Origin of the sequence: Nonomuraea ferruginea (assembly GCF_039540635.1) — a bacterium.
GTDB lineage: Bacteria > Actinomycetota > Actinomycetes > Streptosporangiales > Streptosporangiaceae > Nonomuraea > Nonomuraea ferruginea.
Window position 1 is genome coordinate 111288 of sequence record NZ_BAABFD010000004.1, and the last position, 228586, is coordinate 339873.

Below are 228586 nucleotides of genomic sequence, written 5' to 3' on the forward strand. Positions count from 1 at the left end.
AGCCGATCACGCCGCCCGACGGGGCGCACGACCACCACGGCGGGCTGCCCGAGACCGACCGGAAGAAGATCGCCGCGCTCAGGTCGGCGAAGCCGTTCGAGCCGGAGCTGCTGAGGCTGCTCCTGGCCCATCAGGACGGGGCGGTCCAGATGGCCGCTCAGGAGGTCCGCGACGGCGTGAACCACGAGGCGACCCGCTGGGCGGCTCAGGTGCAGGAGTCGCGCAAGGCGCAGATCGAGCAGATGCGGCAGCTGCTCATCAAGGTCGCCGGCTAGGAAACAGCTTCCGCCATGGACACGTATGCGGATAAGTGATTAGATCACTTGATATGTCAGAGGTAGCACGGCCCACCCTCTCCGACGCGCTCACCGAGCGCATGCTGGAGCTCATCCGCGAGGGCGGGCACCGGCCCGGTGACCGGCTGCCTTCCACCCGAGAGCTGTCCCAGCGGTTCGCCGTCACCACGCCGACGCTGCGCGAGGCGCTGCGCAGGCTGGAGGCGACGGGCGCGATCGAGCTGCGGCACGGGTCCGGCATCTACGTCGGCGCCGCCATCGAGCGGCTCGTGCTGCCCAACCCCAACATGCGCGCGATGCACGCGCCCAAGCTGCTCGACCTGCTGGGCGCACGCATCGTCATCGAGCCGCCGCTGGCCGCGATGGCCGCCGGGCACGGCACCGAGGCGGAGCTCACGGCGCTCAAGCGGGTCCTCGCGGACGCGGAGGCCCACCTGCGCGGCCAGGACGCCGAGTTGCACGACGCCAACATGACCTTCCACCGGGCCACCGCCCGGATGGCGGGCAACACCGTCCTGCACGAGGTCGTCGACTCGCTGCTCACCGTCCACGCGGCCGAGCAGCAGGCGATCCTGCAGATCTTCGACGACCGCCGGCGCGACTACGAGGAGCACCTGGCGATCCTCCAGGCGATCGAGGCGCGCGACGCCGCGGCGGCCGAGGAGCGCATGCGGGCCCACCTGGTGGACGTGAAGACGGTCATCGAGCAGAGGTTGCACCACCCCCCCGAATGATCAAGGAGGCCGGGAACATGGTCCGGTCACGAGTGGCCACGATCGGCGTGGCAGCCGTCCTTCTCGCCGCCTGCGGCGGGAACGGCGCCGAGGCGCCGAAGCAGAAGACCGAGCTGACCCTCTACAACGACAAGGGCGCCTGGAGCGAGTACTTCGAGCAGATGGGGGCCCTGTCCAAGCAGTCCGTCGGCCTGAGCATGAAACCGACGGGCTACACCGACTCCGCGCAGTATCAGGCGTTCATCAAGGCCTCCTTCCGCACCAACGTCAAGCCCGACCTCTTCACCTGGCAGACCGGGGGGATGCTGGCGGAGATCGTCAAGCAGAAGCAGGTCGCCGACACCACCGCGATCTGGCAGGAGGCCGTCGCGAACGGCGACCTGCCGCAGGACCTGGCCCCCTACTTCACCGTCGACGGCAAGCAGTACTGCGTGCCGCTGAACGTCGCGTACTGGGGCATGTTCTACAACAAGAAGATCTTCGACGAGCACGGGCTGCGGCCGCCGGAGACCTGGGACGACCTGGTCAAGATCGCCGACACCCTGAAGCAGAAGGACGTCAAGGCGTTCTACCACACCAGCGTGCTGTTCTCGTTCGTCTGGTTCGAGCAGCTCATGGCCGGCATGGACCCCGACCTGTACGACCGGCTGTCCACCGGCCAGGCCAAGTACACCGACCCGGGTGTGGTCGCCGTGATGCGGAAGTGGAAGGAGCTCATCGACGCCGGCTACTTCATCAACCCGGGCGACAAGACCGACCCCGGTGACGTGCTGAAGAACGGCAAGGCGGCGATGGTGTCGTTCGGCACCTGGTTCAACACGAGCATGACCCAGCGCGAGATGAAGGCGGGCGAGGACTACGGCTTCTTCGTCATCCCCAACGTCGACGCCTCGCTCCCCAAGACGTCGATGATCTTCGAGAGCGGCCCGCTCTGCTCCCTCGCCGAGGCGCCCGACCCGGCGGCCAGCGCCAAGTACCTCAAGTGGTGGACCACCGCCGAGGCGCAGGAGAAGTGGGCCACCGCCCGCGGCGACGTGAGCGCCAACCCCAAGGTGGAGATCGCCGACGAGGCGCTCGGCCAGGTCACCAAGGACGCGGGCAGCGGCGAGTACCGCCTGGTCAACCGCTACTTCGAGGCCACCCCGCCGCCCATCCTGACCGCCGCCCTGGACGGTTTCTCCAAGTTCGTCACCGACACGAGCACGCTCCAGGAAGTGCTGGAAACCATCCAGAAGGAGGCCGACGAGTACTGGAGCACGCACCAGTGATGCTCGGGCGGTTCAGGTACGGGTACGTCGCGCCGGCCGCGTTGCTCGTCGCCGGGTTGCTCTATGCGCCGTTCGTGTGGACGGCGTACCTGAGCCTGACCCGGTACGACGGGCTCGCGCCGGCCGAGTGGATCGGCCCGGCCAACTTCGTCAAGCTGCTCGACGACCCCGTCCTGCTCACCTCGGTGCGCAACACGCTGATCTGGGTGATCGGCACGATGGTGCTGCCGGTCGGGCTGGGCCTGCTCGTCGCCGTGCTCTCGTACGACATCAAGGGCGGCGGGTGGTACCGGCTGCCGTTCATGCTGCCGTACGCGCTCAGCGGCGCCGGGCTGGCCCTGGTGTGGAGCCCGATCCTGTCGCACGACGGGGTGGCCAACAACCTGCTCGGCGTCGACACCGCCTTCTTACAGGAGGCGCCGCACAACACGATCGCGATGCTGCTGGTGTGGACGTGGCAGCAGCTCGGCGTGAACACGCTGCTGTTCGTCGTCGGGCTGCAGTCGATCCCGAAGGAGCCGATCGAGGCGGCCAGGCTGGACGGGGCGTCCGGGTGGCAGCTGTTCCGGCACATCATCTGGCCGCTGATGCGCCCGCTGACGGCGGTCGTGGTCGGGCTGGCGCTGGTGGCGAGCCTGAAGACGTTCGACATCGTCTGGGTGCTGACGCAGGGCGGGCCGGGCCGCAACTCCGAGACGCTCGCGGTGACCATGTACAAGGAGACGTTCGTGGCCAGCGACTACGGCTACGGCTCGGCGGTGGCGGTCGTGCTCACCGTGGTGACCGGGCTGGCGTCCTACCTCTACCTCAGGAGGCAGGTGCGATGATCCGGCGTGCCGTGCTGATCGTGCTCGGCCTGATCTGGCTCGGGCCGACCTACCTGCTGCTGGTGAACGCCTCCCGGCCGGCGGACTCCTACGACCCGTCGCGGGCGTGGGCGCCGCCGGAGGACTTCTCGCTGGTGACCAACTTCCTGCGCGCGCTGGACAGCGCCGACCTGGGCGCCAGCCTGGGCAGCACCGCGCTCTACAGCGTCGTCTCGCCCGCGCTGGGCGTGCTCGTCGGCGCGCTGGCCGGCTACACGATCGTGGTGCTGCGGCTGCGGCACGGGTTCTGGTGGTTCCTGCTGATCTTCGGTGGCACCGTCTTCCCCGCCCAGATGCTGCTCGTGCCGCTCTTCGTCGGCTACAGCGACGCCGGCCTGTACGACAGCCGCCTCGGGATGATCCTGATCTACACGGCGATCAACGTGCCGCTGGCCGCGTTCGTGCTGCGCAACTTCTACACCGGGGTGGCGTTCTCGATCTTCGAGGCGGCCCGGATGGACGGCGCGTCCACGTTCCGCATCTTCTGGCGGATCTACCTTCCGCTGTCGACCAGCGCGCTGGCGGCCGTGTTCATCCTGGAGTTCACCTTCATCTGGAACGACCTGATCTTCGGCCTGACGCTCACCCAGACGGCCGAGGTGCGTCCGGTCATGACCGCCCTGGCCGGGCTGATGACCGACGTGTACGCCGGGACGCCGGTCCCGGTCGGCCTGGCGGCGGGCCTGGTGGTCTCGCTGCCCACGGTCGTGCTGTTCCTCGCCACCCAGCGGCTGTTCGCCCGTGGCCTTTCTCTAGGGAGTGTGTGATGACGAGCCGGTTGCTGCAGCGGAGCCTCGGTTCCCCGGACTACGACGGGATCCGGCAGGCGCTGCGCACCGACACCTCGACGCCGGTGATCAGCCTGCGCGGGCTGGAGGTGCGGGTGGCGGTGCTGCCGCTGTTCACCCACGACGGCCGCCAGGCGGTCCGGGTGTCCAGCACGGTGCCGCTGACGCACGTGCTGGTCGGCGTCGACAGCGCCTCAGGCACGGACGTGACGCTGCTGGTGCCGGAGGTGGACGGGCCGCGCACGCTGACGCTGGAGTGCCGCGACGACGCCGGGGTGGTCGGCACCGCCCAGGTGACGGTCACGCCGCAGCGCAAGTGGACCGTGTTCGTGGTGCACCACTCGCACCTCGACATCGGCTACACCGACCCGCAGGGCACCGTGCTCCGCCACCATCTCGACTACCTGGACGCGGCCGTGCGGCTGGCCGACGAGACCGCCTCCTGGCCGGACGACGCGAAGTTCCGGTGGACGGTCGAGTCGTCGATGCCCGCGCTGAAGTGGCTGGACGCGCGCCCGCCCGAGCAGGTCGACCGGTTCGCCGAGCTGGCCCGCGAGGGCGTCATCGAGGTCACCGCGCTGCCGTTCCAACTGCACACCGAGGCGTGCTCCACCGAGGAGCTGTACCGCCAGCTCCGCTTCACCACCAGGCTGGAGCGCGCGTACGGGTTCGCCACCCGGTCGGCCATGCACACCGACGTGCCGGGCGCGGTCGTCGGCCTGATCGACGCGCTGTCGTCGGCCGGGGTGCGCTACCTGGCCGCGGCGCACAACTGGGCCGGCCGGTCCGTGCCGTACCTGCACGGCGGGGAGAAGCTGACCCGGCCGTTCCGCTGGCGGGCGCCGAGCGGGAACGAACTGCTCGTGTGGTTCACCGACACCCCGCACGGCATGGCGTACATGGAGGGCAACACGGTCGGGCTGACCGACTCCTACGAGCTGGCCGACGACCTGCTGCCGCGCTACCTGGCCGCGCTGGCCTCGCGCGGCTACCCGTACGGGCCCGGCACGTTCGGGTGGCAGGGTCCGGACGCGCCGCGCGAACCGTACGAGCTGGACGTGCTGCACCTGCGGGTGCAGGGCGCGCACGCCGACAACGCCGGGCCGTCGATCGTGCCGGCGTCGATCACCCGCCGGTGGCGCGAGCAGTGGGCGTGGCCGCGGCTGCGGTCGGCGGTCAACAGCGACTTCTTCGACCACGTGGCCGAGCACCACCACGACAGGCTGGCCGTGCACGAGGGCGACTGGACCGACTGGTGGGCCGACGGGCTCGGGTCGGGGGCGCGTCCGCTCGGGTACGTGCGGCGGGCCCAGGCCGCGCTGCGCACCGCCGAGACGCTGCACACGCTGGCCGGGGCGGACGCCACCGAGCAGGTGGACGCGGCCTACGACAAGGTGGCGCTGTTCAACGAGCACACCTGGGGCGCGGCCAACCCGTGGGAGGACGCCGAGGAGGCGGGCGACTCGGGCGGGCTGCAGTGGACGCGCAAGTCGTCCGGCGCCTACGACGCCCAGGACGACGCGGCGGACCTGCTCCAGGCCGCCACCCGCCACTTCGCCGCCGCGCTGACCGGCGGCGCGGAAGAGCCGGCCGCCGCGCCGGACGGCGGTGCGGAAGAGCCGGCCGCCGCGCCGGACGGCGGTGCGGAAGAGCCGGCCGCCGTGCTGGACGGCGGCCCCGGAGGGCCGGCCCTCGCCGGGATCGGCGTCGCGTCAGGGGACGGCGCCGCTCCCGGAGAGGGCGCGCTCGCGGCCTTCGCGGTGTTCAACCCGGGCACCGCGCGGCGGACCGACGTGGTGCGGACGTTCCTGCCCAGGGACGTGGTGGCGGTGGACGTGCCGATCGCGCTGGTGGACGCGCGCACCGGGGAGCGGTTGCCGCACCACGAGGAGTACGTGGACCCCGACGACTGGCCGACCCGGCCGATCGGGCGGCACATCCACGCCGTGGTGCCCGACCTTCCCGGGTACGGGTACGTACGGCTGGATGTCGTCAGAGGCGAGACCCAGGCGCCGGAACCGGTCGAACCGGACCTCGGCGGAGTGATCGAGAACGAGTTCTACCGGGTGACCTACGACGTCCGCGAGGGCTACATCGCCTCGGTCTTCGACAAGAAGGCCGGCCGGGAGCTGGTCAACCAGGACGCCGCCGCCGGGTTCGGCCAGTACGTCTACGACCGCTACGCCACCGCGCCGCACTTCAACCATCTGTCCGGGCACGTCGGCGCGCACGACCGCACCCTCCTCGGCGACCGCGCCATCGCCGGCAACGCCACGATCGTCAGGGCCCAGCGGACCGCCGTCGGCGAGAAGCTGGTCGTCGAGTTGCGGGGCAAGGGCGTCGACTGGCTGCGCACCACGGTCGAGCTGCACCATGGCGTGCCCCGGCTGGACCTCACCTACCAGCTGGCCAAGCAGGGCACCCCGGCCAAGGAGGCGGTCTTCCTGGCCTTCCCGTTCGCCGCCGGTGAGGCGACCGCGTGGGAGCTCACGGGCGGCGTGGGCGGCCCCGGCGTGCCGAGCGTGCCGGGCTCGGCCGCGTACATGCTGCCCATGCGGCACTGGATCGCGTTCGACGACCCCGAGCTGACCGTCGCCTGGGCGACGCTGGAAGCGCCGCTGGTGCAGCTCGGCACCATCCACATGCCGTACGCGCCGTTCCCGCCGACGCTGGACGAGGAGCCGGGCACGGTCTACTCGTGGGCGCTCAACAACATCTGGGACACCAACTTCCCCGCGCAGCAGCAGGGCGAGACCACCTTCCGGTACGCGGTCCGTTCGGCGGCGGGCGTGCCGGGCAGGCGGCTGGGGGCGCTGACCGCGGCGGGGCTGACCGAGCCGTTCACCGGCGCGCTGCTGCCCTCCCTGTCGGCAGAGCCGGCGCGCGTGTACGTGTCGGTGGATCATCCGGACGTGCTGGTCACCTCGCTCGGTCAGGCGGGCGGCGAGCGGGTCGTGCGGCTGCGGTCGCTGGCCGCCGAGCCGGTCGAGGTGACCGTCGAGCTGCCCGGACTGCGTGCCGCCCGGGTGAGCGCGGGGCTGGACCGCGCGGCGGAGCCGCTTCAGGTGACGGGCGAATCGGTCAAGGTGCGGATCCCCGCCTGCGGGGTCGCCGCGGTTTGGGGGACTTGTGAAGATCGTTGACATCCGGGCCACCACGGTCGCCGTGCCGCTGGAGGCCCCGCTGCGGCACAGCAACGGCGCACACTGGGGTCGCTTCGTGCGCACGATCGTCGAGGTCGAGGCCGACAACGGGCTGGTCGGGCTGGGCGAGATGGGCGGCGGCGGGGAGAGCGCGGAAGCGGCGTTCCGCGGCCTGCTGCCGTACCTGCGCGACCACGACCCCTTCCAGCTGGAGACGCTCCGCTTCAAGATCGCCAACCCGACGGCGTCGCTCTACAACAATCGGACCCAGCTGCTGGCCGCCATCGAGTTCGCCTGCCTCGATCTCATCGGGCAGCAGCTCGGGGTCGCGGTCTGCGACCTGCTGGGCGGGCGGATCCGCGACGAGGTGCCGTTCGCCTCGTACCTGTTCTTCCGCTACGCCGCCGACGGCTTCGCCGAGGTGCGCACGCCCGAGCAGCTCGTCGAGCACACGCGGGCGCTGAAGGCGGCGCACGGGTTCACCGTCCACAAGCTGAAGGGCGGCGTGTTCCCGCCGGACTACGAGCTGGAGTGCTACCGCGCGCTGGCCGCCGCCTTCCCCGGCGACAGGCTCCGGTACGACCCGAACGCGGTGCTGTCGATGGCCGAGGCCCTGCGGTTCGGGCAGGCCATCGAGTCCCTGGACAACGACTACCTGGAGGACCCGGTCCTCGGACTGGAGGGGCTCCGGCTGGTGCGGGAGCGGGTCCGGGTGCCGATCGCGACCAACACCGTGGTGGTCAACTTCGAGCAGCTCGCCGCGAACGTGCTGCGCCGCGGGGCGGACGTGGTGCTGCTCGACACCACCTTCTGGGGCGGCGTCCGGGCGTGCGTGAAGGCGGCCGGGGTGTGCGAGACGTTCCAGGTGGACGTGGCCGTGCACTCGTCCGGCGAGCTGGGCATCCAGCTCGCGACCATGCTGCACCTCGGCGCGGTGCTGCCGAACCTCACGTACGCCGCCGACGCCCACTACCACCAGCTCCGCGACGACGTGATCGAGGGAGGCAAGCTGGCCTACTCCGGAGGCGCCATCCCGGTGCCGTCGGGGCCGGGGCTCGGCGTGCGGCTCGACCGCGACCGGGTGGCCCGCTACGCCGAGCTCTACAAGCGCGAGGGCGGCTACCCCTACGACCGTGACCCGGGGCGGCCCGGCTGGTTCGCTCGGGTGCCGAACCAGCACTTCGCCGACCCGGCCGTCCCGGCGGAACTCTGAGCTTCGCCGTCCCGGCGGAGCCGGACCCCTCATACGTCGGCCCTGCCGTACGTCGGCCCTGCCGTACGTCGGCCCTGCCGTACGTCGGCCCTGCCGTACGTCGGCCCTGCCATACACCGGTCCGGCCGTTCCGCCGGTGTTTCCCGGCGTCTACCTCGTTCTGGCCGAGTTGGGGCGGTGACGTTTGGGCTTCGCCGTCTTGGCGGAGCCGTGGCGCCTCACCGGTTTGGCCGTGTGACGTTGCAGGAGGGTGGTGGCTCGCTGGACGCGCTCGTTCAGGTCGGCGCGCAGGAGGGCGAAGCGGCCCGCGTGCTTGTGGACGAGCGCCCGCTGGAGCGCGGCGTCGGCCGCGAACCAGCGGGCCACCAGCCCCGACGACCACTTGCACACGACGTCGGCCACGGCCGTGCGCTTCTCGTCGGCGCTGATCGCGCGCTTGTCGAGGTCCCACCGGGGATCGCCGATCGCCGCCTCCGGTGACGGGTACGGGTGGCCCGCGTCCCGCATGCAGGCCACCCATCCCATGATCGCCTCGCGGACCTGGGGCCGCGTCGAGGAGCGTTCGAGGGTACGCGTGTCCCGCTGGGCCAGCCAGTCCCACGGAGCCCGCTCCGAAGGCGCCAGCCGCTCCGCCGCCCGCCCCTCGCACCAGGGCAGCACGTACAGATGACGGCGAGCCTTCTCGCCCCGCCGAGCCTCCCCCGAACGGCCGTCCCTCCGCGCCGCACCCGAGCGGCCGTCCCTCCGCGCCGCACCCGAGCGGCCGTCCCTCCGCGCCGCACCCGAGCGGCCGGTCGTCTCGGGCTGGCGGGCCGCACCGGAGCGGCCGGTCGCCTCGCTCCGGCGGATCTTCCCCGAGCGGCCGGTCGTCTCGGCCGTGCGTGTCTTTCCCGAGCCGACCTGGCGGACCGTACCTGAGCGGTCGGTGGTTTCGGTGGTACGGGTCTTCCTGGAGCTGCTGGTCGTTTCGGAGCGGTCGGTCCGGCGGGTTTTCCCCGCGCCGTCGGTCTTCCCAGGCTCGGCCGGTTCGTCAGTGGTGGGGAGGTGGTAGCCGAAGCGGTGGGCCTGGTCGTGGTCCACGACGCCGTAGCGGCGGGAGTTGCGCGGGTCGGGCGGGGCCGGCAGGAGCCGGCGGGAGATGCCGCGGCGCTTGAGGCAGCGGGAGACCAGCGAACGGTGGGCGGTGTCGAGCAGCGCCCGCTGGCCCGGCGTGGGCTTGTAGGCGTCGAACGGCAGCAACAGGTCCTCGGCCGAGGCGACGGCGGGCTCCTCCGGAATCGGCGCGTGCGTGCACCCGGCCGCCAGCGACAGCGCCAGACCCAGGGCGAGGAGCCGGTTCACCGGCACCAGATGTCGAGCGAGCTGACGCGGTTGTTGCCGATGGCGTTGTTGGCCAGGAAACCGTCGCCCGTGGCGTGGTCCAGCGTGCTGTGGGCGCCGGTGAAGTAGGGGTTCTGCCAGAGCGTCACCGGGCAGCCGAGCCGGTTTCTCGCCGAGCTGGTCGCGTTGTCCATGGTGTGCCAGGAGTCGGTGTAGTCCCATTTCAACCACGTGTCGTCGGCCAAGTTGGTGTCGTCGTGGACGAAGTCGCGCCAGAGGTCGACCTGGCTGCGGTTGAACGCGAAGCCCGCGTACAGGCAGACCCGGCCCTGGAAGCAGGCCCCGCCCGGGCTCGCCTCCGCCACGCCGGGGACGATCAGGGCGAGCAGGACGGCGGCCACGACGGTGGACAGCCTCAAGAGGACCTCCTTGGTCAGTGCGTTCCCGGGGATGTCGCTAACCTAGCGTGCGCGTACGCATACTCCAGGTCATGGCGCGTGTCTTCCGGTAAAGCCGGTGGCGTAATCCGCAATGGTCGTGTCATTGACGCCCCGAAGGCCCGGCCCAAGCATGGAAGCCATGAAGAGGCGGATCGTCCTGGTGGTCTACGAGGGCTTCCAGCTGCTCGACCTGGCGGGCCCCGCCGACGTGTTCGCGGCGGCGGACCTGGTGACGCGGGGCGGCTACCAGGTCGAGGTGACGGCGCCGATGGCCGGTCCGGTGGCCGCGCAGCACGGCGTCGAGGTCGCCGTGCGGACGCCCCTGCGCGAGGTCGGCGGGCCGATCGACACGCTCGTCGTCGCCGGGGGCATGACCACGATGACGCACGCCCGCGACCCGGAGACGCTGGAGGAGATCGTCAGGCTGTCGCGGGCGGCCCGCCGCACCGCGTCCGTGTGCAGCGGCGCGTTCCTGCTGGCGGCGGCGGGGCTGCTCGACGGCCGGCGGGCCACCACCCACTGGCTGGTCGCCGACAAGCTCGGCGCGTGGTACCCCGGGGTCACGGTCGAGCCGGACGCGATCTACATCCGCGACGGCGACCTCTGGACCTCGGCCGGGGTCAGCGCCGGCGTGGACCTGGCGCTCGCGCTGGTGGCCGACGACCACGGTCACGAGCTGGCCCGGCGGGTGGCCTGCGGGCTGGTCGTCTACCTGCACAGGCCCGGCGGGCAGAGCCAGTTCAGCATGCCGATGAGCATCCCCGCCCCGCGCGACGAGTCGCTGCGCGAACTGCAGGCGTTCATCGACGCGAACCCGGCCGCCGACCTGAGCGTGCCCGCGCTGGCCAGGCGCGCCGGGATGAGCGAGCGCCACTTCTCCCGCGTCTTCACCGAGCAGACCGGGACGTCTCCGGGCAGGTACGTCGAGCGCAGCCGCGCCGACACCGCCCGGCGGCTGCTGGAGATCACCGATCATCCCCTGGACCGGGTGGCCCGGGAGTCGGGGCTGGGCCGGCCGGAGACGCTCTACCGCGTCTTCCGCCGTCACCTGCGCGTCTCGCCCGGCGACTACCGCCGCCGGTTCCACACCAAGGAGAGTTGATGCACGTCGCCATCCCCCTCTACGACCGGTTCACCGCGCTGGACGCCGTCGGACCGTACACCGTGCTGGCGTTCGCGCCCGGCTGGACCGTCACCTTCGTCGCGGCCGAGCCGGGGCCGGTGACCGACGACCGCGGTCAGCTGAGCATCGCCGCCACCGCTAGCTACGAGGAGGTGCCGAGGCCCGACGTGATCGTGGTGCCGGGCGGCATCGGCACCTTCGAAGCCCTCGCCGACGAGGCCCTGGTCGGCTGGATCCGCGAGGCCGACGCGCACACCCGCTGGACCACCTCGGTGTGCAGCGGCTCGCTCCTGCTGGGCGCGGCGGGGCTGCTGCGCGGGCGCCGAGCGACCAGCCACTGGGCGGTCACCGGCTTCCTGGCCGACACGGGCGCGCGGGCGGTCACCGAGCGGGTGGTGGTCGACGGCAAGATCGTCACCGCCGCCGGGGTGTCGGCCGGGATCGACATGGCGCTCACCCTGCTCGGCCAGGCCGCCGACACCGAGACCGCCGAGGCGGTGCAGCTCGTCATCGAGTACGACCCGGACCCGCCGTTCGACGCCGGGGCGATCGGGAAGGCCTCCGACGCGCTGCGCGAGCGCGCGGCGGCCCTACTCCGGTAGCGCCGCCGGGTTCCTGGCCAGCAGGCCGCCGTCCACGCGGTGCTCCGCCCCGGTGATGAACGACGAGCGCGGGCCCGCCAGGAACGCGACCAGCTCCGCCACCTCCTCCGGCCGGGCCACCCGGCCGAGCGGGTGCGCGGCGCCCCACCGCGCCACCTGCTCGTCCTGCGACAGCTCGCCGCGCCACAGGTCGGCCGCCCAGCGCAGCATCGGGGTGTCGACCGAGCCGGGGCAGACCGCGTTCACCCGGACGCCCTGACCGGCGTGGTCCAGCGCCATCGCCCTGACCAGCCCGTTCAGCGCCGACTTGCTGGCCGTGTAGGCGGCCACCTGGGTCTGGGAGGCGAACGCCTGCACCGACGAGACCACCACGATCGAGCCGCCGCCGCGCTCGGCGAGCCGGGGCACGGCCGCCTTGCAGGTCAGGTAGACGCCCTTGAGGTTGACGTCCAGGACCTCGTCCCAGACCTCCTCGGGGGTGTCGACCACGGTGCCGTAGCGCTGCACGCCCGCGCAGGTCACCACCACGTCCAGGCCGCCGTGGCGGCTCACGGCCAGCTCCACCAGGTCGCGCATGCCGGCGGCGCTGCGCACGTCGGCGACCACGCCGGTGACCCGCTCGCCCTCGACCGCCGCCCCCTCGTCGGCGCCGCAGAACACCACCGACGCGCCGCCCGCGGCCAGCCGGTCCACGACCGCCCGGCCGATGCCCATGGACCCGCCGGTGACCAGCGCCACCTTGCCGTCGAACTCACTCACGCCAGCACCTCCGCACGCATCGACAGGGCCCTGGTCCCGCCCGGCCCCAGGGCGAGGGCGGTCCCGTTGGCGACCGCCGCCGCCAGCCCGTCGGTCGGCATGCTGGAGAACGGCTCCAGCCCGACCGTGTACGCCCGGCCCCACCAGGGATATCCGGTGGTGGCGCCGAGCTCCTGCCACAGCCACAGGTAGGGCAGCACCTCGGCGTCCCACTCCACCCGCAGCCCGATGTCCGCCACGATCTCGTACCAGCCGGTCTCGAACCCGGTCAGGTAGACGATGTCACTGGGCGCGCCCCGTTCGGGGATCACGCTCAGGTCGACCTCGCCGCCGCCGTCGGCGGGCACGACCGGCCAGTCCCACGGCCCGCCCGCCTTCACCCTGCGCCCCTCCGGGTTGATGGCGCTCTCGTGCGGAATCACCCGCACGCCGTCGGGCAGCCGGATCCTGGCTCCCGGCCGCAGGAACGGCATCCCGTACACCAGGTGCTGCCCCCACATGGCGTGCAGGGTGAGGCCGGACTCGTTGGCGGCCCGTCCGCCGATCTCCAGCGCGGCGGTGCCCGACCGCAGGCGGAGCGTCCGTTCCAGCCGGTACGGCAGCCGCCTGGTCCGTACCGAGAGCCGGATCGCGACCTCGCGCTCGGAGTCGGCCACGACCTCGTACTCCCACGGCAGCCCGGACACCTCGCCGTGCTGCGCCAGCCGGGCGCCCCGGTACTCGCTGGGCGCGCCGCCGTTGGGGAAGACCTCCTGCCAGCCGCCCTCGTAGTGGTCGACGAACTGGGCCACGTCGTCGGCCGCGCCGCGCAGGTGCTCGCGCGGGTCGCGCAGGCCATGCGGGGAGAGCCAGACGAAGTCGGTGTCGGTGGGCTTGTGCAGGAACTCGACCACGTCGCCGCCCTTGCCGGGCAGCACGGTCACGCGGAGCAGCTCGTTCTCCAGCGTGACCGCGCGGAGCCCGCCCACGCTGCCGTGGCGCAGGCGGGCTCCCCAGTTGCGGTTGATCGTCATCCGAATCTCACGTCGATGAACCTGGGCCGGTAGATCGACACGTCCCGGTAGTGGTCGGTGTTGACGAAGCTGTTGACGTTGTACGAGACGACCAGCCCGTCGCCGTCGACGGCGGGGTGGGCGTGGGCGTTGTAGGTGAAGATGTTCCCGCCCGTCTCGGGGGTGGTGTAGAGGAGCTGCTTGCCGGTGAACGGGCCGGTGGGGGAGCACGACGAGTACGCCACGATCCGCGCGCTGAGCACCTCGGTGGTGTCGTGCGTGATGAGCACGTAGCCGTCGCCGATCTTGGTAACGCTGTACTCGTTGGCCACGCCGTCCATGACGCGGGCCGAGTCCGCCTCGTCGGCCGACCACGTGCCGTCGGCGGTCAGGAACTCCCAGGCGCCGAGCAGGCTGTCGCCCTTGACCCTGGCGACGTGCATGTACTTGGGCGAGCCGTGGTCCTCCACCCCGTAGACGTACGTGTGAGGGCCGTCCTTGAGTATGCCGGAGGCCCAGGCGACGCCGTTGCCCGACGGCAGGTCGTGCACGCTGAGCGGCCGGTCGAGCCTGCCCTGGGGGAACCTGGCCACCACGTTGCGGTGCCAGCGCCAGTCCCACGCGCCGGGGCCGAAGCGCTCGTACTCCTGGTAGGTCACCTCGACGATGCCGCCGGCCAGCGTCACGTCGCCGGCCCAGTACCAGTGGTTCTGGTCGCGGGGCGGCATCACGGCCTTCGGGGCCTGGCTCGTGCCGCCGGTGATGGTGCGCAGCCGGCCGTCGCGCTCGACGGCGAAGGAGTTGTTCAGGAAGACGGTCGTGCCGCCCTCCTCGACCACCGGGGGCCGGGAGCCGTCGGGGTTGACCTGGCCCAGGAAGGTGTCGGAGAACACCCACAGCTCGCGCCCGTTGGGCAGGCGGACCGAGTAGGTGCCGTCGGCGCCGGTCCAGTCGTCGAGCCGGCTGTTGTCGTCGCCGTAGGTGGTGAAGAGCGTGGTCAGCCGCTGGTTGACCGAGGAGCTCTGGAAAGCGGGGGCGCAGTCGGATGCGGCCGCGGCGACGGGCTGGGGGAGGGCGGTGAGGGTGGACAGGGCGAGTACCAAGGAAAGGAGTGCTGCTCTGAGTCGCGCCATGACACGTCCTAGGGGTGGGGGCTCCCTACAGTTCTAGTCATCAGATCACTTACTGTCTAGACCTCACGCCGCCAGGTGGACCCGGTGAAAACGGGGTGCTGGGCCGTCATACCGGCAGGTACCCTCCACAAGGACCTAGGAGGGGAATTGTCGTGGGACACGTCGAGGTCGCTCACCTGACGTACGTGCTGCCCGACGGGCGGCCGTTGCTCGACGACGTGTCGTTCCGGATCGGCGAGGGCGTCAAGGCCGCGCTGGTGGGGCCCAACGGGGCCGGGAAGACCACGCTCATGCGGTTGATCGCGGGCGATCTGCGGCCGGTCGAGGGAGGCGTGGTGTCCTCCGGCGGGCTGGGCGTGATGCGGCAGTTCATCGGGAGCGTGCGCGACGGCAGCAACGTGCACGACCTGCTGCTGAGCGTGGCGCCGCCCGCCGTGCGGCAGGCCGCCGAGCGGCTCGAACAGGCCGAGCTCGTCATGATGGAGCGCGACGACGAGAAGACGCAGCTCCGCTACGCCCAGGCCATCAGCGACTACACCGACGCGGGCGGGTACGAGATCGAGGTCCTGTGGGACACGTGCACGGTCGCCGCACTGGGCGTTCCGTACGATCGCGTGAAATATCGGGATGTGGCCACGTTGTCCGGCGGCGAGCAGAAGCGGCTGGTGCTGGAGGCGCTGCTGCGCGGCCCCGACCAGACCCTGCTGCTCGACGAGCCCGACAACTACCTCGACGTGCCCGGCAAGGAGTGGCTGGAGCAGCAGCTCCGCGAGACGTCCAAGACCGTGCTGCTGGTCAGCCACGACCGGCAGCTCCTGGCCAACGCCGCCGACCGGATCGTCACCGTCGAGTCGGGCAACATCTGGATCCACGGCGGCGGCTTCGGCGCGTACGCGGAGGCGCGCAGGGCCAGGAACGCCCGCCTCGACGAGCTGCGGCGGCGCTGGGACGAGGAGCACGCCAAGCTCAAGGCCCTGGTCAACATGCTGAAGAACAAGGCGCGCTACAACGACGGCATGGCCGCCGCCTACCACGCGGCGCAGACGCGGCTGCGCAAGTTCGAGGAGGCGGGGCCGCCCGAGACGCCGCCGGCCGACCAGAACATCAGCATGCGCCTGCGCGGCGGCCGCACCGGCAAGCGCGCGGTCATCTGCGAGGGGCTGGAGCTGACCGGCCTGATGAAGCCGTTCGACCTGGAGGTCTGGTACGGCGAGCGGGTGGCGGTGCTCGGCTCCAACGGCTCGGGCAAGTCCCACTTCCTGCGGCTGCTGGCCGGTGAGCAGGTCCGCCACAGCGGCGCGGCCCGGCTCGGCGCCCGCGTGGTGCCCGGTCACTTCGCCCAGACGCACGCCCGGCCCGACCTGATGGGCCGCACCCCGGTCGAGATCGTGATGTCCGAGCACGCCCGGCTCAAGAACGAGGCGATGAAGGCGCTGGCCCGCTACGAGCTGGCCGGTCTGATCGCCGACCAGCGGTTCGACACGCTGTCAGGCGGCCAGCAGGCCAGGCTGCAGATCCTGCTGCTGGAGCTGTCCGGGTCCACGCTGCTGCTGCTCGACGAGCCGACCGACAACCTCGACCTGGCCAGCGCCGAGGCGTTGCAGGAAGGGCTGGACGCGTTCGACGGCACGGTGGTCGCGGTCACCCATGACCGGTGGTTCGCGGCGGATTTCGATCGCTATTTGGTATTCGGCGCGGATGGCGCGGTTTATGAGGCGCCGGAGCCGGTCTGGGATGAAAAGCGGGTCGTTCGCGCCCGATAGGAAAACAAAGAGCGCGATAGGAAGTCAAAGAGTTGGTACGCCCGGCGCGTGTCAGAGGCCGGACGTGCCCATGAGCGGGTTATCACGGCAAAGTGATCCAGCGTAGCCGAACCGTCAGCCTCCTCGCACTCGGGGCGATCTGCCTCGCCGGATGCTCGTCCGAGGAGCCGACACAGCAGCAGCTCAAACCGCTCACCCTCATGGAACAGGCGTCGAACGTCGTCAAGTCGGGCGACGGGTACGCCGTGACCTGGGCCGCCGTCCTGGCCAACGGCAACCCGTGGCACTTCGGCGAGCACGTCGTGGCCAGTGTCGTCGGCAAGGACGCCGGAGGCCGCGAGGTCTTCAGGATGGACCAGCCGCTGGACGCCGTGCCGCCGGGCGGCTCCCTGACCTTCACCGGCCAGGGCACCGCCACCGCGAAGCCGGCCAAGGTCAGCGTCGACTACCGGCCCGCCCAGTGGCGGCAGGCGGCCCGGGTGCCCTCGGCCTTCCGGCCGTTCCCGGCGTCGCGGGTGCAGACGATGCGCCAGAAGGACGGCTCGTACCTCATCACGGGCTACGTCGCGAACCCGTACCAGTTGCCCGCCAGCAGCCTGGTGGTGAGCGCGCTGCTGCGCGACGGCGCCGGCAAGCTGCTCGGCGGCGGCAGCACGTTCGTGGACGACGTGCAGGCGGGCCGGCCGCCGCGGTTCATCCTGACCGTGGCCGGGCTGCCGCCGGGGACGAAGGTGGGCAGGACCGAGGTGGTCGCCCGTACCTGGGGGTCGACCGCGCGCCCGTACGAGGAACTGGCGATGGGCGGCGTGATGCCGCTGCACACCGTCAAGCCGAGGACCGCGCCGTTCCAGACGGACCGCGGGAGCGAGGTGACGTCGGGCTCGGAGTAAGCAAAAGGGGTTATTCCCGGCGAATCTCGTTACATTTTTCTGGCTTGCCCATGACAAGAGATGTGTATCGCGCGGAATCGGTAGAACTACAAGTTACGACTCCATTACATTCAGTGATATGAATGACCGCGTCCTGGTCGAAGCCCTGCGCGCCGGTGACCCCGGCGCACTCGCCGCGCTCTACGACGCGCATGCCGAGAGCGTCTACCGCTACTGCCGATGCCTTCTCCGCGACGCCGACAGCGCCCAGGTCGCCCTGCGCGATGCGCTGATCGCGGCGGAGGCGCACGCCGGCTTGCTGGCCGACCCCGGCATGCTCCGTCCCTGGCTGTACGCGCTGGCCAGGAGCGAGTGCCGGCGCCGCCGGATCGCCGGGCCGCAACCCGCCGGCGAAGCGCTCGCCGGCGCGCCGGAGCCGGCCGATCCAGCCGACGCCGACCTGCGGATCATGGCCTGGAACGCGGTCCAGAGCCTGCCCGCCGCCGACCGCGAGGTGCTGGAGCTGGACACCCGCCACGGGCTGTCCGCCGCCGGGCTCGCCGCCGTGCTGGGCATCCCCGCGCGCCGGCTCGACGCCGTCCGCGAGCAGGCGCGCGACCGGCTGCGCGACGCGGTCACCGCCGAGATCCTCGCCATGAAGGGCCCGTACGACTGCCCGCGCCGGGCCCGCATCCTCACCGGGTTCGCCGGTGAGCTGACACCCGACATGCGCGAGCACCTGGTGCGCCACCTCGCCCGGTGCGAGACCTGCTCGCCGCACCGCAGCCGGCAGGTGTCGGCGGCGAAGGTGTTCGAGCTGCTGCCGCAGGTCACGCTCCCGGAGTCGCTCAGGGTGCGGGTGCTGAGCTGCTTCGTCGACCCGGAGCTGTTCCTCTACCGCCGCTACGTCGCCAGGCGCTCGCAGGCGCTGGACGGCGCCGGGTTTCCCCTGCCCGGCGACCGGAAGCCGCGCGTCTGGCCTCGGGCGGTGGCGTGCACGGTGGCGGCGGTCACGACCCTGGTGGCGATAGCGGGCATCTTCGAGTACTTCGGGAAGGAGGTCGGCGGCCTGCCCGGCGTCGCCACCGCGGCGTTCCCGCCGGAAGGCAAGCCGCCCGTCCTCCCGTGGCGGCGGGCCGAGGCGGACGCCACGGCAGGACCGGAGCTCGGCCGCACCGCCGGCCTGCCGCTGGACGTCGCCCGCGTCACCCCGCGGGCCCGGCTGATCTCGCCGGCCACGGAGACCACTCGCTGGCTCCCCACCGTCGGCGGCCTGCCGACCACGTGGCCCGACGTCGAGCCCACGTGGAGCACCCACGACCCCGTGCCGTCGCCGCCGCCGGGCGAACCCACGCAGGGGCCCGGCGACCCCGGCTCCCACCCGCCCACGCCCGGCCCGACGGCGCAGCCGACCCAGCCCACGGTGCGGCCGACGGTGCGGCCCACTGTGCGGCCGACCGTGCGCCCCACCGTGCGGCCGACCAGGCCGACCGTGCACCCCACCCGGCACACGCCGGCTCCGTCGCCCACCGAGGACCCGGTGCCCACGCCGGTGCCGCAGCCGACCCCGACCGTGTCCCCCGCCCCGCCGCCCACCACCCCGGCGTCCTGACCCTGAGCAAGGGGTGTACGTAGGTCAACGGTAGGGAAGTGTGTGCATAGAGTGACAGCGGGGGGATTCTATGCACGTCCGAGCCGGGATCCTGCTCGCCTGTCTGGCCGTCACCCTCAGCCCGCCGGCACGCGCCGAGCCGGCTCCCCCGTCCCGTGACATCGCCAGGGCGCGGCAGGACGTACGGGCACGAACGCAGGAGCTGGCCAGGGCCGGCGTCGCACTGGCCGAGGCGCAGGCGCGCCTGGAGGAGCTGGCCGCCGAGGCCGGACGCCGGGTGGAGGCCTACAACGGCGAGCTGGTCCGGCTGCGGCGGGCCCAGGAGGCGCACGACCAGGCGCTGGCCAGGCTCGCGTCGGCGGACGCCGAGGTGGAGCGCGCCCGGCAGCCCGTGGCGGCGCTGGCTGCGCAGGCGTACGGCGGGATGTGGCGGTCCCACGCGTTCCCCGTCATGGACGGCGGAGACCACGACGGCTACCTGCACCGCGTCGGCACGCTGCGGCAGCTCGGCGGCGAGCGGGCCGCGGTGCTCTCCCGGATGCGCGACGCCCAGACGGTGGCCGCGATCCTGCGCACCCAGGCGGCCCGCGCGCACGCCGCCCGGCAGGCCGCGGCCGACGCCGCCGCGCAGGCCAAGGCCGATGCCCAGAAGGCCGTGGCCAGGCAGAGACGCGAGACCAGGACGCTGACGGCCGAGCGCGACACGCTGCAGCGGCGGGTGGACACCGCCCGCGACCGGGCCGACCTGCTGGCCAGGAAGCGGGCCGGCCGGTTCCGGATCCCGCTGAGCCGCGGGTCCGGGCTCGGTGACCGGGCCGCCAACTGGGCGCTCACCCAGCTCGGCAAGCCCTACCTGTGGGCCGCCGCCGGCCCGGGGAGCTACGACTGCTCAGGTCTGACCATGCGGGCGTGGGAACGGGCCGGCGTGCGGCTCGACCACTGGACCGGAACCCAGTGGACGTCGGGCCCGCACGTGCCGCTGCACCTCCTGCGCCGGGGCGACCTGCTGTTCTTCGGCCACGACAGGAACGACCCGCGCACCATCCACCACGTGGGCATGTATGTCGGGCGCGGGCTGATGGTGCACGCGCCGCAGACCGGCGACGTCGTACGCGTCGCCCCGATCTGGAGGCGGGACCTGGTGGGCGCCACCAGACCCCTCCAGAGAGTGGGATGAATCAGTGGCCGCCGTCCTTGGCGCGCTGGAAGGAGCGCTCGATCTCGGCCTCGGCCTCCATGCGGCCCACCCAGTTGGCGCCCTCGACCGACTTGCCGGGCTCCAGGTCCTTGTAGACCTCGAAGAAGTGCTGGATCTCCAGCCGGTCGAACTCCGCCACGTGGTGGATGTCCTGGATGTGCGCCATGCGCGGGTCGGTCGACGGGACGCAGAGGACCTTGTCGTCGCCGCCCTTCTCGTCGGTCATGCGGAACATGCCCACCGCCCGGCAGGTGATGTAGCAGCCAGGGAACGTCGGCTCCTGCAGCAGCACCAGCGCGTCGAGGGGGTCGCCGTCCTCACCGAGGGTGTTCTCGATGAAGCCGTAGTCGGCGGGGTACTGCGTGGAGGTGAACAACAGCCGGTCAAGTCTGATCTTGCCGGTTTCGTGGTCCACTTCATACTTGTTCCGTTGCCCCTTGGGAATCTCAACGACAACGTCGAACTCCACCGCGGTTCCTCCGCTCGCGCCCCCCGGGATCCCCGGCTGGGCGTTAATGTCTCGTAGGCGAACACCAGGATGAGAGGTCAGGGCGACGTGGCACGGCACGAGCGGTGGGTGATGCTGACCACACTCGTCCTGCTGCAGGTCGTGACCATCGTCACCGGCGTCTACGCGGTTGACAACGACCTCACCCTGAGCGCCCTGACGAGGCAGCCGCCACCGGCAGAGCCGACCGCGCCTCCCGAAGTCCCCGTGGTCACCGCGGGGCCGGTGCTGGCCGGCCTGGCGGCGAGGCCAGGAGACGGACCTCTCCCGACCAAGGGTACTTTGACCCGCAGGCTCACGGATGCGCTGGGTGACCGAGCGCTGGGTGACCGGGTCGGCGCGGTCGTCGTCGACGCCTCCACGGGCGAGCGCGTCTTCGCCGCCAACCCCGACGCCGGCATCGTCCCCGCCTCCACCACCAAGGTCGTCACCAGCGTCGCGGCGCTCGCCTCGCTCGGCCCCGACACCCGCCTGGCCACCCGCGTCGTGCAGGGCGGCGCCCCCGGCGCGATCGTCCTGGTCGGCGGCGGCGACCCGCTGCTCGCCGGTCCCCGGGCCAAGCCGGGCAGCTTCACCGACCAGGCGTCGATGACCACGCTCGCCGCTCGTACCGCCGCCGCGCTCAAGCAGCGGGGAGTCGCCAAGGTCACGCTCTCGTACGACGCCTCGCTCTTCACCGGCCCGGACGTCGGGCCGGGCTGGAAGCCCGGCTACATCCCCGACGGGCACGTCGCGCGGGTGCACGCGCTGGCGATCGACGAAGGGCGGCAGAACCCCGGCCAGAACAGCCCGCGCGTCGCCGACCCCTCCCGCCACGCCGCCGACGCCTTCGCGGGCCTGCTGAAGAAGAAGGGGATCACCGTCGCCAAGACGGTCGAACCCGCCCGTGCCCCGGCCGGCGCCGCCGAGCTGGCCAAGGTCGAGTCGGCCCCCGTCTACGCCCTCGTCGAGCACGCGCTCACCTACAGTGACAACGACCTGTCGGAGGCGCTGGCGCGGCACGTGGCGATCAAGGAGGGCCAGCCGGGGTCGTTCGCGGGCGTCGCCAAGGCCGTCCCCCAGGTGCTCCAGCGGGTCGGCGCCGGCGGCGGCATCCAGGTGTACGACGGGAGCGGCCTGTCGACCCGCAACCGCATCAGCGCCGGCGCCATGGCCGGCCTCATCGCCCTCGCCGTCTCGCCCGACCGGCCCGGCCTGCACGCGGTCGCCTCCGGCATGCCCATCGCCGGGTTCACCGGCACGCTCGGCAACGGCCGCCGCTTCACGGGGGCCGACAGCAAGGGGCAGGTCGGGCTGGTGCGCGCCAAGACGGGCACCCTCAACAACGTCAGCACGCTGGCGGGGCTCACCACCAGCAAGGACGGCCGGGTCCTCGCCTTCGCCTTCATGGCCGACAAGGTCCCGGTCTACGCCGAACCGGTCCTCGACCGGCTGGCGGCGATCGTGGCGCGTGCCTGATTGCGATCCGCCAGGATCGCGGTTGTGTTTATTGGCGATCCTTCGGATCGCGGGCTCGTCGCTCAGATCCGGTGCCTTCCCTCGTCGCTCGGTCGCTGTGCTTATGGCGATCCTGCGGATCGCAGCTCGTCGCTCAGACCCGGCGTCTTCCCTCGTCGCTCGGTCGCTTCGCTCCCTCCCTCCTCAGTCCAGACACCGGCGCTCCTCGCGGGGCTCCCTCCCTCCTCAGTCCAGGCACCGGCGCTCCTCGCAAACCTTGGATGTTCTTCCTGCGGATACCGGGACAGCTCCGATGTCGGGACAGCTCCGATGCCGGGACTGCTCCTTGGTCGGGATACCCGGAGGGTTCAGGGCTTTTCGTGGGCTCCCTGCTTCTTCAGTCCAGGCAACTGGGGCTTCTTCGTGGGCTCTCTTCCCCCTCCGTGCAGGTACCGGGGGGTTCTCGTGGGCTCTCCTCCTCCACAGTCGAGGCACGGGGGCTTTCGCGGGATCCCTTCCTCCACAGTCCAGGCAACCGGGGCTTCTTCGTAGGTTCTCTTCCTCCTCCGTGCAGGTGACGGGGGTTCTCGTGGGCTCTCTATCTCCTGAGGCCAGGCACCTGGGGTTCTTTCCTTGGTTGGGGGGAGCTGGGTTCGGGGCTTCTTCGCGGGGTTGGGCGGAAGCACGTACGGTGGTGGGTATGCAGGTGATCGACTGGGATCTGGCCGTCTCGACCGGCACGCGTCTGGTGCGCCCCGGTCCTCAAGTAACCCGCGAGGAGGCCAGGCAGGCCGTCGCCGAGCTCCGTACGCTGTCGCGCGAGGCCGAAGGGCACGTGCGCGAGTTCACCAAGATCGATGCTGAGACCGCGCCGCAGGCGGCGACCGTCGTCGACCGGCCCGGTTGGATCAGGGCCAACGTCGAGGGCTTCCGCGTGGTGCTGGAGCCGCTCACCCAGCGGATGACCAGCGGCGCCAACCGGCCGCCCGCGATCGTCAGCGCCGTGGGCTCCCGGATCACCGGCGTCGAGGTCGGCGCCGTGCTCGCCTTCCTGGCGACGCGGGTGCTCGGTCAGTACGAGCTGTTCCTCCCGCCCGACCCGACCGGCCGCGAGGCCACCGGCCGGCTCACGCTCGTCGCGCCCAACATCGTGCACGCCGAGCGCGAGATGAACGTCAACCCGCACGACTTCCGGCTCTGGGTGTGCCTGCACGAGGAGACGCACCGGGTGCAGTTCACCGGGGTGTCCTGGCTGCGCGAGTACGTGCGCTCGCAGATGACCGAGTTCCTGCTGGCCTCCGACCTCGACCTGCCGACGCTCGTCGAGCGCCTGCGCAACGCGGCCGACACCATCCAGGACGTGGTCAGGGGCGGCGAGGGCAACCTCATCGACGTCATCCAGTCGCCGCAGCAGAAGGAGATCCTCGACCGGCTCACCGCCGTCATGACGCTCGTGGAGGGCCACGGCGACTACGTGATGGACGCGGTGGGGCCCTCGGTGGTGCCGTCGGTGGCCGACATCCGGGCCAAGTTCGCCCAGCGCCGCGAGGGCGGCTCCAAGCTCGACAAGACGATCCGCCGCCTGCTGGGCATCGACCTGAAGATGAAGCAGTACGCGGAGGGTTCCGCCTTCGTCCGCCGGGTGGTGGAGAAGGCCGGCATGGACGGCTTCAACCGAGTCTGGACCTCGCCCAACACGCTGCCGACCCCGGCGGAGATCTCCGACCCGGACGCCTGGGTGCGCCGCGTGATCGGCACCCCGGCCCTCCCCGGCTGACCCCCGTCCAACGCTCGCCCCGGCCGTCCGGGGCGAGCACCACTGAACCCGGCCATTGTCCACGGACGCTCGCCCACGTGGCTGGACGCCGTACACCCCTCACCTCTGTGGACGCCGGACGGGGCTCGTCGCCGTGGCTGGACAATGGTGGTGTGGGACCGCACCCTGCTGTAGCTGATGTCCGCCGGGCTGTGCGTGAGGCGTTGGCCGGGCTGGACGGAGGGTCCACGGTGCTGGCCGCGTGCAGCGGGGGCGCCGACTCGCTCGCGCTGGCCGCCGCGCTCGGGTTCGTCGCGCCGCGCGCCGGGCTGCGCGCGGGGCTGGTCACGGTGGACCACCAGTTGCAGGAAGGCTCGGACGTACGGGCGAGGCGGGTCGCGGAGCTGGCCGGAGAGCTGGGGCTGGAGTCCGGCGAGGTGCTGACCGTCACGGTGGGCACGGCCGGAGGGCCGGAGGCCGCGGCGCGGGAGGCCAGATATCGGGCGCTCGGCGAGGCCGCGGAGCGGGCCGGCGCCGCCGCCGTGCTGCTCGGCCACACCCGCGACGACCAGGCCGAGACCGTGCTGCTCGGGCTGGCCAGGGGGAGCGGCCCACGGTCGCTGGCCGGGATGGCGCCGCGGAGCGGGCTCTACCGCCGCCCCCTGCTCGACCTCCCGCGCCGCGTCACCGTCGCCGCCTGCGCGGCGCTCGGCCTGACCCCGTGGGACGACCCGCACAACGACGACCCCCGCTACACCCGGGTCCGGGTGCGCTCGCGGGTCCTTCCCGTACTGGAGAAGGAGCTCGGGCCCGGGGTGGCCGAGGCGCTCGCGCGGACGGCCGGGCTCGCCAGGGACGACGCCGACGCGCTCGACGAGTGGGCTGACACGGTGTATCACGATTGCGCTCTAAGCGATATTTCGGGAAGGCTCACGCTCTCCGTCGAGGCGCTGGAGCGGGTTCCCGCGGCCGTGCGGCGGCGGGTGCTGCGTCGCGCCGCCATCGCCGCCGGGGCGCCGTCCGGGGCGCTCTCGGCGACCCACGTGCACGCCGTGGAACGCCTCGTCACGTCCTGGCGCGGGCAGAAGGCCGTGGACCTACCCGGGCGAGTGTCGGCCGTCCGGCGGTATGGCACCCTGATACTCGCCATCAGCCCCATCCCGTAAGGAACCACAGGTGGACGCAGCCGACATGGGCGAGGACCTCGAGAAGGTCCTCATCGCCGAGGACGAGCTCCAGGGCAAGATCAGGGAGCTGGCCGGTCGGATCGACGAAGACTACGCGGGCAAGGAGCTGCTCCTCGTGGGCGTGCTCAAGGGCGCCGTCATGGTGATGGCCGACCTGGCCAGGGCCCTGCACGTGCCGGTGCAGATGGACTGGATGGCGGTGTCGTCCTACGGCGCCGGCACTAGGTCGTCAGGTGTCGTGCGGGTGCTCAAGGACCTCGACACCGACATCATGAACCGCCACGTGCTGATCGTGGAGGACATCATCGACTCCGGCCTGACCCTCCACTGGCTGCTGGAGAACCTCAAGTCGCGCAACCCGGCCTCGCTGGAGATCTGCGCCGCGCTGCGCAAGCCCGACGCCGTCAAGGTGCCCATCGACGTCAAGTACGTCGGCTTCGACATCCCCAACGAGTTCGTCATCGGCTACGGGCTCGACTACGCCGAGCGTTACCGCAACCTCCCCTTCATCGGCACCCTCGCCCCTCACGTCTACACCTAGAGATCGCTTGGATGGCCGTGAACCGCCGGGAACACAGCGGGCCGTGACGTACGTTGGTAGGGCAAGGCCGGTTGTAGCGGGCGGTCCCTCCGCGCGCTTGTCCGGTGTACCTTCTGACGACGGGAGGGTGACCGAGCGTCCCCTCCGGGTAGTCAGAAGTCGCGGCGTCGGGATGCCGCGGCCCCGGGTCCTGCCCGGGGTTCCAGGCCATGGTCAGGGAAGGGACGGGCCCGCCAGGGGTTCCGCATCGGATGGATCTCAAGCGATTTACACGTGGGCCACTGCTGTGGATCCTGGGCATCGTCGTGCTGCTCCTGCTCGTCACCCAATTGTGGAGCGGCGGGGGCAACTTCAAGCAGGCCGACACGTCCACGGTCCTCGAGCAGATTCGCACCGGCAACGTCAGCAACGCGAAGATCATTGACAAGGACCAGCGGATCGAGCTGACGCTCAAGAACGGCATCACGGTCAGGCCCGGCGACCAGCCCACCAAGATGATCCAGTCCGACTGGGTCACCGGCTACGGCGCCAAGCTGACCGACGACCTGCAGGCGCAGGTGCAGGCCGGCAAGACCGACAGCTTCACCACCGAGGTGCCGCAGGAGAACATCCTGCTCAGCATCCTGGTGAGCTTCCTGCCGATCGTCATCATCGTGCTGCTCTTCCTGTTCATCATGAACCAGATGCAGGGCGGCGGCAGCCGGGTGATGAACTTCGGCAAGTCCAAGGCCAAGCTGATCACCAAAGACACTCCCAAGACCACCTTCGCCGACGTCGCGGGCGCCGACGAGGCCATCGAGGAACTCCACGAGATCAAGGACTTCCTCCAGGCCCCGGCCAAGTTCCAGGCGATCGGCGCGAAGATCCCCAAGGGCGTCCTGCTCTACGGCCCGCCCGGCACCGGCAAGACCCTGCTCGCCCGCGCGGTCGCGGGTGAGGCGGGCGTGCCGTTCTACTCGATCTCCGGGTCCGACTTCGTCGAGATGTTCGTCGGCGTCGGCGCCTCCCGGGTGCGCGACCTGTTCGAGCAGGCCAAGGCCAACGCCCCGGCGATCATCTTCATCGACGAGATCGACGCCGTCGGCCGCCACCGCGGCGCCGGCCTGGGCGGCGGTCACGACGAGCGCGAGCAGACGCTCAACCAGCTGCTCGTCGAGATGGACGGCTTCGACGTCAAGGGCGGCGTGATCCTCATCGCCGCGACCAACCGGCCCGACATCCTCGACCCGGCCCTGCTGCGTCCCGGCCGCTTCGACCGTCAGGTCACCGTCGACCGTCCCGACCTGGAGGGCCGCAAGGGCATCCTCAAGGTCCACGGCCGCGGCAAGCCGTTCGCGCCCGACGTCGACCTCGACGTCATCGCGCGCCGGACCCCCGGGTTCACCGGCGCCGACCTGGCCAACGTGATCAACGAGGCCGCGCTGCTCACCGCGCGCGCCGACGAGAAGCTGATCACGATGGACATGCTGGAGGAGTCGATCGACCGGGTCATGGCCGGGCCCGAGCGCAAGACCCGCGTCATGTCCGACAAGGAAAAGAAGATGATCGCCTACCACGAGGGCGGTCACGCGCTGGTGGCGCACGCGCTGCCGAACTCCGACCCGGTCCACAAGATCACGATCTTGTCCCGGGGCCGGGCGCTCGGCTACACGATGACGCTGCCGATGGAAGACAAGTTCCTGGCCACCCGGTCGGAGATGATGGACCAGCTCGCGATGCTGCTGGGCGGCCGCGCGGCGGAGGAGCTCGTCTTCCACGAGCCCACCACCGGCGCCTCCAACGACATCGAGAAGGCCACCGCCGTCGCCCGCCGCATGGTGACCGAGTACGGCATGAGCGAGGCCCTGGGCGCCCGCAAGTTCGGCAGCGGCCAGGCCGAGGTGTTCCTCGGCCGTGAGATGGGCCACGAGCGCGACTACTCCGAGAAGATCGCCTCCACGATCGACGAAGAGGTCCGCCGGATGATCGAGACGGCTCACGACCAGGCGTGGGACATCCTGGTCGAGTACCGCGACGTGCTCGACAACCTGGTGCTCGAACTCATGGAGAAGGAGACCCTCTCCCGCGACATGGTGCTGGAGATCTTCTCTCCGGTGGTCGTCAAAGAGCACCGTCCGTCCTACGCGGGCTACGGCAAGCGGCTCCCGTCCGACCGGCCGCCCATCCTGACCCCCAAGGAGCAGTACGGCAACGGCTCGCTCGGACAGGGCCACCAGGGCGCACTGCCTTCCGGAGACACTGCGTGAAAGCGCACGAAGTAGATTTCGGACGGATCGAGAAGGCCGTCCGCGAGATCCTCTATGCCATCGGCGAGGATCCCGACCGCGACGGCCTTCTCGAGACGCCCGCCCGGGTGGCCCGCGCCTACGCGGAGCAGTTCTCGGGCCTCGGGCTGACCCCCGAGGACGTGCTCAACAAGGTCTTCGACGTCGACCACGACGAGATGATCCTGGTCAAGGACATCGAGGTCTACTCGACCTGCGAGCACCACCTCGTCCCGTTCTACGGCCTGGCGCACGTCGGCTACATCCCCAACGAGCACGGCCAGGTGACCGGCCTGTCCAAACTGGCCAGGCTGGTCGACGTCTACGCGCGCCGGCCGCAGGTGCAGGAGCGGATGACCTCGCAGATCGCCGACGGCATCATGCGGGTGCTGGAGCCGCGCGGCGTGATCGTGGTGGTCGAGGCCGAACACCTCTGCATGACGATGCGTGGTGTACGCAAGCCCGGCGCGAAGACGGTCACCTCGGCCGTCCGCGGCGATTTCCGTACCAGTGACAAGACGCGCGCCGAGGCGATGGCGCTGATCCTGGGGCGCTGACGGCTGGCGGCGCCGCGTGAGATCCGCGCGCGTTCCAAGCGCGAAGGGATCGTTATCCACAACGGGGCACCCGCGATATCGCCGGGTATGAGCGAGCGCCTAGGCTTGGGCACATGACGAGAGTGCCGGGGCTTGACGACGCCGACCGGTGCCTGGTCATGGGCGTGGTCAACGTGACCCCTGACTCGTTCTCCGACGGCGGCCTGTGGTTCGACGAGGCGGCGGCCATCCGCCACGGGTTCGAGCTGGTCGCCCAGGGCGCCGACATCGTCGACGTGGGTGGCGAGTCCACCCGGCCGGGCGCCTCCAGGGTGTCGCTCGACGAGGAGCTCGCCCGCGTGGTGCCCGTGATCGGCGCGCTGGCCGCGGAGGGTGTCCAGGTCAGCGTCGACACGATGCGGGCCGAGGTGGCCAAGGCCGCGGTCGAGGCCGGGGCGGTCCTGGTCAACGACGTGAGCGGCGGCCTGGCCGACCCGCAGATGCCGCGCGTGGTGGCCGCCGCAGGTGTGCCCTACGTGGTGATGCACTGGCGCGGCCAGAGCGAAGACATGCAGAGCCGCGCGGTCTACGAGGACGTCGTGACCGAGGTCTGCGAGGAGCTGGCCAAACGGGTGGAGCTGGTGCTCGCCGAGGGGGTCTCCCGCGAGCAGATCGTGCTCGACCCGGGGCTCGGCTTCGCCAAGAACGCCACCCACAACTGGGCGCTGCTGGCGGCGATCCCGCGCCTGACCGAGCTGGGCTACCCGCTGCTGATCGGGGCGTCCCGCAAGAGGTTCCTGGGGCGGTTGCTCGCCGACGCCGACGGCACGCCGCGCCCGTTCGACCGCAACGACGACGCCACGCTGGCGGTGACGGCGCTCGCCGCCCGTGACGGCGCCTGGTGCGTCCGGGTGCACACCGTAGGTCCGAATGCCGATGCCGTGCGCGTGGCAGCAGCATGGAAGAGAGCCGGAGCTGACACATGAGCGTCGACACCGCCGCGATCGAGACCATCAACCAGGAGTTCTATACCGCGATAGAAGACGCCGACCTCGATCGGATGACCGAGATCTGGGCCGAGGACGGCGTCGACGGCAAGGTCAGCTGCGTCCACCCGGGCTGGACCCTCCTGGCGGGCCGGTCGGAGGTGCTGCGGTCGTGGGCGTTGATCATGGCCAACACGACCTACATCCAGTTCGTGCTCACCGACGTCAACACCACCGTGCTCCGCGACGACGTGGCGGTGCTGACCTGCGTGGAGAACATCCTCACGGCGGGCGAGGAGGGCGAGTCCAGCTTCGCGGCCGGCAAGGTGGTGGCCAGCAACGTCTACATCCGCACCCCTCAGGGCTGGCGGCTGTGGATGCACCACGGGTCGCCGGTGCTGCAGAGCGACGACGACGAGGAGGAGGAAGGCGAGCTTGAGCACTGACCGGATCGCGCTGAAGGGCCTGCGGGCCCGCGGGAGACACGGCGTGCTGGCGGCCGAGCGGGAGCTCGGCCAGGAGTTCGTCGTGGACGTCACGCTCTTCCTCGACACCGCGCCCGCGGCCGCGGGCGACGACCTGGCCCTGACCGTCGACTACGGCGAGCTGGCGCAGGCGCTGGTGAAGGTGGTCGAGGGCGAGCCGGTCGCGCTGATCGAGACGCTCGCCCAGCGGCTGGCGGAGGTCTGCCTGGATAGGGAGCTCGTCGAGTCCGTGGAGGTGAGCGTGCACAAACCCGCCGCGCCGATCCCCCTGCCGTTCGGCGACGTGGTGGTGACGATCCAACGGAGGCGCCGATGAAGACCGTGCTAGCGCTCGGGAGCAACCTGGGCAGACGTTTCCAGACGCTGCAGGGCGCCGTGGACGCGCTGTTCGACGCGCCGGGTCTGGAGTTCGTGGCGGCCTCGCCGGTCTACGAGACCGATCCGGTGGGCGGCCCAGGGGGCCAGCGGCCCTACCTGAACGCGGTGGTGGTGGCGGAGACGACTCTCGAACCGCACACCCTGCTGGAGCGGGCGCAGAGCACCGAAGACGCCTTCGGCCGCGTCCGCCAGGAGCGGTGGGGGCCGCGCACGCTCGACATCGACCTGATCGTGGTGGGCGACATCGTCAGCGACGACCCGGAGCTGACGCTGCCGCACCCCATGGCGCACGAGCGGGCGTTCGTGCTGCTGCCGTGGGCGCAGGCCGACCCCGACGCGGAGCTGCCGGGCAAGGGCCGGGTCGCCGACCTGCTGGCGGGCCTCGACCAGCGGGGCGCGCGACTCCGTGAGGACCTGAAGCTGCAGAGGCCCGATTGAGACCGACCCGTCCCGGCCTGCTGGCCGTCGTCTTCGTCGTCGTCGCGCTGCTGACATGGCTGACCGTCCAGCAGTTCTACTCCCAAATGCCGCTGGTGCCGTGGACCGCGATCCCGACGGTGCTGCTGCTGGCCGTCGGCGAGGCCTACGCCGGGTGGATGACCCGGGCCAGGATCGCCCGCCGGCCCGGCACCAAACCGGTGGAGCCGCTCGCGGTGGCCCGGCTGGTCGCGCTGGCCAAGGCGTCCGCATACGGCGGGGCGGGGTTCGCGGGCCTGTTCGGCGGCTTCGTCCTGCACACGGCGACGGAGCTGGAGAAGGTGACGCCGCGGAGCGAGTTCTTCGTGTCCGGCGGCTCGCTGCTGGCCTGCGTGGTCCTCGTCTGCGCCGCCCTCTTCCTCGAACACGCCTGTCGCATCCCCGAGGACCACGAGGGTGACCGGCCCGAGTAGGAGCCGGTCACTTGTCGATGTCGCCCACCACGAAGAACATCGAGCCGAGGATGGCCACCATGTCAGAGACCAGGTGGCCGGGCAGCATCTCGCGCAGCACCTGGATGTTGCCGTAGGAGGCGGAGCGGAGCTTGAGCCGCCACGGGGTCTTGTCGCCCTTGGAGACCAGGTAGTAGCCGTTGATGCCGAGAGGGTTCTCCGTCCAGGCGTAGGTGTGGCCCTCCGGCACCTTGAGCACCTTGGGCAGACGCTGGTTGATCGGCCCCCGCGGCAGCGAGCGGAGCCGGTCGACGCACGCGTCGGCGAGGTCGAGCGAGACCTTGACCTGCTCCAGCAGCACCTCGAAGCGTGCGTGGCAGTCGCCGGCGGTGCGGGTGACGACCCTGACGGGCAGCTCGGGGTAGGCGAGGTAGGGCTGGTCGCGGCGCAGGTCGACGTCGACGCCCGAGGCCCTGGCGATGGGGCCGCTGACCCCGTACTGCATGATCTGCTCGCGGGTGAGCACGCCGACGCCTCTGGTGCGGGCGAGGAAGATCTCGTTGTCGAGTATGAGGTTCTCGATGTCGGGGATCTTCGCGCGGACCTCGGCGACGGTCTGTGACACCCGGTCGAGCCACCCGTACGGGAGATCCTCCTTCAGGCCGCCGACGCGGTTGAACATGTAGTGCATCCGCCCGCCGGAGATCTCCTCCATGACGGCCTGGATGCGCTCGCGCTCGTCGAAGGCGTAGAAGATGGGCGTCATGGCGCCCATCTCCAGGGGGTAGGAGCCGAGGAACATCAGGTGGTTGAGCACCCTGTTGAGCTCGGCCAGCAGCGTGCGGGCCCACACGGCGCGGACGGGCGGCTCCATGCCGAGCATGCGTTCGGCGGCGAGCACCACGCCGAGCTCGTTGGCGAACGCCGACAGCCAGTCGTGGCGGTTGGCCAGCATGATGATCTGCCGGTAGTCGCGCACCTCGAACAGCTTCTCCGCGCCCCGGTGCATGTAGCCGACGATCGGCTCGGCGGTGGCGATGCGCTCGCCGTCGAGCGTCAGGCGGAGGCGGAGCACACCGTGCGTCGAGGGGTGCTGGGGGCCGATGTTGAGGATCATGTCCTCGGTGGCCAGTTCCTTCGCCCCTGCGCCGATTCCCACCACGCGTTCCGTCATACGGCCCATGCTCTCACCGGATACCAGGTCAAGGAACGGGTGTGCCGGGGTCCGTCGTCCGAGGTCAAGGTACGGCAAGCACGCGCATCACCAGGCCATGGCGGGGGAGGATTATCTGGAACGGGGGAACAAGACGATGAAGAGGGTCATCTTTGATGTGGCTGCCCTGATCGCCAGGGTGGTGATCGGCGTCATCTTCGTGGCGCACGGGCTGCAGAAATGGACAGCGGGTCTGGGGGCCATCAGCGCCGGCTTCACCGAGATGGGCGTGCCACTGCCTCAGGCGTCGGCCGCCTTCGCGACGATCGTCGAGGTGGTCTGCGGGGTGCTGCTGATCGTGGGGCTGGCGGTCCGGATCTCGGCGGCGCTGTTGCTGATCGACATGATCGGGGCGCTGCTCTTCGTGCACGCGGCCGGCGGGGTGTTCGTCACGGAGGGCGGCTGGGAGCTGGTGGCGGCCCTGGGCGCGGCCTGCCTGCTGCTGATCGCGCTGGGCGGCGGGCGCATCGGCCTCGACGGGATCATCCACGCGGTGCACAGGCGTCGCTCCCGGCGGGCCGCCGCGACCGAGCCCGCCTACGAGCCGGTGCCGGGCGGGCTCGACAACGCGCCCACCCGGCCCACGGTGATGGAGGAACCGCAGCGCGACGTGCCCCCGCAGGGGAGCGGCGCGAGCGGCTTGGACGACCGCGACATGCGTGACGTCGACCGCCTGCTCGGCGACGAGCCGACCCGGCCCAACCCACGCAAGCCGTAGGAGTTACGGTCGCTGAGCGGGCCGCTCAGCGACCGGCCAGGTCGCGCAGCGCGGCGAGAAGACGGTCGACATGCTCTTCGGTCGTGCCGATGCCGATCGAGGCGCGCACGGCCGAGGCGGTGCCGTCCGCGCAGCCGCCGTCCTGCGTGCCGAGCAGGTGCCGGACGAACGGGTGGGCGCAGAACTTGCCGTCCCGCACCCCGATCCCGTGCTCGGCCGACAGCGTCTCGGCGACCTCGCGCGCCGGGTGGCCGTCGACGGTGAAGGACACGATGCCGACGCGCGGGTGGCCGGGCCCCCACAGCGAGAGTTCCCGTACCCCGTCGATGGCGGCGAGGCCGGCACGCAGCCGGGCGAGCAGCCGCTCCTCCTCGCGGACGAGCGGGGTCCAGCCGGTGGCGGTGAGCGCGTCGCAGGCGGCGGCCAGCGCGATGGCGCCCAGCACGTTCGGGGTGCCCGCCTCGTGCCGCGGCTCGGGGTCTTCGTGCCAGTCGGCCCCGTCCTCGCCGACGGCGCGCACCGCGCCGCCGCCCTTCAGGTACGGGTCGCCGGCGGCCAGCCAGTCACCGCGGCCGACCAGCGCCCCAGCCCCGAACGGCGCGTACAGCTTGTGCCCGGAGAAGGCCACGTAGTCCAGGTCGAGCGCGGTCAGGTTGAGCGGCCGATGGGGGACGAGCTGGGCGGCGTCCACCAGGATGCGCGCGCCGTGCCGGTGCGCGATGTGGGCCAGCGCGGCGACGGGCCAGAGCTCGCCGGTGACGTTCGAGGCGGCGGTCACGACCAGGAGCTTGGGGCCGTCGATCCCGGCCAGGGTGTCGTCGGCGGCGCGCACGGCCTCGCCGGGGAAGGCCGGCGGCGCCAGCCGGACCACCCGCTGCCACGGCAGCAGCGAGGCGTGGTGCTCGGTGTCGAAGACGACCACAGTGGTGCCTTCGGGCAGGCAGCGGGCGAGCAGGTTGGTGGCGTCGGTGGTGTTGCGGGTGAAGACCACCGCGTCGTCCGTGCGGGCGCCGACGAAGGCCCGTACGGTGTGGCGGGCCTGCTCGTAGCGCGCGGTCGTGAGCTGGGAGGCGTACCCGGCGCCGCGGTGCACGCTGGAGTAGGCCGGGAGCGCGGCGGCGACGGCGGCGCTGACCTGCTCCAGACAGGGGGCGCTGGCGGCGTAGTCGAGGTTGGCGTACCCGGCGAGCCTGCCGCCCTTGACCGGGACCCGCAGGTCGGCGCCGAGCACGGCGGGGATCGCACGCGCCGGACAGGGCTCCGGGTGCTTCTCGGGAGCGGTGCGGGCGGCGTCGAAGATCGTCAAAGTGGACACGGCATGCCTCCTCGGGCGTCATCGGACCCCAGGAGCAGCCACGGAGCCCGCGCTTGCCCGCCACCCTTCGTGGCGGACCAGGTCTTCACCCGGGGCACCCCGCCGCGGACGCGAGGGTTGCCGGCCAGCGAGCCGGGGCTTGGCGCTGGCACTCATGACCTACGTGCCGGACTATAACCGATGATTCATCCGGATCGCGAACTTCTCCGGAGTTCTGCTCGTTGGGCGGTGGTACGTTCCCCCACCGAAAGTAGGCGGCGATGCTTGACTGGGTGTCCAACCCGGAGATCTGGATAGGGTTCCTCACCCTGGTGACCCTGGAGATCGTCCTGGGCATCGACAACATCATCTTCATCTCCATCCTGGCAGGGAAGCTGCCTCCCGAGCAGCGCGACCGGGCGCGGGTGCTGGGCCTGGCCGCGGCGCTGGTGATGCGGCTGCTCCTGCTGCTGGCGCTGTCGTGGGTGGTCCGGCTCACCGCGCCGCTGTTCGAGGTGTTCGGTCACGAGATATCGGGACGAGATCTCATCCTGCTGCTGGGCGGGCTGTTCCTGCTGGCCAAGAGCGTCACCGAGATCAGCCACACGATGGACGGGCCGGGCAAGGACGGCAAGTCGGCGGCCGTCGTCTCGTTCACGTCGGTCATCGTGCAGATCATGCTGCTCGACATCGTGTTCTCGCTCGACTCGGTGATCACCGCCGTGGGCATGGTCGACGAGCTCGGGGTGATGATCGCGGCCGTGGTCGTGGCGGTGGCGGTGATGCTGTTCGCCTCCGGGCCGATCAGCCGGTTCGTCGACGCGCATCCGAGCATCAAGATGCTGGCGCTGGCGTTCCTGGTGCTGATCGGTGTGATGCTCGTGGCCGAGGGTCTCGACCAGCACATCCCGAAGGGCTACATCTACTTCGCGATGGCGTTCTCGGTCGTCGTCGAGCTGCTCAACATCCGGGTGCGGAGCAGGAAGAACAAGCAGGTGGAGGAAGCTCCTACTATGCAATAGTGCGCTTTGATCCCTGGAATCCGGATTTCGTGGCCCATCCCTACGACGTCTACGCCGAGCTGAGGCGGGAGGCCCCGGTCAGCTACTTCGAACCCGCCGACCAGTGGCTGATCGCCCGCCACGCGGATGTGGACGAGCTGCTGCGTGACCGCAGGCTCGGCCGTTCCTATCTGCACGTGGCCACGGACGAGGAGTTCGGCAGGCCACCGGAGCCGGAGTTCCAGGAGCCGTTCTGGCGGGTGGTCCGCGCCGGCATGCTCGACGTCGAGCCGCCGGTGCACACCCGGCTGCGCCGCCTGGTGTCCAAGGCGTTCACCCCGCGCATGGTCGAGTCGCTGCGGCCGCGCGTGCGGGCCATCGCTGAAGGGCTCGTGGACGCGTACGTGGAGAAGGGCGGCGGAGATCTGATCGCGGAGGTCGCCGAGCCGCTGCCGGTGACGGTCATCGCGGAGATGCTGGGCATCCCCGAGCGGGACCGTCACCTGCTGCGGCCCTGGTCCTCGGACATCTGCCTGATGTACGAGCTCAACCCGAGCGAGGAGATGCAGCACACCGCGGTCAGGGCGGCGGACGAGTTCGCCGAGTACTTGAGAGGGCTGGCCCGCGAGCGGGCGGGGAAGCCGGGCGACGACCTGATCAGCGCGCTGGCGGGGATCCCCGAGCTGACCGAGGACGAGCTGATCGGCACCTGCGTGCTGCTGCTCAACGCCGGTCACGAGGCCACCGTGAACGCCACCGGCAACGGCTGGTGGGCGCTGTTCAGGAACCCGGACGAGCTGGCCCGGCTCCGCGCGGACCGCTCGCTGCTGCCCACGGCGATCGAGGAGGTGCTGCGCTGGGACACCCCGGCGCAGATGTTCGAGCGCTGGGTCCTGGAGGACATCGAGGTCGGCGGCGTGCGGATCCCGCGCGGGGCCGAGGTGGCGCTGCTGTTCGGCTCGGCCAACCGCGACCCCGAGGTGTTCGACGACCCCGACCGGTTCGACGCGGGCCGCAAGGACAACCCGCACATCTCGTTCGGCCTGGGCATCCACTACTGCCTGGGCGCGCCGCTGGCCAGGATCGAGATGGTCGAGTCGTTCGGCGCGCTGCTCGACCGGACGCCGGCGCTGGAGCTTGTCAGGGAGCCGGAGTGGAAGCCGGGCTACATCATCCGAGGGCTGCAGGGCCTGGAGCTGAGCACGCGCTGACGCCGGGTCACCGGCGCTGGCAGAGCCAGCCGAACCCGCCCAGCCCCGCCGGATCGATCAGCTCGGCCTCCTCGGAGGCCCGGGCGAGCGCCCGGAGATAGCCCGGAGGATCGGTGCGGGCCAGGTCGAGGGAGGGGCGGGCGCCGGTGACGCCCAGCTCGCGCAGCGCGGCACGCTGTGTGGACAAGGCTGTGGATATCGCGCCCGCCCGCCGCCCGGCCTCGGCGCACGCGTCGAGCGCGACGTGCGCGGTGATGTCGCAGGTCCCGTCGGGGATCGGGGATACGACCGCGCCGTCGCGATATCCGGTGAGCGTGCCGCAGCGCGGCCGGTTATCCACAGGGTGTGCATAATCGACGGCGACGGCCCGCCCCTGGTCGAGCCGCGCCAGGACCGCCGCCCAGGCCGCGTCGCGGGTGCGGCCGATCTCGGCTCTCGTGCCGACGCACGACAGCGGCCACCACCGTTTCAGCCACTCCAGATCGGCCGCCGGCGGCTCGCCGCCCAGCCGCTCCTCGCCGGTCTCGGTGTCGACCAGGACCAGCCGCGGCCCGTCTGCGGTCTGCTCGGCGACGTCCAGCGGGACGTTGTCGAGCCACTCGTTCGCGATCACCAGGCCGCGCACCCCGGAGGGGATCCGGGCGGACCACCCGATCTCCTCGGGAAGATCGTCCGGCCGGGGGGACAGGTCGACGGCCGTGACCCGCAGCCTGGCCCGCAGCCCGCGGCCGGCCATGGCGAGCACGTGGCGGACCAGCACGCCTTCGCCCGCGCCGACGTCGACGAGGTCGATCCCGGCGGGGGCGCCGAGTTCGGCGTCGACCTCGCGCAGCAGGGCCAGCACCGCCTCGGCGAACGCCGGTGACGCGACGACCGAGGTGCGGAAGTGGCCGGACGGGCGTTCGCGAAGGTAGAAGCCGCCCTCGCCGTACAGCGCGCGCTGAGTGGCTTCGCGCCAGGTGAGCCACATGTCTGGACTATCTCACGATGGACACGGGGCCCGGACCGGATCCGGGCCCCGCCATGGCCGCCAGTCGGCGGTGGCGGCCATGCGCACCGCCCAAGAGGCCCCTGACACAGTGCGGGCGTCGGGTCGTGATAGGACTCGGCGCCCGCTCCCAGCGGTGAACCCCTCTCCTCATCTCATCCGACAGGGGGTGCACCGGTTCACCTGCCCTTGTCCCTTTTGTCGGTAACGCAACATGCAGCAAAACCCCGGTCATCTCTTCTTGCCGGTGCGCCGGTTACCCTGGTCGGCAGTGCCATCAGGTCGACCGGGGGTGTACGTCATGGAGGCAGCCGATCGCCCGGCCCGCCTGGCCGTCGGCGTGCTGGGAGCGGGCAAGGTCGGCTCCGCGCTCGGCTCCGCGCTGGCGCAGGCCGGCCATCGCGTCGTCGCCGCGAGCGGCGTCTCCGACGCCTCCCAGCGTTGGGCCGCGGCCAGGCTCGGGGTCGAGCCGGTGCGGCCCGACCAGGTGGTGGCGGCGGCCCAGCTCATCCTGCTCACCGTGCCCGACGACGCGCTGCCCGACCTCGTGGGCGGCCTGGCAGCCACCGGCGCCGACCTGCACGGCAAGATCCTCGTCCACTGCAGCGGCGCGTACGGCCTGTCCGTGCTCGACCCGGCCGCCCGCAAGGGCGCGCTGCCGCTGGCGCTGCACCCGGTGATGACCTTCACCGGCCGCGACGACGACCTCAACCGCATCACCGGCTGCTCCTTCGGCGTCACCGCCCCCGAGCCGCTGCGGCCGATCGCCGAGGCCCTGGTCATCGAGATGGGCGGGGAGCCGGTCTGGATCGCCGACGCCGACCGCCCGCTCTACCACGCGGCCCTGGCCAACGCCTCCAACCACATGGTGACGCTCATCGCCGAGTCGGAGGAGCTGCTCGGCCGCATCGGCGTCGACCACCCGGGCCGGATGCTCGGGCCGCTGCTCGGCGCCGCGCTCGACAACGTGCTCAGGCTCGGCCTGTCGGCCCTGACCGGGCCGGTCGTGCGCGGCGACGCCGGCACCGTGCGCAAGCACGTCGACGCGCTGATCCTGGCCGCCCCCGAGGCGGCCGACGCCTACGTGGCGCTGGCCAGGCTCACGGCCGACCGGGCGCTGGCGGCCGGGCTGCTGAAACCGGAGGAGGCGGAGCGGCTCCTCGACGCGCTGGGTGGCAACATATGGACCTGACCGTGACCCGCGACGGGCATGGATCCGTTCTCGGAGGCAGCGCATGGACCTCATCCTCGCCAGGAACCGCACCGATCTGATCAAGGCTCGCGGTGGCGGCACCCTCGCCCTCGTCCCCACCATGGGAGCCCTGCACGAAGGGCACCGCTCGCTCATCAGGCTGGCCCGCGACCGTGCCGACCAGGTCGTCGTCAGCGTCTTCGTCAACCCGCTGCAGTTCGGGCCCGGGGAAGACTACTCCCGCTACCCGCGCACCTTCGACGCCGACCTGGCGGCGTGCCGCGAGGAGGGCGTGGACGTGGTGTTCGCCCCGGCGGCGGGCGACATGTACCTCCCCGACCGCCAGGTGAGCGTGTGCGCGGGCGAGATGGGGCGGATCGTCGAGGGCGCCTCCCGGCCGGGCCACTTCGACGGCATGCTGACCGTGGTGCTCAAGCTGTTCAACCTGGTGCGGCCGGACGTCGCGGTGTTCGGGCAGAAGGACGCCCAGCAGCTGTCCATGATCCGCCGCATGGTCGCCGACCTGGACGTGCCCGTGGAGGTCGTCGGCGCGCCGACCGTCAGGGAGCCCGACGGCCTGGCCCTGTCGAGCCGCAACCGCTACCTGTCGGCCGGCGAGCGCCGGGTGGCGCTGGCGCTGTCGCGCGCCCTGCGCGCCGGAGCGGGTGAGCCGACCCCGGCCCGGGTCCGCGCCGCGGCCTCGAAGGTGCTCGCCGAGGCCCCGCCGGAGCTGGAGCTCGACTACCTGGTGCTGGTGGATCCGGCCACGTTCACGGAGGTCTCCGACCCGTACGAGGGAGAAGCGGTTCTCGCGGTGGCCGCGAAGGTCGGCGCGACCAGGCTGATCGACAACATGGTGGTGCGGCTGGGCCGGTAGCGGCCCCCGGGGCGCGCGCATACTCGGTCAGGCGTTATCGTCATATTGACGAAATAGCCCCGATTGAGGAGGGCCCATGAGTGCACCGGCGATCCCCCTGCGGCTGGCGGCGCCCGATCCGGGCTGGACCGCCGAGGCCGACCTGGTCGTCGTCGGATCCGGGATCGCCGGGCTCACCGTGGCGCTGCGCCACGCCGAGCTGGCCCCGGCCGAGCGGGTCCTGGTCGTCACCAAGGACGTGCTCTCCTCCGGCTCCACCCGATGGGCGCAGGGCGGCATAGCCGCCGTCCTCGACCCCGGCGACAGCCCGGACGAGCACCTCAACGACACGCTGCTGGCCGGGGTCGGGCTGTGCGACACGCGGGCCGTGCGCACGCTGGTCACCGAGGGACCGGGAGCGCTGCGGCGGCTGATGGACCGCGGCGCCCGCTTCGACCGCACCCCCGACGGCCGGCTCCAGCTCACCCGCGAGGGCGGTCACCGGCGCGACCGCATCGTGCACGCGGGCGGCGACGCCACCGGCGCCGAGGTGCAGCGGGCGCTGGTCGAGGCGGTACGCGCGAGCGGCCTCGAGGTGATCGAGCACGCGCTCGTCCTCGATCTGCTGAAGGACGCCGCGGGCCGGGCCACCGGCGTCACCCTGCACGTCATGGGCGAGGGCGCGCGCGACGGCGTGGGCGCGGTGCGGGCCCGCGCGGTCGTGCTCGCCACCGGCGGCATGGGCCAGGTCTACGCGGCCACCACCAACCCGGTCGTGTCCACGGGCGACGGGGTGGCGCTGGCGCTGCGGGCCGGCGCTGTGGTGCGCGACCTGGAGTTCGTCCAGTTCCACCCGACCGTGCTGTGGCTGGGCGAGGACTCGACCGGGCAGCAGCCGCTGATCTCCGAGGCGGTCAGGGGAGAGGGCGCGTTCCTGGTCGACCACGAGGGCGACAGGTTCATGACCGGCGTGCACGAGCTGGCCGACCTGGCGCCGCGCGACGTGGTGGCCAAGGCGATCATGCGGGTGATGCGGGAGACCGGGCGTGACCACGTCTTCCTCGACGGCCGTCACTTCGGGCCGGACAAGTGGCGGACCAGGTTCCCCACCATCGAGGCCGTCTGCCGCGCCCACGGCATCGACCCGGTCACCCAGCTCATCCCGGTCTCCCCGGCCGCCCACTACGCCAGCGGCGGCGTCCGTACGGACCTGTACGGCCGCACGTCCATCGAGGGCCTGTACGCGTGCGGCGAGGTCGCCTGCACCGGCGTGCACGGCGCCAACCGGCTGGCCTCCAACTCGCTGCTCGAAGGGCTGGTGTTCGCCGAGCGGATCGCCGAGGACGTGCACCGCGCCAGGCCCCGGCCGGGCGGGCCGGAGCAGTCCGCCGTCCCGGCCGGGCTGATCGACCCGCGGGCGCGCGGCCGGATCCAGCACCACATGAGCGCCGGCGCCGGGGTGCTGCGCAACCGAGGCTCCCTGACGGCCACGGCCAGGGCGCTGCGCGACGCCCGCTGGACGCCCGTCGAGGTGCCGCCGTGCACCGAGTCGTGGGAGACCACCAACCTGCTCACCGTCGCCACCGTGCTCGCGGGCACGGCCGCGGCGCGGCTGGAGACGCGCGGCTCCCACTGGCGGGAGGACCGCCCCGAGCGCGACGACCACGAGTGGCTCGGCCACCTGGACGTGACCCTGACCGAGGAGGGCCTGCAGATGACCTACACCCCGCACGGCGACGCCATGCCGCCGAGGCTGGCCCGGGAGCTGGCCGACGCCGGGCTCGACCCCGCCGACGCCGACGCGGTGATCGACCGGGCGCTGGCCGAGGACCTGTCGGCGGCCGGCGACGTCACCAGCATCGCCACGATCCCGGCCGGCCAGCTCTCGTCCGGCGACATGGTGGCCCGCGCCGACGGCGTCGTGGCCGGCCTCGCCCTCGCCGAGGCGGTCTTCCTGCGGCTGGGCGCGACCCGTACCGAGAGGAAGACCGAGGACGGCGAGCGCGTCCGCCGCGGCGAGGTGCTGATGACGGTGGAGGGCCCGACCAGGGCCCTGCTGACGGCCGAGCGCACGGCGCTGAACCTGGTCACGCACCTGTCCGGCATCGCCACGCTCACCGGCCGGTGGGCCGAGGCGATCGGCGGCACCCGGGCGCGGGTGCGCGACAGCCGCAAGACGCTGCCGGGGCTGCGGGCGCTGGAGAAGTACGCGGTGCGCTGCGGCGGCGGCGTCAACCACCGGATGTCGCTGTCCGACGCGGCCCTGATCAAGGACAACCACGTGGTGGCCGCCGGAGGGGTGGCGCCGGCGTTCCGCGCGGTGCGCGAACGGTATCCGGACCTGCCGATCGAGGTCGAGGTCGACAGCCTCGCGGAGCTGGAGGAAGCGCTGGCCGAGGGGGCGGATCTGATCTTGCTGGACAACTTCACCGTGGAACAAACCACCCAGGCCGTCCAAATCGTGAAAAATCGCGCCAACAAGGCGGTTGCGCTCGAAGCCAGCGGGGGATTGACCTTGGAATCGGCCCGTGACGTGGCGGAGACTGGCGTGGACTACCTTGCGGTAGGCGCCCTTACCCACTCGGCGCCGGCCCTGGACGTCGCACTGGATCTACGGGGGTAACACATGCTGCTCACGATCGACGTCGGCAACACGCACACGGTGCTCGGGCTCTTCGAGGGCGAGGACGTCATCGAGCACTGGCGGCTGGCCACCGACGCCCGCCGCACCGCCGACGAGATCGCGGTCGTCCTGCAGGGCCTGCTCGGCCAGTCACCCCTGCTGAAGGGCGCCGACATCGGCGGCATCGCGATCTGCTCGACCGTGCCCAGCGTGCTCAACGAGATGCGCGAGATGTGCCGCCGCTACTACGGCGACGTCACCGCCGTCGTGGTCGAGCCCGGCGTCCGCACCGGCGTGCCCGTACGGATGGACAACCCCAAGGAGGTCGGCAGCGACCGCATCGTCAACGCGCTGGCCGCCATCGACCAGTACGGCGGCCCGTGCGTCATCGTCGACTTCGGCACCGCCACCTCGTTCGACGCGGTGTCGGCCAAGGGCGAGTACATCGGCGCCGTCACCGCTCCCGGCATCGAGATCTCCGTCGACGCCCTGGCCGCCGCCGGCGCCCAGCTCCACAAGGTGGAGCTGATCAGGCCCCGCTCCGTCATCGCCAAGAACACCGTCGAAGCGCTTCAGGCGGGCATCATCTACGGCTTCGCCGGCCAGGTCGACGGCATCGTCGAGCGGATGGCCGCCGAGCTGGCCGACGACCCCGACGACGTGACCGTGGTCGCCACCGGCAGCCACGCCGGCCTGGTCGTCGGCGAGTCGCGCTCCATCGACGTGCACGAGCCGTGGCTCACGCTGATCGGCCTGCGGCTCATCTACCACCGCAACACCGGCTGACACATGAGCAAGCGGCCCCCCGCTCGGGTAGGGGGCCGCTTGCGGCTGGAGGAAACTCACTCGGACTCGGCGGCGTACAGGTACTCCCACTGGCCGCACTTGCTCACCCACTGCTGGTGCGGGTGGATCTGGCAGACCTTCACCCGCACCGCCGCGACGTCGTCCACGTCGAACCGGAGCTTCTTGGAGCCCGGGTAGCCGCAGAACTTCCTGGCGTGGACCGCGTCCCACTCGTGGTCGAAGCCGGCCGCCTGGAACCTCACGTAGGCGCACTTGCCGCCCTGCCCGTAGGTGCGCTGGTCGAGGTCGTGGAGCCGGCCGCGGAGGTGGACCGTGTTGGACGTCTGGTGCTCGTCCCACTCCACGCCGATCCAGCCCTGGGCCTTGGCGAGGTGGTGCTTGGCGTAGACCGGGCCCCAGGAGTGCCCGTCGGCGGTGGTGGCGCTCGCGGCGGCGGGCATCGACAGGGCGACGGCTCCGGTGGCGGCGACGGCGAGCAGGCCGGTGGCGATCTTCCTGAACATGGTCTCTCCCCGAGCCCCCCTGGACCGGCCCGCTGCCGGATCCCCCCTTCGAGCCCGTGACACATGGGTAACCGAGCGTGCTTGCAGGCCCCCTGCAGGGGACCGACGAGACCTTGCACGTGGCCGTATCCCCTACCCTTTGGTGATGTGAGCGACGAACTTCCCGAGCAGATGCGCATCCGGAGGGAGAAGCTCGACCGCCTTCGCGCCGAAGGCGTCGACCCTTACCCGGTGAGTTTCCCCCGCACGACCACCAACGCGGAGGTCAGGGCGAAATACCAGGGCCTGGAGCCCGACACCGCCACCGGCGACCGGGTCGGCGTGGCCGGGCGCGTCATGCTCAACCGTGTCGGCGGCAAGCTCTGCTTCGCCACCCTGCGCGACGGCAGCGGCGACCTCCAGGTCATGATCTCGCTCGACAAGGTGGGGGAGGAGTCGCTCGCGTCCTGGAAGCACGACGTCGACCTGGGCGACCACGTCGGCGTCGAGGGCGAGGTGATCACCTCGCGGCGCGGCGAGCTGTCCATCCTCGCCGACCGCTGGCAGATCACGTCCAAGTGCCTGCGCCCGCTGCCCGAGAAGCACCTCGGCCTGACCGACCCCGAGGCCAGGGTCCGCCAGCGTTACGTCGACCTCATCGTCAACGACGAGGCGCGCAAGATGGCCCGCGTCCGCAGCGCGACCGTGCGCGCGGTGCGCGACTTCTGGCACGAGGAGGGTTACCTCGAGGTCGAGACGCCGATGCTGCAGCCGATCCACGGCGGCGCGGCGGCCCGGCCCTTCGCGACCCACATCAACGCCTACGACATGGAGCTCTACCTCCGCATCGCGATCGAGCTCTACCTCAAGCGGCTCGTGGTGGGCGGCGTCGAGAAGGTCTTCGAGGTCAACCGCAACTTCCGCAACGAAGGCGCCGACTCCACCCACAACCCCGAGTTCACCATGGTCGAGGCCTACGGCACCTACCTCGACTACCACGACATGGCCGACCTCACCCAGCGCATGTACCAGAAGGCCGTGGTCGCCGCGCTCGACACCACCGTGGTCGTCCACGAAGGCGTCGAGGTCGACCTCGGGCTGCCCGAGTGGCCGCGGGCCAAGCTCTACGACCTGGTGTCCGCCGCGGTGGGCGAGGAGGTCACCACCGAGACCCCGCTGGAGCGCGTCCGCGGCCTGGCCGACAAGCACGACGTGCACTGGGACCCGAAGTGGGGCCAGGGCAAGCTGGTCCAGGAGTTGTTCGAGGAGCTGGTCGAACACACCCTCGTCCAGCCCACGTTCGTCATGGACTATCCGCTGGAGACGTCCCCGCTGGCCCGCGTCCACCGCGACAACCCGCTGCTGACCGAGAAGTGGGACCTCATCGGGTTCGGCACCGAGCTCGGCACCGCCTACTCCGAGCTCATCGACCCGATCGACCAGCGCCGCCGCCTGGAGGAGCAGTCCCTGCTCGCCGCCGGCGGCGACCCGGAGGCCATGCAGCTCGACGAGGACTTCCTGCAGGCCCTGGAGTACGGCATGCCCCCGACGGGCGGCATGGGCGCCGGCATCGACCGGATGATCATGGCATTCACGGGCCGCAACATCCGCGAGACCATCCTCTTCCCCCTGGTCAAGCCCACCCGCTGACCGCGCCGCGAAAGCCCGCCCGCGCTACAGGCGCGGGCGGTTGAGCCTGACGGGCAGCCGGGCCAGGCCGCGCAGCACCAGGTTCTCCTTGTACGGCGGATCCGCGTCGGCCAGCTCCAGCCCCGGCGCGGCCCCGGCCAGCGCGGCCAGCGCCACCTCCCCTTCCAGCCGGGCCAGCGGCGCACCCAGGCAGAAGTGCACCCCCAGACCGAACGCCAGATGCCTGCCAGGCGCCCGCCCCACGTCGAACCGGTCCGGGTCGGGGAAGGCCGCGGGGTCGCGGTTGGCCGCGCCGACCAGCGCCAGCGTCGACGTGCCCGCCGGCACCCGGACGCCGCCCAGCTCGGCGTCCTCCAGCGCGACACGGGCCGTGAGCTGGACCGGCGGGTCATACCTGAGCACCTCCTCCACGACCTCCCTGGGCCGCTCGGCCGCCCGCCCCAGCACGCCGTGCCTGACCAGGTTGAGCACGCCGTTGGCGATGAGGTTGACGGTCGTCTCGTGACCGGCCACCAGCAGCAGCACGCACGTGGCCAGCAGCTCGCGCTCGGTCAGCTCCTCGACCTGGACGAGCGCGCTGAGCAGGTCGTCGGCCGGCCGCTCCCGCCGCAGCGCGATGAGACCCTGGAAGTAGTCGTGGAACTCGCGCCGGTGGCGTTGTGAGCGCTCGGTCAGCTCGTCGGTGACGATCGGGTCGAGGCTGCGCGCCATGGTCTCGCTCCAGCCGCGGAAGCGCTCGTGGTCCGCCGCCGGCACGCCCAGCATCTCGCTGATCACCATGACGGGCAGCGGGTAGGCGAAGTCGCGGACCAGATCGGCCTCGTCGGGCAGCGCGGCGATCAGGTCCGCGGTGATCGTCTCGATCCGCGGGCGCAGCCGCCGCACCATGCCGGGCGTGAAGGCCTTGCTGACGAGTCCGCGCATCCGGGTGTGGTCAGGCGGGTCCATCATGAGGAACGAACGGACCGGTTCGTCCGGCCCGGCGGGCGCGGGGGTGGGGCCGTGACCGAAACGCGGGTCGCGCAACAGGGCCGAGCAGAGCTCGTGGGAGGTGGCGACGAGCAGCCCGCCGCGCGTCCGGAAGAGCGGCCCGCTCTCGCGCAGCTTCCGGTATCGGGAATACGGCTCGCGCAGGAACGCATAATCGTACGGATCGAAACCCAGCATGTCGCTGGGGCTCAGCGTGGACGGCGGCGCGCTGTCAGAGTCCTTGTGATCGATCATTGCGCTTGGAAATGTGCCGACATACGCCGAGTACTTCACGTAGGACGGATCATGTCAATGGCTATGGTCAAGTAGGGCAGATCTTACGCTTGACGGCCTTTGCCGGATGCGTTTACGTAGTCGGGGCGAGCAGCCTTTCGCTCGTGCCAGGACGTCACCGAGTAGTGCTGTTGGGGGGGAGGGCTCCCGATGGATGTGCTCAGTGAAAATGTTGAACTGAGCCATGCAGATCTGGCGTTGCTGGCGGAGCTGGCCAAGGGCGTCACAGTAGACCGAGTGGGGAGGCGCCTTGATTGCAGCGGCCGCACGGTGCGCCGAAGACTGAGGGGCATCTGCGACCGGATCGGGGTGGCCACGGCCATCGAAGCCGTGGCCTGGGCCGCGCGCCGCCAGCTGATCTAGCCGTCAGTCGGCGATGCGCACCGCTCCGGCGTAGGGGCGCCGGTCGAGTGAGGCGATGCGTACGACGTCGCCCGTGCGCGGCGCGTGCACCATCATGCCGCCGCCGAGGTAGATGCCCACGTGGTGCAGGTCGCTGTAGAAGAAGACCAGGTCGCCGGGGCGCAGCTCCTCGCGCGCGATGTGCCTGCCCGCGGTCCACTGGTCGCCGGTGTAGTGCGGCAGCGAGATGCCGACGCGCTGGTAGGCGGCCATGACCAGCCCCGAGCAGTCGTAGCCGTTGGGGCCTTCCGCGCCCCAGACGTACGGCTTGAGCTGCTGGGTGAGGGCCCAGCGGGCGGCCTGGGCCGCCTTGCCGTCGCCGGGGATGGGCAGGGTCACCTTGACGGCCCTGGTGCCGGGGCGGCCGGCCTCGCCGAGCGCGCGCTGGAACAACCGGCTCTCGACCTTGGTGACGAGCTTGGAGATCCGGTCGCGCTTGGCGCCGAGGTCCTTGACGATCTTGTTGACCTCGTCGATGCGGGTCTGGGCGCCGGTCCTGGCCCGCTCGGCCGCGTCCATCGCCTTGGTCAGCTTGAGGACCTCCTCGCTCTGCTGCTGTCGCAGGGCGTAGGTGGTGGCCGCGCGGTCGAGGTAGCTCTCGGGGTCGCCGCCGGTGGTGAAGGCGAGCACCCGGCTGAGGCCGCCCGACATGTATTCGGCCTCGACCAGCTGCGACGCCCTGGTCTTCTTCGTGGCCAGGTCGGCCTCGCTGGCGGCGAGCCTCTTCTTGGCGTTCTCCACGGCCTTCTTGGCCGTCTTGAGCTTCTCGCGCTGCCCGTTGTACTGCTCGGTGAGGGTCTCGATCTCCAGGTGCATCTCCTCGACCTGCTCGGAGAGCTCCTTGAGCGAGGGCTTGGGGTCGGCGGCGACGGTCCCCGCGGGAGCGGCGACGAGCAGCGCGGCGAGGGTGGCGCCCACGATGCCCAGCCTGCGGCCGTAGCCGGCCCGTTCCGGAGGGCGGGCGCGCTCGCCCGCGGAACTCCCCCTGCGGTCGCGCGTGCGCTTCACCAATCGAGCTCCTTCCGTAGCGCGCCGACCGGGCTAGCTGACGGGTTCGGGCTCGGACCGGCCCTACCGAGCGAGGTGCTCGGACTCACCCCTGGTGGCGCCGCTCGAACGCCGCCGGCGGGTCCCCGGCTCCCCTTGCGGGGATTGGGCGCGTCTCCGCGCCACATGCGCGGGGACATCGACGCTGGACACTAATGCACCGAGGGTTCCTGCTCAACCGGAACTACAGACTCTGTAGAGATTTCACAACCGGGGGGTCACAAGGTGGTCTCGTAAAGCCCGGTATGGCAAAGACTTCATGTCCTCTTTGTGCCTGCTTGGACCAGGCATGGAACGGTAGGAAACCTCCAACGCCACAGGTGCTCGTACAGCCACGAGACGTTACAAGATGGGCGCAAGTCCGGGGTTAGGGGTGAGCCGTAATCACAAACTGTAGGCTGGAGGGTCATGGAGCAGGTCGCCGAACGTCCCCTTCCCGACACGCAGGTCCTGGTCCGGCGTGCCCGGACGCCGGACGTCAAGGCCATCAAATTCCTGGTCGACACCTATGGAGGCCCCGGCCCCCGGCTGCTGGAGAAGGCCACGGTCACCCTGTACGAGGACGTGCAGGAGTTCTGGGTCGCCGAGCGCGACGGCAAGGTCGTCGGCTGCGGGGCGCTGCACGTCCTCTGGGAGGACCTGGCGGAGATCCGCACCGTGGCGGTCCACCCGGAGGCGCGCGGGCTGGCCATCGGCCACCGCATCGTCACGGCCCTCATCGACACGGCCAAAGAACTCGGCCTGCAGCGTGTTTTCTGCCTCACATTCGAGGTCGACTTCTTCGCGAGACACGGATTCCGGGTGATCAAAGGCACCCCGGTCTCGCCCGAGGTCTACGCCGAACTCCTGGCCTCGTACGACGAGGGCGTGGCCGAGTTCCTGGACCTGGAACACGTCAAGCCCAACACCCTGGGGAACACACGGATGTTGCTCCACCTGACCTCGGGTGATGCGGATCTTGACTGACAGAAAAGGTGATTGTTGATACCCATGTCGATACGTTGTCCAGGACAGGCATGTGCCCTGACACGTGCCACATGCGCACGCGAAGCGAGGTGACACGGTGAGCACCGGACAGCCGCCGTATCCGCAGGATGAATCCAGCGAGAATCATCCGGGATACGGGCACAACCCGGGACACCCCCATGGGGAGGATCCCGACGCGACGGTCGTGGGCTACAGGGCCGACGACCCCTACGGCCAGGGCCAGTACGGCCAGCAGCCCCCGTACGGGCAGCAGCAGCAGTACGGTCAGCCGGGTCAGCAGGGCTACGGCCAGCAGGGCGCGTCCCAGCCGGGCTACGGCCAGCCCCAGTACGGCCAGCAGCCCGACTACGGCCAGCAGGGTTACGGTCAGCAGCCTCAGTACGGTCAGCAGGCTCCCTCGCAACCCGACTACGGCCAGCCCCAGTACGGCCAGCAGGCCCCTTCCCAGCCTGACTACGGCCAGCAGCCCCAGTACGGCCAGCAGGCTCCCTCGCAACCCGACTACGGTCAGCAGCCCCAGTACGGTCAGCAGCAGTACGGCCAGCCCGGCTACGGCCAGCAGCCCTCCTCGGGTCAGCAGGGCTACGGCCAGCAGCCCTCCTCGGGTCAGCAGGCTTACGGTCAGCAGGGCTACGGTCAGCAGGCCCCCTCCCAGCCCGGTTACGGCCAGCAGCCCGATTCCCAGTCCGGCTACGGTCAGCAGGCCTACGGCCAGCAGGGTTACGGTCAGCAGCCGCAGTCAGGGCAGCAGTACGGCCAGCCCGGCTACGGTCAGCAGGCGCAGTATGGCCAGCAGCAGTACGGCCAGCCCGGCTACGGTCAGCAGCCCCAGTACGGCCAGCAGTACGGTCAGCCCGCCTACGGGCAGCCGGGCTACGGCCAGCCGGTCGGCGTGCAGCCTCCGGGTGCCCCCGCGCCGCTGGCGGAGTGGTGGCAGCGGCTGGTGGCCCGTCTCATCGACGGCTGCATCTTCGGCGTCGTCTATTTCCTCATCTCCCTGGTGCTGGGCATCTTCTTCGTGGCCAGCTACAACTCGGTGACGGGTGTCACGACGGGCTTCTTCAGCTCGTTCCTGATCGGTCTCATCCAGTGGATCCTGCTGGTCGGCCTCTACGTCGCCTACGACTACTTCATGACCAAGATGAACGGTCAGACGGTCGGCAAGATGGTGATGGGGATCAAGGTCGTCCCCGTGGGCGGCGCCATGCCGCCCGGCGGCCTGCCGGGCAACATGGCCCTGAAGCGGGCCGGCGGCACGTGGGGCGGCTATGCGCTCGGGATCCTCCCGCTCGTCGGTGCCTTCCTCGGCGCGATCGCGGTCATGCTCAACGCCGCCTCGCAGCTGTGGGACAAGCCTCTGCAGCAGACGTTCGCCGACAAGTTCGCCGGCACCGTCGTGGTGAAGATCAAGTAGCCTGTACGGCTCGGAAAACAGGGATCGGTGATCCACCGGTCCCTGTTTTCGCGTGTGTGCTCCGTACCAGAATGGGAACGGTCGGGACACCGATGGGGCGAGGTGAGGGTTATGGCCACGACGCCGCGGGCCGATCCGGTGCCCGCGGAATGGTGGGAACGGCTGGCCGCCCGGCTCATTGAAGCGCTCGTCTTCGGGGTGTTCTATTACATTCTGTTCATCGCGCTGTGGGGCATCTTCCGGACTGTCGGGGTGCTGGAGCTCTTCGGGGGCCGTTTGCCGGGCGTGTTCGCATGGGTGTTGGCCGGGCTGGGTTATACGGTCTACGACTGGGTCACGCTTTCACGAGGCGGGCGCACGTTCGGCAAGGCGATCATGCGCATTCGGGTGGAACCGGCCCGGCTGGGGGCGCGTGACCGGTTGAAACGGGTCCTCGGCTATCCGGCCCCGGCCATCGTGATGGGCATTCCGGTGCTCAATCTGCTGGCCGGAATGTACGTGTTCGCGGTGGGCCTGCTCATCCTGATCGACAAGCCGCTGCAGCGTGGGCCCCATGACAAGCTGGCCGGAACCCTCGTCGTTAAAGATCATTCCTGAGCTGGGAAGCCTGGGCGCCGCTTTTCAGGAAACTTGGGGTAGATCCGGTAAGGCACCTGGAGAGACTGGCATTAGGCTATGAGGCGTCCGGGTTGCCGGATGTTGATGCCCCTGCCAGGCTATGGGCATCTGTGTGCCGCTATGGTCTGCGGTGCGAAGGTCGTCGACAGGGCGACACCCGGGGCGGTCAAGCCCGCGCCCGCCGCACCGCCCGTGCATAAAAGGCCAGGAAACCCCCCGTCCGCTGTGGAGGCGAGGACGAATGGAAGTTGTGACAGAGGTTTTGTCGGCGCTCATCCCGCCGCTCGTCGTGGGGGGCGCCTTCATCTTTGGGGTGGTGAAGTTGGTGCGCGCCGAGGGCCCTGGGAGGCGGCCAAACCGGCAGGATCAGGCCGAGAAGAGCAACTGATCAGCGACTCAGCGGAATCGTCGCTGAGCTGAATTGTCTTAACGTCTTTCCGGGTATATGTTTGGTCGAGCGAATGAAACAATGCTCCGGAAAGGATTGCGTAGATGGCCAAGCAGATCCAGGAGATTCTCATCGATGACCTCGATGGGGGCGAGGCCAATGAGACGGTCAGCTTCGCTATTGACGGCGCTTCCTATGAGATTGACCTCAGCGACGTTAACGCCAAGAAGCTGAGGGACGCTCTCACGCCTTTCGTGCAGCACGCTCGCAGGGCAGGGGCGGTCACCACGCGCCGTCGAGGCCGCGGCGGTCAGCGGGCGATGAGCCGCGAGAAGAGCGCCGAGATCAGGCAGTGGGCCAAGGCCCACGGTCTGCCCGTCAGCGAGCGAGGCCGGATCGCCTCCACCGTCGTCGAGAAGTACGAGGCGGCCCACTAAGGGAGCCGTCGGCTGACCATGCGCTTATGCCGCTCGCCTAAGGACCCCGGCGGTCGCCATAAGCGCATGATCGTTCAGGGCGAATCTCAGATCGTGGACACTTTCCGTTCTGTCGATCTTCGATTCGCCCGAAACATGGGCATTTGGGTCTTCGCATCGAACCGCCGGGCGCGTGTTTTGGCGGTTTTGTCGGGGATGACGGGGCTCCAGCGCTTTCGGGCGATCTGGGGCCCCATCTCTGTTGTACGGCTTCTCTGAAGGGGCCGCTGCCGCGCATTGCGCGCACTTCCCGCGTCGGGTAGGCCACCTACCGTTCCGTCCCTCCGGGCCTTGGCGATCACGCCGGACTGGTAACGTCGCTGACCAGACTGATCAGGCGGCGGATTTCGCTCTGGGTGATGCGATGCACATCCGCTTGGCCCGCGTTTGCATCGCCACATACGATGGCAGGGTGTAAGAGATACGGACCCGGCGTCTCAGGATGCATGGGCATGATGACGGGCGACGACCCGACCCAAGGGCCGGCCCGTCAGGCGTCCCCATCGCCGATCCGTGTGATCTGCCACCGCCGCCGGCGGCGAATAAGAGCCGCAGTACCCATGCGTCCCAAACATCGTTCGCTTGCGGCGTATCGGGAACACGTCACCCCCGAACCATAGTTGGATGGAGGGTGAACGCCCTGCTCTCGGGGAACGCTCTCTGCTATAGAGCGCGTCAGCGGCAGAGGGCACGGTTCGCCGAGCCAGGGCTAGCATGCGGGATGACGGGACCGGATTTACCGGCCTGACTGACCGCTCTGTGAGGAGCGACGAGATGTTCGAGAGGTTCACCGACCGAGCAAGGCGTGTTGTCGTCCTGGCCCAAGAAGAGGCCAGGATGCTCAACCACAACTACATCGGCACTGAGCACATTCTTCTTGGTTTGATCCACGAAGGTGAGGGCGTGGCCGCCAAGGCTCTGGAGAGCCTCGGCATCAGCCTTGAGGGCGTGCGTCAGCAGGTCGAGGAGATCATCGGCCAGGGCCAGTCGGCTCCGTCGGGGCACATTCCCTTCACCCCGCGGGCCAAGAAGGTCCTCGAGCTGTCGCTCCGTGAGGCTTTGCAGCTGGGTCACAACTACATCGGCACCGAGCACATCCTGCTCGGTCTCATCCGCGAGGGTGAGGGTGTGGCCGCCCAGGTGCTGGTCAAGCTTGGAGCTGATCTCAACCGGGTGCGGCAGCAGGTAATCCAGCTGCTCCACGGTTACCAGGGCAAGGAGCCGGCCGCCGCCGGCGGCCCCCAGGAGTCGGCCCCGTCGACGTCCCTGGTGCTCGACCAGTTCGGCCGCAACCTGACCCAGGCCGCCCGCGAGGGCAAGCTGGATCCGGTCATCGGCCGTGAGAAGGAGATCGAGCGGGTCATGCAGGTCCTCTCCCGGAGGACCAAGAACAACCCCGTTCTCATCGGCGAGCCCGGCGTCGGCAAGACCGCCGTCGTCGAGGGCCTGTCGCAGAAGATCGTCAGGGGCGAGGTGCCCGAGACGCTGAAGGACAAGCAGCTCTACACGCTTGACCTCGGCGCCCTGGTCGCCGGCTCCCGCTACCGCGGCGACTTCGAAGAGCGCCTGAAGAAGGTGCTCAAGGAGATCCGCACGCGCGGCGACATCATCCTGTTCATCGACGAGCTCCACACGCTCGTGGGTGCGGGCGCCGCCGAGGGCGCGATCGACGCCGCCAGCATCCTCAAGCCGATGCTGGCCCGCGGCGAGCTGCAGACCATCGGTGCCACGACTCTCGACGAGTACCGCAAGTACCTCGAGAAGGACGCCGCGCTGGAGCGCCGGTTCCAGCCGATCCAGGTGGCCGAGCCCTCGCTCAGCCACACGATCGAGATCCTCAAGGGTCTGCGCGACCGCTACGAGGCCCACCACCGCGTGTCGATCACCGACGGCGCGCTGGTGGCCGCCGCGCAGCTGGCCGACCGCTACATCAGCGACCGCTACCTTCCCGACAAGGCGATCGACCTCATCGACGAGGCCGGCTCGCGCATGCGCATCCGCCGCATGACCGCGCCGCCGGACCTGCGCGAGTACGACGAGAAGATCGCCAACGTCCGCCGCGACAAGGAGTCCGCGATCGACGCGCAGGACTTCGAGAAGGCGGCTGCCCTCCGCGACCAGGAGAAGCAGCTCCAGCTCAAGCGCGAGCGGCGCGAGAAGGAGTGGAAGGCCGGCGACATGGACGTCGTGGCCGAGGTCACCGAGGAGCTCATCGCCGAGGTCCTGGCCACCGCCACCGGCATCCCGGTCTTCAAGCTGACCGAGGAGGAGTCGCAGCGCCTGCTCCGCATGGAGGACGAGCTCCACAAGCGGATCATCGGGCAGGACGACGCCATCAAGGGCCTGTCGCGGTCCATCCGGCGCACCCGCGCCGGTCTGAAGGACCCGCGGCGTCCCGGCGGCTCGTTCATCTTCGCGGGTCCGTCCGGTGTCGGTAAGACCGAGCTGTCCAAGGCTCTGGCGGAGTTCCTCTTCGGCGACGAGGACGCGCTGATCAGCCTGGACATGTCGGAGTTCATGGAGAAGCACACCGTCTCGCGGCTGTTCGGCTCGCCTCCCGGCTACGTCGGCTACGAGGAGGGCGGCCAGCTCACCGAGAAGGTGCGGCGCAAGCCGTTCTCCGTGGTCCTGTTCGACGAGATCGAGAAGGCCCACCCCGACATCTTCAACTCGCTGCTGCAGATCCTGGAAGACGGTCGCCTGACCGACGCCCAGGGCCGGGTGGTCGACTTCAAGAACACGGTCATCATCATGACCACCAACCTCGGCACCCGCGACATCTCCAAGGGCATCGGGGTCGGGTTCGCGAAGTCCAACGACGCCGACTCCAACTACGACCGGATGAAGGCCAAGGTCCAGGAAGAGCTCAAGCAGCACTTCCGGCCCGAGTTCCTCAACCGTGTCGACGACATCGTGGTCTTCCACCAGCTCACGCCCAACGAGATCATCAAGATCGTCGATCTGATGCTCGCGCAGGTGGCCGAGCGGCTGAAGGACCGCGACATGGGGCTCGACGTCTCGCCCGAGGCCAGGCAGCTGCTGGCCGACCGCGGCTACGACCCGGTCATGGGCGCCCGGCCGCTGCGCCGTACGATCCAGCGCGAGCTGGAAGACTCGCTGTCGGAGAAGATCCTCTACGGCGAGCTCCGTCCGGGGCAGGTCGTGAAGGTGACCATCGAGGGTGAGGGCGACGACGCCAGGTTCCTGTTCGCGGGAGAGGACGCCACCCAGGTGCCCGACTCCGCGGCGGCGATCGCCGGTTCCATCCAGAGCTGACCCAGTTCACGAAAACCCCCGTGCGCTCCGGCGCACGGGGGTTTTCGCATGTGGTGACGGGAAACGTTGCCGAATCGTTGAAGGGCGAGTGGCCCCGCCACGACAAGTAGTACTACTCTGTGTAGAGCTTCGCCAAGTCCTGTCCAAGTGATCCGCAAGAGCGTGTCTCTACGGTCGGGACTGCTCCCCTGGGAGTAGCAAGAGATCAACCCAGGGCTGACGCGCACGCCGCCACGGGCCGACATGCTCGAAGTGGCACCAGCGGGCGAGGGGGAAACCAGTGAGAGTCGTGGAGGAAACCGATGCGCCTGCGTCACGATGACGGAACGCTCGTTCACCTCGCCTACAACGCAGGCGTGCACCCCGCGGAGGATCTGGAGAACCTGATCGCCCATCTCACCCGCTACGCCGTGCCGGTGCGCAAGCGGCTCGGCGTGGAGCGGATGGGGGTCGGCCTGTGGCTCTCGCCCGCCGTCGCCGACCATCTGACCGCCGACCGCATAGAACTCGTCCGCCTGCGCCGCTCCCTCGAAGAGCGCGGCCTGGAGGTCGTCAGCCTCAACGGCACCGGCGGTCGCAACCAGGAGGCGCCCGGCCCCGACTGGGCCAAGCCCGAGCGCTACCGCTACACGATGGCGCTGGCCAAGATCCTCGCGTTCCTGCTGCCGGACGACATCCAGTCGGGCAGCATCTCCACCATCCCGATCGGCTGGCGCCGCGACTGGCCGGCCGACCTGCAGGCGATCGCCACCCGGCGGCTGGAGCGGCTCGCCCGCGAGCTGCGCGGCCTCCACAGCATCACCGGCAAGACGGTCAGGGTCGGTTTCGAGCCGTGGCCCGGCTGCGTGCTGGAGACCACGGAGCAGGCGCTGGAGCGGGTGCGCGGCATCGACTCCGACCACCTGGGCGTCTGCCTCGACGCGTGCCACCTGGCCCGCGGCGCCGAGGAGACCGGTGAGGCGCTGCGCGGCCTGGCCAAGACCGGCGCCCCCGTGGTCAAGCTCGGCCACGTGCACCACCACACCGGCGGGTCGCCCAACACCGGCGGCGTCCTGCACGACACCCTGACGGCGATGCTCTCCGGCGCGGTGAGCGGCAGCGCCCACATCGAGGTCGAGACCCACAACCTGGCGGTCCCGGGCCGCGCCAAGGGCCCCGGCGCCCTGGTCTCGCTCCTGGCCCAGGAGCTCGACTGGGCGCGCACCAGCCTCACCAGCCTGGGTCTCCAGCTCGCCGCCTGACCCGGGGACTGGTCCGGCGCCTCACGGGGCGCCGAACCAGCCCGGGATGTCGAGGCGCCATAGGTTGGCGGGGGTCATTGTGCGGAGGTCGGCCTCCAGCGCCCGCAGCCGGTCCTCGCCCAGCTCGGCGGCCCAGCGGGCGCGCAGGTCGTCGAAGATCGCGGCCGAGCGGGCGAGGGCGTCCATGCCGTACGGGGTCAGACGGACGATCTTGCGCCGGGTGTCGGCGGGGTCGCGGGTGCGTTCGACGTAGCCGATGCGTTCGAGTGCCTCGACGGTCTTGCCCGCGGCCTGCTTGGTGACGCCGAGCGTGCGGCCCAGGTCGACCGCGGTCGTGCCGTCGGGCCCGATGGCCTGCATGACGAAGCCGTGCATGGGCCGGATGTCCGGATGTCCCTGACGGCCCAGCTCGGCGTGGAGCTCGTCGATGAGCACCCGGAAGGCCAGGAAGAGGCGGAGCGGGAGTTCGAACCCCGGGGGTGTGCTTGACACGATAGACAACCTGGTTCACTATCTAGACAATGACGTTGTCTATCTTAGAGGAGCACCTGCCATGACCGTCATCCGCGACGCGCGGGCACGCAGGATCGAGACGCCCAACGGGACCATGACCACGCTCGCCTCGCCCACCCAGGGCGAGTCCCGCCAGGCCGTGTGGCGCGTGGACGCCAAGCCCGGCACGGCGGGCCCGCTGCACGCCTTCGACACCGAGTCGGTGTGGACCTGGCTGGCGGGCCGCTGCACCGTCCAGCTCGGCGGCGAACGGGTCGAGGTCGAGGCGGGCGACACCATGGTGCTGCCCGCCGGCGCGCTGCGCCGGTTGTTCGCCGACGAGCGGCACGGCTTCGCGGCGATCGTGGCCGCCCCCGCGGGCGTCCAGGTCTACAACCCGGACGGGCTCGACACCCCGGACGCCTGCGACCTCGTACCGGAAGGCACCCGCAGCATGCCCCTGCCCTGGGCCCGGTGACCACCCTCAGTACGGGTGCGCGTGGGCGTCGGCCCAGGAGGGTGCCCTGGGCCCGGTGGCCGGCGTCACGGCAGGTGCGTGTGGGCGTCGGCCTAGGAGTGGAAGGTGCGGGTGCCCTGGGCCCCGGTGACCGGGCTCAGGACGAGGGCTGGAACAGGTGCTTGTGGGCGTCGGCCCAGGAGCGGAAGGTGCGGGCCGGAGTGCCGGTGACCTTCTCGACGGTGGTGGTGACCGGCGCCGGGCCGGCGGTCATCGCGGCCTGGGCGCGCAGGACGTCGTCGGCCACCTCGGGCGGCCAGCCGCGGGCGAGCATCCGCTGACGGGCCTCCTCGGGCGGCGCCTCCTCCCACCGCACGGGCCGGCCGACCGCCTCGCCGATCACGCGCACCTGCTCGGCCTGGGTCAGCGACTCCGGCCCGGTCAGCTCGTGGACGGCGCCCTCATGCCCCTCCTGGAGCAGCGCCGCGACCGCGACCGCGGCGATGTCCTGTTCGTGGACGAGCGACATGGCGGCCCGGCCGTATGGCTCGCGCACCATGTCCCCGGCGCGGATCTGCCCGGCCCAGCGCGACGCGTTCGCCGCGAAGGCATGCGGGCGCAGGACCGTCCACTCCAGACCGGACCGTTCGATCAGGCCCTCGGCCCGCCGCTCGTGCTCGCGCACCGTGGCGGAAGACAGGTAGACCAGCTTGCGGGCGTGCCCCGCCATCAGCGCCAGCACCGCCTCCAGCCCGTCCACCGAGGCGAACGGCCAGATCAGGAACACGGCGTCGACGCCGTCGACCGCCGGGGCCAGCGAACCGGGCGCCGACAGGTCGCCGCGCAGGGGCTGGACGCCGGGCGGGAAGCCCGCCGGGGTCCGGGACAGTGCCCGCACCTCGGCCCCGTCCTCCGCCAGCCGCGCCGTCACGTGGCGCCCGACCGTGCCGGTCGCCGCCGTCACCAGAATCCGTTGTGACACTTCTTTCCCTCCCCGAAGGACTCACTGATCGTCAACCGTAGGAGGAAGGCGCGCGACGGCCCATGCTCAGCTGTCGCGGATTCATACGCGATCGTCGTTCCCGCCCAGAGGCAGATCGTCGTTCCTGGCTAGAGGCAGTACGTGCCGTCCTCCAGGACCTGGGCCAGGCCGTCCGCGACGAGGCCGTCGAGCGCCCGCTCGCGCTGCACGGCGTCCTCCCAGACCGCGTCCAGCGCCGCCTTCGGCACCGGCCCGTGGGCGGCGCGCAGGACCGCGAGCAGGCGCCCGCGGCACTGGCGGTCGGTGCCCGCGTACGTCTGACCCTTGCGGGCGGGACCCGCGTGCGGCGGCTTGCCGGCCAGCCGCCACGCGCACACCCCCGCGATCGGGCAGCCCTCGCACCGGGGGGCGCGGGCGGTGCAGACGAGCGCCCCCAGCTCCATCACCGCCACCCCCCAGCGGGGCGCGCCCAGCTCGGGCAGGAGCGCCTCCGCGAGGCGGCGTTCGGCGGCGGAGGTGGCCGTCGGGGGATACTCCTCGGCCCGTACCGCCCGCGCGAACACCCGTCGCACGTTGGTGTCCAGGATCGCGTGCCGCCCGCCGAACGCGAAGCCGGCGACCGCGGCGGCGGTGTACTCGCCGATCCCCGGCAGGGCGAGCAGCGTCGCGTGGTCGGAAGGGACCTCGCCGCCGTGCCGCTCGGTGATGGCCGTGGCGCACGCGTGCAGGCGCAGCGCCCGGCGCGGGTAGCCGAGCCGCCCCCAGGCGCGCACGGCCTCGCCGGAGGGCTCCGCGGCCAGCGCCTTCGGAGTGGGCCAGCGGGCCATCCACTCGTGCCAGACGGGCAGCACCCGGGCCACCGGCGTCTGCTGCAGCATGATCTCGCTGACGAGCACTCCCCACGGGGTCCGGTCAGGGGTGCGCCAGGGGAGGTCCCGGGCGTTGTTTTCGTACCACTCCAGAATGGGAAGGTGTAGGAGTTTCGGCTCGATCACGCAGCCCAGCGTATGACGAGATGGCAAGGTCCGGCGTGTCGTCACGACGCGTCACAGGATGGTTACCCATCCTGGCGGCATGGATCCGGAAACCATGCGCGGAGACTCGGGAATCGGGGGCGACGTCTACTGGCGGCGGCGCATGAGCCTGCTCATCGGAGTGCTCGTGGTCGTTGCCGTGGTGGCGTGGGCCTGCTCCAGTTCGGGCGGCCCGGAGAAGCGGTCCGACGCCCAGGTCTCCCCCAGCCCCGCCCCGGTCACGGACCCGCTGCTGGCGGGGCTGCGCACGCTGGCCATGGGCACCGCCAGCCCGTCGCCGACGCCCAGCCCGAGCAAGACCCCGCGCGCCAGGCGCGCGGGCGAGCCCTGCGACGACAAGGACCTCGTGCTCCACCTCCAGGGCAAGCAGGAGATCTACGCGAGCGGCGCGCGCCCGCACTTCATCGTCACCGTGGTCAACACCGGGCCGGTGATGTGCAAGGCCGACGTCGGCCCGCGGGCGCTGGAGATCCGCATCACCTCGGGCGAGGACCGCATCTGGTCCACGGCCGACTGCGTCAGCGGCCCGGGGACGGAGACGCGCGAGCTGCAGCGAGGCGTGCCCTACGTCCGCACCCTCGACTGGAACCGCCGCCGCTCCAGCGGGAGCTGCCGCGCCGACCCGCCCGCCGCCCTTCCCGGCACGTACGTGGTGGTGGCGCGCCTGGGCGAGCACAAGAGCCCGAAGGGTGTGTTCCACCTCCGCTGAGCCCGTCGCCGCTCACAGGGCGTCTCAGAGGCGTACGGGGGGCGTCTGGTCAGACGTAGCGCTCCAGGATCGAGGACTCCGCGAGGCGGGAGAGCCCTTCGCGGACACTGCGGGCCCTGGACTCGCCGACGCCGCCCACGGCCTGGAGGTCGTCGATGCTGGCCGCCAGGAGCTTCTGCAGGCTGCCGAAGTGGTTGACCAGGCGGTCGACCACGGTGGCGGGCAGCCGGGGCACCTTGGCCAGCAGGCGGAACCCGCGCGGGCTGACCGGGCTGTCGAGCTTGTCGCCGCCGTTGTGGCCCAGCAGGCCGGCGACCACCGGCAGGTCGAGCAGCTCGTTGCCGGACAGCGCGTCGAGATCGTGCAGGGCGTCGGACAGGCGGCGCTGGCGGCGGCTCGACGGGGCCGGAAGGTAGTCGCGCACCACCAGCTCCCGCTCGGAGTCGACGCCGGAGACCAGCTCGTCGAGCTGCAGGGACAGCAGCCTGCCGTCGGTGCCGAGCTCGACCACGTAGCCCTTGATCTCGTCGGAGATGCGCCGGACCATCTCCAGCCGCTGCGCCACGGCCGCCACGTCGCGCACGGTGACCAGATCCTCGATCTCCAGCGCGGAGAGCGTGCCGGAGACCTCGTCGAGGCGGTGCTTGTAGCGCTCCAGGGTGGCCAGGGCCTGGTTGGCCTTGGACATGATCGCGGCCGACTCTTCGAGCACGTAGCGGATGCCGTCGAGGTAGAGGGCGATGATCCGCATGGACTTGCTGATCGCGATGATCGGCAGGCCCGTCTCCTTGGCCACGCGCTGGGCGGTGCGGTGGCGGGTGCCGGACTCGTCGGTGGGGATGGTGGGGTCGGGAACCAGGTGGACGGCGGCGCGCACGATCTTGTGGTCGTCGCTGATGACGATCGCCCCGTCCATCTTGGCCAGCTCGCGCAGCCTGGTGGCGGAGAAGTCGACGTCGAGATGGAAGCCGCCGCTGCAGAGGCGCTCGACCATCTTGTTGTAGCCGAGCACGAGCAGGCCGCCGGTCTGCCCGCGCAGGATCCGCTCCAGACCGTCGCGCAGTGGTGTGCCCGGGGCCACCGCGGCCAGGGCTTCGCGACGGCGGTCGTCAAGACTCCTGTCGTTTGGCACCTGACCCCCGTGTCGAAATAGTCAAGCCCAGCTTAGCCGCGCCGTCTCACTCTCTCCTCCGCCTTTGGGCGGGTCATACCACGGTAGCGAGTCACCCGGGTCCGGGTTCAACGGCCGGCGGCATCCCACCGCTCCCGGGCCGCCGCCATGGTGTCCCTGTGCTCCCTCGACCAGTCGGCCAGCCGCTCGACCGTCTCGGCGAGGCTCCGGCCGACCGGCGTCAGCCGGTACTCGACCTGCGGCGGGATCGTGGGGTACGCCGTCCGCTCGACGAGCCCGTCCCGGCACAGCCGCCGTGTCGTCAACGTCAGCATCCGCTGCGAGATGCCGGGGATCGCCCGTTGCAGCTCCCTGAACCGCCGCACGCCTTTGGCCAGCTCCACTATCACCAGCACCGTCCATTTGTCGCCGAGACGGTCGAGCACATCGCGGATGCCGCAGTCGTCATCCCCGCACGGCCCGGGGGCCTGGGGGGTTACCTCCGTGTTCGCGACTGACATGAAAGTGCCTCCTTAAAGTCGGCGCCCGGACGCCCCATGCTGGGCGTCATTCACCTTTTCGCGCACCTCAACAACAGGAGTGGTCTCATGATTCTCGTCACCGGCGTGTCGGGGAAACTCGGCAGTGCGATCCTCGCCGGGCTGCGGGCCGTGGACGGGCTGGTGACGGTCGGGGCCAGCAGTTCCGGCGACGGCGCGGTGGTGCGGCTCGCCGACTTCGACCGGCCGGAAACGCTGGAGCCGGCCTTCGCGGGCGTGGACGTGCTGGTGTTCGTCTCGGCGGGGTACGCCGAGGACGACGTCGTGCTGGCCCGCCACGGCGCCGTGGTGCGGGCGGCCACCGCCGCCGGAGTCCGGCACGTGATCTACACCAGCCTGGCCGGCTCGGGGGAGCGGCTCACGATCGCGCTCGCGCACCGCTGGACCGAGGCGCGGCTGGCCGAGGCGCCCTTCGACGTCACCGTCCTGCGCAACGGCCTGTACGCCGAGATCCCGGCCGGGCTGGCCGTGGCCGGGGCCGCCGCGGCGGCGGCGAGCGGGGTGTTCGCCGCGCCGCTCGGCGACGGGCGGCTGTCGGCCGTCGCACGCGACGACCTGGCCGCCGTGGCCGTGCGGGTGGCGGCCGAGGCGCAGGAGGACCTGACGTCGGGGGCGTCGGGGGCGCAGCGGCGGCACGCGGGCCGCACGTACGAGCTGGAGGGCGTGGAGGCGGTCGGCGGGCGGGAGCTCGCCGAGGCGCTGGCCGAGACCCTCGGCCGGCCCGTCGAGTACCGGCCGGCGCCGCTGGGCGAGACGCGGGCGTCGCTGGCCGGGCTGGAGCCCTACCAGGTGGGGCACACGATGTCGACGTTCTCCAACATCGGCGCGGGGCTGCTGGAGAGCCGCGGCGGTGACCTGACGGCGTTCCTGGACGCGCCGCGGCCGGTGCGCGACCTGGTCACGGCGGCGGTCAAGTCGGCCCTGGGAGGCTAGCGCCCCCTCAGGTCCTCAGAGGTACGGGTCAGGTCACGTGGGTGAGGGCGTCCCAGACGTTCTCCGCCTCGACGACCTCGAAGCCGGGGGCGAAGGCGACCGGGCCGACCGGGACGAGGGAACGCTGGCCGTTGGGCTTGCGGGTGCCCTCGTCGAGGGAGCCGACCGGGACCAGGCCGCGCTTGAAGCCGAGGCGGGCGGCTTCGGTGAGGCGGCGGCGGACGTCCTTGACGGGGCGGAGCTCGCCCGCGAGGCCGACCTCGCCGAGCGCGACCAGGCCCGCCGGGAGGGGCTTGTCGCCCGCGGCGCTGGCGACGGCGAGCATGACCGACAGGTCGACGGCCGGGTCGCTGAGCTTGATGCCGCCCACGGTGGCGGTGAAGACGTCGCAGCCGCCCAGCCGGGCGTTGAGCCGGCGCTCCAGCACGGCGAGGACCATCTGGACGCGGTAGGTGTCGAGGCCGGAGGAGGTGCGCCGCGGCTGCTGGGCCTCGGTGCGCGCCACCAGGGCCTGGACCTCGGCGGGCAGGGGGCGGGTGCCCTCGACCGTGACGGTCACGCAGGTGCCGGGGACGGGGTCGGAGCGGCGGGAGACGAACAGGCCGCTGGGGTCGGTGATGCCCTCGATGCCGCGCTCGTGCAGGTCGAAGCAGCCGACCTCGTCGGTGGGGCCGAACCTGTTCTTGATCGCGCGTACCATGCGGAGCCGGGAGTGGCGGTCGCCCTCGAAGTTGAGCACCACGTCGACGAGGTGCTCCAGGGTGCGCGGGCCGGCGATGGAGCCTTCCTTGGTGACGTGGCCGACCAGGACGGTCGACATGTCGCGCTCCTTGGCCAGCCGCACGAGGTTGGCCGCGACCTCGCGGACCTGGGTGACGCCGCCGGGGACGCCGGTGGCCTGGGCGGAGCCGACGGTCTGCACCGAGTCGACCACGAGCATGCGGGGTTGGATCTTCTCCACGTGGGCGATCAGCGCCGACAGCTCGGTCTCGGCCGCCAGGTAGAGGCGGTCGCGGATGGCGCCGATGCGGTCGGCGCGGAGCCGGACCTGGGCGGCCGACTCCTCGCCGGTGACGTAGAGGACGGTCTCGCGCTCGGCGATGCGGGCGGCGGCCTCCAGCAGCAGTGTCGACTTGCCGATGCCGGGCTCACCGGCCAGCAGCACGACCGCGCCGGGCACCAGGCCGCCGCCGAGCACCCGGTCGAGCTCGCCGACGCCGGTGGTGCGGGCCGCGGCGATCTCGGCCTTGACCTGGCCGATCGGCATCGCCGGGGCGGTGGTGGCGCCGGCCTGGACGACGTGCGCGCCGGCGCGGCCGCCCTCCTCGTCGACGGTGCCCCACGCCTGGCACTCGCCGCACCGGCCGACCCACTTGGGGGTGCGCCAGCCGCACTCGGCGCAGCGGTATCCGGGCTTCTGCGCAGTCTTGGCCATGGCGAGCAGGCTAGCGGGCCGGACCGACAAGCCGCCGCTACGCCAGGCCCAGCTCCTTGACGAGCATGCGCTTGGGCCGGGCGCCGACGATCTGCCTGACCGGCCGGCCGTCCTCGAACAGCAGCAGCGTGGGCAGGCTCATGACGCCGTAGCGGGCCTGGATCTCGGGGTGGTGGTCGGTGTCGAGCTTGCCGATGGTCAGCCCGTGCTCGGCCTCGATCTCCTCCAGCACGGGGGCGATCATCTTGCAGGGCGGGCACCATTCGGCCCAGAAGTCGACGAGCACCGGCTTGCCCGCGCCGAGCACCTGCTCGTCGAAGTTGTCCGTGGTGAGCGTGATCATGTGTCTCCTCTGAAGAAGCAGCCTTCGCACGATCCGGCGAGTTGCGCGGCGACCTCCGCGCGGCGGGTCAGCAGCAGCCGGATCTCGTCGTCGATCTCGGCGAGCTTGCGCTGGTAGACGGCCATCGACTCGGGGCAGGACCCGCCGCTGTCGTGGCCCGAGCGCAGGCAGTCGACGAACGGGCGGGTGTCCTCCAGCGTGAACCCGACCGACAGCAGGGCGCGGATCTCCGACACGAGCCGGACGTCCGCCTCCGCGTAGTGGCGGTAGCCGTTGGCGCTCCTGTGGGCGCGCAACAGCCCGTGCTGCTCGTAGTAGCGGAGCGAGCGGGTGCTCACCCCGGTCCGCCGGGCCAGCTCTCCGATGCGCATGCGCTCAAGGTAAACGTTGACACCGGCGTCAAGGTCAAGCGCTCAGAAGTAGCGCCAGCGGAGCACGTTGGGATAGGCCAGCTCCAGGCCCGGCGTCTCGGCGATGGCCTGCTCGGCCACCTCGGGGGCGAACTCGATGCGCAGCACCGCCTCCAGATCGGCCCGCCGCTCGAAGACCATGCGCAGGTCGAGCCGCCGCCGCTGCCAGCCCTGGCGGTCCCAGAACGCCTCCACCTTCGGCGCGGAGTAGGCGGGGACCGTGCGCTGGAACCACCGGCCGAACGCGCCCCCGGTGGCGTCGAGGTCGAGGACGAAGGCCGCGCCGCCGCGCCGTACCACCCTCGACAGCTCGCGCAGGCCCGGCTCGCAGCCGGGCCCGAAGAAGTACGCCCAGCGCGCGATCGCGACGTCGACCGAGGCGTCCGGCAGCGGCAGGTCCTGGGCGGCGGCTTCGCGCACCTCGACGGACGGGAGCGCGGCGCACCGGCGGCGGGCCGCGGCGGCCAGGTCGCGGTGCGGCTCGATGCCGATCACCCGGGCCGCCTCGGCGGCGTAGCCCGGCAGGTGGTAGCCGGTGCCGCAGCCGATGTCGAGCACGGTCGCGCCCTGCCACGGCCGGAGTTTCCGCATCGCCGCGCCGGCGATGTCGTCGGGGTCGACCGCGCGGTTCTCCAGCTCGTACACCTGCGGTGTGTTCCAGATGTTGGGGCTCGGGATCGCGCCTCGGACCGTCCTGGGCATGCGACAACCGTACGGGGTGGCGCGCCGGCACGGGACATCCGGCTTAGGCTGGCAACGTGGCTGATGTCATCCGCGTGCCCAATGCGAAGATCGCATTGTCCACCGCTTCGGTATATCCGGAACGCACGCCTGATGCGTTCGAGCTGGCTGCCCGGCTGGGCTACGACGGTGTCGAGATCATGGTCGGCGCCGACCCGGTGAGCCAGGACATCGACGTGATCGAGCGGCTCTCCGACCATTACGAGGTGCCCGTCCTCGCCATCCACGCGCCCTGCCTGCTCGTCACCCAGCGGGTGTGGGGGCGCGACCCGTGGGCCAAGCTGGTCCGCGCGCAGAAGGCGGCCGAGCGGCTCGGCGCCTCGGCCGTCGTCGTGCACCCTCCGTTCCGCTGGCAGCGCGACTACGCCCGGGAGTTCGAGGTCGGGCTGGCCCGCATGCGCGACGAGACCGACGTGATCTTCGCGGTCGAGAACATGTTCCCCCTCAGGGCCCGCGGCAACGACGTGGTGCCCTACTCGCCCGACTGGAACCCGACCGACTACGACTTCCCGCACGTCACGCTCGACCTGTCGCACACCGCCGTGTCCGGCTCCGACGCCATGGACATGGCGACCAAGCTCGGCGACCGGCTGGCGCACCTCCACCTGGCCGACGGCATGGGGGTCACCAACAAGGACGAGCACCTGGTGCCGGGCAGGGGCAACCAGCCGTGCGCGCCCATGCTGGAGCGCCTGGCCCGCAACGGCTACGACGGCCTGGTCGTCCTGGAGATCAACACCCGCAAGGCGGCCAGCCGCTCCGAGCGCATCGACGACCTGGCCGAGGCGCTCGCCTTCGCCCGGCTCTACCTGGCGGCCTCGACATGACCCATGAGCGCCTGCGCACGGGGCCGAGCCGCGAACTCGGCCTGGCGTTCGAGCGGGTGGCCGACGCGTACGACGCCGGCCGGCCCGGCTATCCCGACGAGCTCTACCACGCGCTGGTGGAGGTGTCCGGCGTGCCGCTCGACGGCGCCACGGTGGTCGACGTGGGGGCCGGCACCGGGAAGCTCGCGCACGCCCTGCGCGCCCGCGGCGCCCGGGTCGTCGCGGTCGATCCGGGCGCGGAGATGCTCGCCAGGCTGCGGGCCAAGGGCACGGCGGGGGTGGCCGCGGTGCGGGCCGACGGCAACGCGCTGCCGCTGGCGGGCCGGTCCGCCGACCTGGTGACGTACGGCCAGTCCTGGCACTGGCTCGACCCGGTGGCCTCGATCGAGGAGGCCAGGCGGGTGCTGCGGCCGGGCGGGGCCGTCGCCGCCTGCTGGAACTTCGCGCACGCGGCCCAGGCCGAGTGGCTGGCCGCCCACGAGGAGCGGCTGGCCGGGGCGTGCCCCACCTACTGGGGGCCGGCCACGGAGGAGTGGTCGGTGCCGCCGATCGCGGCCGCGTTCGACGTGGTGGAGGAGCGCTGGATCCCGTGGACCCGCCTGGTCGGGATCGAGGACTTCCTGCTCGACCTGCGTTCTCACTCGTACATGGCGGCGATGCCGGAAGCCGAGGCCGACGCGCTGGTGGAGCTGCAGCGGGCGGAGCTGCGCCGTGAGTTCCCGGACGACGTGGTGTCGGTGCCGATGCGGGTCTACCTGGCGGTAGGCCGGTGAGCACCATCAAGAGGCGTCCGGGGCGGCGTCCCGGCTCGGCCGACACGCGCGGGGAGATCCTCGCGGCGGCCCGGAAGGTCTTCGCCGAGAAGGGCTTCGACAAGGCCACGGTGCGCGGCATCGCCAGGGAGGCGAAGGTCGACCCGGCGCTGGTCCACCACTACTTCGACACCAAGGAGGGCATGTTCGCGGCGGCGATGCGGCTGCCGATCACGCCTGACCTGGTCGTCTCGGTGCTGCTCGACGGCCCCCGTGAAGAGCTCGGGAGGCGGCTGGTTACCATGATGCTCACGGTGACCGGTGATCCCGAGACCCGTGAGCCGATGATCGCGCTGGTCCGCTCAGCCATGACCCACGAGCAGTCGCGCGTGCTGTTCCGCGAGTTCATCACCAACGCCCTGCTCTACAGGGTGGCCGACCACCTCGGGATCCCCCATCTCCGGATCGAGGCCGCCTTCTCGCAGATGTTCGGGGTGATCGTGGCCCGTCACGTGCTGCGGCTGGAGCCCATGGCGAGCGCCGAGCCCGAGGAACTGGTGGAGCTGCTGGCGCCGACGATTCAGCGCTATCTCACACTGTAGAGCATTGTTCTGGAGCTGATCCTCACCATAAGGTGAAACTCGGTTACCTCCAGGAAGTTACTCGCGGGTAGGATCCCGGCGGGGCCAGGTCAGCGGGGTGACCGTACGCTGACAAACAACGTCGTTGTGGGAGGACCCGTGCTCTGGGTAGCCATCATCGGGCTCGTGATGACCGTCGTGGCGGTGGCCGTCGCGGGCCGCAGGGCTCTGTTCCTGTTCAAGCTCGCCACGGTGGGCCCGCCGGCCCCCGAGCGCGTGCAGTACGCCAAGGACAACGCCGGCGCCGAGATCAAGACGCAGCTGGTGGAGGTGCTCGGCCAGAAGAAGCTGCTCAAATGGACGCCGTCCGGGGTGGCGCACTTCTTCGTCATGTGGGCGTTCTTCATCCTGCTGACCGTCTACATCGAGGCGTACGGCGCGATCATCCAGGGTGCGATCACCGGCCGGCCGAACTTCCACATCCCGTTGATCGGGCAGTGGCCGGTGCTCGGGTTCCTGCAGGATTTCATCGCGGTGGCGTGTCTGCTGGGCCTGGTCGCCTTCGCGGTCATCCGGTTGCGTGAGTCGCCGGCCAAGCTGGGCCGCGGGTCGCGGTTCTCCGGCTCGCACCTGGGCGGCGCGTGGCTGGTGCTGTTCATGATCTTCAACATCATCTGGACGCTGTTCCTGGCCAGGGGCGCGGCGGCGGCCAACGGCAACCTGCCGTACTCCTCCGGCGCGTTCGTGTCGATCCCGCTGGGTCAGGTGCTGCCGGCCAGCGGGCTGCTGGAGGAGATCGCGCTGCTCCTGCACATCGGCTTCATGCTGGTGTTCCTGATCATCGTGGTGAACTCCAAGCACCTGCACATCTTCACCGCGCCGCTGAACGTGCTGTTCTCGCGCCGCCCGGACGGCATGGGCGCGGTGCCGGAGATGCGCGTCGACGGCAAGCCGGTCGACTTCGAGGACGAGGACCTGGATCCGGAGCGGCTGGGCCGGGGCAAGATCGGTGACACCACGTGGAAGGGGTTCCTGGACTTCTACTCCTGCACCGAGTGCGGGCGTTGCCAGTCGCAGTGCCCGGCGTGGAACACCGACAAGCCGCTGTCGCCGAAGATGCTCATCATCGACCAGCGTGACCACGCCTTCGCGGTCGCCCCGTACCTGATGGCCGCCGCCAACGGGGGCAACGGGCACGAGGACACCGACGTGCTGGCGCTGCTGAACAAGCCGCTGGTCGGCGAGGAGGGTGTGATCCACCCGGACGTGCTGTGGTCGTGCACCAACTGCGGCGCGTGTGTGGAGCAGTGCCCGGTGGACATCGAGCACATCGACCACATCATCGACATGCGTCGTTACCAGGTGATGGTGGAGTCGTCGTTCCCGTCGGAGGCGGGGGTGATGGTGAAGAACCTGGAGAACAAGGGCAACCCGTGGGGCATGTCGGAGATGAAGCGGGCCGACTGGATCGCCGAGCTCGATTTCGAGGTCGAGCTGGTCGAGGAGAAGATGCCTGAGGACACGGAGTACCTGTTCTGGGTGGGCTGCGCCGGCGCGCTGGAGGACCGGGCGAAGAAGACCACCAAGGCGGTGGCGGAGCTGCTGCACATCGCCGGGGTGAAGTTCGCGGTGCTCGGCCCGATGGAGGCGTGCACCGGTGACCCGGCCCGCCGGCTGGGCATGGAGTACCTGTTCAACATGCTGGCCCAGCAGAACATCGAGACGCTGAACGAGGCCGGGGTCAAGAAGATCGTGGCCACGTGCCCGCACTGCTTCAACACGCTGGCCAACGAGTATCCGCAGCTGGGCGGCATGTTCGAGGTCGTGCACCACACCCAGTTGCTGGCCAAGCTGGTCGATGAGGGCAAGCTGACCCCGATCACGCCGATCGAGGAGAAGATCACCTACCACGACCCGTGTTTCCTGGGCCGGCACAACAAGGTCTACTCCCAGCCCCGCGACATCATGTCCAAGGTGCCCGGGGTGCGGACGCAGGAGATGCACCGGCACAAGGACCGCGGTTTCTGCTGCGGCGCGGGTGGGGCGCGGATGTGGATGGAGGAGCGGATCGGCAAGCGCATCAACACCGAGCGGGTGGACGAGGCGCTGACCACGGATCCGGACACGGTTTCCACCGCGTGCCCGTTCTGCATGGTGATGCTGGGGGACGCGATCAATGAGAAGAAGAACAGCGGCGAGGCCAAGGAGTCGCTGGAGGTCGTGGACGTGGCGCAGCTCCTGATCAAATCGGTGAAGACCCCCGTCTGACCCGGAAAGTGAAACTCCTCCACAGGTTTCTGTGGAGGAGTTTCGCCGGTCAAAGGGGGTGATCGCCGGAAATCCGGCATCCACATAACGGGTAAATCACGGTAACCTCAACGTCGCATGGCTCTATTCGACGGGGAGGGGGGCTCGTGATGAGCGTTGTCGTGACAGACTCCGAAGTCACCCTTGCCGACGTCCTCTCCCTCCGGCTCGCCATGGAGGAGCCGCTGAAGAGCGGCACCGAGCTGGTGCTGCGCCACCGCACCAGCGGCGTGGAGCGAGAGGTGACGCTCGGCACGCCGGGCGCCGTCGCGCGCGAGGCCACCGTCGCCGTGTCGCTGGCCCCGCTGCTGCTCACCGCCGGGCGCTGGGACGCCTACCTGCGCCATCAGGGCAAACGCAACAGGCTGCGCAGCATCGACCCCGGCTTCTCGCTCGACCATCTCGACGCGTACGCGCTGTGCAAGCGCACGCTCGCCTACCGCTCCTACCGCACCCGCAACGGCTATCTGGCGCTGAAGATCGACGACGCCGCGCCCGTGGCGGAGGTGCGCGCGGTCTGGTTCAGGGAGGGTCGGTTCGAGGTGACCGGCCTGCTCGCCTACACCGGCCTGGAGGACGACGACTCCCGCCACGAGGCCATGCTGGCGCTGCAGCGCAGGCAGACGGGCGCGCGCGTGTCGGCCAACGCCACCGTCCAGGGTGTGCGCTTCCACGCCGCGGTCTCGCTGGTCGACGTGCTCGCCGCCGACCCCGAGGCCTCGGGTACGTGGGAGCCGTCGCTGGAGGTGGACGGGGTCGGCGAGCCGTTGCGGCTGGGCGGCTGGCTCGACGACGTCGACGGCAAGCGGCGCCGCCTGCACTACCCGTCGGCCCGCATCGACGGCGTGCCCATCAAGCCCTCCTACACCGCCGACGACGAGCTGCGCATCGAGGTGGGCGGGTGAAGGTCACCTTCCTGCTCTCCTCCGCGTACGCGATGCGGGGAGACGTGCGCTCGGCGCTCAACCTCGCGGGCGCGCTGGCCCAGCGGCACGAGGTCGAGGTGATCAGCCTCAGGAGGCAGAAGGAGAAGCCGTTCTTCCCGGTCGCCGCGGGCGTGACCATGCGCTCGGTGATCGACGTGAGGCCAGGCGTCCGGCGTCTGTTCCCGCAGGGGCAGGTGCGCACGGAGGTGGCCCTGTGGCGGATGCTGCGCTCACTCAGAAGTGACGTTCTCGTCACCGCCAGGCCAGGGCTCAGCGTCCAGGCCGCGCGGCACGCCCCGCGCGAGATCCTGCGCATCGCCCGTGAGTGGGGCAGGCCGGCGGTGCCCGGCCCGGTCAAGAAGCTCTACCCGCGCCTGGACGCCGTCGTCGCGGCCACCGAGCCGGCCCGCGAGGAGTGGGCCAGGCTGCTCGACTCCGGGCCGCACGTGCACGCCATCCCCGACGCGCTGCCCGGCTCGCCGTGGCCGCGCTCGCGGATGGACAACCGCATCGTGGCGGCGGGCGGCCGCTGGGTGGCCGCCAAGTCGTACGACAGGCTGATCCGCGCCTTCGCCGTCGTCTCCGCCGAGCGCCCCGACTGGCGGCTCAGGCTGTACGGGAGCGGCCCCGAGGAGCGGCGGCTGCGCGCGCTGGTCGACGAGCTGGGCCTGCACAACCACGTCTACTTCATGGGCACCACCCCCGATCTGACCGGCGAGTTCGCCAAGGCGTCGATCGTGGCCAACACCTCCCACACCGCCGACCTCGGCATGACCGTGCTGGAGGCGATGGGGTGCGGGGTGCCCGTGGTGGCGTTCGAGGGCACCCACGGGCCCGCCGAGTTCGTGGCCACCGGCTACAACGGCGTGCTGGTGCCCGAGGCCGACGAGCGGGCGTTCGCCGGGGCGATGCTGGCGCTCATCGGCGACGAGCGCAGGCGGCGCTCGCTGGCCGCCGGGGCGCTCGACACGGCCATCCGCCACGCCGCCGACGAGGTGGGCGAGCAGTGGGAGAAGCTGTTCGCGGGGCTCCGCTGAGTGATACCCGGAGCGGGTACCTTAGATGTATGCATGGGTATAGCGGAGACAAGCAGGCCTATCTGACGCGGCTCAGGCGCATCGAAGGGCAGATCAGGGGTTTGCAGCGCATGGTCGACGACGACGCCTACTGCATCGACGTCCTCACCCAGGTCTCCGCCGCGACGCGGGCGTTGCAGGCGGTGGCGCTGGGGCTGCTGGAGGAGCACATCTCCCACTGCGTCGCCGACGCCATCGCCACCGGTGGCCCGGAGGCCGACGCGAAGGTCAAGGAGGCCTCGGCCGCGATCGCGCGACTCGTCCGTTCGTAGGAGGGCCGCCCCCGGGAGGACTAGTCATCGTGAGCCACCCCGTACATGACATGTCCCGGACCCCTGGGGGAGTCCGGGACCAAGTCATGTGATCGTCTTCAGCGACTCGCCGAAGTCCGCAATCCGAGCGCGTCGTCGAGCTCGTCCAAGGTCAGCCGCCGCTCGCTGACAGCGACGGCGGTGAGCACCTCGGCGTAGAGCGCAATCTCGTCCAACGCGACACGGTCATGGACCCGAGTGTCCAAGTTTTCGTGCCCCACCGCGTCGTCCTTCCTTCCGCAGCCCACACCCTCTCCGAGGTTACGGCGCGGGCCCTTCCGGCGACATGGCCCATCGGAGTCATTCCTTTCGTCGCCGATGAGGCCCCAAGGGGATCATTTCCCCGGGGTAGAGATCACAATTCAGCTAATAACGCGTGATCTTAAGTGTTAGAACGATATAGGCGGAGTTAGGGTGAAATAGCGGCATTAGTGGTTTACGTGTGACTCATGGGGTCGTCGCGCTCCAGGACCAGGCGGCGCACCAGCGCGGCCGACCCCGCGAACCCCCGCTCCGGCACCCGCGCCCCGGACACCCGATGCCAGGCCAGCCCCACCGCGTACGCGGCTCCCAGCACCGCGGCCGTACTGGCACGGTCGGGTGGCATCATGCCGGTGCCGGCCTCGTCGCGCACGTGCGTGAACCCGCCCCGCAGGTCGGGCGGACCGGCCCCCGGCAGCCGGAGCCGCCGCGTGCCGGTGTCGTCCGGAGTCGTTTCCGAAATGTGACCTGTACTCAACTTATTGGGCCCCGGAATGCCCCCCGTTCCCGTAACGGGGCCGCCCGGGACGGGGAGCGGGCCGGAGCCGGTGAGCGGGCCGGTAAACGACTCGTTATCGGGGTTCCGGTATTGACCGGAAAAGCCTCCGGCGGGCCGCACGGGAAAACCCTCCGGCTCGGTCCGCTCGCCCGCCGACGTGCTCGTCAGGCCCGCCCGCAGCAGCTCCTCGTACGCGTGTCGGAGCCGGTGGTCGAGCCGGGGCGGCAGCAGCCCCTTGGAGTCGGACAGGTCCGCCAGATAGGCGGCGGCGGCCCGCGGCGGGTCGGTCGTGAAGGCCAGCGCCTCGACGAGGTCGTAGACCGTGTGGGACAGGTGGGCCTCCGGGTCGGTCTCCGCCATCACCGCCCGGGCCAGCCGCGGCGGGCAGCGGCGCAGCCAGGCCCGGCGCAGCTCCAGGTCCCCGCGCGCGGCCGCGTCGTCGTCCAGGCCCGGCTTCCGCAGCTCGGGCTCCACCATCGTGAGCAGCGCCAGCGCGCGCGGCCTGAACCGGGTGTCGGACAGCAGGATGTGAGCCGTGTCGGCGATCAGTGCGGCCAGGCGCAGTGCGGTGCGCGGGTGGCCGGCCCGCAGCCGCTCGCCCACCAGCGCGACCAGGCCCGCCAGCGGCGGCGCCGGCAGCCAGCGCACCCACTCGTCGCCCGGCAGCGACCGGCGCAGGAACTGGCCGAACATCGTGATCAGCCGCTCGTTGCCGTCGAAGGCCGGCGCGTACGCGCACCACATGATCGTGCCCCAGATGGCCGCCACCGTGCTGGGCACGTCGGAGGCGAAGACGTCGTCGAAGGCGGCGAGCGGGTAGTCGAGCTCGCTCCTGCGGCAGTTGGCCCGCAGCAGGTCGTTGACGCGCTCGCACAGCTTCGGCGGCACGTCGGGGCCGACGAAGGCCTGCGTGGAGCCCGGCTCGGCGGCGAAGTCGGGGCCGCCGGGGATGATCTCCGGGGGCAGCGCGGCCGGGGAGTGGCCCACCTGCCGGGCGCGGATGCGCCGGGGCGGCGGCGCGGGGTGCCAGCGGCCGTCGGCCGGGTCGTGCAGGTGCCAGCGCGCGTGCGCGCCGAACAGCCACCGGTCGCCGTCGCGGGTCACGAGTGTCCTGGCGGCGATCGCGTGCGCGCGGGTGTCGCCGGGCAGCCCCTGCCAGCGCGGGTCGTCGACCATCGCGCGGATCTCCGCCTCCGCGGCGGTGAACGCATTCCAGGGGCGCACGGCGGCCATCGTAGTAGTCCGTCCGTAACCGAAGGTTGGCAGTACACGGCAGAATGTCCGCTATGAGGGCGAGACTGGCGGGCATGATGGCGGTCGTGGGTGTGGTGAGCGGGTGCGGGACGATCACGGCGGCCCAGCCGCCGCTGGAGGGGCCCGGTGTGCTCACGCTGGAGAAGGCCCAGCCCCCCACGCCGGGCGGCGAGGTTGGCGGCGCCTCCACCGAGTTCGCGTCCGCCAAGGACCTGTCGATGTGGCTCAAGCTCAGCGAGAAGGAGAAGGACGTCGACCGGCTCGCCAAGATGGACGTCGGCAAGACGGCCAAGGGCGCCATGTACCTGGAGCCCAAGACCTCCGCCTGGTTCGACGGCTTCCGCGGCCCGTTCGTCTACCAGGACCTGGCCGGCGACATCGTCATGCACGCCAGGGTGAAGGTCGAGGGCAAGAGCGGCGGCAAGCCCAGGCGCAAGTTCTCGCTCGGCGGCCTGATGGCCCGGGTGCCGGACTCGTACGACAACGCCAACTGGGTGTCGATCACCACCGGCACGACCGACAGGACCGGCCGGCTGGAGTCGAAGTACACCAGGGACGGCAGCTCCAAGCCCAAGGAGACAGCCGTCAAGAGCGGCTGGACGGAGTTAGTGCTGGCCCGGGTGGGCAGGGTGTGCGCCGCGCTCTACAAGGAGGAGGGCGGCGAGTGGAAGGTGGCCGACCGCTGGCCGACCGAGTTCCCCGAGGTGCTGCAGTGGGGCCTGGTCGCGTACACCGACTGGGACAGCTACTACGCGCTCAAGAAGGACCACGTCAAGGGCAACGCCAAGCAGGTGAAGGGGCAGCCCGACCTGAAGATGACCGTCGACTACGTGCGGTTCCTCCGGCCGGAGCTGCCCGATTACGCCGACCCGCTGAACACCGCGTCGGTCTCGGACGAGGTGCTGATCAAAGTGGTGACGCCCGCCGATGCCTGAGCGCCGCCGCCATGTAGGTGTCGGGCGTGCGGGCGAAGGACGCCCGGTCGTCGTCGGTCAGCTCGCGTACGATCTTCCCCGGCACCCCCGCCACCAGCACGCCGGCCGGGATCTTCTTGCCGGGCCCGATCAGCGCGCCCGCCGCGACGAGCGTGCCGGCTCCCACGTGGGCCCCTCCCAGCACGATCGCGCCGATGCCGATCAGCGCGCCGGACTCGACGTGGGCGCCGTGGACCATGGCCTTGTGCCCCAGGCTCACCCGGGGCTCCAGGATGGCCGGCTCGCCGGGGTCGGCGTGCAGGCAGCACAGGTCCTGGACGTTGCACTCCTCACCGATCTCGATGCGCTCACTGTCCGCCCTGAGAACGGAGCCGTACCAGATGCTCGACGCCCGGCCGATCGAGACCCTGCCGACCACGACGGCGCCAGGGGCGACGTACGCGTCCGGGTGGATCTCCGGGGCCGCCCCGTCGTCCAATGCAGCGATGTACATCTGACCCATCGTAATTCCCGCCGTTTCCTGCCCGGCTCTGGCATTCCGGTTGCGGGTATGGGCAGTTGGCAGGAAAGTCGATTACTGACGTCTCGTCGTCACACCCTCACAATCCGCAGTTATCCCCCGCCTCACGCGAATTAGGTAATCCCCATGACACAACGGCACGACAGCATCCCCGACCTCATGCAGGACGACACCTTCGAAGTGGCCATGCGCGGCTACAACCGCCGCCAGGTGCACGACTACATGGCCAGGACCGGCAACCAGATCAGGGACCTGGAGGAGCGGCTGGCGCGGGCGATCGACCAGGCCGAGCAGAGCCGGGTCGAGCTCGCGGAGGCCAGGCGGCAGATCGCCGAGGTGCCCCAGAACTTCAACCCGAGCACCCGGCTGGAGCAGATTCTCAAGCTCGGCCACGAAGAGGCCACCGCCATGCGGGAGGAGGCCGAGGCCGAGAGCAGCGCCCTGCGCGAGTCCGCGAAGACCGAGTCCGACCGGCTGCTGACCTCGGCCCGTGAGACCGCCGACAAGATGCTCACCTCCGCGCAGGCGGAGGCGGAGCGGCGGGTCGCCGAGGCCACCGAGGCGGCCGAGCGCATGCTGGCGCAGGCCGGGGCCGACGCCGAGGAGGCCCGCTCGTCGGCGCGCGCCGAGGCGGAGACCCGGGTGCGCGAGGCGCGGGCCGAGGCCGAGCGCACGGTCACCGCGGCCCGGGAGGAGTCCGAGCGGATGGTCGCGTCCGCGACGGCCGAGGCGGAGCAGACCATGGCAGGGGCGCGGGCCGAGGCGGAGCGGACGGTGGAGGCCGCCCGCGCGGAGGCCGAGGCGTCACTGGCGGCGGCGCAGCAGCGGGTGGCCTCGCTCGACGAGCACGCCGGCCGCCGCGTGGAGTACCTGAGCAACACCCACAACGAGGTGGTCCGCAGGCTGAACGAGGTCAACTCGGTGCTCAGCGACCTGATGCGCAAGGAGGCGGGGGCGGGCCCGCTGGTGCCGGAGGCGATCGCGCCGCCGGCCGCGCAGCAGGAGCTCCCGAGCGGCCAGGAGCAGGACGACGTGCGGGTCATCGTCGAGGACGAGGAGCCGCGTGAGGAGCGGTCGGTGGACGACACGGACGTCAACCTGGGACGTCTGGAGCTGCGCAAGTAGCGGGTGGAAGCCTCCGCCCCCGATCGGGTCGGAGGCTTCCACGCGTGCCCCCTCTTGGTGGCCCGGTGCCGGGGCCGCCGAGACGCAGGACCCGGCACCGGGCGGATCGTGGTGGCGGCGGGTGAGGCGCCCGCCGCTCACGGAGGTGCCGGGCCGGCGCGTCGCTCGGGCTCGCCGGCTCGTCTCTCCTGGTCCCGGAGCTGCTCGCGCAGGTCTTCCGGGTCGTCCGCGTCGATGGTCATCGCACAGCCGGCGTCGCGCTGTTCGGCGCTGATCGGGTGGTGGCGCGTGGCCCACCAGCGGCCGGCATCGCTTCGCCAGATGGTCCACTGCGGGTACTCCCGGGCGATTTCGGCGAGATGCCGATCAAAGGTCATCCACACCGCCCTTCCAAGAGCCCCTGGCCGAGGTTCCATCCGCTTCGAGCGTGCGCCACTTCTCTAGAGAACGCAATGATCGTGGGGGACAGGTCAACCTATCGCTTGACATCCGCCCTTGATTCAGGCGTCGAAGTCGTACTGGAGTACGTATGCCGCGGCGTCCAGGACCATTTCGTTGACCTCCACGGGCATTCCGGCGGTGGCGTAGGCGGTGCGGTCGACGACGATGACGGGGGTGCCGGCCGGCAGGCCGAGCAGGGCGCTCTCGCGAGGGCTGGGCATGCGGGCGCGGACCTCCTCGGTGAAGTGGGCCGGGGGGAGTTCGAGGTCGCGCAGCCTGGCGTAGACGCCTCCTGGCCCGGTGTCGGCCTCGGTGATCGGGCTGCCCTCCACGAGCCGCGCGGGGAAGTAGGAGGTGGCCAGCTGCACGGGCCTGGCGTCGACCAGGTAGCGGCGCCTGCGGACCCAGACGTCGGGGCCGCCGAGCACGTTCGCCACCTCGTCGGGGGCCTGTTCGCGGGCCACCTCGACCTGGTCGACGGTGAAGGGGCGGCCGCGGGTGTCGGCGTCCCAGATCGATCGTCCCTGCCCCCATTGTTCGCGTGCCAGGCGGCGGGAGCCGTGCCTGCGTATGGGTTTGAACAGTCGCACGTAGACCCCCGAGCCTCGCTTCGGCACCGCCAGACCTTCGTTGATCAGAACCGCGAGCGCCTGCCTGGCCGTGGCCCGGGCGATCGCGTACTCGGTCATGAGCGTGTTCTCGCCTGGTAGCCGGTCCCCGTCGCGCAGGTCGCCGGAGTGGATCCGGTCGCGGAGTGCGTCGGCGATCTGGCGGTAGATAGGAGGTTCTTGGGGTACCGGGGATTCAGACACAGTTAGATCACCCTCTGTCACCAACCGGGTTTGGCGTCTCCAGAGAACTTGCCCCGTCTTGTCCACGATCGCACAGATACGGAGGTTGGTCGCGAGTCTCTTTTTGAGCGGTGTGTGCCTGTGTGGTGACATCGGCCGGTTTTTGTGCAGCCGTTATCCCCGAACTGGTTCGCCCGTTACGGCTTTCGCCCACCAGCGGCGAGTAATCAGCGCCGCCGCCACCGCACCGGCCGTGTTGATCAGCACGTCGTCCACGGACGAGAACCGGCCGAGCCGCAGGACGTACTGCAGGGTCTCCACGAGCAGCGAGGCGGCCCCCGCGACGGCCGCCACGCGGGCCGGCGAGGCCATCCTGGCGGTGCGCACCGGGAGCAGCGCGCCGAGCGCGGCGAACACCAGCAGGTTGCCTCCGACCTGCACGAACGCCGTCACCCACGGCGATCGGACCACCGCGGCGAGGTCGGCGAACGGGATCAGGTTGACGCCCTCCTGGCCGGTTCCCGGGGTGAGGATCATCCAGATCCAGGGCGCCGTGCCGGCCGCGATCCCGACGTCGGCCAGCGCGGTGCGCAGGGGCGCGGGGTGCCCGCGGCGGGCCCGGCGGCGCGACAGCAGCACGACGGCCAGAGCAGCGAGGGGAAGGGCAAAAGTACCAGCAATAATGACGTTTCCCCATAATTCCCACGTGCGCGCCACCGGACCATGATGTCCGCAGGCGACGGCTACGGGAAGATGACCCTCAGGACAGGTCCCGGCCGGGGAAGCGTGAGCGGCATGGCGCGCGTCGGCGCGGCGAGAGACGATGCTTAGAGACACGATCACGATCAAGCGGGAGTGACCCGATGCACGATGAATGGTCGCAGGCGGTCGACGGGCGAAGCCACGCGGCCGACCGGTTGGCGGAGGCCGCGCGGTCGGGTAAATCGTGCGAGCCGGTGCGCGACCTGGTCGGCACCGCGCAGGAGGCGTACGCCGTCCAGGAGATCAACACCCGGCGGGCCCTGGACGAGGGGCGACGGCTGGTCGGCCGCAAGATCGGCATGACGAACGTGCCGTTGCGGGAGAAGCTCGGCATCGACCAACCGGACTACGGCATGCTTTTTGCGGATATGTCGTATTCCGATGGGCTGCCTATCCCCATCACGCGCTTCCTGCAGCCCAAGGTCGAGGCGGAGATCGCCTTCGTGATGGGCGCCGACCTGGTGGGCGGGCCGTTCACGGTGGCCGAGGTGATCAGGGCGGTCGACTTCGTGCTGCCGGCCATCGAGATCGCCGACTCGCGCATCGCCGACTGGGACATCACGCTGCCCGACACCATCGCCGACAACGCCTCCGCCGGCGCCTTCGTGCTCGGCAACACGCCCACCTCGCTCATGGGCTCCGACCTGCGGTCGGCCGGGATGCGGATGACCCGCGCGGACGCGGAGGTCTCCACCGGCTCGGGCGAGGCCTGCATGGGCCACCCGCTCAACGCCGCCGTGTGGCTCGCCGGCGCGCTGGGCCGCACCGCCTTCCCGCTCCGCGCCGGTGACGTGGTGCTGACCGGGGCGCTCGGGCCGGTGGTCCCGGCCGAGCCGGGCGACGTGTTCGAGGCCCACGTCGACGGGCTGGGCTCCGTCCGGGCGGTGTTCTCCCCGTGACACGCGATCGCGGCCGGGCGCTGCGGGTCGAGGGCAAGGCGACGCCGCGCGGCCGGTTCCCGCACGTGCGCCGGGCCGGCGACTTCCTGTACGTCTCGGGCACCAGCTCCAGAAGGCCGGACAACACCTTCGTCGGCGCCGAGGCCGACGAGCTGGGCGTCACCGACCTCGACATCCGCGCCCAGACCAGAGCCGTCATCGAGAACGTCGGCGACATACTCAAAGCCGCGGGCGGCTCGCTGGCCGACCTCGTCCAGATCACCGCCTACCTGGTGAACATGAACGACTACAAGGGCTACAACGAGGTCTACGCCGAGTTCTTCGACGAGGAGGGCCCGACCCGCACCACCGTGGCCGTCCACCAGCTCCCGCACCCGCACCTGCTGATCGAGATGCAGGCCGTCGCCTATCACCCCCTGGAGAGATCATGATCCCTCCGATCGACTTCACGAAGTGGATCGACGAGCACGCCCACCTGCTCAAGCCCCCGGTCGGCAACAAGGTGGTCTTCGAGGGCGCCGAGGACTTCATCGTCATGGTGGTCGGCGGGCCCAACTCCCGCACCGACTACCACGTCGACCCGTACGAGGAGCTCTTCTACCAGGTCCGCGGCAACATGCACGTCAACGTGATCACCGACAGGGGGCCGGAGACCGTGCACATCAGGGAGGGGCAGATGTGGCTGCTGCCCCCGTCCATGCCGCACTCCCCGCAGCGGCCCGAGGAGGGGTCGGTCGGGCTGGTGGTGGAGAGGATCCGGCCGGAGGGCACGCTGGAGAGGTTCCAGTGGTACTGCGAGCAGTGCGGCTCGCTGGTCCACGAGGTCGAGCTGCAGGTACGCGACATCGTCGCCGACCTGCCGCCGGTGTTCAACGCGTTCTACGCCGACGAGAAGGCGCGCACCTGCGCGGGCTGCGGCGCGCTCCATCCGGGCAAGGGCTGAATGATCACTGACGTCCACACCCACTACGTGCCCAGGGGCTGGCCCCACCTGGGCTGGCCGGGGGCGCCCAGCCTGCGGGTGGAGTCCGAGCGGGAGGCGGTCATCCTCGTCGGCGGCGCGGAGTTCCGCCGGATCCGTCACGAGTGCTGGGACCCCCGGGTGCGGCTGGAGTCGATGGACGCCGACGGGGTGGACCGGCAGGTGGTCTCGCCGACGCCGGTGTTCTTCGGTTACGACCGGTCGCCCGCCGAGGGCGTGCGGATCGCCAGGGTCTTCAACGACCTGGCGCTGGAGATCTGCGACGGCGACCGGCTGATCCCGTTCTGCCAGGTGCCGCTGCAGGATCCCGACCTGGCCTGCGAAGAGCTGGACCGGTGTCTCGCCAACGGGCACCGGGGGGTCGAGATCGGCAACCACGCCGGCGACCGCGACCTGGACGACGACGGGATCGTACGGTTCCTGGCCCACTGCGCCGACCGGGGCGTCCCGGTGTTCGTGCACCCGTGGGACATGCCGTCGGGGCCCCGGCTCGACCGGTGGATGGCGCGGTGGCTGGTGGGCATGCCTGCCGAGACCCACCTGTCGATCCTGGCGATGATCCTCGGCGGCGTGTTCGACCGCGTCCCCGACACCCTGCGCATCTGCTTCGCCCACGGCGGCGGGTCGTTCGCCTTCTGGCTCGGCCGGTTGGAGAACGCCTGGCACCGCAGGAAGGACGTGGTCGGCGTCTCGGAAAGGCCGCCGTCCGCCTATCTCGGCCGGTTCGGCGTCGATTCGGTCGTCTTCGACGAGCGGGCGCTGCGCCTGCTGGTCGACACCTTCGGCGAGGACCACGTCATGCTCGGCTCCGACTACCCGTACCCGCTGGGCGAGTCGCCCGCGGGCGAGCTGGTCAGGACCGCCGGGTTCCTCACCGACGGGGCGCGGGCCAAGCTGATGCGCCGCAACGCCGAGGTGTTCCTGGGCTGCTGAGGGGAGCTCACCATGCGGTTACCGCCCGTCGTCGGGCTGGTGGTGCTGATGGCGGCAGGCTGCGGCGGCGGCGCCGCGCCGCAGCCGCCGCGGCACGAGGACGGCGAGGTCCGGGTGGGGGCGATCATCTCCCAGACCGGCGTCTACGCCCCGCTCGGGGACGAGATGGAACGCGCCATGCGCCTCTACCTGGAGGAGCACGGCGGCGAGCTGGGCGGCAGGCCCGCCAGGCTGGTCGTCGCCGACGACGGCGGCACCGCCGAGCAGGGCAGGCGGGCCGCCAGGGAGCTCATCGAGCGCGACCGGGTGGACGTGATCACCGGCCTGCTGGCCTCGCCGGTGGCCGAGGCCGTGGTGGCCGAGGCCGGGCGGACTCCCGTCGTGGTGGCCAACGCGGGGGCCGACGACCTGGGCGGGCCCGGCGTGTTCCGGGTGTCGTTCACCAACCACGCCCACGGGCACGCCGCGGGCCGCTACGCCGCCCAGGCCCACGGCCGCCGCCCCGCCGTGCTGATGGCCTCCGACTACTCGGCCGGCGTCGAGACCCTGGACGGCTTCGAGGAGGGGTACGGAGCCGGCAAGCTGGAACGCGTTCTCACCCCGTACGGCAGAACGCCGGACCTGGCGCCCTACCTGGCGCGGATCCCGGCGGAGGCGGAGCTGCTGTACGCGTTCTACGCGGGGGGCGAGGCGGTCGCCTTCGCCAAGGCGTTCAGGCAGCTCGGCTACGACACCAGGATCGACCTGCTGACCTGCCAGAACCTCACGGACGAGGACGTGCTGGCGGCCGTCGGGGCGGACGCGGAGGGCATCGTCAGCGTCGGGCTGTACGCGCCGGGGCTGGAGAACCCGGAGAACACCGCGTTCGTGGCGAAGTGGCAGACGCGAACCGGCCGGAACCCCTCGGTGGTGGCGGTGCAGAGCTGGGACGCCATGTCGCTGGTCGACCGGGCCGCGGCCCGGGGCGGTGACCTGACGGCCGAGCTGGGCGGGGTCGGCGAGTTACCCAGCCCGCGCGGGCCGCTGCGGCTGGACCCGGCAACACACGACCCGGTGCAGAACTGGTACGCCCGGCAGTACCAAAATGGTACAAATCGGGTTATCGCTACCGTTCCCCCGAAGGAGTGACCAGTTGCTGGATCGCGACCGCTGCCTCGCCCTGGACGCCGAGGACCCGCTGCGGGAGTTCAGGGAAGAGTTCGTGCTCCCCGAAGGCGTCATCTACCTCGTGGGCAACTCGCTCGGCGCGCTGCCGCGCCACGCCCCCGAACGGCTCCGCGCGGCGGTGGAGGACGAGTGGGGCGGTCAGCTCGTCGGCGGCTGGAACAGCGCGGGCTGGTACGACCAGCCGCTGACCCTGGGCGACCGGATCGCGCCCCTCATCGGGGTCGGGCCCGGCCAGGTCGTGGTGGGCAACACCACCTCGATCGCGATCCACCAGGCGGTCTCGGCGGCGGCGCGGCTGCGCCCCGGCAGGAAGGTCATCGTCTCGGACGCGCGCAACTTCCCGACCGACCACTACATGGTCCAGGGACTGGCGGAGTCGCTCGGGTACGAGGTGCGCGACGTGTCCGAGGGCCGGTTCGACGACGTGGCGGCGGTGCTGCTGTCGGAGGTCGACTACCGCACCGGCGAGCGCCAGGACGTGCCCGAGGTGACCGCCCGCGTGCAGGCCGCGGGAGCGCTGATGATCTGGGACGTCTGCCACAGCGTCGGCGCCATGCCCGTGGACGTGTCGGCCGCCGACTTCGCGGTCGGGTGCACGTACAAGTACCTCAACGGCGGGCCGGGGTCGCCCGCCTTCCTGTACGTGAACCCACGCCACCAGGCCGATGCCGTGAACGTGCTGTCGGGCTGGTACGGCCACGCCGACCCGTTCGCGTTCGAGGCCGGCTACCGGCCGGCGCAGGGGATCAGGCGGTTCGCGGTGAGCACCCCGCACGTGCTGTCGTTCGCCGCCCTGGACGCCGCGCTGGACGTGTGGGAGCGGGTGCCGCTGCACCTGCTGCGCGCCAAGAGCGTGGCGCTCGGCGAGCTCTTCGCCGGGCTGGTCGGCGACGCGCTGGAACTGGCCTCGCCCGCCGACCCCGAGCGGCGCGGCAGCCACGTCGCCTTCCGTCACCCCGACGGCTATCCGGTGATGCGGGCGCTCATCGACCGGGGCGTGCACGGCGACTTCCGGGCGCCCGACATCCTGCGGTTCGGGCTGGCGCCGCTCTACCTCCGCTACGTGGACGTGTACGACGCGGCGCGGACCCTGCTTGAGGTGCTGGACAAGGAGCTGTGGCGGGACGAGAAGTACGCCAGGCGGCTCGCCGTCACGTGACCCGGCCGTCGAGCTCCTTGACCGCCCGCTTGGTCGCGACGGCACGGTAGCTCTCCTCGACCCAGTCGAGCAGCACCTCCGACGGCGGCAGCGGCGACTCCAGCGGCACGGTCACCCATCCGGCCTTGCCGAGCCCGTAGCCGCTGGGCGCCGCCCCCTCGACGGTGAGCGCGTGGCCGTGGGCCTCCGAGCTCAGCTTCACGCCGAACGTGGGGCGCCACTTGTCGGTGGGCTCCTCGACGCCGAGGAACAGGAAGATCTTCTTCCCGACCTTGACGACGGTGTCGCCCCACGGGTGGTCCTCCCACGCCTCGGGCAGGCCGAGCGCGAACGCGCGCAGCTCCTCCCGCACGTCGTGCCAGTCGCTCATCGCGGCCCCGCCCTGAACTCGGTCAGCTTGCGCTCGATGTCGTCCCTGATGCGCTCGCGGGCCTCCATCCGCGGCACGCCCGCCATCAGCATTCCGTCATACCCCGTGTCATGGTGACGGATGGACGCGACCACCGCCAGCGTGATCGCGTTCTCGTCCAGCGCCCTGGCCGCCGCCGTGCGGCCGACCCGGCCGCTGCCGCGCAGACCGGCGTGCTCGGCGATGGCGCGGGCCCGCTCCGGCGGGCAGCCGGGGAACAACCTGGCGATCTCGCCGGCCATCCGCCCCTGGAACACGACGTCCTGCTCGGCCCTGCGCTCCCGGTCGCGCTCGCGCCGCCGCGACCGCGCCTCCTCGTCGGCCAGGCACCGCTCCTCGGCCCTGGCCAGCGCCTCCTCCTCGACCAGCAGGCCCCTGCGCTGGTAGACCTTGCGCCGCCGGTCGAAGCGCACGACCACCGCCGCCAGCCCGCTCTCCTGCTTGGCCCGGCGGCTCAGCGCCGCGTTCCCCGACGGCAGGAACACCAGATGGTCCAGGTCGGCGCAGGTCAGGCAGTGGGGCCGGTCATCTTCCATGATCAGGTAGGGGCCGGTGTCGGCGCAGCCGGCGCACGTCCACGCCTCCAGCGGCTCGACCGCGACCAGGTCGGGCGGCTTGGCCTGGCGCTCGGCGAGCCGCCGCACCCGCGACTCGCTCAGGTCGGGAGACAGCCAGTGGACGGTGAACGGCTCCTGCTCGGGATGCCCGGTGAAGCGCAGCGGGCGGCGGTCGCGGCTGCCCGACACGTACGGCGCCGGCATCGGGCGCAGCCCTTTGGCCCGTGCCCAGTCGCGCAGCAGGGCGGCCGTGGTGAGCAGGCGCTCGCCGTCGACCGCGGCCAGCTCGGCGAGCGTGGCCGCGCGGCCCTGCCGCCAGACGTCGACGTGTCGCGTGTGGAGCCAGCGCAGCCCCGTCACCACGTCGATGAACGTCACGTACTGGTGGTCGGCCAGCGCGATCTCGGCGGCCTGGGCGACCCTGCGGGCCAGGTTCGGCTTGCTCACGCCCCTTAGTGTGCCGCGCCTTTGTCGGCCGGTGGGCATCCCTTGTGCCGATCGCGGCGAGTATCCGGGCAAGCCCATCTCCTGCGGAGGAACCTTGCGCCTGCTCTGGCCCGCCCTGCTCGTGCTCGCCACGTCCTGCGGCACCGCCCCGGCCGCTCCGCCGCTGCCCGAGGTGAAGGGCGCGTTCGGCGCCAGGCCGCAGGTGATCATCCCGGCCGGCAAGCCCGGCCGCACGACGCGGGTGGCGGAGCTGGAGCCGGGCGGGGGGCGGGAGACGGCGCCCGGCGACGTGGTGCTGGCCGACGTCGAGCTCCGCCTCTGGCGGGGCAACCAGACCCGGGCGAGCACGTACGGCACCCACCGGCCGATCGCGGTCGTCCTCGACGGGCGGCCGATCCCGCGCGTCTGGCGGGAGGCCGTCGTGGGCCGGCCGGCGGGCAGCCGGCTGCTGCTGGTCGGGCCCGCCGCGCAGGTGCTCGGCCCCGACCTGGACCTGGACGCGGGCGACCTGCCGCCGGGCGAGCCGCTGGTCGCGGTGGTCGACATCCTCGGCGGCTACCCGCCGGACGCCCGGCTGGTCGGCCGGCCGCTGCCCTCGCCGCCCGCCGGCCTCACGCCGGACGACCCGGCCCGCACGCTCATAGGGGGTTCGGGAGAGGCCGTGCGGGCCGGGTCGAAGGTGGTGGTGCAGTACGTGGCCGTCGACTGGCCGTCGAGGACCCTGGCGGACTCCTCGTACCGCACCGGCGGCCCCGCGGCCTTCACCCTGACCGGGGACGGCGCGCCGGCCGGCTGGGTGGAGGGGCTGCGCGGGCAGCGGGTGGGCGGCAGGGTCGCGTTCGGCTCGCCGCCCGAGGGGTTGCTCTACGTCGTCGACGTCGTGGACTGCGTCGACTGCTAGCCGCAGTGCTCGAACGGGCTGTCGTAGGTGGACGAGCCCGCCTTGCCGCCCCACTTGACGCACTTGCCGGCCGCCTGGGCGGTGACCGGGCCCGCGTAGTAGGAGAAGTTGCCCGAGTCGGTCTTCCTGGCGCTGCCCTGGACCTCCAGGTAGGCGCTGGTGGCGGTGGCCGTGCCGAGCGAGGTCCGCTTGATCGTGGTCACGCAGTTGCTGCCCGTGGTCGTGTTGTAGAGCAGGTAGACGGTGCCCGCCGTGCCCAGCGCGGCCGAGTCGATGACCTTGAACCCGCTGCCGCACACCTTCTCCGGCGTGTGCGGGTTGACGCTGCCGCCGGTCACGTAGCTCATGTACTTGGCCCAGTCCCAGTGCGGGCCGGGGTCGGTGTGGTCGTTGCCGGGCACCTCGACGTGGCCGACGATGTGCGTGCGGTCCTTCGGGATGCCGTACCTGTCGGCGATGTCGCGGGTCAGCGCGGCCGACGCCCGGTACATCTGGTCGGTGAACCACGAGGCGTTGTCGACGAACCCCTCGTGCTCGATGCCGACGGAGCGCCGGTTCCAGTCCTTCGCGTGGAAGGCGCGGTCCTTCTCCCGCACCATCTGGGTGATCTGCCCGTCGGACGAGCGCACCAGGTAGTGCGAGGACGACTTGGCCGCCGGGTTCTGGAACCACGAGATCGAGCCCGCGTAGGTGCCCTGCATGACATGGACCACGATCCGGTCGATGCGGTCGCTCGACGGGCGGCTGGAGACCGCGTAGTTGGCGCTGTTCGCGGCCACCCAGAGCGCGCCGGGGTAGTCCACGGCCGCGGCGAGGGCGCGCGGCTGCTCGGCGTACTCGCCCCGGTCGGGCTGGACGGGCCGGGGCCTCACCTGGACGCCCCGGGCGTCCACGCCGGCGGCGAGCGTCTCGTACACCGCGTCGGCGTAGATCCTGGCCGTGGCGTCGTTCGCGGCGTGGGCGTACGCGGCCACGGCCGGATACCAGCGGCCGAGGTCGTCCCGCTGGGCGGCGCCCAGCCCGAGCGCGTCGGCCTCGGCCCGGAGCACGGCCGCGCCGCCGAGCACGTTGGCCGCGTCGTCCGACTTGAGCGCGACGACCGGCTTGGAGGTCAGCTTCGCGGCCTGCTCCAGGGTCTTGGCGGTGGGGTTGCTGACCAGGTGCATGATGCCGTAGCCGCCGCTGGCGCTGGGCTCGCCCCGGTGACCGTCCAGCCGGGACTCCGCGTACGCGAGGGCCACGAGCAGGTCGCGCGGCACGTCGTAGGCGGCCGCCGCGCGGTCGAACGCCTGCGCCAGGGGGTTCTGGGCGGTCTCGGTGGAGGCGTGCGCGGCCGTCGTGCCGGACAGCGCCAGCAGCCCGGCCACGATGAGGATCTTGGACTTCACGTCACTTCCGCTTCGGAGAAGGGATGGGGAAGGGAACCGCCCCGCCGCGGGTGCGCGGCGGGGCGGAGAGGCTCAGCTGCCGCAGTGCTGGAACGGGCTGTCGTGGGTGGACGAGCCCGCCTTGCCGCCCCACTTGACGCACTTGCCGGCCGCCTGGGCGGTGACCGGGCCCGCGTAGTAGGAGAAGTTGCCCGAGTCGGTCTTCCTGGCGCTGCCCTGGACCTCCAGGTAGGCGCTGGTGGCGGTGGCCGTGCCGATCGACGAGTGCTTGATCGTGGTGACGCAGTTGTTGCCGTTGGAGGCGTTGTAGAGCAGGTAGACGGTGCCCGCCGTGCCCAGCGCGGCCGAGTTGATCACGCTGTAGCCGGCGCCGCAGACCGAGGTCGGGGTGTGCGGGTTGGTGCTGCCGCCGCCGCAGTTGCGCGAGGTCACCGTCTGGTTCGGGTAGCCGAAGGTGACCCCGTTGAAGACGGCCTTGCGGACGTTCGACGGGTAGCTGGTGCCCTGGCGGACCTCGTAGTGCAGGTGGGCGCTGATGTTGTTGCCCGGCTTGCTGGTCTTGCCCACGGTGCCGATCTTCTGGCCCTGCGCCACCGACTGGCCCACGCTGACCGAGCGGGCGTTCAGGTGGGCGTAGTAGGTGGACCAGCCGCCGCCGTGGTCGATCTTGACCAGGTTGCCGAAGCCGTTCGTCGAGCCCTGGTGCGAGGAGATCACCACGGTGCCCGACGCGGCCGCCACCACGGTGTCGCCGAGGTCGGCGTCGGCGCTGCCGCCCCGGTTGAAGTCGATCTCGTACGACTGGTGGGCGCTGCTCGCGTTCGAGTTGCCCGTCCACGCCTGGCCGCAGGGGAACGGCAGCTGGAAGTCGGTGGCGAGCGCCTGCGCCTGCTGCGTCTCCGCCTGCCTGTCGGCGGCGGCCGCGGATGCCGTGCCGAGGCTCATCAAGAGAGCGGCTCCGGCCACGATTGCTCCGCTGATCTTCATCAGGTGATCCTTTCGGGGGCGATCTCTCTCACCCAGGGTCGGGATAACCCGTACAGAAAGCGTCCAGAACCGGTACAACAAGCTGTCAGGCCTCATAGAGGAGCTGATGCGGTCATGACGGTCACCTTTCATGTGCTCGGACCGCTGGAGGTACGGTCGGCGGGTCAGCCGGTCCGGATCTCCGGCAGAAAGCCACGCCTGCTGCTCGCCACTCTGCTGCTGCACGCCAACCACGTGGTCGGCGCCGACGACCTGGTCGAGGTGCTCTGGCCGGAGCGCGCGCCCCGCTCGGCCCTGGCCAATCTGCGCACCTACGCCAGCTCGCTCCGGTCCGACCTGGCCGGGACCGGCGAGGAAGCCGGCAGCCGGCTGCGCGGCGAAGGCTCCGGCTACGCGATCGACGTGCCCGGCGGCGCGCTCGACCTGCTCGCCTTCGAGGAGCTGGCCGGCCAGGCGCGCTACGCCGACGCGCTCGCGCTCTGGCGCGGCGCGCCGCTTGCCGACCTGCCGGGCAGCCCGCTGTGGGACCGCCGGCTCGAACCCCTGCACGGCTTACGCTTACGCGCCGCGGAGGAGCTGATCGGCCAGCGGCTCGGATCGGGCGACCACGCCGGGGCGGTGAGCGAGCTGCGCGGGCTGCTGGGCGAGCACCCCTACCGGGAGGACCTGTGGTCCAGGCTGCTGCTGGCCCTGCACGGCGGCGGCAGGAGGGCCGAGGCGCTGCGCACCTACGCCTCGGTGCGGGCCAGGCTGGTGGACGAGCTGGGCGTGGAGCCCGGCACCGAGCTGCGCCGCGCGTACGAGGCGATCCTCGCCGACGAGCCGGCGCCCGCCGCGCCGCACCAGCTCCCGCCCGACGTGCCCGACTTCATCGGGCGCGAGGCCGAGCTGGCGGCGCTGGCCGGGCCGTTCCCGCTCGCGACGATCTCCGGGCCGCCCGGCGTGGGCAAGTCCGCGCTGGCGGTACGGGCCGCGCTGGCCCTGCGCACCCGCTTCCCGGCGGGCCAGCTCTACCTCGACCTCGACGGCAGGGAGCCGGGCGACCTGCTCGCCGAGGCGCTGCGGGCGCTCGGCGTGGAGTCGCCGCCGCCGACCGTGCGGGAGCGCTCGGCCCTGCTGCGCTCGCTGCTCGCCGAGCGGCCGATGCTGCTGCTGCTCGACGACGCGCTCGACGCCGCCCAGGTGCGCCCGCTGCTGCCGGGCAACGACAGCTCCGTGATCGTGACCAGCAGGCGCCGCATCACCGAGCTGCCCGGCGCGCTCCACGTCGACCTGGCCGAGCTGCCCCAGGAGGAGGCCCTGCTGCTGCTCGGCCGGATCGCGGGCGCCGACCGGGTGGCGCGCGAGCGCGCCGACGCGCTGGCCATCGTCGACGCCTGCGCACGGCTGCCGCTGGCGCTGCGCAGCGCCGGGTCCCGGCTCGCCGGGCGGCCCGGCTGGTCCCTGGCGGTGCTCAGGCAACGCCTCCAGGACGACAGGCTCGGCGAGCTGAAGGAGGTCCGCGCCTGCCTGGAGCGCAGCTACCGCCACCTGCCGGCCGAGGCCGCCCGCACGCTGGGCACCCTCGGCCTGCTCGGCGCGCCCGCCCAGCCCGGCTGGGTGGTCGGCGCCGCGCTGGACCGGCCCCGCGCCGACGACGTGACGGACCTGCTCGTCGACGTGAACCTGCTGGAGGTGGCCGGCACCGACCTCGTCGGCCAGCCCCGCTACCGGTTACCCGACCTGATCCGCCGGCACGCGCTCGAACGCGGCCCCGACCCGCAGGGCGTGGCCAGGGTGCTGGCCGCGTGGACGACGACCACCGAGCACGCCATGGCCAGGCTGCCCACCACCGTCTTCAGCCTCACCGCCGCCGGGGCGCCGCGCTGGCGGCTGCCCGAGCAGACCCTGGACCGGCTCACCGCCGACCCGCTCACCTGGTTCGAGACCGAGCACGAGGCGCTGGCCGGCGCGGTGTCCGTGGCCGCCGAGGCCGGTCTCGCGGCCTCCGCCTGGGGGCTGGCCGCCGCCATGGTGCCGTACCTCGACCTGCACTGCCACCTGGACACCTGGCAGCGCACCCACGACGTCGCGCTGGCCGCCGCCCGCGCCGCCGGCGACACGTACGGGGAGGCCGCGATGCTGCGCGGCCTCGCCCAGGTCGCGCTCTACCGGGACCGGTACGAGGAGGCGGCCGAGGGCTTCACCCGCGCCCGCGGGCTCTTCCGTGAGCTGGGGGACCTGCGGGCGGAGGCCACCTCGGTCTGCGGGCTGGGCGCGGTCAGCCAGTTCAGCGGCCGGCACGCCCGCTCGCTCGACCAGTTCAAGCAGGCGCTGGCCATGTTCCTCGCGGCGGGCGACCAGCACGGCGAGGCGTTCACCCGGCAGGCCATCGGGCGGGCCTGCATCAAGGCCGGCGACCTGGCGCAGGCGTCGGAGTCGCTCGGCCAGGCGATGCGGCTGGCCCAGGACCTCGGCGACGCGCACCGTGAAGGCTGCGTCTGCCTGCAGATGGGCACGCTGCACCGGGCCATGTCGTTCCACCGGCACGCCCTGGAGATCTTCGAGTCGCTCGGCGACCGCCACTGCGGGGCGTACGCGCTGCAGAGCCTGGCCGGGTTGCAGGTGGACCGCGGCGAGCTGGCCCCCGCCTCGGCCGGGCTGGAGCGGTCGCTGCTGGTCTTCCGCGAGCTGGGCGACCGCAGCGGCGAGGCCTCCGCCACCCAGCTGCTCGGCGAGCTGCACCGCTCCGCCGGCCGGACCGGCCTCGCCCTCGGCTACCTCGAACACGCCAGCCTGCTGCGCCGCGAACTCCCCGCCTGAACCGCGATCGCTCCGGGTCAGCCGTTCGTCAGCCGGCGGAAGAGCCACTTGAAGCGGGAGCCGCCACCGCGCGCCGAGCCTTCCAGGGCGGCCAGCGACTCCTCCGCGGTGGGGCGCTTGGCCGGGACGAGGTCGATCATCCGCCGCACCACCTCCGGCACGTCCGCCCGCCCATAGGCGTCGGCGCTGGTCGGCAGCGCGCCGGTCAGGAGCTGGTAGGCGATCACGCCCGCCGCGTACACGTCGGCAGCGGCGGTCATCCGGTCAGGACGCTCCTGGCACTCGGGCGCGACGTAGTGGGCGTCGAGCACGTTGTGGAGCTCGTGCACCACCGTGTAGTCGCGCGGCCCCGGCTTGGCGTAGTCGAACCCGGTCAGCACCGCGTGGCCGTCGTCGGTCACCAGCACGCTGGCCGGGGTGAGCGCACGGTGGATCACCCCGTGGGCGTGCGCGTGGGCCAGGCCGCGCAGCATGTCCTGGATCACGCCCAGCCGCTCGCCGCTGCCCAGCCGCAGATGGAGAGCCTGGCCGTGGACGTCGTCGAGCACCAGCACGAACCGGCTCTCGTCGTCGATGGCGAAGAAGTCGCGCGAGCGCACCACGCACGGGTGGGGAGGGATGCGGGCCAGGGTCTGGTAGGCGTTGGCGATGCGCTGCCGCTCGGCCGCCCTGGACGCCTGGTCGGCGAGCGGGTCGGCCTGGTAGACCCGGAGCAGCACGGTTTCGCTGCCCGGCAGCGTGGCGTTGAACGCGCGGTATTCGGTGACCCGCGCGTCGCCGCCGAGCTGCTCCTCGACCTCCCAGTTGCCGAAGCGAGGAGGCGTGGTGCTGCGGCGTACGGTCTGGTTGAGCGCGTCGAGCACGGCGGACAGGTAGGGGCGCACGTCGGGGCTGCAGCCGCGCCTGACCCTGGAGACGTCGCCCAGTGTCGCGATCAGGCCGGACAGGTCGGTGACGTTGACCGCGTCGCGCCCGGCCGGGTCGACCAGCCGCGCGTCGGGGGAGGTGAGCACCACCAAGCTGTCGACGTAGACCCGCTCCAGCTGGGTGGCCCGGGAGACGAGCAGGCCCTTGAGCGCCTTGGCGGTGCCGCGCAGCTTGGTGACCGGTGAGCCGAACGCCTCCCTGCGCGGCGGGAACCAGCGCGAGCCGGACACCTCGATGCGGCCCCTGGTGCCCTTGACGTCGACGACCACCAGCGCGTGGCGGGTCAGCACGATCAGGTCGACCTCGTAGACGTCGTCGCCGCGCGGCACCTCCACGTTGTGCAGCAGGAGCCAGTCGGCGGGCGCGTTGTCTCTCAGGAAGGCGATCACGCGCCGTTCGGCGTCGTTGACCGGCCTCCCGCCCCCGACGATCTCTGCCATGGCCCTATCCTCGCACGAAATGGATTGACAGCATGCTGTCGAAATGACAGTATGTTGTCATGAGTGAAGCGAAGAGAACGATCCATGTGGCGGCTTACGACACCATGGCCGACTGGGAGGTCGGGCACGCGACGGCTCATCTGCGCACCGGCCGCTTCCACCGCGACCGGAGCGGCTTCGAGATCGTCATGGTCGGTCTCACCCGCGACCCCGTCACCACCATGGGCGGCCTGCGGGTCACGCCCGACCTGGCGCTCGACGAGCTCTCGCCCTCGGGGAGCGCGCTGCTCATCCTGCCCGGCGCCGCCACGTGGGACGAGGGGGACGACCTCACGCCGTTCGCCCGCACCGCCCGCGCGTTCCTCTCCGAGGGGGTCCCGGTCGCCGCGATCTGCGGCGCCACGGCCGGTCTCGCGCGGGAGGGCCTGCTCGACGGGCGCGCCCACACCAGCGGCGCGGTGCAGTACCTGGAGGCCCAGGAGGGCTACTCCGGCGCCGCCCGCTACGTCGAGACGGACGCGGTCACCGACGGCGACCTCATCACGGCGGGTCCCACCGAGCCGGTGGCCTTCGCCCGGGAGATCTTCCTCCGGCTCGACGTCAACCGGCCCGAGATCGTCGACGCGTGGTACCGGCTGTTCTCCCGAAGCGACGCCTCGGCGTACGAGGTGCTGATGTCGGCGTGAGCGGCGCCTCGCCCGAGACGGTGGAGCTGCTGTCGGACGCCGCGCTCACGGTCTTCCGGCTCAACGGGCAGTTCCTGGAGGTGGCCGAGTCGCTGGCCCGTCCGGCCGGGCTGACGGCCGCCTGGTGGCAGGTGCTCGGGGCGGTGCTGCGTGAGCCGTTGCCGGTGGCCGGCATCGCCAGGGTGATGGGCATGACCCGCCAGGGCGTGCAGCGGGTCGCCGATCTGCTGGTGGAGAAGGGCCTGGCCGAATACCTGCCGAACCCGGCGCACAAGCGCGCCAAGCTCCTCACCCCGACCGATGAGGGCAGGGCGGCCGTCGCCAGGATCGTCCCCGGCCACCGGGAGCTGGCCGCCGCCCTGGCCGCCGAGCTGGGCGCGGACCGCTTCCACGCCTGCGTGGAGTCCCTGCGGCGGCTCAGCGCCGCCATGGACCGCATCCAGCGGACCTCCTGAGCCTCACCAGTCCGGCTCCACGCCTGGGCGGACGGCGCCGATGTAGGTGGGCCTGTCCACCGGTTCCACCCGTACGGTGGCGCCGGTGAACGGGGCGTTGACCATCCGCTTGCGGTTGATCGCGATGCCGACGTGCTCCGGCCCGCGGCGGCGCGGGTTGCTGTCGTAGAAGACCAGGTCGCCGGCGCGCACCTCGTCCCTGGGGATCCGGATCCCGTCCTCCCACTGTCTTTGCGAGGTGCGGCTGATGGTCACGCCCACCCTGGCCCACGCGTACTGGGCCAGGCCCGAGCAGTCGAAGCCCCAGGTCTTGGCGCCGCGCCCGATCCCGTAGCCGGGCCCGCTCGTGCCGCCTCCGCCCCACGAGTACGGCAGCCCGATCGCTTCCAGGGCGGCGTCGGCCACCACCCGGCCGGGCCGCGGATACCACGGCCGGTCGTCGTAACATTCGACCGCGTACGGGTCGAAACAGTCGTGTGCCATTGCCGTGGCGGAATTCAGGGTTCCGGGAAAAGCGCACGCCATGGCCGTGGCGATAAGTATGCGTACTGCCCGCATCTGGATATTCACCGCTTCTGCATTGTCGGTCACGCCGATCCTCGCCGCCGGCGCGGCACCGCTCGTCCCCTGATGAATGCTCCCGGCCTATAGGCATAAAACGCCCTTTAGCCAGGCCGGATGCACGTATGGCGACAAGCTGAAAATGCGTCCACAATGGCCCACGACAAAAGCGGATCAGCTCGGACATATCACCAATAAGAAGCGGCAGGAGATATTCGCTATCCCGAAAAGGGCTTGGTTTTTCCGTGAGCGCCTCCGCTCGCCCGCCGGTCGAGGCGCGGCCCCGCCCGTTCACGAGATGGTGTGAATACGGTCATTTCATGGCGAAGATTACATAAGTCGGCATATTGCGTGTATTGTGGGCAGCGGCCGGTGTTTCGGCCGCAGGGCTCGCCGGCAACCCCCTGAGACCGAGTGGGGGTGTGCGCATGATGAGCGATGACATGGGGCGGCTGCTCTACCAGGACGCCCAACTGCGGATCATCGCGCGGAGCGGTTCGACGGCCGTCCTGGTGGGCGAGGTCGACGTCACCAACAGCCCGGCGCTCGAACGTACCCTGCGATCCGCGTGGCACGGCGGCGAGCCGCTGACCGTCGACACCGGCGCGCTGACCTTCGTCGACCTGTCCGGCCTGCGGGTGCTGGTCATGCCCGCGGTGCCGCCCGGCCGGCGGTGGATCCGGCTGGTCAACGTGACACCGTTCCAGAGACGGCTGATGGGCCTCATGGGCTGGCACCATGAGGCCCGCGCGCAGCCGCTGGTCTAGATGACCGACAGGGCCGCCGTGCCCAGCCCCGTCGGCCCGGACGGCAGGCCGCGGAAGGGCCGGTTGTGCCGCCGCAGGGACTCCTCGTCGTAACGGCGGCAGTCGCGGTGCCAGACGAGGATCCCGGACATCCAGTTCTCCAGGTCCCGCACGTAGCCGTCGAGCGCCTGCCCGGCCCGCTCGTCCAGCCCGAGGTCGGCGCGGAGCACCGGCAGCTCGTGCGCGGCCACGTGCTGGAACTGCCGCATCCGCGACTCCATCAGGTCGACCACGATCCGCAGGCCCTCCGGATAGCCACAGCCGAAGAAGCTCTGCACCACCAGCACCCCGTTGTGGATCTCACCCTCGAACTCGATCTCCTTCTGGTACGAGAACACGTCGTTGAGCAGGCAGGCGTAATCCTGCGCGGCGTTCTCCAGCGACTTGAGCGGCCCGCTCGCGCACACCTCGGGAGGGATCTCGTCGGCGCGGGCCAGCCGGCACAGGCTCATCGTCAGGTCGGAGCCGAACGTCAGCCGCCGCATCTCGACGTAGTCGACCGGTTCGGGGATGCGGTGCGCCGCCTGGTTGGCCAGCTCCCACACCCAGCTCTCGGTCATGTCCTCGACGGACCGGCGGAACGCGCGCCGCGCCGCCTCGCTCATCGGCCCGGCCGAGCGCCGCCACAGGTCGGCCAGCGAGCGCTCCAGCGCGCTGGCCGGTGTCGCGAAGGTGACGCCGTCGAGCGGCATGAACCCCGGCAGCCGGGCCACCGCGGCCCGCGCGGCGACCAGGTTGCGCCCGAACACCTTCGGGAAGTAGTCGTCGCCGTACGTCCCCCAGGCCAGCCAGGCCGACGACAGGTCCAGCTCCTCAGGCGTGGCGTCCGGGTGGATGCCGGCCGCGCACAGCGGCAGGTCGTAGTCGGCGAGCTTCTCCTCGTCCCACACGGCCACGTCGAGTATGCCCATCCGGCGAGCCCACGCGTCCAGGTTGCGCCGGGCCCCCTCCAGGTGCGGGGAGAGCCGCGCGGTGAACGGCATGAAGAGGTCGGGCACCCGGGCCGGCCCCACCCGCTGGTACGGGACGTGCTGATGGGAGCGGAACCGGTGGAGCCCCAGCGACGCCATGCCGAGCCCCGGCCCCGGTGCGGCCTTGGTGTAGCGGCTGGACCGGGCGTGCCACTCGTGCCCGCCCGACTGCCAGTCCTGCAGCCCCTTCACGTACGCCAGCACGCCGCCGCAGCTGACCGGGTCGATCCGGTGCTCGGCCAGCAGCGGCCCCAGCTCGGTGGCGAAGGTGTGCTCGAACTGCTGCAACCGCGCCGTGAGCAGGTCGTTGACCGCGTCCGCCGCCTGCTGCGTGGTGCACTCCAGGAACGTCTCCAGGACCAGCACCCCGTTGCTCAGCTCGCCCTCCTCACCGGTCTCCCGCTGGTAGGAGAACAGGTCGTTGCGCAGGTGGACCCCGTCGGCGAAGGTGTCGCGCAGCACCCGCATCGGCCGCGACCCGGCGATCACGTCCGGCACCTCGGCTCCCACGGCGTGCTCGACCAGCCCGGCCGACCAGGGCGCCCCGCCGACCTTGCGGCGCATCTCGATGTACTCGACCGGGTTCGGCACCCGGCCCGCGTTGATGTTGGACAGCTCCCACAACGACTCGTCCAGGAGCGCCTTCGTGCTCTCGGCGAACCGCGCACGCCACCCGGGCGACGTCCCCGGCACCGTGCGCGCCCACAGGTCGGCGAGCCCCGCCTCGACCGGGTTGGCCGGCTCGGGCACGGCGGCCCCCGGCTCCAGCGGCATGAACGCGGGCATCCGGTCCAGGTAGGCCTTGCCGCCCTCCCGGTCGCCCGGCCGCTTGAACACCTCCAGGAAGTGGTCGTCGAAGAAGAACACCCACACGTACCAGTCGGTCACCAGGCACAGCTCGGCGGCGTCGCAGTCGGGATGGGTGTACGCGCACAGCAGCGCGTAGTCGTGGGCGTCGAGGTCGTCGGTGGTCCAGACGCCCGAGCCCTCCAGCATCCCCATGCCCCGCGCCCACAGCCTGGCGTGGGTCCTGGCCTCCTCCAGATGCGGGTTGAGCCGCGCCGGATGCGGCAGGTAGAAGTCCGGCATGTCGAAGCTCACCCGTACACCTCCACGCCGTCGAGCACGCCGAGCGCATCGGGGACGAGCACGGCGACCGAGTAGTAGGCGCTGACGAGGTAGGTGGTGATGCCCCGCTCGTCGATGCCCATGGCCCGGACGCTGAGCCCCGGCAGGTGCTCGTCGGGGATGCCGGTCTGGTGCAGCCCCACCACGCCCTGGTCCTCCTCGCCGGTGCGGAAGGCCAGGATCGAGCTGGTGCCCGACCGGCTGATCGGGATCTTGTCGCAGGGCAGGATGGGCACGCCGCGCCAGGCGGTCATCCGGCTGCCGTCGACCTCGACGCTGTCGGGGTAGACGCCCGTGGCGCTGCACTCGCGGCCGAACGCCGCGATGGCGAGCGGGTGCGCCAGCATGTAGCGGGTCTTGCGCCGGCGGGTCAGCAGCGCGTCCAGGTCGGACGGGCCGGGCCGCCCCGAGCGGGGGGTCAGCCGCTGCTTCGGGTCGGCGCTGTGCAGCAGCCCGAACCGGGGGTTGCCGACCAGCTCGCGCTCCTGCGCCTCGCGCACCGCCTCGACGGTGAGCCTGAGCTGCTCCTTGGTCTGGTCCATCGGGTCACTGAACAGGTCGGCGACCCTGGTGTGGACCCGCAGCACGGCCTGGGAGACGCTCAGTTCGTACTCGCGCGGGCTGGGATCGTAGTCGGGGAACGTGCCGGGCAGCCGCGGCTCCCCCCGGTGGCCGGACGCCAGGTCGATCGCGACCTCCCCGCGCCTGTTCAGCGGGCGCGGGTCGGGCCGCTCGGGTGAGGGGGTGAGCCGGCGGTTCACCCGGTAGCTCCCCGCGGAGAGCTCCACCCACGGCAGCGCGCGCAGCAGCCACCGGGGGGAGCTCTCCTGCGTATGGGGAGCCGTCTTGGTCGTCGTGGCCAGCGTGCGAGCCCCGGGCGTGCCGAGGCTCAGCGGCCGTTCCAGCTCGGTCAACCGGGGCACCTAGTCCTCGCGGCCGATCTCTACGTCCTCAAGCACGGCCAGCGCGTCGGGAACCAGGACCGCGGCCGAGTAGTAGGCGCTGACCAGGTAGGAGATGACGGCCTTCTCGTTGATGTTCATGAACCGGACCGACAGGCTCGGTTGGTACTCGTCGGGGATGCCGGTCTGGTGCAGCCCGATCACGCCCTGGTTCTCCTGCCCGGTGCGCATGAGCATGACCGAGCTGGTCCGCTGCGCGCTGATCGGGATCTTGTTGCACGGGAAGATCGGGACGCCCCGCCAGGCGGGCACCCGGTGGCCGCTCACCTCGGCGGCCTGCGGGTAGAGGCCGCGCTTGCTGCACTCCCTGCCGAAGGCGGCGATGGCCTGCGGGTGGGCCAGGAAGAACGCCGGCTCCTTCCACACCTTGGCCAGCAGGTCGTCCAGGTCGTCGGGGGTGGGCGGGCCGGTGCGGGTGCGGATGCGCTGGGCGAAGTCGGCGTTGTGCAGCAGCCCGAAGTCGCGGTTGTTGATCAGGTCGTGTTCCTGCCGCTCACGCAGCGCCTCGATGGTCAGCCTGAGCTGCTGCTCCAGCTGGTTCATCGGCTGGTTGTAGAGGTCGGAGACCCGGCTGTGGACGCGCAGGACGGTCTGCGCCACGCTCAGTTCGTACTCACGCGGGCTCAGCTCGTAGTCGACGAACGTGCCGGGCAGCGTCGCCTCGCCGCTGTGGCCGGAGGACATCTCGATCGCGGCCTCGCCGTGGTCGTTGCGCGCCCGGTCACCGCCCGCCTGCCACGCCTCCAGGTGGTCGCGCAGCCCCGGCGAGCGGTCCAGCAGCGCCTGGAAGTCCTCGCGGGAGAGCGTCAGCAAGGTGGTGGCGGTCCTGGCGCGGGCCGAGAACTCCCAGGTGCCGCCGGAGGTGAGCATCGAGTCGCCCAGATGGTCGCCGTCGGCCAGCACGCCGAGGTTCTGCTCGTCGCCGTAGGCGCCCTGGGCGACCCTGCCGACGCGGCCGTGGGCGATCAGCACGAGCTGGTCGACGGGCTCGCCCTCGCGGACGATCTCGTCGCCCGGCTCGACCTCGCGCTGGGCGAACCGGTACGCGAGCGCCTCCAGGACCTCGATGTCGTCGAAACCGCGCAGCATCGGCAGCTCGCACAGCTCGGCGGGGACCACCCGCACCTCGGCGCCGCTCGTGCTGAACGTGATCCGGCCGTCTCCGAGCGTGTACGTGAGCCGCCGGTTGACGCGGAAGACGCCGCCGGAGGTCTGCGTCCAGGGCAGGAGCTTGAGCAGCCACCGTGAGGTGATCTCCTGCATCTGCGGCGGGGTCTTCGTGGTCGTCGAGAGATTGCGCGCGGCCTCGGTGCTGAGGCTCAGCTGCTGGCCTGCCGCGGCGGAGTCGGTCGTCTCGGTCATTCGGGCACCACCCATCATGAGAAATTTACGGAGAGTGACGAAAAAGTACGTTGGGTAATCGTTCGTGGGCAGGGGTCAGCCCCGGCCGTGCTCTCGACATGGCCGGGGTCAGCTGTCGCGGTGGGCGAGCCGGGCCGCGAACAGGGTCAGCGCCGCCCGCGCGTCGGGCGCGACAGGGGCGGTGTCGAGCGCCTCCACGGCCTGCCGGACCCGTGCGTCGATCATCGACTCGACCTCGGCGAGCGCGCCCGTCTCCAGCAGGATGAGGCGCAGCTCCGCCGCCTGCTCCTCGCCCAGCGCGGGGTTGCCGTGCCAGGCGGCGAGGTAGGCGAGCTGCTGGGGCGTGGCCCGTGCCAGCGCGTGCGCGACCAGCACGGTGTGCTTGCCGTCGCGCAGGTCGTCGAGCGCCGACTTGCCGGTCTCGCCCGACGAGCCGAACGTGCCGAGCACGTCGTCGCGGAGCTGGAACGCCTCCCCGAGCGGCACCCCGAACCGGGTGTAGGCGCGCAGCAGGTCCGGCTCGGCCCCGGCCAGCGCGCCGCCGATCTGCAGCGGCCGCTCGACGGTGTATTTAGCCGTCTTGAACCTGATCGTGGTCAGCGCCTGCTCCACGCTCGCCCCGGCGCGCAGCTGGGCCAGCATGTCCAGATACTGGCCGCTGATCACCTCGGTGCGCATGGCGTCGAAGACGCGGTGCGCGGCCCGCAGCCGGACCGGGTCCACGTCGCACGACGACAACAGGGCATCCGACCAGGACAGGCTGAGCGTGCCCAGGAGGATCCCGCCCGCCTGCCCGAAGGCCTCCGCGCCAGGTCCTTCGTGCAGGCGGGCGAGGCTTTTGTGGATCGTCGCCTGCCCGCGGCGCAACTCGCTGCCGTCCATGATGTCGTCATGGATCAGCAGCCCCGCGTGGCAGAGCTCCAGCGCCGCGGCGGCGCTGATGATCTCGTCGCAGTCTTCGCCGCCGGCGCCCCGCCAGCCCCAGTAGCACAGCTGCGGCCTGATGCGCTTGCCCCCGCCCAGGATGAAGCCGACCAGCAACTCGTAGGCCGCCGCCACGTCGGGGTCGGCGACCGGGGGCCGCCAGCCCTCGAGGAACCCGGCCAGCCGGTCGTCGATGCGGGGCGCCAGCAAGTCGGGGGTGATGCTCACGGTCATCGGCCAGACTCCTTCAGGGCTGCTCTGTGCTACGAGTAGTTACTCACCGAATACGGAGTGTGTAAAGCGGGTTGAGGGACCCGAGTTTTCCAGGGATATCCAAGCCCTCCTCATGAACGTCCCTTGACCTGCGGTCCAGAGGGTCTAGGGGCGCGTATCCCGGGTATGCGGGCCTGGTCGATCGAGGGAGGCAGACCATGAGAGCCGTCACCTGGCACGGCAAGCGGGACGTACGCGTCGAAGAGGTGTCCGATCCGGAGATCAAGGAACCGACCGACGCCGTCATCAGGGTCACCAGCAGCGGCATCTGCGGCTCCGATCTCCACCTGTACGAGGTGCTCGGGCCGTTCCTGCAGGAGGGCGACATCCTCGGTCACGAGCCGATGGGCGTCGTGGAGGAGGTCGGCGCCCAGGTGACCGGGCTCAAGAAGGGCGACCGGGTGGTTATCCCGTTCAACATCGCCTGCGGCCACTGCCACATGTGCGGGCTGGAGCTCTACGCCCAGTGCGAGACCACCCAGGTCCGCGAGCACGGCATGGGCGCCGCGCTGTTCGGCTACACCAAGCTCTACGGCCAGGTGCCCGGCGGCCAGGCGGAGTACCTGCGGGTGCCGCAGGCGCAGTTCGGCCCGATCAGGGTGCCCGAAGGTCCGCCGGACGAGCGGTTCGTCTACCTGTCGGACGTGCTGCCCACCTCGTGGCAGGCCGTCGACTGGGCGGACATCCCCGACGGCGGCACCGTGGCCGTCTTCGGCCTGGGCCCCATCGGCCAGATGTGCGCCCGCATCGCCCGCCACCTGGGCCACCGGGTGATCGGCGTCGACGGGGTGCCCGAGCGCCTGGAGATGGCCCGCCGCCACGGCATCGAGACCGTCGACGCGAGCGACGTCACCGACGTGCCCGCCGCCATCCGCGACCTGACGTCCGGACGCGGCACCGACTCCGTGATCGACGCGGTCGGCATGGAGGCGCACGGCTCGCCCGCCGGCAAGCTCGCCCAGACGCTCACCGGCTTCCTGCCGGACAGGATGGCCGCGCCGCTCATGACCCACGCGGGCGTGGACCGGCTGGCCGCGCTCAACCAGTCCATCGAGAGCGTCCGGCGCGGCGGCACCATCTCGGTCATCGGCGTCTACGGCGGCATGGCCGATCCGATGCCGATGCTGCGCATGTTCGACAAGGGCATCACGCTGCGCATGGGCCAGGCGCACGTCAAGCGCTGGATCGGCGCGCTGATGCCGCTGCTCACCGACGACGGCGATCCGCTCGGCGTCATGGATCTCACCACGCACACCATGCCGCTCGACCAGGCGCCCGAAGCGTACGAGATGTTCCAGAAAAAGCGGGACGGTGCGATAAAGATCCTGCTCAAGCCGTGACTCCAGCGGTTTCGCCGCGCGAGAGGTGGGCAGCCACAGGCCCATGAGAGTCGTGGTGGTGGGGGCGACGGGGAATGTCGGGACCAGTGTGGTGCGAGCGCTGGAGGCGGACGAGAACGTGACGTCCGTCGTCGGCGTGGCCAGACGGCCTCCCGGCTCGCGCGGCGGCCCGACCGAGTGGCACAAGGCGGACGTGGTCCGCTCCGACCTGTCGCCCATCTTCGAGGGCGCCGACGTGGTCGTCCACCTGGCCTGGCTGTTCCAGCCGACCAGGGACGCCGTCGTCACCTGGAGGGCCAACGTGCTCGGCAGCACGCGGGTCTTCAGGGCGGCCGCGGAGGCGGGGGTCTCCGCTCTGGTGTACGCGTCCTCGGTGGGCGCGTACTCGCCCCGGCCGAAGGACGTGCCGGTGGACGAGAGCTGGCCCACCCACGGCTTCCCCGGCGCCGCGTACGGAAGGGAGAAGGCCTACGTCGAGCGGGTGCTCGACGTGTTCGAGAACGACAACCCGGGCATCCGGGTGGTGCGCATGCGGCCCGGGTTCATCTTCAAGCGCGAGGCGGCCTCCGAGCAGCGCAGGCTGTTCGCCGGGCCGTTCCTGCCGCGGCGGATGGTCAAGACGGGGCGCATCCCGTTCGTGCCCGACATCCCCGGGCTCAAGCTGCAGGTGCTGCACGCCGAGGACGCGGCCGAGGCCTACCGGCTGGCCGTCACCAAGCCGGTCAGCGGGGCCTTCAACATCGCCGCCGAGCCGGTGCTCGACCCGCGCACGCTGGCCGAGCTGCTCGGCGCCCGCGTCGTGCCGGTCTCCGGGCCGCTGGCCAGGGCCGCCGTGTCGGCCGGCTGGCACCTGCGGCTGGTGCCCGCCGCGCCGGGCCTGATGGAGCTGGCGCTCGCGATCCCGCTGATGAACGTCGACAGGGCCCGCGAGGTGCTCGGCTGGACGCCCCGGCACACCTCGGAGGACGCGATCCGTACCGCGCTGGAGGGCGTCCACGACGGCGCCGGCGGGGACACCGCCCCGCTCGCGCCCGACAGCATGCGCGGCCGCCTGCGTGAACTCGCCACGGGGGTCGGCGCCCGCGCCACCCCTGAAAGGTGAGAAACGCCACCGTCTCCGGCAAGGCAGTGTAAATCCCTGATGTCAGGGAAATGGGTGAACTACGCGAGGTCCGGAAGCGCGGCCTGGGTGTCATCGCGACACGGAGGAACCGCATGGATCTCGAACCCTCGATCGTGCCGGCCGGTCGGCAGCTCGGCGGCTCCCGCGCGCCCGCCCCGGGCTCACCATCGCCACCCGATCGAACGCGTACGAGCACCGCACGTATGACGCCTGCCTTCGAGTCCCGCGCGTCGGCGACACCAGGCAATCGCGAGGAGCCTGCCATGCGCACTCTTCTGGCCCAGCCCTTCACCGTCGAGGAGGTGGCCGAGCTGCGCCATGCCGTCGCGCGGCACGCGACGGGCTGCGGGCTGGTGAGCCCGCGCCTCGACGACTTCGTCCTGGCCGTGCACGAGAGCGTCATCAACGCCGTGGCGCACGCGGGCGGGAGCGGCCACGTCACGCTGTGGACGGTGGACGGGCTCCTGCGGGCGGAGACGGTCGACAGGGGATCGGGGATCCCCCGCGGCCGCCTGAACGGTCACAGCCTGCCGGGCGACTCGGCCTTCGACGGCCGGGGGCTCTACCTGATCCGCCGGTTGAGCGACGGCGTCATGTTCAGCACCGGTCCCCAGGGGACCCGGGTGGAGATCACCATGCGCCTGCCGGAGAACCGCGGGAGGCGGCTGTCACCCATGAGACGCGTCCGGGTGGCGGTCACCGGGCTGGGCCGCCATCCAGGCACCTTCGTCGCCTGAGTCCCCCGGACCGAGGCCCCGCCTGCCGTGACACAGCCCGCGCCTTCGGCGGGCGGGGTCCTCGCATAGGCTCGCAGGAGAGCCTGAGATCTGGGGAGCAGCGCGTGAGCGAGCGCAAACCGCCGGGGGTGCCCTTCGAGAACTGGGTCGACCGGCAGATCCGTGAGGCCATGGAGCGCGGGGAGTTCGACGATTTGCCGGGCGCCGGCAAGCCCATCCCCGGCCTCGACCGGCCGTACGACGAGATGTGGTGGATCAAGCAGAAGGTGCGCGCCGAGGGCCTGTCCATGCCGCTGCCGCCGACGCTCCAGCTGCGCAAGGACGCCGAGGAGGCGCTGCGCCTGGCCGAGGGGGCGCGCACCGAGGCCGAGCTGCGGCGGATCGTCGGGGAGATCAACGCCAGGATCCGCGAGGCGATCAGGACCGGCCTGTCGGGGCCTCCGCTCAACCTCGTGCCGTACGACGTCGAACGCCTCGTCGCGCGGTGGCGCGAGAGGCGTTCGAAGTGATCATGTGCTTTTGATATGTGGCTTTTGATACAGGGCCCAGGCCGGGGCTGCTCCGGCGGCCTGGGCCCTGTGCCGTGTGTCAGGACAGCGGCGGGTACGCGTTCCTGACGAGCTCTCTGAACTGGGCGGAGAACCACTGGCCGGAGATCGGCGCGTCAGCCAGGGCGCCGGTCAGGTTGTTGCCGTTGAGCTCGTTGCCCGTGTAGGTGGGGTCGCACATCCGGTCGAAGCGCTTGCCCTCGTCGTTCTGGATCTCCCTGCTCGCGCCGTCCGACTCGCCCGGAGGCTTGATCCAGACGTAGGCGTCGAAGCCCGCCGCCGGGGCGGCCTGCGGCCGCTCGCCGAGACCCGCGCCGCTCTGGTTGCACCAGTTGCCGGCGTGGATGCGGCGGTCGATCCTGGACTCGTTCACGAACGTGTTCACGTTGGTCGAGGTGCTCGCCGCGCCCGGGCGGGCGGTGCCGCCCCAGCCGTTGCGCGAGGTGTCGACCAGCATGCCCAGCCCCTGACGGAAGCCCTTGGCGATCAGGGCGTTGCGCAGGGCGGTGGCGAAGCTCGCCTCGTCGATGTACCAGTTCCAGTCCACCCAGGTGGACTGGCGGACCGAGGTGCCGTTGACCGTGGTGTTGATCGTGTAGTGCGGCTCCCTCAGGCCGGAGTAGTTGGCGGTGTTGACGATGAAGCCGTCCACGCTGTCCACGCCCGCGGCGGTGCCGGCCACGGTCTGGTAGAAGAGGTCGACCGCGGGCTGGAAGTTCGAGTCCCAGCCGAGCCAGGCGTGGTGGGCGGCGTCGACGTAGGTGTAGACGTTGGTGATCGCGTGCAGCTTGTCGAGCGCGTAGCGGACGCCGTCACGGTAGCCGCCCGGGCCGTCCGCCTCGCGGCAGTCGGCGAACTGGTCGGTGTTGGTGATCAGGTTCGGCAGCGAGTCGGGCTCGATGATCGTGACGATGCGCAGGTTGGCGTACTGCGAGTCGTCCAGGATGTCGGCGATCGGGTCGATGTACTCGGTCTTGTAGCGGTTGAAGCCGTTCTCGGAGATGCGCAGCTCGCCGTTGGAGGCCAGCGCCGAGCAGTCGCGGTTCGGCAGGTTGTAGATGACGACCTGGATGGTCAGCGGTGAGGCGCCGTTGGCGGCGTCCTGCCTGACCGCCTCGTCCAGGTGCTCGCGCAGGCTCATCGCGGTGGCGGAGCCGGCGATGGCGGCGGTCCGGTCCATCCAGACGGCGGTGGAGATGTTGGCCACCGCCGCGCCGCCGGGCTCGGCCGCGGCCTTGGCCGACCAGTCGGGGTTGACGTAGCCGGTCGCTCCCGCGTACGGGTTCTCGACGTGCGTCGGGTTGGTGCCGCCGTCGTCGTCCGCCTCGGTGGCGGTGACGGTGCGGGAGGTCAGGCCGGTGGAGGCCACGGTGAAGGTGCGGGTGCCCGCCGTGGTGTCGGAGTCCTGCGCCGCGGCCAGGGTCACGGTCTGCGGGGTGTTCCAGTTGTCCGGCGTGAAGGTGCGCGTGGCGCCGGCGGAGACGGTCAGGCTCGTGTCGCCGCTGCCGGCGGTCGTGGTGACGGTCACGTTCGCGGTGGGCCTGGCGGCCAGCCGGACGGTGAACGTGGCGGTGCCGCCTTCCGGCACGGTCACGGACGTGGGCGTGACGATCAGCGACTGCTCCTGCGTGGCGTCGTCGTCCACCTCGCTCGCGTTGACGCTCGCCGAGGTGACGCCGGTGCCGCCCACGGTGAAGACGGCGGTGCCGGAGACGGTGTCGGCGTCCTGCGCGGCGGCGAGCGTAACGGTCTGCGGGGTGTTCCAGTTGCTCGGGGTGAAGGTGAGCGAGGCGCCGGAGGAGACGGTCAGGTCGGTGTCACCGCTGGTCCTGGTGGTGCTCACGGTCACGTTGGAGGAGGGGGCGGACGAAAGGCGGGCGGTGAAGGTGGCGGTGCCGCCCTCGGCGACCGCGACCGAGCTGGCGGAGGTGATGACCGAGGGGGTCACGCCGCCGGGCCCGCCACAGGTGGTGCCGTTCACGGCGAACGACGTCGGGTTCGGGTTGGTGCCCGACCAGGTGCCGTTGAAGCCCACCGAGATGCTGGCGCCGGTGGCCAGGCTGCCGTTCCACGGCATGTTCCGGCCGGTCATGGTGGTGCCGGACTGGCTCCAGGAGGCGCCCCAGCCGTCGGGGGTGTAGCGCTGGGTGGTGGTCGGGAAGTCGAAGGTCAGCGTCCAGTTGCTGAGCGGGTCGCCGAGGTTCTTCAGCGTGATGCCGGCGGTGAAGCCGCCCTGACCCGGACTGGAGGTCCACGTGTTGGGGGTGTACACGACGTCGCAGGCGACCGCGGCGTGCGCCGCCGTGGTCTGCCCGGCGACCAGGCCGAAGGCCGCGACGAGGGTCGCGGTCGCGGTCACGGCCCATCTGCGCAGGCCGCGTGGGATCTTCACGAGTCATCAACTCCAGGGGGACAGAGGCTGACTGGGAGCGCTCCCAATGGTGCAACCGGTCCGCCAGGGTGTACAGCCGACGACACTCCGCGAGCCCCGTCACGCCGTCGCACGCTCGCCGAACGCCCCTTAACCGGCGTGAAACTTTCATGCCACGCCACCAGGTGAGAGGAAATACCGGCGTCACGCGGAGGGCATTTCGTTGACATCGCCTCCACGGCGCAACGCACAATCCCCATGGGAGCGCTCCCACCCCCTACTCCCATGGAGCAACCGTGATCCGTAGACCCCGTTCGATGCTCGCACGCCTGGCCAGGAGGCTCGCCGCACCCGCGGTCCTGGTCCTCGTGGCGGGCACCACCACCGTACTCGCCCAGGCGCCCGCCAGCGCGGCCGTCGCCTGCCAGGTGTCCTACACCTCCAACGACTGGAGCAGCGGCTCCAGCGGCGGCTTCACCGCGGCCATCACCATCGAGAACCGCGGCGACCCGCTCAGCAACTGGACGCTGACCTTCGACTTCCCGACCACCACCCAGCGCTACCAGCAGGGCTGGAGCGCCACCTGGAGCCAGTCCGGCACGCGGGTCACGGCGCAGAACATGCCGTGGAACGGCAACCTGGCCACCGGCGCCAGCACCTCCATCGGCTTCAACGGCACCTGGTCGGGCAGCAACCCGGCGCCGACCTCGTTCGCGATCAACGGCACCACCTGCGGCGGCACCGGGCCCGTCAACGACCCGCCCACGGTCTCGCTGACCTCGCCGAACGCCGGGCAGAGCTTCACCGCCCCGGCCACCGTGCCGATCGCCGCGACCGCCGCGGACGCCGACGGCACCGTCGCCAAGGTCGACTTCTACCAGGGCAGCACGCTGCTGGGCACCGACACCAGCGCGCCCTACACCTACAACTGGCAGAACGTGGCGGCCGGGAACTACTCGATCACCGCCAGGGCGACCGACGACGACGGTGACACCACCGTGTCGTCCCCGGTCGGGATCACCGTCACGTCGACCAACACACCGGCGCTCCTCGTCAGCCCGCTCAGCCTGGCCGTGCCCGAGTCGGGCGACGCCTCCTTCTCCGTCCGGCTCTCGGCACAGCCCTCCGGCAACGTGTCCGTGACCACCGCGCGGGTGAGCGGCGACACCGACCTGACCGTCGGCACCGGAGCGACCCGCACGTTCAGCACGTCGAACTGGAACACCGCGCAGACCGTGACGCTCAACGCCGCCGACGACGCGGACGACGTCAGCGGCTCGGCCGTGTTCCGGGTCAGCGCCAGCGGCTACGCCCCGGTCGAGGTCAACGCCACCGAGGTGGACGACGACGGGACCGGCGGCGACAACGAGTACATCCAGCGCTTCACCGAGATGTACAACGACCTGCACGACCCCGCCAACGGCTACTTCTCGCCCGAGGGCGTGCCGTACCACTCGGTGGAGACGTTCATGGTCGAGGCGCCCGACCACGGGCACGAGACCACGTCCGAGGCCTACAGCTACTACCTGTGGCTGGAGGCCGTCTACGGGCAGGTCACCGGTGACTGGACGAAGTTCAACAACGCCTGGGCCTCCATGGAGAGGTACATCATCCCGGCCACCGCCGACCAGCCGACGAACTCGTTCTACGACCCGTCCAAGCCGGCCACGTACGCGGCCGAGCACACCAGCGTCAGCAACTACCCGTCGCAGATCGAGCAGGGCGTGAGCGTGGGCAGCGACCCGATCGCGGGCGAGCTGCAGAGCGCGTACGGCACCCGCGACATCTACGGCATGCACTGGCTGCTCGACGTCGACAACACCTACGGCTTCGGCCGCTGCGGCGACGGCACCACCAAGCCCGCCTACATCAACACCTACCAGCGCGGGCCCGAGGAGTCCGTGTTCGAGACCATCCCGCAGCCGTCGTGCGACACGTTCGAGCACGGCGGGCCCAACGGCTTCCTCGACCTGTTCATCAAGGACTCCTCCTACGCCAAGCAGTGGAAGTACACCAACGCCCCCGACGCCGACGCCCGCGCCGTGCAGGTGGCGTACTGGGCGCTGACCTGGGCCAAGGCGCAGGGCAAGGAGTCGCAGATCTCCGCCACCGTGGCCAAGGCCGCCAAGATGGGCGACTACCTGCGCTACTCGATGTACGACAAGTACTTCAAGCAGCCCGGGTGCACCAGCCCGTCGTGCCCGGCGGGCACCGGCAAGAACGCCGCCTCCTACCTGATGTCCTGGTACTACGCCTGGGGCGGCGCGACCGACGCCAACGCGGGCTGGGCCTGGCGGATCGGCTCCAGCCACAACCACTCCGGCTACCAGAACCCGTTCGCCGCCTGGGCCCTGTCGAACGTGGCCGAGCTGCGTCCGCGCAGTTCCACCGGCGCCAACGACTGGAGCACCAGCCTCACCCGGCAGCTGCAGTTCTACACCTGGCTGCAGTCGGCCGAGGGCGCGATCGCGGGCGGCGCCACCAACAGCTGGGAAGGCGACTACGGCACCCCGCCGAGCAACCTGCCCAAGTTCCACGGCATGACCTACGACTGGCAGCCCGTCTACCACGACCCGCCGTCCAACCAGTGGTTCGGCTTCCAGGCCTGGACCATGGAACGGGTCGCGGAGCTGTACAACGTGACCGGCAACGCCGACGCCAAGCGGCTGCTCGACAAGTGGGTCACCTGGGCGCTCGACAACACCACCGTCAGCAGCGGCGGCGACTACCAGATCCCGTCCACGCTGCGCTGGACCGGCCAGCCGGTGGCCAGCTTCAACGCCACCAGCGGCATGCCGCCGCCCAACCCCGGCCTGCACGTCGAGGTCGTCAACCACACCCAGGACGTGGGCGTCGCCGGCTCCTACGCCAAGGTGCTCATGTACTACGCGGCCAGGGCGAACCACGCCGAGGCCCGTGACACGGCCAAGGCGCTGCTCGACGCCGTGTGGGAGAACCGCGACGACAAGGGCGTCTCGGTCGAGGAGACCAAGGCCGACTACCAGCGCGTCGACGACCCGGTCTACGTGCCGCCGGGCTGGACCGGCACCATGCCGAACGGCGACCCGATCAACTCGAACTCCACGTTCCTGTCGATCAGGTCCTTCTACGAGGACGACCCCGACTGGCCCGAGGTCCAGGCGTACCTGGACGGCACCGGGCCGGTGCCCACGTTCAACTACCACCGGTTCTGGGCGCAGGTCGACGTGGCCGTGGCCCTGGCCGAATACGGGCGGCTCTTCCCGTGATCAGCCGCACCCTCCGGAGGGCCGCCGCCGTCGCGGCGGCGGCCCTCGCCCTCCCGCTCCTCGCCGTACCGGGCGCCCAAGCTTCGGCGGCCCCGGCGTTCGCGTACGGCGAGGCCCTTCAGAAGTCGCTCTGGTTCTACGAGGCCCAGCAGTCGGGCGAGCTGCCCGACTGGAACCGGGTCGGATGGCGGGGCGACTCCGCGACGGACGACGGCGCCGACGCCGGACGCGACCTGACCGGCGGCTGGTACGACGCCGGCGACCACGTCAAGTTCGGCTTCCCGATGGCGTTCTCCGCCACCATGCTGGCCTGGGGCGCGGTCGAGTACCGCGACGCCTACCAGAACTCCGGACAGCTCACCCACCTGCTGAACAACCTGCGGTGGGTCAACGACTACTTCATCAAGGCCCACCCGTCGCCGAACGTCCTGTACGGCCAGGTCGGCAACGGCGGCACCGACCACGCCTGGTGGGGCCCCGCCGAGGCGATGTCCATGGCGCGTCCCTCGTACAAGATCGACGCGTCGTGCGGCGGGTCGGACCTGGCGGGCGAGACGGCGGCGGCGATGGCGGCCGCGTCGATCGTCTTCCGGCCGACCGACCCCGGCTACGCCGACACGCTGGTGACCCATGCCAGGCAGCTCTACACCTTCGCCGACACCGTGAGAAAGGAGTACAGCGACTGCATCACAGACGCCCAGAGCTACTACAACTCCTGGAGCGGATACACCGATGAGCTGGTCTGGGGCGCGATCTGGCTGTACAGGGCAACGCAGGACTCGACCTTCCTGACCAAGGCCGAGTCGCTCTACGACAGCCTGGGCACCGAGCCCCAGACCTCCATCAAGTCGTACAAGTGGACCATCGCCTGGGACGACAAGTCCTACGGCACCTACGTGCTGCTGCACAAGCTGACCGGCAAGCAGAAGTACCTCGACGACGCCAACCGCTGGCTCGACTGGTGGACGGTCGGGGTGAACGGCTCCCGGGTGGCGTACTCGCCCGGCGGCCAGGCCGTGCTGGACCGGTGGGGGTCGCTGCGGTACGCGGCCAACACCGCCTTCGCGGCGCTCGTGCACAGCGACTCGATCACCGACGCCACCCGTAAGGCCCGCTACCACGACTTCGCGGTACGGCAGATCGGCTACGCGCTCGGCGACAACCCCCGCAACTCGTCCTACGTGATCGGGTTCGGGAACAACCCGCCCAAGAACCCGCACCACCGCACCGCGCACGGCTCGTGGACGGACCAGCTCTCCTCCCCGGTGGAGACCCGCCACACCCTGTACGGAGCGCTCGTCGGCGGGCCGCCCGACCCCAACGACGCCTACACCGACAAGCGTGACGACTACGTGATGAACGAGGTCGCCACCGACTACAACGCGGGCTTCACCAGCGCGCTCGCCCGGCTCTACCGCGAGTACGGCGGGCCGCCGGCGGCGGGCTTCCCCACCGAGGAGACGCCCGACGGGCCGGAGATCTTCGTGGAGGCCGGGGTCAACGCCACCGGCGCGAACTTCACCGAGATCAAGGCCATCATCCGCAACCGGTCGGCCTGGCCCGCCCGGGTCCTGGACGACGGGTCGTTCCGCTACTACTTCACCCTCGACGGCGCGACCACGGCCTCGCAGATCACCGTGTCGTCCGCGTACACCCAGTGCGCGGCCCCGACGCTGCACGCGGCCGGCGGCAGCACGTACTACGTGTCCGTCGACTGCTCCGGCCAGCGCATCGCCCCGGCGGGACAGTCGCAGCACCGCAGGGAGATCCAGTTCCGCATCGCCAGCTCCGGCACGTGGGACCCGGCCAACGACTGGTCCTACCGCGGCGTGACCACCACGCCGGGCGCGACGCCGGTACGGGTCGACAACATCACCCTCTACAGCGGCGGCACCAAGATCTGGGGCCAGCCGCCAGGACCCGAGGAGGAGGACGACACCCCGCCCGGCAGGCCGGGCACCCCGGCGGCTTCCGCGATCACCGGCTCCACCGCCAGGCTGACGTGGAGCGCCGCCACCGACAACGTGGGCGTCAGCGGTTATGACGTCTACCTGGAAGGGGAGAAGGCGGGAACCGCGACGGGCACGACCTTCGACCTGACCGGGCTCACGCCCGGCACCGGCTACACCGCGTACGTCGTCGCCAGGGACGCGGCCGGCAACACCTCTCCGCCGTCCGGCAGCGTCACGTTCACCACCACCGACGAACCGGCCCCGACCGGCGGCTGCACCGCCGCGTTCAAGGTCGTCAACTCGTGGAGCGGCGGCTACCAGGGCGAGGTCACGGTGAAGAACGCCGGCACCTCGCGGATCACCGGCTGGGCCGTCTCCTGGACCGGCTCCGGCGCCATCACCCAGATCTGGGGCGGCAGGCACACCGCGTCGGGCTCGACCGTCACCGTGCGGAACGAGACCTGGAACGGCTCCCTGGCCCCCGGAGGCACCACCACGTTCGGCTTCCTGGCCAACGGCGGCGGTGTCGTACCCGACCCCATCACCTGCACCACTGAGGGCAGCACATGAGATCACGCCTCGCCGCCCTGGCGGCGCTCATCCTCCTCCCGGTCGCCCTGATCAGCCAACCGGCGCACGCCGCCGTCGGCATCCACGTCAGCGGCGCGAACATCGTCGAAAGCGGCGGACAGAACCTGATCTTCCGCGGCACCAGCCACGCCCACACCTGGTACACCAGCCAGACCCAGTCCTTCCGCGACATCAAGTCGCTCGGCGCCAACGCCGTGCGCGTGGTGCTCAGCGGCGGCCGGTGGACCCCCAACAACACCGCCGACGTGGCCAACGTCGTCTCCCTGTGCAAGCAGAACAAGCTGATCTGCGTCCTGGAGAACCACGACACCACCGGGTACGGCGAGCAGAGCGGCGCCTACACCCTCGACCAGGCCGCCGACTACTGGATCAGCGTCAAGTCCGCCCTGGTGGGCCAGGAGGACTACGTCGTCGTGAACATCGGCAACGAGCCCATCGGCAATAACGCCGTCACCCCGGGCTGGGCCGCCGCCACCTCGGCCGCGATCCAGAAGCTGCGGACCAACGGCTTCGACCACGCGCTCATGGTCGACGCCCCCAACTGGGGCCAGGACTGGCAGTTCGGCATGCGCGACAACGCCAGGACCGTCTTCGACAGCGACCCCGACCGCAACGTGATCTTCTCGATCCACATGTACGGGGTCTTCGACACGGCCGCGGAGATCACCGCCTACATGGACGCGTTCAGGACCGCCGGGCTGCCGCTGGTCGTGGGCGAGTTCGGGCACAACCACTCCGACGGCAACCCCGACGAGGACACGATCATGGCCCAGGCCGTGAGCCGCGGCCTCGGCTACTTCGGCTGGTCGTGGAGCGGCAACGGCGGCGGCGTCGAGTACCTCGACCAGGTCACCAACTTCGACGTCAACCAGCTCACCTCCTGGGGCCAGCGGCTCTTCAACGGGACCAACGGCATCAGGGCGACCTCCCGCGAGGCCGCGATCTACGGCGGCGGCGGCCCGGTCGACACCACCCCGCCGTCCACCCCCGGCACCCCGTCGGCGTCCAACGTGACCGCCACCGGCGCCCGCCTGACCTGGACCGCCTCCACCGACAACGTGGGCGTCACCGGCTACGACGTCTACCGCTCGGGCGGCACGCTCCTCGGCCAGACGGCCACCAACGCGATCACCCTCTCCGGCCTCACCCCGTCCACCGCCTACCAGGTGTACGTGCGGGCCAGGGACGCGGCGGGCAACCAGTCCGGCTCGTCCCCGAACGCCTCGTTCACCACCCAGCCCGGCAGCTCGGGCGGCGGCTGCTCGGTGGCTCCCACCGTGCAGAGCCAGTGGGGCGACGGGTACGTCGTGCAGGCCGGCGTCACCAACACCGGCACCTCGGCCGTGACGGGGTGGACGGTGACGTTCACGCTGCCCGCAGGCCACCAGATCACCGGCTCCTGGAACGCCACGGTGTCCGTCAGCGGCCAGACCGTGACCGCCAGGAACGCGAGCTACAACGGCAACCTCGGCCCCGGCGGCAGCACCAGCTTCGGCTTCCAGGCCGGTCGGCCCGGCGGCCAGACGAGCGTGCCGTCCGGCTACACCTGCGCCACCTGACCACCCCGTTCCCCGCCCGAGGAGGTGAGGCCCCACCCCGATGAAGTGAACCGCCCCTGCGAACCATCCCGCCCGGATGGCGCGAACGCGGCCGGCCCAGAAGAGAGTCCTCCCCACTCCCCGCCGGCCGCGTTCGCGTGCGGGCCACCGCCTCCCGCGGTGCCCGCCCGCTCCTTCTCGCAGTGCTCGTTCCTACTTGGCCTGCTCGAACCTCGCCCGCGCGGCTTCCAGCGCCTCGTCGTCGCCGAAGTCGGCGAACGCCTCCTCGTGCAGGCGCTCCGGGATCAGCTCCCTGACCCGCTGCGGGTAACCGGTGCCCGCCATGGGCACCTGTACCTCCGCGTGGTGGCCGAAGTGCACCGCGAGCGGCCCGGCGGCCCGTACGGACGTCTTCCAGTCCGTGCCGGGGCCGGTGATCGCGCACATGTGCCGGGCGTACACCCACTCCACCTCGGTCACGCTCCGCGCGTCCTCGGGGGACACGCCGAACGGCTCGACAGCGCAGATGATCTTCCCGGCGTCCTCTTCGAAGTGGTGCCCGTGGTGGAGGTGCTCCTCCTGCGAGGCGCTCTCCAGCAGCACCGTCACGCGGGCGGTGAGCTCCTCGGACAGGTCCTGCGGCAGGTCGCCCTGCCGCAGGACCGCGAAGAGCGACGTACCCGCGATGGCGGCCACGACCACGGCGGCGACGGCAAGGAAGCCGCGCCGCCGGGCCGGGGGTGTTCGCACGTCCTCCAGCATCAGCCTGCCTCTACGGGCTCGTGCAGGTCAGCGTCGGGACGGGGCTGGGCACGCTGCCCGTGGCGTTGAAGCCGAACGTGGTCGAGGCGTTCGGCGCCAGTTGCCCGTTGTACGACACGTTCTTGGCCACCACGTTGGGCGGTTGCCCGGTCAGCGTGGCGTTCCACGGCGCTCCGGCGAAGCCCTGGCCACCGGAGTACGTCCAGGACACCGTCCAGCCGTTGAGCGGGGTGGTGCCGGTGTTGCGGACGGTCACCTCGCCCTGGAAGTGGCCTGCCCAGCCGGTGTCGGTGGCGCGCAAGGTGGCCTGGCAGTCCGCGTCGGGGTCCGGGGTCGGCGTGTCCGACGGGCCGGGGCCAGGGCCGGGAGAGCTGCCGCCCGGGCCGACACCGGTGACCTCGCCGTTGCCGCCGTCGAAGACGACGTCCGAGCAGCTGTAGAAGTTCTCGTTGCTGTCGGAGCGCTTCCAGTGGATGAACAGGATGTGGTCGCCGCTCTTGCCGGCGGGGAGCGTGGAGTTCCAGTAGTAGTAGTTGAGCCCGCCCACGCCGCCCGACTGCGGCGGGTTGCTCACGGTGCCGAACTTCTCCAGGTCGGCCCAGCGCAGCGGACCGTTCGCGTTCCACCCGTTCTTGGTGATGTAGAGGTCGAACGAGCCCGGGTGGGCCGCCCAGTTGCTGTGCCGGATCTGGATGTTGGCGCCTGACGTCAGGTGGGTCTTGGGCCAGTCGTTGCGCACCGCGTTGTAGGCGCTGAAGTCGTACGGCCCGCCAGTGCCGCCGCTGCAGATCTGGCCGTCGGGGATGAACCCGCTGGTCCGGCCCGCGCCGTCGGAGCGGAGCACGGCGAACCAGTTGTACAGCGGAGTGGTGCCGCTCTGGGCGACGGCCGCGTCACAGGCGGGGTTGTACGGGTCGATCGCGCCGTTGTCCCGCAGGCCGTCCTGCCAGCACAGGAAGGTGCGGCTGCCGGGGAACATGGTGACGCCGTGGGCCTGGGCCGACTGGGGGATGACGAAGGCGGTGACGATCATGACTAACGCCGCAGCGGCCGCCAGTGCCGCCGAACGCATGACTCTCATGAAGAAGATTCCTTTGCTCGCATGACAGAGGAACCCACCACGACCCGCCCGCCCGGCAGCTTTCGCGTGGTCGCATTACAACATGTCCGGACTTCGTTCGACAACATCGAGTGAAACTTTCAGCCCGTACCGCCGCCGCTTTCCCCTGGTGGAACACCCTGCCGCCGCCCGCGCGCACCGGGGCGGGGTTGCCCTGGCCGCCGCGGGCTCGTGATCCTGACGGCCATGAGACGCGTGCACATCCCCCTGGCCCTCGCGGTCCTGCTGGCCGCGTTCGCGTTCGCCATGCCCGCGCACGCCGCGCCGGTCATCTGCGAGAAGTACGGCTCGGCTCAAATCCAGAACGGCCGCTACATCGTGCAGAACAACGTGTGGGGCGCGAGCACGGCCCAGTGCATCGACGTCAACCAGAACGGCGGCTTCACCGTCACCCAGGCGGCGCACAACAACGCCACCAACGGCGCGCCCGCCGCCTACCCGTCCATCTACGCCGGGTGCCACTACGCCGCCTGCACCACCGGGAGCGGCCTGCCCGTGCGGGCGGACGCGAGCGGGTTCGGCAACCTGCGCTCCAGCGTCAGCATGAGCTATCCGGGCAGCGGCACCTGGAACGCCGCCTACGACCTGTGGTTCGACCCCACCCCGCGGACCGACGGGCAGAACACCGGCGCCGAGCTGATGATCTGGCTGAACCACCGGGGCTCCATCCAGCCGATCGGCTCCCGGGTCGGCACCGCCAACCTGGCCGGCGGCACCTGGGACGTGTGGTTCGGCAACGTCGGATGGAACGTCATCTCCTACGTCCGCACCTCGCCGGCCAGCTCGATCGACTTCGCCGTCGACACGTTCTTCTCCGACGTCGTCGCCCGCGGCTACGGCCAGCGCTCCTGGTATCTGACCAGCGTGCAGGCCGGGTTCGAGCCCTGGGTGGGCGGCGCGGGGCTGGCCGTCAACTCCTTCGCCGTGACCACCTCGGGCGGCCAGGACCCGCAGCCGGGCGGCTCCTGCCAGGCCACCGCCACCACCCAGGGCCAGTGGGCCACCGGGTACGTCGTCCAGCCCGTCACGGTCGTGAACCGCGGCTCCTCGCCGATCTCCGGCTGGCGGGTCACCTTCACCCTGCCGGCCGGCCACGCCATCACCGGCTCCTGGGGCGCCCAGTTCTCCACCAGCGGGCAGACGGTGACCGTCACGAACTTCCCCTACAACGGCAGCCTCGCCCCGGGCGCGAGCACCACCTTCGGCTTCCAGGCCTCCAAGCCCAGCGGGAGCTCCGCCCTGCCGTCCGGCTACACGTGCGCCTGATCAGGGTGAGCGGCGGGCGGCGGTGATCTCGTTGAGGCTGATCTCCAGCTGGGTGCGGCAGGCGGGGGCGAGCCGGCCCTCGCGCTCCCGGTCGGCCAGCTTCCGGCGCAGGCCGGCCAGGAGCGAGTCCTCCTGCCCCGGGGACACCAGCGCCCCCCGCAGCACCTGCTTGAGATCCAGCGCCACGTCACCGCCGAGCGCGCCGCACACGTCGGAGCCCTCCAGCGTGGCGTGGAAGCCGTCGACCGCCTGCCGGACCGTCCGCCCCTCGGCCGGGGAGCGCTCCATCGACGGCATCGAAGCGGACGGCATCGACGTGGACGGCAGCGACGCCACGGGCGAGGCCGGCGGCGACGCCGTCACCCCGGGCGGCATCGCGTCCCGGGGCAGCTCCATCAGCGCCACCAGCGACAGCGCGAGCACCCCCGCTCCCGCCACGGCCAGGCCGCGCCGCAGCCGCTTGGGCAGGCTGAGCGCGGCCGTCAGCGCCGCCGCGACCTCCGCCGCCTCCGGGCGGCGGGCCGGCTCAGGGTCGAGGCACCGCTGGCAGAGCAGCGCGATCGCGTGCGGCGCGCCCGGCGGGCGCGGCGGCGGGTACGGGCGGCGCGCCGTCTCCAGCTGCTCCCACGTGGTCTCCGGGTACGGGGTACGCCCCTCGATCATGGTGAACAGCAGCACGCCCAGCGCGTACACGTCCACGGCCGGATGGGTCGGCGCCCCCGCCAGCCGCTCGGGCGCCACGTACGGCGGCGTGCCTCGCTCGTCGTCGGGGTCGCCCGCCCAGGCGGCGATGCCGAAGTCGAGCAGCTTCAGCCCGTCGCCGGTGAGCAGCACGTTCTCGGCGGTGACGTCCCGGTGCACGAGCCCGCGGGCGTGCCCGGCGGCCAGCACGCGGGCGGTCCGCATGGCGACGGCCGCCGCCTCCGCCCACGGCAGCGGCCCCCTCTCCAGGCGCTCGGCCAGCGGCACCCCGTCGAGCAGCGGCATCACGACGAAGGCCGCGACCTCCCCGCTGGTGGTCACGGCCTCGCCGTAGTCGTAGATCTCGATGGCGTCCGGATGGATGAACCGGGCCGCGGCCCGTGCCTCGCTCCGCGCTCTCACCCGGTCGCCGAGGCCCGTCTGCAGGGACGAGCACTGCACCTTGACCGCCACCATGCGGTGCAGCGACTGGTCGAAGGCGCGCCAGATGACGGACATGCCGCCCCGGGCCAGCGGGTCCAGGAGCAGGTACCTGCGGGCCAGGATGTCGCCGGGTTCATGCCGAGTCACGGATGACCAGTTCTGTCGGGAGAATCGGATCGATCCCTGTCGTTCCGGACAGTAGCAACCTGGTCGCGATGGTGGCCACCTCCTCGACAGGCTGGCGTACGGTCGTGAGCGCGGGGTTGGTGTGCCGCGCGACCGGGGCGTCGTCGAACCCGATCACCGCCACGTCGGCCGGCACCCTGCGGCCGGCCCTGCGCAGCGCCTGCATCGCCCCGGCGGCCATCAGGTCGGAGGCGGCGAAGACCGCGTCCAGGCCGGGGGCGTGGCGCAGCAGCCACTGCATGGCGTGAGTGCCCGAGGCGGCGGTGAAGTCCCCGTACGCGACGGGCACCTCGGCCACGCCCGCCTCCCGCAACGTCTTGACCAGGCCGTCGAGCCGGTCCCTGGCAGCGGGCAGCGAGGGCGGGCCGCCGATGGCGGCCACCGACTTGCGGCCGGTGAGCAGGAAGTGCTCGGCGGCCTGGCGCCCGCCGTCGTAGTTGTCGACGTCGGCGAACGGCAGTTTCAGGTCGTGGGGCGGCCGGCCGATGTTGCGCACGGTGATGCCGGAGGTGCAGAGCTTGATGGCGAGGGGGTGCCGCTCCCTGGCGCCGACGAGCAGCACCGCGCCGGACAGCGTGGGCAGGACGGACGAGGTCGGGTTGACCGTGGTGATGGTCAGATGGGTGCCGTTCTCGGCGACGACGGCCCCGCTGGCGGACAACAGCCGGGCATAGTACGGTTCGGAGAATAATCGCGGCAGATGGTCGCAGATGACCGCGGTGATTCCCGTCACCGGGTTTCTGGAGACCGATCCTCTGGGCGCCCGCTGCCGCACGTATCCCATCCGGGAGACGGCTTCGTAGACCTGGCGACGGGTCGACGTGCTGACCCGGACCGAGCCGGTGAGCACGCGGGAGGCGGTGGCGGGGGAGACCCCGGCGGCCGCCGCCACCTGGGCCAGTGTGGGCTGCTCGGACATGATCGACACCTCGCGCCGAAGATCCCTGGGAGCGCTCCCACGTTATCAATGTTTCGCCGCGGTTAACAGGCCCTCTGTACTGCACTGTTAGTACCCAGTAAAGAAAAGCGCAGGTGAATGGGGTCAAAGTGAGCGCAGAGATTTCGGAGACATTTCGCGGAGGGGACACCGGGGCGTCCCCTCCGCGTGTCGTCAGTCCTGGCCGGTGCCGATGGAGACGTCGTTGTCGGAGTCGATGTCCCGCAGCTCGTTCGGCTCCTCACGGTCGCGCTGGACCGGCGCGCAGCTCGACCCGCAGCCGCCGAACCTGGCCGTGTCGAGCGGGTGGAAGTCCGTCGCCTTCGTGCCCTTCAGCGCGGCCAGCATGGTGTCACGCCAGATGGGGCCCGGGATGCTGGCGCCGAAGACCGAGCCGTAGTAGCGGCCGCCGATCGTGACGTTGTTCAGCTTGTACTTCTGCGAGCCGCGCGGGTCGCCGATGCTGACCGCGCCCGCCAGGTCCGGGGTGAACCCGGCGAACCAGGCCGTCGCCTGGGCGTCGGTGGTGCCCGTCTTGCCCGCCGCCGGGCGGCCGATGCCGCCGACGCCGCGCATCGTGCCCTTGGTGAACACCCCTTCCAGGATGTTCGCCGCGGCGTCCGCGACCTCGGGGTCCATCACCTGCTTGCACTTCGGCTCGTACTTCTTGACCTTGCCGTCGCGGTCGGTGATCTCGGTGACGACCATCGGCTCGCAGTACTTGCCGCGCGCCCCGATCGCCGCGTAGGCGTTGGCGACCGTCACCGGGTCCATCTCGTTGATGCCGAGCGTGAACGTGGAGTATTCCTGCAGCGGCAGGCCGTCGGAGCGCTTGATGCCCAGCGACTTGGCGGTCTTGATCGTGTCGCAGAGCCCGACCTCCTCCTCCAGCTTCATGAAGAAGGTGTTGACCGACTGCCAGGTGCCCGTCTGCAGCGTCTTGAAGCCGCCCGACCCCTCGTCGTTGGTGACGGTGTGGGACGGGTCGCCGATGTTCTCGCCCTTGCAGTTCTTGAACGTCGAGTAGCCGGAGGCGCGGTAGCCGGCGCCCACCGAGAACCCGTCGTTGACCTTCATGCCCTCCTTGAGGCCGGCGAGCAGGGTAAAGGTCTTGAAGGTCGAGCCGGCCTGGAAGCCGACGCCGCCGCCGTGTGCCGCGTCGGCCACGACGTTGTACGACATCTCGTTGCGCTTCTTGGAACGGCCGTAGGTGCGGCTCGCGGCCATCGCCTTGATCTCGCCGGTGCCGGGCTCGACCAGGGCCTCGGAGGCGACCGGGTTGTCGGAGGCGTGCACCCACTTCTTGATCGCCCGCTCGGCGGCCCGCTGCATCTTGGGGTCGAGCGTGGTCTTGATCGTCAGGCCGCCCCGGTTGAGCAGCTGGGTGCGCTCCTTCTTGGTCTTGCCGAAGACCGGGTTGTTGAGGATCTCGGCGCGCACGTACATGCAGTAGTACGGGTACGGGCTCGCGCCGCAGCCGCCGGGCAGCGGGGTGCCCTTGTAGCCGAGCTTCTTGGCCTTGGCCTTCTCCAGCTCCTCGTCGGTGATCTTGCCGAGCTCGTGCATCCGGTTGAGCACGACGTTGCGCCGCTCCAGCAGGCGGGTGCGCTGCTGCCTGCCGAGGTTGGGGTCGGTGCGGTTGGGGTCCTGCACGGCTCCGGCGAGGGTGGCGGCCTGGACCAGGTCGAGGTCCTTGGCCGAGACGCCGAAGAACCGCTTGGCCGCGGCCTCCACGCCGTTCGCGCTCGCGCCGAAGTAGGCGATGTTGAGGTACTTCTCCAGGATCTCGTCCTTGGTGTACTTCTCCTCGACCCCCATCGCGTAGCGCAGCTCGTTGAGCTTGCGCGCGTAGCTGGCCTCCAGCGCCTTGGCCTTCTCCTCGTCGGTGACGGCCGAGTTGAGCAGCACCTGCTTGACGTACTGCTGGGTGATGCTGGAGCCGCCCTGGGCGATGCCGCCGGAGGTCAGGTTCTTGGCCAGGGCGCGCAGCGTGCCCTCGATGTCGATGGCGCCGTGCTCGTAGAAGCGGAAGTCCTCGATGGCGATGATGGCCGTCTTCATGACCTCGGAGATCTCGTCGAGCTTGACGACCTCGCGGTACTCCTCGTAGAACTGGCCGATCTCGTCGCCCTTGGCGTCCAGCAGCGTGGTCTTCTCGGCCAGCGGCGGCTCCTTCAGGGTCATCGCCTTCAGGTTGAGCTCTTCAGCCGTGTTGACGAACATCGCGCCGGCGCCGCCGACGGCCGGGAGGGCGATGGCGGCGGTCAGCACGCCGGCGGCGGCCGCCGCCCCCACGAGCCGCACGATGCCCGATCCCCAGTCCATTAAGAGAACCTCCCCGATCTACCAGCCCTTGCCAAAACCCTATAGCCACGGTAATGGCCAGAAATCCGTCCTTTTACCAACTCACAGGCAGGCGGCCGGCTCAGGTCAGCTCGGAGAAGCGCTCGATCTGATCGCTGCGGCCGGAGACGAGGATGATGTCGCCGTACGACAGCTCGGTGTCAGAGGTCGCGTACGTGAACTCCTCGCCTTCCTTTTTGACCGCCACTATTGTGACGCCGTACTTGCGCCGAAGGTTCGATTCGCCCAGTGCGACGCCGACGTACTCCTTGGGCGGCCGGGTCTTGATCAGCGCGAAGTTCTCGTCCACCTCCATGTAGTCGAGCATCCGCCCGCTGACCAGGTGGGCCACCCGCTCGCCCATGTCGTGCTCGGGCAGCACGACGTGGTGCACGCCGACCCGGCTGAGTATGCGGCGGTGCTGCTGGCTGACGGCCTTGGCCCAGATGTCGTCGATCTCCAGCTCGACCAGGAGGGACGCGCTCAGGATGCTGGCCTCCAGGTCGCCGATGGCGACCACGGCCCGGTAGAAGTCGGCCACGCCGAGCTGCTGCAGCGCCTCCAGGTCGGTGGCGTCGGCGGTGGCCAGGTGTGTGATGTGCCCGGTGAGCCCCTGCACGATCCTGGGCCGGTTGTCGATGGCCAGCACCTCGGTGCCGCGTCTGGTGAGTTCGAGCGCCAGCGCGGAGCCGAACCGGCCGAGGCCGATCACCACCACGGGGTCATTGCGTTGGTCAGCCAACGATCATCCGCTCCTCGGGTAGTTCGTAACGCCGGGCGCGTTCCTTGAGCGCCAGGGCGGAGCCGATCGTGAGCGGGCCGATCCTGCCCACGAACATGAGCACGATGAGCAGCACGTGCCCGGCGGGCGGGATCTCATTCGTGATCCCTGTCGTCAGGCCCGCCGTGCTGAACGCCGCTATCACCTCGAACAGCACCTGGTCCAGCCCGTGCGGGGTGAGCACGAGCAGCACGTAGGTGCAGAAGGCCACCAGGGCCGCGCTCATCGCGGTCACCACCACGGCCTGGCGCTGCGCGGTGTCCGGCACCTGGCGGTGACGGACGTTCACCCTGGGCTCGCCGCGCAGCTCGGCCCAGATGACGAAGGCCAGCAGGCCGAGCGTGGTCACCTTGATGCCGCCGGCGGTGCCGGCGCTGCCGCCGCCGATGAACATCATCACGTCGGTGAGCAGCCAGCTCGACGGGTGGAGCTCGCCGGTGTCGATGCTGTTGAACCCGGCCGTGCGCACCATGGCCGACAGGAAGAACGCGGCCAGCAGCTTGCCGGAGTCGTCCAGCCCGCCGAGGGTGCCGGGGTTGCGCCACTCGGTGGCCAGGTAGACCAGCGTGCCCAGGACCAGCAGGAAAAGGGTGGCGTAGACGGTGATCATGGTCAGCACGCTCCACCTGCCGGGGTGCCGCCAGGAGCGCAGCAGCTCGAACACCACCGGGAAGCCGAGCCCGCCCACGATGACCGCGGCCGCGATCGTCAGGCAGATCCACGGGTCGCCGACGAACCCCATGATGTTGTCGGACCAGAGCGTGAAGCCGGAGTTGTTGAAGGACGAGATGCCGTGGAAGACGCCGAGGTAGAGGGCGCTGCCGAAGCTCTCCCCGTACCCGATCATGAACCGCGCGGTGAACACGGCGGCGGCGACGGCCTCGCACACCAGGCTGAACACCACGACCTTGCGCACGACCTTGCGCATGTCGGCCATGGTCGCCGTCTTGGTCTCGGCCTGCGCGAACAGCCGGGCGCGCAGGCCCAGCCTGCCGGACACCAGCACGGTGAAGACCGTGGCCAGCGTCATGATGCCGAGCCCGCCGATCTGCACCAGGCCGATGATGACCACCTCGCCGAACATCGACCAGTGCGTGGGGGTGTCGACGATGATCAGCCCGGTCAGCGAGACGGCGGCGGTCGCGGTCCACACCGCGGTCATCCAGGTGGTGGTCTGGCCCGGGGCGGTGGCGGCGGGCAGGGACAGCAGCAGGGAGCCCGCGAATATGGCGAGGCCGAAACCCACCGCGATCATCTGGGTGGGGTGCTGGTAGCCGCCGAAGAGGGCAGAGGCGGCCCGAACACGTCTCATGTGAATGTCAGGCTTCCCCGAAGAGGCTTTCCCGGCGGACCCGCGCCAGCGTACAGCGGATGAGGATAGCTGGTCCGAAACACCAAAACATTCCGGACGACCTGACCCTCACGCAAGTGCTAACCGGCAATGTCACCAGATTGCCAGGGAACTGCCAGGAAGTGTGGGTAGTCTGCGTCGCCATGAGCTGGCAGCGTAGAATCAACAAAGCGCTGGTCAGGTTCACCGGATTCCAGGTCAATCGAGTAGGGAACCAGGGGATTTCGACGGCGCCGTCGTCGGCTCCGGCCAGGGCGGCCTCCGCGAAGGCCACCGCCAAGGCCAAGCAGACTGAGGCCGAGATCAGGCCGCCGACCGATCCGAAGGCCGACCGGTTGCTGACCGCGCCGATCTTCATCATCTCCCCGGTGCGGTCCGGTTCCACCCTGCTGCGTTCGATCATGAACGCCCATTCGGACCTGCACGCCCCGCACGAGCTCCATGTGCGGCGCCTCAGAGTGGAGTTCGGCACGTCCCTGGCTGCGAAGGCAATGGAAGCGCTCGGCCACAACCAGGCCGACCTGGAGCACCTGCTCTGGGACCGCGTGCTCCACCGCGAGCTGGTACGCAGCGGCAAGCGGTTCATCGTGGACAAGACCCCGGCGAACGCGTTCGCCTACGAGCGGATCTCGACCTGCTGGCCTGACGCGCGCTACATCTTCCTCCTGCGCCACCCGGCCTCGATCGCCACCTCCTGGTACGAGGCCAGCCCCGACAAGCGCGACCGGGAGGAGGCCGCGGTCGACGCCCTGCGCTACATGAAGGCGGTCGAGAGGGCGAAGTCCGGGCTGTCCGGCCTGACCGTCCGCTACGAGGACCTCAGCGCCGAGCCGGAGCGGGTGACCCGCGAGATCTGCGAGTTCCTCGGCCTGGCGTGGGAGCCGGGGATGCTCTCGTACGGCGAGCAGGCGGTCATCCAGAAGGGTCTCGGCGACTGGCGGGACAAGATCCGCTCGGGCACCGTGCAGCCCGGCCGCGAGCTGCCGGACCCCGACTCGGTCCTGGACTCGCTGAAGCCGATGTGCCGGACCTGGGGGTATCTGGAGTGAAGATCCGCTACCTGATGCTGCACGCCTACGGCATGGGCGGCACCATCCGCACCGTCGTGAACCAGGCCAACGCCATGGCGAAGGCCGGTCACGACGTCGAGATCGTCAGCGTGGTCCGCCGCCGGACCAAGCCCCAGTTCGCCATCCACCAGGACGTCCGGGTCAGCGCCCTGGTGGACCAGCGCCAGGGCAGGCAGACCGACTCCCTAGCGCGCAAGGCGTGGCGCAGGTTCCGCGGCAAGATCGTGCCCCGCGGCGAGTTCGCGGCCGAGTACTTCACCGAGCGCGTGGAGAAGGCGGCCATGGACTACGTCTCCTCGCTGCCGGACGGGATCCTGGTCACCACCCGCCCGGCGCTCAACCTGATCGCCGCCAGGCGCGCCCCCAAGAACGTCGTGAGGGTGGCTCAGGAGCACATGAACCTGACCGCCTACCCCGACACGATCCGCCACGAGATCGCCCGCCACTACGGCAGCTTCGACGCCGTGGCGGTGCTCACGAGGACGAACCAGCTCGAATACCAGGAGATCCTGCCCGACACCAAGATCGTGCAGATCCCCAACGCGGTCCACAAGGTCGACCAGGTGCGGTCCACCCAGCAGAACCCCGTCGTGGTGGCCGCCGGCCGGCTGGTGCCGCAGAAGGGGTTCGACCTGCTCGTCAAGGCGTTCGCCGAGGTGGTGGCCGACCATCCCGACTGGAGGCTGCGCATCTTCGGCAACGGCCCGCGCGAGGCCCGGCTCCGGGCGCAGATCGACGAGCTGGGCGTGGGCGACAACATCGCGCTGATGGGCCGCACCGACCGGCTCGACGACGAGCTGGCGGCGGCCTCGGTCTACGCCCTCAGCTCCCGCTTCGAGGGCCTGCCGATGGTCATGATCGAGGCGATGACGCACGCCCTGGCCATCGTCGCCTTCGACTGCCCGACCGGCCCGCGCGACGTGCTCACCGACGGGGTCGACGGGCGGCTGGTGCCGCCGCGCGACGTCGACGGGCTCGCCGCCGCGCTCAAGGAGGTCGTCGGAGACCGCAGGCGGCGCCTGGAGATGGGCGCCGCCGCGGCCGCGACCGCCCGCGGCTACGCACCCGACGTGGTGATGCCGATGTGGGAGAACCTGTTCGCCGAGCTGACGAGGGGCGACCGGGTCGGCTCCCGCTGACCGCGGGGCGGCGGGGGTCAGTCTTCGCCTTCCTCCTCGTCGCCCTCGAAGGCCTCCTCGATCAGCTCAGCGGCGATCATCCCGCCGGCCACGCCCGCGGCCACGCCGACGGCCCCGGCCGCGATCGCGCCGCCCATGCCGCCGCCACCGCCGTGGTGGTGGTCATGGTGGCCGTGATGGCCGTGGTGGTCCTGGTAGTGGCCCTCTCCGTGGCCGAAGCCCTGGTGCTGCGAGAGCCCGCCCAGCCAGTTGCCGAGCTCGGCCGCCCAGTCCATCCGCAGCGCCTCGTCGTGGCTCACCCGGAACCGGCCGATGGCGTCCGACCCGTAGTGGCCTGAGCGCCTGTCGGCCTCGATGACGATGTCCATGCCGACGGGGTCGGCGACGAACGTCAGCTCCGCCTCGGAGATCTGCCCGGGCGGGCCGTAGAACTCGATCTCCTGGTAGCACGGCAGCTCCTGCCGGACGCCGTAGATCTGCCCCATCTCCAGGTCGGCCGACTTGAACGCGAAGCCGAGCTGCAGGAACGCCTCCATGACCCGCTGCTGCGACGGCAGCGGCTCGACCGCGATCGGGTCGAGGTCGCCCTTGTCGACCGCCTTGGCGATGGCCAGCTCGGTGCGCACGCCGAGCGCCATCCCGGTCAGTGGCTGCCCCTGCACCTCGCTGAGCGGCGTCTCCCACGGCATCTCGGCCTCGAACGGGATCGTCCGGTCCTCGCCCTTGGCCAGGGTGAAGGGGCCGGAGACCCGGATCTCGTGCAGCACGGCCAGCCCCGTGTGCTCGTCGTCGCCGGCCTCGGCCTCCGCGCGGGCGACCAGGGCCAGCGTCACGTGCTCGATGCCGGCGTCGAACTCACCGCCCTTGAGGCGGACCTCACCCGCGAGGGCGCCCCCGGGGCGCACCCGGGGCGTGCTGAGGACCGTGTCGACCGACGGTGCTCCGACGCCGAACGCGCCCAGCATCCTTTTGAATACCACTGCTCACTCTCCGTTTCCGTACGGCAGGCGACCGTATCGGAAACGATCTTCGGTTTCCTCCGGTTCCCGGAAATCGGCATCACCCGACATCAGCTCGGCCACGATCTCCGCGACGCTGTCGCGTACCTCCACGCGCGCCAGCAGATCGGTCTGCCGCAGCACGCTCAGCAGGTGTTCGGTGGGCCGGATTAGAATCACCCGCCCGCTGCCCGTGGCCTCGATCCGCTGCAACGCCGTGCCCAGCACGCCGATGGCCGAGGAGTCGTAGAAGCGCAGCTCGCTCAGGTCGAACACGAGCACCGGCCCCTGCGACCAGCCCCACACCGCCTGGACGTGCGCGCTGAACCGGGCGCCTCCCGCGTGGTCGAGCACTCCGCCGGCCCGCAGGACCGTGCACCCCAGGTGGTGGGTCGTCTCGATCCTCAACCTGTCGGCCACGTCATACGGCTTCCCGCTGAGCGGGGTCTACAACGCGACGGGCCCGGGGGTTCGCTAACTCTATCCACCGGAGTAGGCCGCCGGTCAGGTGTCGTCGTGGTCCGGGTCGTACTTGGTCGGCTCGGCGGGCAGCGTGTAACGCCGCTCGATCAGCTCGGCCACCCGGCGCAGGCTGTCGTCCGGCTCCTCCCGCTCCACCCGGCCGACCTCGCCGGCCAGCTCGGCGTCGCCCAGCTTCTCGCCGATCCAGGTCGAGTAGTCGCCCCGCCTCAGGTGGAAGGCCCAGGTCTCGTCGTCCACGCCCTCGGCCAGCTCCACGAAGTTGTGCAGGTTGCGGGCCCGCAGGTTGAGCCGGTCCTCGGGGCCGGTGAAGTAGAAGCTCTTGCCCTTGGACATGGTGCCGGCGGCGTACTTGCGGCGGTGGCGGGTGCGGTGCGCGCGGGCCGGCGTCGGATGGACGAGCTGGGCGGTGCCGGCGGAGACGCGCCAGAGCGCCGCCCCCTCGGCCGCCTCGCCCTCCAGCGCGGGGGTGTCCCGGCCGAGCGCGCCGGCGAACGCGCCCAGCGTCTCCCCGGGCTCGGGCCCGACCGCGATCACGCCGTCCACGAGGTCCAGCGCGGCGGGGCTGAGCGCCTCCGGGTGCACGGTGATCATCATCAGCGAGCCGAGGTCCCGTACGTCCTTGACCGGCACCTCCTGCACCTCGGCCGGCATCAGGTGGTGCGCCTCGTCCACGACGACGCAGTGCGGGTGGCCGAGCCTGGCCCGCAGCGCGACCAGGCGGGGCATCAGCTCCGCGAAGAACGCGGGCCGGTCGCGCAGCGGCATCCCGATCATGTTCACCACCGCGCTCTGGTCCGGCGACTCCAGCAGCCGCAGCACCTCCTCCGGGCCCGGCGGCCGGTCCGGCTCGCCCAGCACGGCCGCGCCGGTGAACTCCGCGTAGTCGCCCTCCGGGTCGATGACGACGCACTGGTAGCGGGCCTCGACGAGCCGCTCCAGCAGCGCCGTGGTGACCGTGGACTTGCCGCTGCCCGACGGTCCCGCCACCACCAGGCCGGTCCCGTACGGGCGCAGCCGGACCTCGCCGCCGGCTCCCTCGCCGAGCGGGACGTGGTGCCGCGGGATCTCCATCTCGTCCAGCTCGCCCGACAGCAGCAGGTCAGCCAGCTCGGCCACGCCGTCGCCGTTCTCCCGGCCCAGCGGCAGGTCGCACTGGCGCAGCAGGGCCGGGACGGCGTTCGCGACGGCGGCGCCGCACTCGGCGGCGGTCAGGAAGGCGTGGTCGTTCTCCGCGTCCCCGACGGCCACCACGTTGTGGCCCGACAGACCCAGCCGGTCCAGCGCGGCGGCCAGGCCGCTGGCCTTGTTCACGCCGGGCGGCAGCACCATGACCGCGCCCTTGTTCCTGATCACCTGCAGCTCCAGGCCCAGCTCCCGGATCGCGTCCTGCACCTGGACGTCGTACGGCTCGCGGGTGGCCACGATCACCGATCCCACGCCGAGCGGGGTGACGCCCTCCCCGCGCAGCCGCTCGGCGAACTCCGGCGGCGGAGGGTCCGCGAGCGGTTCGCCGGAGCGCTGCCCCGGGTCGTAGAGCAGCGCCCCGTTCTCGGCCACGACCAGGTCGAACAGGTCGGCGTGCGGGAAGACGGTCAGCAGGTCGTCGAGCTCCCGCCCGGTGACCAGCAGCAGTTTCCTGCCCGAGCGGGAGACCCGTTCCAACGTCTTGATCGTGTGCTCGGCCACCTCACCGTGCCGGGCGAGGGTGTCGTCATAGTCGCAGGCGAGCACGTGATACCTCATGGGCGGCACGTACCCCTACGAAACCGACGCGAACGCGGCCCGGTCAGGCGGCCGGGGCCGGCTCCGGCTCCGCGGCCGCCCGCGCCCGGCGGCCGATGATCACCCATGCGGCCACGAGCAGGTACGGGACGCTCAGCAGGGCGAACATGAGCCCGTGCGAGACCAGGCCGGACGCGGCGCCGTAGACGCCGTAGACCGCCAGCGTGATCACGCCGGTGCCCAGGCCGGCCACCGAGGTGACGGTGGCGCGGCTCGGGCCGGTGATGCTGTCCTGCAGCCGGGCGTCGGCCACCACGCCCGCCAGCTGGAACACCCCGAACGCCGCCGCGATCGCCACGAACCCCGCGGGATGCCCGCTGAGCGCGCCACCGGCCAGGGCGACCGCCCCGGCCGCCAGCACCGCGCCGAACCCGCGCGCCCGCAACCGCCGCGCCCGCCCGGCCAGCAGGCCGCCGGCCGTGGCCCCGGCCCACACCAGCAGGTACACGGGCGGGATCGCCGTCTCCGGCAGCCCGGCCTCGATGCCGAGGAACGCCACGTACTCGTCCAGCGCACCCCAGACGGCGGTGACGGTCGCGAGCAGGATCAGCCCGTGGAGCACCCGCCGGTCCCCGCGCGCCTCGGCCAGCCCGGCCCTCAGCACCTGCCCGTACGAGAGCTCCCCGTCGTCACCGGCTTCCCGGACGGGGGAGCGGTGCTCGGGGAAGGCCAGGGCGGTGGCGGCGGTGAGGAGGCAGGCCAGCACGCTGGCCACGCCCACCGCGGGGTAACCGCCGGCGGCGAAGACCGGGATGGCCAGCGCGATGGCCGCGGCGGTCGCCGCCATGCTTGCCGACGCCGCCCGGCCCATGACCTGCGCGTAGCGTGACGTCTCACCGGTGCGGGCGAGCTCCTCGTACACCAGGGCCTCGATCGAGCCCGAGCCGAGCGCGTCGCGCACGCCCCAGAGCACGAAGCCCAGCGCGAAGATCCAGTAGGACGGGAAGATCACCCACAGCGCGAACCCGGCGGCGGCGAGCAGCGGGCCGGCGAACAGGAGCAGGCGACGGGACACGGAGTCGGCCAGCGCCCCGGAGGGCACCTCCAGCACCAGCCCCGCGACCGACCAGATGACGAACAACGAGGACGTCTCGGCCACGGACAGCCCGGTGTCGGTGAACAGCAGCGCGTAGACCGGGTAGAGCAGGACGAAATCGTCAAGGAACGTGTAGACGTAGAGCGTGCGGACCAGCCGCTTGGCAGGCGGTGACATGCGTGAGGCCTTCCGAAGGGAACGAACGGGGGACGCGACTGCCTGCCTGCGCGGCGGCCCGCGAGCCCTTCGGCCTCTGGTGATGCATCAATGTCGCCAGGTCATGCGCCCGATTCTAACCCGCTACGACGGCAGCCGGAGCTCCGCGAACACCCCCCGGTGATCGGTGCCCGGCACATCCAGCACGTCGAAGGAGCTCACCCCGGCGCGCTCGTCGACCAGGATGTGGTCGATCGTGATGAACGGCGGCAGGCCGCGCCCGTTCGGCCAGGTCGGCGTCAGGCCCGCGCCGGCCTGGTGCGCGGCGTCGGCGTAGCCGCGGCCGAGCAGGTCGCGCATGGCCCGGTGGTCCAGGCTGGCGTTGAAGTCGCCGGCCAGGATGCGGATCGCGTCGCCGCCGGGCGCGGGGAAGGACTCCATCGCCCGGTTCCACCCGTCCACCATCCGGCCGAGCGGCGGGTTCGGGTGCACGGCGACCACTTCGACGCGCCGGCCGCCGGGCAGGGTCATGGCCGCCGCGGGCATGTTGTGGCCGACCGGGGTGAACAGGCCGGGCAGCTCGGTGAGCGGGTGCCTGCCGTAGAGGCCGCTGCCCGCCGCGTCGTGCTCGTCCTGCAGCACGCGGTGCGGCATCAGCTCGTCCAGCCCGGCCGCGTCCAGCGCGGCCACCTGGCGCGTGGTGAGCTCCGTCGCGGCGAACACGTCAGGGCGCAGTTCCCGTACGAGGTCGACCACGGTACGCGGGTCGGCGCGGCCGAACAGGTTGACCGCCAGCACCTTGTACGGGGTGCCGCCGCTGGCCGGTTCGCCCGCGGGGAACGCCCTGGGCGCCACGGCGGCGGCCATCACCAGGCTCGCCACCAGGGCCACGACCGCCGCCGGGCGGTTCCGCCTGACGAGTGCCAGGGCCAGCAGCAGGGCTAGCACGGCGCCGTACGGGGTGACGGTCATGAGCTGGGTCAGGAACGATCCAGACTCCAGCCCGCCTGCCCTGACCACGGCCCAGACGGTCAGGAAGGTCACGGTGAGCCAGGAGACCCACCGCCTGCGCGGTGAGTGTCCACGGGGCGGCGGGCCTCCGCCTGACGCCTGCTTCGCCTCGACGGTGATGTTCAACCCTTGCCGCCCGATTCGTGCGAGATCAACCTTTTCGTGGTGAGCCTAAACGCTGACGGTCGGCGGACCGCGCCGGGCGGGGCGGCGTCATCAGCTCGTAAGGTTCTCGGCGGCACCGCGTGCCTAGCCTGGTGGGCGTGAACAGAGCTGGCATGGCGGCCGTCATCACCGCCGCGACACTGACCCTGGCCGCCTGCGGTGCGGCCGCCCCTTCCGATCCGATGGGGACCACGTCCGCCGCGCCCTCCGATGAGATGAAGAGCACCGATCAGATGGAGAGCACCGATCAGATGGAGAGCGCGGATCCGATGGAGAGCGCCGATCCGATGAAGAGTGCGGATCCGATGGAGAGCGGGTCCACGCCCGCGGCGCTGCGGTTCAGCGCGAAGACCCTCGACGGGAAGGAGTTCGAGGGCGGCAGCCTGGCCGGCAAGCCCGTGGTGTTCTGGTTCTGGGCGCCGTGGTGCACCAAGTGCCGGTCGGACGCGCCCGCGGTCAAGGCCGCCGCGGCCGCGCACCCTGACGTGGCGTTCGTCGGCGTGGCGGGGCTCGACACGGAGGCCGCGATGAGGGAGTTCGTCGAGAGCACCGGCACCGGAGGGCTGGTCCACCTGTCGGACGAGAAGGGCGCGGTGTGGACCAAACTGGGCGTCGCCCAGCAGTCCGTGTTCGTCTTCATGGAGCCCGGCGGCGGCACCACGAAGGTCAACGGCCCGCTGGGCCGCGACGGCCTCGACGCCGAAGTGGCCAAGATCAAGGCCGCCTGAGCCATGACGGATCTGCCGATCGCGCTCGCCCTGACGGCGGGCACGGTGGCCGCGTTCAATCCGTGCGGGTTCGCGATGTTGCCCGCGTACCTGTCGATGCTGGTCGCGGGCGAGCCGCCACGCGGCGCGGGCGGCGTCTGGCGGCGCGGCCCGGTGGTGCGCGCGGTGATGCTGTCGGCGGCGATGACCGCCGGGTTCGTGACCGTGTTCGGACTGTTCGGGCTGGTGGTGACGCCGCTGGCGGCGGTGGCCGGGACGGTCCTGCCGTGGGTGACGATCGTGATCGGGGTCGTCCTGGTGGGGCTGGGCGGCTGGCTGCTGGCCGGCCGGTCGCTGTTCGTCCGCGTCCCCGGGCTCGCCGCCAGGCCCGCCATGTCGGCGCGCTCGCTCTACGGCTACGGGATCGCGTACGCGGTGGCCTCGCTGTCGTGCACGGTGGGGCCGTTCCTGGCGGTGACGTCGGCCTCGCTGACGAGCGGCGGGGTGGCCGGAGGGCTGGCGGTCTTCGCCGCGTACGCGCTCGGCATGGGACTGGTCGTCGCCCTGCTGTCCCTGGCCGTGGCGCTGACCAGGGAGGCCGTCCTGTTCCGGGTGCGCCGGACGCTGCCGCACGTGTACCGGCTGAGCGGGGTGCTGCTCGTCCTGGCCGGCCTGTACGTGACCTACTACGGCTGGTACGAGCTGCGGGTCTTCGGCGGCGGCGACCCGGACGACCCGGTCGTCGGCGGGGTGACGGCGGTGCAGGGGACGATCTCGGGCTGGTTGGAGACCGTCGGCGCGGTGCCGGTCGCGGGGGCCGCCGCGGCGCTGGTCGCCATCCTCCTGATCAGGTCGAGGCGGGCCCGCCGTCCGGGGTGAGCCCCGGTCAGGTGGGTGGGGCGGACGTCGAGTGAGCCCCGGTCAGGTCAGGTCGAGGCCGCCGTCCACGGTGAGCACCTGGCCGGTGAGCCAGGTCGAGGCGGGGTCGGCGAGCCGGACGATCCAGGTGGCGACCTCCTCGGGGGTGCCGCGCCGGCCGAGTGGGACGCGGCGGGCCTCGTCCTGCTTGATGCGCTCCACCTCCGGCTCCGGCAGCCCCGCGCGGGCCAGTGCCCGGCTCTCCGTGGGGCCCGGAGCCAGCGCGTTGACCCGCACCCCGGCCCCGGCCAGCTCCAGCGCCCAGCTCCGGGTGAGCTGCTCCAGCGCGGCCTTGGAGGCGGCGTAGTGCGAGCCGCCCGGCAGCGGCCGGTGCCCGTAGGTGCTGGAGACGTTGACGATGGAGCCGCGGGAGCGCAGCAGGTGGGGCAGCGCGGCCTTGGCCAGCAGGCTGGGCGCGATCACGTTCAGCTCGAACAGGGCACGCGCCCGGTCCGCGTCGAGCCGCTCCAGCGGCATGACGGCGGTGGCTCCGGCGTTGTTGACGAGCACGTCCAGGCTGCCCCACCGGTCGGCCGCCGCCTGGACGACCGCCTCCGGCGTGCCCGGCGTGGCGAGGTCGGCGGCGAACGGGACGATGTCCCGATGCCGCCGGGCGGTGCGGTCGAGCTCGTCCTGATCGCGGCCGACGCCGAGCACCCGCGCGCCGGCGCGGGCGAACGCCACGGCCGTCGCACGCCCGATGCCGGAGCTGGCCCCGGTCACGATCACGGACTTGCCGTCCAGGTCCATGACCCTCCCTTGTTCGATGTTCGTAGAATGTCGAACAAGCTACCATGGGGGCGTGAAGCGAGCCGCGCACCCCGCCGCCGACGAGCTGAGGCTCGTCGCCGCGATGGCCGCGCTCAGCGACCCCATCCGGATCGGCCTGGTGCGGGTGCTGTCCGACGGCCGCGAGCGCGGCTGGGGCGAGCTGCGCGCGCCGGTGGCCAAGTCCACGCTGAGCCACCACCTCAAGGTCCTCCGCGACGCCGGCATCACCCGTACCCGCCAGGAGGGCACCCGCTGCTACGTCACGCTGCGCCGCACCGACCTGGACCGGCGCTTCCCCGGGCTGCTCGACGCGGTGCTGGCGGCGGCGGAGGGCGAGGACGTGGGCGACCAGGTGGGGCTCGCCGGCCACCGATAATGGGGTGGTGGAGCGACTCGACGGCCCCGGCTGCGTGACGATCTCCGGCGAGATCGCCGGCCTCTACCGGCAGTGCTTCTCCGTGCCGCCCTGGTACGAGACCGAGGAGGACTTCGCCGCCTTCCCCGGCAAGCTGGCGCGCGACGCCGAACGGCCCGGGTTCGCCGCGTGGATCGAGCGCGACGGCCACGAGCTCGTGGGCGTGTGCTTCGGGTGGCCGACGCCTGACGACCTGTCCGGCAACGCGATCTACGAGGAGCTCCAGCGCAGTTGCGGCCCGGAGGTCGTGGCCGGGTTGACCAGGGGCGCGTTCGAGGTCGTGGAGCTGTTCGTGGGCCCCGGCGCCCAGGGCCGGGGGATCGGGCGGCGGCTGCTGGACGCGGCGGTGGCCGGGTGGCCGCGGGCCTGGCTGCTCACCTCGCCGCGGGCTCCCGCGGCCCGCTTCTACCGGGCGCTGGGCTGGCGGCGGGTCGGCGCGCTGCCCGAGCGGGCCCTGGAGGTGCTCGTGCTGCGGACGGGTAGGGACGTGGCGTGAGAGTGGTCGTGCTGTCCGACACGCACGCGCCGCGCCGCTGGAAGTCGTGCCCGCCGAGGGTGGCCGAGCTGCTGGTGGGCGCCGACGTGATCCTGCACGCCGGTGACGTGTGCGTGCCCCCCGTGCTCGCCGAGCTGGCCGCGTACGCGCCCGTGCACGTGGTGAAGGGCAACAACGACGGGCCCGACCTGGACGCGCCCGAGACGCTGGAGCTCGACCTGGGCGGGCTGCGGGTCGGCATGATCCACGACAGCGGCCCGGCGCGGGGACGGACGGCCCGGATGCGGCGGCGGTTCCCGGAGGCGGACCTGGTGGTGTTCGGGCACTCGCACATCCCGCTCGACGAGTCCGGTGACGGGCCGCGCATCTTCAACCCCGGATCGCCGACCGACCGGCGCCGCCAGCCGCACGGCACCGTGGGGGTGCTGCGCGTCGAGGGCGGCGCGCTGGTCGAGGCCGAGATCGTCCCGGTCACCTGAGCACGGGTTTGTCTGTCACGCCCGAGCGGTATGTCGATTACAGAAAGTGACAGATCGACTGCAAGGCGGCTCGATATGGACAGAGCGCGACAGATCGCGCAGGCCGTGCTGTACGAGTGCCACCCGTACCATCGGCTGCTGGACGACCGGTACCTGCGCGGACTCCACCCCGAGCCCTACGCCAGCGGGCGGGCCGGTCTCTCCTGGATGATGCAGACCCAGTGCCTGGTCGAGGCCGCCCCCGCCGACACCGTGGACGTGCACGTACGGTTCCTGCAACTGGTCAGCCGCGAGGTGGCGCGGGCGCGCGGCGGCGAGCTGGAACCGGCGGCCGAGTTGACCGTCGACGGCGCCCGCTACGTCTCGGGGCTGGAGGCGCGCGAGCGCGAGGCGGCCGTGTCGGGGCTGACGCTCGCGGACCTGGCGGCGGCGGCGTACACGATGCGCGTGGACGTGCCGGGCGACCAGGAGGCGGTCTGGCTGATCGACGCCCGCGGCCGGGCCGGGGCGGTGCTGCGCTGCTGGGAGACCCTGCACGGCCAGGCCGTGGTGCGCGCGGAGCCGCTGCGCGACCGGCTGTTCAGGCTGACGGTCAAGGTGGCCAACACCACCGACTGGCGGGGCGAGGATCGGGCGGAGGTGCTCAGGCACACGTTCGTGTCGGCGCAGAGCGTGGTGCGCACCCACGGCGGGCGGTTCGTCTCTCTCCTGAACCCGCCGGCCGAGCTGCGCCCGCTGGCCGAGGGCTGCCGCAACATCGGCACCTGGCCGGTGCTGGTGGGGGAGGTCGGCGAGCGGCACACGATGCTGTCGGCCCCGATCATCCTGCGCGACCATCCCCGGCTCAGCTACGCGACGTAGCCGGTCAACCCGGCGCGCGTTCGGCGGCGATCACCAGCACGACGCCCAGGGCGGCCAGGGCGAGGTTGGCGAACAGCTCGTAGCCGGTCAGCACGTCGATACGGGGAATGATCACCCGGTTGAAGAAGTTGAGGAAGAAGCCGAAGAACGGCTGGACGGCCACGTGGTCGATGGCCCCGCTGATGCCCTGGAGCGCCAGGACGAAGCCGACGATCTGGATGGCTTTGCGCATGGCCCGACGCTAGTGCCCGGCCGCGGCCCGGCGGATCGGCCTTAGGGATGCTCAGGACCGACCGAAGTATGTGTCACGCCTCGATCTCGTCCCGCTTGGGGTAGGTGTGCGGGTAGTGCAGGTCGAACGCGGGCCGTTCGGAGCGGATCGGCGGCATGAAGGAGAAGTTGTGCCGCGGCGGCGGGCAGCTCGTGGCCCATTCCAGCGAGCCGCCGAACCCCCAGGGGTCGTCCAGCGTCACCCAGCGCGGCTTGCGCTGGGTGATCCACACGTTGTAGAGGAACGGCAGCGTCGACAGCCCGAGGATCGCCGCGCCGACGGACGAGATCTGGTTGAGCAGGGTGAACCCGTCGCCGGGCGCGTAGTCGGCGTAGCGGCGCGGGAACCCGGCCCAGCCCAGCCAGTGCTGCACCAGGAACGTGGTGTGGAAGCCGATGAACAGCAGCCAGAAGTGGATCTGGCCGAGCCGGTCGTCCAGCATCCGCCCGGTCATCTTGGGCCACCAGAAGTAGAACCCGGCGAACATCGCGAACACCACGGTGCCGAACACCACGTAGTGGAAGTGGGCCACCACGAAGTAGGAGTCGGTGACCTGGAAGTCCAAGGGAGGCGAGCCCAGGATGACGCCGGTGAGCCCGCCGAGCAGGAAGGTGATGAGGAACCCGACGGCGAACATCATCGGGGTCTCGAAGCTCAGATGTCCCCGCCACATCGTGCCGATCCAGTTGAAGAACTTCACCCCGGTCGGCACCGCGATCAGGAAGGTCATGAACGAGAAGAACGGCAGCAGCACCTGCCCGGTGGGGAACATGTGGTGCGCCCAGACGGTCATCGACAGCCCGGCGATGGCGATGGTCGCGCCGACCAGCCCGATGTAGCCGAAGATCGGCTTGCGGCTGAAGACCGGGATGACCTCGGTGATGATGCCGAAGAACGGCAGCGCGATGATGTAGACCTCGGGGTGCCCGAAGAACCAGAACAGGTGCTGGTAGAGGATCGGCCCGCCGGCCGCGGGGTCGTAGACGTGCACGCCGAACTTGCGTTCGGCCTCCAGGGCCAGCAGCGCGGCGGCCAGCACCGGGAACGCCATGAGCACCATCATGCTGGTCAGCAGCACGTTCCAGGTGAAGATCGGCATCCGGAACATGGTCATGCCCGGCGCGCGCATGCAGATGATCGTGGTGATGAAGTTGACCGAGCCGAGGATGGTGCCGAGCCCGGCCAGCACCAGCCCCATGATCCACAGGTCGCCGCTGATCCCGGGCGAGTACGTGGCCGACGACAGCGGGGTGTAGGCGAACCAGCCGAAGCTGGCGGCCCCGCCGGGGGTGAGGAAGGTGGACGCGGTGATGAGCCCGCCGAACAGGAACAGCCAGTAGCTGGCCATGTTGAGCCGGGGGAAGGCCACGTCCGGCGACCCGATCTGCAACGGCATGATGACGTTGGCGAACCCGGCGAACAGCGGGGTGGCGAACAGCAGCAGCATGATCACGCCGTGCATGGTGAACAGCTGGTTGTACTGCTCCGCGTTCACCAGTTGCAGCTCGGGCCCCGCCAGCTCGGCCCTGATGATCATGGCCAGGACGCCCGCGAACAGGAAGAACATGAAAGACGTGATCAGGTACAGGTAGCCGATCACCTTGTGGTCCGTGGACGTGAGCCACTTGGTGATGACCGCGCCCGTGCGACGGCCGTGGACCGGGGCCGGCGGCGAAGTCGTCGGCTCCTCGTCTCTCGGCTTCTGGATCGTCACCCTGGTTCCCCCTCGGCAGGCGCTCCGTAAAGAACCAACTACCCTCCGTGTCGCCACGGTAGGCCCAAGAAAGTGATGGCTTGCGGCATAGCGGGCCCGGGTTCGCGGCGTCTCAGTGGTGACAGTCAATCCCTGGAGGTGACGTGGACGCCGAAGACGAGCGCGGCTTCCGCGAGTTCGTCTCCGCGCGGTCCCCCGCGCTGATGCGGCTCGGCTTCCTGCTCACCGGTGGCGACCAGCACGCGGCCGAGGACCTGGTGCAGGCGGCGCTGGCGAAGCTGGCGAGCAGATGGCGGCGGGTGGACGCACCGGAGGCGTACACGAAGCAGATCATGTACCGCCAGCAGATCAGCTGGTGGCGGGCGACGGGCCGGCGGGTCGAGGTGGTCCGCGGCGCGGTGCCCGACCTGCCCGGGCGCGACCGTACCCATCAGAGCGAGCTCCGCGTGGTGCTGCGCGCCGCGCTGGCCAAGCTCACCGCCAGGCAGCGCACGGTCCTGGTGCTGCGCTATTTCGAGGACCTGCCGGATCACGAGGTGGCCCGCCGGCTCGGCTGCTCGGTCGGCACGGTACGCAGCACCGCGCACCGGTCGCTGGCCCGGCTGCGTGAGGTCGCACCCGAACTCGCCGAGGAACTGGAGGCCGCGAAATGACCAGGCTGCTCCGCGAGACGATGGAGGAGTGGGCCGGGCAGGCCGAGGTGCCGCACGACCTGGCCGATCGGGCGCTGCGGAGGAGGCGGCGCGGCCTGCTGCCCGCCGGCGCCGCGCTGCTGGCCGCGGCGGTCATCGCCGCCGTCGCCGTGTTCGTGACCGTCCAGCCGCCAGGCCCCGTGCTGCCGGCCGTGACGGTCACGCTTCCGCCCCGGCCCTCGCCGGCGCCCACGGACGTGCGGGCGGACCCGGACCACGGGCGGCCCACGAAGCTCGTGGCCGCCGGAAATCTGGCGGTCGGCGCGTACTACACCTTGCGCAGGGAGAAGGGGGAGAACGGGCTGGACCACGTCCGGCGCACCTGGCACCTGTACGACCCGCGTACCGACAGCTACGAGGAGACCCCCTGGGCCTGGGTGGACGTCGCCCCCGGCATGCGGGTCGCCGCCGTGGTCCAGGGCGACCTGCTGGGCGACCGGATCGGCGTCATCGACCTGGACACCCGGCAGTTCCTCTCCTGGATCCAGCTCGGTCGCCGGGCCGGGCACGTCGCCTGGTCGCCCGACGGCACGAAACTGCTGGCCACCACCTATTCCTCCTACCCCGACGAGCTGCCCACCGACGGGGTCGCATGGCGGCGGAAGGACAGCCCGCGCACCGGCTACTACCTGATCGACGTGCCGACGGGCCGGGCCGAACACCACGCGCTGCCGCCGCTGCCCGGCACGGACGGTCCGCCGAGCAACTCCAACGGCAGGCAGGACCTCGGCTGGAGCCTCGACGGCTCGCTGATCTGGGGGCCCACCATGATCTCCTCCCCGGAGCGGGTCTACTACGGCCTCGACGGCCGGCCCGCGGAGCCGCCGCCCGGTGAGGCGTTCAACCGCCACGGTGAGTCGAAGATCTCGCCCGACGGCCGGCTCGAACTCGGCCCGGACGGGCTGCCCACGGCGATCATCGAACGGCGCACCGGGAAGGTCGCCGGCAGCCAGAACGTGCTCCAGCTCATCGGCTGGGCCGACGACGAGCACGTCATCGCGCTCGGCTGCGCCGGAGGGTGCGAGAACGAGTTCCGCAACGGCCTGGTGCTCGTCAGCGTCGACGGCCGCACCACGGTCCCGCTCACCGGCGTTCAGGAGAGCCAGGAGGACGGCAGCTGGAGGTGGGTGCTCACACCCCGGTGACTGATCGCCCCGATTCTGGGCACTTTACGGTCCTTTCAACTTCCGAGGAGGATCCCGTGAACACTGCGCAGAGCGCGGGGCGGTCAGCGGAGGCCGCTGCCCGGCGAGCGGCTGACCACCCGGCCCTGGACCGGCTGGCCCGGGTCGGGCTGGCCTGTCGCGGCGTGCTGTACGCGTTGATCGGTGTGCTGGCGGTCCAGATCGCCCTGGGCAGCGGCGAGGAGCAGGCCGACAAGGGCGGTGCCATCACCACGGTCGCGGAGCTGCCGTTCGGGGCGGTGATCCTGTGGGTGATGGTCGTCGGCTTCGTGGCGCTGGCCCTGTGGCAGGCGTCCGAGGCGCTGTTCAGCCACCAGGAGAAGCTCGACAGGGCCGAGTCGGCCGGCAGGACCGTGGTCTACGGACTGATCGTGTTCACCCTGCTCAGCGTGCTGCTGGCCGGGCGCGCCGCGTCGGAGGACGAGAAGTCGCAGGACGTGACCGGCATGCTGCTCGACCTCCCGGCCGGCGAGTGGATCGTGGGCGCCGTCGGCCTCGGCGTCATCGCGCTCGGCGTCTACTGGGTGCGGCAGGGCGTCACCAAGAAGTTCCGCGAGGAACTGGACCTCGGGCGGATGTCGCCCCGGGCCCGCTCGGTGATGGAGAAGCTGGGCATGGCCGGCTACGTGGCCCGCGGCGTCATCGCCGGGCTCGCCGGGTTCCTCGTCATCCAGGCGGCGATCACCCATGACCCGGACAAGGCCGGAGGCATCGACCAGGCGCTGCGCTCCTTCGCCGACACTCCCGTCGGGCCGTGGCTGCTGATCGCGGTCGCGCTCGGGCTGGTGCTGTTCGCCGGTTACTGCTTCGGCGAGTCCCGCTGGCGCCGCACCTGAAGGAGCGCAAGCGCACGGCGGTGTCGAGAAGTCGAAGGAGAGGCCGGACATGTACTTGTCGGTTCACTTGAAGCCGATAGCGGACACCACGATGGTCGTCGCCCTCGCGGGTGAGCTGGACGCGATGACCGTCCCGATCCTCTCCGAGACGCTCGAACCGCTGGTCGCGTCCCCGGCCATGTGCGTCGTCGTGGCGGCCGGTGATCTCTGGTTCTGCGACCTGAGAGGGGTGAGCCGGCTCGTGGCCGCCCGCCGGGGCCTGCGGGTCAAGGGCGGCGACCTGTTCCTCGCGGAGGCGAGCCCGGCGCTCCGCCGGCTCATCTCGCTCATGGAGAAGGGCCGGAGGTCGCCGCTGCCGGTGTTCGACACCCTGCCCCAGGCGCTGGCCGCCTGTGGCGTGTGCGCGGAGCCGGCGCCCCCGGGACCTCGTCACCTGCCGCTGCTGCGCGGGCTCCCGGCGCGGCCTGTCACGGGCCGGCGGCGCGGCACGATGCCGCCCTCGGCACCCGGCCGATCACCCTCCGCCCGGAGCCGCTGCGCGAGCGGGCCGGGCCCCTGAGAGGCCATGGAGTCGCGCGTACGGATGGCCGGGCAGGCGACCGCTTCGCACGCATAAGCCCGCGCCTGCGGGACAGGGGGAGAAGGTGTGGACAGTAGGACGAGACACGATCGTGGTGGCGGCCTCCGCCGGAGGAGTGGAGGCGCTGCGGACGCTGGTCGGATCGCTGCCCGCTGATCTCCCCGCCACGGTGCTCGTGGTGCTCCACCTGCCGCCCCAGGGCGGCGGCGTGCTGGCCGGGATCCTCGACAGGGCGGGCCCGCTCAAGGCGGTCCCGGCCGAGGACATGCAGGAGTTGCGCCGGGGGCGGGTCTATGTGGCCAGGCCCGATCACCACCTGCTCGTCCACGAGGGCAAGGTCCGGCTGTCACGCGGCCCCCGGCACAACGGTCACCGCCCCGCGGCCGATCCGCTCTTCATGAGCGCGGCGCTCGACGCGGGGGAGCGGGTGGCCGCCGTCGTGCTGAGCGGCATGCTCGACGACGGCGTGCGAGGGTGCGTCGCGGTGGACCGCAGAGGAGGCGCGGTGGCGGTGCAGGACCCGGGCGAAGCGGCCTTCCCCGGCATGCCGGAGGCGGCCGTCGCCGCGGTCCCGAACGCGCCGTCGCTTCCCGTACGGGAGCTCGCCGACTGGCTGGTGCGGCAGAGCAGAACGCCTGTCATCACGGAGGCCAGGATGGACGACACGGAGATGATGCGGGAGGTCGGGCGGTTCCTGAGCGAGGAGCCCGCCCTGGCAGAGCCCGGTGGCACCCTCTCCGGACTCGGCTGCCCGGAATGCGGCGGTCCGATGTACGAGCAGAGGGACGAGGGCCTCGCGCGCCTCGTCTGCCGGGTGGGACACGCCTGGTCCGACGAGAGCCTGGTCGGGGCCCAGTCGGACGCGGTGGAGAGAGCCCTGTGGATTGCCATCCAGCGGTTGGACGAGCGGGTGCGGATCCTCGGCCGGATGGCGCGGTCGGCGGAGGAGCACGGCGGGAAGCACTCCCACGGCTTCATCCGGAAAGAGGCGGCGCGGACGCGTGAGGCCGTGGAGACCATCCGCATGGTGCAGGCCCGCATCAGCGGAGGCGACGACAGCCTGCTCCTGTCCTGAAGGAGGGCCTGACGGGGAGCACCGGCGCGGCGCTTCCCGTCAGGCGCGGGTGAGATCTAGATGCGGGAGATGCGCACGGCGTCGGCGATCACGTAGCCGGTGCCGCCGGTCCACCGGCTGACGCCCACGACGTTCTGCGTGCCGGCGTTGAGCTGGAAGGTGCCGATGCTCCGCCAGGCTCCGCCGCCGGAGCGCTGGTCGACGTAGACGGTCTGGTTGCCGCCTGCCGCCGCCACGATGTACGGGGCCGAGCTGTTGTATCCGGGATCACTGGGATACCAGACCTCGATCCGGTACGTGCCGGCGCTGGGGATGGCCGCCGAGTACCAGGCCGGGTCGCTGGCGGCCACCGGGTCGGCGAACCGGTAGTCGGCGCCGTGCCGCTGGCTGGAGTACGCCGAGGTGCCCCAGTTGGTGCTGGCGGTGAACTGGGAGCTGGCGTTGTCGACCGTGGTGGTCCAGGTCGGCGGGTTGGTGGTGCCTCCGTTCACGTAGTTCATGTACGTGGTCCAGTTCCAGTGCGGACCCGGGTCGGTGTGGGTCGCGCCGGGCACCTCGTTGTGGCCGATGATGCCGGTGCGGTTCTTCGGCACGCCGTACTTGTCGGCCAGGTGGCGGGTCAGCGCGGCCGAGGAGCGGTACATCGCGTCGGTGAACCAGGACGCGTCGTTGACCCAGCCCTCGTGCTCGATGCCGATGGAACGGTTGTTGTAGGTGGAGTTCCCGGCGTGCCAGCCGACGTCCTTGTCACGCACCATCTGGGTGATGGCGCCGTTGGACGACTTGACCACGTAGTGCGCCGAGACCTGGGCGGCCGGGTTCTGGAACCAGGAGATCGTGCCCGCGTAGGAGCCCTGGGTGACGTGGATGACGATGCGGTCGATGTTGTAGCTGGTCTCGCGGTTGGACACCCGGTAGTTGCTGGAGGAGGCGGCGACCCAGGCGGCCGGCGGGTAGTCGGGGCTGGCCACCGCGGCCTGCGCGTTGAGGTCGCGGGCCTTGGCCAGGTCGCCGCGGTCGGCGGTGACCTCCTGCGGCTCGACGGTCACGCCGCGGGCCTGGAGGCCGAGGCCGAGCATCTCGTAGACGGCGTCGGCGTACAGGCGGGCCGTCTCGGGCGAGGAGGCGTGGCCGTACTCGGCGACCGCCTTGTACCAGCGGCCGGCGTCCTTCCTGGCGGCCTCGTCGAGGCCGAGCTTGTCGGCGTACGAGCGCAGCACGGCGGCGGCGCCGAGGATGTTGGCGGCGTCGTCCTTCTTCAGCGTGGCGGCCGGCTGCCCGGTGAGCGCGGCGGCTTCGGAGAGGGTCTTGTTGGTGGGGTTGTCGACGAGGTGCATGAGCCCGTAGCCGCCGCTGGCGCTGGGCTCGCCTGCGTGGCCGTCGAGGTGGGTCTCCGCGTAGCCGAGGGCGACGAGCAGGTCGCGGGGGACGTCGTGGGCGGCGGCGGCCTTGGCGAAGGCGTCCGACAGCGGGGTGCCGCGCTCCGCGAGGGCCGGCTGGACGGCGAGGACCAGGAGGGTGGAGAGGGCGGCGGCGACGAGGGCTACTAATCGGGTGCGTACCAGTGTCATGAGAACTCCACTCTGGGGGGTACCGCACGCACAGTAAGGGACTTTCATGACAGATGTCGATAATTGACATTACTCAGGTATTAAAGGAAACTTTCCGCCCGCGCGTCGCGGCCCCGGCAAAGTTGGGCCCCCGCGAAAGCTGTGAAAACTATTGCACCATGATGACGATGCGCTGAAACTAATCTTCGTGACCACGCTCCTGCGCCTCGTCCTGGTGGCACTCACCGCCGCGCTCGGCACCCTCGTCGTCCCGGCCGCCCCCGCCGCCGCCGTGACCGCCCGCGCGGCCTGCGCGACCGATCCGGCCACCCCCAAGCGCCAGCTCCGGGCGATGTGGATCTCCAGCGTCGCCAACATCGACTGGCCCAGCCGGACCGGTCTGAGCGTCTCCGCCCAGCAGGCGGAGTTCCGCGCCTGGCTGGACCTGGCCGTCCAGCGGCGCATGAACGCCGTGGTCGTGCAGGTCAGGCCCACCGCCGACACGTTCTGGCCGTCCTCGCTCGAACCGTGGTCGCAGTGGCTGACCGGCGCCCAGGGCGGCAACCCTGGCTACGACCCGCTCGCGTTCATGGTCGCCGAGGCGCACAGCCGCAACCTGGAGCTGCACGCCTGGTTCAACCCGTACCGGGTGGCCAACCACGCCGACCCGAACCAGCTTGTCTCCTCGCACCCGGCCCGCCGCAACCCCTCCTGGCGCTTCGCCTACGACGGCAAGCTCTACTACAACCCGGGCCTGCCGCAGGTGCGCGGCTTCATCGAAGACGTGATCATGGAAGCGGTCACCAGGTACGACATCGACGGCGTCCACCTCGACGACTACTTCTACCCGTATCCCGCCGGCGGCCAGACCATCCCGGACTCGGCCGCGTACGCCCAGTACGGCGGCGGCTTCGCCAGCGTGCACGACTGGCGGCGGGAGAACGTCAACCTGCTGGTACGCGAGCTCGACCAGCGCATCCACGCGGCCAAGCCGCACGTGGCCTTCGGCATCAGCCCGTTCGGCATCTGGCGCAACTCCGGCACCGACCCGCTCGGCTCGGCCACCTCCGGCCTGCAGTCGTACGACGCCATCTACGCCGACACCCGCCGATGGGTGAAGCAGGGCTGGGTCGACTACATCGCGCCGCAGCTCTACTGGCACATCGGCTACTCCGTCGCCGACTACCGGGTGCTGATCGCCTGGTGGGCGGACGTGGTCAGGAACACCGGCGTGCAGCTCCTGGCCGGCCAGGCCTCCTACCGGGCCGGGGTGAGCAGCCACGGCGCCGACTGGCAGGACCCGGACGAGCTCAGCGACCACCTGCACCTCAACCGGCAGCACCCCGAGGTGGCCGGCGACATCTTCTTCAGCGCCAAGGACGTCAGGGCCAACCGGATCAACTCCTTCTCCATCCTGGCCGCCGCCCACTACGCGAAGCCGTCGCTGCCGCACCCCCGCGGCACGGCCGCCGCCCCCGCAGCCCCCGCCATCACCTCCGCCACCCGCGGCTCGACCGGCGTGTCCCTCGCCTGGAACGGCGGCGGCACCGCCTACGCCGTCTACCGGGTGAACGGCACCCCCTCGGCCGCCGACCCGTGCGCGTTCGCCGACGCCCGCAACCTGCTCGGCACCACCCGGTCCAGGACGTTCACCGACACCACGGCCGCCGCGGGGACCGCCTACACCTACTACGTGACCGCGCTCGCCCGCACCCACCAGGAGAGCGCGCCCAGCGCGGGCCGCGCGGTGACCGCCTCGGGCGGCGGGTTCTCCGTCACCGTGGACAACGCCGACGCCGCCTTCACCGCCGGCGCCACCTGGGGCTCCTCCGCGTTCTCCGCCGAGCGCCACGGCGCCGACTACCGCTTCGCCGACCCGGTGGCCGCCAGCGACCCGGCCTGGTTCCGGGCGAGCATCCCGAGCGCGGGCACGTACCGCGTCGAGGTCTGGTATCCCGGCAACGCCGGGTACAACAGCGCGACCCCGCACATCGTCGCGGCCTCGGGCGGCAACCAGACCGTCACCGTCGACCAGCGCACCGGCGGCGGCGCCTGGCGGAGCATCGGCACCTTCTCCCTGAACGCGGGCACGTACAACGTGGTCGGCGTGAGCCGCTGGACGACGACGGCCGGTTACGTGATCGCCGACGCGGTGCGCATCACTCGAATCTGATGCCCGCCAGCCGCGCGGCGGTCTCCCGGTCCAGCACCCGGGCCGTGGCCGCCGGGGCCGGGTCGCCGGCCCGGACGCGGGCGAGCAGCGCCGCGCAGTGGCGCCGGTGACGGGCGAACGTGCGCCAGGGGACGACCCGGCCCCTGGCGCGCTGGCCCGCCATCGCCGCGCCGGCGGGCACGTCCAGGATCACCAGATGGAAGCCCGCGCCGGCGCGGCGGGCCAGCCGGGCGAAGCCGCGCAGCACCAGCGGGCCGCAGCCCCGGTTGTGCGCGACCACCGACTCGCCCCGCCCGAGCGCGGCCCGGATGCGCCGGATGTGCGTGACGAACACCACGGCCGTGCGCACCGGCTTCGGCGCCCAGGCGAGCGCGGCAGCCCAGCGCAGCCGGGACTGCATCGAGTCGACGACCGTCGCGCCACCCGCCCTGACCGGGGAACTCTCGGCTCCGGTCAGCGGGTAGAGGCGGCCCAGCAGCGTCGACTTGCCCGCCCCCGGCAGCCCGGTGATGATCACCAGGGAGCCCGCGGGGTAGCACAGCGGCTCGGCCGCCTTCCTGGCGGAGGGAACCGGGGCGGTCAAAGGCGCACATCCTCCCAATAGGACGGGAGGAGTATAGGGCTACGAACCACCCGGGCGCTGGTGACCGAACCTGACGGGTTCGGGCCCGCCGAGCCGCACGACCGGGTCGGCCAGCACCCTCTCCTCCGCGTCGCTCTCCACGGCCGGCTCGATCACCGGCTCGGTCTCGCCCGCGGCCGCCATCCTGCGCGCCAGCCGCTCCCGCAGCCCGGCCGCCTCCTTGACGTGGGAGCGCAGCCCGGCCAGGTTGACCAGCTCGTGCGGGTCGCTGGCCAGGTCGTACAGGGCCTGCTCCCGGTAGCGGGGCGCGGCCTGGTCGTGCCAGCCGTCGGCGTCCTCGGCCACCACGTAGTACTTCCACCGTTCCGTGCGGATGCCGCGGCCCACCTCCGACTCGCTCACCTGGAAGAACACCTCCTCCGGCCAGTCGGCGCGGGCGTCGCGCAGCAGCGGCAGGAACGAGCGGCCCTGCATCTCCTCCGGCACCGGCAGCCCGGCCGCCTCCAGGAGCGTGGGCGGCAGGTCGATCGTCGACACCGGCCGTGCGATCGCGCCGCCGCCGTCGAAGCCCGGCCCGCGCAGCGCCAGCGGCACCCGCAGCGAGGCGTCGTGGCAGGACCGCTTGTACTCGTCGTTGCGGGTCTTGAAGTGGCTGCCGTGGTCGGAGGTGTAGGCCACGATCGTGTCGTCCAGCAGTTCCATGCTGCGCAGCGCGTCCAGCAGCCTGCCGAGCCCCTCGTCCAGCCGCTTGATCTGGCCGAGGTAGCCGCCCAGGTGCCGGTGCGCGGTGCCGCCCAGCGCGGCCAGGTCGGGCGGCAGCCAGCTCCCCTGGTAGCGCTCCTCGTACCCGTCGGGCGCCGGGTAGTTGTCCACCTCGTTCTGGTGGTGCGGCTCGATGAACGACAGGAACAGGAAGAACGGCTCGCGGCTGTGGTCGGCGACGTAGCGGATCGCCGCGTCGACCAGCGCGTCCGAGCGGTAGCCCGGCAGGAACACCGGCTCGCCCGCGTCGTCGTAGGTGATCGTCCGGTAGGCGTCGGAGGTGAACTCCAGGATGTTGGACGCCAGCCAGCTCCGGTAGCCGCCGCGCTCGTCCGCCGGCACCGGATCCCGGCTGCCCAGGTGCCACTTGCCGAGGTAACCGGTGGCGTAACCGGCCGCGCCGAAGTGGTGGGCCAGCGTCCGCTCCTCCGGCGGCAGCACGATGCCGTTGCGGTAGACCCCCGTCGTGGTCGGGTAGCGCCCGGTCTGCAGCGCCGACCGGGCCGGCGCGCACACCGGCTGCGGGGTCAGCGCCACCGCGGCCTGCGTCCCGTACCTGGCCATGCGGTCGAGGTTCGGGGTGAAGGCCGGGCCGACGGTGTCCCACCGCTGCTGGTCGGTGAGGACGACGATCACGTTCGGGCGCACTCGATGACTCCTAACGAAGGCCGGTCAGCGCGATACCGCGCACGAAGTATCGCTGGCTGACGATGAACAGCACGGCGGTGGGGACGAACAGGATCACCGAGCCCGCCGCCGTGAGATGCCAGAGGGTGAAGTACTCCTGGTTGAACAGCGTGAGCCCGACCGGGATCGTCCGCATCTCCGGCGTCGTGGTCGCCACCAGCGGCCACAGGAACTCGTTCCACTGGAACACGAACGTGAACAGCCCCAGCACAGCGAGCGCCGGCCGGGTCTGCGGCAGGATGATCCGCCGGTAGATCGCGAACTCCGAAGCGCCGTCGATCCGGGCCGCGTGGATCAGGTCGTCCGGGATCGGCTGGATGAACTGCCGCATCAGGAAGATCCCGAACGCGTCCATCAGGAACGGGGTGATCAATCCCTGGTACGTGTTGATCCACCCGAGATGCGCCATGAGCACGTACAAGGGGATCATCCGCACGAAGAACGGCACCATGAGCGTCGCCAGCAGCGCCACGAACAGCGTGTTGCGCAGCGGGAAGCGGAACTTCGCGAACACGTAGCCGACCAGCGGGTCGAACAGCAGGTGGGCCAGCGTGATCGCGCCCGCCACGACGAGGCTGTTGACGATGAAGTCGCCGAACGGCGCCCGCTCGAACAGCTCGGCGTAGTTGCCCCACTGCGGGCTCTCCGGCACGATCACCGCCTCGGCCGCGAGCGTCTCCGCCTCCGTCTGCAGCGACAGCGAGAGCATGTAGAGCAGCGGCAGCACCATCACCAGCGAGGCGACGGTGAGCATCAGGTAGACCAGCGCGCGCCGCATCAGTACTGCACCTCCCCGCGCCGCCCGGCCCGCAGCTGGATCAGGGTGAAGGCGACGATCACCACCAGGAGCAGCACCGACTGCGCCGAGGCGTAGCCGAAGTCGCGGGCGCGGAAGGCCACGTTGAAGATGTGGAACACCGACAGGTCGGTGGCGTCGCCCGGCCCGCCGTTGGTGATGATGTACGCCTGACCGAAGGCCTGGAGCCCCGAGATCACCGCCATCACCGACACGAACAGCGTCGTCGGCGCCAGCAGCGGCAGCGTGATCCGCCAGAACCGGTGCCAGCCGTCGGCCCCGTCGATCTTCGCCGCCTCGTGGAACGTCTCCGGGATGCCCTGCAGCCCGGCCAGGAACAGCACCATCGTGTAGCCCGCGCTCTGCCAGAGGGTGATCGCGGCGATGGTGAGGAGCGGATGCGTGTTGAGCCACTGCTGCTCGGGCAGCCCGACGGCGGACAGCGACCGGTTCAGCACGCCCAGCTCCGGGTCGAGGATGTTGCGCCACAGCAGCCCGACGATCGCCACCGACGTCAGGTAGGGCACGAGCAGCATCATCCGGAACGCCACCCGGCCCCGCAGCGGCCGGTCCAGGGCCAGCGCCAGGGCCAGCCCGAGCACGATCGACCCCGCCACCACCGCCACCGCGAACGCGACCGTCACCAGGAACGAGTGGCGCACCGACGGGTCGGCCAGGGCCTGGGCGTAGTTGCCCAGGCCCGTGAACCGGTCCGCCTGCGGCCCGGTCATCAGGCTCGTGGAGACCACGTTCCCGATCGGCAGGTAGAAGAACGCGGCGAAGAACAGGATCGCCGGCAGCAGGAACAGGTAAGCGGTGCGGGCGTACCTGGCCGACAGGGTGCGCGGGCGGAGCACGCTCACTTCAGGAAGCCCTTGGCCGTCTCGGCGAGGGCCTCGATCGCCTCCTCCGCCGGCCGGTTCTGGATCACCACCGACTGGTACATCTTCTTCAGCTCCTCGTCGAACCTGCCCGACTGGCCGGTCAGCCGGATCTCCTGGCTGGAGTCCTGGGCGTAGCCGAGCGCATCGGCGAAGGGTTTGATCAGCGGGTCGTTCCCCACCTCGGGCAGCTCGGCCCAGGAGACGCGCGGCATGAGCATGCCGACCTCCTCGGTGGCCGCCCGCTCGACCTCCAGGGCGGTGATGCGCTTGATGAAGTCCCACGACAGGTCGGGCCTGGCGGCCTTGGCCGGCACGAGCAGGCTGGTGCCGGCCGCGTTGGTGGCCTGCCCGTCCTTCTTGAGCGGGGCGGCCAGGCCGAGCTCGATGTCGGGGCTGGTCTCCTTGATCGGCCCGAGGTCCCAGGGGCCCGTGATGATCATCGCGGCCCGCCCGGCGGAGAACAGCTTCTGCGGCCCCGAGTAGTCGGTGCCCGACACCGGCACCGGCGCCACCTTGTGCCTGTGCACCAGGTCGGCCTGGAACCGCATGGCCTCGACCGCCTTGTCACGCGGCGTCAGCACCTCCTTGGTGCCGGGGTCGTAGTGGCGGACGCCGGCCTGCAGCAGCCAGGGGTTGGCGTAGGTGTGGTCCTGGTTGAGCGCGATGCCGTACACGTCATCCTTGGTGAGCTTCCTGGCCGCCTCCAGCAGTTCCTCCCAGGTGGTGGGCGGCCGGACGCCGGCGGTGTCGAGCATCCCCTTGTTGTAGAAGAGCAGGGTGCACGTCAGGTGGAGCTGCACCCCGTACACCTGGCCCTGGTAGGAGTTGCGCTCGACCGTGACCGGCTGCCAGTCGGCGGGGAAGCCCATGGCGGCGCCGTCGCGGTCGACGTACTCCTGGAGCGAGCGGGCGTTGCCGGAGAGCGCGAACTCCTGCACCCACCCGCCGGGCTCCTCGACCACGTCCGGCACGACCCCGGAGGCGAAGTCGGCCAGCAGCCGGGTGCGCAGGTCGGGCCACTGGTACTTCTGGAAGTTGACGGTGACCTTGTTGGCCTGCTCGAACTCGGCGATCACCTTGCGGTAGGCCTGGTAGTCGTGGCCGGCGTTCCAGTAGACGGTGAACGTGCCGGGCTCGGCGCCCGGCGCGGGCGGGGCGCCCGCGCACGCGGACAGGATGGGTACGGTCGCGGCGGCGGAGGCGAGGCGGAGCAGGTCCCGGCGGGAAAGGTGGGGAGACATCTGCGTCGGTTTCCCTTCTAGGAGGAGCCCCTCCGCACGAACGTCCACGGGCGGACGATCTCGCGGGCGGGCGGTGGCTCCTCGGCCTGGAGCCGGTCGAAGAGCAGGCGGACGACGTCGGTGTAGTCGTGCCGGATGGGGCCAACGGTGCTGAGCTGGGGGTTGGTGATGAGGCCTTCGTCGATGTTGCCGACGCCGACCACCGCGACGTCGGCGGGCACGCGCAGCCCGGCGTCCCTGACCGCCCAGATCGTGCTGATCGCGGCCCGGTCGCTGGCGGCGAAGACGGCGTCGGGAGGGTCGGGGGAGCGCAGCAGACCGGTCGCCGCCTGGTAGGCGCTCACCCGGTCGTCGGCGCCCGACACCACGGTCCGCTGTTCGATCCCGTGGCGGTCGAGCGCCGTGTGGTAGCCGAGGAGCCGGCCGATCGGCCGGTCGCGGTAGAGCTCGTAGCGCTGGGCCAGGAACGCGACGCGCCGCCGCCCCTGGGCGATCAGGTGCTCCACCGCCTCGGCCGACACCTCGGTCTCCGGCGCCCGTACGACGTCGCAGCCGGGCGGCACGGGGCCGTTGCCGATCACGACGGTCGGCAGCCGGGCGGACACGACCTGGGCGAGCAGCTCCTCGGTGAGGTGGTCGCCGACGTTGTTGACGAGCACCGCGTCCGCGATGCCGCCGCGCAGAACGTCGACCGCGGCCACGGCGCGGGCCTCGGAGTAGACGGCCAGCGTGACGACGGAGTATCCGTGCCCGTCGGCCATCTCGTGCAGGTCGCGGGCCAGCCGCTCGTCGGTCGGCACCCCGCCGAACGAGCCCTGGACCAGGCACACCCGCTGCGTCCTGCGCCTGCGCAGGCTCCTGGCGGCCTGGTTGGGGGTGTAGCCGAGCCGGGCGGCGGCGTCGAGGACGCGCTGCCTGGTCTCGGCGCCGACGCGCCGGTCCCGCCCGCTGAGGACGTACGAGACGGTGGCGGTCGACACCCCGGCCAGCTCGGCTACCTGCTTGGCGGTGGGTCGCATGTTATACGTATAACGTAGTATTCCCTATATGTAAAGGGGGTTTTGATGATGGCGCTATGATGCCCGATGCCTCTGCTGTACGAGGCGCGGTCCCGTACGTTCCCGCTCATAGTTAATCGTTTAACACTCGCCGCGCTCCCTGTGAAGAGGTCAGCGGGAACTCGGCGTCAGCGCACGGTGTCCACGATCGCCTCCGCGGCGGGGTGCCAGGGCCGGCCGGGCGGGCCGGTGAGCACCAGTCTCCTGGTGACCCGCTGGTCGAGCGGCACCAGGACGAGCCGGGTGTCGATCATCGCGGCGGTGAGACCGGGCACGACGGTCACCCCGACGCCGGAGCGCACCATGGCGAGCAGCGTGCCCATCTCGCGGATCCGGTGCGTGGGCGTGAAGGGCACGCCTCCCCGTCGGAAGACCTCCCTGATGTGCGGCTCGCAGCCGCCGCACGACAGCAGGAAGGCGTCGTCCGCCAGGTCCGCCATGCTGACGGACGGTTCCCCCGCGAGAGGGTGGTCCCGGCGGAGCAGGGCGTGGAAGGCGTCCTCGCCGACGACCGCCCCGGCGCCCGGAGGCGGATCGACCAGTACGGCGAGTTCGACGGTGGAGTCCGCGAGCCAGTCGGCGACCTCGTCGTCCTCGCCCTCGAACACGGTGATCTCGACCTTGGGGAAGTCGGACCTCCAGCGGTTCAGCAGGCCGGGAAGGAGCCCTTGGCACACGCTCGGCGGGGCGGCCAGCCTGATGGCCCCGCTCGGCACGCCGTCCCGCCGCGCGACGAGGTCCTCGATGGCGACGGCTGCCGCGACGGCCGCGCGGGCGTGCGCGAGGATCCGTTCGCCGAACGCGGTGGGCCGAGGGCCGCCCTGGCGGAGCAGCACCGGAGTGCCGAGCGTCCGCTCCAGCGCGGCGACGGAGTGGGAGACGGCCGACTGGCTCACCCCGAGGCTGTCGGCCGCGGCGCCGAAGCCGCCTTCGTCCAGCACCGCCACGAACGCCTTCAGCTGCGCGATGTGCACCGTCATGAGCATCCTTCATGGCATCCGTGGTCCAACTTGTTGGACTCATGATTCCCGCGTGAGCAGGATGCCGTCCATAGCCACACCGAGGGAGGCCGGATGCGCTGGATGCCGGGGTTCGTGATGCTGTCGGTCATCTGGGGGGCGAGCTTCGCGCTGATCAAGATCGCGGTCGAGGCGGGGGTCCCGCCGCTGTGGGTCGCGTTCTGGCGGTGCTTCTTCGGCGCGCTGGCTCTCCTCGCGGTGTGCGCGCTCCGGCGCGAGCGCCTCCCCCGCGACCGCACCGTGTGGGGGCACGCGCTGGTGGTGGCCGCGCTGCTCAACGCGGTGCCGTTCACCTTCCTCGCGTACGGCGAGACGCTGGTGAGCTCGGTGCTCGCCGGGGTGTGGAACGCGACGACGCCGCTGACCACGCTGGTGTTCGTCATCCTCATGGTGCCGCAGGAGAGGCCGACCGCCCGGCGCCTGCTCGGGCTGCTCGTCGGCTTCGCGGGGGTCCTCGTGGTCCTCGGGATCTGGCAGGGCGTGGACGGCGCCCCGCTGGCCGGGAGCCTCGCCTGCCTGGCGGCGACGACCTGCTACGGGGCCGGTTTCGCCTACACCCGCAGGTTCTACTCCGCGCGGGAGGGCTCCGCCGCCGCCCTGTCGGCCGTGCAGATCGTCTGCGCGACCGCCCAGCTGGCCGTCTTCGCTCCCCTCGGCGGTGGCGGGCCGTCCTGGCCGGGCGTGCCGGCCGCGGCGGCGCTCGTGGTGCTCGGCGCTGTCGGGACGGGTCTGGCGTACATCCTGAACCTGCGGGTGATCCGCTCGGCCGGGTCCACGGTGGCCGCCACCGTGACGTACGTGACCCCGGTGTGGTCGACGTCGCTCGGCGTGACGCTGCTCGGCGAACCGCTGGGCTGGAACGTCGTCGCGGGCGGGGTCCTCGTGATCGCCGGGGTCTTCCTCTCGCGCACGGACCGGGCGGCGCCTGGGGTCCTCTCCGGGTCCCGGCACGCCGCGTCCCGGGATCCGGAGAGGACCCCGGGACATCCCGTCAGCCGGCGTCGAGGGCTGCGGTGATCTTGCGGGCCATCTCCGCCATGACTGGGCCGGGCTCGCCTTCCTGTGCCCGGGCGGCTGCTTCGACGGCGATGAGGACGGTGTCGCGGAAGTCGCCGGCCGCCGCCGGATCCTGCCGCTTGAGCAGGCTCATGGCCTCCGTCAGGGCCGGCAGCACATGGTCGGCGAGCGCGGCCACGGACTTGCCGTTCAGGTCGATGTCTCTGGTCTTCTCGGCGAGCGCGTGCCCGACCGGGCCGGTCGCGGAGTACAGAGCGACGGAGCCGCCGGTGGCGACCTTGTGGGGCTTGCCGGAGGCGGCGGCCAGCAGCGAGACGGCGCCGTAGGCGGCGGTGCGCAGGGTGCGCTTGTCCTGGTCGGTGAGGGTGATGGACATGGTGGTGTGCTCCTTCGCGGGGTCGGTGTCAGTCGTCGATGGCCTGGTAGAGCGTGGTCCAGAAGTCGTGGATCAGCCGCGCGGGATCCGGGACGGACAGCCCGACCTGGGTGAGCAGGATGCCGACGAGCCGGTTGTGCGGGTCGGCGTAGCTCGTGGTGCCGGTGCCGCCGTCCCAGCCGAACTGGCCGACCGGAGCGTAGTCGCCGCGGTAGGTGCGCACCGCCATCCCCACGCCCCAGCCGCCGTGCTGGCCCTGGCCGTGCGAGATGTGGACGTTGTCGACGGCCGTGGCGGTGCGGGCGGCGGTCTGCTCGGGCGTGAGCCGGTTGGTGGTCATGAGCTCGACGGCGGGCCGCGACAGGATCCGCCTCCCTTCGTGCACCCCGCCGTTGAGCAGCATCCGGAAGTAGGCGTGGTAGTCGTCGACGGTGGACACCAGCCCGCCGCCGCCTCCCTGGAACGCCGGCGGCTCGCTCCACCGCCCTCCCTTGGCCTCGTCCCACACCAGGAACTCGCCGGTCTGCGGGTCGGGGGCGTAGAGAGCCGGCAGCCGGTCGAGCCGGTCGGCGGGCACGTGGAAACCGGTGTCGTTCATCCCGAGCGGGTCGAAGACGCGCTCGCGCAGGAAATCCTCGAACGACCGGCCGGTGACCCGGGCCACCAGCACACCGAGCAGGTCGTTGCTGATCTGGTACTGCCAGTGCTCGCCGGGCTGGTGCATCAGCGGAAGCTCGCCCAGACGGCGCATCCACTCGTCAGGCTCGGGCATCGGCACCGGCAGGTTGGGCGTGAGCCCTCGCTCGAAGACCGCGTTCATGATCGGCGTGCCGAGCGCCATCATGTCCATGCCGAGCCCGAACGTGGAGGTCAGCAGGTCACGTACGGTGATCGGCCGCCGCGCCGGCACGGTGTCGTCCAGCGGGCCGTCGATCCGCCTCAGCACCCGCCGGTCGGCCAGTTCGGGCAGCCATGGCTCCACCGGGTCGTCCAGCCGCAGCCGGCACTCGTCCAGCAGCACCATCGCCCCCGCGACCGTGACCGGCTTGGACGTGGAGGCCATCCGGAAGATCGTGTCGCGGCTCATCGGCGCGCCGCCGTCGCGGTGCATCGTCCCGAGCGCCTCGACATGTGTCCGGCCGCCACGGCTGACCAGGGCGACGAGCCCGGGGATCTTCCCGGAGTCGACATGCTCGGCCAGCACCTCGCGCATCCTGCGTAGCCCTGCCGCGGAGAAGCCGCCGTTGCTGTGTTCCATCATCATCCCCTCGCTCACCGTCTGTTCGGAAATCTTTGAACACCTGGAAAGCTACATTGCATTCAAGAATCAGTCAACACAAAAAGGCATACATCCTTCCTGTTCAAGCAGGATCTAGATGCTTGCATTGCAATAAGGATGGAGCTGAACGCAATGAATGATCAAGCAGGCATTGCAACAGGCTCGGAGTGAATGCATACTGTGCAGCGAGCGCGCGCATGCCGGCGGATGGGAGACGAACACCGATGCCCGGAGGCAGACTCACTGACGAGGACCGTCGGCACATCGCTGAGGGGCTGGCCGAGGGGCTCGGATACGCGGAGATCGGCCGGCGCCTGGGGCGGCCCGCCTCGACCGTGATGCGGGAGGTCGCCCGCAACGGCGGGCCCGACGACTACCGTGCGGACCGGGCCCACGAGGCCGCGCGGCATCGTGCGCGCCGGCACAAGCCGTCCCGGCCGCCGGCGCCGCCGATCCCCGACGACGACCACGGGCGTGATCCCCGAGCGGTGCTCGACTTCACGGAGTCCTTCACCGAGCTTCTCGTCCAGCAGGGGCTGCCCCGGATGGAGGCCCGGGTGCTGGCCTGCCTGTACATCACGGACTCCGGCACGCTCACCGCCGCCGACCTGGTCCAGCGGCTCCGCGTCAGCCCGGCGTCGATCTCGCACGCCATCGCCTTCCTCGAACAGCAGGGAATGCTGAGGCGCGAGCGGGTTCCCGGCGCGCGTCGCGAACGCTATGTCGTCGACGACGAGATCTGGCTCCCGAACCTCCTCGCGGCTCTGCGGATGAACGAGGCCCTGGCGGCCGCGTCGCGGCGCGGGGCCGAGATCCTGGGGGTCACGACGCCGGCGGGCGCCCGCTTCGAGACCTCCGCCGAACTCCTCCTCCTCCTGAGCGAGGCCTTCCGGCAGGTCATCGAGCGGTGGCAGCAGAAACCGGCCCTCCGGGGCGAACGCGCGGACGGGCCCGGCGTGCGCAGGTGAGAACTGCCGGACGGTTGCGCTTTATATGAAGACCGGTCTATTTTCACTCGTGTGGGACGCAAAGGGGACCAGACGCGGGCGCGGCTGCTCGACGCGACGCAGGAGCTGATCGAGGCCGGGGGATACTCCGCCGCCGGGCTCAACCAGGTGATCGCCGCCAGCGGCATGCCCAGGGGATCGCTCTACTTCCACTTCCCCGGCGGCAAGGACCACCTGGTCGCCGAGGCGCTGCGGCGGGCCGGCCGGGAGATCGAGCAGGCCGTGCGTGACCTCGCGGACACCGCCCCCGACACCGTCTCCCTGGTGACCGGCGTCATCCACCTGCTGGCCGACCGGCTGGAGGCGTCGGGCTGGCGCAAGGGCTGCCCGGTGGCCACGGTCGCCCTGGAGATGGCGGCCGGGAACGACGCCCTCCAGCAGGTCTGCGCCGAGGTCTACGACTCGTGGGAGGCCATCCTCCGGGAGCGGCTCGCCGCCGGCGGGCATCCGGACGCTGACGACACCGCCACGACCGTCCTGGCCCTGATCGAGGGCGCGCTGCTGCTGGCCAGAGCGCGACGCAGCCGCGAGCCTCTGGACCGGGCGGCCCGGAAGGTCGCCGCCCTGCTGTGAACGACGGCCGGGACCGGCCGACCCATGCCCTCAAAATATGTAGACCGATCTATTTTCAAGGAGTTGCCATGCGACCCGACTCGATCGTCTTCGGCGCCGCGGGTTTCGTCGGCCGTGCCCTGGTCGAGGAGCTCCTGCGGCGCGGCCACGGCGTCGCCGCCGCCGTCCGCGGCGGGGGAGACCGCCTGGCGTCCGCACTCGCCGAGCGCGACGTCCCCCTCGACGGCCTCCGCGTCGTGACCGCCGACATCACCCGCCCCGGCCTCGGTCTGGCGGACGACCTGGCAGACGTACGCGACGTCTACAACACCGCCGCCCGGTTCGCCTTCGGCCTGGGCGTCACGGAGGCGCGAGCCGTGAACGTCACCGGTGCGCTCAACGTCCTCGACTGGGCCGCCACCCTGACGTACCTGCGCCGGGTGGTGCACATCAGCGGATACCGGGTGAGCGGTGGCGGCGCCCCCGACTACCGCAGGCTGGGCGCCTACGAGGGGTCCAAGCGGGAGGGCGACACGGCGGTACGGGCCCGCGCCCAGGAGCGGGGCATCCCGCTGACCATCGCCAACCCGGCCACCGTGATCGGCCCCGGCCAGTTCATCGGCCTCGCCTCGCTGGTGTCCGACCTCTGGCGCGGCCGGCTGCCCGCCGTCCCGGGAGGCCCCGAGGTGTTCGTGCCCGTGGTCGACCTCGGCTATCTCGCCGCCTTCCTCGCCGACCTCCCCGCGGACGAGAGGACCGAGGGCAACGCCTACTGGGTGCTCGACGAGGAGACACCCCACCTGCCCGACCTCGTCAAGCTGATCGCCGCACACCTCGGAGTCCCGGCGCCGGAACGCACGATCCCGGTCGGGCTGCTGCGGCGCCTCCCCCGTACGATCACCGGAGCCGAGCCGGAGACCCTGTCCTTCCTGTCCGCGGACCGCTACGACACCGCCTCCGCCCAGGCCGTCGCCAGGCGTCCCATGCCCCCGGTCGGACCGGCGCTCAAGCGGTGGGCCGACGACCTCGTCGCCACCGGCTTCGGCACGTCGGCCCCGCCGCGCGGACCGTACGGGTTCCACCGGGTCGCGGGCAGCGCGACGTGGCTGACCGGGGAGCGCGAGCACCCGTCCCACGTCCTGCTGCACGGGCTGCCGTTCGACTCCGCGTCGTGGTCGCAGATGGTCGAACGGCTCGACGCCCCCGTCCTCGCCGCCGACCTGCCCGGTCTCGGCCGGTCGTCCCCCGCCGACGGGCCTCTGGAGGACTGGCTGGCCGAGCTCCTCCGTACGGTCGGGAGCAGGCCCACGCTGGTGGCCCACTCCCTGGCGTGCGGTCCTGCCATCCGTCACGCGGCGGCCCATCCCGACGGCCTCTCCCGCCTCGTGCTGGTCGCCCCGGCGTTCCTCCAGGCTCCCGCCCCGTGGCCGCGGCGCTCCTCGCTCGCCGTCCCCGTGCTGCGGCGCATGACCTCCGCCCGGCTGGCCCGCGCACTCGGCGTCCCCGAGAGCCCCGCCACCGTCAGCGCCGCCGCGAACCTCGCCCGCCCCGGTCACGCCCGCCGCGTCGTCGCCGCCATGCGAGCCGCCCGCGCCGACCTCGCGAGCACGCTGTCCCGGGTGACGGTGCCCGTGGACATCGTCGTGGGCTCGGCCGACCCGCTGGTCACGCCCGTGGACAGGCCGGTGACGGTGATCGAGGGAGCCGGCCACTACCCTCAGCTGACCCATCCGGACGACCTCGTCCACGCGCTCGCCGGCGCGGGCACACCGCCCAGAATCGGCCTCTAGACTCACCGATCATGACGAACATAGACGAGCAGGGCAGGCCAGAGCCTCCTGTCAACGCCGACGAGACCGGCACCCTCCTGGGCTTCCTCGACTTCCAGCGTGCCACGTTCGAGTGGAAGATCGGCGGCCTGGACGCGGCCGGCCTGAACGTGACCGTCGCCGCCTCCTCGATGACCCTCGGCGGCATGATCAAACACCTGGCCTACGTCGAGGACTACTGGTTCTCGGCGTTCCTGCACGGCCGCGACGCGCACGCCCCGTGGGACGCGGTCGACTGGAAGGCCGACCGCGACTGGGACTGGCACTCGGCCGGCCAGGACACGCCGGAGCAGCTCATGGAGCTCTGGCAGGACGCGGTGACCCGCTCCCGCGCCGCCGTCAAGGATGCGCTGGCCGACGGCGGCCCGGAGCAACTCGCCCGCCGCACCTGGCCCAACGGCGACACCCCCAACCTGCGCTGGATCCTGTGCCACATGATCGAGGAGTACGCCCGCCACAACGGCCACGCCGACCTCATCCGCGAGTCGATCGACGGCCTCACGGGCGAGTAGGCGACGATCAGCCCTTCGCGGAGTCGTACTCCTCGCGGGCTGTCTGGACGGCCGGGAGGCGGCGTTCGGTCCATTCGGCGAGGGAGCGGACCTGGGTGGCGGCTTCGCGGCCGAGGGGGGTGAGGGAGTAGTCGACGTGGGGCGGGATGACCGGACGGGCGTCGCGGCGGACGAAGCCGTCGCGCTCCAGGGTCTGGAGGGTCTGGGCGAGCATCTTCTCGCTGACCCTGCCGATCTCGCGGCGCAGCTCGCTGAAGCGGTGGGTGCGCTTCTCCAACGCCAGCAGGATGAGGACGCCCCAGCGGCTGGTGACGTGCTCCAGGACGAGCCGGTACGGGCACGTCTCCTCCGTGACCCTTACTTTCATGTCAGTACCTTACTTTGAAGTGTGTACTCCTTCCAGAGTGAGTTTCCTGCCTAAGCTGGGCGGAAACGGCAGAAGGGATATCACGCATCATGAGTTTCGTCGTCACCGGAGCCACCGGACACCTCGGCGGCCTGGTCGTGGACGGGTTGCTGAAGGCGGGCAAGCCGGTCGCCGCCGTGGTCCGCGACAAGGACAAGGCCGCCCGTCTAGCCGAGCGGGGTGTGGAGGTGCGGGTCGCCGACTACGACGAGCCCGAGGCGTTGCGTGAGGCATTCCGCGCCGGCGACAGGGTGCTGTTCGTCTCGGGCAGCGAGCCGGGGCGGCGCGAGCCCCAGCACCGCAACGTCGTCGAGGCGGCCCGCGACGCGGGTGTGGCGCTGCTCGCCTACACCAGCGTGCTCGGCGGGCCCGAGGCCGACTTCGTCCTGGCCGCCGACCACAAGGCCACCGAGCAGGCCATCCTCGACGCCGGGGTGCCGTACACGTTCCTGCGCAACGGCTTCTACCACGAGGTCTACACCGAGACCATCCCCCAGGCCCTGGAACGCGGAGCCGTCACCGCCTCCGCCGGCGACGGGCGGATCGCCACCGCCTCACGGGCCGACTACGCTGCCGCGGCCGTCGCCGTCCTCACCGGCGAGGGTCACGAGGGCAGGGCGTACGAGCTGTGCGGCGACACGGCGTGGTCCTTCGCCGAGTTCGCGGCCGAGTTGTCGAAGCAGTCGGGCCGGGCGGTCGAGTACCGGCCCCTGACCACCGAGGAACACCGGGGCCTCCTGCTGGGCGCCGGGCTGCCCGAGCCGGTGGCGGACTTGGTGGCCGACATCGACCGGGCGATCGAGCGCGGCCTGCTCACCCGTACCTCCGACGACCTGCGGCAGCTCATCGGCCGGCCCCCGACCCCACTCGCCGAGGCCATCACGAGCGCGCTCAAGCACTGACCCGAGCTCTCGATGTGCCCAAGCTGAGACCCCTTGGTCAGCTCGATGGCTGAGCTTGTTCCGCTTCGGCGGCCTCGTGGTCGGCAGGGTTAGCCAGGCCGCTGTGCGGCCGGGGGAGGGGCGGTGCTGCCGCGGGGGACGAGGCGGGGGGCCTGGTCGCGGATGGCCTCGACCTCCTGTCCTTCGATCAGTGACAGCAGCGCCCGCGCCGCGTGCGCGCCGTAGGCCGGGATGTCGCGGGTGAGCGCGCTGAGGGCGGGCCGGACGATCTGGGAGAGCGGCGAGTCGTCCCAGGCCACGATCGACAGGTCGGCCGGCACCCGGAGCCGCAGCTCGTCGGCGGCCGACATGCCCGCGACCGCCATGATGTCGTTGTCGTACATGATGGCCGTCGGGCGGGTGGCGGCGCTCATCAGCCGGCGGGTGGCGTGGGCGCCCTCCTCGCCGGTGTAGTCGGTGTGCATGATCGTGTGCCACTCCAGCCCGAGCTCCCGGCAGGCGGCGGTGAACGCCTGGTCGCGCAGGACGGTGTGGACGAGGTCGGGCAGCCCGGCGACGCGGGCGACGCGGCGGTGGCCGAGGGCGTGCAGATACTCGACCGTCTCGCGGACGGCGGCGGCGTCGTCGGCCCAGACGGGGGTGAGCGCGCCGGCTTCGGACGGGTCGCCGAGGACGACGGCGGGCATGCCGAGCTCGTGCAGCGCCGTGACGCGGGGGTCGGAGAAGCGCAGGTCGACGAGGATGGCGCCGTCGACGCGGCCCTCGCCCCACCAGCGCCGGTAGACCTCGGTCTCCTGCTCGGGGGCGGTGACGACCTGGAGCATGAGGGCGTAGGAGCGGGCGGACAGCTCGGTCTCGATGCCGCTGATCAGCTCCATGAAGAACGGCTCGACGCCGAGGATGCGGGCGGGGCGGCAGAGGGTGAGCCCGACGGAGCGGGCCTGCGCGCCGTTGAGCGCGCGGGCGGCGCTGTTGGGCCGCCAGCCGATCTCCTCGGCGATGGCCTTGATCGCCGCGCGCTTCGCGGGCGACACGCCGGGGCGGTCGTTGAGTGCGTAGGAGACGGCCACTTTGGAGACCCCCGCCCTGCGCGCGATGTCGGCGATCGTTGGTCGCTTCACCGAGCCCCCTGGATGTGAACCGGTTAGTCAGGTACGTGAACGCACCTTACTACCGGCGAGAGGGGCGCGCACCTGCGAAACCGTCCTTGGGAGCGCTCCCTCGGCTTAACCGGTCCTCCGAAAGCTGCATCTCAAACTCGTTACGACCCTTGACGCGATCGTCGCGCCGATTTTACCGTCGCGGTACTTATCCGGTTCAGCGACAAGCCGTCCGCGACATTTCGGGAGCGCTCCCACAAGGCAGCAGCGGACGGCCGTGCGGCGGCGTATGTCCCGGGCCGCCCAACGTTCGGGGGTTGGACAGACGGTCGACCTCCGCCGACGAGGCGGGGGAAGGAGAGCACAGATGCAGACCCGGGCGCGGATTCTCATACCGCTCCTCGCGGCGGGCCTGGCCGCAGCCGCCTGTACCGGTGGCGGCGGCACCGCCGCACCGACACCCGCGACCTCCCAGGCGGGCAGCCCGCCCGCCCAGGGCAACGCCGGCGCGCTGCCCCGCAACGAGACGCTGTACACGACCGGCACCCAGTGGGGCCCGCCGGCCAACTTCAACCCGATCCGCGAGTGGGACTCCGCCACCGGGACCAAGGGCCTGGTGTACGAGACGCTCTTCCACTACGACCCGAACGCGGGCAAACTCGTCCCCTGGATCGCCGAGAGCGGCAGCTGGACGGACGACAAGACGTACGAGGCCAAGATCCGCCAGGGCGTCACCTGGGCCGACGGCAAGCCGCTGACCGCCAAGGACGTCGCCTTCTCCTACGGCCTCGGCAAGATGGAGACGGTCCCGTTCCACAACATCTGGGACTGGCTGGAGAACGTCGAGGCGGTCGACGACCAGACGGTCCGCTTCTCCTTCTCCGAGGCCAACTACCAGGAGTGGGACTTCAACCTCTACAGCCGCGTCATCGTCCCCGAGCACGTGTGGACCGGCCGCTCCGAGGAGGACGTGCTCAACGGCGTCAACGAGAACCCGGTGGGCAGCGGCGCCTACAAGTACCAGAGCCACGACCAGGACCGCGTGGTCTGGGTCAAGCGTGACGACTGGTGGGGCAAGACCGCGCTCGGCATGGAGCCCAAGCCCAAGTACATCGTGGACGTGGCGAACCCCAGCAACGAGGTCGCCATGGGCATGCTGCTGCAGAAGGGCCTGGACCTCAGCAACAACTTCATGCCCGGCGTGGCGAACCTGATCAACGGCAACTTCGGCATCACCTCGTACTACGACGAGCCGCCGTACATGCTGTCCGCCAACACCGCCTGGCTGGTGCCCAACACCACCAAGAAGCCGATGGACGACCCCGCCTTCCGCAAGGCGCTGGCCACCTCGGTCGACGTCAAGAAGATCGTCGAGGGCGTCTACGGCAACCTGGTCAAGGCGGCCAGCCCGACCGGCCTGCTGCCGCAGTGGGACCAGTTCGTCGACCAGGCCGTGGTGAGCTCCGACGGCTTCACGTTCAACACCGACGAGGCCAAGAAGATGCTGGCCGACGCCGGATACCGCGACCGCGACGGCGACGGGCTGGTGGAGAACAAGGACGGCTCGAAGATCAGCCTGACCATCGAGGTGCCCACCGGCTGGACCGACTGGATGGAGGCGGCCCGGGTCATCTCCAGCAGCGGCAAGGCGGCCGGCATCGAGATCACCCCCGAGTTCCCCGACTTCAACGCCCTGGTGGAGAAGCGCGGCAAGGGCAACTTCGACCTGGTCATCAACAACGAGCGCCAGCTGTCCAGCAGCCCGTGGACCTACTACGACTACATGTTCCAGCTCCCGATCCGGAAGGTGCAGAACACCACCAACTTCGGGCGCTACGAGAACAAGGAGGCCTGGGAGCTGGTCCAGCAGCTCGACAAGGTCAAGACGGACGACGTCGAGGGGATGAAGGAGGTCATCTCCAAGATCCAGAAGATCCACATGGACGACATGCCGATCATCCCGCTCTGGTACAACGGCATGTGGGCCCAGGCCAGCAACGCCACCTGGAAGAACTGGCCCTCCGCGGCGGAAGGCGCCCCCAAGCACGCGCCCACGATGTGGCGCAACTGGATGGAGCTCGGCGGCTTCGAGACGCTGACCCAGCTCCAGCCGGCGGCCGGCTGACCTGACACAACGGCGCCCCCTCCGCCCGTCCTCCGGGCGGAGGGGGTCCCTTGGGGAGATCTTCGTGCGCCAATACTTCGGCAGGAAACTGTTCATCTACGGCCTCACCTTCGTGGCCGCCGTCACGGTCAACTGGGTGATCCCGCGCTTCATGCCCGGCGACCCGGTCGCGAGCATGCTGGCCAGGGCCCGCGTCTCACAGCCCGAGGCCGTCGAGGCGATGCGGGTCTACTACACCAACCTCTTCGGCTTCGACGAGCCGATCTGGCAGCAGTACCTGAACTTCTGGGGCGCGCTCTTCCGGGGCGACTTCGGCATCAGCATCTACGTCTTCCCGGTGCCGGTGACCGACCTGATCATGGGCGCTGTCCCGTACACGCTGGGGTTGATGATCCCGGCGGTGCTGCTCAGCTACTGGGTGGGCAACCGGTTCGGCGCGTTCGCCGCGCGCAGGAAGCTGCTGGACAACACCGTGCTGCCGGTCGGCTACGTCCTCACCGCGACCCCGTACATGTGGCTGGCCGTGCTGCTGGCCTGGGGGTTCGGCGTGGTGGCCGGATGGTTCCCGATCGCCGGCGGCTACAGCTTCTCGCTCACGCCGAGCTGGTCCTGGACGTTCTTCCTGGACCTGCTGCACCACTGGGCGCTGCCGTTCCTGTCGCTGTTCCTGGTGGCGCTGGGCGGGTGGGCGATCGGCATGCGCAACATGATCATCTATGAGCTGGAGTCGGACTACTCCAACTACCTGGCCGCGCTCGGCGCGCCGGCCAAGCTGATCCGCCGCTACGCCTACCGCAACGCGATCCTGCCCCAGATCACCGGCCTGGCGCTGCAGCTCGGCGTGCTGGTCGCGGGCGCGCTGGTCACCGAGATCGTCTTCTCCTATCCGGGGATCGGCAGCCTGATTCTCAAGGCGATCCAGAACCAGGACTTCTTCCTGCTGCAGGGCTCGTTCATGTTCATCGTCATCGGGGTGCTGGTGGCCAACTTCATCATCGACATCGTGTACGTGCTCATCGACCCACGCACGCGCACCGGGATGGCGGGAGCGCAGGCATGACCGCGACGACGGCACTGCCCACCGAGGAGCGCGTGGTGCGCCGCGAGGCGCTCTACTTCGCCGTACGGAACCCGAAACTGGTCATCGGCTTCTCCATCGTGCTCGTGCTCGCGCTGACCGGCCTGTTCGGGCCGGTCATCCTGGGGGTGGACGCGCCCAACGAGTACGTGGCGATGCCGATGCTGCCGCCCTCGTCGGAGTACTGGTTCGGGACGACCACACAGGGACAGGACGTCTTCGTCCAGTTCGTGTACGGGCTGCGGACCACGATCCTGGCCGGCGCGATCGGCGGCGGCATCGCGGCCGTGATCGCCATGGTGATCGGGTTCGTCGCCGGTTACCGGGGCGGGATGGTGGACGAGGTGCTCAACATGCTCACCAACATCGTGCTGGTCATCCCGACCCTGGCCGTGCTGCTGATCATCAACGCCTACCTCGGCATCCGCAGCGTCGGCATGCAGGCGCTGCTCATCGGCCTCACCTCCTGGCCGTGGGCGGCGCGGGCGATCCGGGCCCAGACGTTCTCGCTGCGGTCCAGGGACTTCGTCGACCTGGCCAGGCTGAGCGGGGTTGGCACGCCCAGGATCATCGCGCGGGAGATCGCGCCGAACATGAGCTCCTACCTGTTCATGACGTTCATCCTGCTGTTCGGCAGCTCGGTGCTGATCGCCGCCTCGCTGGACTTCATCGGGCTCGGGCCCACGGAGGGCGTCTCGCTCGGGCTGATGCTGCAGAACGCGACCCAGTGGAGCGCGCTCCAGCTCGGCCTCTGGTGGTGGTTCGTGCCGCCGGGCGCGGCCATCACCGCCGTCGTCGGCGCCCTGTACGTGGCGAACGTCGGTCTGGACGAGGTCTTCAACCCGAAGTTGAGGGAAACATGAGTCTGCGGGTCAGCGAGCTGAGGGTGCACTACAAGACACTCAGAGGCGATGTGAAGGCGCTCGACGGGGTCTCCTTCACCATGGACGACGGGGAGATCCTCGGCCTGGCGGGCGAGTCCGGCTGCGGCAAGACCACGCTGGGCAAGAGCCTCATCCGCATGGACGGCCGGATGCGCCACGTCGGCGGCACCGTCGAGCTGGACGGCCGCGAGCTGCCGATCGGCGACGACCGGGCGATGAACGACTACCGCTTCCACGAGATCTCGCTCATCCCGCAGTACTCGATGAGCGCCATGAACCCGACCCGCCGGATCGGCAGGATGGTGACCGAGCTGCTCCGCTCGCGCGGCGTGACGCTCGACAGGAAGGAGCTGGAGAGCCGGATCGGCATGGTGGGGCTGCCGCGCGAGGTGCTCGACCGCTACCCGATCGAGCTGTCCGGCGGCCAGAAGCAGCGCATGGTCATGGTCATCTCCACGCTGCTCGACCCGGCGCTGCTGATCGCCGACGAGATCACCTCCGCGCTCGACGTGTCCACCCAGAAGGCGGTGGCCAAGGCACTGCTCGGCTTCCGCGACGGCGGCTACGTCAAGAGCATGATCTTCATCACCCACGACCTGGCGCTGACCTCGCACATCGCCGACACGGTCATGGTGATGTACGCGGGCAAGCTGGCGGAGAAGGCGCCGTCGGAGAAACTGATCAAGGCGCCGAAGCACCCGTACACGAAGCTGCTGATCAACTCGCTGCCGGAGATCGGCGTCCGCTACGAGGAACGCAAGCTGGCCGGCATCCCGGGCAGCCCGCCGTCGCTGCTCAACCCGCCGCAGGGCTGCCGCTTCCGCGACCGCTGCCCGCTGGCCGGCGACGAGTGCGCCGAGGAGCCGCCGGTGAACGAGATCGAGCCCAACCACTTCGTCGCGTGCTGGAAGGCCTGATGCTGAAAGTCGAGAACGTCACCAAGGTCTACAAGGTCGGGACCTTCGGCGGGCGGACGCTGACGGCCGTGGACGCGGTGAGCTTCGAGGTGCGGCCCGGCGAGGTCGTCTCCCTCATCGGGGAGAGCGGCAGCGGGAAGAGCACGATCGGCAAGATGATCCTCGGCCTGATCCCGATGACCGGCGGGACGATCACCGTCGACGGCGTGCCCGTCAAGCCGGGCCGGGACTACTACCGGTCCGTCCAGGGCGTCTTCCAGGACCCGTTCAGCTGCTACAACCCGGTCTTCAAGGCCGACCGGGTGTTCCAGCTGATCAAGGACAGCTACTACCCGTCGGTCCCCGGCAAGGAGTGGACCGAACGGGTCCACTCGGCCATCGAGGACGTGCGGCTCAACCCGCGCGAGGTGCTCGGCAAGTTCCCCCACCAGCTCAGCGGCGGCCAGCTGCAGCGCCTGCTGATCGCCAGGGCGCTGCTGCTCGACCTGAAGCTGCTGATCGCCGACGAGATCACCAGCATGCTCGACGCCTCCACCCGCATCGACGTGCTCAACCTGCTCGCCGAGCTCAAGGGCCGCGGGCTGAGCGTGCTGTACGTGACGCACGACCTGTCGCTCGGCCACTACCTGGCCGAGCGCACGGTCGTGCTGCGCAGCGGCGCGGTCGTCGAGATGGGGCTGACGCACAAGGTGTTCGACGACCCCCTGCACCCCTACACCAGGCAGCTCCTGTCGTCCGTCCCCCGGCTGCACGCCCCGTGGGAGGACGCCCCGCCGGTGGAGACCTGCCTGTATCACGAGCGCGGCGCGACCGGCGGCCTGTACGAGGCCGAGCCCGGTCACTTCGTGGCCTGCGCCAAGCTCGACGACTGCTGAAGGAGAACCACGTGAGCTCGTACCGACCCCTGCACGACGGCTGGGTCCTGTCGGCCGCATCGGGGGACGTGCCCGCCACAGTGCCTGCCACAGTGCCCGCCACAGTGCCCGCCACGGTGCCCGGTTGCGTGCACACCGATCTGCTCGCCGCCGGTCTCATCGACGACCCGTACCTGGACGACAACGAGAACCGGCTGGCCTGGATCGGCCGCATCGCGTGGACGTACACCACCGTGTTCTCCTGGTCGGGCGACGAGCACGAGCGCACGGACCTGGTGTGCGAGGGGCTGGACACGGTCGCCGAGATCGCCCTGAACGGGGTGCGCGTCGCCGCCACCGCCAACCAGCACCGCTCCTACCGGTTCCCGGTGCGCCACCTGCTGCGCGAGGGCGAGAACACGCTGACCGTCACCTTCGGCTCGGCGCTGGAGTACGCCGAGGAGCGGCGGGCCGCGCTCGGGTCCCGCCCCGGCGCCTACGAGGCGCCGTACGCGTTCATCCGCAAGATGGCCTGCAACTTCGGCTGGGACTGGGGGCCCGCCCTGGTCACCGCCGGCATCTGGCGCCCGATCGGGCTGGAGAGCTGGACCGGCGCCCGGCCGGCCGCGGTCCGCCCGCTCGCCACCGTCGCCGCCGACGGCTCGGGCCGGGTGGACGTGCACGTGAGCGTCGAGCGCGCCACCGAGGCGCCGCTCACCCTGGTCGCCGAGGTGGCCGGGGTCTCGGCGGAGGTGCGGCTCGCCGCCGGTCAGCGGACCGCCGTCGTGCCGCTGACCGTGCCCTCGCCCAGGCTGTGGTGGCCTCGCGGGTACGGGGAGCAGCACCGCTACGAGCTGGCCGTGCGGCTCGGGGAGTCGTCGTGGACCGGGAAAATCGGGTTCCGGACGGTCGAGCTGGAACGGGAGGCGTTCAGGCTCGTGGTCAACGGGACGCCGGTGTTCGCCCGCGGCGTCAACTGGATCCCCGACGACTGCTTCCCGTCCAGGATCACCCGCGACCGGCTCGCCGCCCGCTTCGGCCAGGCCGTCGGCGCGGGCGTCAACCTGCTGCGCGTATGGGGCGGGGGCCTGTACGAGAGCGAGGACTTCTACGACCTGGCCGACGAGCTCGGGCTGCTGGTGTGGCAGGACTTCCCGTTCGCCTGCGCGGCCTATCCGGAGGAGGAGCCGTTCCGGTCGGAGGTGGCCGCCGAGGCGCGCGAGCACGTGACCAGGCTCGCCCCGCACCCCAGCCTGGTGCTGTGGTGCGGCAACAACGAGAACCTGGAGGGGCACGCCGACTGGGGCTGGCAGGACGAGCTGGCGGGCCGGAGCTGGGGCGGCGGCCTCTACCACGACCTGCTGCCGTCGATCGTGGCCGAGCTGGACCCGACCCGCCCGTACATCCCCGGCAGCCCGTTCTCGGCCGACCCCGCCGCCCCGCCGCAGGACCCGTCCACCGGCACCATCCACATCTGGGACGTCTGGAACCGGGAGGACTACCGCCACTACGCGACCTACACGCCCCGGTTCGTGGCCGAGTTCGGCTTCCAGGGGCCGCCCGCGTACGCCACGCTCCGCCGCGCCGTCTCCGGGGAGCTGGCCGCCGACGCCCCGCTGGTCCTGCACCACCAGAAGGCCGACGACGGCAACGGCAAGCTGCTGCGCGGCCTCGGCGACCACCTGCCCGCGCCGGATTCGTTCGACGACTGGCACTACCTGACCCAGCTCAACCAGGCACGCGCGATCACCTTCGGCGTCGAGCGGTTCCGCGCGCTGGCGCCGTACTGCATGGGCACGATCGTCTGGCAGCTCAACGACTGCTGGCCGGTCACCTCCTGGGCGGCGGTCGACGGCGACGGCAGGCGCAAACCCCTCTGGTACGCGCTGCGCCGCCTCTACGCCGACCGGCTGCTCGCCGTGCAGGGTTCCTCGGTGGCGGTGGTCAACGACTCGGGCACGGCGTGGCAGGGCTCACTACTGGTCACGCGCCTCGGGTTGGACGGGGAACCGCTGGCCAAGGACGTCCTGGAGGTCTCGGCGGAACCCCGGTCGGTGGCGCGGGCGCCGCTCCCGCCTTCGGTCGCCACCCCCGACGACCCTTCCCGCGAACTCCTCTCGGTCCGCCTCGGCGACTCGCGCACCCTGTCCTTCTTCGCCGAGGACCCGGCCGTGGCCTTCCCTCCGGCGTCCTACGACGCTTCCGCCGACCGGGTGGACGGCGGCTACCGCGTGACGGTCACCGCCCGCACGATCCTCCGCGATCTGGCCCTCTTCCCGGACCGCCTGGACCCCGCCGCGTCGGTGGACACCATGCTCGTCACCCTCCTACCGGGCGAGACCGCCACCTTCCTCGTCACCTCGGACGCCGCCCTGGACCCGTCGGCGCTCACCTCGCCCCCGGTCCTCCGCTGCGTCAACGAGGTACGCGAAACGCATCAGGACCGAGGCTGAACGCACCTGTCGCGAGGACGAGCAGCCGTTCGCCAACCTCGGCCCGGTCGCCGTTGCCCCCGAACTCCACGATGTCTTCTGCCGACACGCTGGTTATGTTGGGCCCGACGTGGAGGTCGGCAGTTTGTCGGCCTCCACCACCGGATCGTCGCCGCCGCTGCGTACGTCCATGACGAGCACGGTGATGTTGTCCGGCCCGCCACTCTCCAGAGCCAGCGCGACCAGCCGCTCGGCCGCGTCGCCTGGATCAGTGGTCGAGTCCAGAACAGCCCGCATAACTCCGGTGGGCACGACGCCGCTCAAGCCGTCCGAGCACAGCACATATCGATCTCCCGAGTGGAGCTGTCGCCGGCTCAGGTCGGGGGAGCGCCCGTCGGCGCGGCCGTCGAGAAATCTTGCGATCTTCTCAGGCAGATTGGGCACGTCGGCCGCGTCCGCCACAAGATTACCGTAGGTGTGATCTTCGCTGATCTGGGTCAGGTCGCCATCTCGCAGCAGGTATGCCCGCGAGTCGCCGATGTTGGCCACGATTACGGTCGTCCCGGACCAGAGCATGGCCACCAGGGTGGTGCCCATGGTCGCGGCGTCCGGGTCGATCTCGATCCTGTTGCGCAGCGCCAGACTCGCGGAGTGGATCGCCTGCCCGAGTACGTCAGGGAGATCCGGCGGCGAGTGCACGCGGTCATACGGTTTCAGGGTGTCGATCACCGTGGAGCTGGCCACGTCGCCGGCCGCGTGCCCGCCGAGGCCGTCGGCGACCGCGAACAGGTTTTGACCTGCGTATACGGCGTCCTCATTGTGGCGGCGTACGAGCCCGATGTGTGTCCGGGCGGACGCTTCAACGGTGAGGCGGCTCATGGGCGTTCACCTGTCGGTCTCGATCTGGCCGCGACGCTGGTCATCGGGCCACGGGGATTGCGCGGACTCGTCTCGGTGCAGCACGTGCACGGTTTCTACCCGGTCGCTGGCGACGATGTACTCGGTGACCTCGATCGGTTTGCCGTCCGCTCCGGATGTGCCTACGCGCACGATCTCCAGGACGGGCAGGCTGATCGGGATCTCCAGCAGGCGTGCCTCGTCGGGGGTCGGGGTGCGTGCCCGGTGGAACTCGGTCCAACTGATCGGCCAGTGGCCGGCCTTCTCCAGTAGGTGCAGCCAGTGGCCTGGGCCGGGGTCCTCGGACGCCGTCTCGGGGGCGTCGGTCACTCCCCGCGGATGTATCCACGAGATGTTGATCTGAAAGGGCGGCTCGGACTCGGGCCCGGTGACCCGGAACCGGCGCATGACGGGTGTGTCCGGTTCGACGCCCAGCAGCTTGGCGATCCTCGGGTCGGTCAGTGGTTCGTGGCCTGCCAAGGGGGTGATGTGGTGCTTCCACTTCTCCTGGCCGGAGGCCGAGGGGAAGGAGTAACCGGCGCTGGGCGTGGCCCTGTTGCGCTTCACCAGGTTCCCACGCGGTCTGCGAAGGCGCATCATCCCGTGCCGGACGATGATGCCGCGGCCCTGTACGGCCCACAACACGCCTTGAGACTCCAGCGCGGCGATGGCTCGGCCGATGGTGTCGCGATTCGCGTCATACTCGGCCGCGAGATCGTTGAGTCGCGGAAGGTGGGAGCCCGGCTCCCATTCGCCGGCCTCGACCCTGCGTCTGATCTCCGCTGCGATGTCCAGATAGCGCGAGTGCTGCATGCTTCCTCCCTTTCCAAGATTGTCCCCGATCAATCCTTGACACGACTCCCTCTCGCGCCACTACTGTCCCAGACAGTCTAAGGATTGTCCCCGGACATTACGTCGTACAAGGAGACAGTAGACACAAGCAGCACACCAAGCTGCGCAAACCGCCCGACATGCGGCTCCGCTACCAGCGGCACCTCCGCCTGCCCCACCTCGGCAACCCGCAGCGCCTCTGTCCCTGACCCCTCCGATGGGGATGAGAGCAACCCCGGCCCTGGCCGCCGGCTGCCGCGCCGGACCGGCCGAGACGCAGGCGGTCAACGCTCGCGCTGTTCTCCAGGTGGCCGACGGGGTGGCCGGGCGGGCTGCTTCGGTGGCTCGGCGGGGTCGTCATTGGCCTTGCGCCGTGTGCAGTTTGCTTTGGCTGCAGTGGTCGGGCTGGATCGGCTCCGCGCACGAAGGGCGGTTGGATCAAATGCGACGCAAGCGAAGAGAGAACGCTCTGGAACGTTCCATGCCGACTCGTGAGCAGGTGCAGTTCCACTACCTGACGCAGCTCGCGTGGGGCCTGGCGAGGCGTGGGCTGGCTGTTTCGGTGCAGTTGCCGAGGCGTGACGAGCCGTGCGTCGCTGTGCAGCGGGTGTCGGGGCCGTTGCTCGTACGGGCTTCTCTGCGGGGCGAGCAGTGGGTCTTCTCGTGGGGACGAGGGCGCGACCGGTGCGTGGACGCGCGGGACGAGAGCGCATGCGAACGAGTGTGGGAGGTGGCCCAGTGAAAGAACAGGCACTGGTGGACCTGACGATTCCGGGGAACGCGGTTTGGGTCTGCCTGGTTCGCCGCTGGGTGGCTGATGCCCTGATGGTGGCGGGGCATCGCGATGTGGACGATGCCCGGCTCGTCGTGAGCGAGTTGGCCGGGAACGCCGTGCTGCACACCGAGTCGGGGCGGCCTGGCGGGTTGGTGAGGGTGAAGGTTTACGAGGTCACCGACGCGCTGGCCAGGGTTGAGGTGATCGATGAGGGGGCGGCGACGGTTCCGCGTTCTCGCCGGTCCGGTGACGACGAGTGTGGTGGTCGTGGTCTGTGGCTGGTTGAGCAGACCGCGATCAGGTGGGGGACCCGGTCCGTGCCGCAATGGTGGAACCTGGTCTGGGCCGAGGTTTCCACGCTGGGCGTGCTCCCGACGCCTGAGTTCGAGGACGCGGAAGAGGTTCTGACGTGACTCGTGACTTTCACGGTCCTCATGCCGCTGCTGGTGGGTTCGATGCTGAGTCGATCGATTGGCGTGATCCGTTGCCTCGCTTCGGCCGGGTCCGAGTCCTGCGGCACACCTGTGAGCGCCGGGCGCGGGTTTACGAGTTCTGCGCTGCGGCCGGGCTCGCCTGGATACGCCGGACCGACCGTTCGTCAACCGTCGTGTTCGTCGAGGAGAGTCGTCCGACCTCGTACGGCGAGGTCGCGAAGTGGTGGGAGAAGCTGTTCTCCGGCGAGGCCGAGTAGCTCTATCGAGGGGTGCAGCGATTCCGCAGTGCCCGGAACGCGACCTGTTCCGGCTATGGGGCCGCTCGTGTCGCCAGAACTTATGGCGCGCCAGGTTCGGCCGTGCCTATTCGGTGTCCTTGGGGTGTCGAGGCGATGCGTATATCACCCAGACAGTACGAGTGGCGTCATCGATGGTGTACCGCACACGCCCGCCGCTGGTCACCTCGAACTCCCACTGCTCCAAGTCCTTGCCGTTGTGACGATGGGTCGCTAGATCACCGCGCAGGCGATGCTGACGGTCGTGACTTGCGCGTGATCGGGGATCGGCTCGCAGTATCTCGAAGCATCGGCGCGTATTGGCCAAGGCGTGGCGACACAGTTCTTCCCAGCCTTTGACTGCGTCGCCGGTGCCGAACCGGAGATCCCATTCGTCATCCGGTGGCGGTACCGTAACGCGATCGCCCCGTTTCGGACTCATGTGAAAACCTGTACCGGGCCGAAGTCGCCGCTGGTGGACTTGCGGGCCTCGGCGTAATGTGCAGGGTCGGCCTTGATTCGGGCGGTGGCTCGCCAGCCCGCGACGACCTCCTGGGTTGTGGCATCGACGTCGAGCTCGGCCGCGTCGGAGAGCGCTTCGACCAGTTCCAGGGTGAAGGCCCGCAGTTCGTCCGAGGACAGGTGGCGAACCCAGGGAAAGACCTCCGGCATGGCGATGACCAGCGCCCGCGCTGTGGGGTCATGTTTGATCAGAGCGAGGAACAGCCGGGACGCGGTGGCCAGTGTCTGTTCGCGCTCCTCTTCACGGTCCGCTGCTGTCAGGTAGAAGTCGGGAGCATCGCGATGTGTGACGCGAACGCGTCCGAGGCGTGCCGCGCGTTCGGCGACCGATCGGGGATTTCTCGACAGCTCTGAGAAGGTCACGGCGTCGGCATGGCATGTGCTCACGCGCTGAGTCTATATCAGAACACGTTCTGAAATTCCTCTATCCACGGCCAGCGGATCGTCAGTGTCTGGGCGGCGAGGTGAGCCGGCCCTGTTCCCGGAGCAGCGCGAACTCCGCGACGTCGCCGAGCAGGTCGTGTGCCGCCGAGAGCGACGACGGAGGTCGATACCATCGCTGCCACGCTGACTGCGAGGCAAGACGGGGGGCTCACGGTATGGGTTGCGTCAGGGTGGCCGGATGCCCCCTGGTGAATGTGACTGAAGTGCCCAGCAATCGGTCGTGCAGCATCCGCCCGTCCCGGTCCGCGAACGACCAGAGCGCGTCGGCGGCCAGCCACAACACCCCGTAGGCCGGCCACAGCACGGCGATGGGGAAGAGCAGCGCCCGCAGCGCCGCCTTCCCCGGCCCGGCGCCCTCCACCCGGAGCCCGAGCAGCCGCTTGCCCACGGTCGTGCCGCGCGGGATCCACACGTACAGGAACATCAGCGCCACCGCGGCCAGATCCGTGCCCACCGGCAGCATCCCGGACTCCAAGCGGGAGAGCAGCCCCCCGAGTCTGGCGAAGTCGGGGAAGTCGCCGCTCTCGAAGAGCAGCGGCGTCACCAGGCCGAGCGCCACGCAGAAGATCACGTAATCGGCCAGCAGCGCCGCCGCCCTGAGCCCGGTCCCTTCGGCGGCCGGGCCGGGACGGCGGGGCATGCCGAGCGAGGAGGCCAGCACCAGCAAGGCCGCGATCAGGTAGCAGACCTGCGCGCGCCCCCAGCAGTCGGCCATGGCCACGAACCACTCCGGGCTGAGAACCGGGAGCAGGAAATCCGGCGCGGTGACCGGCCCGGCCGCCGCCACCGCCACCAGCCCCCACGCGACCCGCCGCCCCACCGCCTCCGGATCGCCCTGCCGCAGGCAGCCCAGGAGCCCGGCCAGCACCAGCACCGCCGGGAGCGCCCAGGTATACGCGACCTCCGCGACCGCGCCGAGGTCGCCGACCAGCGGCGACAGCACCGGTGTCGGTCTCGAACTGCTGTACAGGCGGACCATGCCGTAGATGTCGCCCTGGGCCTCGAAATCCTCCAGCCCGACCCACTCCAGCGAATCCAGCGATTCCGGCGTCAGCCACTCCTCCCACAACCACCACGTGGGTACGAGGGCGACGACGACGGCGGCCGACCAGGCGGCGAGGACGGGGCGCGGTAACGGGGGCACGAACGCGAACGGTACTACCCGTAGATCACCGACAGGAACCGCACCAGGATCGCCTCCCGCAGCTCGGCCGGGAGCGCGTCCAGCACGGCGTTGACCACGGCCATCCGAGGTTGGCCGGCCCCCGGCCGCAGGTCCACCCCCACCGACGCGGCCAGCTCGGCGAAGGTCGCGTCGTCCAGCGCGTCCAGGTCCAGCCCGGTGATCAGCTCCACCAGCCCGTCGGGGACAACGGGCGGCCCGAGCCGCCGGGCGGCCTCCGCCGACTCGGCGATCACCTTCAGCATCGCGTCCACCCCGGCCAGCGTCACCCCCGTGACCGTGATGTGCAGGTTCGCCGGGATCCCGGCGTACGAGAGCTGCGGCTGCAGGAACCACCCGCGCGCCCGCGCCTCGTCGGCGAGCACGAACACGTCCACGTCGTCGGAGGTGAAGGCCACCAGCGTCGACCCGGAGCCCAGCACCCGCAGCCCGCCGATCCCGGTCAGCCCCGCGCGCAGCCGGTCCGCCGCCTCCAGCGTGGCCCGTCCCAGCTCGACGTACCCTTCCCGGCCGAGCGCCTGCAGAGTCGCCCACGCCCCGCCCAAGGGCCCCGCCGACCGGGAGCTCTGCACGGTCGCGTTGATGATCGTGTAGCCCGGCCAGGCCGCCGACGCGAAGTACGCCCGCCGCCGCATCGCCGGGTCGGCGAACAGCACCACCGACGCCCCCTTCGGCGCGTACCCGAACTTGTGCAGGTCGCAGGAGATCGACGTCACCCCCGGCACCGACAGGTCGAACGGCGGCACGTCCGCGCCGGCCTCCCGCAGCCACGGCAGCAGCCAGCCGCCCACGCACGCGTCGACATGGCAGAACACGCCCGCCTCCGCCGCGACCGCGGCGATCTCCCCGACCGGGTCGACCACCCCCTGCGGGTACGAGGGAGCGGACGCGACGACCAGCACCGTGTCATCATCCATCGCCGCCGAGACCGCCCGCACGTCGGCCTTGAACGTCCCCAGGTCCACCGGCACCGGCCTGACCTCGACCCCCAGGTAGTGGGCCGCCTTGTGGAAGGCCGGGTGGGCGGTGACCGGCAGCACCAGGTTCGGCCGGGGCCGGGAGGCCACGTCGCGGGCCGCCTTCACCGCCAGCATGATCGACTCGGTGCCGCCACTGGTGAAGATGCCGTGGCCGCCGCCTAACAGGTCCGCGACGGCGCCGACGACCTGCTTCTCCATCTCGACGATGCTCGGGAACGCCGTCGGGTCCAGGCAGTTGACCTCCAGCATCGCCGCATAGGCGCGGGCCGCCGCGTCGTGCACCTCGGGCCGCCCGGTGTCGTACACGTAGGAGGTCACCTGGCCGCCGCGCACGGGCAGGTCGTGCTGGGTGAGCCGGGCCAGCTCGGCCAGCAGGTCCTCGGCCGTCCTCCCGATACGGGGCAGGTTCAATGGTCCTCCTCAGCGGCCGAACCTAATTCTGTTATTCGGTTCCGTCAATCGTCCGATGGAAAGGCAGCGCGAAACCGGCTTTGCCTCCCTGTTAGCGTTATTGCAAATCTAGGGGGTGAGCGCATGGCCGCTAAAGGGGACGAATCCGAGGCCCCGCGCAGGCCCGCCGTGCTGGGCGACGTGGCAGCACTGGCGGGGGTCTCGGCGATGACGGTCTCGCGGGTGCTCAACGCACCGCACCGGGTGCGGGCGGAAACCCGCGAGCGCGTGCTCGCCGCCGTACGCGAGCTCGACTACTGGCCCAACCTGGCCGCCCGCCAGCTCGTCACCGGCCGCTCGGGCGTGCTCGGCGTGGTCAGCATCGACACGACCCTGTACGGTCCCGCGTCCACTCTCTACTGCATCGAGCAGACCGCCAGGCTCAGCGGCTACAGCGTCAGCATCGCCAGCCTGAGCCTGCTCAGCAGGCGGTCCATCGAGGAGGCGGTGCGGCGGCTGCGCGCCCAGGCGGTCGACGGCGTCGTCATCCTCGCCCCGCACGAATCCGCCGCCGACGGCCTGCGCCACCTGCCGCGCGACCTGCCCGTGGTGGCGGTCGACGCCGGTGAGGACATCCCCGTCCCCGTCGTCACCGTCGACCAGCGCGCCGGGGCGGCCAGGGCCACCCGCCACCTGCTCGACCTGGGCCACCGGACCGTCCACCACCTGGGCGGGCCGGTCGACTGGCTGGACGCCAACTACCGGATCGACGGCTGGCGGCAGGTGCTGGAATCCTCGGGCCGCCCGGTCCCCGAGCCGCTGCGGGGCGACTGGAGCCCGCGCTCCGGCCACGAGCTCGGCCGGCGCCTGGCCGACGACCCCTCGGTGACGGCGATCTTCGTGGGCAACGACCAGATGGCGCTCGGCCTCATGCGCGCCCTGCGCGAGGCGGGCCGCCGGGTGCCGGACGACGTGAGCGTGGTCGGGTTCGACGACATCCCTGAGGCGGCCTACTTCTGGCCGCCGCTGACGACGGTCCGCCAGGAGTTCGGCGAGGTCGGCAGGCACGCCTTCCACCTGCTGCTCGACCGCATGGCGGGCCACACGGAGCCGGCCCGCCGCCTGGTCGAACCCCAGCTGGTCGTACGAGAGAGCACCGGCCCCGCCCCTCGCTGACCCTCAGCGGCGGAACCAGTGGGGGTGCGACTTGACGAAGGTGACCAGGAACAGCGTCTGGATACCGCCCTCGACGAGCAGGAAGAGGCCGCCGTCGACGCCCAGCAGCACTGGCCCGCCGTTCAGGCTCTCCCAGACGGCCACCAGGGCGCGGAAGAGGGCGGTCACGATGATCGGCAGGGTGTAGACCGCGAACATGCCGAGGGCGATGGCCGCGCTGGGCACGAGCAGCACCGCGTAGATCCGCACCGCTCGCCGTTCGCGGGCCGACAGCTCGGCGCTCGGGTCGGCGGGTGGTCGCGCCCGCTTCACGACGGTGACCACTCGGCGGAGCAGGTAGCGGGCGTAGTCGAGCCCGTCGCCGAACAGGTTGCGGCAGCGCAGGAGGTCGGCGAGCACGAAGTAGAAGTCGGTCCGCATGTAGACGTGCAGTTGTATCGGCACGCTCAGCATGATGACCAGCGCGAGGGTCCGCAGGAACGCCGCGGCTCCCTCAGGCGGGTTCGCGTGGGCGAGCACGAGCATGAGGATCGCGAAGAGGAAGAGGTCGCAGGCGGTCCCGGCCAGGTAGACGCGGTAACGCGAGCGCCTCGGCACCGACCAGATCGCGGTGACGTCCGTCTGCACGACCAGGTTGTGCAGCCGGGTGCCGAACCCGATGCGCGCCGGGGTGCCGAGCGACCGCGCGGCCGCCAGGTGCATCAGCTCGTGCAGGCTGATCACCACCGAGAACATCGCCGTGTTGACCAGCGTCGTCAGTCCGACGTAGTCGCTCCAGAAGAAGTCCTGGTACACCGGGACCAGATCAGGCCGGCCGAACAGGGCGACGAGCGCCGCGCCGACCACGACCGCCCACAGCACCCGCATCGGGAGGCCGAAGAGCCACCGGACGTGCCTTTCGGCCAGCCAGGGCAGGTGAGCCGGCGGGGCCTGCCCGGCCGGATCCGGCAGGTCCGCGCCGTTCAGCCGGGCCACGAAGCCGAGGTCGACCAGTGCCTCAACGAGCTGCACGACATCGAGTTCGACGTCGTGCTCGTCCTCGATCCTGCGCTGGACCACGCCGATCGGGAGGCCGTCGCCGAGCAGGCGGATCGCCTCGCCGTAGAGGGCGGGCAGGCTGACGAACTCGCCGAGCTCCGGCCGCCCGACGATGACACCGTCCGGGTCGTCGTCCGCCTGGATGCTGAGCGGACGCAGCCGGACGGTGCCGGTCGTGTCGACGGTCATCCGCCGGCCGGGCCGCAGGCGGGACAGTCGTCCTGGCGGACCACGTCCACGGCGTAGACGTGGTCCCACACCGCGAAGTTCCAGTGGAACATCCGGCCGCGCGCCTGGGTGCTCAGGCCGCCGAGGTGGTAGATGATCTCCAGCGCGCACAGGTGACCGCTGATGTTGGCGCTGGCGGCGATCACCGCGTTGGGCCACGACTCGTGGGTGATGAGATCCCGCTGCCCGGTGGCCTGCTTCTTCCGGTCCTCGTCACCGCGCATGCAGCGCCAGCACCCGGTCTCGCCCGGGTGGAAGGAGCCGACCACCGCCATCGGCCCCCCGTAGAAACTGACGAACCACGGCGTCCCGGTACGCAGTGCCGCCTCGTTCGTCCAGATCTTTATGTCCGGATCCGGCTCGTCGGCACAGAGCACGAACACGTCGCAGTCCGCCATCAACGCAGCTATGTCGTCGGTCCCGGTCGCCTTGAGTTCGCTGCCCGTCACCTTGACCAGGCTGTTCATCGCGCGCAGCCGGGCGACCGCCCGCTCGACCTTGGACTCGCCGATGTCCTGCTCGGTGTAGAGGAGCTGCCGGGTCAGGTTGGATTCCTGCACGTCGTCGAAGTCGGCCAGGTGAAGGGCGCCGATGCCGCTCGCCACCAGCCCGGCCGCGACGGCGGATCCGGTGCCGCCCACGCCGAGCAGACCAACCTTGGCCTGCTTGATCTTCGACTGGACGGTGTAGGGGGACTCCCGCGGGACAGTGTCGATCCAGGAGTAGAAATGGCGGGCGCGCGCGTACCTCTCCAGCTCCCTTGCGGAGAGATTGGCGGGAGGCTCCGCCTCGGCGTCCTCGATGAACCCCTCGGAGATGAGCGCCTCGACGATCTCGCGGACGTTCTCCCGCTCCACCTCCGGGCTGTCCGCCACGAAGTCGGCGCAGATCTGCTCGATGTCCCGGGTGCCGTCCATGAGGGTGAGGATCCGCGCGATGCTTCCCTCGGCGTCGTCCTGCAACTCCGTGGCCACGCCGTACTGACCGAGACTGATTCTTATCCGGCCGTCCGGGAAGACCGTGGGCAGATGAACGTGTTTCAGACGAGGCTTCCGCATGAACGCACTCTTTCTCCATAGAAGGCCGGAGCCGATCGCGGCTCGATCGGCTCCGGCACGTCATCCGGGTTCACGCACTGAAGTGCTCGCGGATAACGGTGGTCTCGATCTTCTCCAGCTTGCGGACCTTGAGCTCAAGCTTCTTGGTCTCCTTCTTCTGCTTCTCCATGTTCACCTCCCGGTGTTTTCCGGCGCCGTCGAATTGAATCCGTAAGGATGTCCAGAATCTACGAACCGCTGCCATGGCCGCACTACATCACCGACGGTGGCGGGTACGTGACGGCGGCAGAGCGGCCACCGAACAGGCCGTCCCCACGAACGGGCAGGTAGATCACGACCTTCCGGACACGTCCGGAAAGCCCTTTGCGCCCGGCACGGCGACGACCTAAAATCGGCACGCCAACCCGTCGAGCCGCACCCCCCAGCGAGCATGACCGAGCGGCAGATCACTGCCGGCGATCTCCTCTATGAATGTCCAGGGCGGAGCGACACTGGATGCGTTTCGAGATCCTAGGCCCACTCCAGGTGATCCAGGACGGCCGGCACCACTTTCTCGGCAACGCCCGGAAATTACGTATGCTGCTCGCCGGTCTCATCTCCAGGGCCGACCAGCCGGTCTCCAGCGATTTCCTGTCCACCGTTCTGTGGAATGACCGGCCGCCGGTCTCGGCGCGCAGCAATCTCCAGTCGTACGTCCACCAGCTCCGCGTCCAACTGGGCGCGGAGCGACTGCTGAGAAAGCCGGAAGGATATCTGCTCGTCACCCACGGCGAGGTGGACGCGGCGCAGTTCCGGAAACTCGCGGCGGAGGGGTCGGCGGCTTTCGACGGAGGAAACCACGAATCCGCCGGTCGCTGTTTCCGGCGCGCCCTGGATCTGTGGCGGGGGCCCGCGTTCGCGGAATTCCTCGATTCCGGGCCGATCGCGGAGGAGGCGCTGTCCCTCGAACAACTCCGGCTCACCGTCCACGAACGCTGGGCGGAGACCGAGCTGGCCCTCGGGCGCCACGCGGAGGCGGTGACCGAGCTGCGCGAGGTGGCGAAGGCCCACCCCTACCAGGAGAGCCTGCACGCTCTCCTCATGCTCGCCCTCTACCGGTCCGGCCGTCAGACGGAGGCCCTGGAGACCTACGCCGCCGTCCGCGACCTGCTCGCGGACGAGCTGGGCCTCGAACCGAGCCCGGTGCTGCGCCGCGTGCACGAGGCGATACTCCGCGGCGACGAGCGGATCGACCTGCCCGCGAGGCCGGGCGCGTGGCCGTCGACCGGAGGCACTGTGGTCCCTCGCCAGCTCCCGCCCACGGTCGCCGACTTCACCGGCCGGGACGACGAGGTGGCGACGCTCAGGGACGCCCTGTCCCCCGGTAGGCGCCAGGCGCTGACGATCTGCGCGATCTCCGGCATGGGCGGGGTCGGCAAGACCACGCTCGCCCTGCACGTGGCGCATCAGCTCGCGGGCGCGTTCCCGGACGGCCAGCTCTACGTCGGCTTCTCCGGCGCCGACGACCGCACCGCCGTGGCCCGGGCGCTGGAGTCGATGCTGCGCGCCCTCGGCGTCGGGGGAGCCGCCGTCCCGGAGTCGGTCGGCGACCGCACGGCCCTCTACCGGTCGCTCCTGGCCGGCAAGCGGATGCTCGTGGTGATCGACAACGTGGCCGACGAGTCGCAGGTCAGTCCCCTGCTGCCGGGGTCGGGCACCTGCGGCGTGCTGATCACCGGCCGTCCCCGGCTGGTGGGCCTGGCCGGCGTCCGGCACCTGCGCCTGGACGTCCTCCGGCCCGCCCAGGCGATCGAGCTGCTGGCCCGGATCACCGGGCCGGAGCAGGTGCGGGCCGCGCCCTCGGAGGCGAGCGAGATCGTCCGGCTCTGCGACCACCTGCCGCTCGCCGTCCGGGCCGCGGGGGCGCGCCTGGCCTCCCGGCCCGACTGGCCCCTGGCCCGCATCGCCGATCTCCTGCGCGACGAGCGACGCCGTCTCGACGAGCTCGCGGCCGGGGACCTCACCGTACGGGCCTCGCTCGGGTTGAGCTACACGGCACTGTCGTCCCCGGCCCGGCGCCTCTACTACCTGCTCAGCGTGCTGCACACCCCCGACTTCGCGGGCTGGGTCGCCGCGGCCGTGCTCGACACGTCCCCGGAGGAGGCCGAGCGCCGCCTCGGCGAGCTGCTGAGCGCCAACCTCCTCACCGTCGCGGGCGTCGACACCGCCGGCCAGCCCCGTTACCGCTTCCACGACCTGATCCGCCTGCACGCCCGCGACCGCGCCGACGCCGAGGCCGCCCCGCACGAGATCCACGCGGCCGTGACCCGCGCGCTCGGCGGCTGGCTGGTCCTCGCCCGGCGGGCCGACACCGGGCTGCCCGGCAGGGTCTTCCCGACGCTCCCGGCCGAAGGCGTGACGCACGAGCCGCACGTCCGGATCTCCGATGCCTGCGCCTGGTTCGAGGCGGAAAGAGGCGCGCTCCGGGCCGCGGTGGCGCAGGCCGCCGCGCTCGGCGCGCACGACCTGTGCTGGCAGCTCGCCGATGCGACCGTCAACTTCTTCGAGCTGCACGACTACTACGACGACTGGGAGTCGACCAGCCGGCTCGCGCTGGAGGTCTGCGAGCGCGCCGGGGACGCGCGTGGCCGCGCCTTCATGCTGCGCGACCTCACCGAGTGCCTGCGCATGGGGCCCCGGCACGCCGAGGACGAGGCACTGGAGCACGCCCTCTCCGCGGTCGCGCTCTTCGAGAGCCTGGGCGACGTCCACGGCGAGGTCGACGCCCGGATCCTCGCCGGCACCGCGTTCCTGGTCCGGGGAGAGCCCGGCAAGGCCGTGGCCTACCTCGACGCGACGCTGGCGAAGGCGAGGGACGCCGGCTACGTGCTCGGTCAGGTCGAGGCCGAGTGGCAGCTCGGGTACGGCCACCGGGTCCTGGGAGACTCCGAGCGGGCCGGCGTCCACCTGGAGGCCAGTCTGCGACTGGCCGAGGACGTGCCCCTCCCGTCGCAGCTGTGCCGGATCCACAGCCTGCTCGGGATCGTACGGCGGGAAGAGGGCAGCCTCGTCGAGGCCGAGGCGCACTTCACGCGCGGCGTGACGCTGGCCCGTTCGCTCCGGAGCCTGAGCGACGAGATCACCATCTTGCCGCACCTCGGCATGACCTACGTCAAGCTGCGCGACCCGCGGGCCAGGGACGTGCTCGGCCGGAGCATCCGGCTGGCCCGCCGGTGGAGGGCGCGATTCCAGGAGGCCACGTCGCTGGGCGCGCTCGGCGAGCTCGAAGCGGCCGAGGGCCACCACGCCCTCGCCGTCGCCCACACCGTCGCCGCCCTCGAGATCTGGCGCGAGCTCGCCAGCCCCTTCCACGAGGCGCAGACCCTCAAGTCCCTCGGCGCCCTGCACGCGGCCGCCGATCCGGACCAGGCCCGTACGGCCTGGAGCGCGGCCCGGCGGCTCTTCGCGCAGCTCGACAACCACACCGAGGTGAAGGAGCTCACCACGCTGCTCGAAACCGTCAGGACAGGTGGATGACGTTCCAGCTCACCGGGGGGAGGAGGACGCGCATCGGGTCCTGTTCCACGTTCTCGTTGGGGCGCGGGGCCACCCGGTCGGGGTCGTCGGCGGTGTTGCGGGCGTAGACGTCCGGGCCGGTGAGGGTGGTGGCGGAGGTGATGCGCGCGCCGCCGAGGGCGCGGGCGTCGATCTCCAGCGAGAGCGGCCCGTCCGTGGCCCGGTTGACGGCGAAGATCGTGACGCCCTCGTCCGCGTGGGTGGCGACCGCGTGCAGCAGCGGCACCTCCCCGTACTGGGCGGTCTCGTACAGGGGAGAGACCGGCTCGACCCGCAGCACGTCGCCGGCCGCGTGCCGGCTGGCCTGGGCGAACGGGTGGAAGGTGGTCTGCCGCCAGGCCCGCCCGCCCGGCTCGGTCATGATCGGCGCGATCACGTTGACGAGCTGGGCCAGCGAGGCGGCCGTCACCCGGTCGCTGTTGCGCAACAGGGTGATGAGCAGCCCGCCGAAGGCCACCGCGTCCGCCAGGTGGTAGTGGTCCTCCAGCAGCGGCGGCGCCACCGGCCAGTCCCGCGGCGGCTCGGCCGCCTGGAAGCGCGACAGGTACCAGACGTTCCACTCGTCGAAGGAGATGTCGATCCGCTTGCGTGACTTGAGCCGGGCCCCCACGGAGTCGGCGGTGGCGACGACCGAACGGATGAAGTACTCCATGTCGGTCGAGCAGGCCAGGAAGCTGCCGAGGTCGCCGTCCTTCTCCTCGTAGTAGGCGTGGCACGAGATGAAGTCGACGACGTCGTACGTCTCCTCCAGCACGGTCGACTCCCACGCGCCGAACGTCGGCATGGTCGAGCCGGAGCTGCCGCACGCGACCAGCTCCAGACCGGGGTCGACCATGCGCATGGCCCTGGCGGTCTCGGCGGCCAGCCGGCCGTACTCGCGGGCGGTCTTGTGGCCGGTCTGCCAGGGGCCGTCCATCTCGTTGCCGAGGCACCACATCCGGATGTCGTGCGGCTCCTTGGCGCCGTTGGCGGCGCGCAGGTCGGACAGCGCGGTGCCGGACGGGTGGTTGCAGTATTCCAGCAGGTCGAGCGCCTCGGCGATGCCGCGGGTGCCGAGGTTGACCGCCATCATGGGCTCGACCCCCGCCTTGCGGCACCAGCGCACGAACTCGTCGACCCCGACCTCGTTCGTCTCGGTGCTGTGCCAGGCCAGGTCGAGCCGGCGGGGGCGGCTCTCCTTGGGGCCGATGCCGTCCTCCCAGCGGTAGCCGGAGACGAAGTTGCCGCCGGGGTAGCGGACGGTGCTGACGCCCAGCTCGCGGGTGAGGTCGAGGACGTCGCGGCGGAAGCCGTCCTCGTCGGCGCCCGGGTGGTCCGGCTCGTAGACGCCGGTGTAGACGCACCGGCCCAGGTGTTCGACGAAGGTGCCGAAGGTCCGGCGCCGCACCGGCGCCACCCGGAACGCGGGATCGATCGTGAGGCGGGCGTCGTGCACGGGGGGCTCCTCGCGGTTGGTGGTGCTCCAGAGATTGTTAGCGTTATCAACCCGCGAGGTCAAGGGCGTGGCAAGCGCTTGCCGCACAAACCTTGACAGCTTGCTTGTTACCGCTAACACTCGGGTAACCCCGCCGAAACATGACCCATAGCCACCCCAGTGCCCCTTGGTGTTAGCGAGAACATTCCTCGGCGAAGGAAGAGGCCACTGTGCAAGACCCCCCAGCCATCACCCGCCGGCACCTGCTCGGCGGAAGCCTTGCCCTCCTCGGCGCCGCCGCCTCCGGCTGCGCCATCCCCGTGGGACTCGGTTCGTCCCAGACCCGCGTGAAGTACTGGCACTTCCTCGGCGCGAGCGACGGCATCATCATGAACCAGATGGTCGGCGCGTTCGCCCGGGACAACCCCGGCGTCTTCGTCGAGGAGAACGTGCTCGCCTGGGGCGAGCCGTACTACACGAAGATCGCCATGGCGGGCGCCGGCGGCCGGTCGCCCGACGTCGCGACCTTCCACCTGGCCAGGCTCGCCGGCATCGGCGCGGGCGAGCTCCTCGACCCCATCAACGTGGACCTGCTGGCCGAGGTCGGCCTCCGGGCGGCCGACTTCAGCCCGCCCATCTGGGAACGCGCCCACTACCAGGGCACGCTGTACGCGGTGCCGTTCGACGCGCACCCGATGGTGCAGTACTACAACACCGACCTCTGCGGGCGGGCCGGCCTGCTCGGCGCCGACGGCAAGCTGCAACCCACCACCGGCGCCGACCAGCTCCTGGAGCAGCTCCGCAAGGCCAAGGAGGTGCTCGGCGGCAAGCCGCCGCTGGTCTTCGACGCGCTCGGCCTCGGCACCGTCGGCCCCTGGCGGGTGTGGTACTCGCTCTACCCGCAGAGCGGCGGCACCCTGCTCTCGGAGGACGGCGGCCAGGTCACCATCGACGACCAGAAGGCGCTGGAAGCACTGCGGTTCATGCGCCGGCTCGGCGAGGAAGGGCTGTGCGACCCCACCACCGACTACGGCGCCTCGGTGGCCAAGTTCACCAACAGCGAGGCCGCGTTCCTGTGGAACGGCGACTGGGAGGTCACCGGCCTGAAGGAGCGCAAGACGCCGTTCAGCATGACGCGCTTCCCCAGCGTGTTCGGCAGCGGCGCCGCCCAGGCCGACTGCCACGTGTTCGTGCTGCCGCACCAGCGCGACCGCGACCCCGAGGTGGAACGGGCGACCTACCAGTTCATCGCCTACCTGGTGAAGAACAGCGCCGACTGGGCGGTGGCCGGCCACGTGCCCTCCTACCTGCCCGCACTCCAGGAGCCCGACTACCTGGCGCTCCAGCCGCAGTCGGAGTACCGCTCCGTCATCACCGACGTCGCCCTCGACCCCCAGGTCTGGTACACCGGCTCGGCCTCCCGGCTGTGGATCGAGTTCGGCGGCGCGTTCTCCCCGGTCATCAGCGGTGAACGCACGCCGGAAGAGGGGCTGGCCAACGCCAAGGCGGCGCTGAGCCGGCTGATGTCCGCCCCGAACCCCTTCCCCGCCGAGGAGCGATGATGACGACCACCGTCGCCGCCCCCGCCACCACAGCCCCCGCCGCCAAGGCCCAGGTGAAGCGGAGCTGGACGCAGCACGGGCTGCTGTTCGTCGCGCCCTTCCTGCTGGTCTACGTCGCCTTCCTCGTCTGGCCGACGCTGCTCGGCCTGCGGATGAGCTTCACCGACGTCAACATCGCCGGCAGCAACGACCGCTTCGTCGGCTTCTCCAACTACGCCGAGGCGTTCGGCGACCCGCGCATGTGGCGCTCGCTGTGGAACACGCTCGTCTTCACCGTGCTCAGCACGGTCCCGCTGGTGCTCCTCGGCCTGGGCCTCGCCCTGCTGGTGCACAACCTGCGGTTCGTGCAGTGGCTGTGGCGGCTGTCGTTCTTCGGCCCCTTCCTGCTGCCCTCGGCCGTGGTGTCGATCCTGTGGCTGCAGATGATCTACCCGCCCGAGTACGGCCTGCTGAACGGCACGCTCGGCACCGACGTCCTGTGGCTCGGCGACCCCGGCACGGCCATGTGGTCGGTGGTGCTCACCACCGTCTGGTGGACGGTCGGCTTCAACTTCCTGCTCTACCTGGCCGCCCTGCAGTCGATCCCGCAGCACCTGTACGAGGCCGCCGCCATCGACGGGGCGTCCGCCTGGGACAAGCTCAGGTCGATCACGCTGCCGATGCTCGGCCGTACGACGGCGCTGATCGTCGTGCTGCAGCTGCTGGCCTCGCTCAAGGTGTTCGACCAGATCTACCTCATGACCGGCGGCGGGCCCGAGGACGCCACCCGGCCGATCATCGAGTACGCCTACGACGTCGGCTTCACCGGCTACCGCATCGGCTACGCGTCAGCCGTCTCCTACATCCTCTTCGTCCTGATCGTCATCGTCTCCCTGGTGCAGCTCCGGCTGTTCCGCAAGCGCGCGGAGGTCTCCTCATGACCAAGCGGTTCAGCGTGAGCCAGCTCGTCCTGCTGGTGGTCGCCGCGGTGCTGGCCGTCATCTGGATCGCCCCGATCGCCTGGGCGGTGGCCACCTCGCTCAAGCCCGAGGACGAGACCACGAAGCTGCCGCTGGAATGGTTCGGCAGCACCGTCACGCTCGACGCCTACGAGCTCGTGCTGGGCACCGGCGGCATCATCACGTGGGCCGTCAACTCCACGGTGACCGCGGTGATCGTCACGTTCCTGACCGTCCTCTTCTCGGCGATGGCCGCGTACGGGTTCGCGCGCACCCAGTTCAAGGGGCAGCGGGCGCTGCTGGGGCTGATCCTGGCCGGGATCATGGTGCCGCCGCAGGTGCTCATCGCGCCGTTGTTCGCCGAGATGGTGGCGCTCGGGCTGGTCGACACCTGGTGGGCGATCATCCTGCCGCAGGTGGCGGCGCCGCTGATCGTCTTCATCCTGTACAAGTTCTTCCAGGACGTGCCGCCGGAGCTGGAGCAGGCCGCGTTCGTGGACGGGGCCGGCCGCTGGCGGGTGTTCTTCACGATCGTGCTGCCGCTCTCGCGGCCGGTGCTGGCCGCGGTGTCGATCTTCACGTTCATCACCACGTGGAACAACTTCCTCTGGCCGTTCCTGGTGTCCACCGACCCGAACACGATGACCCTGCCGGTCGGCCTGGCCAACGTGGTGCAGGGCACCTTCGGCCTCCGGTACGCGCAGATCATGGCCTCGGTGGTGCTCGCCGGACTGCCGCTGATGGTGGTGTTCGTGCTGTTCCAGCGGCAGATCGTACGCGGCGTCGCGCACACCGGGCTGGGGGGTCAGTAGCTCCTCTTTAGGGGGTGCCCGGCGCGGCCCCATGGGCCAGGGTGGAGGCATGACGCGACTGACCCGTACGGCGTCCGCCCTGGCCGCGGCCGTGCTGCTGGCCGCCTGCGGCGCGACGGCCACGACGAGCCCGTACGAGCCCGGCACGGGCCACGCGGGGCACGGCGCGCACGACCCCGAGCCCTCGCCGCTGCGCGACGGCGAGCGGTTCATGACCCTGGGCATGCCCGAGCCGTACACCCCGGCGCCGCCGAACGGCGGCACCGACGATTACCGGTGCTTCCTCATCGACCCGGGGCTGGAGGAGCAGGTGTTCCTGACCGGCGCCCAGTTCCTGCCGCAGAACACCGAGCTGGTCCACCACGCGATCTTCTTCAGGGTCGGCCCCGAGCACGTCGCGGAGGCCGAGCGGCTCGACGAGAGCATGCCCGGCCAGGGCTACACCTGCTTCGGCGACGGCGGGGTCGCCGCCGCGTGGGTGGCCCACTGGGCGCCCGGCACCGACGAGGTGCTGCTCGACCCGTCGCACGGCTACGCGATGCCGCCGGGCAGCCGGCTCGTCATGCAGGTCCACTACAACACGCTCGGCGTGGAAGGGCGGCCTGGCACCGACCGGTCCGGGATCCGGCTGCGGGTGACCGACCGGGCGCTCCAGCCGTTCGACACCGCCCTCTTCTCCGCCCCGATCGAGCTGCCCTGCACGCCCGAGGAGTCCGGGCCGCTCTGCGACCGCGCCGCCGCGGTGCGGGATCTCGGCCGCAGGTTCGGCGAGAAGTCGCTCGACCAGGTCGACGTCCTGGCGCAGCGGTGCGGCCGGCCGGAGCCGGGCCCGACCCAGCACTGCGACCTGCCGGTGGAACGGCCGGCCAGGATCCACGCCATGGCCGGTCACATGCACCTGCTGGGCCGCGCCATCAAGGTGGAGCTCAACCCCGGCACGCCGGAGGCGCGGACCCTGCTCGACGTGCCCGCGTACGACTTCGACGACCAGGCGCTGCGGCCCCTCCCCGAGCCCGTCGCGGTCGGGCGGGGCGACGTGGTCCGGGTGACCTGCACCCACGACGCCGGGCTCCGCGCCAAGATCCCGCAGCTCCGGGAGCTCGACCCGCGCTACGTGGTGTGGGGCGACGGCACCGCCGACGAGATGTGCCTCGGGATCGCCGTCGCCTCGGCCACCTGACCCATGCGTGACGAAGATGTCACGCCCAGGCGACACCCCGGGACTCAACCCGCCGTGCTCCTGTCTTCGTACAGTCTGAAAACGGCGTCCTCGGGAAAGGCCCGTCATGACCACGCTGCGCCCAGCTCCGCACAGCCGCTCGCAGGACGCGTGGCCGCTGCCCGGCGACGCCCAGGCGGTGGCCACGGCCCGCGCCACCGCCCGGAAGGCGCTGGAAGGGCTCGGCGTGGACCCCGAGCTGGTCGACGACGCGGTGCTGATGATGAGCGAGATCGTCACCAACGCGCTGCTGTACGGCGATCCGCCGTACGAGATGGCGGTGAGCGCCGATCGCAGGGAGATCGTCTGCGGGGTGGTCGACAGCGGCCCGCCGCTGCCCGCGCCGCGCACCCCCGGCAGCGGCGACGAGCGCGGCCGTGGGCTGCACATCGTGGCCATCCTGTCCGAGGGCTTCTACGGCTGCCACCCGCAGCGCTACCTCACCTGGCCCGACCGGCTCGGCAAGGCCACCTGGTTCGCCCTGCCCCGCACTCCGGGCGCCGCGTGACCTTCTCTCCCGATCAGGTCAGGGCGGCCGCGGCGGGGAAGCGGTCCCAGACCCGGTGCGCCGCCAGGAGCTGGAGTGTCTCCCGCAGGACCGTCGGGCCGTCGTCGCCGAGGAGCACGCCCGGGGCCTGCGTGGGAATGCCCGCCTGGGTGAAGACCTGGGAGGCCGTGCCCCAGCCGCCGATCGGCTTGGCGTGCCGGTAGGCCTCGGTGATCAGCAGCAGCACGCGCGGGTCGACCGCCGCGTCCGAACCGCCGCCCGCCTTCGCGTCGCGGGCCCCGTACGCGTCCTTGCCCGGTGCGGGGGCGCTCGCCACCAGCAACGCGTCGAACTCGACGGAGCGCGCGGTGACGAACGTGCGCTGCACCGGCAGCGTCCCGCCGAGCATGCCGCCGGTCGGCGCGATGATCAACGGCACCATGCCGCCGTCGAGCACCGCTTGGCGGACGTCGCCGACCGCCGCCGCGTCGTCGTCGCCGGCGACGATGCCGATGATCCGGCCGTCGGCCGGCCAGGTCCGCCCGACCTGGGACAGCGCCGGGCTGGGCCGCGGGTCCGCCAGCGACTCCGACCCGGCCGGCGCGGGCAGCCCGAGCCCCTCGGCGACCTGTTCGCACAGGACCGGGTCGATGTTCGCGAGCACCCGCAGGTATCGCTCCTTGATCGCCTGCTCGTAGCACTTGGCCAGCTCGAAGGTGTAGGCCGCGATGGTGTGCTCGCGCTCGACCGGCGTCAGGCTCAGCCAGAACAGCCGCGCCTGGCTGAAGTGGTCGGCGTACGACGCGGGCGCCTCGCGCACCTTCCGGCCGGACACCTGCGTGGGCACCTCGACGTACCCTCCCTCGGCCGCTCCCGCCGTGAAGGGGCAGCCGCCGTCGAGCGAGTTCGGCCGGTACGGGGCGACGCCCCGGTGCACGGCCGTCTGGTGGAAGCCGTCCCGCAGCATGTCGTTGACGGGGGCGTGCGGCCGGTTGATCGGGATCTGCGGGAAGTTGGGCCCGGCCAGCCGGGTGATCTGCGTGTCGAGGTACGAGAACAGCCGCCCGGCCAGCAGCGGGTCGTCGGTGACGTCGATGCCGGGCACCAGGTGGCCGACGTGGAAGGCGACCTGTTCGGTCTCGGCGAAGAAGTTGGACGTGTTGCGGTTGAGGGTGAGCAGGCCGATCGGCTGGACCGGGGCCAGCTCCTCGGGGACGATCTTCGTCGAGTCGAGCAGGTCGATGCCTTCGAACATCTGCTCCGGCGTGTCGGGGAAGACCTGGATGCCCAGCTCCCACTCCGGATAGGCGCCCGCCTCGATCGCGTCGAAGAGGTCGCGCCGGTGGAAGTCCGGGTCCACGCCGTTGAGCAGCTGCGCCTCCTCCCAGACCAGGGAGTGCACGCCGAGCTTGGGCTTCCAGTGGAACTTGACCAGCGTGGTCGCACCCTCCGCGTTGACCAGGCGGAAGGTGTGCACGCCGAAGCCCTCCATCATCCGGTAGGAGCGCGGGATGCCGCGGTCCGACATGTTCCAGATCGTGTGGAAGGTGCCCTCGGTGTGCAGGCCGACGAAGTCCCAGAACGTGTCGTGCGCGGTCTGCGCCTGCGGGATCTCCCGGTCCGGGTGCCACTTGGCGGCGTGGATGACGTCGGGGAACTTGATCGCGTCCTGGATGAAGAAGATCGGGCAGTTGTTGCCGACCAGGTCGAACACGCCCTCGGAGGTGTAGAACTTGGTCGCGAAGCCACGCGTGTCGCGCACGGTGTCCGCCGAGCCGCGCGAGCCGATCACGGTGGAGAACCGCACGAAGACCGGCGTCTCGACGTCCTTGGCGAGGAAGGCGGCCTTGGTGACGTTCGAGGCGGCGCCGTAGCCCCGGAAGACGCCGTGCGCCCCGGCGCCGCGCGCGTGCACGACGCGCTCGGGGATGCGCTCGTGGTCGAAGTGCATGACCTTCTCGCGCAGGTGGTGGTCCTGCAGCAGAACCGGGCCGCGCGGGCCCGCCTTGAGCGAGTGGTCGGTGTCGGGCAGCCGGAGCCCTTGGGCGGTCGTCAGGTATGCCCCGCCTTGAGCAACCTTGTCCTGCGGAACGCCGGTGGGCCGGCCGGTGGGGGAGAAGGTGTCCGGCCCGCTCTGGTCCGGCTTGGGCGGCAGCGGCTCCCGAGGCTCCGTGGGCTCCTCCAGCGACGGCGGCTCGCTGTTGGGGACGCCGGGGATCTCGGCGGGCCCGCCGCCGGTCACCGCGTCGACGACCTTCTCCACGGTCGACTTGATCGGGTGCTCCATGGTCTCTCCTTGGCGTGAGGCTGCGTCGCCGGGTGCCGGGCGTACGCAGACTTCCCCACGCCGGAGGTCGCCACGCGGAGTTTACGGTGCTTACAGGCGAATCCGGTCAGGTGTTGGGCCTCAACGTTCCAGGGTGATGCCCTCCCGTCGCAGGTCCTCGATGACGCCGTCGACCAGCCGGGTGCTGACCGTGTGCGTCAGCCTGCCGGTGTCGCGGAGCTCGCGGGCGGCGGGCACCGGGTCGGGGTCGGCGAACAGCCGCTCGTCGGTGTAGTCCACCGGCCTGCCGGTCGCGTCGAGCGCCCACCAGGAGGCCTCCAGGGCGATGCCGTTGGGGTCGCTGAAGTAGATCGAGCGCAGGAAGCCGTGGTCGATGACGTCGGTGACCTCGCAGCCGTGCTCCTTGAGCCGGTCGCGCATCCGTACCAGCGCGTCCTCGTCGGGCAGGTGCAGGGAGAGGTGGTCGAACTGGGCGGCCTTCGCGTACGGGACGCCGGCCGGTTTGGCGAAGCTGTCGAGCTCCTGGTCGGCGTACTCGAAGAAGGCGATGGTGCTGCCGACGCCGACCTCGAAGAAGTAGTGCTTGAACGCGGGCACGGCCAGGGTGGCGACCAGTCGCGCGTCCAGGACGCCGTGCCAGAACCTGACGGTGGCGTCCATGTCCGCGGTGATGAGGGCGAGGTGGTGGACGCCACGCCAGTGCACCGTTTCCGGGGTTGCAGCCATGGCCCAACAGTACGCCTTTCAACTACCTCCGGGTAGTCACGTCCCGGTGAGATCCAGCGGCGCGGACTTGGTGGCCGCCGGCTCCGCGCGCAGGCGGCGGACCTCGCGGGAGCCGGACCAGCGGGTGATCGCCTCCTCGTCGGCGAAGGCCATCGCGCGCAGCATGTTGCCCCCGTCCGTGGCCTGCACCGTGCGGCGCAGCCGCGCCCGCAGCGACTCCGGCAGGTTGGTGGTGCGGGCCTCGATCGTGTCGCCGTAGAAGGGGGCGTAGCCCGCCCCCGCGAAGCCGGTACGGCGCAGCAGCACCGGGAGCGTGTCGGCCGAGTAGAACATCAGGTGGTTCTTGGTGAAGCCGCTCCACGCCGACTCGTACGCCTTGAGCAGCAGCGAGTTGGCGTTGACCGTGAGGATCATCAGCACCCCGCCCGGCGCGAGCAGCTCGCGGAACCGGCGGAAGTCGTCCACCGGCCTGGGCAGGTGCGCCAGCACCGACCAGAGGGTGATCACGTCGAAGCCGCCGGCGGCGATCTCCGGCACGTCCTCCGGCGCGCCCAGGTACGCCCGTCCCCGGGTGAGCCGCTCGTTGGCCTGCGCGACCGAGTCGGGCGACAGGTCCACGCCGACCGCGTCGAAGCCGCGCTGCTCGGCCAGCTCCAGGAAGAGCCCGGCGCCGCAGCCGAAGTCGAGCAGTCGCCGCCCGGCGCCGTCGTCGAAGACCGGGGAGAACGCGTCCATGGTCAGCTGGTAGCGGCGCTGCCGGTTGGCGGCGTACTTGCCGGTCAGGAACTTGCTGTAGCCCTTGGCGTACAGGTCGCCGAGCCGCTCGGGACGGATGTTCGGGTTGCGGTAGAGGAAACCGCAGGAGGGACAGCGCACCACGTGGTAGCGCCACTTGCCGTCCTCGCCCACCGGCTCGTACAGCGGTTGCATGCGCGGCTCGCCGCAGAGCGTGCAGTCGATGAACTCCTCGATCTCGCCCAGCGGCATGCGTGCCTGGTAGTCCTCGGGCTCCACGATCGGCGAGCGTCTCAGCAGCCTGCGCCACTGCGCCTCGCGGATCAGCCGCTCTCCGGGGCGTACGTAGACCCGCTGCCCCCAGGGCACCTTGTCGTAGCGCGAGCCGTAGACCAGCTTGCCGAGCAGCCGTCGAGCCGAGACCATCGCACACCCCTAACGCAGACCGTTTGCGCGGGTATTGCCCTGACTATTCCATCGCTACCGCCAGCAAACCATCCCCAAACGGCCAAGGCGGGCGGGCCGCTGGAGACGGCCCGCCCGGGGAGGTCACGACGGCCTGCCGTCGGCCCCGCACTTGATGATCGGCCGGATGCAGTCGCGTACCCGGCGCTCCAGCTCGGCGACCGGCCAGGCGTTGAAGAAGTCGCCGTGCATGGTGTAGCCGCCGCCCGAGGCCAGCCGGAACCCGGACGGGTCACCGCTGACCGGGTAGCGCAGCACCTGGCGGAGCTTGGGCACGGGCACCGGGTGGCTGCTCGGGCAGTCGTCGCCGACCGGGTAGGCCATGTGGCTCTTGTGGTCGGGCGAGTCGAGGTCGCGGCCGTTCCAGCACTGCGGGAAGTCCAGGTACGACTCCAGCATCGTGCCGGGCGGGCAGGTGACGAAGTCCTTCGAGGCCGGCACGTGCCCGGCGTGCAGGCAGGACCAGCGGGCGATGGTGGAGTCGCCGGGCCCGGTGGCGCGCGCGTTGCCGGCCACGATCCGCAGCCCCAGGGGGAACGGCTGGATGCGCGCGGTCACGTCAGGCCGCACGCCCTCGCCGAGGTAGTAGAACGTGGTGATCGTCGGCTCGACCGGCGTGCCGTTCCGGTAGAGCGTCGGCACCCAGTAGGAGGACCTGTCCACCGACGGGTTGCAGTTGGTGGCGCCGCGCTGCAGGTCGGCCAGCGTGGTGTGGGCGTTGGTGATCCGGCTGCCGAAGAAGCTGTGCATGTGGGAGGCGCCGGGCAGGCCGGGGAAGATGATCGGGTCGTCGGGCAGCCGGTGGCTGTAGGGGCAGTCGGCGAGGAACTCCGCCACCCGTACCGGTTCGGCCTGGGCGGGCTGGACCGACAGCGGCGCACCCATCAGCACCGCGAGCACGGCGAACAGGCGTAACAGTCTCATGGCGGGGTCCTCACTGGTAGACGCGCACGTAGTCGACGAGCATGCGGGCGGGAAACGGGGTGGAGGCGTCGGGCGGGCCGGGCCAGTCGCCGCCGACGGCCAGGTTGAGGATGATGTAAAACGGGTGGTCGAAGACCCACGGGCCGCGCGTGCGCTCCACCTCTTCCTTGCTGAGGGTGACGACGGTGCGGCCGTCGAGCGTGTACGTGATGCCGCGGCTGTCCCAGTGGGCGGCCCAGACGTGGAAGTCGTCGGCGAGGTCGGCGCCGCCGGGCAAGGTATAGGAGCCGCCGATGCCGCCGCCTCCGTTGTAGGCGGGCGCGTGCACGGTGGAGTGTGACGTGCGGGTGTCCTTGCCGAGCACCTCCATGATGTCGATCTCGCCGTTGTACGGCCACGGCCGCCCGGTCAGGAAGTCGGCGCCCATCATCCAGAACGCCGGCCACAGCCCGTTGCCCCTGGGCACCTTGATCCGGGCCTCGACGCGGCCGTAGGTGAAGTGGAACTTGCCGCCGGTGTTCATCCGGTGGGAGGTGTACTGGCAGGTGGCGCTGCCGGTGAGCGGGTCACGCGGGCAGGCGGAGCCCGGGGTGGCCTGCTTGCGCGCCTCCATCACCAGCCGGCCCTGGCCGTCCAGGGCGGCGTTGCCGTTGTCGGTGTAGTACTCCAGCTCGTTGTTGGGCCCGGTGCCGGGATCGGCGGTCCACTTGGCCGGATCGGGCCTGGCGCCCGCCGGGCCGTCGAACTCGTCCTGCCAGACGAGCCGCGGCGGGTCGGCCGGGTCGGGGGCGGGGGACGGTGGGGTGATGGGCGCGCCGCCGGTGCCGTACACCTGGAACTCCCAGAGGCTGTAGCCGTACGAGGTCGCGCGCTGCGTCCCGTACACGCGGACGTAGCGGCCGGTTCCGCTCACGGTGAGCGTCTGCTTGAAGCCGGTGCCCGACGTGGTGGAGTAGATCGTGGTCCAGGCCGAGGCGTCGGGCGAGACCTGGATCTGGAACGCGCGGGCGTAGGCCGGGTCCCACTGCAGCACGACCCTGGTGATCTGGGCGGTCGCGCCGAGGTCGACGTAGATCCAGCCGGGGTCGGCCCAGGCGGCGGTGGCCCACCTGCTGGCCGGGTCGAGGTCGAAGGCGCGCGCCGGGGTGCACTCCCAGCAGGTGGAGTCGTGCTGCGAGGAGGAGGCGACGCCGGGCCTGCCGTAGGAGAGCAGCCGCTCGCCGCTCCCGGTGCCGTACACCTGGAACTCCCAGAGCGAGTAGCCCCACGGGGTGGCCCGCTGTGTCCCGTGCACGCGGACGTACCGGCCGGTGCCCGACACGTCGATGGTCTGGGTGCCGCCGGGGCCGGACGTGGTGGTGTGGACGGTGGTCCAGGCGCTGCCGTTCGCGGACACCTGGATCTGGAAGGCGGTGGCGTGGGCGGCCTCCCAGCGCAGCACCACCTGGGAGAGCGCGGCGGACGAGCCCAGGTCGACCTGGATCCACTGCGGGTCGGAGAAGGCGCTGGACCAGCGGGTGCCGGCGTCGCCGTCGACGGCGGCGGAGGCGGGGAAGGCCGCGCTCTCGGTGGAGGAGGCGGTGGCGGGCCTGCCCTGTGACAGCAGGGCGGCGGCGGCCTGGGCGGGCAGGGCCGCGAGGAGGGGGGCGACGAGGGCGAGGACGAGTGTGACGAGCGTCCCCAGGCGGGGTGGACTCACGGAGGTCTCCTCAGGGAGCGAGGGGGGAGCGCTCCCTAAAGTGAGGGTGATGGTGTCAGGAAAATCTGTCAAGTCGCCTGTCAGCAGGAAGGGAGTATTAAGGCACAGAGTGGAGCAGATCGGAGAGCGCTCTCCCATCCTCACGGCATACCGGGTCCATACCGACCGCTGGCAAGCTGCCGCGGGATCTCAGGTCACGGAGAGGACTTCACGCACATGGGAAAGCCCCGACAGATCACGGCGGCGGCGCTCGCCGTCGCCGGTCTCACGACGGCGGGCGCTCCGGCCCCCGCGTCCGCGGAGCTCGCGGCGGCGGCGCCGTTCCGCGTCGACTACGAGAACGGGGCGCACCCCAAGGTGGGCCTCAACGAGTGCTGCAGCCACTCGATCAAGGTCGACGACCTGCCGAGGACCGGCGAGTACGCGGTACGCAGCGTGCTGAAGTACGGTGACCCGAAGGTCGCGGGCAGCACCCGCGCCGAGAGCCACACCCTCCACGCCAAGGAGACCCACTTCCGCTCCGGCGACACCGTCTACTACGGGTTCAGCGTCTACCTCCTGAGCACCTGGCAGCGCGACTCCAGGGAAGACATCGTGTTCCAGTGGAAGCCCTGGAGCGACGCGTGCGAGACCGGCAAGTTCCCCAGCGCCTTCCTCAGCGTGCAGCCCTCCGGGAAATGGCGGCTCCGGGTCAACTCCGACGGCAACGCCTGCTCCACCCCCGAATCCGTCCGCAAGACCAGCTTCGACCTGGCCGACGTGAAGCCAGGGCAGTGGCACGACTTCGTCTTCAGGTTCACCTGGAGCCACGGCAGCCAGGGGAAGATCGACGGCTGGTACCAGACCCACAAGAACCCCGGATGGCGCAAGGTCCTGACCGCCGGCGGCCCCAACACCTTCAACGACGACAAGACCACCAGCGGCTACCTGAAGTGGGGCATCTACAAGCCCGCGTGGGCCTCCGGGAAGACCGACGTCGACAGCCGCACGATCTTCCACGACAACATCGCGGTGGGCAGGACCTTCAGCGAGGTCAACCCGGCGTCCACCCGCTAGCCGTCAGCGGGCGGCGCGGGCCAGCACCTCCTCCGTCGTCAGCGGCACCCTCGGGTGGTGGCTCAGGCACATCGGCGCCCGCGCCTTCACGAAGGCGCTCCCCTCCAGCGCCACGTAGAACTCGCCCGAGCTCAACCGGGCGATGTCCGGCGTCGAGCCGCCCTTGGCCCGCGCCATCTCCTTGGCCGCCTCGATGTGCACCGGCGCGTTCAGCAGGCCGAAGAACTGGGTGGCGGCGTTGCCGGGGATCTGGTTGTGCAGACCCTTGGGCGCCTGGGTGGCGAACACCAGGCCCAGACCGTACTTGCGGGCCTGCGACGCCAGCGCCAGCGTGCTGTGCGTGCAGGCCGTCACCCGGCCACCGCCGGGGGCGAACGTCTGCGCCTCGTCCATCACGAACAGCCCGCCCAGCGGACGGTCGCCCGCCGGGTTCCTCCTGATCCAGGCGAACAGCGCCATCTGGAGCTGGCTGACGAAGCTCTGCCGCTGCTCGTCGTTCGGCAGCCCGACGAAGCTGATCACCGAGACGCGCGCCCGTCTGCCCGGCGACGGCGTCAGCAGCACGCCGGGGTCCACCGGCTCGCCACCGCCGCCGAACAGCGGGTCGTTGTCCATCGCCGCCTGCAGCGACTGCGCCAGGTCGGCCGCCAGCCGGGGGGCGTCGGCCAGCTCGCTCACCCCGTCGGGCAGGTCGGCCAGCAGGGCGACGAACCCCCTGAGGCTCGACCCGCCCCCGCGGCCGTAGTGCTCCAGCGCCTTGCGCAGCACCGCCCGGCCCAGATCCGCCTTCTTCGTCCGCGCGTCCACCTTCACCCGGGGCGCGATCGACGCCACCGCCGACTCCACCGCCTCGGCGAACTCGTCGGGGTCACCGGCCACCCCGGCGAAGTCCGGCAGCGGCTGGAAGCTGAGCGGCCTGCCCGCCGCGCGCCTCGGCGTCCAGACCACCACCTCGGTCCCGGCCAGGTAGTCGGCGGCCTTCCCCGCGTCCCCGTCGAGCCAGCCCTGCGGCCGCTCCGGCCACCGGTCGCCCAGCCTGGCCAGGTCGTTGTTCGGGTCGAGCACGATGGCCGACACGCCGTGCATGGCGCACTCCTCGACCAGCCGCCTGATCAGCACCGTCTTGCCCGAGCCGGAACCGGCGAAGATCGCCGCATGCTTCCGCAACGCCTCCAGCTGCACCTGGACGGGCTGCCCGCTCCCGACGGCCCTCCCCAGAGGGACATGGGGGACGCTCTCATGGGATGAGGGGGTATGCGCCTGCCCGTTTGCTCGCGCTGGGAACTGGCTATCGGCAGCTCGTGCCGGGGGACGGGGCGCTTGCTCGCCGACCGCTCGTGTTCGCGAAGAGTGCTCCCAGTCGCCGGCCACCCGTAGAGAAGTCTCCTGTACGGGGGCGCCCGTGTTTTCCTCTTGGCCGTCGGCGTTCGGGGCCAGCGTGGCGAGCGGGCCGCTCAGGGCTTCGGTTAGGAAGGAGACTGCGCGGGTGGGGCGGCGGGCGGCCAGCCACGACGCCAGCCCCGGCGGGTTCTCCGCAATGAGGTGTTTGAGTGCTGCCAGGATGCGCAGGTCGTCGTCGGTGTAGGACAGGGTGCGCCCGCCCGCGCACTCGAAAGCCGCGATCACCTCCTGAGTCCGCGCTCCCTTAGACCAGTTCTCTCTGCGCAGCAAGAACAGAAGCCGTTTGGGCACCCGGGCGTCCAGACCGGCCGCCAGCGACGCCTTACGGATCCGGTTGAGCGCCGAGACCGCGTGCCCGGCGGTGACTGCCCGGAACGCCCAGTGCGCCTCGTCTTCCGTGGCTTCTTGCAGGTTACGCCGGAGCCGCGCGTGCAGGGGCGGCTTGGCGCTGGGCGGTGGGTCGACGCTGAACGACGGCCCGTGCGCGCCCTGCTCGGCGATCCACGCCGACAGCCCAGCCGTCAGCAGCGGGGGCATCAGCACGTCCTCGCTGGCCTGCTCAATCTTAGGTGGGGCTCCGGCGTCGCGGAGGGTGGCGAAGCGAGCGTCCAGAGCGGCGAGCGCTACCTCCTGCCCGTCGGCCCGCTCCTCGACGACTGGAGGCTTGACTACCGTGGGGGGTAGGGCACTTGCTTTGAGACTGGTCAGCTCCCTGACCTCGCCACGTTGCAGGCATGAACGAACATGCGTGTCGATGGTGATCAGCAACTGACGCGCGGTGTAGCCGGGCGCTTCGTCGAACGCCTCCGGCCGCACCGGCCAGGTCGGGTACGGCGGCTCGACCTTGGCAGCCCCGTACTGCACCGTGAACCGCTTGGCGATCAGTTCGCGGGCGGTCTCGGCATCGGGGATGGTCATAAGGGGCATAGCCGTGCGGAAGCGGTCGCGAACCGTGTCGACCGCCTCCTGCTCGATGAGTGTCCAAGTTAGAGGGATGCACGAGACAACCGTCAGCGTGCGCCGGGTGACCTCGCGCAGAGCCATCAGGCCGCCCGCGACTCGCTCCAGGAGCAGCTTGTCACCATGCTCCCCATGCACGGTTCCATCGGTAGAGGTCCAGGACTGGGCGATCAGCGGGTCGATCTGGTCCACCGCGATGACGGTCGGGCCGGTGAGCGCCAGCAGGTGGGAGAAGTCCCGCACGATCTCCTGCGGCGTCTTGTTGACCGGACGGATGCCCCACCGCGCCCGCTCTCCCTCCTCGCCCTCTGGCATCGCGTACAGGAACGCCTCGCCGATGTCCTGCAGGGCAGGATCGGGGGAGGCATAGAGCACCAGCGCCCGCGCGGTGTCCTGACACCCGCGCCCGACTGTCTCGTTCATCTGCCGCAGCGAGAGGATGAAGGCGTCGAGTTCCTCACGGGACAGCGTCTTCTTACCGGTCACAGCTCTGCGAGGCATGCGCGACAGGTCGGCTAGCGCCGCCAGTCGCGACAGCAGTACCCGGAGCTGGGATTCCCGGGCCGCCCCGGGCCGGGCAAGGCTGTCGAGGAGCGACACCATGACGCTGTCCCAGAAGCCTTTGGCGTCCAGTAGCCCGACCAACACGAAGTAGCCGCCCTGATGCTGGACCACTTCACGCAGCCAGCCGACCAAGTGGGTCTTGCCCGTGCCGCGCTGGCCTTGGACGACCACCCCGATAGGGCTGCTGATCCGCTCGCCGCTCGCCTGAGCCAGACCGTCGAGGAGGATCTTGGTCGCCTGCCCTTGCAGCCCTTCCACGTGGTACGGGGAGTGCTGCCACACGTCGTCGGCCGCTTCGGTGTAGTGGAAACTGAGCGCTTCGAGCGCTCCGACGTCTGGGTGTGTCATGCCTCACCGATCCACAGCAGATGCTTCTCCTGGCCCCCGATGATCACCCCGGCCTCCCGTTCCTCCGGGGTGAAAGACTTCTGGTTGGACTCCGGAACCAGGTTCACGTCGGGGAGCCGTTCCATCCGTACGAGCGCGCCGTCGACCTCGTCCCGAGGCGCGTCGCCCAGCAGCGGTCGCAGCCGCGCCAGCCCCACCCAGGACCCGGGCCGGGGCGCCAACCGCGCGTACGCGGCGCGGATGCGTGCTTCCAGGTCCCCCGGCGGCTCATCCACCGGTGCTACATCTATGGATGGCGCCGTTTCCAGGGGTGTGGACACATCGGCCAGCCTCAGGCGGGAACGGTCCATATATTTCTGCAGCCAGCTGCGAAGGCCACGGGCGATGACCCCCGGTGAGCCGGTCATCGCGGGCAGCTCTCCGGCGCGCAGGTTTTCCTCAAGGCGAGCCCAGCCGCTGTCAGTTAGCACGTGCACATAGGAGCGGCCCTGCTTCCAACTGTCGACCAGCTTCAGCTCGTTGAGCTTCCGGCGTTTCTGGCCGTCGATGGTCAAGCCGTGCCGCTGCTTGAGGTCGAGGTTGGAGATCTCGCCCGCCTCCTCGGCCAGCGCCATCAGCGCGGCGAATTCAGGAAGTGACAGCTTGCGCTCTGACATGTTTCATCCATTTCGTGAGGCACGACGGTTCCGCAGGAGAAGCTCAATGTGGCGGACGACGGCTTGGGGGTCGGACAACACCTGAACATCGGTGAAACGGAGCACGGTGTAACCGGCGATCTGAAGGCGCACGTCACGGGCACGGTCGTCGGCGAATTTCTCCGCGTACCGATGATCGGGCCCGTCCAGTTCGACGACGCACCAGTCGTCCTGCCACAGCAGATCCACCCGTACGGGGGAGGCCAAGGCGTTGGGGCAGAGCATCTGGTTCCAGGCCCGTCCGGCGGCCCATGCGCACCCGCTCAGCGCGGATTCCAGAGCGCGCTCCACGGGGCTCCCCGGGTGCGGCCTTCCGGCGACCGGCGGTGGGCCTGGCACGCCCGTCTCCGGCGGTGGCAGGGTGATGGGCGTCCGGTCTGAGGCCTGGCTCGGTGCTTCCGCGACGAGGACGGTCTCCACCCGGTCCACGGCGGGGAGCGGCCCCGAGAGCCAGATGCCCAGCCCGGCGCGGTGCGCCAGCCACTCGCCCGCTGCCACCAGGGCTTCTTGACCGGCGGGCGACAGCCCTTCCGGCACGTCCACCAGGAGCGCCGCGCCGCGCCGGGAGAAGGCGGCGGCCAGCGCCCTGGCCAGCCCCGCGGCCCGCACCTCCGGCGGGAACCCGCTGGGCCGGATCTCGGGGGAGAGGCTCGCCCGCAGGTCCGGGAGCCGGCCGGGTCGGGCGCGCAGGGCACGTTCCGCCAGCTCGGCGAGGAACGGGCCGAAGTGGGCGCTGGTGGCGGCGGTGCGGAGGGCGAGGGTGCGTACGGCGGCCAGGCCCGCCCCGCCGGGCCCGTCGATGCCCTCGGCGTCCGGCAGCCAGGCGGGGAAAAGGCCGAGCACCGTGGCGTCCAGCTCGTCCAGGATCGCGGAGGCCAGCGCCTTCGGGGAGCGCGCCTCCCGGGCGGTGCAGGTGAGGATCGCGGGGGCCTCGCGGGGCAGCGAGTCGACGGCGAGCGGCAGTGGACCGGCGCCCTCCAGGCGCACGACCTTGCCGGTCGGTAACGCAGCCCAGGACCGCACCGCTCGCCCCCGTCGTCAGCCGGACTCGGACAGTGGTGGCGACGTTATACGCCACCCCGCGCGGCTGTCACCCGCTATCGCCGTCCGGGTCCGCGGCGAGGACGATCGCGCCCACATAGCCGTCGCCGTCGGGGGTGACCTTCATGAGCATCTCGTCCCGGAAGATGCCGTCGCCGTCGTTGCGGGTGTCCCGCTCGCCCCGGGCCGCGTACGGCCGCCCCGCCAGGATGCGGTCGTTGAGCGCCTCGTCGAACATCATCTGCGTGGTCAGCACCCGGGCGTCGCTGACGTGCACCATCGCGTGGATGTGCACGCAGCGGCCCCGGTACCAGCCGGGCCAGATGGTGGTGAACTCGACGACGCCGTCGGCGTTCGTGACCTGGGCGCCGCGCAGGTAGCGCTCGTCGTCCTGCGGGTCGAGGTCGGGCGACGAGGCCGAGAGCGCGCCGCCGCCTCGGGACATCGCCTCGGCGCCCGAGTAGAGGCCGCCCGCGTCGCAGTGCCAGATCTCCACCACCGCGTCCTTGATCGGGCGGCAGCTCCCGCTGTCCTGCACCTTGACGGCCACCCGCAGCCGGACGCCCTCCCGGTCCTCACGGATGTCGGCGCGGACCTTGTCGGCGTCGAAGTAGTACGGCCCCGCGGTGGTGGCGGGGGTCAGCGTGCAGGTGTTCGCGCCGTCGAAGAGCGAGGTGAGGTCCTGGGCGGTGGTCGCCTGAGGGGTGACGGACTCGCCGGTGGAGGTGGTGACCGGCTGCCCCGTGCACGCGGCGATCAGCCCGCCGAGCCCGAGAGAGCCGATGCCCGCGATCATCCGCCGCCTGCTGACGCGCTGCCCTTCGTGATCGTGTCCCATATCGCTCCCTTCGATGGGGTTTCGACGTTAGGTGAGTCACATGAAGGTCTGCTGAGAGGGATCCGCCGGTCTTTGTCGGTGAGGTTCGCTACATTCCGGTTCCGTTGATCATTGCCGAGCCCGGCTGGAGGTCGTTGACCGTGCCCGCTGACCCGACCGTGTGGGAGCAGAGCAGCGTGACGTGCGTGGTGCCGCCCGTCCAGCCGCGCAAGCTGGCCAAGGTGCCGTTCGTCGAGCTGGGCGACGGCAGGCTGCAGGGGGTGGTGTCGAGCGGTTCCGACATCGCTCGCGTGTACGTCTCCTCGATCGCCGCCGGATCCCACGACTTCAACTGCAGCACCAACAACAACCGCCCGTGCGGCGGTCTCTACGGCTCGCTCTGCAAGCACCTGCGGTCGCTGGTGGACGAGGCGGTCGTGCAGTACGGAGCGGAGCGGGTCGCCCGATACCTCCGGGTCGAGGGGGCCGAGACGGTGGCGTCCGGGGCCGACTTGGCGGCCAGGCTGGGCGGGCAGCAGGAGTCGCAGCCGGCGGCCGTGGTGTTCAGCCGGTTCCTGCGCCACCTGGGCTACCTGGAGCTGCCGGTCACCACGGCGCCGCTCGCGGAGATGCACTGGTTCCCCGGGACGGTGCGCTGATGCTCGGGGTGCAGCTGAACGACCTGGTCGGCGGGTTGCCCGACGGCCTCGCCGAGGCGCTGGAGCTGGTCGACGGCTTCGACGACGCGCTGTCCCACGGCTTCGGCCGGGTGGGCGAGCAGCGGGCCGCGGCGATCGCCGCGCTGGCCGGAGCGGTGGCGGCGACGCCGCTGGGCGACCGGGTGGCGGAGGCGGCCGCGAAGGTGTCGGCCGGATCGGTGAGCGGCGAGCACCTGACGGCCCTGGCCGCCGCGCGGTCCGCCCTCCTGGGCGCCGCCCACGACGCCCTCCTGACCCGGCTGGACGAGTCGCTGGGCAGGACGAGGTCTCCCTCCGGCCCGCCCGCCGCCGGTGACTCGTCCGTACCGGGAAATCTGCTCGTCGGGTGCCGGTCGTGGCTGTACGAGCTGGCCATCACCGGGTGGCGGGGAGTGGGGCACGATCTGGCCGCCGCCGGTGACCAGGCCATCGAGGCCGTGCTCGCGGAGCCGGGGGCGCGCCGCCTGGCGGTGCTGCTCGACGGGCTGGCCGCCGAGCTGCGTGACTCGTCGCCGGTGTCCACGATGGAACGGCTGCCCTTACGGCGCTGGGCCGACCTGTGGACGCGGGCCACGCTGCTGGCCGAGCCCGGCTGGCCGGGGTCGGGGGAGGGCGCCGAGACGGTGTCGGGGCGGTTGCTGCCGCTCGGGGCGGACGTGCACGAGCACGGCACCGCCGTCCAGGTGCAGGTGCACGCGGTGCTGGAGCCCGCCGGCGGCGGGACGTCCCGGCTGGTACGGGTGAGCGTCGCCGCGGGCAAGGTCGACACCATCACCGGGCCGGCCGTGTGGGGGCTGTTCCAGGCGTATCCGGTGCTGCTGGCGACGCTGGCCAAGCATCTGGCCGCGGAGATCGACGGCATGCCGTTGCTTCCCGGCGGCGACCTGGTCTGGCAGGAGGAGAAGGCCACCGCGGCCGAGCTCACCGACCCGTTCGCCACCGCCCGGGTGCTGCTCGCGGGCGCGGTGGCCGGGGAGACCCCGCCGCTGGACCGTCACCCGGCGCGCGTCGCGGAGCCGGTCCTGGTGGAGGGATACAAGGCGGCCAAGGCCGGCGGCGGGGTCACGCTCACGCTCGACGGCGCCACCTTGCCGTTCGCCACCGGGCGGCTGCCGGGGTGCGGGCCGCTCACCCCCGAGCTGCTCGCCGCCTCCACCGCGTGCGTCGGGCTGCTGCGCTGGGACGCCGGGGGGTGGCTGCTGCAGCCGCTCGCCGTCCAGGCCACGGTCAAGAAGAAGCCGGTCGCCGCGCACAACGGCGACTGGGCGCTGGGCACCACCGACCCCAAGGCGGCCAAGGCGCTGGCCAAGACGGGCGACCCGGTCGGCGTGCTCCGCGAACGAGCGGGACGGCTGCTGCGCAAATGACCACCGACCACAACATCCCCGGCGACGCGACCACCCACGGCGGCGGGACTGCCCACGACGCCGTGAGCGCCCACGGCGGCGGGACCGCTCACGACGCCGCAGAGGCGAATCGGCGGCAGGTGCTGCTCTGGCGGCTGCTGGCCCGCGTGTTCGGCGCCGACGAGCAGCCCGCGCTGGAGTCCGCGAGCGTCGCCATCGTCGAGGACCTCGGGCTGCCGGCCCAGCTGCTCGACCCGTCCGTGTCCGTGGACAACCTGGTGCAGCGCTTTCCCGAGCTGGGCCCCGAGTTCCGCGGCCTCATGACGGGCGACGACGACCGTGACCGCGCCCGTACCGCGGCGCTCGCCGCCAAGCTGCTGCTCAACCTGTTCGCGACCGGCACGGGCGACGTCACCGCCACCCGGCTGGCCGCCTGGCAGCAGGACGCGGGCTGGTTCGAGCAGGCGCTCGGCTGCGAGGCCGGCGAGCTGCGCGCCCAGCCGGGGCAGAGCGAGCTGGGCGGGATGCTCGCCGGGCTGGAAGGCGACCTGGTGCGCCGGATGCGGCTGCGCGAGGTGCTCGCCGACCCCGCGCTGGCCAGGCAGCTCACGCCCAGCATGTCGCTGATCGAGCAGCTGCTGCGCGACAAGTCCAACCTGTCGGGGGTGGCGCTGGCCAACGCCAAGGCGCTGATCCGCCGGTTCGTGGACGAGGTCGCCCAGGTGCTCCGCACCCAGGTGCAGCAGACGAGCGTAGGCACCGTCGACCGTTCGGTGCCGCCCAAGAGGGTCTTCCGCAACCTCGACCTGGACCGGACGATCTGGAAGAACCTCACCAACTGGAACGCCGAGGACGAGCGGCTGTATGTCGACAAGCTCTTCTACCGGCACACCGCCCGCCGCACCACCCCCGCCCGCCTGATCGTGGTCGTCGACCAGTCGGGCTCGATGGTGGACTCGATGGTCAACTGCACCATCCTGGCCTCGATCTTCGCCGGGCTGCCCAAGGTCGACGTCCACCTGATCGCCTACGACACCAGGGCGCTCGACCTGACGCCGTGGGTGAGCGACCCGTTCGAGGTGCTGCTCCGTACCAAACTCGGCGGCGGCACGAACGGGACGGTCGCGATGACCCTGGCCCGCCCCAAGATCGTCGACCCGCGCAACACCGCGATGGTGTGGATCTCGGACTTCTACGACGTCCGCGACCTGCAGCGGGAGTTCGAGGCCGTGCACCGCTCCGGGACGAGGTTCATCCCCGTCGGGTCGGTGACCAGCTCCGGCCATCAGAGCGTGGACCCGTGGTTCCGCCAGAAACTGAAGGACCTGGGCACGCCCGTCATCTCGGGAAACATCAACAAACTCGTGTTCGAGCTCAAGAGCTTCCTCACCTAGGAGATACGCCATGACCGATGAGATGCTGCGTGCCCCCGCCGAGGCCAAGTACGCCGAAGAGCTCGACTGGCTGGAGTCGGTCGACGACGGGCCCAAGCCGTTCTCCTGGCGGCTCAGCCCGCGCATGGTCCGGCTGTTCGTGCTCGGCTCCGAGCGCTCCGACGGCCTCGACCGGGAGATCAAGCAGAAGTGGTTCGGCGACCGGAGCTTCGTCGAGCGCGCCATCGTCACGCTCGCGTCCGACCGCGGCCTGCTGCTGATCGGCGACCCCGGCACCGGCAAGAGCTGGCTGGCCGAGCTGCTGTCGGCGGCGATCTGCCGCAACTCGACGCTGGTCGTGCAGGGCACCGCCGGCACCACCGAGGACCACATCAAGTACTCGTGGAACGTCTCCATGGTGATCGCCAAGGGCCAGTCGCGCCAGTCGATGATCCCGTCCCCGATCATGACCGCGATGGAGCAGGGCGTGATCGGCCGGTTCGAGGAGCTGACCCGCTCCACCAGCGACGTGCAGGACGCGCTGATCTCGATCCTGTCGGAGAAGTACGTGTCCATCCCCGAGCTGGACGACGACAACATCGTCTTCGCCAAGCCCGGCTTCTCCATCATCGCCACCGCCAACAGCCGCGACCGGGGCGTCAACGACCTGTCGTCGGCGCTCAAACGGCGCTTCAACTTCGTCCGCATCCCGGTCGTGACCAACAAGAAGAGCGAGGCGGAGATCGTCCGCTTCCGCACCACCGAGCTGCTGCGCAGGCACCGCATCGAGCTGGAGGTGCCGCCGTCGCTGCTCGACATCCTGCTGCAGAGCTTCGCCGACCTGCGCGCCGCCGCCCAGTCGGCGACCAGCGACGACGAGAAGCTGGAGTCGGCGCTGTCCACCGCCGAGCAGATCGGCGTGCTGGAGGACGCGATCCTGCACAGCAACTTCTTCGGCGACAGCACGCTGCGCGCCTCGACGCTGGCCGGGTCGCTGGTCGGCTCGCTGGCCCGGCGCAGCCCCGAGGACCTGGCCATACTCAACAAGTTCTGGCACGGCGTGATCGAGCCGCGCAGCAAGAAGGACGGCGGCGAGTGGCAGGGCTTCCTCGAAGGCGGCCGCCAGGCGATCGCCACGCTCTCATGAGCCCGTTCGCCGCGCTGCGCGAGCAGCTGCACGCCGCCGCCGAGACCTTCGCCGACGGGCCCGGCGCGCTCTCCGGCATCCTGTCGGGCCTGGTCGACGACGTCGACCGGGCGCTGGCCGAGCCACTGGAGATCTTCCCGGTCTGCCACCACTCCCCGGCCTCGGCGCTGGCCATGGCCAGGAGGCTGCGCGAGAAGCAGCCCGAGGTCGTCTACCTGGAGCTCTGCGAGGACCTGCGGCCGGTGCTCGACGAGCTGCGCAACTGCCGGCTGCCGGTCGCGCTGCAGGCGTTCGCCACCGAGCTGGACGGCTTCCCCGAGGGCTGGGGCCCGCTCAACGTGGTCGCGCCGATCACCGAGGCGTCCGCCGAGTACCAGGCCATCGCGTACGCGCTCGACACGCCCGGCGTGGAGCTGGTGCTGGTGGACCGCTCGGCCGACCACGTCTACCAGTGGCTGCCGCAGGAACGCCCGGACGAGTCCGTCGGCATCGAGATCGGCGACCTGCGGCCCCGCTTCGCCGAGCTGGAGCAGCACCTGCTGCACCACGCCAAGGTCCGCCACTGGTCCGAGTGGTGGGACCAGTACGTGGAGCAGCCGCTCTCCGGGGCCGACTACGCCACCTACCGGCAGGTCATGGTGCTGATCGGCAGCCTGTTCCGGCGGCTGACCCCGGAGGACTCGCCCCGGCTGGCCGGCGACGAGGAGCGCGAGCGCCACATGTGGACGCGCATGCGCGAGCACCTGGCCGCCTCCGGCGCCGACCCCGGGCGCTGCCTGTACGTGTGCGGCGCCTTCCACGCCGCCAGCCGGGTCGAGGAGTTCGGCCTGCACGCGGCGGAGCCCGCCTACGAGGTCACCCCGCGCACCGGCACGACCTGGCAGTACGGGATCGTCCCGGCCAGCCACTCGGCCGTCGAGGCCCAGTTCGGGCTGGCACCCGGCTCGGTGTCGATCGCCGCCGCCACCTACGCCAAGGCGGTCACCCGGGGCGGCGTCAAGACGTACCAGCTCAAGGGCCGGCAGGCGACGACCAGGCGGCGCAAGGCGGCTCCGGCGGCGGAGGGGCCGGTGACCGACCGGCTGACCGGGTTCCTGTCGAGCCCGCCCGCGCTGGACGCGCTGGATGAGGCCGAGCTGCTCGGCTGGTGCGTCGACATCGTCCGGCTGGCCCGCCGCAACGGCTACCTGGCCAGCACCGCCGACGCCATCGCGGTGTTCGAGACGTCGATCCTGCTGGCCGGGATGCGCAACCGCGCCAGGCCCACCCCGTACGACTTCCAGGACGCGGCCGTCACCTGCATCGAGAAGGACGCCGTGTCCGGCCGCAGGGACGTCGCGCAGCTCTGCGAGATCCTGCTCGGCGGCGACCGGATCGGCGAGGTCGGCTACGCCGCGCTGCCGCCGCTCGCCCAGGACGTCTACGACCGGCTGGAGCCGCTCGGCGTCGACGTGCGCAAGCGGGCCGTGCACCGGGTGCTGCTCGACTTCGGCGCCGACCCCGAGCTGGAGCCCTGCTCCCACCTGCTGTGGATGCTGCGCCGCCTGATGCCGGACGGCGCGGTGCGGCCGATCATGGGCAACCGCGCGCTGGGCGAGCGGTCCAGGCAGGAGAGCTGGGACGTCGCCATCGGCCACCACCAGCGCGCGCTCATCGAGCTCGGCTACGAGGGCGTCACCGTCGAGCAGGTGCTGGAGCAGCGGCTGCGCAAGATGGTGACGGATCCCGAGGCCACCGCCGCCGTCGCGCTGGAGGCGGTGGAGGAGTCCATCGTGCTCCTGGGGAGCCGCCGGTTCACCGAGGAGCTCGGGGCGCGGGCGGTGGAGCTGCTGGCGGCCGAGCGCACCGTCGACGACGCGCCCGACGTGCTGCGCCGCATCCGCCGGCTGCTCACGCACTACCGGTCCGCCGAGCCGGCGCTGCCCGCCTGGGTCGAACGGTTCGTCACCACCGGATACGCGCACTACTGCACGCTGCTGCCGAGCGCCTTCGTGGCCGACGACACCGGGGTGCGGCAGGTGGCGGCCATGCTCGGGTTCCTGTCCGGGATGGAGAGCCTGGCGATCTCGCTCGGCTGCGACCGCGCCCAGCTGGAGCTGGCGGTCAAGCAGTCGCACCCGGAGACGCCGGGCAAGGTCGCGCTGCTGTGGGCGGCCAGGTTCCAGCTCGGCCTGCTGTCGTCGGCGGAGCTGCGGGCGCGCTGCGCCGAGCTGCTGGCCAACCCGCTGGTGGTGCCGTCGTTCCCGCAGTACCTGAGCGGTTTCGTGCAGGCGCTCGAACCCGCGCCCGCGCTGACGCCGTTCGTGGTCGAGCTGATCTCCGACGCCTTCGCGACCCTGCCCGACAGCGTGCTGCTGCCGTGGCTGCCCAAGCTCATCACCACCCTGAAGGACGAGGCCGCCGAGCTGGTGCCGGTTCTCGTACGCGAAGCGGGCCGGACGTTCCCCGGCACGCTCGCGGCGGTGGACGCGTGGACCCCGCCATGGACCGCCGCGCCCGCCCCGACTCCCGTCCCCGCACCGGCGGGCGGCCCGGTCACGAACCTGCTCGCCGCCCACCCGGCCACGACCGACGCGCTCGCGGCCCTGCTGGGCTGCGACGGCACCTGGCAGGCCACCGGGGCGACCGGGCCCGGCCCGGCAGGCGACCTCCTGACCCGCCACCCGGCGGCGTCCGACGCACTGGCGGCCCTGCTGGCACCGCGTTGACGACAGCGGGGAGCGCGGTGGCGGCCGTGCGTGCTGACAAGCCGTGCTGACAAGCCGCGCTGTGGAGCGCTGACCGCCACGGGGGTAGGGATAGCCCTACCCCCGTTCCGCCTGCTCGCGGGACTGATTCGGCCGCCGCCGATCCGTAGCGTTGCCGGTATGACGACCCTCCAGCAGCGCATCGCCGCCGACTCCCGCTACCTGCTCCTGTCCTTCCCCACCGCCCTCGTCACGTTCCCGCTGGTCGTCGCCGGTGTCTCCGCCGGGCTGGGCGCCGCCGTCGCGTTCGTCGGGCTGCCCGTGCTGGCCGCCACCGCCGGGCTCGCCAGGAACGTCGCCGACGTCGAGCGGGCCTCCCTGCCCGGCGTGCTGGGCCACCCCGTCGCCCGTCCCCGCTACCGCGAGGCGCCCGTCTGGGCCGGTTGGTTCCGCCGGATGATGAACCCGCTGGCCAGCGGTCAGGCGATCATGGACCTGCTGCACGTGATCATCGCCTTCCCGATCGCCGTCGCCGGGTTCGTGGTGGCCGCCGTCTGGTGGGTGGGCACGCTGGCCGGGCTGACCTTCCCGCTGTACGGGTGGATCATCGCGGGCATCCCCGGGGCCGTCGAGACAGGACTGCCCGACCTGCTCGGGTTCGGCGCCAGCCCGGCGCTGTTCGTGGTCTGGAACACGGTGATCGGCCTGCTGTTCGCCATCACCCTGGCCCCCGTGCTGCGCGGAACCGCTCTGGTGAAGGCGAGCCTGGCCGAGCTGATGCTCACCCGGCCCGCTCTCGCGCGCCCCGCCGCCGCGCCGCATATCGTGGACCAGAGGATCCCCGCCTGATCTTGAAGGGTAAACCCGTGCGCAGCCCAATCTTCGGCAACCTCGACACCCAGCAGCTCCCGCCCGGCTTCGCCCTGCAGAACGGCAAGATGCTCCGGGTCGAGCTCCCCGAGGTGCTCGCCAAGCAGGGGTCGATGGTCGCCTTCCAGGGCAACTGGGACTTCGACTACGAAGGCTCCGGCGGGCTGGGCAAACTGTTCAAGAAGGCCATGACCGGCGAGGGCGCCTCGCTCATGCGGGTGCGCGGGCAGGGCGCGCTCTACCTCGCCGACAACGCCGACGACATCCACCTGTTCTACCTCGAGAACGAGGGCCTGACCGTCAACGGCCGCAACCTGCTCGCCTTCCAGCCGCAGATCGGCTGGGACATCCAGCGGGTGCAGGGGGCCGGGGTCGCGGCGGGCGGGCTGTTCAACACCACGCTCACCGGCACCGGATGGGTCGCCGTCACCACCCACGGCACCCCGGTCATGCTCGACGCGAGCCGCATGCCGACCTTCGCCGACGGGCAGTCGGCCGTGTGCTGGAGCGCCGCCCTGCACGTCGGCGTCAACCGCACCTTCAAGGCCGGTGCGCTGATCGGCCGGGGCAGCGGCGAGGCCATGCAACTGGCCTTCCAGGGCCAGGGTTTCGTCCTGGTCCAGGCCAGCGAGGGCCCGCTGGTGCCGAAGCCCGCCTGACGACACTGGCGCGACCCAGGCAGCCGGTGCCAAGTCATCCGCAAGCCGCGGTCGCCATTCTGTCCCGCATGGGAAACTTCCCGCGGATCGTCCTGATCCTGCTCTGGCTGGCGGTCTGTCTGGCGCCGATCCCGGTGGCGGTGCCCGACTACCTGCTCACGCTCGGCCACACCGGCACGCCCGGGACGCTCACGGTGGTGTCCTGCGAGTCGCTGGGCCGGGGCCGGTACGACTGCCGCGGCCGGTTCGTCCCCGACGACGGCGGCCGGCCCGTGATCGTGGCGACCTCGCCCGACTCGGACGCGGGCGACGTGACGCACGCCCGCCTCACCCCCGACGGCACCCGCGCGCTCCCCGACGGGCTCAAGGGCGTGCTCGCCGTCTCCGCCGTCCCGGCCGCCGGGCTCGCCGGTCTCGGTTTCCTCCCGTACGTGCTCGCGTACTGGTGGGGTGGGCCGAGGGCGCGCAGGCGAGCGGTCACGGTGGGGATCGTGACCACCTCGGTGGGCCTTCTGACCATGGTCGTCGGATTGGTGGCCGCGCACTCTTAAGGCACACACGCCGGAACCGGACCACCTCGACCGCCAACTGTGAGTAGTCGTCATGCAACCTACGCCGCACTCCTCTTCACCGAAGGAAAGGTCAAACTGGCGGTCATCACCGAGGTGCAACGTCAGCGCGACGACACCAAACACTGGACGTGGCTGGCCTACATCGCCAACATGCGTGCCCGCGACCGCTGTCAGGCGTTGCTGGTCGTCATCTGCCCCAACCGCGCCGTTGCCGCATGGGCGTCCCAGCACATCCAGACCGGCCATCCGGGCCTGGTCCTGCGTCCCTTCGTGATCGGCCCCGATAACACGCCCGTCATCACCGACGTAGCCGAGGCCGTCGGCAACATCGGCCTGGCGGCTATCGCTGCGATCACCCATAGTGAGAACCCGCAGATCAAAGCCATTCTCGCCACCCTGACAGAAGCTCTGGACCACATCGACCCGGAGAAGGCAGGACGCTACGCTGAGTATGTCACCGTGGCACTGGCGGGGGACGCGCAGAAAGAAATGGAGCGGCTCATGGCCACACAGACCTACCTCTACCAGGGCGAATATGCACAAAGCCTCATGGCGAAGGGCGAGGCCCGGGGTGAGGCCCGGGGTGAGGCCAAAGGGCTGCTCGTCGTGCTGGAGGCGCGCGGGTTCCGGGTGACCGAGGACGACCGGGATCGGATCATGTCCTGCACCGACATCAAGACGTTGGAAAGATGGCTGCAGCGGGCCGCGCTGGTCGACTCCGTGGACAAGCTCTTCGAGTGAGACACTCGGCCAGGGTTCTCCCACCGCCCAGGAGACGCTCCGCGTACTTCGGGTCACGCTGGCTCTCAGCAGCGGGCGACCGCATGGTCGGAGCCGGTGACCTGGGGAATCTCAGGTGGTGAAGCCGTCCTGCCGGACGCCTTCGGAGAGGACGGCCGCCAGCGCGGGGTTTCCGATGACGCGCACCGGCACCGTCAGCCACGTCCAGCGGGCGGCGGCGAGATCCGCCGGGATCGGCGCTTCAGCGTGGGAGACCAGTCGCCGCAGCGCGGCCTCGATGTGGGTGTCGGCCGCGCGGCCCTCAGCGTGGGAGTGATCCGGGCAGGTGGCGGGGACGAGGGGCCCCAGGCCGGCTATGGCGAGACAGGCGAGGGGCGGGAGGCGACGGGCGGCCTCCAGGGCGAGGACCGCCCCCGGACCCCACCCGGCCAGCGCCACGGTGCCCCCGACGGCCGTCAGGACCGCCAGGAGGTCCTCCACTTCCCTCGCCACCGCGTAAGGGGCGGTCGTCCCGCTGCCGCCGGTGCCCCGCCGGTCGTAGCGGTATACGGTGAAACGCTCCGCCAGCAGGGCCGCCGCCCGATCGGGGAACCCGGCCAGGACCACCGCAGGTCCCTCCCCGTCCGTGCGGTACGCGATGGACGTCCCGTCGCAGGACGTGACCCGGGGCACGACGTCACCGGGGCGCGATGTTGAGGTTGAGCCGGAACAGGTTGTCCGGGTCGTACGTACGCTTCACCTCGGCCAGCCGGGCGTGATCGGCTTCCGTGTACGCGTCCGCGACCCGCCCGGCGTCGGCCAGGAAGTTGAGGAACGTGCCGCCGGTCCCGTGCGGCGACAGCGCGTCGGCCATGCCGGCGAGCCGCTCGCTCACGATGACCGAGAACGCCGCGCCCCGGTGCCCGACCGGCCCCGCGTCCGGGCCTGGACGGGACATCGCGCCGCCCCAGTGCCTGATCTCCACGGTGGCGTGCCGCCCGGCCTCCACCAGCGTGCTGATCACCTCGTCCGGCAGGTCGTGGAAGAAGTCGAGGTAGCGGGCCGGGGTGCCGCCCATGGCCGCGTCCGCGTACCGGACCGGCCGCACCTCGTCCCTGATCGCCGGCCCGGCCGCCTCCCACAGCGGCCGGAGCACCCGGTCGCCCCGCTCGGGCGCTCCCGCGTACATGGCCTTGATCCCGAGCACCCGCTCGGTCCCGCCCGGCAGCGTGGTGAGCATGACCGCCGTGCTCACCTCGTCGGGGGCCTGCGCCGCCCAGGCGCGGTAGTGGGCCAGGGTCTCGGCCGCTCGCTCGTACGGGAAGAAGGCGATCCCGGCATGGACCAGGTCGACCGGGTAGAGCCGGAACTCCAGCGAGGTGACGATCCCGAAGTTGCCGCCTCCGCCGCGCAGCGCCCAGAACAGGCCGGCGTGCCGGTCGGCGTCCGCCGTGACGGTCCGGCCGTCGGCGGTGACCACCTCGGCGCTCACGACGCTGTCGGCCGCGAGCCCGTACCTGCGCGCCAGCCACCCGACCCCGCCGCCGAGCGTGTAGCCCGTCACCCCGACGTCGGGCGACGACCCCGACAGCGGCGCCAGCCCGTACGCCGCGGCCTCCCGCAGCACCCGCCCCCACCGCACGCCGGGCCCGACCCGGGCCACCCGCCTCACCGGGTCGATCTCCACACGGTCCAGCGCCCCCGTGCGCAGCAGGATCCCGCCGTCGGCCGGCACGTGCGTCCCGTGCCCGGTGGCCTGCACGGCCAGCGGCAGCCCGCACGTCCTGGCGGACACCAAGGCGGCCCGCACGTCCTCCGTCCGCGCCGCCTCCGCGACCATGACGGGCCGCGCGTCGACCGCCGGGTTCAACGACTGCCGGCCCAGCTCGTAGCCCTCGTCACCCGGCAGGTGCACGGCACCGGTGAAGCCGTCGATCCGGTCGGCGATGTTCGTCAGCATGATGCGTCCCTTCGGTGGTTGACCTGATCTCAGGCTCCTGCGGCACGCCCGCGGGGGCATCCGTATAGACCACGGATCCACCACGGATTCACCGCCCACCCGCACCCGTGGGCGATGATGGGGCCGTGACGGGCGGAGGGATGTCGGAACGCGAGGCCGAGGTGCTCGCGGCGCTCGGGCACCGCCTCACCAACGCGCAGATCGCCGCCCGCCTGCACATCTCCGTCCGCACCGTCGAGAGCCACGTCTCGTCGCTGCTGCGCAAGCACGGGGCCGCCGACCGCAAGGAGCTGGCCGCGCTCGCCCGGCAGAGCCGGACGGGGGAGCTGGCGGGGCTGCCGGCGGCGCGCACGAGCTTCGTGGGGAGGTCGGCGGAGCGCGCGGAGATCATCGCGGCCTTCGAGTCCTCCCGCCTGGTGACGCTGGCCGGGCCCGGCGGGGTGGGCAAGACCCGGCTGGCGGTGGCGGTCGCCGGGGCGGCGGCGCCGTCGTTCCCGCACGGCGGCGCGTTCGTGGACCTGGTGCCGGTGCGCGACGGGTTCGTGGCGGAGGCGGTGGCCGCGGCGCTCGGCGTGGCGGAGCGGCCGGGGCAGCCGCTGGAGGACGCGATCGCCGACCGGCTCGGGCGCGGGCGCGCGCTGCTGGTGCTGGACAACTGCGAGCACCTGCTCGATCCGGTGGCCGCGCTCGTGGACCGGCTGCTGGCGGTCTGTCCTGCCACCCGGGCGCTGGTGACCAGCCGCGAGCGGCTCGGCGTCCCCGGGGAGCGGGTCGTCTCCGTCGAGCCGCTGCCGCCGGGGTCCGACGCGGTCGAGCTGTTCCTCGACCGGGCGGGGGCCGCCGGGTTCGCCGCCGGGCGGGACGTCGCCTCGCGCATCTGCGCCCGGCTCGACGGGCTCCCGCTGGCGATCGAGCTGGCCGCCGCCCGGGGGGCCGCGCTGGGAGCCGACGGTCTGCTGGCGGCGCTCGACGACAACCTGCGGTTGCTGGCGGGCGGGCGTGGCGGCGACCGGCGGCACCGGTCGCTCCGGACCGTGCTGGGCTGGAGCCACGACCTGTTGGAGACGGACGAGCGCGCCCTGTTCCGGCGGCTGGCGGTGTTCGCCGGAGGGTTCGGCCTGGATGCCGTGGTGGCCGTGACGGGCGGCAGCCGGAGTGCCGCCGCCGACGTGCTGGGCAGGCTGGTCGACAAGAGCCTGGTCGTCCACCGTCGCGACGCCGGCGGCTGGCGCCTGCTGGAAACGGTCCGCGCCTTCGCAGCCGAACGCCTGGAGGAGAGCGGCGAACTCCCGGACGCCCGGCGGCGTCACCTCGCCTGGGCGGTCGAAACGGCCGACGCGCTCACCACCGCCCGCGCGGACGACCCCGACACCGCCTGGTGGGGCCGGTTCGACGCGGTGGCCGACGACCTGCGAGCCGCCCTCGCCACCGCGACGGGTGAATCCGCGAACGCCGCCGCGCTCCCGTCCCCCGAGGGGACGTTCGCGGCGGGGACTGCGGATGGGGGAACCGGCGCGGGCGCTGACGGGTCGGGCGTGGGGGAGAGTGCGGGCGCTCGCGTGGGCGTGGATAGGGCAACCGGTACGGACGCTGACGGGTCGGGCGTGGGGGAGAGTGCGGGCGCTCGCGTGGGCGTGGATAGGGCAACCGGCGCGGGCGCTGACGGGTCGGGCGTGGGGGAGAGTGCCGGTGCTCGCGTGGGCGTGGATGGGGGAACCGGCGCGGGCGCTGACGGGTCGGGTGTGGTGGGCGTTGGTGGGGAGGCGCATCGGCTGGCTAGGAGGTTGGCGGGGCTGACGTATGGGCGGAGGTTTTTGCGGGAGGCTGTCGCGCGTTATGAGCAGGCGGCGGTGCTGGCTCCTGGGGATGGGGAGGCGGCGCGGGATCTGGCCGACGCCGCCGAGTGCGCGCTGGCGTTCGCGCGTGCGGGGCAGGCGTATCGGCTGCAGCTCGGCGCCGCGGAGAGGGCGCGGGCGGCCGGGGACGGGAACGCCGAGGCGGTGGCGCTGGCGCGGGCGGCGGTGATCGCCGAGAGGCATCCGGGGTTCGGGTTCGACGACGAGCCGGAGGAGGAGCGGGTGCGGGCGCTGCCGGCGGAGGCGGCCGCGGCGGGAGACCTGGACGATCCGTACGTGGCCGCGCACGTGGCGGCGGCGCGCGCCTGGAGCACCGGACGGCCGGACGTGGCCGGGCGAGCGCTGGAGGCCGCACGGGCCACCGGGGACCCGGTGCTGACCAGCTCCGCGCTGGACGCCGTCATCTGCGCCGCCGACCGCGGGGGACGGGCCAGGGAGGCGTACCGGCTGGCGGGGGAGCGGCTCAAGCTGCTGCCCGCCATGGACGGCGACGACCCGCGGACCGGTATCGAGATCGTCGACGCGCTGCACACCGCGTCCTTCTTCGCCGTCGCCGTCGGCGACCTGCACGGGGCCTTGAAGGCGGCCCGGATGGCGGCGGACGACGACGTCACGGGCAGCCATCCCGCGCTGGCCGGCAGCAGGCTGGTGCCCCCGCTGGTGCTCGCGGGCGACTTCGACCAGGCGCTGGCGCGGGCGGCCGAGATGGTGGACGGCCAGGCGCGTGTGGACGCCCCGCCCGGACGGTGGATGGCTCCCGCCCTCGGCATGGTGGCGCTGGCCCACGGCCTGCGCGGGGACGACACGGCATGCCAGGCGTGGCGGGCCCGCGCGATCGCCGTCGGCCACATCGGCCCGGCCTCCCGCTACGCCCCTCTGATCACCTTCATCGACGCCCGCCTCGCCATCCACCAAGCCGACCTCACGCACACCTCGCCGGCGGACGGCCCAGGGCGAGAGGGTGGCGGTGGGATGTTCGGGAGGTACGCGATCGCGGCGGTGGCGGAGCTGGCCGTGGTCCGCGGGGAGGCGGATGCCGCTGAGCGGGTGGCCGCGGCGAAGGCGGCGGGTGAGGAGAACGCGTGGGCCGCCGCCTGCCTGAAGCGGGCCCAAGGGCGGTTGCGGGGGGACCGGGAGGCGTTGGGCGAGTCGGCGGAGATGTGGGGGCGGATCGGGGCGGCCCATGAGCGGGAGGCCACGCTCCGGTTGCTCAACTTGACCGATCGTTCTGGATAGAGCTAGGTTCTCCGGTATGGCGAGGAGCAAGGAGTTCGACCCCGACGCGGCGCTGCAGCGTGCGCTGGAGCTGTTCTGGGAGCGCGGTTACGAGGCGACCTCCATGGCCGACCTCGTGGCCCACCTGGGCATAGCGCGGGCGAGCATCTACGCCACGTTCGGCGGCAAGCGCGAGCTCTACCTCAAGGCCCTGGAGCGCTACCTGCACAACATGGACCCGGCCGTCCTGGACGCGCTGTCCCAGCCCGGCCCGGTGCTGCCGGCCGTGCGCGCGCTGATCAGGACGTACGCGGAAGAGTCCGGCGGCGACGACCGGCGGGGTTGCATGGTCGTGAACGCCGCGGTCGAGCTGGCGCCGCGCGACCCGGCCGCGGCCGCGTTCGTGGAGGCCAGCTGGAGCCACCTGGAGACGGTGCTGACCTCGGCGCTGACCAGGGCGCGCGCCCAGGGCGAGCTGGCTCGGGGCAAGGACCCGCGGGCCGTCGCCCGCATGCTGCTGGTGCTCATGCAGGGGATGCGGGTGCTCGGCCGGACTCCCGGCGGCGCCGCCCGGCTGGACGACGCCGCCGACCAGGCGCTGGCCGTGCTGGGCTGACGCGGCCTTTTTTCATGCTCAAATTCTAGACCGATCGTTCTCGATAAAGGGGTTTGCCATGCAGGGCAAGGTCGTTCTCATCACCGGCGGTTCCTCCGGCATCGGCTACGCGACCGCCCGGGCGTTCGCGGCCGAGGGCGCCACGGTCGTGATCACCGGGCGGGACGAGGGGCGGCTCGCCGACGCGGCCAAGCGGCTCGCCGCCGACTGGATCGCCGCCGACGTCTCCAGCGCCGCCGACTGCGCCCGCATGGTCGCCACCGCCGCCGACCGGCACGGCGGCCTGCACGTCGCCGTCAACAACGCGGGCGTGCTGGGCCGCCCCGGCCCGCTCGCCGACCTGGACCCCGCCGGCTGGGCGGCCCTGCTCGGCGCCAACCTGACGGGCGTGTTCCACTCCATGAAGTACGAGATCGCGTACATGAAGGAGCACGGCGGCGGATCGATCGTGAACGTGGCCTCCAACATCGGCGCGCACCGCCGCATCCCGGGCATGGCCGCCTACGCCGCCTCGAAGGCCGGCGTCAGCGTGCTCTCCAAGGCCGCCGCGCTCGAGTACGCCGCCGACGGCATCCGGATCAACTCCGTCAGCCCCGGCGCCACCGACACGACCATGAGCTTCCTGCCCGGCGAGACCCCCGCCGAGCGGGACGCCAGGCTCGCGCCGTCGATGCCGCTCGGCCGCGTCGCCGACCCCGACGAGGTGGCCGCCGCCGTGCTCTGGCTGGCCGAGGCCCGGTCGAGCTTCGTCGCCGGCCACGACCTGGTGGTGGACGGCGCGGCCAGCGCCTGATCTCACCCTCCGGAGAAGAACAGGAAGGCCGCGGCGTCGCGGGCCAGCAGGAAGCCGGCGATGCCCAGCGTCCAGCCCACCGCCGACGCCGCGTGCCTGGCCAGCCAGGCGCGGAGCCGTACCAGCTTCGGCTCCACCCAGGCCGCGGCCGTCGCGCGCAGCCCGAGCAGCGCCAGCACCGGCACGAACATGAGGGCCACGTACGCGGCGAGCAGCGGCAGCCACTGACCGGCGGGGAGCGCCGCGGTCGTCATGATCCCGATGGCCGCGAGGTAGGGCACCATGGTGGCCACCTCCAGCGTTCCCGCCGTCAGCCCGAGCAGCACCATCGCCCGCGGCCCGCCCATCCGCGGCTCCAGCCGCGGGCCCTTGCCACGCTTGCCGTCGAAGCGGAAGCTCAGCGCGAACAGGCCCACGCCCAGCACGAGCTGCACCCAGTACGCGGCCTCGCTGTGCAGCGCGTCGCCGAAGTTGTCCATGGCTGTGGACAACCCGAGCATGAGGCCCACGCCGACGAGGTAGTAGAACACCGCCACCGTCGCCAGGTAGAGGAGCAGCCGCGGCGCCTGCCCGCGCTCCGACGCCACCATCAGGTAGACGGGGATGCCCAGGGTGCCGAAGCTGGTGCTGTCGACGATCGCGAGGGCGGCCAGGGTGAGCAGCAGGCCGGTGGTCATGTCACCGATCCTGGCCGAGCGGCCTCGGTCGTCGCATCCTGCTCATGGCCGAAGAGGCGCGTACATCTTTCTGCCTACGGGGCCCGCGTTCCCGTACTCGCGGGCGCGTACGGGGGAGACAACCGCGGGGCGACGCCGCGCGCCGAGCCGTGCTCCTACCGTCGGACGATGAGGAAGACGAACTCTCTCGGAATGTCACCGGTCGCCGTCGCGGGGCTGGCCGCGCTCGGCGTGCCGCGGGTGATCGCGCACGATCTGGGGCTGGTCGGCCCGGTCGTCAACGCCGTGCTGGTGTTCCTGCCGGTCGCGATCTGGCTGGGCGTCGTGCTGTGGAGGCGGGTGCCGAACCCGTTCCTGACGCTGCTGGCGATCGGCGGCGCCTACGGGGTGCTGCTGGCGATCACCCACCAGCTGCTCTGGTCGTCGGCGTTCGGTGAGGACGCGCCGCGGCTGGGCGGCAACCTGGCGGGCGGGCTGTCGCCCGGCGCGGAGGAGGCGCTGATGCGGACGTTCGCGTTCGGCAGCAGCGTGTTCACCGGGGTCATGGTCGGGCTGGTCGTGGGCGCGGTCGGCTGGGTGCTGTCGCGCGCGGTGCCGGCGTTCCGGCCCCGGGGCCGCGAGACCGGGTCCTGAGGCCGGAACGGCGGGTGGTCAGCGGACGGCGTGCGGGCGGCGTCGCGCCAGGAGCAGCCCCAGGGCGATCATGCCCACGCCCAGGACCAGGTGGAGCCAGTTGTCCGCGTTGTTGACCGGCACGAAGTTCGCCGCGCTGTCGTGGTCGACCAGCATGCCGTAGATCCACAGCAGCAGGTAGACGACGCCGCCGCCGACGAGGAAGTTGCGGGCGCCCGACACCGTGCGGGCGAGCAGGATGCCGGCGACCCCGAACAGCAGGTGCACGATGTTGTGCAGGATCGACACCTGGAACACGCCCAGGAGCATCGCTTCCGAGTCGTGCGAGGCGAACTGGAGCTGGTCGTAGTCCGTGGTGATGCCGGGAACGAACCCCAGCACACCGACCAGCAGGAACACGGCTCCCGTGACGAGTGCCGCTAATTGCACGGGGGTCCGGGTGCCGGCTGTACGGGGGGTGTTCATAGGAGCTCCCTCGGGACGGGTCTCTTGTGGATCCGCCGTCTGCCCTCCGCGGGCAGGCGCTAACGCGACCGCCCGAACGGACTCTCCGGAATCGAGTCATTACTCTGCGCATAAGGTTCCGATCGGTTGCTCACGGTCACCGTTGGTAGATACACGACATGGTCAACGAGCGAACGGCCGAGGAGCCCAAGGAGGGAGCCACCGGGGCCCTCCTGCGGATCGGAGACTTCTTCAGCCGGGGCGTCTATTCGGGCGACCTGAGGGACGTGTCCTATCGGGGCGGACGGGCGGGCGAGGTCTTCTACCGCGACCGCTGGTCGCACGACAAGATCGTGCGGTCGACCCACGGGGTGAACTGCACGGGCTCCTGCTCCTGGAAGGTGTACGTCAAGGACGGCATCATCACCTGGGAGACCCAGGAGATCGACTATCCGACGGCCGGCCCCGACCGCCCCGAGTACGAACCCCGGGGCTGCCCGCGCGGAGCGGCGTTCTCCTGGTACACCTACCACCCGACCCGGGTGCGCTACCCGTACGCGCGCGGCGTCCTCGTGGAGATGTACCGCGAGGCCCGCAGGCGGCTCGGCGACCCGGTCCTGGCCTGGGCGGACGTCGTGGACGACCCGGAGCGGCGGCGCCGCTACCAGCAGGCGCGCGGCAAGGGCGGGCTGGTGCGCACCACCTGGGACGAGGCGCTGGAGATGATCGCCGCCGCCCATGTGCACACCATCAAGGAGCACGGCCCCGACCGGATCGCCGGGTTCACCCCCATCCCCGGCCAGTCGATGCTGTCCCACGCGATCGGCACCCGGTTCCTGTCGCTGATCGGCGGCCAGGCGCTGTCGTTCTACGACTGGTACGCCGACCTGCCGGTGGCCTCCCCGCAGGTGTTCGGCGACCAGACCGACGTGCCGGTGTCCGGCGACTGGTGGGACGCGGCCTACCTGATCATGTGGGGCTCCAACGTCCCCGTCACCCGCACGCCCGACGCGCACTGGATGGTCGAGGCACGCTACAACGGCCAGAAGGTGGTCGTGGTCTCCCCCGACTACGCCGACAACAGCAAGTTCGCCGACGACTGGCTGCACCCCCATCCCGGCACCGACGGCGCGCTGGCCCACGCGATGGGCCAGGTGATCCTGCGCGAGTGCTTCGTCGAGCGGCAGGTGCCGTACTTCCTCGACTACGTGCGCCGCTTCACCGACATGCCGTTCCTGGTCCGGCTGGAGGAGAAGGACGGCGCGTACGTCCCGGGGCGGTTCCTGCGCGCCGCCGACCTCGGCGGGGAGCACGCCGCGGCCGAGAACGCCGAATGGCGCACCGTGCTGCTGGACGAGGCCACCGGCGACGTGGTCGTCCCCTCCGGCACCGTCGCCGACCGCTGGTCGCACGAGGACGGACGCTGGAACCTCGACCTCGGCGACGTCCTGCCCCGGCTCACCTTGCACGGCCTGCCCGACGCCGTGGGCGCCGAGGTGCTGCTTCCCCGGTTCGACACCGCCGACGGCTCGGGGGCGGTGCTCAAGCGCGGCGTCCCGGCCAGACGGCTGACGCCCGGCGGGCCGCTGGTCACGACCGTGTACGACCTGATGCTGGCGCGCTACGGCGTCGGCCGGGACGGCATGCCAGGCGACTGGCCGACCGGCTACGACGACGCGGCCTCGCCCGGAACCCCGGCCTGGCAGGAGACGATCACCTCGGTGCCGGCCGCCGCGGCCATCCGGATCGCCCGCGAGTTCGCCATGACCGCCGAGAGCACCGACGGCCGCTGCATGATCCTCATGGGCGCCGGCACCAACCACTGGTTCCATTCGGAGACCACGTACCGCAACTTCATCACGCTGCTGCTGATCACCGGCTGCATCGGACGCAACGGCGGCGGCTGGGCCCACTACGTCGGCCAGGAGAAGTGCCGCCCGCTCACCGGCTGGACCACGCTGGCCACCGCGAACGACTGGAAACGGCCGAGCCGGCAGATGATCGGCACCGGCTTCTTCTTCCTCAACACCGACCAGTGGCGCTACGACCACTTCCGCGCCGACGCCCTGGCCTCGCCGCTCGGCGAGGGACGCTTCGAAGGGATGACGGCGGTCGACATCCTGGCCCAGTCGGCCCGGCTCGGCTGGATGCCGTCCTATCCCACCTTCGACCGCAACCCGCTGGACCTGGCCGACGAGGCCCGCGCCTCCGGCCGGGACCCGGGCGAGCACGTCGCCGGGGAACTGGCGGCGGGCAGGCTCAAGTTCTGCGCTGAGGACCCGGACCATCCGGGCAACTGGCCGCGCATCCTCATCGCGTGGCGGGCCAACCTGCTCGGCTCGTCCGCCAAAGGCGCCGAGTACTTCCAGCGCCACCTGCTGGGCACGCTCAGCAACTTGCGGGCCACCGAGGCGCCGGAGGACGTCCGGCCAAGGGACGTGCGCTGGCGCGACCCCGCGCCCGAGGGCAAACTCGACCTGCTGCTCTCGCTGGACTTCCGGATGACGTCCACGACCCTGCTGTCCGACATCGTGCTCCCGGCCGCGACCTGGTACGAGAAGCACGATCTCAACTCGACCGACATGCACCCGTACGTGCACTCGTTCAACCCGGCGGTGGAGCCGCCCTGGCAGGCCCGCACCGACTTCGAGATCTTCAACGACATCGCCGACGGCGTGTCCGAGCTGGCCGGCGAGCATCTGGGCACCCGGTACGACCTGGTGGCCACGCCCTTCCAGCACGACACACCAGGCGAACTGGGCAACCCTGCGGGCGCCGCGCGGGACTGGCGGGCCGACGGATCGACCCCGGTCCCCGGCCGGACCATGCCGAGCGTGACCGTCGTCGAGCGGGACTACACGGCGATCTCCGCCCAACTGCGCGCCCTCGGCCCGCTCGCCGCGTCCGAGGGCGTGCCCTGCAAGGGCGTCACCTACCAGGTGGATCACGAGATCAGGCTGCTGGGTCAGGTGAACGGCGTCGCGCGCGGCGGTCCCGCCGACGGCCTGCCGCTGATCGACACCGGCAAGAAGGCGTGCGAGGCGATCCTGACGTTGTCCGGCTCGACTAACGGACGCCTCGCCGACCAGGGCTTCCGCACCCTGGCCCGGAAGGTGGGCGCCGGCGAAGGGCTGGCCGGCCTGGCCCGCGCCGACGCCGACCGCCGCATCACCTACGCCGCCACCCAGGCGCACCCGCAGACCACCATCACCAGCCCCGAATGGGCGGGCATCGAGACCACCGAACGCCAGTACAGCGCCTTCACCATCAACACCGAGCACGGCAAGCCCTGGCACACCCTGACCGGGCGCATGCACTTCTTCCTGGACCACGACTGGATCGCCGAGCTCGGCGAGAACCTGCCGACGTACCGGCCGCCGCTGAACATGCACCGGCTGTTCGGCGAGCCCGTCCTCGGCCCGGACGGCGCGCGCGAGGTGACCGTGCGCTACCTCACCCCGCACAACAAGTGGTCCATCCACTCGGAGTACCAGGACAACCTGATCATGCTGTCGCTGTCGCGGGGCGGTCAGGTCATCTGGATCAGCCCGCAGGACGCCGATGCCATCGGCGTCGCCGACAACGACTGGATCGAGGCGGTCAACCGCAACGGCGTGGTGGTCGCCCGGGCCATCGTGTCCTACCGGATGCCGGCCGGGACGGTCTACATGCACCACGCCCAGGACCGCGTCATCGCCGTCCCCAAGAGCGAGACCACCGGACGGCGGGGCGGCATCCACAACTCGCTGACCCGCGTGCTCGTCAAACCCACCCATTTCATCGGGGGGTACGCCCAGCTCTCCTTCTTCCCCAACTACATGGGCCCGGTCGGCACCCAGCGTGACGAGATCACGGTGATCCGGCGGCGGGCGCAGAAGGTGGAGTACTGATGCGCGTCATGGCCCAGATCTGCATGGTGATGAACCTGGACAAGTGCATCGGGTGCCACACCTGCTCGGTCACCTGCAAGCAGACGTGGACGAGCCGGCCCGGCGTCGAGTACGTGTGGTTCAACAACGTGGAGACGCGTCCGGGGCAGGGCTATCCGCGCCGCTACGAGGACCAGGAACGCTGGCGGGGCGGCTGGAAGCTGACCGCACGGGGCCGGCTGGTGCCCAAGGCGGGCGGCCGGATGCGCCGGCTGGCGAGCATCTTCGCCAACCCGCTGCTGCCCAACATCCGCGACTACTACGAGCCGTGGACCTACGACTACAACGCCCTGTTCGACACCCCCGCCGGTGACGACTTCCCGGTGGCGGCGCCCCGCTCGCTCATCAGCGGCCAGCGGATGGACAACATCACCTGGTCGGCCAACTGGGACGACAACCTGGGCGGCATGCCGCAGCACGAGGGCGACGACGTCGTCCTGCAGCGGATCCAGGACAAGGTGCGGATGGAGCTCGAACAGACCTTCATGTTCTACCTGCCGCGCATCTGCGAGCACTGCATCAACCCGTCGTGCGTGGCGTCCTGCCCGTCGGGCGCGCTCTACAAGCGCGTGGAGGACGGGATCGTGCTGGTCGACCAGGACCGCTGCCGCGGCTGGCGGATGTGCGTCACGGGCTGCCCGTACAAGAAGATGTACTTCAACCACCGCACCGGCAAAGCCGAGAAGTGCACCTTCTGCTTCCCGCGCATCGAGGTCGGCCAGCCCACCGTCTGCTCCGAGACGTGCGTCGGCCGGTTGCGCTACATCGGCGTGCTGCTGTACGACGCCGACCGGGCCCCGGCGGCCGCCGCGACCCCGCGCGAGCAGGACCTCTACCCCGCGCAGCTCGACCTGTTCCTGAACCCGCACGACCCGGACGTCCGGCGGGCCGCCGAGGCGGCGGGCATCCCGCACGACTGGATCCAGGCGGCCCGCCGCTCGCCCGTCTACGACCTGATCGCCACCTACGGCGTGGCGCTGCCGCTGCATCCGGAGTACCGCACGCTGCCGATGGTCTGGTACGTGCCTCCGCTGTCGCCCGTGGTGGAGGCGATCACCGCCTCGGGCCACGACGGCGAGGACTACCGGAACCTGTTCGGCGCCATCGACACGCTCCGCATCCCGGTCTCGTACCTGGCCGAGCTCTTCACCGCGGGCGACCCGGCCCCCGTCGAGCTGGCGCTGCGGCGGCTGGCCGCGATGCGCTCCCATCGGCGGCGGATCAACCTCGGCGAGCCGGTCGACCCGGAGATCGCCGCCTCGGTCGGCTTCGACGTCGAGAAACTGGACGCCATGTTCCGGCTGCTCTCCCTGGCGAAGTACGAGGAACGCTACGTCATCCCGACGGCCGCCGCCGGAGA

General features: G+C 71.1%; 207 protein-coding genes and 2 riboswitches (2 of these 209 only partly in view). Of the genes, 122 read left to right on the forward strand and 85 right to left on the reverse strand.

What is annotated here, in order from left to right; genetic code table 11:
• The 7 genes in view from ABD999_RS09360 to ABD999_RS09390 are tightly spaced (at most 53 nt apart) and all read left to right on the forward strand, a layout consistent with a single transcriptional unit that may run on beyond the window.
• Nucleotides 1-275, forward strand: the end of a protein-coding gene (locus ABD999_RS09360) for a DUF305 domain-containing protein (RefSeq protein ID WP_271275297.1). 289 nt of this gene lie to the left of the window's left edge; 275 of the gene's 564 nt are visible here — the last part of the coding sequence; the start codon falls outside the window, past its left edge; its stop codon occupies nucleotides 273-275.
• Between the two features lie 53 nt (nucleotides 276-328).
• Nucleotides 329-1030, forward strand: a complete 702-nt coding sequence (locus ABD999_RS09365) for a FadR/GntR family transcriptional regulator (RefSeq protein WP_219545052.1) — start codon at nucleotides 329-331, stop codon at nucleotides 1028-1030.
• A gap of 17 nt (nucleotides 1031-1047) precedes the next feature.
• Entirely contained in the window at nucleotides 1048-2298 is a 1251-nt protein-coding gene (locus ABD999_RS09370; protein WP_219545053.1) for an ABC transporter substrate-binding protein, read from the forward strand.
• Nucleotides 2298-3125, forward strand: coding sequence for a carbohydrate ABC transporter permease (locus ABD999_RS09375; RefSeq protein ID WP_271275298.1), 828 nt, complete (start codon nucleotides 2298-2300; stop codon nucleotides 3123-3125). The genes ABD999_RS09370 and ABD999_RS09375 overlap by 1 nt, the downstream gene beginning before the upstream one ends.
• A complete protein-coding gene (locus ABD999_RS09380) occupies nucleotides 3122-3931 on the forward strand; it encodes a carbohydrate ABC transporter permease (protein WP_148035646.1) in 810 nt (269 codons plus the stop codon). The genes ABD999_RS09375 and ABD999_RS09380 overlap by 4 nt, the downstream gene beginning before the upstream one ends.
• Nucleotides 3931-7095: a glycoside hydrolase family 38 N-terminal domain-containing protein gene (locus tag ABD999_RS09385; RefSeq protein ID WP_345482650.1), complete on the forward strand. Its 3165-nt coding sequence runs from the start codon at nucleotides 3931-3933 to the stop codon at nucleotides 7093-7095. The genes ABD999_RS09380 and ABD999_RS09385 overlap by 1 nt, the downstream gene beginning before the upstream one ends.
• Nucleotides 7082-8308: an enolase C-terminal domain-like protein gene (locus tag ABD999_RS09390; protein WP_271275300.1), complete on the forward strand. Its 1227-nt coding sequence runs from the start codon at nucleotides 7082-7084 to the stop codon at nucleotides 8306-8308. Before ABD999_RS09385 ends, ABD999_RS09390 begins: the two co-directional genes overlap by 14 nt.
• Before the next feature lie 150 nt (nucleotides 8309-8458).
• Here the strand turns inward: ABD999_RS09390 and ABD999_RS09395 are convergent, their stop codons facing one another.
• Both ABD999_RS09395 and ABD999_RS09400 read right to left on the reverse strand, forming a co-directional pair.
• Nucleotides 8459-9649 carry a hypothetical protein gene (locus ABD999_RS09395; RefSeq protein WP_271275301.1) on the reverse strand — a complete coding sequence of 397 codons (1191 nt, stop codon included), beginning with the start codon at nucleotides 9647-9649 and terminating at the stop codon, nucleotides 8459-8461.
• A complete protein-coding gene (locus tag ABD999_RS09400; protein WP_219545060.1) occupies nucleotides 9646-10047 on the reverse strand; it encodes a peptidase inhibitor family I36 protein in 402 nt (133 codons plus the stop codon). The genes ABD999_RS09395 and ABD999_RS09400 overlap by 4 nt, the downstream gene beginning before the upstream one ends.
• 160 nt (nucleotides 10048-10207) lie before the next feature.
• Here ABD999_RS09400 and ABD999_RS09405 point away from each other — a divergent pair, with 160 nt between their 5' ends.
• Nucleotides 10208-11170 (forward strand): GlxA family transcriptional regulator, encoded by a 963-nt coding sequence (locus tag ABD999_RS09405; protein ID WP_271275302.1) that lies wholly within the window; start codon nucleotides 10208-10210, stop codon nucleotides 11168-11170.
• Nucleotides 11170-11793, forward strand: coding sequence for a DJ-1/PfpI family protein (locus tag ABD999_RS09410; RefSeq protein WP_333485687.1), 624 nt, complete (start codon nucleotides 11170-11172; stop codon nucleotides 11791-11793). Before ABD999_RS09405 ends, ABD999_RS09410 begins: the two co-directional genes overlap by 1 nt.
• Here the strand turns inward: ABD999_RS09410 and ABD999_RS09415 are convergent.
• From ABD999_RS09415 to ABD999_RS09425, 3 genes are read right to left on the reverse strand one after another with little or no spacing between them, the layout of a single operon-like run.
• Nucleotides 11782-12552 (reverse strand): SDR family NAD(P)-dependent oxidoreductase, encoded by a 771-nt coding sequence (locus ABD999_RS09415; protein ID WP_148035639.1) that lies wholly within the window; start codon nucleotides 12550-12552, stop codon nucleotides 11782-11784. The two genes, ABD999_RS09410 and ABD999_RS09415, sit on opposite strands and share 12 nt — an antisense overlap.
• Nucleotides 12549-13565 (reverse strand): DUF4432 family protein, encoded by a 1017-nt coding sequence (locus ABD999_RS09420; RefSeq protein WP_271275304.1) that lies wholly within the window; start codon nucleotides 13563-13565, stop codon nucleotides 12549-12551. Before ABD999_RS09420 ends, ABD999_RS09415 begins: the two co-directional genes overlap by 4 nt.
• Nucleotides 13562-14677, reverse strand: a complete 1116-nt coding sequence (locus ABD999_RS09425) for a glycoside hydrolase family 183 protein (protein WP_271275305.1) — start codon at nucleotides 14675-14677, stop codon at nucleotides 13562-13564. Before ABD999_RS09425 ends, ABD999_RS09420 begins: the two co-directional genes overlap by 4 nt.
• A gap of 152 nt (nucleotides 14678-14829) precedes the next feature.
• Between ABD999_RS09425 and ABD999_RS09430 the strand changes: the two genes are divergently transcribed.
• The 4 genes from ABD999_RS09430 (at nucleotide 14830) to ABD999_RS09445 (ending at nucleotide 20098) form a co-directional block, all read left to right on the forward strand.
• Nucleotides 14830-16440 (forward strand): ABC-F family ATP-binding cassette domain-containing protein, encoded by a 1611-nt coding sequence (locus ABD999_RS09430; RefSeq protein WP_271275306.1) that lies wholly within the window; start codon nucleotides 14830-14832, stop codon nucleotides 16438-16440.
• A gap of 92 nt (nucleotides 16441-16532) precedes the next feature.
• On the forward strand, nucleotides 16533-17330 hold the full coding sequence (locus ABD999_RS09435; RefSeq protein WP_271275307.1) for a hypothetical protein: 798 nt from the start codon (nucleotides 16533-16535) through the stop codon (nucleotides 17328-17330).
• A gap of 118 nt (nucleotides 17331-17448) precedes the next feature.
• On the forward strand, nucleotides 17449-18921 hold the full coding sequence (locus tag ABD999_RS09440) for a hypothetical protein (protein ID WP_345482651.1): 1473 nt from the start codon (nucleotides 17449-17451) through the stop codon (nucleotides 18919-18921).
• Nucleotides 18922-18991: 70 nt separating this feature from the next.
• Nucleotides 18992-20098: a C40 family peptidase gene (locus ABD999_RS09445; RefSeq protein ID WP_271275949.1), complete on the forward strand. Its 1107-nt coding sequence runs from the start codon at nucleotides 18992-18994 to the stop codon at nucleotides 20096-20098.
• A 1-nt stretch (nucleotide 20099) separates the two neighbouring features.
• Here ABD999_RS09445 and ABD999_RS09450 read toward each other — a convergent pair whose 3' ends face one another.
• Complete coding sequence (locus ABD999_RS09450) at nucleotides 20100-20588, reverse strand: inorganic diphosphatase (protein ID WP_148035633.1); 489 nt, start codon at nucleotides 20586-20588, stop codon at nucleotides 20100-20102.
• 87 nt (nucleotides 20589-20675) lie between these two features.
• Here ABD999_RS09450 and dacB point away from each other — a divergent pair, with 87 nt between their 5' ends.
• From dacB to ABD999_RS09505, 11 genes are all read left to right on the forward strand, one after another.
• A complete protein-coding gene (gene dacB, locus ABD999_RS09455) occupies nucleotides 20676-22085 on the forward strand; it encodes a D-alanyl-D-alanine carboxypeptidase/D-alanyl-D-alanine endopeptidase (RefSeq protein ID WP_148035632.1) in 1410 nt (469 codons plus the stop codon).
• 679 nt (nucleotides 22086-22764) lie between these two features.
• A complete protein-coding gene (locus tag ABD999_RS09460) occupies nucleotides 22765-23841 on the forward strand; it encodes a zinc-dependent metalloprotease (RefSeq protein ID WP_187281524.1) in 1077 nt (358 codons plus the stop codon).
• Between the two features lie 152 nt (nucleotides 23842-23993).
• Complete coding sequence (tilS, locus tag ABD999_RS09465) at nucleotides 23994-24986, forward strand: tRNA lysidine(34) synthetase TilS (protein WP_271275950.1); 993 nt, start codon at nucleotides 23994-23996, stop codon at nucleotides 24984-24986.
• Nucleotides 24987-24996: 10 nt separating this feature from the next.
• Nucleotides 24997-25548: a hypoxanthine phosphoribosyltransferase gene (hpt, locus tag ABD999_RS09470; RefSeq protein ID WP_271275951.1), complete on the forward strand. Its 552-nt coding sequence runs from the start codon at nucleotides 24997-24999 to the stop codon at nucleotides 25546-25548.
• 251 nt (nucleotides 25549-25799) lie between these two features.
• A complete protein-coding gene (ftsH, locus tag ABD999_RS09475; RefSeq protein WP_148035630.1) occupies nucleotides 25800-27794 on the forward strand; it encodes an ATP-dependent zinc metalloprotease FtsH in 1995 nt (664 codons plus the stop codon).
• Nucleotides 27791-28369, forward strand: coding sequence for a GTP cyclohydrolase I FolE (gene folE, locus ABD999_RS09480; RefSeq protein WP_148035629.1), 579 nt, complete (start codon nucleotides 27791-27793; stop codon nucleotides 28367-28369). The genes ftsH and folE overlap by 4 nt, the downstream gene beginning before the upstream one ends.
• A 113-nt stretch (nucleotides 28370-28482) precedes the next feature.
• A complete protein-coding gene (gene folP, locus ABD999_RS09485; RefSeq protein ID WP_148035628.1) occupies nucleotides 28483-29334 on the forward strand; it encodes a dihydropteroate synthase in 852 nt (283 codons plus the stop codon).
• Nucleotides 29331-29780 (forward strand): nuclear transport factor 2 family protein, encoded by a 450-nt coding sequence (locus tag ABD999_RS09490; protein WP_148035627.1) that lies wholly within the window; start codon nucleotides 29331-29333, stop codon nucleotides 29778-29780. Before folP ends, ABD999_RS09490 begins: the two co-directional genes overlap by 4 nt.
• Nucleotides 29770-30135, forward strand: a complete 366-nt coding sequence (gene folB / locus ABD999_RS09495; protein WP_148035626.1) for a dihydroneopterin aldolase — start codon at nucleotides 29770-29772, stop codon at nucleotides 30133-30135. The genes ABD999_RS09490 and folB overlap by 11 nt, the downstream gene beginning before the upstream one ends.
• Nucleotides 30132-30635, forward strand: coding sequence for a 2-amino-4-hydroxy-6-hydroxymethyldihydropteridine diphosphokinase (gene folK, locus ABD999_RS09500; protein WP_148035625.1), 504 nt, complete (start codon nucleotides 30132-30134; stop codon nucleotides 30633-30635). Before folB ends, folK begins: the two co-directional genes overlap by 4 nt.
• Entirely contained in the window at nucleotides 30632-31087 is a 456-nt protein-coding gene (locus tag ABD999_RS09505) for a DUF3180 domain-containing protein (protein ID WP_148035624.1), read from the forward strand. Before folK ends, ABD999_RS09505 begins: the two co-directional genes overlap by 4 nt.
• 7 nt (nucleotides 31088-31094) lie before the next feature.
• On the opposite strand, the gene ABD999_RS09510 is transcribed toward ABD999_RS09505, so the two are convergent.
• The gene (locus ABD999_RS09510; RefSeq protein ID WP_148035623.1) at nucleotides 31095-32240 is read right to left on the reverse strand and encodes an NADH-quinone oxidoreductase subunit D; all 1146 of its coding nucleotides are present in this window, start codon (nucleotides 32238-32240) and stop codon (nucleotides 31095-31097) included.
• A 157-nt stretch (nucleotides 32241-32397) separates the two neighbouring features.
• On the opposite strand from ABD999_RS09510, the gene ABD999_RS09515 reads away from it, so the two are divergent.
• Nucleotides 32398-32997, forward strand: a complete 600-nt coding sequence (locus ABD999_RS09515; protein ID WP_271275952.1) for a DoxX family protein — start codon at nucleotides 32398-32400, stop codon at nucleotides 32995-32997.
• Between the two features lie 25 nt (nucleotides 32998-33022).
• On the opposite strand, the gene ABD999_RS09520 is transcribed toward ABD999_RS09515, so the two are convergent.
• On the reverse strand, nucleotides 33023-34312 hold the full coding sequence (locus ABD999_RS09520) for an aminotransferase class V-fold PLP-dependent enzyme (RefSeq protein ID WP_378525215.1): 1290 nt from the start codon (nucleotides 34310-34312) through the stop codon (nucleotides 33023-33025).
• A 44-nt stretch (nucleotides 34313-34356) separates the two neighbouring features.
• Nucleotides 34357-34472, reverse strand: a riboswitch (SAM riboswitch).
• Between the two features lie 100 nt (nucleotides 34473-34572).
• On the opposite strand from ABD999_RS09520, the gene ABD999_RS09525 reads away from it, so the two are divergent.
• Together ABD999_RS09525 and ABD999_RS09530 are read left to right on the forward strand one after the other, a co-directional pair.
• Nucleotides 34573-35313, forward strand: coding sequence for a TerC family protein (locus ABD999_RS09525; protein ID WP_271275953.1), 741 nt, complete (start codon nucleotides 34573-34575; stop codon nucleotides 35311-35313).
• A complete protein-coding gene (locus ABD999_RS09530) occupies nucleotides 35313-36503 on the forward strand; it encodes a cytochrome P450 (RefSeq protein ID WP_271275954.1) in 1191 nt (396 codons plus the stop codon). The genes ABD999_RS09525 and ABD999_RS09530 overlap by 1 nt, the downstream gene beginning before the upstream one ends.
• Before the next feature lie 7 nt (nucleotides 36504-36510).
• On the opposite strand, the gene ABD999_RS09535 is transcribed toward ABD999_RS09530, so the two are convergent.
• On the reverse strand, nucleotides 36511-37473 hold the full coding sequence (locus ABD999_RS09535) for an SAM-dependent methyltransferase (RefSeq protein WP_271275955.1): 963 nt from the start codon (nucleotides 37471-37473) through the stop codon (nucleotides 36511-36513).
• A gap of 319 nt (nucleotides 37474-37792) precedes the next feature.
• Between ABD999_RS09535 and ABD999_RS09540 the strand changes: the two genes are divergently transcribed.
• The 4 genes from ABD999_RS09540 to ABD999_RS09555 all read left to right on the forward strand — a co-directional run bounded on the left by ABD999_RS09540 (nucleotide 37793) and on the right by ABD999_RS09555 (nucleotide 42948).
• The gene (locus ABD999_RS09540; protein WP_148035617.1) at nucleotides 37793-38683 is read left to right on the forward strand and encodes a Rossmann-like and DUF2520 domain-containing protein; all 891 of its coding nucleotides are present in this window, start codon (nucleotides 37793-37795) and stop codon (nucleotides 38681-38683) included.
• A gap of 43 nt (nucleotides 38684-38726) precedes the next feature.
• Nucleotides 38727-39560: a pantoate--beta-alanine ligase gene (gene panC, locus ABD999_RS09545; RefSeq protein ID WP_271275956.1), complete on the forward strand. Its 834-nt coding sequence runs from the start codon at nucleotides 38727-38729 to the stop codon at nucleotides 39558-39560.
• Nucleotides 39561-39636: 76 nt separating this feature from the next.
• Nucleotides 39637-42162, forward strand: coding sequence for an L-aspartate oxidase (locus ABD999_RS09550; RefSeq protein WP_271275957.1), 2526 nt, complete (start codon nucleotides 39637-39639; stop codon nucleotides 42160-42162).
• Nucleotides 42163-42165: 3 nt separating this feature from the next.
• Nucleotides 42166-42948 carry a type III pantothenate kinase gene (locus ABD999_RS09555; protein WP_271275958.1) on the forward strand — a complete coding sequence of 261 codons (783 nt, stop codon included), beginning with the start codon at nucleotides 42166-42168 and terminating at the stop codon, nucleotides 42946-42948.
• 56 nt (nucleotides 42949-43004) lie between these two features.
• Here ABD999_RS09555 and ABD999_RS09560 read toward each other — a convergent pair whose 3' ends face one another.
• Entirely contained in the window at nucleotides 43005-43472 is a 468-nt protein-coding gene (locus tag ABD999_RS09560; RefSeq protein ID WP_271275959.1) for a hypothetical protein, read from the reverse strand.
• A 171-nt stretch (nucleotides 43473-43643) separates the two neighbouring features.
• Between ABD999_RS09560 and lysX the strand changes: the two genes are divergently transcribed.
• Entirely contained in the window at nucleotides 43644-45101 is a 1458-nt protein-coding gene (gene lysX, locus ABD999_RS09565; RefSeq protein WP_378525222.1) for a bifunctional lysylphosphatidylglycerol synthetase/lysine--tRNA ligase LysX, read from the forward strand.
• Between the two features lie 24 nt (nucleotides 45102-45125).
• Here the strand turns inward: lysX and ABD999_RS09570 are convergent, their stop codons facing one another.
• A complete protein-coding gene (locus ABD999_RS09570; RefSeq protein ID WP_271275961.1) occupies nucleotides 45126-46325 on the reverse strand; it encodes a cytochrome P450 in 1200 nt (399 codons plus the stop codon).
• 189 nt (nucleotides 46326-46514) lie between these two features.
• On the opposite strand from ABD999_RS09570, the gene ABD999_RS09575 reads away from it, so the two are divergent.
• Nucleotides 46515-46727, forward strand: a complete 213-nt coding sequence (locus ABD999_RS09575; protein WP_148035612.1) for a LuxR C-terminal-related transcriptional regulator — start codon at nucleotides 46515-46517, stop codon at nucleotides 46725-46727.
• Nucleotides 46728-46730: 3 nt separating this feature from the next.
• Here ABD999_RS09575 and ABD999_RS09580 read toward each other — a convergent pair whose 3' ends face one another.
• Nucleotides 46731-47774 (reverse strand): C40 family peptidase, encoded by a 1044-nt coding sequence (locus ABD999_RS09580; protein ID WP_271275962.1) that lies wholly within the window; start codon nucleotides 47772-47774, stop codon nucleotides 46731-46733.
• Nucleotides 47775-47780: 6 nt separating this feature from the next.
• Nucleotides 47781-47935: riboswitch (cyclic di-AMP (ydaO/yuaA leader) on the reverse strand.
• A gap of 286 nt (nucleotides 47936-48221) precedes the next feature.
• Between ABD999_RS09580 and ABD999_RS09585 the strand changes: the two genes are divergently transcribed.
• The 6 genes from ABD999_RS09585 to ABD999_RS09610 all read left to right on the forward strand — a co-directional run bounded on the left by ABD999_RS09585 (nucleotide 48222) and on the right by ABD999_RS09610 (nucleotide 56213).
• The gene (locus tag ABD999_RS09585; RefSeq protein ID WP_148035610.1) at nucleotides 48222-48779 is read left to right on the forward strand and encodes an amino-acid N-acetyltransferase; all 558 of its coding nucleotides are present in this window, start codon (nucleotides 48222-48224) and stop codon (nucleotides 48777-48779) included.
• A gap of 97 nt (nucleotides 48780-48876) precedes the next feature.
• Nucleotides 48877-50214, forward strand: a complete 1338-nt coding sequence (locus ABD999_RS09590; RefSeq protein WP_271275963.1) for an RDD family protein — start codon at nucleotides 48877-48879, stop codon at nucleotides 50212-50214.
• A gap of 111 nt (nucleotides 50215-50325) precedes the next feature.
• Entirely contained in the window at nucleotides 50326-50811 is a 486-nt protein-coding gene (locus ABD999_RS09595) for an RDD family protein (RefSeq protein ID WP_148035609.1), read from the forward strand.
• 513 nt (nucleotides 50812-51324) lie between these two features.
• Nucleotides 51325-51657: a histone-like nucleoid-structuring protein Lsr2 gene (locus ABD999_RS09600; RefSeq protein WP_148035608.1), complete on the forward strand. Its 333-nt coding sequence runs from the start codon at nucleotides 51325-51327 to the stop codon at nucleotides 51655-51657.
• Nucleotides 51658-52470: 813 nt separating this feature from the next.
• Nucleotides 52471-54972 carry an ATP-dependent Clp protease ATP-binding subunit gene (locus ABD999_RS09605; protein ID WP_148035607.1) on the forward strand — a complete coding sequence of 834 codons (2502 nt, stop codon included), beginning with the start codon at nucleotides 52471-52473 and terminating at the stop codon, nucleotides 54970-54972.
• Between the two features lie 302 nt (nucleotides 54973-55274).
• On the forward strand, nucleotides 55275-56213 hold the full coding sequence (locus tag ABD999_RS09610) for a TIM barrel protein (RefSeq protein WP_148035606.1): 939 nt from the start codon (nucleotides 55275-55277) through the stop codon (nucleotides 56211-56213).
• Nucleotides 56214-56234: 21 nt separating this feature from the next.
• Here ABD999_RS09610 and ABD999_RS09615 read toward each other — a convergent pair whose 3' ends face one another.
• Nucleotides 56235-56705 (reverse strand): MarR family winged helix-turn-helix transcriptional regulator, encoded by a 471-nt coding sequence (locus ABD999_RS09615; RefSeq protein ID WP_148035605.1) that lies wholly within the window; start codon nucleotides 56703-56705, stop codon nucleotides 56235-56237.
• A gap of 61 nt (nucleotides 56706-56766) precedes the next feature.
• Between ABD999_RS09615 and ABD999_RS09620 the strand changes: the two genes are divergently transcribed.
• Nucleotides 56767-57183 carry a cupin domain-containing protein gene (locus ABD999_RS09620; protein WP_271275964.1) on the forward strand — a complete coding sequence of 139 codons (417 nt, stop codon included), beginning with the start codon at nucleotides 56767-56769 and terminating at the stop codon, nucleotides 57181-57183.
• A gap of 136 nt (nucleotides 57184-57319) precedes the next feature.
• Here the strand turns inward: ABD999_RS09620 and ABD999_RS09625 are convergent, their stop codons facing one another.
• Together ABD999_RS09625 and ABD999_RS09630 are read right to left on the reverse strand one after the other, a co-directional pair.
• Nucleotides 57320-58144, reverse strand: coding sequence for an NAD(P)H-binding protein (locus ABD999_RS09625; RefSeq protein WP_271275965.1), 825 nt, complete (start codon nucleotides 58142-58144; stop codon nucleotides 57320-57322).
• A gap of 128 nt (nucleotides 58145-58272) precedes the next feature.
• Nucleotides 58273-59139, reverse strand: coding sequence for an HhH-GPD family protein (locus tag ABD999_RS09630; protein WP_271275966.1), 867 nt, complete (start codon nucleotides 59137-59139; stop codon nucleotides 58273-58275).
• Between the two features lie 79 nt (nucleotides 59140-59218).
• Here ABD999_RS09630 and ABD999_RS09635 point away from each other — a divergent pair, with 79 nt between their 5' ends.
• Nucleotides 59219-59887, forward strand: coding sequence for a hypothetical protein (locus tag ABD999_RS09635; protein WP_187281520.1), 669 nt, complete (start codon nucleotides 59219-59221; stop codon nucleotides 59885-59887).
• 49 nt (nucleotides 59888-59936) lie between these two features.
• On the opposite strand, the gene disA is transcribed toward ABD999_RS09635, so the two are convergent.
• Nucleotides 59937-61019 carry a DNA integrity scanning diadenylate cyclase DisA gene (disA, locus tag ABD999_RS09640; RefSeq protein WP_148035602.1) on the reverse strand — a complete coding sequence of 361 codons (1083 nt, stop codon included), beginning with the start codon at nucleotides 61017-61019 and terminating at the stop codon, nucleotides 59937-59939.
• A gap of 107 nt (nucleotides 61020-61126) precedes the next feature.
• On the reverse strand, nucleotides 61127-61519 hold the full coding sequence (locus ABD999_RS09645; protein ID WP_271275967.1) for a winged helix-turn-helix transcriptional regulator: 393 nt from the start codon (nucleotides 61517-61519) through the stop codon (nucleotides 61127-61129).
• An 87-nt stretch (nucleotides 61520-61606) separates the two neighbouring features.
• Between ABD999_RS09645 and ABD999_RS09650 the strand changes: the two genes are divergently transcribed.
• Nucleotides 61607-62491: an NAD(P)H-binding protein gene (locus ABD999_RS09650; protein ID WP_271275968.1), complete on the forward strand. Its 885-nt coding sequence runs from the start codon at nucleotides 61607-61609 to the stop codon at nucleotides 62489-62491.
• A gap of 28 nt (nucleotides 62492-62519) precedes the next feature.
• Here ABD999_RS09650 and radA read toward each other — a convergent pair whose 3' ends face one another.
• Genes radA through ABD999_RS09670 form a run of 4 tightly spaced genes read right to left on the reverse strand, consistent with a single transcriptional unit; the run spans nucleotide 62520 to nucleotide 65381 of the window.
• Nucleotides 62520-63926: a DNA repair protein RadA gene (gene radA / locus ABD999_RS09655; protein ID WP_148035599.1), complete on the reverse strand. Its 1407-nt coding sequence runs from the start codon at nucleotides 63924-63926 to the stop codon at nucleotides 62520-62522.
• Nucleotides 63927-63963: 37 nt separating this feature from the next.
• Nucleotides 63964-64269 carry a thioredoxin gene (gene trxA, locus ABD999_RS09660; protein WP_148035598.1) on the reverse strand — a complete coding sequence of 102 codons (306 nt, stop codon included), beginning with the start codon at nucleotides 64267-64269 and terminating at the stop codon, nucleotides 63964-63966.
• Nucleotides 64266-64640 (reverse strand): MerR family transcriptional regulator, encoded by a 375-nt coding sequence (locus ABD999_RS09665; protein WP_148035597.1) that lies wholly within the window; start codon nucleotides 64638-64640, stop codon nucleotides 64266-64268. Before ABD999_RS09665 ends, trxA begins: the two co-directional genes overlap by 4 nt.
• Nucleotides 64641-64682: 42 nt before the next feature.
• Nucleotides 64683-65381 (reverse strand): class I SAM-dependent methyltransferase, encoded by a 699-nt coding sequence (locus tag ABD999_RS09670; RefSeq protein WP_271275969.1) that lies wholly within the window; start codon nucleotides 65379-65381, stop codon nucleotides 64683-64685.
• Between the two features lie 56 nt (nucleotides 65382-65437).
• Here ABD999_RS09670 and ABD999_RS09675 point away from each other — a divergent pair, with 56 nt between their 5' ends.
• From ABD999_RS09675 to ABD999_RS09705, 7 genes are all read left to right on the forward strand, one after another.
• The gene (locus ABD999_RS09675) at nucleotides 65438-66247 is read left to right on the forward strand and encodes a sugar phosphate isomerase/epimerase family protein (protein WP_148035595.1); all 810 of its coding nucleotides are present in this window, start codon (nucleotides 65438-65440) and stop codon (nucleotides 66245-66247) included.
• Complete coding sequence (locus ABD999_RS09680; protein ID WP_271275970.1) at nucleotides 66244-67020, forward strand: class I SAM-dependent methyltransferase; 777 nt, start codon at nucleotides 66244-66246, stop codon at nucleotides 67018-67020. The genes ABD999_RS09675 and ABD999_RS09680 overlap by 4 nt, the downstream gene beginning before the upstream one ends.
• The gene (locus ABD999_RS09685) at nucleotides 67017-67601 is read left to right on the forward strand and encodes a TetR/AcrR family transcriptional regulator (protein ID WP_148035593.1); all 585 of its coding nucleotides are present in this window, start codon (nucleotides 67017-67019) and stop codon (nucleotides 67599-67601) included. The genes ABD999_RS09680 and ABD999_RS09685 overlap by 4 nt, the downstream gene beginning before the upstream one ends.
• Before the next feature lie 138 nt (nucleotides 67602-67739).
• A complete protein-coding gene (locus ABD999_RS09690) occupies nucleotides 67740-69848 on the forward strand; it encodes a (Fe-S)-binding protein (RefSeq protein ID WP_271275971.1) in 2109 nt (702 codons plus the stop codon).
• A 161-nt stretch (nucleotides 69849-70009) separates the two neighbouring features.
• Nucleotides 70010-70792, forward strand: a complete 783-nt coding sequence (locus tag ABD999_RS09695; protein ID WP_271275972.1) for a hypothetical protein — start codon at nucleotides 70010-70012, stop codon at nucleotides 70790-70792.
• Nucleotides 70789-71850: a glycosyltransferase gene (locus ABD999_RS09700; RefSeq protein WP_271275973.1), complete on the forward strand. Its 1062-nt coding sequence runs from the start codon at nucleotides 70789-70791 to the stop codon at nucleotides 71848-71850. The genes ABD999_RS09695 and ABD999_RS09700 overlap by 4 nt, the downstream gene beginning before the upstream one ends.
• Before the next feature lie 29 nt (nucleotides 71851-71879).
• Nucleotides 71880-72161 carry a metal-sensitive transcriptional regulator gene (locus ABD999_RS09705; RefSeq protein ID WP_049560737.1) on the forward strand — a complete coding sequence of 94 codons (282 nt, stop codon included), beginning with the start codon at nucleotides 71880-71882 and terminating at the stop codon, nucleotides 72159-72161.
• 475 nt (nucleotides 72162-72636) lie between these two features.
• On the opposite strand, the gene ABD999_RS09710 is transcribed toward ABD999_RS09705, so the two are convergent.
• Nucleotides 72637-74184, reverse strand: a complete 1548-nt coding sequence (locus ABD999_RS09710; protein ID WP_271275974.1) for a hypothetical protein — start codon at nucleotides 74182-74184, stop codon at nucleotides 72637-72639.
• Between the two features lie 62 nt (nucleotides 74185-74246).
• Here ABD999_RS09710 and ABD999_RS09715 point away from each other — a divergent pair, with 62 nt between their 5' ends.
• Nucleotides 74247-75149, forward strand: coding sequence for a DUF1349 domain-containing protein (locus ABD999_RS09715; RefSeq protein ID WP_271275975.1), 903 nt, complete (start codon nucleotides 74247-74249; stop codon nucleotides 75147-75149).
• Here the strand turns inward: ABD999_RS09715 and ABD999_RS09720 are convergent.
• Entirely contained in the window at nucleotides 75121-75642 is a 522-nt protein-coding gene (locus tag ABD999_RS09720; protein WP_187281519.1) for a gamma carbonic anhydrase family protein, read from the reverse strand. The two genes, ABD999_RS09715 and ABD999_RS09720, sit on opposite strands and share 29 nt — an antisense overlap.
• A gap of 153 nt (nucleotides 75643-75795) precedes the next feature.
• On the opposite strand from ABD999_RS09720, the gene ABD999_RS09725 reads away from it, so the two are divergent.
• The gene (locus ABD999_RS09725; RefSeq protein ID WP_271275976.1) at nucleotides 75796-76794 is read left to right on the forward strand and encodes a coiled-coil domain-containing protein; all 999 of its coding nucleotides are present in this window, start codon (nucleotides 75796-75798) and stop codon (nucleotides 76792-76794) included.
• A 137-nt stretch (nucleotides 76795-76931) separates the two neighbouring features.
• Here the strand turns inward: ABD999_RS09725 and ABD999_RS09730 are convergent, their stop codons facing one another.
• The 3 genes from ABD999_RS09730 to ABD999_RS09740 form a co-directional block, all read right to left on the reverse strand.
• Complete coding sequence (locus ABD999_RS09730; protein ID WP_148035585.1) at nucleotides 76932-77171, reverse strand: hypothetical protein; 240 nt, start codon at nucleotides 77169-77171, stop codon at nucleotides 76932-76934.
• Between the two features lie 123 nt (nucleotides 77172-77294).
• Complete coding sequence (locus tag ABD999_RS09735; RefSeq protein ID WP_271275977.1) at nucleotides 77295-78047, reverse strand: GntR family transcriptional regulator; 753 nt, start codon at nucleotides 78045-78047, stop codon at nucleotides 77295-77297.
• Nucleotides 78048-78200: 153 nt separating this feature from the next.
• Nucleotides 78201-78665 (reverse strand): VanZ family protein, encoded by a 465-nt coding sequence (locus tag ABD999_RS09740; protein WP_271275978.1) that lies wholly within the window; start codon nucleotides 78663-78665, stop codon nucleotides 78201-78203.
• Nucleotides 78666-78889: 224 nt separating this feature from the next.
• Between ABD999_RS09740 and ABD999_RS09745 the strand changes: the two genes are divergently transcribed.
• From ABD999_RS09745 to kynU, 6 genes are read left to right on the forward strand one after another with little or no spacing between them, the layout of a single operon-like run.
• Nucleotides 78890-79687: a 2-keto-4-pentenoate hydratase gene (locus ABD999_RS09745; protein WP_219542765.1), complete on the forward strand. Its 798-nt coding sequence runs from the start codon at nucleotides 78890-78892 to the stop codon at nucleotides 79685-79687.
• Nucleotides 79684-80118 (forward strand): RidA family protein, encoded by a 435-nt coding sequence (locus ABD999_RS09750; protein WP_148035581.1) that lies wholly within the window; start codon nucleotides 79684-79686, stop codon nucleotides 80116-80118. Before ABD999_RS09745 ends, ABD999_RS09750 begins: the two co-directional genes overlap by 4 nt.
• The gene (locus ABD999_RS09755; protein ID WP_148035580.1) at nucleotides 80115-80630 is read left to right on the forward strand and encodes a 3-hydroxyanthranilate 3,4-dioxygenase; all 516 of its coding nucleotides are present in this window, start codon (nucleotides 80115-80117) and stop codon (nucleotides 80628-80630) included. The genes ABD999_RS09750 and ABD999_RS09755 overlap by 4 nt, the downstream gene beginning before the upstream one ends.
• Nucleotides 80631-81602 carry an amidohydrolase family protein gene (locus ABD999_RS09760; protein WP_271275979.1) on the forward strand — a complete coding sequence of 324 codons (972 nt, stop codon included), beginning with the start codon at nucleotides 80631-80633 and terminating at the stop codon, nucleotides 81600-81602.
• A gap of 12 nt (nucleotides 81603-81614) precedes the next feature.
• Nucleotides 81615-82730: an ABC transporter substrate-binding protein gene (locus ABD999_RS09765; RefSeq protein WP_345482653.1), complete on the forward strand. Its 1116-nt coding sequence runs from the start codon at nucleotides 81615-81617 to the stop codon at nucleotides 82728-82730.
• The gene (kynU, locus tag ABD999_RS09770) at nucleotides 82687-83928 is read left to right on the forward strand and encodes a kynureninase (protein WP_271275981.1); all 1242 of its coding nucleotides are present in this window, start codon (nucleotides 82687-82689) and stop codon (nucleotides 83926-83928) included. The genes ABD999_RS09765 and kynU overlap by 44 nt, the downstream gene beginning before the upstream one ends.
• On the opposite strand, the gene ABD999_RS09775 is transcribed toward kynU, so the two are convergent.
• Both ABD999_RS09775 and ABD999_RS09780 read right to left on the reverse strand, forming a co-directional pair.
• A complete protein-coding gene (locus ABD999_RS09775; RefSeq protein ID WP_271275982.1) occupies nucleotides 83921-84298 on the reverse strand; it encodes an MmcQ/YjbR family DNA-binding protein in 378 nt (125 codons plus the stop codon). The two genes, kynU and ABD999_RS09775, sit on opposite strands and share 8 nt — an antisense overlap.
• The gene (locus ABD999_RS09780) at nucleotides 84295-85341 is read right to left on the reverse strand and encodes a DUF2293 domain-containing protein (protein WP_261808953.1); all 1047 of its coding nucleotides are present in this window, start codon (nucleotides 85339-85341) and stop codon (nucleotides 84295-84297) included. Before ABD999_RS09780 ends, ABD999_RS09775 begins: the two co-directional genes overlap by 4 nt.
• A 94-nt stretch (nucleotides 85342-85435) precedes the next feature.
• On the opposite strand from ABD999_RS09780, the gene ABD999_RS09785 reads away from it, so the two are divergent.
• Nucleotides 85436-86242, forward strand: coding sequence for an FKBP-type peptidyl-prolyl cis-trans isomerase (locus tag ABD999_RS09785; RefSeq protein ID WP_271275983.1), 807 nt, complete (start codon nucleotides 85436-85438; stop codon nucleotides 86240-86242).
• On the opposite strand, the gene ABD999_RS09790 is transcribed toward ABD999_RS09785, so the two are convergent.
• Both ABD999_RS09790 and ABD999_RS09795 read right to left on the reverse strand, forming a co-directional pair.
• Nucleotides 86239-87630, reverse strand: coding sequence for an N-acetylmuramoyl-L-alanine amidase (locus tag ABD999_RS09790; RefSeq protein ID WP_271275984.1), 1392 nt, complete (start codon nucleotides 87628-87630; stop codon nucleotides 86239-86241). The two genes, ABD999_RS09785 and ABD999_RS09790, sit on opposite strands and share 4 nt — an antisense overlap.
• A gap of 72 nt (nucleotides 87631-87702) precedes the next feature.
• Complete coding sequence (locus tag ABD999_RS09795) at nucleotides 87703-88617, reverse strand: M23 family metallopeptidase (RefSeq protein WP_148035572.1); 915 nt, start codon at nucleotides 88615-88617, stop codon at nucleotides 87703-87705.
• A 114-nt stretch (nucleotides 88618-88731) separates the two neighbouring features.
• Here ABD999_RS09795 and ABD999_RS09800 point away from each other — a divergent pair, with 114 nt between their 5' ends.
• Nucleotides 88732-91419, forward strand: a complete 2688-nt coding sequence (locus ABD999_RS09800) for an AfsR/SARP family transcriptional regulator (protein ID WP_271275985.1) — start codon at nucleotides 88732-88734, stop codon at nucleotides 91417-91419.
• Nucleotides 91420-91436: 17 nt separating this feature from the next.
• Here the strand turns inward: ABD999_RS09800 and mads6 are convergent, their stop codons facing one another.
• On the reverse strand, nucleotides 91437-92786 hold the full coding sequence (mads6, locus tag ABD999_RS09805) for a methylation-associated defense system protein kinase MAD6 (protein WP_148035570.1): 1350 nt from the start codon (nucleotides 92784-92786) through the stop codon (nucleotides 91437-91439).
• Nucleotides 92787-92845: 59 nt separating this feature from the next.
• On the opposite strand from mads6, the gene ABD999_RS09810 reads away from it, so the two are divergent.
• Both ABD999_RS09810 and ABD999_RS09815 read left to right on the forward strand, forming a co-directional pair.
• The gene (locus ABD999_RS09810) at nucleotides 92846-93472 is read left to right on the forward strand and encodes a type 1 glutamine amidotransferase family protein (protein ID WP_271275986.1); all 627 of its coding nucleotides are present in this window, start codon (nucleotides 92846-92848) and stop codon (nucleotides 93470-93472) included.
• Nucleotides 93469-93927 (forward strand): MarR family winged helix-turn-helix transcriptional regulator, encoded by a 459-nt coding sequence (locus tag ABD999_RS09815; RefSeq protein ID WP_271275987.1) that lies wholly within the window; start codon nucleotides 93469-93471, stop codon nucleotides 93925-93927. The genes ABD999_RS09810 and ABD999_RS09815 overlap by 4 nt, the downstream gene beginning before the upstream one ends.
• Before the next feature lie 3 nt (nucleotides 93928-93930).
• Here ABD999_RS09815 and ABD999_RS09820 read toward each other — a convergent pair whose 3' ends face one another.
• The gene (locus ABD999_RS09820; RefSeq protein WP_187281517.1) at nucleotides 93931-94410 is read right to left on the reverse strand and encodes a C40 family peptidase; all 480 of its coding nucleotides are present in this window, start codon (nucleotides 94408-94410) and stop codon (nucleotides 93931-93933) included.
• A 506-nt stretch (nucleotides 94411-94916) separates the two neighbouring features.
• Between ABD999_RS09820 and ABD999_RS09825 the strand changes: the two genes are divergently transcribed.
• Nucleotides 94917-95255 (forward strand): STAS domain-containing protein, encoded by a 339-nt coding sequence (locus tag ABD999_RS09825; protein ID WP_271275988.1) that lies wholly within the window; start codon nucleotides 94917-94919, stop codon nucleotides 95253-95255.
• On the opposite strand, the gene ABD999_RS09830 is transcribed toward ABD999_RS09825, so the two are convergent.
• From ABD999_RS09830 to ABD999_RS09845, 4 genes are all read right to left on the reverse strand, one after another.
• Nucleotides 95252-97366, reverse strand: a complete 2115-nt coding sequence (locus ABD999_RS09830) for a terpene synthase family protein (RefSeq protein ID WP_271275989.1) — start codon at nucleotides 97364-97366, stop codon at nucleotides 95252-95254. The two genes, ABD999_RS09825 and ABD999_RS09830, sit on opposite strands and share 4 nt — an antisense overlap.
• A complete protein-coding gene (locus tag ABD999_RS09835; RefSeq protein WP_148035566.1) occupies nucleotides 97363-98307 on the reverse strand; it encodes a family 2B encapsulin nanocompartment shell protein in 945 nt (314 codons plus the stop codon). Before ABD999_RS09835 ends, ABD999_RS09830 begins: the two co-directional genes overlap by 4 nt.
• Nucleotides 98308-98316: 9 nt before the next feature.
• Nucleotides 98317-99717 carry a family 2B encapsulin nanocompartment shell protein gene (locus tag ABD999_RS09840; RefSeq protein ID WP_148035565.1) on the reverse strand — a complete coding sequence of 467 codons (1401 nt, stop codon included), beginning with the start codon at nucleotides 99715-99717 and terminating at the stop codon, nucleotides 98317-98319.
• Between the two features lie 108 nt (nucleotides 99718-99825).
• Nucleotides 99826-100875: a polyprenyl synthetase family protein gene (locus ABD999_RS09845; protein ID WP_219542783.1), complete on the reverse strand. Its 1050-nt coding sequence runs from the start codon at nucleotides 100873-100875 to the stop codon at nucleotides 99826-99828.
• A 197-nt stretch (nucleotides 100876-101072) separates the two neighbouring features.
• On the opposite strand from ABD999_RS09845, the gene ABD999_RS09850 reads away from it, so the two are divergent.
• The 4 genes from ABD999_RS09850 to ABD999_RS09865 all read left to right on the forward strand — a co-directional run bounded on the left by ABD999_RS09850 (nucleotide 101073) and on the right by ABD999_RS09865 (nucleotide 104623).
• Nucleotides 101073-102254, forward strand: coding sequence for a zinc-dependent alcohol dehydrogenase (locus ABD999_RS09850; protein WP_148035563.1), 1182 nt, complete (start codon nucleotides 101073-101075; stop codon nucleotides 102252-102254).
• A gap of 43 nt (nucleotides 102255-102297) precedes the next feature.
• Nucleotides 102298-103356 carry an NAD-dependent epimerase/dehydratase family protein gene (locus tag ABD999_RS09855; protein ID WP_271275990.1) on the forward strand — a complete coding sequence of 353 codons (1059 nt, stop codon included), beginning with the start codon at nucleotides 102298-102300 and terminating at the stop codon, nucleotides 103354-103356.
• 284 nt (nucleotides 103357-103640) lie between these two features.
• Nucleotides 103641-104114, forward strand: coding sequence for an ATP-binding protein (locus ABD999_RS09860; protein ID WP_219542786.1), 474 nt, complete (start codon nucleotides 103641-103643; stop codon nucleotides 104112-104114).
• Nucleotides 104115-104218: 104 nt separating this feature from the next.
• Nucleotides 104219-104623 carry a DnaJ family domain-containing protein gene (locus tag ABD999_RS09865; protein WP_271275991.1) on the forward strand — a complete coding sequence of 135 codons (405 nt, stop codon included), beginning with the start codon at nucleotides 104219-104221 and terminating at the stop codon, nucleotides 104621-104623.
• A 79-nt stretch (nucleotides 104624-104702) separates the two neighbouring features.
• Here ABD999_RS09865 and ABD999_RS09870 read toward each other — a convergent pair whose 3' ends face one another.
• Nucleotides 104703-107054, reverse strand: a complete 2352-nt coding sequence (locus ABD999_RS09870) for a glycoside hydrolase family 6 protein (protein WP_271275992.1) — start codon at nucleotides 107052-107054, stop codon at nucleotides 104703-104705.
• Nucleotides 107055-107350: 296 nt separating this feature from the next.
• On the opposite strand from ABD999_RS09870, the gene ABD999_RS09875 reads away from it, so the two are divergent.
• From ABD999_RS09875 to ABD999_RS09885, 3 genes are read left to right on the forward strand one after another with little or no spacing between them, the layout of a single operon-like run.
• A complete protein-coding gene (locus ABD999_RS09875) occupies nucleotides 107351-110281 on the forward strand; it encodes a glycoside hydrolase family 48 protein (RefSeq protein WP_345482662.1) in 2931 nt (976 codons plus the stop codon).
• Nucleotides 110224-112803, forward strand: coding sequence for a glycoside hydrolase family 9 protein (locus ABD999_RS09880; protein WP_378525223.1), 2580 nt, complete (start codon nucleotides 110224-110226; stop codon nucleotides 112801-112803). Before ABD999_RS09875 ends, ABD999_RS09880 begins: the two co-directional genes overlap by 58 nt.
• Nucleotides 112800-114383 carry a cellulase family glycosylhydrolase gene (locus ABD999_RS09885; protein WP_219542787.1) on the forward strand — a complete coding sequence of 528 codons (1584 nt, stop codon included), beginning with the start codon at nucleotides 112800-112802 and terminating at the stop codon, nucleotides 114381-114383. The genes ABD999_RS09880 and ABD999_RS09885 overlap by 4 nt, the downstream gene beginning before the upstream one ends.
• Before the next feature lie 192 nt (nucleotides 114384-114575).
• On the opposite strand, the gene ABD999_RS09890 is transcribed toward ABD999_RS09885, so the two are convergent.
• On the reverse strand, nucleotides 114576-115112 hold the full coding sequence (locus ABD999_RS09890) for a hypothetical protein (protein ID WP_148035557.1): 537 nt from the start codon (nucleotides 115110-115112) through the stop codon (nucleotides 114576-114578).
• Between the two features lie 22 nt (nucleotides 115113-115134).
• Nucleotides 115135-116205 (reverse strand): lytic polysaccharide monooxygenase auxiliary activity family 9 protein, encoded by a 1071-nt coding sequence (locus tag ABD999_RS09895; RefSeq protein WP_219542788.1) that lies wholly within the window; start codon nucleotides 116203-116205, stop codon nucleotides 115135-115137.
• Between the two features lie 225 nt (nucleotides 116206-116430).
• On the opposite strand from ABD999_RS09895, the gene ABD999_RS09900 reads away from it, so the two are divergent.
• Entirely contained in the window at nucleotides 116431-117510 is a 1080-nt protein-coding gene (locus ABD999_RS09900) for a glycoside hydrolase family 12 protein (protein ID WP_271280526.1), read from the forward strand.
• On the opposite strand, the gene ABD999_RS09905 is transcribed toward ABD999_RS09900, so the two are convergent.
• From ABD999_RS09905 to ABD999_RS09925, 5 genes are all read right to left on the reverse strand, one after another.
• Nucleotides 117511-118782 (reverse strand): serine/threonine-protein kinase, encoded by a 1272-nt coding sequence (locus ABD999_RS09905; RefSeq protein WP_148035554.1) that lies wholly within the window; start codon nucleotides 118780-118782, stop codon nucleotides 117511-117513.
• Nucleotides 118769-119740, reverse strand: a complete 972-nt coding sequence (locus tag ABD999_RS09910) for a LacI family DNA-binding transcriptional regulator (protein WP_148035553.1) — start codon at nucleotides 119738-119740, stop codon at nucleotides 118769-118771. Before ABD999_RS09910 ends, ABD999_RS09905 begins: the two co-directional genes overlap by 14 nt.
• A 192-nt stretch (nucleotides 119741-119932) precedes the next feature.
• Nucleotides 119933-122083 (reverse strand): transglycosylase domain-containing protein, encoded by a 2151-nt coding sequence (locus tag ABD999_RS09915; RefSeq protein WP_271278484.1) that lies wholly within the window; start codon nucleotides 122081-122083, stop codon nucleotides 119933-119935.
• Between the two features lie 100 nt (nucleotides 122084-122183).
• On the reverse strand, nucleotides 122184-122843 hold the full coding sequence (locus ABD999_RS09920) for a potassium channel family protein (RefSeq protein WP_187281515.1): 660 nt from the start codon (nucleotides 122841-122843) through the stop codon (nucleotides 122184-122186).
• Nucleotides 122836-124194 (reverse strand): TrkH family potassium uptake protein, encoded by a 1359-nt coding sequence (locus ABD999_RS09925; RefSeq protein WP_271278483.1) that lies wholly within the window; start codon nucleotides 124192-124194, stop codon nucleotides 122836-122838. Before ABD999_RS09925 ends, ABD999_RS09920 begins: the two co-directional genes overlap by 8 nt.
• 182 nt (nucleotides 124195-124376) lie before the next feature.
• On the opposite strand from ABD999_RS09925, the gene ABD999_RS09930 reads away from it, so the two are divergent.
• Nucleotides 124377-125282, forward strand: a complete 906-nt coding sequence (locus ABD999_RS09930) for a sulfotransferase family protein (protein ID WP_148035551.1) — start codon at nucleotides 124377-124379, stop codon at nucleotides 125280-125282.
• Nucleotides 125279-126442: a glycosyltransferase family 4 protein gene (locus ABD999_RS09935; protein ID WP_219542793.1), complete on the forward strand. Its 1164-nt coding sequence runs from the start codon at nucleotides 125279-125281 to the stop codon at nucleotides 126440-126442. The genes ABD999_RS09930 and ABD999_RS09935 overlap by 4 nt, the downstream gene beginning before the upstream one ends.
• A gap of 17 nt (nucleotides 126443-126459) precedes the next feature.
• Here the strand turns inward: ABD999_RS09935 and ABD999_RS09940 are convergent, their stop codons facing one another.
• The 5 genes from ABD999_RS09940 to ABD999_RS09960 form a co-directional block, all read right to left on the reverse strand.
• Nucleotides 126460-127422, reverse strand: a complete 963-nt coding sequence (locus ABD999_RS09940) for a sporulation protein (protein ID WP_271278482.1) — start codon at nucleotides 127420-127422, stop codon at nucleotides 126460-126462.
• Between the two features lie 3 nt (nucleotides 127423-127425).
• Nucleotides 127426-127860 (reverse strand): STAS domain-containing protein, encoded by a 435-nt coding sequence (locus ABD999_RS09945; RefSeq protein ID WP_219542795.1) that lies wholly within the window; start codon nucleotides 127858-127860, stop codon nucleotides 127426-127428.
• Nucleotides 127861-127944: 84 nt separating this feature from the next.
• Complete coding sequence (locus ABD999_RS09950) at nucleotides 127945-129666, reverse strand: HAD hydrolase family protein (protein WP_271278481.1); 1722 nt, start codon at nucleotides 129664-129666, stop codon at nucleotides 127945-127947.
• Between the two features lie 43 nt (nucleotides 129667-129709).
• Nucleotides 129710-130918, reverse strand: a complete 1209-nt coding sequence (locus ABD999_RS09955; RefSeq protein WP_271278480.1) for an MFS transporter — start codon at nucleotides 130916-130918, stop codon at nucleotides 129710-129712.
• A 123-nt stretch (nucleotides 130919-131041) separates the two neighbouring features.
• Nucleotides 131042-131941, reverse strand: coding sequence for an endonuclease/exonuclease/phosphatase family protein (locus ABD999_RS09960; protein ID WP_271278479.1), 900 nt, complete (start codon nucleotides 131939-131941; stop codon nucleotides 131042-131044).
• A gap of 230 nt (nucleotides 131942-132171) precedes the next feature.
• Between ABD999_RS09960 and ABD999_RS09965 the strand changes: the two genes are divergently transcribed.
• Nucleotides 132172-132801, forward strand: coding sequence for a redoxin domain-containing protein (locus ABD999_RS09965; protein ID WP_271278478.1), 630 nt, complete (start codon nucleotides 132172-132174; stop codon nucleotides 132799-132801).
• Nucleotides 132802-132804: 3 nt separating this feature from the next.
• Nucleotides 132805-133659: a cytochrome c biogenesis CcdA family protein gene (locus ABD999_RS09970; RefSeq protein ID WP_271278477.1), complete on the forward strand. Its 855-nt coding sequence runs from the start codon at nucleotides 132805-132807 to the stop codon at nucleotides 133657-133659.
• 42 nt (nucleotides 133660-133701) lie between these two features.
• Here the strand turns inward: ABD999_RS09970 and ABD999_RS09975 are convergent, their stop codons facing one another.
• Nucleotides 133702-134448 (reverse strand): SDR family NAD(P)-dependent oxidoreductase, encoded by a 747-nt coding sequence (locus ABD999_RS09975; protein ID WP_271278476.1) that lies wholly within the window; start codon nucleotides 134446-134448, stop codon nucleotides 133702-133704.
• Nucleotides 134449-134500: 52 nt separating this feature from the next.
• Here ABD999_RS09975 and ABD999_RS09980 point away from each other — a divergent pair, with 52 nt between their 5' ends.
• The 4 genes from ABD999_RS09980 (at nucleotide 134501) to ABD999_RS09995 (ending at nucleotide 136720) form a co-directional block, all read left to right on the forward strand.
• Nucleotides 134501-134845, forward strand: a complete 345-nt coding sequence (locus tag ABD999_RS09980; protein WP_271278475.1) for an ArsR/SmtB family transcription factor — start codon at nucleotides 134501-134503, stop codon at nucleotides 134843-134845.
• A 7-nt stretch (nucleotides 134846-134852) separates the two neighbouring features.
• Nucleotides 134853-135380 carry a GNAT family N-acetyltransferase gene (locus ABD999_RS09985; protein WP_187281511.1) on the forward strand — a complete coding sequence of 176 codons (528 nt, stop codon included), beginning with the start codon at nucleotides 134853-134855 and terminating at the stop codon, nucleotides 135378-135380.
• Nucleotides 135377-135859, forward strand: a complete 483-nt coding sequence (locus tag ABD999_RS09990) for a metallophosphoesterase family protein (protein ID WP_271278474.1) — start codon at nucleotides 135377-135379, stop codon at nucleotides 135857-135859. The genes ABD999_RS09985 and ABD999_RS09990 overlap by 4 nt, the downstream gene beginning before the upstream one ends.
• Before the next feature lie 75 nt (nucleotides 135860-135934).
• Nucleotides 135935-136720 (forward strand): hypothetical protein, encoded by a 786-nt coding sequence (locus ABD999_RS09995; RefSeq protein WP_271278473.1) that lies wholly within the window; start codon nucleotides 135935-135937, stop codon nucleotides 136718-136720.
• Between the two features lie 4 nt (nucleotides 136721-136724).
• Here ABD999_RS09995 and ABD999_RS10000 read toward each other — a convergent pair whose 3' ends face one another.
• Entirely contained in the window at nucleotides 136725-136952 is a 228-nt protein-coding gene (locus tag ABD999_RS10000; protein WP_271278472.1) for a hypothetical protein, read from the reverse strand.
• 73 nt (nucleotides 136953-137025) lie between these two features.
• Nucleotides 137026-138705: an aa3-type cytochrome oxidase subunit I gene (gene ctaD, locus ABD999_RS10005; RefSeq protein WP_378525216.1), complete on the reverse strand. Its 1680-nt coding sequence runs from the start codon at nucleotides 138703-138705 to the stop codon at nucleotides 137026-137028.
• Between the two features lie 143 nt (nucleotides 138706-138848).
• Between ctaD and ABD999_RS10010 the strand changes: the two genes are divergently transcribed.
• From ABD999_RS10010 to ABD999_RS10030, 5 genes are all read left to right on the forward strand, one after another.
• Complete coding sequence (locus ABD999_RS10010) at nucleotides 138849-139358, forward strand: SigE family RNA polymerase sigma factor (RefSeq protein ID WP_271278471.1); 510 nt, start codon at nucleotides 138849-138851, stop codon at nucleotides 139356-139358.
• Complete coding sequence (locus ABD999_RS10015; RefSeq protein WP_271278470.1) at nucleotides 139355-140542, forward strand: YncE family protein; 1188 nt, start codon at nucleotides 139355-139357, stop codon at nucleotides 140540-140542. Before ABD999_RS10010 ends, ABD999_RS10015 begins: the two co-directional genes overlap by 4 nt.
• Nucleotides 140543-140598: 56 nt before the next feature.
• Nucleotides 140599-141417: a DUF1206 domain-containing protein gene (locus ABD999_RS10020; RefSeq protein WP_271278469.1), complete on the forward strand. Its 819-nt coding sequence runs from the start codon at nucleotides 140599-140601 to the stop codon at nucleotides 141415-141417.
• Between the two features lie 49 nt (nucleotides 141418-141466).
• A complete protein-coding gene (locus ABD999_RS10025) occupies nucleotides 141467-141976 on the forward strand; it encodes an STAS domain-containing protein (RefSeq protein ID WP_148035533.1) in 510 nt (169 codons plus the stop codon).
• Nucleotides 141977-142061: 85 nt separating this feature from the next.
• Nucleotides 142062-143072: a chemotaxis protein CheB gene (locus tag ABD999_RS10030; protein ID WP_271278468.1), complete on the forward strand. Its 1011-nt coding sequence runs from the start codon at nucleotides 142062-142064 to the stop codon at nucleotides 143070-143072.
• Nucleotides 143073-143128: 56 nt separating this feature from the next.
• Here the strand turns inward: ABD999_RS10030 and ABD999_RS10035 are convergent, their stop codons facing one another.
• A complete protein-coding gene (locus tag ABD999_RS10035) occupies nucleotides 143129-144643 on the reverse strand; it encodes a golvesin C-terminal-like domain-containing protein (protein WP_271278467.1) in 1515 nt (504 codons plus the stop codon).
• Between the two features lie 187 nt (nucleotides 144644-144830).
• Here ABD999_RS10035 and ABD999_RS10040 point away from each other — a divergent pair, with 187 nt between their 5' ends.
• A complete protein-coding gene (locus tag ABD999_RS10040; RefSeq protein ID WP_271278466.1) occupies nucleotides 144831-146795 on the forward strand; it encodes a family 10 glycosylhydrolase in 1965 nt (654 codons plus the stop codon).
• Here the strand turns inward: ABD999_RS10040 and ABD999_RS10045 are convergent.
• The 7 genes from ABD999_RS10045 to ABD999_RS10075 all read right to left on the reverse strand — a co-directional run bounded on the left by ABD999_RS10045 (nucleotide 146782) and on the right by ABD999_RS10075 (nucleotide 153786).
• On the reverse strand, nucleotides 146782-147378 hold the full coding sequence (locus ABD999_RS10045; protein ID WP_148035529.1) for an AAA family ATPase: 597 nt from the start codon (nucleotides 147376-147378) through the stop codon (nucleotides 146782-146784). The genes ABD999_RS10040 and ABD999_RS10045 overlap by 14 nt on opposite strands.
• 39 nt (nucleotides 147379-147417) lie before the next feature.
• A complete protein-coding gene (locus ABD999_RS10050) occupies nucleotides 147418-148788 on the reverse strand; it encodes a sulfatase family protein (protein ID WP_271280301.1) in 1371 nt (456 codons plus the stop codon).
• 10 nt (nucleotides 148789-148798) lie between these two features.
• Entirely contained in the window at nucleotides 148799-149605 is an 807-nt protein-coding gene (locus ABD999_RS10055) for a carbohydrate ABC transporter permease (RefSeq protein WP_271280300.1), read from the reverse strand.
• Entirely contained in the window at nucleotides 149605-150486 is an 882-nt protein-coding gene (locus ABD999_RS10060; protein ID WP_219542813.1) for a carbohydrate ABC transporter permease, read from the reverse strand. Before ABD999_RS10060 ends, ABD999_RS10055 begins: the two co-directional genes overlap by 1 nt.
• The gene (locus ABD999_RS10065) at nucleotides 150483-151748 is read right to left on the reverse strand and encodes an ABC transporter substrate-binding protein (RefSeq protein WP_271280299.1); all 1266 of its coding nucleotides are present in this window, start codon (nucleotides 151746-151748) and stop codon (nucleotides 150483-150485) included. Before ABD999_RS10065 ends, ABD999_RS10060 begins: the two co-directional genes overlap by 4 nt.
• 17 nt (nucleotides 151749-151765) lie before the next feature.
• Nucleotides 151766-152767 carry a LacI family DNA-binding transcriptional regulator gene (locus ABD999_RS10070; protein ID WP_148035526.1) on the reverse strand — a complete coding sequence of 334 codons (1002 nt, stop codon included), beginning with the start codon at nucleotides 152765-152767 and terminating at the stop codon, nucleotides 151766-151768.
• A 167-nt stretch (nucleotides 152768-152934) separates the two neighbouring features.
• On the reverse strand, nucleotides 152935-153786 hold the full coding sequence (locus ABD999_RS10075; RefSeq protein WP_271280298.1) for a LysR family transcriptional regulator: 852 nt from the start codon (nucleotides 153784-153786) through the stop codon (nucleotides 152935-152937).
• Nucleotides 153787-153879: 93 nt separating this feature from the next.
• On the opposite strand from ABD999_RS10075, the gene ABD999_RS10080 reads away from it, so the two are divergent.
• Entirely contained in the window at nucleotides 153880-154842 is a 963-nt protein-coding gene (locus tag ABD999_RS10080; protein ID WP_345482655.1) for a DMT family transporter, read from the forward strand.
• Here ABD999_RS10080 and ABD999_RS10085 read toward each other — a convergent pair.
• The gene (locus tag ABD999_RS10085) at nucleotides 154817-155218 is read right to left on the reverse strand and encodes a hypothetical protein (protein WP_148035523.1); all 402 of its coding nucleotides are present in this window, start codon (nucleotides 155216-155218) and stop codon (nucleotides 154817-154819) included. The two genes, ABD999_RS10080 and ABD999_RS10085, sit on opposite strands and share 26 nt — an antisense overlap.
• A 28-nt stretch (nucleotides 155219-155246) precedes the next feature.
• Entirely contained in the window at nucleotides 155247-156476 is a 1230-nt protein-coding gene (locus ABD999_RS10090) for a serine hydrolase domain-containing protein (RefSeq protein WP_333485721.1), read from the reverse strand.
• A gap of 245 nt (nucleotides 156477-156721) precedes the next feature.
• Here ABD999_RS10090 and ABD999_RS10095 point away from each other — a divergent pair, with 245 nt between their 5' ends.
• From ABD999_RS10095 to ABD999_RS10110, 4 genes are all read left to right on the forward strand, one after another.
• Entirely contained in the window at nucleotides 156722-157465 is a 744-nt protein-coding gene (locus ABD999_RS10095; protein WP_271277598.1) for a GbsR/MarR family transcriptional regulator, read from the forward strand.
• A gap of 51 nt (nucleotides 157466-157516) precedes the next feature.
• Nucleotides 157517-158077, forward strand: a complete 561-nt coding sequence (locus tag ABD999_RS10100) for a TetR/AcrR family transcriptional regulator (protein WP_271277599.1) — start codon at nucleotides 157517-157519, stop codon at nucleotides 158075-158077.
• Nucleotides 158078-158145: 68 nt separating this feature from the next.
• Entirely contained in the window at nucleotides 158146-159846 is a 1701-nt protein-coding gene (locus tag ABD999_RS10105; protein WP_271277600.1) for an alpha/beta fold hydrolase, read from the forward strand.
• Between the two features lie 11 nt (nucleotides 159847-159857).
• Nucleotides 159858-160397 carry a DinB family protein gene (locus ABD999_RS10110; RefSeq protein ID WP_271277601.1) on the forward strand — a complete coding sequence of 180 codons (540 nt, stop codon included), beginning with the start codon at nucleotides 159858-159860 and terminating at the stop codon, nucleotides 160395-160397.
• Between the two features lie 7 nt (nucleotides 160398-160404).
• On the opposite strand, the gene ABD999_RS10115 is transcribed toward ABD999_RS10110, so the two are convergent.
• Nucleotides 160405-160764, reverse strand: coding sequence for a winged helix-turn-helix transcriptional regulator (locus ABD999_RS10115; RefSeq protein ID WP_148035518.1), 360 nt, complete (start codon nucleotides 160762-160764; stop codon nucleotides 160405-160407).
• A gap of 89 nt (nucleotides 160765-160853) precedes the next feature.
• Between ABD999_RS10115 and ABD999_RS10120 the strand changes: the two genes are divergently transcribed.
• Nucleotides 160854-161705, forward strand: a complete 852-nt coding sequence (locus ABD999_RS10120) for an SDR family oxidoreductase (protein ID WP_271277602.1) — start codon at nucleotides 160854-160856, stop codon at nucleotides 161703-161705.
• 89 nt (nucleotides 161706-161794) lie between these two features.
• Here the strand turns inward: ABD999_RS10120 and ABD999_RS10125 are convergent, their stop codons facing one another.
• Nucleotides 161795-162826: a LacI family DNA-binding transcriptional regulator gene (locus tag ABD999_RS10125; protein WP_271277603.1), complete on the reverse strand. Its 1032-nt coding sequence runs from the start codon at nucleotides 162824-162826 to the stop codon at nucleotides 161795-161797.
• A gap of 346 nt (nucleotides 162827-163172) precedes the next feature.
• On the opposite strand from ABD999_RS10125, the gene ABD999_RS10130 reads away from it, so the two are divergent.
• The 6 genes from ABD999_RS10130 (at nucleotide 163173) to ABD999_RS10155 (ending at nucleotide 171116) form a co-directional block, all read left to right on the forward strand.
• Nucleotides 163173-164930, forward strand: a complete 1758-nt coding sequence (locus ABD999_RS10130; protein ID WP_271277604.1) for an ABC transporter substrate-binding protein — start codon at nucleotides 163173-163175, stop codon at nucleotides 164928-164930.
• A gap of 64 nt (nucleotides 164931-164994) precedes the next feature.
• A complete protein-coding gene (locus ABD999_RS10135) occupies nucleotides 164995-165990 on the forward strand; it encodes an ABC transporter permease (protein WP_271277605.1) in 996 nt (331 codons plus the stop codon).
• On the forward strand, nucleotides 165987-166871 hold the full coding sequence (locus tag ABD999_RS10140) for an ABC transporter permease (RefSeq protein WP_148035513.1): 885 nt from the start codon (nucleotides 165987-165989) through the stop codon (nucleotides 166869-166871). Before ABD999_RS10135 ends, ABD999_RS10140 begins: the two co-directional genes overlap by 4 nt.
• Nucleotides 166868-167809 carry an ABC transporter ATP-binding protein gene (locus tag ABD999_RS10145; RefSeq protein WP_219542828.1) on the forward strand — a complete coding sequence of 314 codons (942 nt, stop codon included), beginning with the start codon at nucleotides 166868-166870 and terminating at the stop codon, nucleotides 167807-167809. Before ABD999_RS10140 ends, ABD999_RS10145 begins: the two co-directional genes overlap by 4 nt.
• The gene (locus ABD999_RS10150; RefSeq protein ID WP_219542829.1) at nucleotides 167809-168684 is read left to right on the forward strand and encodes an ATP-binding cassette domain-containing protein; all 876 of its coding nucleotides are present in this window, start codon (nucleotides 167809-167811) and stop codon (nucleotides 168682-168684) included. The genes ABD999_RS10145 and ABD999_RS10150 overlap by 1 nt, the downstream gene beginning before the upstream one ends.
• A gap of 11 nt (nucleotides 168685-168695) precedes the next feature.
• Entirely contained in the window at nucleotides 168696-171116 is a 2421-nt protein-coding gene (locus tag ABD999_RS10155; protein WP_271277606.1) for a glycoside hydrolase family 2 protein, read from the forward strand.
• 93 nt (nucleotides 171117-171209) lie between these two features.
• On the opposite strand, the gene ABD999_RS10160 is transcribed toward ABD999_RS10155, so the two are convergent.
• Nucleotides 171210-171974, reverse strand: a complete 765-nt coding sequence (locus tag ABD999_RS10160; protein WP_271277607.1) for a PP2C family protein-serine/threonine phosphatase — start codon at nucleotides 171972-171974, stop codon at nucleotides 171210-171212.
• Between the two features lie 6 nt (nucleotides 171975-171980).
• Complete coding sequence (locus ABD999_RS10165) at nucleotides 171981-172805, reverse strand: GntR family transcriptional regulator (protein WP_271277608.1); 825 nt, start codon at nucleotides 172803-172805, stop codon at nucleotides 171981-171983.
• A gap of 499 nt (nucleotides 172806-173304) precedes the next feature.
• On the opposite strand from ABD999_RS10165, the gene ABD999_RS10170 reads away from it, so the two are divergent.
• From ABD999_RS10170 to ABD999_RS10180, 3 genes are all read left to right on the forward strand, one after another.
• Complete coding sequence (locus ABD999_RS10170; RefSeq protein WP_271277609.1) at nucleotides 173305-173565, forward strand: hypothetical protein; 261 nt, start codon at nucleotides 173305-173307, stop codon at nucleotides 173563-173565.
• Nucleotides 173562-174011 carry an ATP-binding protein gene (locus ABD999_RS10175; RefSeq protein ID WP_271277610.1) on the forward strand — a complete coding sequence of 150 codons (450 nt, stop codon included), beginning with the start codon at nucleotides 173562-173564 and terminating at the stop codon, nucleotides 174009-174011. Before ABD999_RS10170 ends, ABD999_RS10175 begins: the two co-directional genes overlap by 4 nt.
• A gap of 71 nt (nucleotides 174012-174082) precedes the next feature.
• A complete protein-coding gene (locus ABD999_RS10180) occupies nucleotides 174083-174289 on the forward strand; it encodes a hypothetical protein (RefSeq protein WP_271277611.1) in 207 nt (68 codons plus the stop codon).
• Between the two features lie 456 nt (nucleotides 174290-174745).
• On the opposite strand, the gene ABD999_RS10185 is transcribed toward ABD999_RS10180, so the two are convergent.
• The 3 genes from ABD999_RS10185 to ABD999_RS10195 form a co-directional block, all read right to left on the reverse strand.
• The gene (locus ABD999_RS10185) at nucleotides 174746-175216 is read right to left on the reverse strand and encodes a hypothetical protein (RefSeq protein ID WP_271277612.1); all 471 of its coding nucleotides are present in this window, start codon (nucleotides 175214-175216) and stop codon (nucleotides 174746-174748) included.
• A gap of 205 nt (nucleotides 175217-175421) precedes the next feature.
• Nucleotides 175422-176417 carry an RDD family protein gene (locus tag ABD999_RS10190; RefSeq protein ID WP_271277613.1) on the reverse strand — a complete coding sequence of 332 codons (996 nt, stop codon included), beginning with the start codon at nucleotides 176415-176417 and terminating at the stop codon, nucleotides 175422-175424.
• Nucleotides 176418-176431: 14 nt separating this feature from the next.
• Nucleotides 176432-177847, reverse strand: a complete 1416-nt coding sequence (locus tag ABD999_RS10195) for a pyridoxal phosphate-dependent decarboxylase family protein (RefSeq protein WP_271277614.1) — start codon at nucleotides 177845-177847, stop codon at nucleotides 176432-176434.
• 123 nt (nucleotides 177848-177970) lie between these two features.
• On the opposite strand from ABD999_RS10195, the gene ABD999_RS10200 reads away from it, so the two are divergent.
• On the forward strand, nucleotides 177971-179002 hold the full coding sequence (locus ABD999_RS10200) for a LacI family DNA-binding transcriptional regulator (RefSeq protein ID WP_148035508.1): 1032 nt from the start codon (nucleotides 177971-177973) through the stop codon (nucleotides 179000-179002).
• 3 nt (nucleotides 179003-179005) lie between these two features.
• On the opposite strand, the gene ABD999_RS10205 is transcribed toward ABD999_RS10200, so the two are convergent.
• The gene (locus ABD999_RS10205) at nucleotides 179006-180229 is read right to left on the reverse strand and encodes a hypothetical protein (RefSeq protein ID WP_271277615.1); all 1224 of its coding nucleotides are present in this window, start codon (nucleotides 180227-180229) and stop codon (nucleotides 179006-179008) included.
• Entirely contained in the window at nucleotides 180226-181326 is a 1101-nt protein-coding gene (locus tag ABD999_RS10210; protein ID WP_271277616.1) for a ThiF family adenylyltransferase, read from the reverse strand. Before ABD999_RS10210 ends, ABD999_RS10205 begins: the two co-directional genes overlap by 4 nt.
• 495 nt (nucleotides 181327-181821) lie before the next feature.
• On the opposite strand from ABD999_RS10210, the gene ABD999_RS10215 reads away from it, so the two are divergent.
• A complete protein-coding gene (locus ABD999_RS10215; protein ID WP_271277617.1) occupies nucleotides 181822-184842 on the forward strand; it encodes an AfsR/SARP family transcriptional regulator in 3021 nt (1006 codons plus the stop codon).
• On the opposite strand, the gene arfA is transcribed toward ABD999_RS10215, so the two are convergent.
• Nucleotides 184826-186316 (reverse strand): arabinosylfuranosidase ArfA, encoded by a 1491-nt coding sequence (gene arfA / locus ABD999_RS10220; RefSeq protein WP_271277618.1) that lies wholly within the window; start codon nucleotides 186314-186316, stop codon nucleotides 184826-184828. The two genes, ABD999_RS10215 and arfA, sit on opposite strands and share 17 nt — an antisense overlap.
• Before the next feature lie 209 nt (nucleotides 186317-186525).
• Between arfA and ABD999_RS10225 the strand changes: the two genes are divergently transcribed.
• The 5 genes from ABD999_RS10225 (at nucleotide 186526) to ABD999_RS10245 (ending at nucleotide 191334) form a co-directional block, all read left to right on the forward strand.
• Nucleotides 186526-187857: an extracellular solute-binding protein gene (locus tag ABD999_RS10225; protein ID WP_271277619.1), complete on the forward strand. Its 1332-nt coding sequence runs from the start codon at nucleotides 186526-186528 to the stop codon at nucleotides 187855-187857.
• Nucleotides 187857-188777 carry a carbohydrate ABC transporter permease gene (locus ABD999_RS10230; RefSeq protein WP_378525224.1) on the forward strand — a complete coding sequence of 307 codons (921 nt, stop codon included), beginning with the start codon at nucleotides 187857-187859 and terminating at the stop codon, nucleotides 188775-188777. Before ABD999_RS10225 ends, ABD999_RS10230 begins: the two co-directional genes overlap by 1 nt.
• Nucleotides 188774-189607 carry a carbohydrate ABC transporter permease gene (locus ABD999_RS10235; protein ID WP_271277621.1) on the forward strand — a complete coding sequence of 278 codons (834 nt, stop codon included), beginning with the start codon at nucleotides 188774-188776 and terminating at the stop codon, nucleotides 189605-189607. Before ABD999_RS10230 ends, ABD999_RS10235 begins: the two co-directional genes overlap by 4 nt.
• Nucleotides 189608-189656: 49 nt before the next feature.
• Nucleotides 189657-190787 carry a monooxygenase gene (locus tag ABD999_RS10240; RefSeq protein WP_271277622.1) on the forward strand — a complete coding sequence of 377 codons (1131 nt, stop codon included), beginning with the start codon at nucleotides 189657-189659 and terminating at the stop codon, nucleotides 190785-190787.
• A 106-nt stretch (nucleotides 190788-190893) separates the two neighbouring features.
• Entirely contained in the window at nucleotides 190894-191334 is a 441-nt protein-coding gene (locus ABD999_RS10245) for an ATP-binding protein (protein WP_271277623.1), read from the forward strand.
• Nucleotides 191335-191347: 13 nt separating this feature from the next.
• On the opposite strand, the gene ABD999_RS10250 is transcribed toward ABD999_RS10245, so the two are convergent.
• The 5 genes from ABD999_RS10250 to ABD999_RS10270 all read right to left on the reverse strand — a co-directional run bounded on the left by ABD999_RS10250 (nucleotide 191348) and on the right by ABD999_RS10270 (nucleotide 198149).
• Nucleotides 191348-193600 (reverse strand): catalase, encoded by a 2253-nt coding sequence (locus ABD999_RS10250; RefSeq protein ID WP_271277624.1) that lies wholly within the window; start codon nucleotides 193598-193600, stop codon nucleotides 191348-191350.
• 120 nt (nucleotides 193601-193720) lie between these two features.
• Nucleotides 193721-194326 (reverse strand): VOC family protein, encoded by a 606-nt coding sequence (locus tag ABD999_RS10255; protein ID WP_148035494.1) that lies wholly within the window; start codon nucleotides 194324-194326, stop codon nucleotides 193721-193723.
• A 36-nt stretch (nucleotides 194327-194362) separates the two neighbouring features.
• Nucleotides 194363-195487, reverse strand: a complete 1125-nt coding sequence (locus tag ABD999_RS10260) for a class I SAM-dependent methyltransferase (RefSeq protein WP_271277625.1) — start codon at nucleotides 195485-195487, stop codon at nucleotides 194363-194365.
• A 123-nt stretch (nucleotides 195488-195610) separates the two neighbouring features.
• Complete coding sequence (locus ABD999_RS10265; protein ID WP_148035492.1) at nucleotides 195611-196450, reverse strand: DUF1996 domain-containing protein; 840 nt, start codon at nucleotides 196448-196450, stop codon at nucleotides 195611-195613.
• Nucleotides 196451-196460: 10 nt separating this feature from the next.
• Entirely contained in the window at nucleotides 196461-198149 is a 1689-nt protein-coding gene (locus tag ABD999_RS10270) for a galactose-binding domain-containing protein (protein WP_271277849.1), read from the reverse strand.
• Nucleotides 198150-198365: 216 nt separating this feature from the next.
• Between ABD999_RS10270 and ABD999_RS10275 the strand changes: the two genes are divergently transcribed.
• Nucleotides 198366-199205, forward strand: coding sequence for a polysaccharide lyase family 20 protein (locus ABD999_RS10275; protein ID WP_271277848.1), 840 nt, complete (start codon nucleotides 198366-198368; stop codon nucleotides 199203-199205).
• A 3-nt stretch (nucleotides 199206-199208) separates the two neighbouring features.
• Here the strand turns inward: ABD999_RS10275 and ABD999_RS10280 are convergent, their stop codons facing one another.
• From ABD999_RS10280 to ABD999_RS10295, 4 genes are all read right to left on the reverse strand, one after another.
• On the reverse strand, nucleotides 199209-202478 hold the full coding sequence (locus ABD999_RS10280; protein ID WP_271277847.1) for an ATP-binding protein: 3270 nt from the start codon (nucleotides 202476-202478) through the stop codon (nucleotides 199209-199211).
• Nucleotides 202475-203134: a hypothetical protein gene (locus ABD999_RS10285; protein WP_271277846.1), complete on the reverse strand. Its 660-nt coding sequence runs from the start codon at nucleotides 203132-203134 to the stop codon at nucleotides 202475-202477. The genes ABD999_RS10280 and ABD999_RS10285 overlap by 4 nt, the downstream gene beginning before the upstream one ends.
• A gap of 3 nt (nucleotides 203135-203137) precedes the next feature.
• Nucleotides 203138-204196 carry an endonuclease domain-containing protein gene (locus ABD999_RS10290; protein WP_271277845.1) on the reverse strand — a complete coding sequence of 353 codons (1059 nt, stop codon included), beginning with the start codon at nucleotides 204194-204196 and terminating at the stop codon, nucleotides 203138-203140.
• Nucleotides 204197-204263: 67 nt separating this feature from the next.
• Nucleotides 204264-205052: an intradiol ring-cleavage dioxygenase gene (locus ABD999_RS10295; protein ID WP_271277844.1), complete on the reverse strand. Its 789-nt coding sequence runs from the start codon at nucleotides 205050-205052 to the stop codon at nucleotides 204264-204266.
• A 140-nt stretch (nucleotides 205053-205192) separates the two neighbouring features.
• Between ABD999_RS10295 and ABD999_RS10300 the strand changes: the two genes are divergently transcribed.
• From ABD999_RS10300 to ABD999_RS10340, 9 genes are all read left to right on the forward strand, one after another.
• Complete coding sequence (locus ABD999_RS10300) at nucleotides 205193-205690, forward strand: hypothetical protein (protein ID WP_271277843.1); 498 nt, start codon at nucleotides 205193-205195, stop codon at nucleotides 205688-205690.
• On the forward strand, nucleotides 205690-207096 hold the full coding sequence (locus tag ABD999_RS10305) for a hypothetical protein (protein WP_271277842.1): 1407 nt from the start codon (nucleotides 205690-205692) through the stop codon (nucleotides 207094-207096). The genes ABD999_RS10300 and ABD999_RS10305 overlap by 1 nt, the downstream gene beginning before the upstream one ends.
• Entirely contained in the window at nucleotides 207093-208469 is a 1377-nt protein-coding gene (locus tag ABD999_RS10310; RefSeq protein WP_271277841.1) for a VWA domain-containing protein, read from the forward strand. The genes ABD999_RS10305 and ABD999_RS10310 overlap by 4 nt, the downstream gene beginning before the upstream one ends.
• A 10-nt stretch (nucleotides 208470-208479) precedes the next feature.
• Nucleotides 208480-209595, forward strand: a complete 1116-nt coding sequence (locus tag ABD999_RS10315) for an ATP-binding protein (protein ID WP_271277840.1) — start codon at nucleotides 208480-208482, stop codon at nucleotides 209593-209595.
• Entirely contained in the window at nucleotides 209592-212303 is a 2712-nt protein-coding gene (locus tag ABD999_RS10320; protein WP_271277839.1) for a DUF5682 family protein, read from the forward strand. Before ABD999_RS10315 ends, ABD999_RS10320 begins: the two co-directional genes overlap by 4 nt.
• Before the next feature lie 159 nt (nucleotides 212304-212462).
• The gene (locus tag ABD999_RS10325; RefSeq protein WP_271277838.1) at nucleotides 212463-213131 is read left to right on the forward strand and encodes a sensor domain-containing protein; all 669 of its coding nucleotides are present in this window, start codon (nucleotides 212463-212465) and stop codon (nucleotides 213129-213131) included.
• A 17-nt stretch (nucleotides 213132-213148) separates the two neighbouring features.
• Complete coding sequence (locus ABD999_RS10330; RefSeq protein WP_271277837.1) at nucleotides 213149-213811, forward strand: AIM24 family protein; 663 nt, start codon at nucleotides 213149-213151, stop codon at nucleotides 213809-213811.
• Between the two features lie 68 nt (nucleotides 213812-213879).
• On the forward strand, nucleotides 213880-214362 hold the full coding sequence (locus ABD999_RS10335; RefSeq protein WP_271277836.1) for a hypothetical protein: 483 nt from the start codon (nucleotides 213880-213882) through the stop codon (nucleotides 214360-214362).
• A gap of 39 nt (nucleotides 214363-214401) precedes the next feature.
• Nucleotides 214402-215124, forward strand: coding sequence for a hypothetical protein (locus ABD999_RS10340; RefSeq protein ID WP_271277835.1), 723 nt, complete (start codon nucleotides 214402-214404; stop codon nucleotides 215122-215124).
• Nucleotides 215125-215235: 111 nt separating this feature from the next.
• Here ABD999_RS10340 and ABD999_RS10345 read toward each other — a convergent pair whose 3' ends face one another.
• Nucleotides 215236-215796 (reverse strand): alpha/beta fold hydrolase, encoded by a 561-nt coding sequence (locus tag ABD999_RS10345; RefSeq protein WP_148035478.1) that lies wholly within the window; start codon nucleotides 215794-215796, stop codon nucleotides 215236-215238.
• A 4-nt stretch (nucleotides 215797-215800) separates the two neighbouring features.
• The gene (locus ABD999_RS10350) at nucleotides 215801-217063 is read right to left on the reverse strand and encodes an FAD-binding oxidoreductase (protein WP_271277834.1); all 1263 of its coding nucleotides are present in this window, start codon (nucleotides 217061-217063) and stop codon (nucleotides 215801-215803) included.
• A gap of 125 nt (nucleotides 217064-217188) precedes the next feature.
• Between ABD999_RS10350 and ABD999_RS10355 the strand changes: the two genes are divergently transcribed.
• Genes ABD999_RS10355 through ABD999_RS10365 form a run of 3 tightly spaced genes read left to right on the forward strand, consistent with a single transcriptional unit; the run spans nucleotide 217189 to nucleotide 221543 of the window.
• Nucleotides 217189-220155: an ATP-binding protein gene (locus ABD999_RS10355; RefSeq protein ID WP_271277833.1), complete on the forward strand. Its 2967-nt coding sequence runs from the start codon at nucleotides 217189-217191 to the stop codon at nucleotides 220153-220155.
• A 16-nt stretch (nucleotides 220156-220171) separates the two neighbouring features.
• The gene (locus ABD999_RS10360) at nucleotides 220172-220750 is read left to right on the forward strand and encodes a TetR/AcrR family transcriptional regulator (protein WP_271277832.1); all 579 of its coding nucleotides are present in this window, start codon (nucleotides 220172-220174) and stop codon (nucleotides 220748-220750) included.
• 58 nt (nucleotides 220751-220808) lie between these two features.
• The gene (locus ABD999_RS10365) at nucleotides 220809-221543 is read left to right on the forward strand and encodes an SDR family NAD(P)-dependent oxidoreductase (RefSeq protein WP_271277831.1); all 735 of its coding nucleotides are present in this window, start codon (nucleotides 220809-220811) and stop codon (nucleotides 221541-221543) included.
• Between the two features lie 2 nt (nucleotides 221544-221545).
• On the opposite strand, the gene ABD999_RS10370 is transcribed toward ABD999_RS10365, so the two are convergent.
• Nucleotides 221546-222220, reverse strand: a complete 675-nt coding sequence (locus ABD999_RS10370) for a GAP family protein (RefSeq protein WP_271277830.1) — start codon at nucleotides 222218-222220, stop codon at nucleotides 221546-221548.
• 168 nt (nucleotides 222221-222388) lie between these two features.
• Here ABD999_RS10370 and ABD999_RS10375 point away from each other — a divergent pair, with 168 nt between their 5' ends.
• On the forward strand, nucleotides 222389-222853 hold the full coding sequence (locus tag ABD999_RS10375; protein WP_187281503.1) for a hypothetical protein: 465 nt from the start codon (nucleotides 222389-222391) through the stop codon (nucleotides 222851-222853).
• 18 nt (nucleotides 222854-222871) lie between these two features.
• Here ABD999_RS10375 and ABD999_RS10380 read toward each other — a convergent pair whose 3' ends face one another.
• On the reverse strand, nucleotides 222872-223318 hold the full coding sequence (locus tag ABD999_RS10380; protein ID WP_148035472.1) for a DUF4383 domain-containing protein: 447 nt from the start codon (nucleotides 223316-223318) through the stop codon (nucleotides 222872-222874).
• Between the two features lie 158 nt (nucleotides 223319-223476).
• Here ABD999_RS10380 and ABD999_RS10385 point away from each other — a divergent pair, with 158 nt between their 5' ends.
• Nucleotides 223477-227187: a nitrate reductase subunit alpha gene (locus tag ABD999_RS10385; protein ID WP_271277829.1), complete on the forward strand. Its 3711-nt coding sequence runs from the start codon at nucleotides 223477-223479 to the stop codon at nucleotides 227185-227187.
• On the forward strand, nucleotides 227187-228586 hold the 5' portion of the coding sequence (narH, locus tag ABD999_RS10390; RefSeq protein WP_271277828.1) for a nitrate reductase subunit beta. Its footprint extends 352 nt past the window's final position; the window shows 1400 of its 1752 coding nt (coding positions 1-1400); the start codon lies at nucleotides 227187-227189; its stop codon lies beyond the right edge, outside the window. The genes ABD999_RS10385 and narH overlap by 1 nt, the downstream gene beginning before the upstream one ends.

Excerpts from the sequence above, each read along its gene's own strand:
- ABD999_RS09555 (WP_271275958.1), top strand. The coding sequence starts at position 42,166 with ATGCTGCTCACGATCGACGTCGGCAACACGCACACGGTGCTCGGGCTC.
- ABD999_RS09760 (WP_271275979.1), top strand. The coding sequence starts at position 80,631 with ATGATCACTGACGTCCACACCCACTACGTGCCCAGGGGCTGGCCCCAC.
- ABD999_RS09445 (WP_271275949.1), top strand. The coding sequence starts at position 18,992 with ATGCACGTCCGAGCCGGGATCCTGCTCGCCTGTCTGGCCGTCACCCTC.
- ABD999_RS09570 (WP_271275961.1), bottom strand. The coding sequence starts at position 46,325 with ATGATCGATCACAAGGACTCTGACAGCGCGCCGCCGTCCACGCTGAGC.
- ABD999_RS10140 (WP_148035513.1), top strand. The coding sequence starts at position 165,987 with ATGACCGCGACGACGGCACTGCCCACCGAGGAGCGCGTGGTGCGCCGC.
- ABD999_RS10235 (WP_271277621.1), top strand. The coding sequence starts at position 188,774 with ATGACCAAGCGGTTCAGCGTGAGCCAGCTCGTCCTGCTGGTGGTCGCC.
- ABD999_RS10375 (WP_187281503.1), top strand. The coding sequence starts at position 222,389 with ATGAGGAAGACGAACTCTCTCGGAATGTCACCGGTCGCCGTCGCGGGG.
- ABD999_RS09745 (WP_219542765.1), top strand. The coding sequence starts at position 78,890 with ATGCACGATGAATGGTCGCAGGCGGTCGACGGGCGAAGCCACGCGGCC.
- ABD999_RS10370 (WP_271277830.1), bottom strand. The coding sequence starts at position 222,220 with ATGACCACCGGCCTGCTGCTCACCCTGGCCGCCCTCGCGATCGTCGAC.
- radA (WP_148035599.1), bottom strand. The coding sequence starts at position 63,926 with ATGGCCAAGACTGCGCAGAAGCCCGGATACCGCTGCGCCGAGTGCGGC.
- ABD999_RS10305 (WP_271277842.1), top strand. The coding sequence starts at position 205,690 with ATGCTCGGGGTGCAGCTGAACGACCTGGTCGGCGGGTTGCCCGACGGC.
- ABD999_RS09380 (WP_148035646.1), top strand. The coding sequence starts at position 3,122 with ATGATCCGGCGTGCCGTGCTGATCGTGCTCGGCCTGATCTGGCTCGGG.
- ABD999_RS09370 (WP_219545053.1), top strand. The coding sequence starts at position 1,048 with ATGGTCCGGTCACGAGTGGCCACGATCGGCGTGGCAGCCGTCCTTCTC.
- ftsH (WP_148035630.1), top strand. The coding sequence starts at position 25,800 with ATGGATCTCAAGCGATTTACACGTGGGCCACTGCTGTGGATCCTGGGC.
- ABD999_RS09385 (WP_345482650.1), top strand. The coding sequence starts at position 3,931 with ATGACGAGCCGGTTGCTGCAGCGGAGCCTCGGTTCCCCGGACTACGAC.
- mads6 (WP_148035570.1), bottom strand. The coding sequence starts at position 92,786 with ATGGCAGAGATCGTCGGGGGCGGGAGGCCGGTCAACGACGCCGAACGG.
- folK (WP_148035625.1), top strand. The coding sequence starts at position 30,132 with ATGAAGACCGTGCTAGCGCTCGGGAGCAACCTGGGCAGACGTTTCCAG.
- ABD999_RS09680 (WP_271275970.1), top strand. The coding sequence starts at position 66,244 with ATGACCCATGAGCGCCTGCGCACGGGGCCGAGCCGCGAACTCGGCCTG.
- ABD999_RS09635 (WP_187281520.1), top strand. The coding sequence starts at position 59,219 with ATGGATCCGGAAACCATGCGCGGAGACTCGGGAATCGGGGGCGACGTC.
- ABD999_RS09715 (WP_271275975.1), top strand. The coding sequence starts at position 74,247 with ATGAGGGCGAGACTGGCGGGCATGATGGCGGTCGTGGGTGTGGTGAGC.
- ABD999_RS10385 (WP_271277829.1), top strand. The coding sequence starts at position 223,477 with ATGGTCAACGAGCGAACGGCCGAGGAGCCCAAGGAGGGAGCCACCGGG.
- ABD999_RS09795 (WP_148035572.1), bottom strand. The coding sequence starts at position 88,617 with ATGAAGATCAGCGGAGCAATCGTGGCCGGAGCCGCTCTCTTGATGAGC.
- ABD999_RS09765 (WP_345482653.1), top strand. The coding sequence starts at position 81,615 with ATGCGGTTACCGCCCGTCGTCGGGCTGGTGGTGCTGATGGCGGCAGGC.
- ABD999_RS10205 (WP_271277615.1), bottom strand. The coding sequence starts at position 180,229 with ATGACCGTCGACACGACCGGCACCGTCCGGCTGCGTCCGCTCAGCATC.
- ABD999_RS10110 (WP_271277601.1), top strand. The coding sequence starts at position 159,858 with ATGACGAACATAGACGAGCAGGGCAGGCCAGAGCCTCCTGTCAACGCC.
- ABD999_RS09775 (WP_271275982.1), bottom strand. The coding sequence starts at position 84,298 with ATGAGCGACTGGCACGACGTGCGGGAGGAGCTGCGCGCGTTCGCGCTC.
- ABD999_RS09425 (WP_271275305.1), bottom strand. The coding sequence starts at position 14,677 with ATGGCGCGACTCAGAGCAGCACTCCTTTCCTTGGTACTCGCCCTGTCC.
- ABD999_RS09550 (WP_271275957.1), top strand. The coding sequence starts at position 39,637 with ATGAGTGCACCGGCGATCCCCCTGCGGCTGGCGGCGCCCGATCCGGGC.
- ABD999_RS10035 (WP_271278467.1), bottom strand. The coding sequence starts at position 144,643 with ATGACACTGGTACGCACCCGATTAGTAGCCCTCGTCGCCGCCGCCCTC.
- ABD999_RS10320 (WP_271277839.1), top strand. The coding sequence starts at position 209,592 with ATGAGCCCGTTCGCCGCGCTGCGCGAGCAGCTGCACGCCGCCGCCGAG.
- ABD999_RS10380 (WP_148035472.1), bottom strand. The coding sequence starts at position 223,318 with ATGAACACCCCCCGTACAGCCGGCACCCGGACCCCCGTGCAATTAGCG.
- ABD999_RS09620 (WP_271275964.1), top strand. The coding sequence starts at position 56,767 with ATGACCGTCATCCGCGACGCGCGGGCACGCAGGATCGAGACGCCCAAC.
- ABD999_RS09810 (WP_271275986.1), top strand. The coding sequence starts at position 92,846 with ATGAGTGAAGCGAAGAGAACGATCCATGTGGCGGCTTACGACACCATG.
- ABD999_RS09670 (WP_271275969.1), bottom strand. The coding sequence starts at position 65,381 with ATGCCCAGGACGGTCCGAGGCGCGATCCCGAGCCCCAACATCTGGAAC.
- kynU (WP_271275981.1), top strand. The coding sequence starts at position 82,687 with ATGGTACAAATCGGGTTATCGCTACCGTTCCCCCGAAGGAGTGACCAG.
- ABD999_RS10265 (WP_148035492.1), bottom strand. The coding sequence starts at position 196,450 with ATGAGACTGTTACGCCTGTTCGCCGTGCTCGCGGTGCTGATGGGTGCG.
- ABD999_RS09855 (WP_271275990.1), top strand. The coding sequence starts at position 102,298 with ATGAGAGTCGTGGTGGTGGGGGCGACGGGGAATGTCGGGACCAGTGTG.
- ABD999_RS10365 (WP_271277831.1), top strand. The coding sequence starts at position 220,809 with ATGCAGGGCAAGGTCGTTCTCATCACCGGCGGTTCCTCCGGCATCGGC.
- ABD999_RS10085 (WP_148035523.1), bottom strand. The coding sequence starts at position 155,218 with ATGTCCATCACCCTCACCGACCAGGACAAGCGCACCCTGCGCACCGCC.
- ABD999_RS09365 (WP_219545052.1), top strand. The coding sequence starts at position 329 with ATGTCAGAGGTAGCACGGCCCACCCTCTCCGACGCGCTCACCGAGCGC.
- ABD999_RS10080 (WP_345482655.1), top strand. The coding sequence starts at position 153,880 with ATGCGCTGGATGCCGGGGTTCGTGATGCTGTCGGTCATCTGGGGGGCG.
- ABD999_RS10165 (WP_271277608.1), bottom strand. The coding sequence starts at position 172,805 with ATGCAGCACTCGCGCTATCTGGACATCGCAGCGGAGATCAGACGCAGG.
- ABD999_RS10245 (WP_271277623.1), top strand. The coding sequence starts at position 190,894 with ATGACCACGCTGCGCCCAGCTCCGCACAGCCGCTCGCAGGACGCGTGG.
- ABD999_RS09410 (WP_333485687.1), top strand. The coding sequence starts at position 11,170 with ATGCACGTCGCCATCCCCCTCTACGACCGGTTCACCGCGCTGGACGCC.
- ABD999_RS10315 (WP_271277840.1), top strand. The coding sequence starts at position 208,480 with ATGACCGATGAGATGCTGCGTGCCCCCGCCGAGGCCAAGTACGCCGAA.
- trxA (WP_148035598.1), bottom strand. The coding sequence starts at position 64,269 with ATGATCACGCTCACCACGGACAACTTCGACGAGCAGGTGCTCGGCGCG.
- ABD999_RS09420 (WP_271275304.1), bottom strand. The coding sequence starts at position 13,565 with ATGACGATCAACCGCAACTGGGGAGCCCGCCTGCGCCACGGCAGCGTG.
- ABD999_RS09650 (WP_271275968.1), top strand. The coding sequence starts at position 61,607 with ATGATTCTCGTCACCGGCGTGTCGGGGAAACTCGGCAGTGCGATCCTC.
- ABD999_RS09895 (WP_219542788.1), bottom strand. The coding sequence starts at position 116,205 with ATGAGAGTCATGCGTTCGGCGGCACTGGCGGCCGCTGCGGCGTTAGTC.
- ABD999_RS09900 (WP_271280526.1), top strand. The coding sequence starts at position 116,431 with ATGAGACGCGTGCACATCCCCCTGGCCCTCGCGGTCCTGCTGGCCGCG.
- ABD999_RS09925 (WP_271278483.1), bottom strand. The coding sequence starts at position 124,194 with ATGAGACGTGTTCGGGCCGCCTCTGCCCTCTTCGGCGGCTACCAGCAC.
- ABD999_RS10255 (WP_148035494.1), bottom strand. The coding sequence starts at position 194,326 with ATGGCTGCAACCCCGGAAACGGTGCACTGGCGTGGCGTCCACCACCTC.
- ABD999_RS09540 (WP_148035617.1), top strand. The coding sequence starts at position 37,793 with ATGGAGGCAGCCGATCGCCCGGCCCGCCTGGCCGTCGGCGTGCTGGGA.
- ABD999_RS10360 (WP_271277832.1), top strand. The coding sequence starts at position 220,172 with ATGGCGAGGAGCAAGGAGTTCGACCCCGACGCGGCGCTGCAGCGTGCG.
- ABD999_RS10115 (WP_148035518.1), bottom strand. The coding sequence starts at position 160,764 with ATGAAAGTAAGGGTCACGGAGGAGACGTGCCCGTACCGGCTCGTCCTG.
- ABD999_RS09820 (WP_187281517.1), bottom strand. The coding sequence starts at position 94,410 with ATGGCACACGACTGTTTCGACCCGTACGCGGTCGAATGTTACGACGAC.
- ABD999_RS10160 (WP_271277607.1), bottom strand. The coding sequence starts at position 171,974 with ATGAGCCGCCTCACCGTTGAAGCGTCCGCCCGGACACACATCGGGCTC.
- ABD999_RS09755 (WP_148035580.1), top strand. The coding sequence starts at position 80,115 with ATGATCCCTCCGATCGACTTCACGAAGTGGATCGACGAGCACGCCCAC.
- ABD999_RS09585 (WP_148035610.1), top strand. The coding sequence starts at position 48,222 with ATGGAGCAGGTCGCCGAACGTCCCCTTCCCGACACGCAGGTCCTGGTC.
- ABD999_RS10295 (WP_271277844.1), bottom strand. The coding sequence starts at position 205,052 with ATGGGACACGATCACGAAGGGCAGCGCGTCAGCAGGCGGCGGATGATC.
- panC (WP_271275956.1), top strand. The coding sequence starts at position 38,727 with ATGGACCTCATCCTCGCCAGGAACCGCACCGATCTGATCAAGGCTCGC.
- ABD999_RS10130 (WP_271277604.1), top strand. The coding sequence starts at position 163,173 with ATGCAGACCCGGGCGCGGATTCTCATACCGCTCCTCGCGGCGGGCCTG.
- ABD999_RS09560 (WP_271275959.1), bottom strand. The coding sequence starts at position 43,472 with ATGTTCAGGAAGATCGCCACCGGCCTGCTCGCCGTCGCCGCCACCGGA.
- ABD999_RS09535 (WP_271275955.1), bottom strand. The coding sequence starts at position 37,473 with ATGTGGCTCACCTGGCGCGAAGCCACTCAGCGCGCGCTGTACGGCGAG.
- ABD999_RS10200 (WP_148035508.1), top strand. The coding sequence starts at position 177,971 with ATGGCCGCTAAAGGGGACGAATCCGAGGCCCCGCGCAGGCCCGCCGTG.
- ABD999_RS10065 (WP_271280299.1), bottom strand. The coding sequence starts at position 151,748 with ATGTCTCCCCACCTTTCCCGCCGGGACCTGCTCCGCCTCGCCTCCGCC.
- ABD999_RS09405 (WP_271275302.1), top strand. The coding sequence starts at position 10,208 with ATGAAGAGGCGGATCGTCCTGGTGGTCTACGAGGGCTTCCAGCTGCTC.
- ABD999_RS09975 (WP_271278476.1), bottom strand. The coding sequence starts at position 134,448 with ATGGACCTGGACGGCAAGTCCGTGATCGTGACCGGGGCCAGCTCCGGC.
- ABD999_RS10285 (WP_271277846.1), bottom strand. The coding sequence starts at position 203,134 with ATGTCAGAGCGCAAGCTGTCACTTCCTGAATTCGCCGCGCTGATGGCG.
- folP (WP_148035628.1), top strand. The coding sequence starts at position 28,483 with ATGACGAGAGTGCCGGGGCTTGACGACGCCGACCGGTGCCTGGTCATG.
- ABD999_RS10055 (WP_271280300.1), bottom strand. The coding sequence starts at position 149,605 with ATGCGGCGCGCGCTGGTCTACCTGATGCTCACCGTCGCCTCGCTGGTG.
- ABD999_RS10260 (WP_271277625.1), bottom strand. The coding sequence starts at position 195,487 with ATGGTCTCGGCTCGACGGCTGCTCGGCAAGCTGGTCTACGGCTCGCGC.
- ABD999_RS10015 (WP_271278470.1), top strand. The coding sequence starts at position 139,355 with ATGACCAGGCTGCTCCGCGAGACGATGGAGGAGTGGGCCGGGCAGGCC.
- ABD999_RS09800 (WP_271275985.1), top strand. The coding sequence starts at position 88,732 with ATGACGGTCACCTTTCATGTGCTCGGACCGCTGGAGGTACGGTCGGCG.
- ABD999_RS10095 (WP_271277598.1), top strand. The coding sequence starts at position 156,722 with ATGCCCGGAGGCAGACTCACTGACGAGGACCGTCGGCACATCGCTGAG.
- ABD999_RS10210 (WP_271277616.1), bottom strand. The coding sequence starts at position 181,326 with ATGCGGAAGCCTCGTCTGAAACACGTTCATCTGCCCACGGTCTTCCCG.
- ABD999_RS10025 (WP_148035533.1), top strand. The coding sequence starts at position 141,467 with ATGTACTTGTCGGTTCACTTGAAGCCGATAGCGGACACCACGATGGTC.
- ABD999_RS09930 (WP_148035551.1), top strand. The coding sequence starts at position 124,377 with ATGAGCTGGCAGCGTAGAATCAACAAAGCGCTGGTCAGGTTCACCGGA.
- ABD999_RS09610 (WP_148035606.1), top strand. The coding sequence starts at position 55,275 with ATGCGCCTGCGTCACGATGACGGAACGCTCGTTCACCTCGCCTACAAC.
- ABD999_RS09875 (WP_345482662.1), top strand. The coding sequence starts at position 107,351 with ATGCTCGCACGCCTGGCCAGGAGGCTCGCCGCACCCGCGGTCCTGGTC.
- ABD999_RS09575 (WP_148035612.1), top strand. The coding sequence starts at position 46,515 with ATGGATGTGCTCAGTGAAAATGTTGAACTGAGCCATGCAGATCTGGCG.
- ABD999_RS10145 (WP_219542828.1), top strand. The coding sequence starts at position 166,868 with ATGAGTCTGCGGGTCAGCGAGCTGAGGGTGCACTACAAGACACTCAGA.
- ABD999_RS09885 (WP_219542787.1), top strand. The coding sequence starts at position 112,800 with ATGAGATCACGCCTCGCCGCCCTGGCGGCGCTCATCCTCCTCCCGGTC.
- ABD999_RS10075 (WP_271280298.1), bottom strand. The coding sequence starts at position 153,786 with ATGACGGTGCACATCGCGCAGCTGAAGGCGTTCGTGGCGGTGCTGGAC.
- ABD999_RS10120 (WP_271277602.1), top strand. The coding sequence starts at position 160,854 with ATGAGTTTCGTCGTCACCGGAGCCACCGGACACCTCGGCGGCCTGGTC.
- ABD999_RS09595 (WP_148035609.1), top strand. The coding sequence starts at position 50,326 with ATGGCCACGACGCCGCGGGCCGATCCGGTGCCCGCGGAATGGTGGGAA.
- lysX (WP_378525222.1), top strand. The coding sequence starts at position 43,644 with ATGCGCATCCGGAGGGAGAAGCTCGACCGCCTTCGCGCCGAAGGCGTC.
- ABD999_RS09375 (WP_271275298.1), top strand. The coding sequence starts at position 2,298 with ATGCTCGGGCGGTTCAGGTACGGGTACGTCGCGCCGGCCGCGTTGCTC.
- ABD999_RS10310 (WP_271277841.1), top strand. The coding sequence starts at position 207,093 with ATGACCACCGACCACAACATCCCCGGCGACGCGACCACCCACGGCGGC.
- ABD999_RS09840 (WP_148035565.1), bottom strand. The coding sequence starts at position 99,717 with ATGACCGAGACGACCGACTCCGCCGCGGCAGGCCAGCAGCTGAGCCTC.
- ABD999_RS09825 (WP_271275988.1), top strand. The coding sequence starts at position 94,917 with ATGATGAGCGATGACATGGGGCGGCTGCTCTACCAGGACGCCCAACTG.
- ABD999_RS09845 (WP_219542783.1), bottom strand. The coding sequence starts at position 100,875 with ATGACCGTGAGCATCACCCCCGACTTGCTGGCGCCCCGCATCGACGAC.
- ABD999_RS09970 (WP_271278477.1), top strand. The coding sequence starts at position 132,805 with ATGACGGATCTGCCGATCGCGCTCGCCCTGACGGCGGGCACGGTGGCC.
- ABD999_RS10275 (WP_271277848.1), top strand. The coding sequence starts at position 198,366 with ATGGGAAAGCCCCGACAGATCACGGCGGCGGCGCTCGCCGTCGCCGGT.
- ABD999_RS10240 (WP_271277622.1), top strand. The coding sequence starts at position 189,657 with ATGACGCGACTGACCCGTACGGCGTCCGCCCTGGCCGCGGCCGTGCTG.
- ABD999_RS09725 (WP_271275976.1), top strand. The coding sequence starts at position 75,796 with ATGACACAACGGCACGACAGCATCCCCGACCTCATGCAGGACGACACC.
- ABD999_RS09705 (WP_049560737.1), top strand. The coding sequence starts at position 71,880 with ATGCATGGGTATAGCGGAGACAAGCAGGCCTATCTGACGCGGCTCAGG.
- ABD999_RS09490 (WP_148035627.1), top strand. The coding sequence starts at position 29,331 with ATGAGCGTCGACACCGCCGCGATCGAGACCATCAACCAGGAGTTCTAT.
- ABD999_RS09995 (WP_271278473.1), top strand. The coding sequence starts at position 135,935 with ATGGACAGAGCGCGACAGATCGCGCAGGCCGTGCTGTACGAGTGCCAC.
- ABD999_RS10215 (WP_271277617.1), top strand. The coding sequence starts at position 181,822 with ATGCGTTTCGAGATCCTAGGCCCACTCCAGGTGATCCAGGACGGCCGG.
- ABD999_RS09910 (WP_148035553.1), bottom strand. The coding sequence starts at position 119,740 with ATGTCCGAGCAGCCCACACTGGCCCAGGTGGCGGCGGCCGCCGGGGTC.
- ABD999_RS09460 (WP_187281524.1), top strand. The coding sequence starts at position 22,765 with ATGCAGGTGATCGACTGGGATCTGGCCGTCTCGACCGGCACGCGTCTG.
- ABD999_RS09850 (WP_148035563.1), top strand. The coding sequence starts at position 101,073 with ATGAGAGCCGTCACCTGGCACGGCAAGCGGGACGTACGCGTCGAAGAG.
- ABD999_RS10335 (WP_271277836.1), top strand. The coding sequence starts at position 213,880 with ATGGGAAACTTCCCGCGGATCGTCCTGATCCTGCTCTGGCTGGCGGTC.
- ABD999_RS10250 (WP_271277624.1), bottom strand. The coding sequence starts at position 193,600 with ATGGAGCACCCGATCAAGTCGACCGTGGAGAAGGTCGTCGACGCGGTG.
- ABD999_RS09950 (WP_271278481.1), bottom strand. The coding sequence starts at position 129,666 with ATGAGGTATCACGTGCTCGCCTGCGACTATGACGACACCCTCGCCCGG.
- ABD999_RS10170 (WP_271277609.1), top strand. The coding sequence starts at position 173,305 with ATGCCGACTCGTGAGCAGGTGCAGTTCCACTACCTGACGCAGCTCGCG.
- ABD999_RS10325 (WP_271277838.1), top strand. The coding sequence starts at position 212,463 with ATGACGACCCTCCAGCAGCGCATCGCCGCCGACTCCCGCTACCTGCTC.
- ABD999_RS10150 (WP_219542829.1), top strand. The coding sequence starts at position 167,809 with ATGCTGAAAGTCGAGAACGTCACCAAGGTCTACAAGGTCGGGACCTTC.
- ABD999_RS10280 (WP_271277847.1), bottom strand. The coding sequence starts at position 202,478 with ATGACACACCCAGACGTCGGAGCGCTCGAAGCGCTCAGTTTCCACTAC.
- ABD999_RS09600 (WP_148035608.1), top strand. The coding sequence starts at position 51,325 with ATGGCCAAGCAGATCCAGGAGATTCTCATCGATGACCTCGATGGGGGC.
- ABD999_RS09730 (WP_148035585.1), bottom strand. The coding sequence starts at position 77,171 with ATGACCTTTGATCGGCATCTCGCCGAAATCGCCCGGGAGTACCCGCAG.
- ABD999_RS09720 (WP_187281519.1), bottom strand. The coding sequence starts at position 75,642 with ATGTACATCGCTGCATTGGACGACGGGGCGGCCCCGGAGATCCACCCG.
- ABD999_RS09665 (WP_148035597.1), bottom strand. The coding sequence starts at position 64,640 with ATGCGCATCGGAGAGCTGGCCCGGCGGACCGGGGTGAGCACCCGCTCG.
- ABD999_RS10350 (WP_271277834.1), bottom strand. The coding sequence starts at position 217,063 with ATGCTGACGAACATCGCCGACCGGATCGACGGCTTCACCGGTGCCGTG.
- ABD999_RS09525 (WP_271275953.1), top strand. The coding sequence starts at position 34,573 with ATGCTTGACTGGGTGTCCAACCCGGAGATCTGGATAGGGTTCCTCACC.
- ABD999_RS09645 (WP_271275967.1), bottom strand. The coding sequence starts at position 61,519 with ATGTCAGTCGCGAACACGGAGGTAACCCCCCAGGCCCCCGGGCCGTGC.
- ABD999_RS10105 (WP_271277600.1), top strand. The coding sequence starts at position 158,146 with ATGCGACCCGACTCGATCGTCTTCGGCGCCGCGGGTTTCGTCGGCCGT.
- ABD999_RS09860 (WP_219542786.1), top strand. The coding sequence starts at position 103,641 with ATGCGCACTCTTCTGGCCCAGCCCTTCACCGTCGAGGAGGTGGCCGAG.
- ABD999_RS09915 (WP_271278484.1), bottom strand. The coding sequence starts at position 122,083 with ATGGACTGGGGATCGGGCATCGTGCGGCTCGTGGGGGCGGCGGCCGCC.
- ABD999_RS09955 (WP_271278480.1), bottom strand. The coding sequence starts at position 130,918 with ATGTCACCGCCTGCCAAGCGGCTGGTCCGCACGCTCTACGTCTACACG.
- ABD999_RS10090 (WP_333485721.1), bottom strand. The coding sequence starts at position 156,476 with ATGGAACACAGCAACGGCGGCTTCTCCGCGGCAGGGCTACGCAGGATG.
- ABD999_RS09440 (WP_345482651.1), top strand. The coding sequence starts at position 17,449 with ATGAATGACCGCGTCCTGGTCGAAGCCCTGCGCGCCGGTGACCCCGGC.
- ABD999_RS09605 (WP_148035607.1), top strand. The coding sequence starts at position 52,471 with ATGTTCGAGAGGTTCACCGACCGAGCAAGGCGTGTTGTCGTCCTGGCC.
- ABD999_RS10070 (WP_148035526.1), bottom strand. The coding sequence starts at position 152,767 with ATGCGACCCACCGCCAAGCAGGTAGCCGAGCTGGCCGGGGTGTCGACC.
- ABD999_RS10000 (WP_271278472.1), bottom strand. The coding sequence starts at position 136,952 with ATGCGCAAAGCCATCCAGATCGTCGGCTTCGTCCTGGCGCTCCAGGGC.
- ABD999_RS10230 (WP_378525224.1), top strand. The coding sequence starts at position 187,857 with ATGACGACCACCGTCGCCGCCCCCGCCACCACAGCCCCCGCCGCCAAG.
- ABD999_RS09510 (WP_148035623.1), bottom strand. The coding sequence starts at position 32,240 with ATGACGGAACGCGTGGTGGGAATCGGCGCAGGGGCGAAGGAACTGGCC.